Source organism: Georgenia muralis, assembly GCF_003814705.1.
In the GTDB taxonomy this organism is placed as follows: Bacteria; Actinomycetota; Actinomycetes; order Actinomycetales; family Actinomycetaceae; genus Georgenia; species Georgenia muralis.
The window spans coordinates 1,144,578-1,370,359 of sequence record NZ_RKRA01000001.1 but is presented as its reverse complement, the minus strand read 5'-3'; the positions used below and the strand labels follow the sequence as shown (position 1 = coordinate 1,370,359).

At 73.7% G+C, this 225,782-nt stretch carries 209 protein-coding genes, 3 pseudogenes and 1 riboswitch (1 of these 213 only partly in view); of the genes and pseudogenes, 105 read left to right on the top strand and 107 right to left on the bottom strand.

Going from position 1 to position 225,782, the window contains the following annotated elements; genetic code table 11:
* The first annotated feature begins 2,587 nt into the window (after positions 1–2,587).
* Together EDD32_RS06025 and EDD32_RS06020 are read left to right on the top strand one after the other, a co-directional pair.
* Entirely contained in the window at positions 2,588–3,517 is a 930-nt protein-coding gene (locus tag EDD32_RS06025; protein WP_123915826.1) for an AAA family ATPase, read from the top strand.
* Positions 3,517–4,908: a ParB/RepB/Spo0J family partition protein gene (locus EDD32_RS06020; RefSeq protein WP_123915823.1), complete on the top strand. Its 1,392-nt coding sequence runs from the start codon at positions 3,517–3,519 to the stop codon at positions 4,906–4,908. The genes EDD32_RS06025 and EDD32_RS06020 overlap by 1 nt, the downstream gene beginning before the upstream one ends.
* A 115-nt stretch (positions 4,909–5,023) precedes the next feature.
* On the opposite strand, the gene EDD32_RS06015 is transcribed toward EDD32_RS06020, so the two are convergent.
* From EDD32_RS06015 to EDD32_RS05985, 7 genes are all read right to left on the bottom strand, one after another.
* Positions 5,024–5,998 carry a D-alanine--D-alanine ligase family protein gene (locus EDD32_RS06015; RefSeq protein ID WP_123915819.1) on the bottom strand — a complete coding sequence of 325 codons (975 nt, stop codon included), beginning with the start codon at positions 5,996–5,998 and terminating at the stop codon, positions 5,024–5,026.
* A gap of 13 nt (positions 5,999–6,011) precedes the next feature.
* Positions 6,012–7,376: an aminotransferase-like domain-containing protein gene (locus EDD32_RS06010; protein ID WP_123915816.1), complete on the bottom strand. Its 1,365-nt coding sequence runs from the start codon at positions 7,374–7,376 to the stop codon at positions 6,012–6,014.
* Between the two features lie 163 nt (positions 7,377–7,539).
* Complete coding sequence (gene trxA, locus EDD32_RS06005) at positions 7,540–7,866, bottom strand: thioredoxin (RefSeq protein WP_123915813.1); 327 nt, start codon at positions 7,864–7,866, stop codon at positions 7,540–7,542.
* Between the two features lie 78 nt (positions 7,867–7,944).
* Positions 7,945–9,021 (bottom strand): thioredoxin-disulfide reductase, encoded by a 1,077-nt coding sequence (gene trxB, locus EDD32_RS06000; protein ID WP_123915811.1) that lies wholly within the window; start codon positions 9,019–9,021, stop codon positions 7,945–7,947.
* Between the two features lie 75 nt (positions 9,022–9,096).
* A complete protein-coding gene (gene murJ, locus EDD32_RS19090) occupies positions 9,097–13,116 on the bottom strand; it encodes a murein biosynthesis integral membrane protein MurJ (RefSeq protein WP_246006001.1) in 4,020 nt (1,339 codons plus the stop codon).
* The gene (locus EDD32_RS05990; RefSeq protein ID WP_123915809.1) at positions 13,113–15,452 is read right to left on the bottom strand and encodes a DUF6049 family protein; all 2,340 of its coding nucleotides are present in this window, start codon (positions 15,450–15,452) and stop codon (positions 13,113–13,115) included. Before EDD32_RS05990 ends, murJ begins: the two co-directional genes overlap by 4 nt.
* Complete coding sequence (locus EDD32_RS05985; RefSeq protein ID WP_123915806.1) at positions 15,449–15,973, bottom strand: NUDIX hydrolase; 525 nt, start codon at positions 15,971–15,973, stop codon at positions 15,449–15,451. Before EDD32_RS05985 ends, EDD32_RS05990 begins: the two co-directional genes overlap by 4 nt.
* A 117-nt stretch (positions 15,974–16,090) precedes the next feature.
* Between EDD32_RS05985 and EDD32_RS05980 the strand changes: the two genes are divergently transcribed.
* A complete protein-coding gene (locus tag EDD32_RS05980; protein ID WP_123915803.1) occupies positions 16,091–17,551 on the top strand; it encodes a CCA tRNA nucleotidyltransferase in 1,461 nt (486 codons plus the stop codon).
* Positions 17,548–18,096 carry a pyrimidine dimer DNA glycosylase/endonuclease V gene (locus tag EDD32_RS05975; protein WP_123915800.1) on the top strand — a complete coding sequence of 183 codons (549 nt, stop codon included), beginning with the start codon at positions 17,548–17,550 and terminating at the stop codon, positions 18,094–18,096. The genes EDD32_RS05980 and EDD32_RS05975 overlap by 4 nt, the downstream gene beginning before the upstream one ends.
* Positions 18,097–18,105: 9 nt before the next feature.
* Here the strand turns inward: EDD32_RS05975 and EDD32_RS05970 are convergent, their stop codons facing one another.
* Positions 18,106–19,410: an MFS transporter gene (locus EDD32_RS05970; protein WP_123915797.1), complete on the bottom strand. Its 1,305-nt coding sequence runs from the start codon at positions 19,408–19,410 to the stop codon at positions 18,106–18,108.
* A 163-nt stretch (positions 19,411–19,573) separates the two neighbouring features.
* Here EDD32_RS05970 and EDD32_RS05965 point away from each other — a divergent pair, with 163 nt between their 5' ends.
* Both EDD32_RS05965 and EDD32_RS05960 read left to right on the top strand, forming a co-directional pair.
* Entirely contained in the window at positions 19,574–22,408 is a 2,835-nt protein-coding gene (locus tag EDD32_RS05965) for a cation-translocating P-type ATPase (RefSeq protein ID WP_246006000.1), read from the top strand.
* Positions 22,409–22,850: 442 nt separating this feature from the next.
* Positions 22,851–23,693 (top strand): hypothetical protein, encoded by an 843-nt coding sequence (locus EDD32_RS05960; protein WP_123915794.1) that lies wholly within the window; start codon positions 22,851–22,853, stop codon positions 23,691–23,693.
* Positions 23,694–24,028: 335 nt separating this feature from the next.
* On the opposite strand, the gene EDD32_RS05955 is transcribed toward EDD32_RS05960, so the two are convergent.
* Together EDD32_RS05955 and EDD32_RS05950 are read right to left on the bottom strand one after the other, a co-directional pair.
* The gene (locus EDD32_RS05955) at positions 24,029–25,108 is read right to left on the bottom strand and encodes an inositol-3-phosphate synthase (protein WP_123915791.1); all 1,080 of its coding nucleotides are present in this window, start codon (positions 25,106–25,108) and stop codon (positions 24,029–24,031) included.
* Positions 25,105–25,749, bottom strand: a complete 645-nt coding sequence (locus EDD32_RS05950) for a PadR family transcriptional regulator (RefSeq protein ID WP_123915788.1) — start codon at positions 25,747–25,749, stop codon at positions 25,105–25,107. The genes EDD32_RS05955 and EDD32_RS05950 overlap by 4 nt, the downstream gene beginning before the upstream one ends.
* A gap of 334 nt (positions 25,750–26,083) precedes the next feature.
* Here EDD32_RS05950 and EDD32_RS05945 point away from each other — a divergent pair, with 334 nt between their 5' ends.
* The 6 genes from EDD32_RS05945 to EDD32_RS05920 all read left to right on the top strand — a co-directional run bounded on the left by EDD32_RS05945 (position 26,084) and on the right by EDD32_RS05920 (position 30,885).
* Positions 26,084–28,543 (top strand): transglycosylase domain-containing protein, encoded by a 2,460-nt coding sequence (locus EDD32_RS05945; protein WP_123915785.1) that lies wholly within the window; start codon positions 26,084–26,086, stop codon positions 28,541–28,543.
* A 208-nt stretch (positions 28,544–28,751) separates the two neighbouring features.
* Positions 28,752–29,042 (top strand): 30S ribosomal protein S6, encoded by a 291-nt coding sequence (rpsF, locus tag EDD32_RS05940; RefSeq protein ID WP_123915782.1) that lies wholly within the window; start codon positions 28,752–28,754, stop codon positions 29,040–29,042.
* A 49-nt stretch (positions 29,043–29,091) separates the two neighbouring features.
* The gene (locus tag EDD32_RS05935; RefSeq protein WP_123915779.1) at positions 29,092–29,640 is read left to right on the top strand and encodes a single-stranded DNA-binding protein; all 549 of its coding nucleotides are present in this window, start codon (positions 29,092–29,094) and stop codon (positions 29,638–29,640) included.
* A 56-nt stretch (positions 29,641–29,696) separates the two neighbouring features.
* Positions 29,697–29,933, top strand: a complete 237-nt coding sequence (gene rpsR / locus EDD32_RS05930) for a 30S ribosomal protein S18 (RefSeq protein ID WP_123915777.1) — start codon at positions 29,697–29,699, stop codon at positions 29,931–29,933.
* A gap of 11 nt (positions 29,934–29,944) precedes the next feature.
* On the top strand, positions 29,945–30,394 hold the full coding sequence (rplI, locus tag EDD32_RS05925) for a 50S ribosomal protein L9 (RefSeq protein ID WP_123915773.1): 450 nt from the start codon (positions 29,945–29,947) through the stop codon (positions 30,392–30,394).
* Positions 30,395–30,534: 140 nt separating this feature from the next.
* Complete coding sequence (locus EDD32_RS05920; RefSeq protein WP_123915770.1) at positions 30,535–30,885, top strand: VOC family protein; 351 nt, start codon at positions 30,535–30,537, stop codon at positions 30,883–30,885.
* Between the two features lie 62 nt (positions 30,886–30,947).
* Here EDD32_RS05920 and EDD32_RS05915 read toward each other — a convergent pair whose 3' ends face one another.
* On the bottom strand, positions 30,948–31,427 hold the full coding sequence (locus EDD32_RS05915) for a VOC family protein (RefSeq protein ID WP_123915767.1): 480 nt from the start codon (positions 31,425–31,427) through the stop codon (positions 30,948–30,950).
* A 106-nt stretch (positions 31,428–31,533) separates the two neighbouring features.
* The gene (locus EDD32_RS05910) at positions 31,534–32,928 is read right to left on the bottom strand and encodes an MATE family efflux transporter (RefSeq protein WP_425459473.1); all 1,395 of its coding nucleotides are present in this window, start codon (positions 32,926–32,928) and stop codon (positions 31,534–31,536) included.
* A gap of 305 nt (positions 32,929–33,233) precedes the next feature.
* Here EDD32_RS05910 and dnaB point away from each other — a divergent pair, with 305 nt between their 5' ends.
* The 4 genes from dnaB to EDD32_RS05890 all read left to right on the top strand — a co-directional run bounded on the left by dnaB (position 33,234) and on the right by EDD32_RS05890 (position 39,134).
* The gene (gene dnaB / locus EDD32_RS05905; RefSeq protein ID WP_211338745.1) at positions 33,234–35,843 is read left to right on the top strand and encodes a replicative DNA helicase; all 2,610 of its coding nucleotides are present in this window, start codon (positions 33,234–33,236) and stop codon (positions 35,841–35,843) included.
* 61 nt (positions 35,844–35,904) lie between these two features.
* Positions 35,905–36,792: an aldo/keto reductase gene (locus EDD32_RS05900; protein WP_123915758.1), complete on the top strand. Its 888-nt coding sequence runs from the start codon at positions 35,905–35,907 to the stop codon at positions 36,790–36,792.
* 165 nt (positions 36,793–36,957) lie between these two features.
* The gene (locus EDD32_RS05895) at positions 36,958–37,770 is read left to right on the top strand and encodes an inositol monophosphatase family protein (protein WP_211338744.1); all 813 of its coding nucleotides are present in this window, start codon (positions 36,958–36,960) and stop codon (positions 37,768–37,770) included.
* Positions 37,771–37,991: 221 nt separating this feature from the next.
* Positions 37,992–39,134: a glycoside hydrolase family protein gene (locus tag EDD32_RS05890; protein WP_123915755.1), complete on the top strand. Its 1,143-nt coding sequence runs from the start codon at positions 37,992–37,994 to the stop codon at positions 39,132–39,134.
* Between the two features lie 16 nt (positions 39,135–39,150).
* Here EDD32_RS05890 and EDD32_RS05885 read toward each other — a convergent pair whose 3' ends face one another.
* Both EDD32_RS05885 and EDD32_RS05880 read right to left on the bottom strand, forming a co-directional pair.
* Entirely contained in the window at positions 39,151–39,339 is a 189-nt protein-coding gene (locus EDD32_RS05885) for a hypothetical protein (RefSeq protein ID WP_123915752.1), read from the bottom strand.
* Positions 39,340–39,434: 95 nt separating this feature from the next.
* The gene (locus EDD32_RS05880; protein ID WP_123915749.1) at positions 39,435–40,154 is read right to left on the bottom strand and encodes an AIM24 family protein; all 720 of its coding nucleotides are present in this window, start codon (positions 40,152–40,154) and stop codon (positions 39,435–39,437) included.
* 108 nt (positions 40,155–40,262) lie between these two features.
* On the opposite strand from EDD32_RS05880, the gene EDD32_RS05875 reads away from it, so the two are divergent.
* Entirely contained in the window at positions 40,263–40,775 is a 513-nt protein-coding gene (locus tag EDD32_RS05875) for a hypothetical protein (protein WP_123915746.1), read from the top strand.
* 121 nt (positions 40,776–40,896) lie between these two features.
* A complete protein-coding gene (locus EDD32_RS05870) occupies positions 40,897–41,157 on the top strand; it encodes a hypothetical protein (protein WP_123915743.1) in 261 nt (86 codons plus the stop codon).
* A 9-nt stretch (positions 41,158–41,166) separates the two neighbouring features.
* On the opposite strand, the gene EDD32_RS05865 is transcribed toward EDD32_RS05870, so the two are convergent.
* Positions 41,167–41,826, bottom strand: coding sequence for an ArsR/SmtB family transcription factor (locus tag EDD32_RS05865; protein ID WP_123915740.1), 660 nt, complete (start codon positions 41,824–41,826; stop codon positions 41,167–41,169).
* Entirely contained in the window at positions 41,819–43,153 is a 1,335-nt protein-coding gene (locus tag EDD32_RS05860) for an MFS transporter (protein ID WP_246005999.1), read from the bottom strand. Before EDD32_RS05860 ends, EDD32_RS05865 begins: the two co-directional genes overlap by 8 nt.
* Positions 43,154–43,325: 172 nt before the next feature.
* On the opposite strand from EDD32_RS05860, the gene EDD32_RS05855 reads away from it, so the two are divergent.
* A complete protein-coding gene (locus EDD32_RS05855) occupies positions 43,326–43,985 on the top strand; it encodes a vitamin K epoxide reductase family protein (protein WP_246005998.1) in 660 nt (219 codons plus the stop codon).
* Positions 43,986–44,086: 101 nt separating this feature from the next.
* Here the strand turns inward: EDD32_RS05855 and EDD32_RS05850 are convergent, their stop codons facing one another.
* On the bottom strand, positions 44,087–45,007 hold the full coding sequence (locus EDD32_RS05850; protein ID WP_123915734.1) for an LLM class flavin-dependent oxidoreductase: 921 nt from the start codon (positions 45,005–45,007) through the stop codon (positions 44,087–44,089).
* A gap of 9 nt (positions 45,008–45,016) precedes the next feature.
* Positions 45,017–46,078 (bottom strand): EamA family transporter, encoded by a 1,062-nt coding sequence (locus EDD32_RS05845; protein ID WP_123915732.1) that lies wholly within the window; start codon positions 46,076–46,078, stop codon positions 45,017–45,019.
* Between the two features lie 116 nt (positions 46,079–46,194).
* Here EDD32_RS05845 and EDD32_RS05840 point away from each other — a divergent pair, with 116 nt between their 5' ends.
* On the top strand, positions 46,195–47,211 hold the full coding sequence (locus EDD32_RS05840; protein WP_123915729.1) for a YihY/virulence factor BrkB family protein: 1,017 nt from the start codon (positions 46,195–46,197) through the stop codon (positions 47,209–47,211).
* A 4-nt stretch (positions 47,212–47,215) separates the two neighbouring features.
* On the opposite strand, the gene EDD32_RS05835 is transcribed toward EDD32_RS05840, so the two are convergent.
* Together EDD32_RS05835 and EDD32_RS05830 are read right to left on the bottom strand one after the other, a co-directional pair.
* Complete coding sequence (locus tag EDD32_RS05835) at positions 47,216–48,676, bottom strand: GuaB1 family IMP dehydrogenase-related protein (RefSeq protein WP_123915727.1); 1,461 nt, start codon at positions 48,674–48,676, stop codon at positions 47,216–47,218.
* A 116-nt stretch (positions 48,677–48,792) separates the two neighbouring features.
* Complete coding sequence (locus EDD32_RS05830) at positions 48,793–50,934, bottom strand: S9 family peptidase (RefSeq protein WP_123915723.1); 2,142 nt, start codon at positions 50,932–50,934, stop codon at positions 48,793–48,795.
* A 78-nt stretch (positions 50,935–51,012) separates the two neighbouring features.
* Here EDD32_RS05830 and EDD32_RS05825 point away from each other — a divergent pair, with 78 nt between their 5' ends.
* Entirely contained in the window at positions 51,013–51,471 is a 459-nt protein-coding gene (locus EDD32_RS05825) for a hypothetical protein (RefSeq protein ID WP_123915720.1), read from the top strand.
* Positions 51,472–51,563: 92 nt separating this feature from the next.
* On the opposite strand, the gene EDD32_RS05820 is transcribed toward EDD32_RS05825, so the two are convergent.
* The gene (locus EDD32_RS05820) at positions 51,564–52,277 is read right to left on the bottom strand and encodes an SOS response-associated peptidase (RefSeq protein ID WP_123915717.1); all 714 of its coding nucleotides are present in this window, start codon (positions 52,275–52,277) and stop codon (positions 51,564–51,566) included.
* Positions 52,278–52,344: 67 nt separating this feature from the next.
* On the opposite strand from EDD32_RS05820, the gene EDD32_RS05815 reads away from it, so the two are divergent.
* The gene (locus EDD32_RS05815) at positions 52,345–53,241 is read left to right on the top strand and encodes a sulfurtransferase (protein ID WP_123915714.1); all 897 of its coding nucleotides are present in this window, start codon (positions 52,345–52,347) and stop codon (positions 53,239–53,241) included.
* A 53-nt stretch (positions 53,242–53,294) separates the two neighbouring features.
* Complete coding sequence (locus tag EDD32_RS05810) at positions 53,295–53,687, top strand: SufE family protein (RefSeq protein ID WP_123920229.1); 393 nt, start codon at positions 53,295–53,297, stop codon at positions 53,685–53,687.
* A 390-nt stretch (positions 53,688–54,077) separates the two neighbouring features.
* Here the strand turns inward: EDD32_RS05810 and EDD32_RS05805 are convergent, their stop codons facing one another.
* Entirely contained in the window at positions 54,078–54,758 is a 681-nt protein-coding gene (locus tag EDD32_RS05805) for a ferritin-like domain-containing protein (RefSeq protein WP_170175230.1), read from the bottom strand.
* Positions 54,759–55,094: 336 nt separating this feature from the next.
* On the opposite strand from EDD32_RS05805, the gene EDD32_RS05800 reads away from it, so the two are divergent.
* The 4 genes from EDD32_RS05800 to nicT all read left to right on the top strand — a co-directional run bounded on the left by EDD32_RS05800 (position 55,095) and on the right by nicT (position 58,839).
* Entirely contained in the window at positions 55,095–55,418 is a 324-nt protein-coding gene (locus tag EDD32_RS05800; RefSeq protein WP_123915708.1) for a rhodanese-like domain-containing protein, read from the top strand.
* Between the two features lie 46 nt (positions 55,419–55,464).
* Entirely contained in the window at positions 55,465–56,835 is a 1,371-nt protein-coding gene (locus tag EDD32_RS05795) for an MBL fold metallo-hydrolase (RefSeq protein ID WP_123915705.1), read from the top strand.
* 2 nt (positions 56,836–56,837) lie between these two features.
* Positions 56,838–57,665, top strand: a complete 828-nt coding sequence (locus EDD32_RS05790; protein ID WP_123915701.1) for a sulfite exporter TauE/SafE family protein — start codon at positions 56,838–56,840, stop codon at positions 57,663–57,665.
* A 70-nt stretch (positions 57,666–57,735) separates the two neighbouring features.
* Entirely contained in the window at positions 57,736–58,839 is a 1,104-nt protein-coding gene (gene nicT / locus EDD32_RS05785; RefSeq protein WP_246005997.1) for a Nickel transporter NicT, read from the top strand.
* A 27-nt stretch (positions 58,840–58,866) separates the two neighbouring features.
* Here nicT and EDD32_RS05780 read toward each other — a convergent pair whose 3' ends face one another.
* Together EDD32_RS05780 and EDD32_RS05775 are read right to left on the bottom strand one after the other, a co-directional pair.
* The gene (locus tag EDD32_RS05780) at positions 58,867–59,754 is read right to left on the bottom strand and encodes a ribonuclease Z (protein ID WP_123915698.1); all 888 of its coding nucleotides are present in this window, start codon (positions 59,752–59,754) and stop codon (positions 58,867–58,869) included.
* The gene (locus tag EDD32_RS05775; protein WP_123915695.1) at positions 59,751–61,073 is read right to left on the bottom strand and encodes an AI-2E family transporter; all 1,323 of its coding nucleotides are present in this window, start codon (positions 61,071–61,073) and stop codon (positions 59,751–59,753) included. Before EDD32_RS05775 ends, EDD32_RS05780 begins: the two co-directional genes overlap by 4 nt.
* A 137-nt stretch (positions 61,074–61,210) precedes the next feature.
* On the opposite strand from EDD32_RS05775, the gene EDD32_RS05770 reads away from it, so the two are divergent.
* Positions 61,211–61,696 carry a cation:proton antiporter regulatory subunit gene (locus EDD32_RS05770; RefSeq protein WP_123915692.1) on the top strand — a complete coding sequence of 162 codons (486 nt, stop codon included), beginning with the start codon at positions 61,211–61,213 and terminating at the stop codon, positions 61,694–61,696.
* Positions 61,697–61,705: 9 nt separating this feature from the next.
* Positions 61,706–62,905 (top strand): cation:proton antiporter, encoded by a 1,200-nt coding sequence (locus tag EDD32_RS05765; RefSeq protein ID WP_123915688.1) that lies wholly within the window; start codon positions 61,706–61,708, stop codon positions 62,903–62,905.
* Positions 62,906–62,966: 61 nt separating this feature from the next.
* Here EDD32_RS05765 and EDD32_RS05760 read toward each other — a convergent pair whose 3' ends face one another.
* The 3 genes from EDD32_RS05760 to EDD32_RS05750 form a co-directional block, all read right to left on the bottom strand.
* Positions 62,967–63,974 (bottom strand): ferredoxin family protein, encoded by a 1,008-nt coding sequence (locus EDD32_RS05760; RefSeq protein WP_123915686.1) that lies wholly within the window; start codon positions 63,972–63,974, stop codon positions 62,967–62,969.
* Positions 63,947–64,654, bottom strand: a complete 708-nt coding sequence (locus EDD32_RS05755; protein WP_246005996.1) for a PIG-L family deacetylase — start codon at positions 64,652–64,654, stop codon at positions 63,947–63,949. Before EDD32_RS05755 ends, EDD32_RS05760 begins: the two co-directional genes overlap by 28 nt.
* 218 nt (positions 64,655–64,872) lie before the next feature.
* A complete protein-coding gene (locus EDD32_RS05750; RefSeq protein WP_123915683.1) occupies positions 64,873–67,890 on the bottom strand; it encodes a S8 family peptidase in 3,018 nt (1,005 codons plus the stop codon).
* Between the two features lie 277 nt (positions 67,891–68,167).
* On the opposite strand from EDD32_RS05750, the pseudogene gtfA reads away from it, so the two are divergent.
* A pseudogene (gene gtfA / locus EDD32_RS05745) lies at positions 68,168–69,665 on the top strand (sucrose phosphorylase).
* A gap of 98 nt (positions 69,666–69,763) precedes the next feature.
* Here gtfA and EDD32_RS05740 read toward each other — a convergent pair.
* On the bottom strand, positions 69,764–70,315 hold the full coding sequence (locus EDD32_RS05740) for a cob(I)yrinic acid a,c-diamide adenosyltransferase (protein WP_123915680.1): 552 nt from the start codon (positions 70,313–70,315) through the stop codon (positions 69,764–69,766).
* Positions 70,316–70,436: 121 nt separating this feature from the next.
* A riboswitch (cobalamin riboswitch) is annotated at positions 70,437–70,512 on the top strand.
* Between the two features lie 134 nt (positions 70,513–70,646).
* Between EDD32_RS05740 and EDD32_RS05735 the strand changes: the two genes are divergently transcribed.
* The 8 genes from EDD32_RS05735 to EDD32_RS05700 all read left to right on the top strand — a co-directional run bounded on the left by EDD32_RS05735 (position 70,647) and on the right by EDD32_RS05700 (position 81,638).
* A complete protein-coding gene (locus EDD32_RS05735; RefSeq protein WP_123915677.1) occupies positions 70,647–71,348 on the top strand; it encodes a hypothetical protein in 702 nt (233 codons plus the stop codon).
* Between the two features lie 117 nt (positions 71,349–71,465).
* Positions 71,466–72,521, top strand: coding sequence for an energy-coupling factor transporter transmembrane component T (locus EDD32_RS05730; RefSeq protein ID WP_123915674.1), 1,056 nt, complete (start codon positions 71,466–71,468; stop codon positions 72,519–72,521).
* Entirely contained in the window at positions 72,518–74,155 is a 1,638-nt protein-coding gene (locus EDD32_RS05725; RefSeq protein ID WP_123915671.1) for an ABC transporter ATP-binding protein, read from the top strand. Before EDD32_RS05730 ends, EDD32_RS05725 begins: the two co-directional genes overlap by 4 nt.
* Positions 74,152–74,979 carry an ECF transporter S component gene (locus EDD32_RS05720; protein ID WP_246005994.1) on the top strand — a complete coding sequence of 276 codons (828 nt, stop codon included), beginning with the start codon at positions 74,152–74,154 and terminating at the stop codon, positions 74,977–74,979. The genes EDD32_RS05725 and EDD32_RS05720 overlap by 4 nt, the downstream gene beginning before the upstream one ends.
* Before the next feature lie 298 nt (positions 74,980–75,277).
* A complete protein-coding gene (locus EDD32_RS05715) occupies positions 75,278–77,131 on the top strand; it encodes an HNH endonuclease signature motif containing protein (RefSeq protein WP_170175229.1) in 1,854 nt (617 codons plus the stop codon).
* 145 nt (positions 77,132–77,276) lie between these two features.
* The gene (locus EDD32_RS05710; RefSeq protein ID WP_211338743.1) at positions 77,277–80,093 is read left to right on the top strand and encodes a vitamin B12-dependent ribonucleotide reductase; all 2,817 of its coding nucleotides are present in this window, start codon (positions 77,277–77,279) and stop codon (positions 80,091–80,093) included.
* Between the two features lie 107 nt (positions 80,094–80,200).
* Positions 80,201–81,265 (top strand): ACT domain-containing protein, encoded by a 1,065-nt coding sequence (locus EDD32_RS05705; protein ID WP_342771395.1) that lies wholly within the window; start codon positions 80,201–80,203, stop codon positions 81,263–81,265.
* A gap of 52 nt (positions 81,266–81,317) precedes the next feature.
* Positions 81,318–81,638 carry a hypothetical protein gene (locus EDD32_RS05700; RefSeq protein ID WP_123915664.1) on the top strand — a complete coding sequence of 107 codons (321 nt, stop codon included), beginning with the start codon at positions 81,318–81,320 and terminating at the stop codon, positions 81,636–81,638.
* Between the two features lie 217 nt (positions 81,639–81,855).
* On the opposite strand, the gene EDD32_RS05695 is transcribed toward EDD32_RS05700, so the two are convergent.
* Together EDD32_RS05695 and EDD32_RS05690 are read right to left on the bottom strand one after the other, a co-directional pair.
* A complete protein-coding gene (locus tag EDD32_RS05695) occupies positions 81,856–82,773 on the bottom strand; it encodes a cation diffusion facilitator family transporter (protein ID WP_123915661.1) in 918 nt (305 codons plus the stop codon).
* Between the two features lie 191 nt (positions 82,774–82,964).
* Entirely contained in the window at positions 82,965–83,384 is a 420-nt protein-coding gene (locus tag EDD32_RS05690; RefSeq protein ID WP_123915658.1) for an OsmC family protein, read from the bottom strand.
* A 159-nt stretch (positions 83,385–83,543) separates the two neighbouring features.
* Here EDD32_RS05690 and EDD32_RS05685 point away from each other — a divergent pair, with 159 nt between their 5' ends.
* The 4 genes from EDD32_RS05685 to EDD32_RS05670 all read left to right on the top strand — a co-directional run bounded on the left by EDD32_RS05685 (position 83,544) and on the right by EDD32_RS05670 (position 86,658).
* Positions 83,544–84,023, top strand: a complete 480-nt coding sequence (locus tag EDD32_RS05685) for a transporter substrate-binding domain-containing protein (protein ID WP_342771394.1) — start codon at positions 83,544–83,546, stop codon at positions 84,021–84,023.
* On the top strand, positions 84,020–85,018 hold the full coding sequence (locus tag EDD32_RS05680) for a cation diffusion facilitator family transporter (protein ID WP_123915652.1): 999 nt from the start codon (positions 84,020–84,022) through the stop codon (positions 85,016–85,018). The genes EDD32_RS05685 and EDD32_RS05680 overlap by 4 nt, the downstream gene beginning before the upstream one ends.
* 294 nt (positions 85,019–85,312) lie before the next feature.
* On the top strand, positions 85,313–85,516 hold the full coding sequence (locus EDD32_RS05675; RefSeq protein WP_123915649.1) for a cold-shock protein: 204 nt from the start codon (positions 85,313–85,315) through the stop codon (positions 85,514–85,516).
* A 413-nt stretch (positions 85,517–85,929) separates the two neighbouring features.
* Positions 85,930–86,658 carry a DUF429 domain-containing protein gene (locus tag EDD32_RS05670; protein WP_170175228.1) on the top strand — a complete coding sequence of 243 codons (729 nt, stop codon included), beginning with the start codon at positions 85,930–85,932 and terminating at the stop codon, positions 86,656–86,658.
* Between the two features lie 67 nt (positions 86,659–86,725).
* Here EDD32_RS05670 and EDD32_RS05665 read toward each other — a convergent pair whose 3' ends face one another.
* The gene (locus tag EDD32_RS05665; protein ID WP_123920219.1) at positions 86,726–87,280 is read right to left on the bottom strand and encodes a 1-acyl-sn-glycerol-3-phosphate acyltransferase; all 555 of its coding nucleotides are present in this window, start codon (positions 87,278–87,280) and stop codon (positions 86,726–86,728) included.
* Positions 87,281–87,533: 253 nt separating this feature from the next.
* On the opposite strand from EDD32_RS05665, the gene EDD32_RS05660 reads away from it, so the two are divergent.
* Entirely contained in the window at positions 87,534–88,163 is a 630-nt protein-coding gene (locus tag EDD32_RS05660) for a CYTH domain-containing protein (protein WP_123915643.1), read from the top strand.
* A 12-nt stretch (positions 88,164–88,175) separates the two neighbouring features.
* On the opposite strand, the gene EDD32_RS05655 is transcribed toward EDD32_RS05660, so the two are convergent.
* A complete protein-coding gene (locus tag EDD32_RS05655; RefSeq protein WP_123915640.1) occupies positions 88,176–88,532 on the bottom strand; it encodes an antibiotic biosynthesis monooxygenase family protein in 357 nt (118 codons plus the stop codon).
* Between the two features lie 55 nt (positions 88,533–88,587).
* Between EDD32_RS05655 and EDD32_RS05650 the strand changes: the two genes are divergently transcribed.
* Positions 88,588–89,157, top strand: a complete 570-nt coding sequence (locus EDD32_RS05650; RefSeq protein WP_123915637.1) for a GNAT family N-acetyltransferase — start codon at positions 88,588–88,590, stop codon at positions 89,155–89,157.
* A gap of 34 nt (positions 89,158–89,191) precedes the next feature.
* On the opposite strand, the gene EDD32_RS05645 is transcribed toward EDD32_RS05650, so the two are convergent.
* From EDD32_RS05645 to EDD32_RS19755, 3 genes are all read right to left on the bottom strand, one after another.
* On the bottom strand, positions 89,192–89,422 hold the full coding sequence (locus tag EDD32_RS05645) for a hypothetical protein (RefSeq protein WP_123915634.1): 231 nt from the start codon (positions 89,420–89,422) through the stop codon (positions 89,192–89,194).
* Between the two features lie 520 nt (positions 89,423–89,942).
* On the bottom strand, positions 89,943–90,089 hold the full coding sequence (locus EDD32_RS18780; RefSeq protein WP_170175227.1) for a hypothetical protein: 147 nt from the start codon (positions 90,087–90,089) through the stop codon (positions 89,943–89,945).
* A 108-nt stretch (positions 90,090–90,197) separates the two neighbouring features.
* The gene (locus EDD32_RS19755) at positions 90,198–90,326 is read right to left on the bottom strand and encodes a hypothetical protein (protein WP_281274860.1); all 129 of its coding nucleotides are present in this window, start codon (positions 90,324–90,326) and stop codon (positions 90,198–90,200) included.
* Between the two features lie 89 nt (positions 90,327–90,415).
* Here EDD32_RS19755 and EDD32_RS05640 point away from each other — a divergent pair, with 89 nt between their 5' ends.
* Genes EDD32_RS05640 through EDD32_RS05630 form a run of 3 tightly spaced genes read left to right on the top strand, consistent with a single transcriptional unit; the run spans position 90,416 to position 92,615 of the window.
* The gene (locus EDD32_RS05640; RefSeq protein ID WP_123915630.1) at positions 90,416–91,405 is read left to right on the top strand and encodes a threo-3-hydroxy-L-aspartate ammonia-lyase; all 990 of its coding nucleotides are present in this window, start codon (positions 90,416–90,418) and stop codon (positions 91,403–91,405) included.
* Positions 91,406–91,461: 56 nt separating this feature from the next.
* Positions 91,462–91,722: a hypothetical protein gene (locus EDD32_RS05635; protein ID WP_123915627.1), complete on the top strand. Its 261-nt coding sequence runs from the start codon at positions 91,462–91,464 to the stop codon at positions 91,720–91,722.
* Positions 91,719–92,615, top strand: coding sequence for an SDR family oxidoreductase (locus EDD32_RS05630; RefSeq protein WP_246005992.1), 897 nt, complete (start codon positions 91,719–91,721; stop codon positions 92,613–92,615). The genes EDD32_RS05635 and EDD32_RS05630 overlap by 4 nt, the downstream gene beginning before the upstream one ends.
* Here EDD32_RS05630 and EDD32_RS19085 read toward each other — a convergent pair.
* From EDD32_RS19085 to EDD32_RS05605, 5 genes are all read right to left on the bottom strand, one after another.
* Complete coding sequence (locus tag EDD32_RS19085; protein WP_211338742.1) at positions 92,551–94,212, bottom strand: patatin-like phospholipase family protein; 1,662 nt, start codon at positions 94,210–94,212, stop codon at positions 92,551–92,553. The genes EDD32_RS05630 and EDD32_RS19085 overlap by 65 nt on opposite strands.
* 107 nt (positions 94,213–94,319) lie before the next feature.
* Complete coding sequence (locus EDD32_RS05620) at positions 94,320–95,753, bottom strand: hypothetical protein (protein ID WP_123915624.1); 1,434 nt, start codon at positions 95,751–95,753, stop codon at positions 94,320–94,322.
* A 159-nt stretch (positions 95,754–95,912) separates the two neighbouring features.
* Positions 95,913–96,383: an RNA polymerase sigma factor gene (locus EDD32_RS05615; RefSeq protein ID WP_246005991.1), complete on the bottom strand. Its 471-nt coding sequence runs from the start codon at positions 96,381–96,383 to the stop codon at positions 95,913–95,915.
* Positions 96,384–96,622: 239 nt separating this feature from the next.
* A complete protein-coding gene (locus EDD32_RS05610; protein ID WP_123915618.1) occupies positions 96,623–97,732 on the bottom strand; it encodes a carboxylate-amine ligase in 1,110 nt (369 codons plus the stop codon).
* A 12-nt stretch (positions 97,733–97,744) separates the two neighbouring features.
* On the bottom strand, positions 97,745–98,515 hold the full coding sequence (locus tag EDD32_RS05605; protein WP_123915615.1) for an alpha/beta fold hydrolase: 771 nt from the start codon (positions 98,513–98,515) through the stop codon (positions 97,745–97,747).
* A gap of 198 nt (positions 98,516–98,713) precedes the next feature.
* On the opposite strand from EDD32_RS05605, the gene EDD32_RS05600 reads away from it, so the two are divergent.
* Positions 98,714–99,475, top strand: coding sequence for a nucleotidyltransferase family protein (locus tag EDD32_RS05600; protein WP_123920215.1), 762 nt, complete (start codon positions 98,714–98,716; stop codon positions 99,473–99,475).
* A 119-nt stretch (positions 99,476–99,594) separates the two neighbouring features.
* Here EDD32_RS05600 and EDD32_RS05595 read toward each other — a convergent pair whose 3' ends face one another.
* Both EDD32_RS05595 and EDD32_RS05590 read right to left on the bottom strand, forming a co-directional pair.
* On the bottom strand, positions 99,595–99,981 hold the full coding sequence (locus EDD32_RS05595) for a DUF5655 domain-containing protein (RefSeq protein ID WP_123915613.1): 387 nt from the start codon (positions 99,979–99,981) through the stop codon (positions 99,595–99,597).
* A complete protein-coding gene (locus EDD32_RS05590) occupies positions 99,978–101,024 on the bottom strand; it encodes a zinc-dependent alcohol dehydrogenase family protein (RefSeq protein WP_123915611.1) in 1,047 nt (348 codons plus the stop codon). Before EDD32_RS05590 ends, EDD32_RS05595 begins: the two co-directional genes overlap by 4 nt.
* 63 nt (positions 101,025–101,087) lie before the next feature.
* Between EDD32_RS05590 and EDD32_RS19750 the strand changes: the two genes are divergently transcribed.
* Both EDD32_RS19750 and EDD32_RS05585 read left to right on the top strand, forming a co-directional pair.
* Positions 101,088–101,219 carry a hypothetical protein gene (locus tag EDD32_RS19750; protein WP_281274859.1) on the top strand — a complete coding sequence of 44 codons (132 nt, stop codon included), beginning with the start codon at positions 101,088–101,090 and terminating at the stop codon, positions 101,217–101,219.
* Between the two features lie 29 nt (positions 101,220–101,248).
* Positions 101,249–102,457, top strand: a complete 1,209-nt coding sequence (locus EDD32_RS05585) for a PQQ-dependent sugar dehydrogenase (RefSeq protein WP_246005990.1) — start codon at positions 101,249–101,251, stop codon at positions 102,455–102,457.
* Positions 102,458–102,642: 185 nt separating this feature from the next.
* Here EDD32_RS05585 and EDD32_RS05580 read toward each other — a convergent pair whose 3' ends face one another.
* Positions 102,643–103,752: a YihY/virulence factor BrkB family protein gene (locus tag EDD32_RS05580; protein WP_211338740.1), complete on the bottom strand. Its 1,110-nt coding sequence runs from the start codon at positions 103,750–103,752 to the stop codon at positions 102,643–102,645.
* A gap of 353 nt (positions 103,753–104,105) precedes the next feature.
* On the opposite strand from EDD32_RS05580, the gene EDD32_RS05575 reads away from it, so the two are divergent.
* On the top strand, positions 104,106–104,810 hold the full coding sequence (locus EDD32_RS05575) for a hypothetical protein (protein ID WP_211338739.1): 705 nt from the start codon (positions 104,106–104,108) through the stop codon (positions 104,808–104,810).
* On the opposite strand, the gene EDD32_RS05570 is transcribed toward EDD32_RS05575, so the two are convergent.
* Positions 104,774–105,262 (bottom strand): pyridoxamine 5'-phosphate oxidase family protein, encoded by a 489-nt coding sequence (locus tag EDD32_RS05570; RefSeq protein ID WP_246006248.1) that lies wholly within the window; start codon positions 105,260–105,262, stop codon positions 104,774–104,776. The two genes, EDD32_RS05575 and EDD32_RS05570, sit on opposite strands and share 37 nt — an antisense overlap.
* A gap of 191 nt (positions 105,263–105,453) precedes the next feature.
* Between EDD32_RS05570 and EDD32_RS05565 the strand changes: the two genes are divergently transcribed.
* Positions 105,454–106,155, top strand: coding sequence for a GAF and ANTAR domain-containing protein (locus EDD32_RS05565; protein WP_123915602.1), 702 nt, complete (start codon positions 105,454–105,456; stop codon positions 106,153–106,155).
* A gap of 40 nt (positions 106,156–106,195) precedes the next feature.
* Here the strand turns inward: EDD32_RS05565 and EDD32_RS05560 are convergent, their stop codons facing one another.
* On the bottom strand, positions 106,196–106,513 hold the full coding sequence (locus EDD32_RS05560; RefSeq protein ID WP_170175226.1) for an STAS domain-containing protein: 318 nt from the start codon (positions 106,511–106,513) through the stop codon (positions 106,196–106,198).
* Between the two features lie 65 nt (positions 106,514–106,578).
* Entirely contained in the window at positions 106,579–108,597 is a 2,019-nt protein-coding gene (locus tag EDD32_RS05555) for a thioredoxin domain-containing protein (protein WP_123915596.1), read from the bottom strand.
* Between the two features lie 126 nt (positions 108,598–108,723).
* Here EDD32_RS05555 and EDD32_RS05550 point away from each other — a divergent pair, with 126 nt between their 5' ends.
* From EDD32_RS05550 to mobF, 6 genes are all read left to right on the top strand, one after another.
* Positions 108,724–110,130 (top strand): site-specific integrase, encoded by a 1,407-nt coding sequence (locus tag EDD32_RS05550; RefSeq protein ID WP_123915593.1) that lies wholly within the window; start codon positions 108,724–108,726, stop codon positions 110,128–110,130.
* 114 nt (positions 110,131–110,244) lie between these two features.
* On the top strand, positions 110,245–111,699 hold the full coding sequence (locus tag EDD32_RS05545) for a type I restriction-modification system subunit M (RefSeq protein ID WP_123915591.1): 1,455 nt from the start codon (positions 110,245–110,247) through the stop codon (positions 111,697–111,699).
* A 5-nt stretch (positions 111,700–111,704) separates the two neighbouring features.
* Complete coding sequence (locus EDD32_RS05540) at positions 111,705–112,793, top strand: restriction endonuclease subunit S (protein ID WP_170175225.1); 1,089 nt, start codon at positions 111,705–111,707, stop codon at positions 112,791–112,793.
* The gene (locus EDD32_RS05535; RefSeq protein ID WP_211338738.1) at positions 112,790–114,547 is read left to right on the top strand and encodes an AAA family ATPase; all 1,758 of its coding nucleotides are present in this window, start codon (positions 112,790–112,792) and stop codon (positions 114,545–114,547) included. Before EDD32_RS05540 ends, EDD32_RS05535 begins: the two co-directional genes overlap by 4 nt.
* Before the next feature lie 9 nt (positions 114,548–114,556).
* Positions 114,557–117,907: a DEAD/DEAH box helicase family protein gene (locus tag EDD32_RS05530; protein WP_123915585.1), complete on the top strand. Its 3,351-nt coding sequence runs from the start codon at positions 114,557–114,559 to the stop codon at positions 117,905–117,907.
* A gap of 247 nt (positions 117,908–118,154) precedes the next feature.
* Positions 118,155–120,704 carry a MobF family relaxase gene (mobF, locus tag EDD32_RS05525; RefSeq protein ID WP_211338737.1) on the top strand — a complete coding sequence of 850 codons (2,550 nt, stop codon included), beginning with the start codon at positions 118,155–118,157 and terminating at the stop codon, positions 120,702–120,704.
* On the opposite strand, the gene EDD32_RS05520 is transcribed toward mobF, so the two are convergent.
* Positions 120,653–121,366 carry a helix-turn-helix domain-containing protein gene (locus tag EDD32_RS05520; RefSeq protein WP_123915582.1) on the bottom strand — a complete coding sequence of 238 codons (714 nt, stop codon included), beginning with the start codon at positions 121,364–121,366 and terminating at the stop codon, positions 120,653–120,655. The genes mobF and EDD32_RS05520 overlap by 52 nt on opposite strands.
* A 104-nt stretch (positions 121,367–121,470) precedes the next feature.
* On the opposite strand from EDD32_RS05520, the gene EDD32_RS05515 reads away from it, so the two are divergent.
* Together EDD32_RS05515 and EDD32_RS05510 are read left to right on the top strand one after the other, a co-directional pair.
* Positions 121,471–121,719, top strand: a complete 249-nt coding sequence (locus tag EDD32_RS05515; protein ID WP_123915579.1) for a helix-turn-helix domain-containing protein — start codon at positions 121,471–121,473, stop codon at positions 121,717–121,719.
* Between the two features lie 3 nt (positions 121,720–121,722).
* Positions 121,723–122,001: a hypothetical protein gene (locus EDD32_RS05510; RefSeq protein ID WP_123915576.1), complete on the top strand. Its 279-nt coding sequence runs from the start codon at positions 121,723–121,725 to the stop codon at positions 121,999–122,001.
* Between the two features lie 50 nt (positions 122,002–122,051).
* Here the strand turns inward: EDD32_RS05510 and EDD32_RS05505 are convergent, their stop codons facing one another.
* The 6 genes and pseudogenes from EDD32_RS05505 to EDD32_RS05480 all read right to left on the bottom strand — a co-directional run bounded on the left by EDD32_RS05505 (position 122,052) and on the right by EDD32_RS05480 (position 126,326).
* Positions 122,052–122,960 carry a HEPN domain-containing protein gene (locus EDD32_RS05505; RefSeq protein WP_123915572.1) on the bottom strand — a complete coding sequence of 303 codons (909 nt, stop codon included), beginning with the start codon at positions 122,958–122,960 and terminating at the stop codon, positions 122,052–122,054.
* A complete protein-coding gene (locus EDD32_RS05500; protein WP_123915570.1) occupies positions 122,957–123,319 on the bottom strand; it encodes a TauD/TfdA family dioxygenase in 363 nt (120 codons plus the stop codon). The genes EDD32_RS05505 and EDD32_RS05500 overlap by 4 nt, the downstream gene beginning before the upstream one ends.
* Before the next feature lie 333 nt (positions 123,320–123,652).
* Positions 123,653–124,501, bottom strand: coding sequence for a hypothetical protein (locus EDD32_RS05495; protein WP_123915567.1), 849 nt, complete (start codon positions 124,499–124,501; stop codon positions 123,653–123,655).
* Entirely contained in the window at positions 124,498–125,259 is a 762-nt protein-coding gene (locus tag EDD32_RS05490; RefSeq protein ID WP_123915565.1) for a helix-turn-helix transcriptional regulator, read from the bottom strand. The genes EDD32_RS05495 and EDD32_RS05490 overlap by 4 nt, the downstream gene beginning before the upstream one ends.
* 312 nt (positions 125,260–125,571) lie before the next feature.
* Positions 125,572–125,733: pseudogene (locus EDD32_RS05485) on the bottom strand (DUF255 domain-containing protein); the annotation flags it as partial.
* A 104-nt stretch (positions 125,734–125,837) separates the two neighbouring features.
* The gene (locus EDD32_RS05480; protein ID WP_123915562.1) at positions 125,838–126,326 is read right to left on the bottom strand and encodes a MarR family winged helix-turn-helix transcriptional regulator; all 489 of its coding nucleotides are present in this window, start codon (positions 126,324–126,326) and stop codon (positions 125,838–125,840) included.
* Positions 126,327–126,529: 203 nt separating this feature from the next.
* On the opposite strand from EDD32_RS05480, the gene EDD32_RS05475 reads away from it, so the two are divergent.
* Positions 126,530–127,489 carry an EamA family transporter gene (locus EDD32_RS05475; protein ID WP_123915559.1) on the top strand — a complete coding sequence of 320 codons (960 nt, stop codon included), beginning with the start codon at positions 126,530–126,532 and terminating at the stop codon, positions 127,487–127,489.
* Between the two features lie 85 nt (positions 127,490–127,574).
* The gene (locus EDD32_RS05470; protein WP_246005989.1) at positions 127,575–127,982 is read left to right on the top strand and encodes a hypothetical protein; all 408 of its coding nucleotides are present in this window, start codon (positions 127,575–127,577) and stop codon (positions 127,980–127,982) included.
* Between the two features lie 139 nt (positions 127,983–128,121).
* Here EDD32_RS05470 and EDD32_RS05465 read toward each other — a convergent pair whose 3' ends face one another.
* Positions 128,122–129,681 (bottom strand): FAD-dependent oxidoreductase, encoded by a 1,560-nt coding sequence (locus EDD32_RS05465; protein ID WP_123915556.1) that lies wholly within the window; start codon positions 129,679–129,681, stop codon positions 128,122–128,124.
* 134 nt (positions 129,682–129,815) lie between these two features.
* Between EDD32_RS05465 and EDD32_RS05460 the strand changes: the two genes are divergently transcribed.
* The gene (locus EDD32_RS05460; protein WP_123915554.1) at positions 129,816–130,934 is read left to right on the top strand and encodes an alkene reductase; all 1,119 of its coding nucleotides are present in this window, start codon (positions 129,816–129,818) and stop codon (positions 130,932–130,934) included.
* 136 nt (positions 130,935–131,070) lie between these two features.
* Here the strand turns inward: EDD32_RS05460 and EDD32_RS05455 are convergent, their stop codons facing one another.
* From EDD32_RS05455 to EDD32_RS05440, 4 genes are all read right to left on the bottom strand, one after another.
* Positions 131,071–131,313 (bottom strand): thioredoxin family protein, encoded by a 243-nt coding sequence (locus tag EDD32_RS05455; RefSeq protein WP_123915551.1) that lies wholly within the window; start codon positions 131,311–131,313, stop codon positions 131,071–131,073.
* 57 nt (positions 131,314–131,370) lie between these two features.
* Positions 131,371–131,994: an arsenate reductase ArsC gene (locus EDD32_RS05450; protein WP_123915548.1), complete on the bottom strand. Its 624-nt coding sequence runs from the start codon at positions 131,992–131,994 to the stop codon at positions 131,371–131,373.
* Positions 131,995–132,023: 29 nt separating this feature from the next.
* Entirely contained in the window at positions 132,024–132,443 is a 420-nt protein-coding gene (locus tag EDD32_RS05445) for an arsenate reductase ArsC (RefSeq protein ID WP_123915545.1), read from the bottom strand.
* A 61-nt stretch (positions 132,444–132,504) separates the two neighbouring features.
* A complete protein-coding gene (locus tag EDD32_RS05440; RefSeq protein ID WP_123915542.1) occupies positions 132,505–133,176 on the bottom strand; it encodes an arsenate reductase/protein-tyrosine-phosphatase family protein in 672 nt (223 codons plus the stop codon).
* Positions 133,177–133,257: 81 nt separating this feature from the next.
* Here EDD32_RS05440 and EDD32_RS05435 point away from each other — a divergent pair, with 81 nt between their 5' ends.
* Entirely contained in the window at positions 133,258–134,472 is a 1,215-nt protein-coding gene (locus EDD32_RS05435) for an aminotransferase class I/II-fold pyridoxal phosphate-dependent enzyme (protein ID WP_123915539.1), read from the top strand.
* Here EDD32_RS05435 and EDD32_RS05430 read toward each other — a convergent pair.
* On the bottom strand, positions 134,458–135,483 hold the full coding sequence (locus tag EDD32_RS05430) for an ABC transporter ATP-binding protein (RefSeq protein ID WP_123915536.1): 1,026 nt from the start codon (positions 135,481–135,483) through the stop codon (positions 134,458–134,460). The genes EDD32_RS05435 and EDD32_RS05430 overlap by 15 nt on opposite strands.
* Before the next feature lie 125 nt (positions 135,484–135,608).
* Between EDD32_RS05430 and EDD32_RS05425 the strand changes: the two genes are divergently transcribed.
* The 3 genes from EDD32_RS05425 (at position 135,609) to EDD32_RS05415 (ending at position 138,228) form a co-directional block, all read left to right on the top strand.
* Positions 135,609–136,286 (top strand): ABC transporter permease, encoded by a 678-nt coding sequence (locus tag EDD32_RS05425; RefSeq protein ID WP_123915533.1) that lies wholly within the window; start codon positions 135,609–135,611, stop codon positions 136,284–136,286.
* Positions 136,283–137,002 carry an ABC transporter permease gene (locus tag EDD32_RS05420; RefSeq protein ID WP_123915529.1) on the top strand — a complete coding sequence of 240 codons (720 nt, stop codon included), beginning with the start codon at positions 136,283–136,285 and terminating at the stop codon, positions 137,000–137,002. The genes EDD32_RS05425 and EDD32_RS05420 overlap by 4 nt, the downstream gene beginning before the upstream one ends.
* A 197-nt stretch (positions 137,003–137,199) precedes the next feature.
* A complete protein-coding gene (locus EDD32_RS05415; RefSeq protein WP_123915526.1) occupies positions 137,200–138,228 on the top strand; it encodes a glycine betaine ABC transporter substrate-binding protein in 1,029 nt (342 codons plus the stop codon).
* Positions 138,229–138,295: 67 nt separating this feature from the next.
* On the opposite strand, the gene EDD32_RS05410 is transcribed toward EDD32_RS05415, so the two are convergent.
* Entirely contained in the window at positions 138,296–138,895 is a 600-nt protein-coding gene (locus tag EDD32_RS05410) for a protein-L-isoaspartate O-methyltransferase family protein (protein WP_246005988.1), read from the bottom strand.
* A 119-nt stretch (positions 138,896–139,014) separates the two neighbouring features.
* Here EDD32_RS05410 and EDD32_RS05405 point away from each other — a divergent pair, with 119 nt between their 5' ends.
* The gene (locus tag EDD32_RS05405) at positions 139,015–140,235 is read left to right on the top strand and encodes a Gfo/Idh/MocA family protein (protein WP_246005987.1); all 1,221 of its coding nucleotides are present in this window, start codon (positions 139,015–139,017) and stop codon (positions 140,233–140,235) included.
* Between the two features lie 165 nt (positions 140,236–140,400).
* Here EDD32_RS05405 and EDD32_RS05400 read toward each other — a convergent pair whose 3' ends face one another.
* The 6 genes from EDD32_RS05400 to EDD32_RS05375 form a co-directional block, all read right to left on the bottom strand.
* A complete protein-coding gene (locus EDD32_RS05400; RefSeq protein WP_123920206.1) occupies positions 140,401–140,928 on the bottom strand; it encodes a DUF488 domain-containing protein in 528 nt (175 codons plus the stop codon).
* 68 nt (positions 140,929–140,996) lie between these two features.
* Positions 140,997–141,479, bottom strand: coding sequence for a DUF4383 domain-containing protein (locus tag EDD32_RS05395; RefSeq protein ID WP_123915517.1), 483 nt, complete (start codon positions 141,477–141,479; stop codon positions 140,997–140,999).
* A gap of 80 nt (positions 141,480–141,559) precedes the next feature.
* Positions 141,560–141,979 (bottom strand): CBS domain-containing protein, encoded by a 420-nt coding sequence (locus EDD32_RS05390; protein WP_123915514.1) that lies wholly within the window; start codon positions 141,977–141,979, stop codon positions 141,560–141,562.
* A 114-nt stretch (positions 141,980–142,093) separates the two neighbouring features.
* Positions 142,094–142,468 (bottom strand): fluoride efflux transporter CrcB, encoded by a 375-nt coding sequence (gene crcB / locus EDD32_RS05385; RefSeq protein WP_123915510.1) that lies wholly within the window; start codon positions 142,466–142,468, stop codon positions 142,094–142,096.
* Positions 142,465–142,818 carry a DUF190 domain-containing protein gene (locus EDD32_RS05380; protein WP_123915507.1) on the bottom strand — a complete coding sequence of 118 codons (354 nt, stop codon included), beginning with the start codon at positions 142,816–142,818 and terminating at the stop codon, positions 142,465–142,467. Before EDD32_RS05380 ends, crcB begins: the two co-directional genes overlap by 4 nt.
* Positions 142,815–143,252, bottom strand: a complete 438-nt coding sequence (locus tag EDD32_RS05375) for a fluoride efflux transporter FluC (RefSeq protein ID WP_123915504.1) — start codon at positions 143,250–143,252, stop codon at positions 142,815–142,817. Before EDD32_RS05375 ends, EDD32_RS05380 begins: the two co-directional genes overlap by 4 nt.
* Positions 143,253–143,329: 77 nt before the next feature.
* Between EDD32_RS05375 and EDD32_RS05370 the strand changes: the two genes are divergently transcribed.
* Positions 143,330–144,085, top strand: a complete 756-nt coding sequence (locus tag EDD32_RS05370) for a 2,3-bisphosphoglycerate-dependent phosphoglycerate mutase (RefSeq protein ID WP_211338734.1) — start codon at positions 143,330–143,332, stop codon at positions 144,083–144,085.
* Positions 144,086–144,171: 86 nt separating this feature from the next.
* A complete protein-coding gene (locus EDD32_RS05365; protein ID WP_246005986.1) occupies positions 144,172–144,726 on the top strand; it encodes a gluconokinase in 555 nt (184 codons plus the stop codon).
* Positions 144,727–144,751: 25 nt separating this feature from the next.
* On the opposite strand, the gene EDD32_RS18775 is transcribed toward EDD32_RS05365, so the two are convergent.
* The 4 genes from EDD32_RS18775 to EDD32_RS05345 are packed head-to-tail and all read right to left on the bottom strand — an operon-like array spanning position 144,752 to position 149,958.
* On the bottom strand, positions 144,752–145,345 hold the full coding sequence (locus EDD32_RS18775) for a copper resistance CopC family protein (protein WP_170175224.1): 594 nt from the start codon (positions 145,343–145,345) through the stop codon (positions 144,752–144,754).
* Positions 145,346–145,374: 29 nt separating this feature from the next.
* Positions 145,375–146,880 (bottom strand): DUF2079 domain-containing protein, encoded by a 1,506-nt coding sequence (locus EDD32_RS05355; RefSeq protein ID WP_246005985.1) that lies wholly within the window; start codon positions 146,878–146,880, stop codon positions 145,375–145,377.
* 14 nt (positions 146,881–146,894) lie between these two features.
* The gene (locus tag EDD32_RS05350; RefSeq protein ID WP_123915501.1) at positions 146,895–149,600 is read right to left on the bottom strand and encodes a lysylphosphatidylglycerol synthase transmembrane domain-containing protein; all 2,706 of its coding nucleotides are present in this window, start codon (positions 149,598–149,600) and stop codon (positions 146,895–146,897) included.
* 10 nt (positions 149,601–149,610) lie between these two features.
* Positions 149,611–149,958 carry a hypothetical protein gene (locus EDD32_RS05345; protein ID WP_123915498.1) on the bottom strand — a complete coding sequence of 116 codons (348 nt, stop codon included), beginning with the start codon at positions 149,956–149,958 and terminating at the stop codon, positions 149,611–149,613.
* On the opposite strand from EDD32_RS05345, the gene EDD32_RS18770 reads away from it, so the two are divergent.
* Positions 149,933–150,085 (top strand): hypothetical protein, encoded by a 153-nt coding sequence (locus EDD32_RS18770; RefSeq protein ID WP_170175223.1) that lies wholly within the window; start codon positions 149,933–149,935, stop codon positions 150,083–150,085. The two genes, EDD32_RS05345 and EDD32_RS18770, sit on opposite strands and share 26 nt — an antisense overlap.
* A 43-nt stretch (positions 150,086–150,128) precedes the next feature.
* On the opposite strand, the gene EDD32_RS05340 is transcribed toward EDD32_RS18770, so the two are convergent.
* Both EDD32_RS05340 and EDD32_RS05335 read right to left on the bottom strand, forming a co-directional pair.
* Positions 150,129–150,599 carry a hypothetical protein gene (locus EDD32_RS05340; RefSeq protein WP_123915495.1) on the bottom strand — a complete coding sequence of 157 codons (471 nt, stop codon included), beginning with the start codon at positions 150,597–150,599 and terminating at the stop codon, positions 150,129–150,131.
* A gap of 283 nt (positions 150,600–150,882) precedes the next feature.
* On the bottom strand, positions 150,883–151,665 hold the full coding sequence (locus tag EDD32_RS05335) for a CPBP family intramembrane glutamic endopeptidase (protein WP_211338733.1): 783 nt from the start codon (positions 151,663–151,665) through the stop codon (positions 150,883–150,885).
* Positions 151,666–151,740: 75 nt separating this feature from the next.
* On the opposite strand from EDD32_RS05335, the gene EDD32_RS05330 reads away from it, so the two are divergent.
* Positions 151,741–152,409 carry an HAD family hydrolase gene (locus tag EDD32_RS05330; protein ID WP_211338732.1) on the top strand — a complete coding sequence of 223 codons (669 nt, stop codon included), beginning with the start codon at positions 151,741–151,743 and terminating at the stop codon, positions 152,407–152,409.
* 77 nt (positions 152,410–152,486) lie between these two features.
* Here EDD32_RS05330 and EDD32_RS05325 read toward each other — a convergent pair whose 3' ends face one another.
* The 4 genes from EDD32_RS05325 to EDD32_RS05305 all read right to left on the bottom strand — a co-directional run bounded on the left by EDD32_RS05325 (position 152,487) and on the right by EDD32_RS05305 (position 157,896).
* Positions 152,487–155,234, bottom strand: coding sequence for a heavy metal translocating P-type ATPase (locus EDD32_RS05325; RefSeq protein ID WP_170175222.1), 2,748 nt, complete (start codon positions 155,232–155,234; stop codon positions 152,487–152,489).
* Between the two features lie 105 nt (positions 155,235–155,339).
* A complete protein-coding gene (locus EDD32_RS05315; protein WP_123915489.1) occupies positions 155,340–155,588 on the bottom strand; it encodes a heavy-metal-associated domain-containing protein in 249 nt (82 codons plus the stop codon).
* An 82-nt stretch (positions 155,589–155,670) separates the two neighbouring features.
* The gene (locus EDD32_RS05310; RefSeq protein ID WP_123915486.1) at positions 155,671–155,952 is read right to left on the bottom strand and encodes a metal-sensitive transcriptional regulator; all 282 of its coding nucleotides are present in this window, start codon (positions 155,950–155,952) and stop codon (positions 155,671–155,673) included.
* Between the two features lie 345 nt (positions 155,953–156,297).
* Positions 156,298–157,896 carry a hypothetical protein gene (locus EDD32_RS05305; RefSeq protein WP_123915483.1) on the bottom strand — a complete coding sequence of 533 codons (1,599 nt, stop codon included), beginning with the start codon at positions 157,894–157,896 and terminating at the stop codon, positions 156,298–156,300.
* Between the two features lie 122 nt (positions 157,897–158,018).
* On the opposite strand from EDD32_RS05305, the gene EDD32_RS05300 reads away from it, so the two are divergent.
* Positions 158,019–158,942: a Ppx/GppA family phosphatase gene (locus EDD32_RS05300; RefSeq protein ID WP_123915481.1), complete on the top strand. Its 924-nt coding sequence runs from the start codon at positions 158,019–158,021 to the stop codon at positions 158,940–158,942.
* Positions 158,943–158,950: 8 nt separating this feature from the next.
* Here EDD32_RS05300 and EDD32_RS05295 read toward each other — a convergent pair whose 3' ends face one another.
* The 4 genes from EDD32_RS05295 to purB all read right to left on the bottom strand — a co-directional run bounded on the left by EDD32_RS05295 (position 158,951) and on the right by purB (position 163,829).
* Positions 158,951–160,567, bottom strand: a complete 1,617-nt coding sequence (locus tag EDD32_RS05295) for a Na+/H+ antiporter NhaC family protein (RefSeq protein ID WP_123915479.1) — start codon at positions 160,565–160,567, stop codon at positions 158,951–158,953.
* A gap of 21 nt (positions 160,568–160,588) precedes the next feature.
* Entirely contained in the window at positions 160,589–161,212 is a 624-nt protein-coding gene (locus EDD32_RS05290; RefSeq protein ID WP_211338918.1) for a DedA family protein, read from the bottom strand.
* A 269-nt stretch (positions 161,213–161,481) separates the two neighbouring features.
* Positions 161,482–162,231, bottom strand: coding sequence for an SDR family NAD(P)-dependent oxidoreductase (locus EDD32_RS05285; protein ID WP_123915476.1), 750 nt, complete (start codon positions 162,229–162,231; stop codon positions 161,482–161,484).
* Positions 162,232–162,392: 161 nt separating this feature from the next.
* Positions 162,393–163,829 carry an adenylosuccinate lyase gene (gene purB, locus EDD32_RS05280; protein WP_123915473.1) on the bottom strand — a complete coding sequence of 479 codons (1,437 nt, stop codon included), beginning with the start codon at positions 163,827–163,829 and terminating at the stop codon, positions 162,393–162,395.
* A gap of 181 nt (positions 163,830–164,010) precedes the next feature.
* Here purB and EDD32_RS05275 point away from each other — a divergent pair, with 181 nt between their 5' ends.
* The 3 genes and pseudogenes from EDD32_RS05275 to ligD form a co-directional block, all read left to right on the top strand.
* Positions 164,011–164,556 (top strand): SRPBCC family protein, encoded by a 546-nt coding sequence (locus EDD32_RS05275; RefSeq protein ID WP_123915470.1) that lies wholly within the window; start codon positions 164,011–164,013, stop codon positions 164,554–164,556.
* Between the two features lie 472 nt (positions 164,557–165,028).
* Positions 165,029–165,619, top strand: coding sequence for a histidine phosphatase family protein (locus EDD32_RS05270; protein WP_123915467.1), 591 nt, complete (start codon positions 165,029–165,031; stop codon positions 165,617–165,619).
* 121 nt (positions 165,620–165,740) lie between these two features.
* A pseudogene (gene ligD, locus EDD32_RS05260) lies at positions 165,741–166,520 on the top strand (non-homologous end-joining DNA ligase); the annotation flags it as partial.
* 7 nt (positions 166,521–166,527) lie between these two features.
* Here ligD and EDD32_RS05255 read toward each other — a convergent pair.
* Positions 166,528–167,778, bottom strand: a complete 1,251-nt coding sequence (locus EDD32_RS05255; RefSeq protein WP_123915458.1) for an IS110 family RNA-guided transposase — start codon at positions 167,776–167,778, stop codon at positions 166,528–166,530.
* A gap of 295 nt (positions 167,779–168,073) precedes the next feature.
* On the opposite strand from EDD32_RS05255, the gene EDD32_RS05250 reads away from it, so the two are divergent.
* A complete protein-coding gene (locus EDD32_RS05250; protein ID WP_211338730.1) occupies positions 168,074–168,259 on the top strand; it encodes a hypothetical protein in 186 nt (61 codons plus the stop codon).
* A 7-nt stretch (positions 168,260–168,266) separates the two neighbouring features.
* On the opposite strand, the gene hemL is transcribed toward EDD32_RS05250, so the two are convergent.
* From hemL to hemE, 6 genes are all read right to left on the bottom strand, one after another.
* Positions 168,267–169,625, bottom strand: a complete 1,359-nt coding sequence (gene hemL, locus EDD32_RS05245) for a glutamate-1-semialdehyde 2,1-aminomutase (RefSeq protein ID WP_123915455.1) — start codon at positions 169,623–169,625, stop codon at positions 168,267–168,269.
* A 46-nt stretch (positions 169,626–169,671) separates the two neighbouring features.
* Entirely contained in the window at positions 169,672–170,703 is a 1,032-nt protein-coding gene (gene hemB / locus EDD32_RS05240; protein ID WP_123915452.1) for a porphobilinogen synthase, read from the bottom strand.
* A complete protein-coding gene (locus EDD32_RS05235; protein ID WP_170175221.1) occupies positions 170,700–171,533 on the bottom strand; it encodes a uroporphyrinogen-III synthase in 834 nt (277 codons plus the stop codon). Before EDD32_RS05235 ends, hemB begins: the two co-directional genes overlap by 4 nt.
* Positions 171,534–171,543: 10 nt before the next feature.
* On the bottom strand, positions 171,544–172,506 hold the full coding sequence (gene hemC, locus EDD32_RS05230) for a hydroxymethylbilane synthase (protein WP_123915446.1): 963 nt from the start codon (positions 172,504–172,506) through the stop codon (positions 171,544–171,546).
* A 156-nt stretch (positions 172,507–172,662) separates the two neighbouring features.
* A complete protein-coding gene (locus EDD32_RS05225) occupies positions 172,663–174,150 on the bottom strand; it encodes a protoporphyrinogen/coproporphyrinogen oxidase (RefSeq protein WP_246005984.1) in 1,488 nt (495 codons plus the stop codon).
* The gene (gene hemE, locus EDD32_RS05220) at positions 174,147–175,163 is read right to left on the bottom strand and encodes a uroporphyrinogen decarboxylase (RefSeq protein ID WP_123920190.1); all 1,017 of its coding nucleotides are present in this window, start codon (positions 175,161–175,163) and stop codon (positions 174,147–174,149) included. Before hemE ends, EDD32_RS05225 begins: the two co-directional genes overlap by 4 nt.
* A gap of 95 nt (positions 175,164–175,258) precedes the next feature.
* Between hemE and EDD32_RS05215 the strand changes: the two genes are divergently transcribed.
* The 3 genes from EDD32_RS05215 to hemQ all read left to right on the top strand — a co-directional run bounded on the left by EDD32_RS05215 (position 175,259) and on the right by hemQ (position 178,738).
* Positions 175,259–176,758, top strand: coding sequence for a glutamyl-tRNA reductase (locus EDD32_RS05215; RefSeq protein ID WP_123915443.1), 1,500 nt, complete (start codon positions 175,259–175,261; stop codon positions 176,756–176,758).
* A gap of 11 nt (positions 176,759–176,769) precedes the next feature.
* Entirely contained in the window at positions 176,770–177,951 is a 1,182-nt protein-coding gene (locus EDD32_RS05210; protein WP_246005983.1) for a ferrochelatase, read from the top strand.
* Between the two features lie 64 nt (positions 177,952–178,015).
* Positions 178,016–178,738 carry a hydrogen peroxide-dependent heme synthase gene (hemQ, locus tag EDD32_RS05205; RefSeq protein ID WP_123915437.1) on the top strand — a complete coding sequence of 241 codons (723 nt, stop codon included), beginning with the start codon at positions 178,016–178,018 and terminating at the stop codon, positions 178,736–178,738.
* Positions 178,739–178,771: 33 nt separating this feature from the next.
* Here the strand turns inward: hemQ and EDD32_RS05200 are convergent, their stop codons facing one another.
* Positions 178,772–179,599 (bottom strand): fructosamine kinase family protein, encoded by an 828-nt coding sequence (locus EDD32_RS05200; protein ID WP_123915434.1) that lies wholly within the window; start codon positions 179,597–179,599, stop codon positions 178,772–178,774.
* A 172-nt stretch (positions 179,600–179,771) separates the two neighbouring features.
* Here EDD32_RS05200 and EDD32_RS05195 point away from each other — a divergent pair, with 172 nt between their 5' ends.
* The gene (locus EDD32_RS05195) at positions 179,772–180,020 is read left to right on the top strand and encodes a hypothetical protein (RefSeq protein ID WP_123915431.1); all 249 of its coding nucleotides are present in this window, start codon (positions 179,772–179,774) and stop codon (positions 180,018–180,020) included.
* Complete coding sequence (locus tag EDD32_RS05190; RefSeq protein ID WP_123915428.1) at positions 180,021–181,580, top strand: hypothetical protein; 1,560 nt, start codon at positions 180,021–180,023, stop codon at positions 181,578–181,580.
* A gap of 4 nt (positions 181,581–181,584) precedes the next feature.
* Here the strand turns inward: EDD32_RS05190 and EDD32_RS05185 are convergent, their stop codons facing one another.
* Positions 181,585–181,965, bottom strand: a complete 381-nt coding sequence (locus EDD32_RS05185; RefSeq protein WP_123915425.1) for a phage holin family protein — start codon at positions 181,963–181,965, stop codon at positions 181,585–181,587.
* Between the two features lie 63 nt (positions 181,966–182,028).
* On the opposite strand from EDD32_RS05185, the gene hisC reads away from it, so the two are divergent.
* Positions 182,029–183,135, top strand: coding sequence for a histidinol-phosphate transaminase (gene hisC, locus EDD32_RS05180; RefSeq protein ID WP_123915422.1), 1,107 nt, complete (start codon positions 182,029–182,031; stop codon positions 183,133–183,135).
* A gap of 36 nt (positions 183,136–183,171) precedes the next feature.
* Here hisC and EDD32_RS05175 read toward each other — a convergent pair whose 3' ends face one another.
* Positions 183,172–183,987, bottom strand: coding sequence for a YwiC-like family protein (locus tag EDD32_RS05175; protein ID WP_281274909.1), 816 nt, complete (start codon positions 183,985–183,987; stop codon positions 183,172–183,174).
* A 429-nt stretch (positions 183,988–184,416) separates the two neighbouring features.
* Here EDD32_RS05175 and pdhA point away from each other — a divergent pair, with 429 nt between their 5' ends.
* From pdhA to mpaM, 5 genes are all read left to right on the top strand, one after another.
* The gene (gene pdhA / locus EDD32_RS05170) at positions 184,417–185,556 is read left to right on the top strand and encodes a pyruvate dehydrogenase (acetyl-transferring) E1 component subunit alpha (RefSeq protein WP_123915416.1); all 1,140 of its coding nucleotides are present in this window, start codon (positions 184,417–184,419) and stop codon (positions 185,554–185,556) included.
* Positions 185,553–186,551, top strand: a complete 999-nt coding sequence (locus tag EDD32_RS05165; protein WP_123915413.1) for an alpha-ketoacid dehydrogenase subunit beta — start codon at positions 185,553–185,555, stop codon at positions 186,549–186,551. The genes pdhA and EDD32_RS05165 overlap by 4 nt, the downstream gene beginning before the upstream one ends.
* Positions 186,552–186,561: 10 nt before the next feature.
* Complete coding sequence (locus EDD32_RS05160; RefSeq protein WP_123915410.1) at positions 186,562–188,058, top strand: dihydrolipoamide acetyltransferase family protein; 1,497 nt, start codon at positions 186,562–186,564, stop codon at positions 188,056–188,058.
* Positions 188,059–188,249: 191 nt separating this feature from the next.
* Positions 188,250–189,482: a glycoside hydrolase family protein gene (locus tag EDD32_RS05155; protein ID WP_123915407.1), complete on the top strand. Its 1,233-nt coding sequence runs from the start codon at positions 188,250–188,252 to the stop codon at positions 189,480–189,482.
* Between the two features lie 40 nt (positions 189,483–189,522).
* Positions 189,523–190,404 (top strand): daptide-type RiPP biosynthesis methyltransferase, encoded by an 882-nt coding sequence (gene mpaM / locus EDD32_RS05150; protein WP_123915404.1) that lies wholly within the window; start codon positions 189,523–189,525, stop codon positions 190,402–190,404.
* Here the strand turns inward: mpaM and EDD32_RS05145 are convergent.
* Positions 190,401–191,375, bottom strand: coding sequence for a helix-turn-helix transcriptional regulator (locus tag EDD32_RS05145; protein WP_170175220.1), 975 nt, complete (start codon positions 191,373–191,375; stop codon positions 190,401–190,403). The two genes, mpaM and EDD32_RS05145, sit on opposite strands and share 4 nt — an antisense overlap.
* 266 nt (positions 191,376–191,641) lie before the next feature.
* Between EDD32_RS05145 and EDD32_RS18765 the strand changes: the two genes are divergently transcribed.
* Positions 191,642–191,779, top strand: a complete 138-nt coding sequence (locus EDD32_RS18765) for a hypothetical protein (protein WP_170175219.1) — start codon at positions 191,642–191,644, stop codon at positions 191,777–191,779.
* Between the two features lie 152 nt (positions 191,780–191,931).
* The gene (locus EDD32_RS05140; RefSeq protein ID WP_170175218.1) at positions 191,932–192,792 is read left to right on the top strand and encodes an N-acetylmuramoyl-L-alanine amidase; all 861 of its coding nucleotides are present in this window, start codon (positions 191,932–191,934) and stop codon (positions 192,790–192,792) included.
* Between the two features lie 3 nt (positions 192,793–192,795).
* On the opposite strand, the gene EDD32_RS05135 is transcribed toward EDD32_RS05140, so the two are convergent.
* Both EDD32_RS05135 and EDD32_RS05130 read right to left on the bottom strand, forming a co-directional pair.
* On the bottom strand, positions 192,796–194,184 hold the full coding sequence (locus EDD32_RS05135) for a variant leucine-rich repeat-containing protein (protein WP_123915394.1): 1,389 nt from the start codon (positions 194,182–194,184) through the stop codon (positions 192,796–192,798).
* Positions 194,185–194,265: 81 nt separating this feature from the next.
* Positions 194,266–194,904, bottom strand: coding sequence for a LuxR C-terminal-related transcriptional regulator (locus EDD32_RS05130; RefSeq protein WP_123915390.1), 639 nt, complete (start codon positions 194,902–194,904; stop codon positions 194,266–194,268).
* Positions 194,905–195,054: 150 nt separating this feature from the next.
* Between EDD32_RS05130 and EDD32_RS05125 the strand changes: the two genes are divergently transcribed.
* Positions 195,055–195,738 carry an LmeA family phospholipid-binding protein gene (locus EDD32_RS05125; RefSeq protein ID WP_123915387.1) on the top strand — a complete coding sequence of 228 codons (684 nt, stop codon included), beginning with the start codon at positions 195,055–195,057 and terminating at the stop codon, positions 195,736–195,738.
* Here the strand turns inward: EDD32_RS05125 and EDD32_RS05120 are convergent.
* From EDD32_RS05120 to EDD32_RS05110, 3 genes are read right to left on the bottom strand one after another with little or no spacing between them, the layout of a single operon-like run.
* Complete coding sequence (locus EDD32_RS05120) at positions 195,704–196,810, bottom strand: hypothetical protein (RefSeq protein WP_123915384.1); 1,107 nt, start codon at positions 196,808–196,810, stop codon at positions 195,704–195,706. The two genes, EDD32_RS05125 and EDD32_RS05120, sit on opposite strands and share 35 nt — an antisense overlap.
* On the bottom strand, positions 196,807–197,979 hold the full coding sequence (locus EDD32_RS05115) for a sensor histidine kinase (RefSeq protein ID WP_123915382.1): 1,173 nt from the start codon (positions 197,977–197,979) through the stop codon (positions 196,807–196,809). Before EDD32_RS05115 ends, EDD32_RS05120 begins: the two co-directional genes overlap by 4 nt.
* Positions 197,976–198,671 carry a response regulator transcription factor gene (locus tag EDD32_RS05110; RefSeq protein ID WP_123915379.1) on the bottom strand — a complete coding sequence of 232 codons (696 nt, stop codon included), beginning with the start codon at positions 198,669–198,671 and terminating at the stop codon, positions 197,976–197,978. The genes EDD32_RS05115 and EDD32_RS05110 overlap by 4 nt, the downstream gene beginning before the upstream one ends.
* A 124-nt stretch (positions 198,672–198,795) precedes the next feature.
* Here EDD32_RS05110 and EDD32_RS05105 point away from each other — a divergent pair, with 124 nt between their 5' ends.
* On the top strand, positions 198,796–199,734 hold the full coding sequence (locus EDD32_RS05105) for a hypothetical protein (protein ID WP_123915375.1): 939 nt from the start codon (positions 198,796–198,798) through the stop codon (positions 199,732–199,734).
* 18 nt (positions 199,735–199,752) lie between these two features.
* Here the strand turns inward: EDD32_RS05105 and EDD32_RS05100 are convergent, their stop codons facing one another.
* Complete coding sequence (locus EDD32_RS05100; protein WP_211338729.1) at positions 199,753–201,750, bottom strand: bifunctional copper resistance protein CopD/cytochrome c oxidase assembly protein; 1,998 nt, start codon at positions 201,748–201,750, stop codon at positions 199,753–199,755.
* Between the two features lie 84 nt (positions 201,751–201,834).
* Here EDD32_RS05100 and EDD32_RS19075 point away from each other — a divergent pair, with 84 nt between their 5' ends.
* From EDD32_RS19075 to EDD32_RS05070, 6 genes are read left to right on the top strand one after another with little or no spacing between them, the layout of a single operon-like run.
* Positions 201,835–202,890 (top strand): AAA family ATPase, encoded by a 1,056-nt coding sequence (locus tag EDD32_RS19075; RefSeq protein WP_211338728.1) that lies wholly within the window; start codon positions 201,835–201,837, stop codon positions 202,888–202,890.
* 5 nt (positions 202,891–202,895) lie between these two features.
* Positions 202,896–203,783, top strand: coding sequence for a DUF58 domain-containing protein (locus tag EDD32_RS05090; protein WP_170175217.1), 888 nt, complete (start codon positions 202,896–202,898; stop codon positions 203,781–203,783).
* Complete coding sequence (locus EDD32_RS05085) at positions 203,770–204,216, top strand: alpha-amylase (RefSeq protein WP_123915366.1); 447 nt, start codon at positions 203,770–203,772, stop codon at positions 204,214–204,216. Before EDD32_RS05090 ends, EDD32_RS05085 begins: the two co-directional genes overlap by 14 nt.
* Entirely contained in the window at positions 204,213–205,229 is a 1,017-nt protein-coding gene (locus EDD32_RS05080) for a vWA domain-containing protein (RefSeq protein ID WP_123915364.1), read from the top strand. Before EDD32_RS05085 ends, EDD32_RS05080 begins: the two co-directional genes overlap by 4 nt.
* Positions 205,226–206,242 (top strand): vWA domain-containing protein, encoded by a 1,017-nt coding sequence (locus tag EDD32_RS05075; RefSeq protein WP_123915361.1) that lies wholly within the window; start codon positions 205,226–205,228, stop codon positions 206,240–206,242. The genes EDD32_RS05080 and EDD32_RS05075 overlap by 4 nt, the downstream gene beginning before the upstream one ends.
* On the top strand, positions 206,239–207,285 hold the full coding sequence (locus tag EDD32_RS05070; protein WP_123915358.1) for a hypothetical protein: 1,047 nt from the start codon (positions 206,239–206,241) through the stop codon (positions 207,283–207,285). Before EDD32_RS05075 ends, EDD32_RS05070 begins: the two co-directional genes overlap by 4 nt.
* 1 nt (position 207,286) lies before the next feature.
* On the opposite strand, the gene EDD32_RS05065 is transcribed toward EDD32_RS05070, so the two are convergent.
* Positions 207,287–207,901: a TetR/AcrR family transcriptional regulator gene (locus EDD32_RS05065; RefSeq protein WP_123915355.1), complete on the bottom strand. Its 615-nt coding sequence runs from the start codon at positions 207,899–207,901 to the stop codon at positions 207,287–207,289.
* Between the two features lie 164 nt (positions 207,902–208,065).
* Between EDD32_RS05065 and EDD32_RS05060 the strand changes: the two genes are divergently transcribed.
* Positions 208,066–208,989: a variant leucine-rich repeat-containing protein gene (locus EDD32_RS05060; protein WP_123915352.1), complete on the top strand. Its 924-nt coding sequence runs from the start codon at positions 208,066–208,068 to the stop codon at positions 208,987–208,989.
* On the opposite strand, the gene EDD32_RS05055 is transcribed toward EDD32_RS05060, so the two are convergent.
* The 6 genes from EDD32_RS05055 to EDD32_RS05030 all read right to left on the bottom strand — a co-directional run bounded on the left by EDD32_RS05055 (position 208,979) and on the right by EDD32_RS05030 (position 216,727).
* Positions 208,979–209,413: a (deoxy)nucleoside triphosphate pyrophosphohydrolase gene (locus EDD32_RS05055; protein WP_123915349.1), complete on the bottom strand. Its 435-nt coding sequence runs from the start codon at positions 209,411–209,413 to the stop codon at positions 208,979–208,981. The two genes, EDD32_RS05060 and EDD32_RS05055, sit on opposite strands and share 11 nt — an antisense overlap.
* A gap of 47 nt (positions 209,414–209,460) precedes the next feature.
* Positions 209,461–210,453, bottom strand: coding sequence for a transglutaminase family protein (locus EDD32_RS05050; protein ID WP_123915347.1), 993 nt, complete (start codon positions 210,451–210,453; stop codon positions 209,461–209,463).
* Complete coding sequence (locus tag EDD32_RS05045; protein WP_123915345.1) at positions 210,450–212,900, bottom strand: circularly permuted type 2 ATP-grasp protein; 2,451 nt, start codon at positions 212,898–212,900, stop codon at positions 210,450–210,452. The genes EDD32_RS05050 and EDD32_RS05045 overlap by 4 nt, the downstream gene beginning before the upstream one ends.
* A gap of 247 nt (positions 212,901–213,147) precedes the next feature.
* Complete coding sequence (locus EDD32_RS05040) at positions 213,148–213,867, bottom strand: YqeB family protein (protein WP_123915342.1); 720 nt, start codon at positions 213,865–213,867, stop codon at positions 213,148–213,150.
* 211 nt (positions 213,868–214,078) lie between these two features.
* A complete protein-coding gene (locus EDD32_RS05035) occupies positions 214,079–215,761 on the bottom strand; it encodes an alpha-amylase family protein (RefSeq protein WP_123915339.1) in 1,683 nt (560 codons plus the stop codon).
* 3 nt (positions 215,762–215,764) lie between these two features.
* A complete protein-coding gene (locus EDD32_RS05030; RefSeq protein ID WP_123915336.1) occupies positions 215,765–216,727 on the bottom strand; it encodes a TIGR03885 family FMN-dependent LLM class oxidoreductase in 963 nt (320 codons plus the stop codon).
* Between the two features lie 122 nt (positions 216,728–216,849).
* Between EDD32_RS05030 and EDD32_RS05025 the strand changes: the two genes are divergently transcribed.
* The 4 genes from EDD32_RS05025 to EDD32_RS05010 all read left to right on the top strand — a co-directional run bounded on the left by EDD32_RS05025 (position 216,850) and on the right by EDD32_RS05010 (position 220,410).
* A complete protein-coding gene (locus tag EDD32_RS05025) occupies positions 216,850–217,557 on the top strand; it encodes a M50 family metallopeptidase (protein ID WP_123915334.1) in 708 nt (235 codons plus the stop codon).
* A 135-nt stretch (positions 217,558–217,692) separates the two neighbouring features.
* Positions 217,693–218,097, top strand: a complete 405-nt coding sequence (locus tag EDD32_RS05020; protein WP_246005982.1) for an STAS domain-containing protein — start codon at positions 217,693–217,695, stop codon at positions 218,095–218,097.
* Positions 218,098–218,187: 90 nt separating this feature from the next.
* Positions 218,188–218,574 carry a DUF6394 family protein gene (locus EDD32_RS05015; RefSeq protein WP_123915328.1) on the top strand — a complete coding sequence of 129 codons (387 nt, stop codon included), beginning with the start codon at positions 218,188–218,190 and terminating at the stop codon, positions 218,572–218,574.
* 9 nt (positions 218,575–218,583) lie between these two features.
* Positions 218,584–220,410, top strand: coding sequence for an NAD-binding protein (locus EDD32_RS05010; protein WP_211338727.1), 1,827 nt, complete (start codon positions 218,584–218,586; stop codon positions 220,408–220,410).
* Positions 220,411–220,453: 43 nt separating this feature from the next.
* Here EDD32_RS05010 and EDD32_RS05005 read toward each other — a convergent pair whose 3' ends face one another.
* Positions 220,454–220,813 carry an ArsR/SmtB family transcription factor gene (locus EDD32_RS05005; RefSeq protein WP_123915325.1) on the bottom strand — a complete coding sequence of 120 codons (360 nt, stop codon included), beginning with the start codon at positions 220,811–220,813 and terminating at the stop codon, positions 220,454–220,456.
* A 103-nt stretch (positions 220,814–220,916) separates the two neighbouring features.
* Between EDD32_RS05005 and arsM the strand changes: the two genes are divergently transcribed.
* Complete coding sequence (gene arsM, locus EDD32_RS05000; RefSeq protein ID WP_123915322.1) at positions 220,917–221,732, top strand: arsenite methyltransferase; 816 nt, start codon at positions 220,917–220,919, stop codon at positions 221,730–221,732.
* Positions 221,732–221,965 carry a hypothetical protein gene (locus EDD32_RS04995; protein ID WP_123915319.1) on the top strand — a complete coding sequence of 78 codons (234 nt, stop codon included), beginning with the start codon at positions 221,732–221,734 and terminating at the stop codon, positions 221,963–221,965. Before arsM ends, EDD32_RS04995 begins: the two co-directional genes overlap by 1 nt.
* Before the next feature lie 42 nt (positions 221,966–222,007).
* Here EDD32_RS04995 and EDD32_RS19070 read toward each other — a convergent pair whose 3' ends face one another.
* A complete protein-coding gene (locus EDD32_RS19070; protein ID WP_211338725.1) occupies positions 222,008–224,068 on the bottom strand; it encodes a polysaccharide deacetylase family protein in 2,061 nt (686 codons plus the stop codon).
* A gap of 126 nt (positions 224,069–224,194) precedes the next feature.
* Positions 224,195–225,782 carry the 3' portion of a glycosyl hydrolase family 95 catalytic domain-containing protein gene (locus EDD32_RS04985; RefSeq protein WP_123915316.1) on the bottom strand. Its footprint extends 839 nt past the window's final position, so only the last 1,588 of its 2,427 coding nucleotides appear in the window; its start codon lies off the right edge, out of view — the gene reads right to left on this strand; the stop codon is at positions 224,195–224,197.

Here is a 225,782-nt window from a genome sequence, read left to right as displayed (position 1 = left end):
CAGACCAGAGGCGTCGACATGTCCACGCAGTCGGAGGCCTGGGTCCTTGTGGACGACGTCCTGCAACTACTCCGAGGTGCCGACGATGCGGCCGGGGTCCGTGCTGAGCGGTCGCGTCGTGGTGTCGCCGTCATGATCGCGGTACGCGCCGCGTGGCCTCGCCGTGGGGCACCCCGCCCGGGAGCCAGAGATCGGGGGGTGGTTTGACGTGAAGCCCGGCGGACCTCGTTTCAGCCCCGCCGGCGGCGGGTTCTCGATGGCTTTCGTCGATGCTGTCCCCGCGGCTGGTAGATGCACCAGGAGGGCGGCCCCGCGCCTGGTGACCGACAACGCTCTCGCGTGGTAGGCGGGCGGCTGATCGGTCGGAGGTACACATCCAGATGGTCGCGAAACTCACCTCGCTCGAGCAGCCCGCGCCGAGGGTCGTGGTATTTCCCGCGCCGTGGCATGCGTACAGAAACTGTGGGTTTCACGTGAAACTGTCGGCCGTGGCCGGTTCCTTCACCGTCGGCTTCGGGGCGACGTGCGCGGGCGGCGGGGAAGCCCCGGAAGTCGATGCTGTCACGATGATCAACTATGCGATTCTCCCGTGCACAGGCACGGGGTTTCACGTGGAACGACGGTGCTATGAGCGCGCGGGAGCCGGGAATCTCCGGCGGGCGCATGGCACGCGAAAGGTGTGGGTCGTTGGGTTTGGTGTGCTGCGCGGTATGAGTCGTCAGCCCGTCCGACACAACGAGTGGGCTCTTGCGTGTGAACTCGTGCGAACTCGTGCCAGCGAAGCAGCGCCTCACCCCCCGCCGACCCCTCGCCGGCCACGCGCGGGTGAGTCACGTCGCTTCGTCGTTCACGATACCTTCCAGGCAAACTTCATCCTCGCCGGCGCGTCTATGGTTGCCCAGTTGGGTGAGCGTGCCCAGGTCGCCCTTCTGGTCGGGCGCCGTAGCATGGCGCGGGGACTGCGAGATCACACATGTGCCTCGATGGGGGAAGTCGAGGGGTCGGAGAACTCCGGCGTTTCACGTGAAACTGGAGCTGGACCGTGCCGGTGGACGATCGCCGACATATCCCTGTTCGGCGCACCGGCGATGCGGAACGTGGGGCTCGTGGCCTTCGCAGCACCCCCGTGACACAGAGACGACGGCGGGGGGCAACGTCGTGGCGAGTCTCCAAATCTGGCGAGCTCCGGACCGAGTGTGCGCGGCGCGGTCGGTACGGATTCTTTAGGAACGCCCGCTCTCGCCGGATGTGCACGGTGGTGGGGCTTTCAGGTATGCGCTCGTTTCACGTGAAACGGTGTCTTCAAGGCCTCTCGCTCCACCGTCCGACTGCGGCGAGGACCTCCGGTGTGACTGTGACGGTCGTTGGCAGGCCGATTTCACACATTGCGGCTTAGCGTGGTCCGTTCCCTGCCGTTCCCTGCCGTTCCCTGCCGTTCCCTGCCGTTCCCTTCCGTTCCCTCCCGGTCCCTGCTGGTACCTTCCGGCCCCTCTCCAGCTCGCCTATTTCCAAAGGAGGGTGTGCTTGGCGCTCCGAAGTGGAATTCGATGGGCCTCGCGATGTGAGTTCTGCCCTGCTTGTAGACGATCATTCGGCGTGCGCCGAGCAACTCCGATTGGCACGCCCGGCTTCTGGGCCATGGACCCCGGCAACTCCCGGCTCCCTTCGTCTTGGTTTTACCTGGAACCACACAGGACCAGCGGACCGACATCCTTAGATCCGGAGGTTGTGCCAGCAAGCCGCCGTTGTTTCACGTGAAACTGCCAGCAGTGCTGCCGGGTAGGCAGAAGCTCGAATGGTACGAACCGGCGGTCTTTCGTTCTGTATTACGTCGAACCTCACAGGATCTGAGGACCGGCAGATATGGGTCTGGACGATGTGCGAGTGTCCTGCCGTCGTTTCACGTGAGACTGCGAGCACTGCCGAACGGTAGGTAGAAGCCCGAATGATTGTGCGCCGGTGGGCGTTCGTCCTGTTCACGTGAAAGCGGGCAGAAGATCCTGACGCAGACACTCCTGGCGGCAGGCTGTCCTGAGGACGCTGGCACAGGCGGGCCCGCTCTGGAGCCTGGCTCCATCCCCACGCCTGACCGATTCGGCAAGAATGATGCAGCAATCGGCGCACTCGACGGCGGGGTCATCCCGCCCACGCCCTCCCCGACGGGCCATCTGGAAACCCTCGGCGGTGGGCGAGAGCGGGGTGTCGGAAGAGTGCAGGCAAGCGTTTCACGTGGAACATCTGGTACTCGGCGGACGACGAGCGGCGGGCAACGGCGGCTGGGCGGCCATGGTGAACAGATTCAACGAGATGAGGCAGCGCCTCGTCCGGCACCCGGCCGCACGCCTCCTCTGCGCGCCGGTCATTGACGGCGGACGCGGCGGGGACCTGACCGGCACCGCGTTTCACGTGAAACACGACGCGCCGACCGGGTCCGAGGAGATGCGTCCGGCGCCGTTACGATGGGCCCCGACCCACGTCACACACTGGAGGGGGCGCTGTGCCTCAGCAGCACAAGTCAAGTCTGCCGGATGGCATCAACGCAGGTCAGAGCGGTGACGACCGGCGCAGGAGCGCACTCCTCCGCTCCGTGCCGGACGCCGACGAGACCACGCCCCTGGCGGCACAGCTCGCCGAGGACGCCCGTCGGCGCATCAGGCTGCAGGGTGTGACCTTCCCACGGCCGGCCGAGACGCGAATCCTCACCGTCGCGAACCAGAAGGGCGGCGTCGGCAAGACCACGACCACGGTGAACATCGCGGCGGCCCTCGCGACCGGCGGCCTCAACGTCCTCGTCATCGACAACGACCCCCAGGGGAACGCGTCGACCGCCCTGGGGATCGACCACCACGCCGGCGTCGCGTCCATCTATGACGTCGTCATCGACGACGTGCCGATGGAGGACGTGATCCAGGAGTGCAAGGACATTCCGGGACTCCTCGTGGCTCCGGCGACGATCGACCTCTCCGGTGCGGAGATCGAGCTCGTCTCGATGGTGGCGCGGGAGAACCGGCTGCGGAATGCGATCCAGGCCTACCTGGGTCGTGAGAGCGGCGACGACCGCGTCGACTACGTCATCATCGACTGCCCCCCGAGCCTGGGTCTGCTCACCATCAACGCGTTCGTCGCCGCCCGGGAGGTGCTCATCCCGATCCAGTGCGAGTACTACGCGCTCGAGGGGCTCAGCCAGCTCCTGAAGAACATCGAGCTCATCCGCGGCCATCTGAACCCCGATCTACACGTGTCGACGATCCTCCTGACGATGTTCGACAAGCGCACGAACCTCGCTCACGAGGTCGCCTCCGAGGTCCGCGAGCACTTTCCGGCGGAGACCCTCGAGGCGTCGATCCCGCGGTCGGTGCGCATCTCCGAGGCACCCAGCTACGGGCAGACCGTCCTGACGTACGACCGTGGGTCCAGCGGTGCGCTGGCCTACCTCGAGGCCGCCCAGGAGATCGCTCAGCGCGCCTCGACCCCCACCAACAGCCAGATGGCGTCCGCCGTCGAGAAGGAGAACTGATGTCGGAGAAGCGCAGGGGGCTGGGCCGAGGCATCGGTGCACTCATCCCGACGGGACCTGCTCCGACGGTGAGTCCCCGACCGGTCGACGTCTTCTTCCCAGCCACAGCGGGTTCCGGTGACGAGGTCGGGGACCCGCCGGCTCCGTCGAGCGGACCCTCCGCGGCACAGACCGCGGCCCGGGCACTCATGGCGCCGTCGGCACGGTCGAAGGCCAAGAGCTCGACGCGTCGCAAGACCCCTGCCGACCCCAGCGGTCCGGGCAGCAAGAACGTCAGCCGGGCGGCGTCGTCCAGCGTGCCGACCGAGGGCACGCCCCGACGCCCGGCTCCCCAGCGGGGCACCGGCACAGAACCGGACGGCACCGGGCCGAGCAGCGTCGCGGCCATCGACGAGACGCCGGCCGCCGGGTCGGCTGACCCGACGGTGGCACGCGTCGACACGGCCGCCTCATCGCCCCCCGATCTGGGGACAGAAACCGGGGGTGCCGCCGTCACCGAGCCCGTCGCCGAGGCGGCCGGTGAGGAGATCGACGGCCTCGTCCCGGTGCCCGGCGCCACCTTCGCGGAGATCCCCGTCGGCCAGGTCGTCCGTAACGCCCGGCAGCCCCGTCAGGTCTTCGACGAGGAGGAGCTCGAGGAGCTGGCGGCGTCCATCCGCGAGGTCGGGGTCCTCCAGCCGATCGTCGTCCGCCCCCTGCGGGAGCCGGTCGACGGCGGGGACGTCCGGTACGAGCTCATCATGGGCGAGCGTCGCTGGCGCGCGTCCCGGCTGGCGGGCAACGACACCGTCCCGGCGGTCATCCGGGACACCGGTGACGGCGACCTGCTCAGGGACGCGCTGCTCGAGAACCTCCACCGGGCCCAGCTCAACCCGCTCGAGGAGGCGGCCGCCTACCAGGCCCTGCTTGAGGACTTCGGGTGCACCCACGACGAGCTCGCGGCGCGGATCGCCCGGTCTCGTCCGCAGATCTCGAACACGCTCCGGCTGCTCAAGCTCCCCCCGCTCGTCCAGCGTCGGGTGGCCGCCGGCGTGCTCTCGGCGGGGCACGCCAGGGCTCTCCTGGGCCTTTCCGACGGCGGCGCGATGGAGCGCCTGGCGCAGAAGATCGTCGCCGAGGGTCTCAGCGTGCGCGCCACGGAGGAGATCGTCGCCCTTGGTGATGAGCCGGTGGCACCGGAGATGCGGCGTCGTCCCCGGGCCGGGGAGCACACCGAGGCGCTCAACCGCCTCGCGACCCGGCTGGCGGACCGGCTCGACACGCGGGTCAAGGTCAACCTCGGGCAGCGCAAGGGCCGGATCGCCATCGAGTTCGCCAGCGTCGAGGACCTCAACAGGATTCTCGAGGTCCTCGCTCCCGGCGAGGCCCAGCTCGTGACGGACCGGGACTGACCCGGCGCCGGCAGGCCCGGTAGCTGCGACGCCGGACCGGTCCCGCGTGGGGCGGGACCGCCGGCGTCGCCGCCCGCGTGCGGCGAACCCGCCTCGGGACGGGCCCGCGGGGTGCTCAGCCCGCGAGGGCGGCGCGGACGATCGCGAGGTAGAGCTGCTCGGGGTGCCCGGCGGCCTGGGCCGCCTGTGGGAAGAGCGAGGTCTCGGTCATGCCAGGGGCGACGTTGGCGTCGAGGAACCAGGCCGTTCCCGCCTCGTCGAGGATCATGTCCGTCCGCGAGAGGTGACGGAGCCCCAGCGTCGTGTGCACGGTGACCGCGAGGTCGGCGACGGCGGCCGCCCCGGGGTCGTCGAGCCGCGCGGGCACGAAGTACTCGCTCCGGCCGGCGTTGTACCGGGCGTCGTAGTCGTAGGGACCGTCGGTGACGATCTCGACCGGAGGGAGCGCCCGCGGGCCGTCACCGGTGTCCACCACCGAGACGGCGACCTCGGTGCCGGAGACCGCGCGCTCGATGAGGGCGACGTCGCCGTAGGCGAAGCAGTCGACCATGGCCTCGGGCAGCTCGCGGGCGTCGGTGACCACGGTGACCCCGAGCGCGGAGCCGCCGCCGGCGGGCTTGACCACCAGGGGCAGGCCGAGCCGGGCGACGACGGCGGCCAGGACCCGCTGCGCCCCCACCTCGCGGAAGAGCGCCTGGGGCAGCGCCACGTGCACGGGCGTGGCGACCCCCACGGCGGCGAGGAGCGACTTCGCGACCGGCTTGAGCGACGCGCGCCGGCAGCCCGTGGCGTCCGTGCCCACGAACGGCACGCCGAGCAGGCTCAGGAGGTCCTGGAGCGAGCCGTCCTCGCCCGTGGAGCCGTGCACGAGCGGCCACACGACGTCCGGCCGCATGGCCTCCAGGGTGGGGATCAGCGACGAGTCGACGTCGAGGACCTCCACGTGGACGCCCTGGTCGCGCAGGACCCCGGCGACCCGTCGTCCGGAGCGCAGGGAGACGTCCCGCTCGTGCGAGAGGCCCCCGGCGAGGATGGCGACGGTCAGCGGGCCGCCTGCCGCGCCGCTGGGCTCGTGCGTGTGCTGGGACATCGCTCTCCGATCGTCAGATCTGGTCCGGCGACGGCGTCTCCACGCCGTCGTCGTCTCGGCGGGCGTGCGGGTGCGTGCCGAACATGTCCACGAGCTCGCTCTCGGCGTGGATGACCGTCGAGAGCCGGCGTACGCCCTCGCGGATGCGGTCGGGCGTCGGGTAGCAGAACGACAGGCGCATGTGGTCCCGGCCCTGCCCGTCGGCGTAGAACGCGGTGCCCGAGACGTAGGCGACGAGGTTGGTGACGGCGCGGGGAAGCATGGCCTGGGCGTCGAGACCGTCGGGGAGCGTCACCCACGTGTAGAAGCCGCCGGTCGGCACGGTCCAGCGCGTCTGCGGGAGGTGCTCGGCCAGCGCCCCCAGCATGGCGTCGCGACGCTCGCGGTACATGGACCGGTACTGCTTGACCTGGCCGTACCAGTCGTACGTGGTGAGGTAGGTGGCGATGGAGAGCTGACCCATCATCGTGGGCGAGAGGATCGCGGACTCGCTCGCCAGCACCAGCTTCTCACGGACCGCGTGCGGGGCCAGCGCCCACCCGACCCGGTAGCCCGGGGCGAAGGTCTTGGAGAACGAGCCGAGGTAGACGACGGCGTCGGAGTCGAAGCTCTTGAGCGACGGCAGCGGGTCGGCGTCGAACCCGAGGAGGCCGTACGGGTTGTCCTCGAGGACCAGGACGTGGTGCCGGCGGCAGATCTCGACGATCTGGGGGCGGCGCTCGAGGGAGAGGCTCACGCCGGCGGGGTTGTGGAAGTTGGGCACCGTATACAGGAACTTCACCCGGCGGCCGGCCCGCTCGAGCTCGGTGAGGGTGCGCTCGAGCTCCTCGGGCACCAGGCCGTCGTCGTCCATCGGCACGTGGACCACGTCGGCCTGGTAGGCACGGAAGACGCCGAGGGCCCCCACGTAGCTCGGGGCCTCGGCGACGACGACGTCCCCGGGGTCGACGAAGATCTCGGTGACGAGGTCGAGCGCCTGCTGCGAGCCCGTGGTGACGACGACGTCGTCGGGATGGGCGTGGACGTGGTCGTAGCGCATGACCTCCACGATCTGCTCGCGGAGCTCCTCCTCGCCCTGGCCGCCGCCGTACTGCAGGGCCCGGGCCCCGCGCTCACGCAGGAGCTTCGCGGTCATCTCGGCGAGGAAGTCCAGCGGCAGGCCGTCGATGTTGGGCATCCCCCCGGCCAGGGAGACCACCTCGGGCCGGTTGGCGACGGCGAAGAGCGAGCGCACCTCGGAGGCGCGCATGCCGTGCGCACGCTCGGCATAGCTGGCGAACCAGGGGTCCAGGCGGGTGCCGGCGCGGGCGGCGGCGGCAGCAGCGGCAACGCCCCTGCCGTGCCTGCCCTGCCCTGCCTGCGCACCCTGAGCGCTCATCGTGGTTCCCCTCGCATCGGTGACGCCGCGCGTGCCGCGGTCGACCCGTGCAGTCTGCCACCGTCCGCGGCCCCGACGCCCCGCCGCCTCGCCGGGCGGGACGGCGGGGCGGCGCGTCCGGCGAGGCCGCAGGCCCTACCGGCCTAGGGACGCGTGGCGGTGCTCAGTCGAGGAACTCGGCGAGCTGAGCGGCGAAGCGCTTCTTGGGCTGGCCACCGACGATCGACTTCACGAGCTCGCCGCCCTGGTAGACGTTGAACGTCGGGATCGAGACGATCCCGTACTTCCCCACCGTCGCGGGGTTGGAGTCGGCGTCGAGCTTGGCGAACTTCATCTTCTCGCCGTGCTGCGCGGCGAGCTCGTCGACGATGGGCTCCATCTGGCGGCACGGGGCGCACCAGGTGGCCCAGAAGTCCACCAGGACGGGCTTGTCCGACTGCAGCACCTCCGCGTCGAAGGTGGCGTCGGTGACGGCGGTGACGTTGCTCACGGGCTCTCCTGGTCGTTCGGTGGTGGGGTGGTGACGAACCGGCAGGACGCGCGCGTGCGTCGTCCCGCCGGGCCGAGGTCAGACGAGGACGTCGCCCTGCGGGGTCTGCGAGGCGTCGGTCGCGGGCTCGCCCGCCTCGTCCAGGACGGCGAGGTAGCGCTCGGCGTCCAGGGCGGCGGAGCAGCCGGTGCCCGCGGCGGTGATCGCCTGGCGGTAGGTGTGGTCGACGGCGTCGCCGCACGCGAAGACGCCGGGGATGTTCGTCAGCGTCGTCGGGGAGTCGACCTTGATGTAGCCGGAGTCGTCGAGGTCCACCTGACCGGTGAGGATGCCGGTGCGCGGGACGTGCCCGATGGCCACGAAGACGCCGGTGGCGTCGAGCTCGCGGGTCTGCCCGGTGACGGTGTCGGTCAGGGTGACGCCCGTGACCTTGTCCTCGCCGTGGATGGCGGAGACGACGGAGTTCCAGGCGAACTCGATCTTGTCGTTGCCCAGCGCGCGCTCGGCCATGATCTTCGAGGCGCGCAGCTCGTCGCGGCGGTGGACGACCGTGACCTTGGAGGCGAAGCGCGTGAGGAAGGTCGCCTCCTCCATGGCGGAGTCACCGCCGCCGACGACGACGATGTGCTGGTCGCGGAAGAAGAACCCGTCGCAGGTGGCGCAGTAGGAGACGCCCTTGCCGGAGAGGGTCTTTTCCGCGGGCAGACCGATCTCCTTGTACTCGGAGCCGTTGGCCAGGATGACCGTCCGCGCGGCGAAGGTGTCGCCGTCGTCGGTGGTCACGGTCTTCGTCTCGCCGGTGAGGTCCACCGAGACGACGTCCTCGTACCGGACCTCGGCGCCGAACCGCTCGGCCTGGGCCTGCATGTTCTCCATGAGCTGCGGGCCGAGGATGCCCTCGGGGAAGCCGGGGAAGTTCTCGACCTCGGTGGTGTTCATCAGCGCGCCGCCGGCGGTGACGGAGCCGGCGAACACGAGGGGGCGCAGGTTGGCACGGGCGCCGTAGACGGCGGCCGTGTACCCGGCCGGGCCCGAGCCGACGATGATGACGTCGCGCACCTCGGCGGCGCGGTGGCCGTTCTCGGCGGCGGCCTCGGCGCCCGTGACCAGGCCCGAGAGGGCGCCCAGGGCGGAGGAGAAGGCGTTCGAAGTCATGTGTCCTCGGTTTGTCTCGACGATGGTCCGTTGTCTGCAACAGATCGTAGGCCCGAGTTCTTCCGGGCCCCTGGGTCACCCGACCCGCAGCTCGCCGAGCTCGATGCGGTTGCTGCCGTCGGACTCGGCCACCGGCAGGCGCGGGAACCACAGCACGAGCGTGTCGGTCTCGACCGGCTCGGCGAAGGTGAACACCGACCCCGGACCCATCTCCCCCTCGGCCAGGACCTCCCCCTCGGTCGGGGTGCCCGGGTCCGTCGCGCGGATCTGCACCAGCCCGCCGGTGCCGCGCAGGTCGATCTCCACCCGGCTCACCGTGGCGTTGCCCTGGAGGGTCACGGCCAGCCCGATGCCCTCCTTCATGCCGTACTCGGGGTTGACGTAGGACCGTGAGCGCCAGAAGGTCGCGGGGTCCCCGTCGGTGGCGCGGGGGGTCAGCTCCGGGTTCTCGGCGCCGTCGCCCTGCGGGTCCAGCGGGGCCAGCGAGGCGATGACCGGGGTGGCTGCCGGCGGCTCGGGCGGTGGAGCCTCCGTGGTGGGCTCGGGCGCGGCCGTCGCCTCCGGGGTCGCCTGGGCGGTCGCGGCCGGGCCGACGTCGGGGATGGTGACCTCCTCGGGCGGCGCCAGCAGGGTGCGCACCGAGAGGAGGAACAGGACCAGGACGAGCGCGGCGAACGCGACCAGGACGACGGGCGTGGGGTTGATGCGTCGGTCGGGGAACGGCACCTCGGGTCCGTCGACGTCGCTGTAGCGCTCGGCCGGGTCCGTCCGCGCGCCCGCCCGGGCGGCCACCCGGTCACGGCCCGTCGTGACCGCCGTCCCCAGACCGGTGCGGGCCTGCGTGGCCAGGGGCCCCAGCCTCGCTCCGGCCGTCGACGCACCCCGGCGGGTGGTGTCGGCGGCGCGGCGACCCCGCTCGGCCACGGTCGCGGCGGCGGCACGGGCCGCGGAGCCGGCCACGACGCCCAGTCCGACGAGCGCGCCGGTCATGCGGCTGTGACGGGCCTGGTGGGGTACGTCCTCGTCCTCGCTCGCGCCGCCGACGATGTCGGTGAACCCTGGCGCCGCCGCGGTGCCCGGGCGCCGCGGCGACCAGGAGATCTCGCGTGGCGCGGTGACGATCCCGCCCCGGGGCGCCTCGTCGTGCGCGGGCGGCGGCGGTGGCGGTGGCGGGGCCGAGGTGGTCGGCGTGGCGGGTCCGGTCGGGCCCGGCGAACCCGGGCCGAGGGGGGCCGACGCGTCGTCGGACGCGTCCTGGGGGTCCGCGACGGGCGCGTCGTCCGGGTCCGCGGCGACGGCGGTCGCCCCCGTCCCGCGCACGGGCGTGAAGGCGGGGACCGCAGGGGCCGGGCGCAGCGCCGCGGGGTCCACGTCGCGCCACGGGGCCAGCTCGCGGATGAGCTCACCGGTGCTGCGGGGGCCGCCCCCCTCGAGGAGGGTCCGGACGCAGAGGTCGTCGAGCTCGGCGGGGACGTCGGGGCGCAGCTCGCGCGGCGGGCGGACGCCCTCGCCGGCCGGCCAGGTGCCGGTCAGGGCGAGGTAGAGGAGCCGGACGAGGTCACCGGCGTCGCGGCGGTCGGCGGCGAGCGGGTCGGCGTCGGGCTCCGCCGAGCCGAGCAGGGCGGCGTCGGTCCCCAGCCCGGTCACGAGGACCTGCCCGTCGGGGGTGACGTGCACGCTGCCCGGGCCGAGGGCGAGGTGCCGGACGCCGTGTCGGCGGGCGGTCTCCAGCGCGCTGGCGCACTCGCCCACGATCGCGCGGGCCTGCGCCGCCGGCAGGGGCCCGCGGCCGGCGAGCTCGCCGAGGTCGGGTCCCGACACGACGTCGGTGACCACGTAGAAGCCCCCGACGTCGAGGACGTGGGCGAGCCGGTGGTCGTCGACGAGGGACGCCCGCCGCGCAGCGTCGAGGACCTCCGGCAACGCGGTCGTCAGGACGAGCGCCTCGACGTCGCGCTGGAGGATGGTGTCGCGCGCCCGCCACCGCTCGGTGCCGGCGGCATCCGCGGGGAGGGACCGGCCGAGCTCGTAGCGTCCGCCCAGCACCAAGGGCCGGGCGGTCCCGGTCGTCTGCTCAGTGCCCACGTCCAGCGCCGCTCCTCCTGGGTCCTGCGCGTCCGTGCCGGCGCGTCGGTCGTGGCCGAGTGTACGCAAGGCCGGGTCGTCGGCCACGGGTGGCGGCGGCGCGCCGAGGGGCGGGGGCGGGGGCGCGGTGACCCCGGCGCGACCGCCGTCGACGCCGGTGCCGGGCCTGTCACCGGGGCCGGGCCTGTCACCGGGCTCGTCGCTCGGGCTGGACCCGGACCCACGACCGGGTCCGTCGTGGTCGGGTCCGTCGTCGTCGTCGTCGTCCGGGCCGGGCCGCCCGAGGGGTGCGGCCGCGGCGGCCGGGGGCGTCACCGCCTGTCCCACCCGCACGAGCCCTCGCCCGAGCGGGCCGGGCAGGCGGCGCCCCGCTGCGGTGACCGCGCGGCCGAGGGGACGGGCCAGGGTCGCGAGCTCGTCGACGTGCAGGGCGCGGAGCAGGGCCACGTAGACCGCCACCATGACCGATCCGACCACCGCCACCCGCCACAGCGCGCCCCACACGCTCAGCTCGGCGGAGGACGTCCCGGTCAGGTGGAGCAGCCCCCACCCGACGAGGCTCGCGGGCCCGGCCGCGAGGACCAGCCGCACGTGGGTGCGCAGGACCCGTCCGCCGTCGACGGTCCGCAGGTGCCGGCGCAGCCCCAGGTAGGTGAGCACGGCACCCGTCCAGTTGGACAGCGCCATCGCCACACCGATCCCGACCACCGTCCACCGCGGGGGCAGGAGCATCGACGCCGCGGCGCCCGCCGCCAGGACGGCGACCATGGGGAGCTGGAGGCGGAACAGGGCGCGGGCGTCCTCGAAGGCGTAGTAGACCCGCTGCGCCACCGTGAAGACCCCCACCGCGACCAGGCCGGCGACCATCGCGACGACGACCCGCGCGATCGACTGCACCTCGGGGTAGGTGACCGCGGGCGAGATCACCCGCACGACCGGCAGCGCGAGGACCATGATCGCGCCGGCCGCCAGGACCGTGAAGACCCCCACGGTGCGCAGCCCGACCGAGAGGTCGGCGCGGACCTTGGCCAGGTCGCCGGCGGCCGCACCCTCGGACATGCGCGTGAAGAGGGCGGTCACGAGGGAGACGACGACGAGCGACGTCGGGAGGGTGTAGACGAGGAAGGCGGCGTCGTAGCCGGCGTTGCCGGGCACGTCCAGCGCGCCCCCGCCCAGCCGGGAGGCGCGGGCGGCCGCGTTGGAGACGACCACGTACGCGGCCTGGTTGACGGCCAGGGCCGCGAACACCCACGTCGCCACCCGGCCGGCGCGGCCCAGCGCCGACCCGCGCAGCCCCCAGGTGGGGCGGAACCGGAACCCCGCTCGGCGCAGCGGCACGAGCAGGACGAGGGCCTGCGCGACGATGCCCAGGGACGCGGTCCCGGCCAGCAGCGCCGTCCGGTTGGTGGTCCACACGCTGGGATCCGCCGGGTCGAGCGCCGAGACGCCGCCGAAGACCAGCAGGTACAGGACGAGCCCGGCGATCGCGACGACGTTGTTGAGCACCGGGGCCCACATGTACGGCCCGAAGATCCCCCGGGCGTTGAGGACCTGCCCCAGCAGGGTGTACAGGCCGTAGAAGAACAGCTGTGGGATGCACCAGTACCCGAACGTCACCGCCAGGTCGAACCACTCGGGCGGCAGGCCCGAGGCGTAGAGCCGCACGAGCAGCGGGGAGGCGAGGGTCAGGACGGTGGCGACCGTGCCGAGCACGACGATCCCCAGGGTCAGCAGACGGTTGACGTACACCTGGCCGCCGTCGTCGTCCTCCTTGACGGCGCGCACGATCTGCGGGACGAGGATCGCGTTGAGCACCCCGCCGGCGATGAGCATGTAGATGAGGTTGGGCAGCTTGTTGGACACCGAGAACGCGTTGGCGGCGCCGGTGTTGAGGCCGATGACCGCACCGAGCAGCACCGGGCTCTTGACCATGCCGAGCAAGCGCGAGACCAGCGTGCCGGCGAACATCACCGCGGAGGACCCCGCGACGCCCTTGCGGCCGGGACTCACGAGTCCTCGTCCACGACCGGGGGCGTCCGCGGCCCGCGGCGCACGGTGCGGACGATCCCGACGACGAGCATGACGCCGAGCAGGCCGGCGACGACCGCCGTCCCGACGTTCTCCCAGTCGGCCCGCACCCGGACCTGCAGGTCGGCGGCGGTGCCCACCTCGGCGCCGTCCGGGCCGAGGAGGGTGATGCCGGCGCGCACGTCACCGCTGCCGACGGCGCGCACCTGCACCTGGGCGGTCGCCTGGGAGCCGGCCGGCACGACGAGCGGGACGGGCTGGGGGGCCTGCAGCCGCAGGTCGCCCGGCTCGAGGAGGACCCGGACGGTGACGTCGACGCCGAGGTCGTTGCGCACGTTCACCGGGATCTGGGCGGAGGAGTTGATGAGGTTGAGGGTGGACGACGGCAGCGCGACGACGAGCCCGTCCAGCGCGGCGACCTCGGCGGCGACGCCGGCGACGAGCGACTCGCGGCCGGCCGGGTCCTCCCGCCAGGCGGTGGAGACGACCGGGGTGAGGGCGTCGACCACCGGCGTGGTGATGACGTCCGGCTCGGGCGTGATCGCCGCGAAGGTGACGGCGTCGGCGGCGACGGCGTCCGCGGCGGCGAGGAGGCCGGGGTCGACCTCACTCCCGGCGACGCTCTCCTCGGGCAGGGCCTGGCGCGAGGTCGTCGCGGCGGCCAGGGCGGTGAGGTCGCCGGCGGTGGCTGGCTCGGTCCACGGCGCGTCGGCCAGCGCGTCGAGGGCGACGGCGACGAGGTCGAGGTCCGTGCCCGTGCCGACGGCGCGCGGGAGCGTCATGACGACGGCGCGCGGGTCGTTGGGGCGCTCGCGGGCGATGACGGCGGTCTCGGCGAGCAGGAGCTGGCGGGCGTCGAGCGCCGTGAGGTCGAGCGCCTCGTCGTCGGTGGTCGCGCCGGGCAGGGTGCCGCCGAGGACGGCGGAGAGCCGTTCGTCCACGACGAGGGCCGGCAGGGTCGCGTCCGCGGCGACGACGAGGTCGGTCCGACCCGAGGGCGTGAAGGTCAGCTCGGTCGACGTCGGCACGGCCGAGTCCGGGACGACGAGTGCGCCGGCTCCGTTCGCGGTGGCGCGGGCGGCGGTGACCTGGTCGACCGAGACCGGCCAGGACAGGTCCGTGCCGGCGGTGAGCCCGGCGTCCTCCGCCGCGGCCTGCGCGCGGTCCAGGGCGCGGGTGAGCAGGTCGGGGCGGCCGGCGTGGGCGAGAGCGGCGACGTCGGCGTCGGACCACGGCAGGACCGTGACCTCGCTCCCCTCGGCGGTCGAGCGCAGGGCGAGCGCCTCGACGAGGCCACCGCCCTCCTCCCGAGGGGCGGGGGCGTCCGTCGGGTCACCGGTGGGTTCGTCGGTGGGTTCGTCGGTCGCGTCGTCGGTCGCGTCGTCGGTGGCGCCGGGGCTCCCGGCGTCGTCCGGACCAACCGTGGCGCCGTCGTCCCCCTCGGTCGGGCCGGGGACGAGGGGACCGTCCGGCACGGCGTCCTCCTCCCCGGACGCGGTGGTGCCCGCGTCGTCGCCGGTGTCGTCGGTGGCGCCGTCGTCCTGGGGACCCGGCCCCGGCTCGGCGAGGAGCAAGCCGTCCACGGCGAGGGTGACGCCCGGCTGGTCGACCGCGGCGAGCACCTCGAGGAGTCGCGGCGTCGCCGCGGTGGCCACGTCCGTGCCCTCCGCGCGGGCCTCGCGGAGCTCCTCGGCGGTCGGGACCACCGGGACCAGCAGGCCGACGGGCATCGCGGTGAGGTCGAGGTCCGGCTCCCACAGCAGGTACGACCGGTCGGCCCCCTCCAGCGAGGTGGTGCCCGACGCGTCGTGCACGCTCGCCTCGATGCCCCGTGGCCCCCACGAGGCGTGGCTCGCGAGGAGCGGCAGGGTCGCCGGCTCGATCTCGACGGAGAAGGTGGCGGTGGCGCCCGCGGGCAGCTCGGCAGGGAGCTCCTCGCGGGCGACGACCACCGTGCTCGAGAGCGTGCCGGGCTGCAGCCAACGCTCGAGCGCCGACCGTGAGACGGGGGTGGTGCGCTGCACCCGCAGCCGCACCACCGGGGCGGTGACGTCCTCCGCGGTGTCGTTGACGATGGTGCCCGTCACCCGCAGCGGTTGGTCCGGGCGCAGGACGGCCGGGGCGACGTCGGTGATCTCGACCTCGAGGTCCGCGGTGCCGTCACCCTCGACCGCGGCCGGCCGGGCCACGGTGTGGGCCTCGCTGCTGCTCGCCGTCCGTGCGGCGGCGGGCACCGCGGCCGCAGGCAGCACGGCGGGGGTCAGGAGGGCGGCCCCGGCGGCGAGGGCCGCCCCGGCCCACACCCGTCGTGGGTTCATGCGCGGCCGGCCAGCACGTCCCGCGCGGTGGCGACCACCCGGCGCTCGTTGGGGTACGCCAGCCGGGTGGCGACCTCCTCGAGGCCGACCCAGGCGACGTCCTCGGCCTCGTGGTCGGGGTCGTTCTCGATCGTGAGGAAGCCACCGGTGGCCTCCAGCAGGAAGTGGTGGACCACCTTGTGCACGCGGCGGTCGGTGCCGGCGAACCAGTAGTCGATGGTCGCGAGGTGGCGCAGGACCCGCCCGGCGATGCCCGTCTCCTCGGCGATCTCGCGCACGGCGGCCTCGGCGGGGGTCTCCTCCCCCTCGAGGTGCCCCTTGGGCAGGCACCACTCCAGGCGACCCGCGCGGTTGCGTCGCGCGATGACCGCCGTGAACGCCCGCCCCTCGACGACGTCGACGACCAGGCCCCCCGCGGAGGTCTCGTCGACGACCGGCAGCGCGCTCGAGCGCGCGGCCACCAACCGGTTCCGTGGCTGCCGCGGGACCTGAGGTCGCGGCACGGGGAAGGCGGTTGGCATGCAGTCCACTGTAAATGGCACGGGCGCGTCCGGCTGGCTCCACCGCGCGACCGGGGGTGACCGGCCGCACGCCGCCCCGGCGGGAGGTCCACGGCGGCGGCGTGGCACCCTTGGTCGGTGCCCAGCCCCCAGCCAGCGACCGACCGCCGCCTCGAGCTCCAGCGTGCCGCACTGGCCTCGCTCGCCGGCCTGCCCGCCGCCGTCCAGGAGGTGGGCAGGGTCTTCGCCGACGCCGGCCACGAGCTCGCCCTCGTCGGCGGTCCCGTCCGTGACGCCTTCCTCGGCGCGGTGTCCCACGACCTCGACTTCGCCACCTCGGCCCGTCCGGAGCAGACCGAGCGGCTCCTGCGCGCCTGGGGCGACGCCCGCTGGGACATCGGCAAGGAGTTCGGCACGATCGGCGCCCGCAAGGGTGACGTCGTCGTCGAGGTCACCACCTACCGCACCGAGGCGTACGAGGTGGGCTCGCGCAAGCCGGCCGTCGAGTACGGGGAGACGCTCGAGGGCGACCTCTCGCGCAGGGACTTCACGGTCAACGCCATGGCCGTGCGGCTGCCCGGGCTGACCTTCGTCGACCCCCACGACGGCCTCGGCGACCTCGCCGACCGGCTCCTGCGCACCCCCGCCGGCGCCGAGCGCTCCTTCGACGACGACCCCTTGCGGATCATGCGCGCCGCCCGCTTCAGCGCCCAGCTCGGCTTCGACGTCGCCGAGGACGTCATGCGGGCGATGGCTGCGATGGCGCCGCGCCTGGGGATCGTCTCCGCCGAGCGGGTCCGGGCCGAGCTCGAACGGCTCCTCCTCTCGCGCCGGCCCCGGCGCGGCCTGGAGCTCATGGTCTACACCGGCGTCGCCGACGTCGTCCTGCCCGAGCTCGCCGCCCTGCAGCACACGGTCGACGAGCACCGCCGCCACAAGGACGTCTACGAGCACACCCTCACGGTCCTCGAGCAGGCGATCGACCTCGAGACCGGCCCCGACGGCCCCGTGCCCGGGCCCGACCTGGTCCTGCGGCTGGCCGCGCTCATGCACGACGTCGGCAAGCCGGCCACCCGCCGGTTCGAGCCGGGCGGTGGCGTCAGCTTCCACCACCACGAGCTCGTCGGCGCGAAGCTGACGAGCAAGCGGCTCAAGGAGCTCCGCTTCGACAAGCAGACCGTCAAGGACGTCAGCCGCCTGGTCGAGCTGCACCTGCGCTTCCACGGCTACGGCGAGGGGGCGTGGACGGACTCGGCCGTGCGCCGCTACGTCACGGACGCGGGCCACCTCCTCGAGCGGCTCCACCGACTCACCCGCGCCGACTCAACCACCCGCAACCAGCGCAAGGCCATGCGGCTGTCGGCGGCTTACGACGACCTCGAGGAGCGCATCGCCCGGCTGCGCGAGGAGGAGGAGCTGCGCTCGATCCGGCCCGACCTCGACGGCACGGCCATCATGGAGGTCCTCCAGGTCCCGGCCGGGCCGGTGGTCGGCGAGGCCTACCGGTTCCTCCTCGACCTGCGGATGGAGCGCGGCCCACTCGGTGAGGAGGCCGCCCGCGAGGCCCTGCTCGCGTGGTGGGCGGCCCGGCCCGCATGAGGATCTGGTCCCTGGACCCGGCCTACCTCGACCGCCAGGGCCTGACCGCGGGCTGGCGTGAGGCGCTCCTGGCCCAGGCCGTCCTCGCGGGACGCACGCGGGGCTACCGGCACCACCCCCAGCTCACCCGGTTCCGGGAGCAGCCCGACCCGCTCGCCGCGGTCGGGGAGTACCTGGCGGGGGTGGCCGAGGAGGCCACCCGCCGCGGCTACCGCTACGACGTCACCAAGATCCTGCACCCGCCGGCCGGATCGCCCGGCGTCCCCACTGACGGGTCGGCCGCCCTCCCCGCCGCCGGGTCGGCCGCCCTCCCCGCCGCCGGGTCGCCCGCCCTCCCCGCCGCCGGGTCGCCCGGCGTGCCGCGCATCCCGGTCACCGACGGGCAGCTGGCCCACGAGTGGCGTCACCTCCTGGCCAAGCTCGCCGTGCGCGACCCGGCCCGCCGCGAACGGCTCGCCGACGTCGCGGCTCCCGCCGTCCACCGCCTCTTCGTCGTCGTCCCCGGGCCCGTCGAGGCCTGGGAGGTCGTCACGGACGCGAAGTAGCGCCGGACCTCAGCGACGCACGGTAGCCACCGGCTCGTCGCCGACCCGGACGGTGCCCGCGCGGTAGGCCAGCGCGACGACGACGTACACCCCGGTGAGCACCGCGAAGACTCCCGGCGACCAGCCCGTGTCGGGCAGGGCGACGGCCGCCAGCGCCGCGGCCCCGACGAACGCGGCGTTGTACAGCACGTCGTAGAGGGCGAACGCCCGACCTCGGAAGGCGTCGTCGGTGTCGCGCTGGACGATCGTGTCCACCGCGATCTTGGCGCCCTGCACCCCCAGCCCCATGAGCACCGCCGCCGCGACCACGACACCCAGCGCCGAGGAGGTGACGAGCAGCGCCTGGCTCACCGCCGCGACCCCCAGGCACACCGTCACCCACACCGAGGGCCGCACCCGCTCGTGCGCGAGTGGGGTCAGGACGATGGCCAGGCCGTTGCCGAGGAAGGAGAGGCCGGTGAGCGTGGCGAACACCGCCAGCCCCGCGCTGGTGTCGGCGGGGTCGGCGAAGAGGTTGCGCGACATGAGCAGCAGCGCGATGAAGTTCAGCCCGTACAGGAACCGGTGCGCTGCCATGACGCCCAGGGCCAGCCCGGGGGTCCGGCGGGCGATGAGGTACCGGGCGCCGAGCACCATGTCCGCCGCGGTCGTCCGCACGTCGTGCCACAGGCCGGCGGGACCGGGGCGCTGGTCCGGGCCCAGCTCGTCCCGGCCCAGGCGCAGCGCCAGGGCGGCGGCCACGGCCAGGACCGCCGCCGCCACGGCGAGGACGACGCCGTCCTTGACCGGACCGGCGGGGACCAGCCAGCCGATGACGAACCCGAGGACGGCGCCCGCCACCGCCGAGACCGCGCCGAGGGTGGGGGTCAGGGTGTTGGCCAGGAGGAGCTGCTCGCGCGGGACCACGCGGGGCAGGCCCGCCGAGAGGGCGGCGAGCAGGAACCGGTTGACCCCGAGCGTGACGAGCGCGAGGACGTAGACGGGCGGTCCCACCCCGACGGTGACCATGAGGGTGGCCAGGACCAGGGTCAGCACCACCCGCAGGGCGTTGCCCAGGAGGAGGACCTGACGCCGGCGCCACCGGTCCAGCAGCGGCCCCGCGAACGGTCCGACCACCGTGAACGGCAGGAGCAGCACCGCGAACGCCGCGGCGACGCCGGACGCGGTCGCCATGTTCTGCGGGCTGAAGAAGAAGAGGGTGGCCAGGCCGATCTGGAACATCCCGTCCCCGGCCTGGGAGACCAGGCGGACGGCGAAGAGCTTGCGGAAGCCGGCGTGGACGGCGAGGGACCGCAGGTCGCCCAGGACCCTCACAGCAGGACCGGGCGGGGACGCGGCGCTACGGCGGCCAGGGCCACCGCGGCCGCGTGAGCCCTGCCGTCGCGGGCGGAGGCAGGGGCGAGCGGCACCGCAGCAGCGTATCCGACGGCCCTTCCGTCTCTCGTCACGGCAGCGGTTCCGGACGAGACTGTCAGGGGTGGACACCACCGACTGCTCCGTGCGTGACGCGGCGGACGTCGCGGCGGGGCTCGGGGTCGACCCGGCCCTCGGGCTCACCGGCACCGAGGCGGCCCGCCGGCTCGAGCGGGACGGCCCCAACGAGCTGCGCCCGACCCCGCCCGTCCCGCTGTGGCGCCGGGTGCTGCGCCAGTTCCAGGACCCGCTCGTCTACCTCCTGCTGGTCGCGGTGGTCATCTCGGTGGCGGCGTGGTTCGCCGAGGGTGCCGACGGCGTCCCGGTCGACGCGGTGGTCATCCTCGCCGTCGTCGTCCTCAACGCCGTCCTCGGCCTGGTCCAGGAGAGCCGGGCCGAGGACGCCGTCGCCGCGCTGGCGGCGATGACCGCCTCGGCATCGACCGTCCTGCGCGACGGTGAGCTGCTCACCGTCCCATCGGCCGAGCTCGTCCGTGGCGACGTGCTCGTCCTGAGCGAGGGCGACGCCGTGGGGGCCGACGCCCGGCTCGTCACCGCGACGGGGCTGAGGGTGGCCGAGGCCTCCCTGACCGGGGAGAGCGAGGCGGTGCTCAAGGACCCGGCGACCCTGCCCGCCCCGGCCTCGTTGGGTGACCGGCTGGACATGGTCTACCGCGGCACCGCCGTCGCCCAGGGGGTGGGACGGGCGGTGGTCACCGCCACCGGCATGGCGACCGAGATGGGCGCGATCGCCGAGATGCTCGACTCCACGGAGGAGGACCCCACCCCGCTGCAGCGTGAGATCGCCGCCGTCTCCCGCCTCCTCGGGGGGACCGTCGTCGCCATCGCGGTGGTGGTCATGGTGGTCACCGCGCTCGTCAACGAGGTCACCACGCTCACCGGGTTCGTCACGGTGCTGCTGCTCGGTGTCTCCCTCGCCGTGGCCGCGGTGCCCGAGGGACTGCCCGCCATCCTCTCGGTGGTCCTGGCCATCGGTGTGCAGCGGATGGCGGGGCGCAACGCCGTCGTCAAGCGGCTCCACTCCGTGGAGACCCTCGGCTCGGCCTCGGTCATCGCCTCCGACAAGACCGGCACGCTCACGAAGAACGAGATGACCGTGCAGCGGGTGCGGACCGCCTCGGGCGAGCTCGAGCTGACCGGCGTCGGGTACCGGCCCGAGGGGACCGTGCGCCAGGTGGGGCGCGACGCCACCGACCCGATGGTCCTGCGCGAGGCGGTCATGGTGCTCGGCGGCGGCACGCTCGCCAACAACGCCCAGCTCCGCGAGCACGACGGTGTCTGGGAGATCCAGGGCGACCCGACGGAGGCCGCCTTCCTCGTCGCGGCCCGCAAGCTCGCGGGCACCAGCGACCGGGTCGGCGGCGTCGAGCGGCGCGGCGAGGTCCCCTTCACCTCCGAACGCAAGCTCATGACGGCGCTGGTGGACCCCGCCGGCCCGGGACCCTGGGCGATCGTCACCAAGGGCGCCCCGGACGTCCTCCTCGGCCGGTGCACCGGGCTGCAGGTCGGCGAGGGCGTCGAGGTCCTCGACGACGCCCGGCGCGAGCAGGCCCTCGCCGACGTCGAGGCCCTGTCCGCCCAGGCGTTCCGCACGCTCGGGGTCGCCTACCGCCGGGTCGACGCCGGCGCGCACGCCGACGACCTCGACGAGAGCGTCGAGCGGGACCTCGTCTACCTCGGCGTGGTCGGGATCATCGACCCGCCCCGGCCCGAGGCGGCCGCCGCCGTCGCCGAGGCCCACCGGGCCGGCGTGCGGGTCATGATGATCACCGGTGACCACCCCTCCACCGCTGCCCGGATCGCTACGGACCTGGGCATCGCCGTCGCCGGGGAACGGGCGGTCACCGGCGCCCGGCTCGAGGAGATGTCGGCGAAGGAGCTCATCTCGACCGTGCGCGAGCACTCCGTCTACGCCCGGGTGGCGCCCGAGCACAAGCTCCGCATCGTCGACGCGCTCCAGGCCGACGGTCAGGTCGTGGCGATGACCGGCGACGGCGTCAACGACGCCCCGGCCCTGAAGTCCGCCGACATCGGCATCGCGATGGGCGTGACGGGCACCGAGGTCACGAAGGAGGCCTCGAAGATGATCCTCGGCGACGACAACTTCGCCACGATCGTCGTCGCCGTCCGCCTGGGCCGGGTCATCTTCGACAACATCCGCAAGTTCCTGCGCTACCTGCTCTCCTCCAACATGGGCGAGGTCCTCACCGTCTTCCTCGGCGTCGTCCTCGCAGGCGTCATCGGGCTCGCCGGTGCGGGCGACGACGCCGTCGTCGTGCCGCTCCTGGCCACCCAGATCCTGTGGATCAACCTCGTCACGGACTCCGGGCCCGCGCTCGCGATGGGGGTCGACCCGGAGATCGACGACGTCATGGCCCGTCCGCCCCGGCGGCTCAGCGAGCGCATCATCGACCGGCGGATGTGGACCGGCGTGCTGACGATCGGCCTGGTCATGGCGCTCGCGACGCTGCTCACCATCGACGTGTTCCTCCCCGGCGGTCTCGTCGAGCGTGCCGTCCTGCCCGGCGGGCTGGTGGTGGGCGCCGACTCTCTCGAGGTGGCGCGCACGGCGGGGTTCACCACGCTCGTGCTGGCACAGCTGTTCAACGCGTTCAACTCGCGCTCGGAGACGACCTCGGCGTTCCGGGGGCTGTTCACCAACACGTGGCTGTGGGCGTCGGTGGGACTGGCGGTGGTGCTGCAGCTCCTCGTCGTGCACGTGCCGGTGCTGCAGAGCGCCTTCGGCACCGCGGCGCTCGACGGCTGGCAATGGGCGGTGTGCGTGGCGGCGGCGTCCGCGGTGCTGTGGTTCGACGAGGTGCGCAAGGGGCTGTGGCGGGCGCGGGTACGGGCGCGGGCGCGCGCCCGCCGGAGTTGACGGGAACGTCCGCGGGTGCGTGGGAGCTGACGGGACGTCCAGGACCGCGGCCTGCTCGTGCGGGCGCTGCACCGGCACGGCACCGGCGCCGTCGCCGCGCTCGTCCGCTGACCTCGGGCGGTTCAGCGGGCGGCTCCGCGGGCGGCTCCGCCAGCGGGGCGGTTTGTGGGGATGTTCCGGCGGTCGTGGGCCGTCGGATGTGACCCGGTCCGCCGGTTCCTCCCCGGTCGCGCCCTGGGGTGGCGTGCTGAGAGCGGGGCGATTGTCGGGGAGCTTTCGGCGGTCGTGGGCCGTCGGATGTGACCCGGTCCGCCGGTTCCTCCCCGTTCATTGCCGCCAGCCTGGCCGCGAGTCCCCTCCACCACCTGTCGTCCGTCCCGCTCGTCCACCACGCAGGCGGTGGACCCACGTCGCCGCCCGCCGGCGGCACCACGATGCGCCGATGACAACACCGTCCGAGATCGCAGAGCTGACGCGACTCCAGGCGGGCGCCGTCTCGCGTCGGCAGCTCGTGGAGGTGGGCTTCGCACCCGGCCACCTCGCCGAGAAGGTCAGCTCCGGAGCGTGGCAGCGCCTCTACCCCGGGGTGGCGGTCACCCACTCCGGCCCAGTGCCCTGGCGGACCCGGACGTTCGGCGCACTGCTCTACGCGGGGCCCGGGGCCGCGCTCAGTCACCGCTCGGCCGCGTTCGTCTGGGGACTGACGGTCGACGCCCCGCGTGTGCTCGACATCGCCGTGCCGTGGCGGCGACGCGTCGTGCACCAGCCCGGCCTTCGCATCCGTCGCCGTCGTTGCATGCCGCCGGTCCTCGGACCGCTCGCAGCCGTCCTGCCCGCGGAGGCCGTCCTCGACGTGTGGGAGGAGCTGACGACGGTTGATGACCGCGTGGCGCTCCTCGCCACCGCCGCACGCGCCCACGTGACGGTGACCGAGATCTCGAGAGCATCCCGCGGGCGTGGCCGGCTGAGAGGTCGGAGCCTGCTCACCGACCTGCTCACCGAGACGGGGGCGGGCGTCGAGTCACCGATGGAGCACCGGTATGTCCGGGATGTGGCCCGCCGTCATGGGTTACCACCGTGCCGCCTGCAGAAGCGGGACGTCGTCGACGGGCGGCGGATCCGGTCGGACGGCTGGTACCCGGAGTTCGCGGTTGCGGGTCGAGATGGACGGGCAGCTCGGGCATCCAGGTGGGCGGACGGACGCCGACACGTGGCGGGACAACGCGGTGCTCCTCGAGCGCGGCGAGCTGACCCTGCGCTACCGGTGGTCGCACATCGCCGGTGATCCCTGCCGCACCGCCGGCCAGGTGGTGTCGGCGCTGAGGACGCGCGGATGGACCGGGGTTCTGCGGCTCTGTGGGCCGCGCTGCTCCGCGGGGAGCGCCCGAGTCACGTGAAACGCGCTCGACCGGCCGCTTGCGGAGGGGCGCTGGCGACGGCCGCGGTAGTGGCGGGTCGATGGACGGGGACGTTCCGGCGGCAGATCGCCACCGGAACATCCCCGTCGATCACTTCTTCCCCACCGCTCGGCGGAGGACCGCACCGGGAGGACGGATCCGCACCGCTCCTCCTTGCCGCTCAGGCGTGGCGGTTGCCGGCGGAGCCCCCCGACCAGCCGGGTCAGCGCTCGAGGTCGCCGGAGATGAACGCCTCGACCGACTCGCGGGCGAGGTCGTCGGGGCGCTGCTCGGGCGGGGACTTCATGAAGTACGACGCCGCGGAGAGCAGGGGCCCACCGATGCCGCGGTCCATGGCGATCTTCGCCGCACGGACGGCGTCGATGATGATGCCGGCGGAGTTCGGGGAGTCCCAGACCTCGAGCTTGTACTCGAGGTTGATGGGGGCCTCACCGAAGGCGCGGCCCTCGAGGCGCACGTAGGCCCACTTGCGGTCGTCGAGCCACTGGACGTAGTCCGAGGGGCCGATGTGGACGTTCTTGGCACCGAGGTCGTGCTGGAGGTTGGACGTCACGGCCTGCGTCTTGGAGATCTTCTTGGACTCGAGCCGGTCGCGCTCGAGCATGTTCTTGAAGTCCATGTTGCCGCCGACGTTGAGCTGGTACGTCCGGTCGAGGATGACGCCGCGGTCCTCGAACAGCTTCGCGAGCACCCGGTGGGTGATCGTGGCGCCCACCTGGGACTTGATGTCGTCGCCCACGATGGGCAGGCCCGCCGCGGTGAACTTGTCGGCCCACTCCTTGGTGCCGGCGATGAAGACGGGCAGGGCGTTGACGAAGCCGCAGCCGGCGTCGATGGCGCACTGCGCGTAGAACTTCGCCGCGTCCTCCGAGCCCACGGGCAGGTAGCAGACGACGACGTCGGCCCGGGCCTCCTTGAGGGCGGCGACGACGTCGACCGCCTCGGCGCCGGACTCCTCGATGGTCTCCCGGTAGTACTTGCCGAGACCGTCGAGCGTGTGACCGCGCTGGACGTTGATGCCGGTGGGCGGGACGTCGGCGATCTTGATGGTGTTGTTCTCGCTGGCGTTGATGGCCTCGGCGAGGTCCGTGCCGACCTTCTTGCCGTCGACGTCGAAGGCGGCGACGAACTCGATGTCCCGGACGTGGTACTCACCGAACTGGACGTGCATCAGGCCGGGGACGGTGCTCTCGGGGTCGGCGTCGGCGTAGTAGTGCACGCCTTGGACCAGCGAGGACGCGCAGTTCCCGACGCCGACGATCGCGACGCGAATAGCACTCATGCTTGCTCCTTGTTCGTTGTATCTGCGTGGACGGGATCGCCTGCGGCGTCCGCGTTGTCGGGGGCAGCCGATGCCGCCGGCCTGAGGTCGAGCGGCCCGCGGGTGCCTCGCTCGGTGTCGATGACCTTCTCCAGCCACTCGACCTCGCGCTCGACCTGCTCCAGGCCGTGCCGGGCGAGCTCGCGGGTGTAGTCGTCCATGCGGCGCGACGTCCGCCCGAAGGACTGGCGCAGCATGTCCATCCGCTCGACCATGCGGGCGCGCCTGCCCTCGAGGATCCGCAGGCGCGTGGTCGCGTCGGTCTCCGCGAAGAGGGTGAAGCGGACGTCGAAGGCCTCGTCGTCCCAGGCGGCGGGACCGGCGGAGGCCAGCGCGTCCTCGAGGTGCGCGCGACCGGCGCCGGTGAGCTCGTAGACGATCTTCCCGCGCCGGCCGGCCAGCGAGCCGGGCTCGCTCGCCGACGCCGCGATGTAGCCCTTGGCGGTCAACGACTTCAGGGCCGGGTACAGCGAGCCGTACGACAGCGTCTGGAACGCGCCCAGCGTGGCGTTGAGGTGCTTGCGGATCTCGTACCCGTGCGTGGGTGACTCGCTCAGCCGGCCGAGGATCGCCAGCTCGAGGACCTGCGCGCGGGTGCTCAACGGACCTCCTGGGCGGGGCATGGGACGGCGGGAGCCGGCAGCCGGGTAGCTGATAGCGCCCTAACATATCGCACCGATATATCTCAGGTGACCGCCACCCGCCACAATGGACGACCGGTAGCCCCGTGCCGCTCGCGCTCGCGCGTGTGAACCGCACCGCACTTGGAGCCCGACCAGCGCGCGGCGCTTGAGTCTGACGCATACTGGGATTCGATCTGCGCCTCGGCGCGGCGTCCCCGCGCGGTCATCCCGCAGGCCGCAGGGTGGCGCGCGACCGCGCTCTGGCGCCCCAGGACACGACGATCGTGCGGGACGTCGAAAGGCAGGCGCCTACGTGGCACGCAGCTCCAGCAACGGCCGACGCGCGACCGCGTCGGGAGCCCGGCGCGGCCGGACCGCCCCGGCGAAGAAGCGCTTCCTCGACTACCCGCGCAGCGGCAAGGGGCCCGTGGGCCGCTGGCTGCCGAGCTGGCGCGTCGTTCTCGGCGCCGCCCTGACCGGAGCCGCCGTCCTGATCGGCCTGTTCGCCGCCGCGTACGCCCAGACGGACGTTCCCGAGCCGGACGACTTCGCCCTGGCGCAGTCCACCACCGTCTACTATGCGGACGGCGAGACCCCGATGGGCTCCTTCGCCGAGGTCGAGCGCGCGAGCGTGCCGCTGGACACCCTCCCCGAGCACGTCTCCGGGGCGGTGATCGCCTCCGAGGACCGCGGGTTCTACGAGAACAACGGCGTGGACCCGCGCGGCATCGCCCGGGCCCTGTGGAACAACGTGCGCGGGCTACCCACGCAGGGCGGCTCCACGCTCACCCAGCAGTACGTAGAGCGTTACTACACCGGCACGACGACGAGCTACCTGGGCAAGTTCAAGGAGACCATCCTCGCGCTGAAGATCGACCAGTCCCAGACCAAGGACGAGATCCTCGAGAACTACCTCAACACGATCTACTTCGGCCGCGGCGCCTACGGCATCGAGAAGGCGGCGAACGCCTACTTCGACAAGCCGGCCGCAGAGCTGAGCGCGGCCGAGTCGGCGCTGATCGCGGGCATCATCCCGGCGCCGAGCGCCTGGGACCCGGCGGTGAGCCCCGATCGCGCCCAGGAGCGCTGGGAGCGGGTCATGGACCTCATGGTCCAGGACGGGTGGATCACCCAGGAGGACCGAGACGCGGCCCAGTACCCCGAGGCGGTGGCCCCCAGCACGGAGAACCTCTTCGGCGGCACGAACGGGTATCTGCTCGACATGGTCCGCGGCGAGCTCGTGAACAAGGCGGGCATGTCCGAGGAGGAGATCGAGACCCGCGGGCTGAGCATCGTCACCACGATCGACCAGCGCAACCAGGAGGCCGCGGTCCAGGCGGTGGACAACCTGCCCGACGACCGTCCGGCCAACAACCAGGTCGCCCTGATCTCCATCGACCCGGCCACCGGTGGCATCGTGGCGCTGTACGGCGGGCCGGACTTCGTCGAGCGTCCGCTGAACAATGCCACGCAGGCCGTCGCCCAGGGCGGGTCGACCTTCAAGCCGTTCACACTCGTCGCGGCGCTGGAGTCCGGCATGCCCCTCGAGGAGGAGTTCCAGAGCTACTCCCCGATGGCGATCCCCGGCTACGACTTCGAGGTCTCGAACTTCGACCGGGTCGACCGCGGCTGGATCGACGTCGTCGAGGCCACGGAGAACTCGGTCAACACCGTCTACGCCCAGATGAACGTCGAGGTCGGTCCCGAGAAGACCGTCGACGTCGCCACGCGCGCGGGTCTCCCGGAGGACACCCCGGGTCTCGTCGCGACGCCGTCCAACGTGCTCGGGCCCGCCTCGCCGAACCCGATAGACACCGCGACGGCGTACGCCACCTTCGCCGCCCAGGGTGAGCGGCACGAGTCCCACATCGTGGCCGAGGTCCGCGACGGCGACGGCAACACTGTCTTTGCCGGCAACACCGAGGGCGAGCGCGTCTTCGACGAGCAGGTGATGGCCGACGCCACCTATGCCATGCAGCAGGTGGTCAGCTCCGGCACCGGGATCACCGCCAGCGAGATCGGTCGACCCGCCGCGGGCAAGACGGGCTCGTCCAACGAGTACCGCTCCGCGTGGTTCTCCGGGTTCGTCCCGCAGCTGTCCACCACGGTCGCCATGTTCCAGCCCGGCGAGGACGGCACCGAGGAGATCCTCACCGGGTTCGGCGGTGTCGAGCCCATCTCGGGCGGCTCCTTCCCCACCCAGATCTGGCGCGACTACATGATGGTCGCGACCGAGGGCATGGAGGTCCTGGAGTTCCCCGCGCGCTCCGAGCCGGTCCGCCCCGAGCCGGCCCCGGCGCCCGCCCCGACGACGGTGGCGCCCACGGAGGAGCCGACGACGGAAGAGCCGGACTCCGACGGCGACGGCATCCCGGACAGCCAGGATCCGGACCAGATGGACTCCGACGGCGACGGCATCCCGGACAGCCAGGATCCGGACCAGATGGACTCTGACGGCGACGGGACCCCGGACAGCCGGGATCCGGACCAGATGGACTCTGACGGCGACGGGACCCCGGACAGCCAGGATCCGGACCAGATGGACTCTGATGGCGACGGGACCCCGGACAGCCAGGATCCGGACCAGATGGACTCCGACGGCGACGGCATCCCGGACAGCCAGGACCCGACGCCGAACGGTGAGCCGGAACCCACACCCACCGCGACCCTCCCGGGCGGCTCCGGCGACGCGCCCGGCCAGCAGCCGACGGAGGGCCCGGTCGACACGGCTGCGGCCCGTCTCGAGGAGTGGTTCGCGGGCCAGGGCTCGTGAACACCGCGGCGCAGGGCCGGCAGCCCCGGCCCTGCGCCCGCACCTGTGGGTAACCCCACGTCCTGGCGGACGACGCCGTTACGGTAATGTTGTCCGCTGGTTCCGTACGCACCCGCGACCTGCGGACGCGGACGGACCTGAGAACGCATCACCCTCCTGTCACGGAAGGACCGTGACCGCTCAAGTCCAGAGGAGGTGGGTATCAAGCATGCGTCAGTACGAACTGATGATCATCCTCGACCCGGAGGTCGACGAGCGCACGGTGGCCCCGTCGCTCGACAAGCTGCTCACGGTCGTCAAGACCGGCGGCGGCACCGTCGAGAACGTCGACATCTGGGGCAAGCGTCGTCTCGCCTACGAGATCAAGAAGCGCTCCGAGGGCATCTACGCCGTCGTCGACATGACGACGACGCCGGAGCTCGCCAAGGAGCTCGACCGCCAGCTCGGCCTCAACGAGTCGATCCTGCGGACCAAGCTCATCCGCCCGGACGCTCACTGAGCCACTGCTCGCTGAGCACCACCCTCACCCACCAGCAGGAGGCAAGGACATGGCAGGCGAGACCGTCATCACCGTCGTCGGGAACCTGACGGCGGACCCCGAGCTGCGATTCACCCCCTCCGGGGCGGCCGTGGCCAGCTTCACCGTGGCGTCCACGCCGCGCACCTTCGACCGCCAGAGCAACGAGTGGAAGGACGGGGAGACCCTGTTCATGCGCTGCTCGGTCTGGCGCGAGGCCGCGGAGAACGTCGCCGAGTCGCTGACCAAGGGCACCCGGGTCCTCGTGCAGGGCCGGCTCGTGCAGCGGTCCTTCGAGACCCGCGAGGGCGAGAAGCGCACCGTGGTCGAGATGCAGGTCGACGAGGTCGGTCCTTCGCTGCGCTACGCCACGGCCAAGGTCACGCGCTCCCAGCGCGGTGGCGGCGGCGGCGGCCAGGGTGGCTACAGCGGGAACCAGGGCGGCGGCCAGGGTGGCGGGTTCAGCAACGCCCCCACCGGCGGTCAGGGTGGCGGGTACTCCGCGCCCGGCGGCGGCCAGGCCGACGACCCCTGGGCCACGGGCGGCTCGAGCGCGTTCAACGACGAGCCCCCCTTCTAAGACACACGCTTGCCCGGGCGCCACGGCACCCGGACGGATCATCGAGGAGCATCACCATGGCGAAGCCCGTTCTTCGCAAGCCGAAGAAGAAGGCCAACCCGCTCAAGGCGGGGAAGATCGACAACATCGACTACAAGGACACCGCCCTGCTGCGGAAGTTCATCTCGGACCGCGGCAAGATCCGCGCCCGTCGGGTCACCGGCGTGTCCGTCCAGGAGCAGCGACTCATCGCCAAGGCGGTCAAGAACGCCCGCGAGATGGCTCTGCTGCCTTACTCGAGCTCGGCTCGCTGAGGGAGGCAGACATGGCAAAGCTGATCCTGACCCACGAGGTCACCGGTCTCGGCACCGCCGGCGACGTGGTCGAGGTCAAGGACGGGTACGCCCGTAACTACCTCGTCCCGCGTGGCCTGGCCACGCGCTGGACCAAGGGTGGCCAGAAGCAGGTCGACCAGATCACCGCGGCCCGCAAGGCCCGCGCGATCCACTCGATCGAGGAGGCTCGCGACGTCCGCGACCGTCTCCAGGCCAACCCCGTCACCATCGCGGTGCGCGCGGGTGAGAGCGGCCGCCTCTTCGGCGCCGTGACCACCACCGACATCGCGGAGGCCGTCAAGGCGGCCGGTGGCCCCCAGCTCGACCGTCGGCGCATCGAGGTCCCGACCCCGATCAAGTCCCTCGGCGAGCACAAGGTCACCGTGCGGCTGCACGAGGACCTCCAGGCGACCGTCGAGGTCACGGTCGTCCCCGCCTAGGACGACGGCGGGTCGCACCGGCCCGCTGGAGCCACGTCACGGCCCGGTCCCCCTGGGGGGCGGGCCGTGGTGCGTCCACGGCGGCTCGCGCGCAGGCCTGGCCTCGTCAGCCTCCGGCCCAGCGCCTAGTCTGTGGCGACATGAGCCTGACGGTGCAGTCCGTGACCTTCGACGCCGAGGACGCCGCGGAGCTCGCCCGGTTCTGGGCGGCAGCCCTCGGGCTGTCGGTCGCCGACGGCGCCTCGGCCGACTTCGCCCAGGCGACCGGTCCGGGCGGTCGCTACCTGTTCATCGCCGTGCCGGAGCCGAAGTCGGCGAAGAACCGCGTGCACCTCGACCTCGAGGCGGACGACCGTGAGGCCGAGGTGACCCGCCTGCTGAGCCTCGGCGCCGCCCGGCTCGGTGACCTCGACGAGGACGGGGCCCGCTGGACGGTGCTCGCCGACGTCCAGGGCAACGAGTTCTGCGTCGTCCAGGCACACGCCGGGTAGGTCCGCGCCGAGCGAGCGGGTGGGCGCGGGGTGGATCCGCGGGCGGTGCGGGCGACCCGGCCTCAGCCCGCCACGCCGTCGAAGGCCGCCCTGAGCGCGGCGACGTCGAACTTCCCCTGGGTGGCGAGCATCGCCTGGGTCACCCGGGCGACCCTCTCCGGGTCGGGGTCGCTCATCATCTCGCCCAGCGCGTCCGGCACGATCTGCCAGGACAGCCCGTAGCGGTCCTTGAGCCACCCGCACGGGCGGGGCTCACCGCCGTCGACCAGGGCCGCCCAGCACCGGTCCACCTCCTCCTGGTCCGCGCAGGGCACGAGGAAGGAGACGGCCTCGGTGAAGGGGAACTGCGGACCTCCGTTGATGGCGGTGAAGCGCTGGTCCTGGAGGGTGAAGTCGACCGTGAGGGCCAGCCCCTCCTCCCGGGGGGAGTCCGGGCCGTAGCGGGAGACGGCGGTGATCCCACCACCGAACACCCCGACGTAGAAGCTCGCGGCCTCCTCGGCCGCGGTGTCGAACCACAGGTTGGGGACGATCGGACGCACGGGTCCTCCTCCGTCGGTCGGGTCGTGCGGATCGGCGTCATGGTCGCGTGCCCGGTGCCGCCGCGGCAAGAGCGCGCGGCCGGCCCCCGCCCAGCCCCGGTGCCACTCAGCGCGCGGCCCCCGGGACCATCCAGGTCTCCCCGCGGGCCCGCAGCCCTGTGGTCACGGCCCGGGCGAGCATGAAGGCCCCGCCGAAGGTCGCCCAGAGCCAGGCGGTGCCGACCGCCCCTCCCGGAGCCCAGGCCCCGACCGCCATCGCGAGCGGGACGTAGACCACCAGCGTGACGACGCCCGCCCAGGCCAGGTACCGACCGTCGCCGGCCCCGATGAGCACACCGTCGAGGACGAAGACCCACCCCGCCACCGGCAGGCAGGCCCCCGCCACCGCCAGGCCGACGGCGGCGGCGAGCCGGACGTCGTCGTCCCCGGTGAACAGCGGCGCGAGGAACCACCCGCCGGCGGCAAAGAGCACACCCAGGCCGGCCCCGGCCGCGACGCCCCACTGCAGGGAGCGGCGCATGACGGCGCGTACCGTCGCGAGGTCGCCGGCTCCCAGGCCGCGTCCCACGAGTGCCTGCCCGGCGATCGCCAGGGCGTCGAGCCCGAACGCCGCGAGACTCCACATGGCGGTGACGACCTGGTGCGCGGCGAGGACCACCGTCCCCAGGGATGTCGCGACGGCGACCGTCACGAGGATCGCGGCGCGCAGCGTGAGCGTGCGGACCATGAGCGGCAGTCCCTGCGCGGCCGACGCCCAGATCCCGGCGCCGTGCGGGCGCAGGCTCACCCCGAGGCTGCGGGCCCCCCGCAGGACGGTCCAGGCCAGCGCCAGCCCCATCGACGTCTGGGCGATCGCCGTGCCGAAGCCCGACCCGGCGACCCCGAGACCCGCGCCGTAGATGAGGATGAAGTTCAGCCCGATGTTGGCCAGCGCCCCGGCCACGGCGACGACGAACGGCGTGCGGGTGTCCAGCAGACCCCTCAGCGTGCCGGTCGCCGCCAGGACCACGAGCATGCCTGGCAGACCCGCCGCGGACGCGCGCAGGTAGGCGACGGCGTGCGGGACGACCGTCTCCGGCGCGCCGAGCGCCGCGACCACCCACGGAGCGGCGAGGAGCGCGGCGCCGGCGGAGAGGGCACCGAGCAGAAGCGCCAGCCACATCCCGTCGACCCCTGCGGCGACGGCCCCGGCCCGGTCGCCGGCGCCGACACGTCGGGCAGTGGCCGCGGTCGTGGCGTAGGCGAGGAAGACGAAGACGCCGACGACGGTGGTGAGCAGGGTCGAGCTGAGCGACAGCCCGGCGAGCTCGGCGGTGCCCAGGCGCCCGACCATCGCCGAGTCGACGAGGACGAACAGCGGTTCCGCCACCAGCGCGCCCAGCGCCGGTACTGCCAGGGCGAGGATCTGCCGGTCGATCGAGGCGCCGCCCACCCGGTCGGTGCGTCCGGGCGACTCAGGGGTGGGTCGAGGGTCGGAGCCGTCCCCGGGCGTGTCGTCCACGGATCCACCGACCTCTTTCTGTCCACAGTGTGTGCATGGCTGTGGAGGGCCGTGCCGCGTCAGAACCGGCGCGATGCAAACGGTTACCCACATTCTTGTCCACCGACTGTGCACAACCAGGGCGGCCCTCGTCCACACGCCGTCCACAGAATAGGTCGCCGCCCTGCACAGGGGGCGTTTGGTCCCACCAGGCTGAGGCCCTAACGTCGCGCGGGCGCCACCACGTGGTGCTCGCGGCCGGCCCGGTGTGGGTGGCCGGATGTAGGACGGGGCCCGGGGACGGGCCCCGGGGTGGGAGGACGCACGTGTCGGTTGACGAGCAGGTCGGGGCGCGCGCCTACCAGGAGCGGGAGTCCTTCGACCGCACCCCGCCCCAGGACGTGGCGGCGGAGCAGAGTGTCCTCGGCGGCATGCTGCTGTCCAAGGACGCCATCGCCGACGTCGTCGAGGAGCTGCGGGGCAACGACTTCTACCGCCCCGCGCACGAGATGGTCTACGAGGCGATCATCGACCTCTACGGCCGCGGTGAGCCGGCCGACGCCGTCACCGTCGCCGCCGAGCTGACCAAGCGCGGCGAGATGGCCCGGGTCGGCGGCGCGCCCTACCTGCACACGCTCATCTCGTCCGTGCCCACCGCTGCCAACGCCGGCTACTACGCCCGCATCGTGCGTGAGCAGGCCGTGCTGCGCCGGCTGGTCGAGGCGGGGACCCGCATCGTCCAGCTGGGGTACGCCACCGAGGGCGGCGACGTCGACGACCTCGTCAACTCGGCGCAGGCCGAGGTCTACGCCGTGACCGAGCGCCGGACGAGCGAGGACTACGTCCCGCTGCGGGACACCATCAACCTCACGATGGAGGAGATCGAGCACGCCGCCAACCGCGGGGAGGGGATGGTCGGCGTGCCCACGGGCTTCGCCGACCTGGACGCCTTGACCAACGGTTTGCACGGCGGACAGATGATCATTATCGCGGCGAGACCAGCTATTGGTAAGGCCCTCGCCCTGGACACGCCGCTGCCGACGCCTACTGGCTGGACCACGATGGGTGAGGTAGCTGTTGGCGACCAGCTCATCGCCGTGGACGGCACGCCCACCACCGTGGTGGCGGCGACCGACGTCATGACGGACCGCCCGTGCTACGAGGTGACGTTCGACGACGGCACGACCATCGTCGCCGACGGGCAGCACCAGTGGCTGACTGAGACCAGGGCGTCGCGGCGTTCGGCGCAGCAGGCGGCCACCGGGTACAACGGTTACCGAAACCAGGTGACCTTCGCCCAGGTGCGCACCACCGAGGAGATCGCGAACACCCTGCGCTGCCCGACGGCGGACCGGCGCCTCAACCACTCGGTCACCAACGCCGCTCCGATCATCCTTCCCGATGCCGACCTGCCGCTCGACGCGTACGTCCTGGGCGTCTGGCTGGGCGACGGGCACAGCGCCGGAGCCCGTTTCACTTCTGCGGACCCAGAGGTGGCCACGCTCGTCGAGGCAGCAGGCTATGTGGTGCGAGCCGGGGCCGGCCTGAACTACTCCATCGGACTGCCGCCCTCGCCGGCCCCGCAGGAGCGCGCGTGCGACGTCTGCGGCGTCGCCTACGTGTCCAAGCAGGCGCACGTACGCACGTGTGGCCGCAGCTGCGGGGGGAAGCGCAAGACGCTTCTGCTGGAGAAGGTCCGTCCGGCGTGCCCGGACTGTGGCAAGGACAGCTCGGGGTCCCGGCTGTGTCAGGTGTGCTGGCACGACCACGGCAACGTCCACGCGCTGCTGCGCAAGCTGGGAGTCCTGGGCAGCAAGCACATCCCCCAGTCATACCTCCGGGCGAGCGAGCGACAGCGTCGGGCACTCCTCGCGGGCCTGCTCGACACCGACGGCACGGTCAGTCCTACGGGCGCCGTGCAGTTCACCGTCACCAGTGCTCGCCTCGCGCATGACGTCCGGGAGCTGGTGCACAGCCTGGGGTACCGCACCGGCTGGTCGACCAGGACGGTGCGGGGGCGCCTGGCCGAGACGTCTGTCGCCTACACCATCACCTTCACCACCGACGACCAGGTCTTCGCGCTCACCCGCAAGCAGCGCGTCCACGCTGAGCGGAGAACCACGGCTACCGGGCGGCGCACCGAGCGCTTCATCACCGGCGTTCGGCGCATCGACGCAGTCCCGGTTCGGTGCGTCCAGATCGACCACCCCACGCACCTGTACCTCGCCTCACGGTCGATGATCCCGACCCACAACTCCACCATGGCGCTCGACATCTGCCGGTCGGCGTCCATCAAGCACGGCCTCACCTCCGTGGTGTTCTCCCTCGAGATGGGCCGGACCGAGCTGACGATGCGACTGCTCTCCGCCGAGGCGCAGGTGCCGCTGCAGAACATGCGCAAGGGCACCATGCGCGAGGAGGACTGGACCCGGATGGCGACGGCCATGAGCCGGGTCTCCGAGGCGCCCCTGTTCATCGACGACAGCCCGAACATGTCGCTCATGGAGATCCGCGCGAAGTGCCGGCGCCTCAAGCAGCGCCACGACCTCCGCCTCGTCGTCGTCGACTACCTCCAGCTCATGAGCTCGGGCAAGCGGGTGGAGTCGCGCCAGCAGGAGGTCTCCGAGTTCTCCCGGGCGCTGAAGCTCCTGGCCAAGGAGATCGAGGTGCCGGTCATCGCGGTCGCCCAGCTCAACCGTGGTCCCGAGCAGCGCACGGACAAGAAGCCGATGATGAGCGACCTTCGTGAGAGTGGCTCGCTCGAGCAGGACGCCGACGTCGTCATGCTCCTGCACCGCGAGGACGCCTACGAGAAGGAGTCCCCACGCGCCGGCGAGGCCGACATCATCGTGGCCAAGCACCGCAACGGACCGACCGACACCGTGGTCGTGGCCTTCCAGGGCCACTACTCCCGGTTCGTCGACATGGCGCGGTAGCGCCGGGAGGACAGCCGCGGCCCGGGACGCGGACGTCGACCGGGTGCCCTACCGTCGCCCTATGAAGACCCGCACCCTCGGCCCGTTCGACGTCTCCGCCATCGGCCTCGGCTGCATGCCGATGTCGATGAACAACGACCACGAGTACCCCGGCCGGGAGGAGTCGGTCGCCACGATCCACGCCGCCCTCGACGCCGGCGTCACCCTCCTGGACACCGCCGACATCTACGCACCGAGCTGGGACACGTTCGGCCACAACGAGGAGCTCGTCGCCGCGGCGCTGCGCGCCTACGGCACGCTGCCGGACGGGCTCGTCGTCGCCACCAAGGGCGGTATCACCCGCGGGCCCGGGGACACGTGGGGACGGGACGGGTCGATGTCCTACCTGCGCAGCGCGGTCGAGGGCTCGCTGCGTCGCCTCGGGCGGGACGTGATCGACCTCTACCAGTGGCACCGACCCGACCGGTCGATGGACTACGCCGAGGTGGTGGGCAACTTCGCGGCGCTCGTCCAGGAGGGAAAGGTCCGCTGCGTCGGGATCTCCAACGCGAACGTCGAGGAGATCCGCATCGCGCAGGACGTCCTGGGCCCGGGCGGTCTCGTCAGCGTGCAGAACGAGTTCTCCCCCCGCTACCGCAGCTCCGAGGGGGAGCTGCGGTACTGCGCCGAGCAGGGGATCGCCTTCCTGCCGTGGAGCCCCCTCGGCGGCACCGGCGGCGGGGGTCGTTCCGTAGGAACCGAGTTCTCCGCCTTCGCTGACATCGCCGCCGACCACGGGGTGAGCCCACAGCAGGTGGTGCTGGCCTGGGAGCTCGCGCTGAGCGAGCGGGTCATCCCGATCCCCGGCGCCCGTCGGCCGGCGTCCATCGTCGACTCCGCCGCGGCGGCCGACCTCATCCTGGACGAGGATGAGCTGGCGCGGTGCAGCGCCGCCGGTCAGGTCGACTAGCTCCGGAACGGCGCCACCCGGCCCGGCACCGCGCCACCCGGCCCGGCCCGACGTCGGGCTCGGGCGCTCCCCGCCGAGGTGCCGCCGAGGTGGCCCTGCCCCGACCGTGGCGTACCGCGTGACAGGCTTGTGCCGACCATCCCTGCCGAACACCGGGAGACCGACGTGAGCACCATCCCCGACCCCGCCGAGCTCCTCGCCCTCTGCGAGGACCTCGCCCGCACCGCGGGGGAGCACGCCCGGGCCCGGACCGCCGACCACGGCGGCGTCGCCCGCACCAAGTCCTCCGCCGTCGACGTCGTCACCGCCGTGGACGAGGAGGTCGAGGCGCTCCTGCGCGCGCGCCTGGCCGAGCTGCGGCCCGACGACGGCGTCCTGGGTGAGGAGGAGGGGTCGGTCGCGGGCACGTCGGGGCTGACCTGGGTGGTCGACCCCATCGACGGGACGGTGAACTTCCTCTACGGCATCCCGTCCTACTCGATCTCCGTCGCCGTGGTCTCCGGCAGCGCCGACCCGCTGACCTGGACCGCCGAGGCCGGGTGCGTCCACGCCGTCGCGCTGGGCACCACCTGGACCGCGGCGCGAGGTCTCGGCGCGTGGCGCGACGGCGAGCGTCTCGGCCCGCGGCCTGCCCCGCCGCTGGCACGGGCACTGGTCGGCACCGGTTTCGGCTACACGGTCGAGGAGCGGACCCTGGAAGGGGCGCTCGTCGCGCAGATCCTCCCCCAGGTGCGCGACATCCGCCGGCTCGGCTCGGCTGCGATCGACCTGTGCCTCGTGGCGGACGGCCGCCTCGACGCCTACTACGAGATCGGCCTCAACCCGTGGGACATGGCGGCCGGCTCGCTCGTGGTCAGCGAGGCGGGCGGGGCGGTGCAGGGCCTGACTGGGGGACCGGCGTCACCCGCCATGACCATCGCCGGCGGGTACGACCTGGTCGAGGAGCTGGCCGCTGCCCTGCGTGCGGCGGGCGCCTGAGCGCCGCAACCTCACGCTCACGCCGTAGCGACCCCCGAGACGACGGGCAGACCCCGAGACGACGGGCGCCCGGCCGGCCGCTGGATGGCACGTTCCTGCCATGGCACGAAGTGCACGGGCCGGACGGCCGGAGACCGCTATCCCGGACGGTAATTTTGCCGATACAGCAATCGTCCTGCATTGGCAGGCCGAGTAACCGGTGAGCAGCAGGGGGACCCGTCATGAGCGCTACGACCCAGTGGGTGCGACCGCACGCCGCCGTCGTCCGCCCGGCTCGGGACGCCGTGGACCTGCTCGCGCCCGATGCGCCGGCCGACGTCCTGCACCTGCGTGACCGGGGGGCCCTCGCCCACCGCCAGGCCCGCTCCGCCCTCGTGCGCGAGATCCTGCGCTCGGCGACCCCCGCCCGGGCCGACCGGCTCTTCCCGGGGACCGACGGCGCCTCGCTCGGGACCGGCGCGGCCGGCGTCCTGTGGGCGCTCGCCGAGATCGGCGCCGACGTCCCCGAGCGGCTGGTCGACTGGCTCGTCGCCCGGGCGGACGAGCTCACCGCCCCCGGCCTGTTCGACGGCGCCAGCGGAGCCGCCCTGGCCCTGGACCGTCTCGGCCGCCACGACGACGCCGCCCGGCTGTGGCGGCGGGCCGACGAGGCGCCCCTGGGACGCCTCGACGTCTCCGTGAGCAGCGGGCTCGCCGGTCTGGGACTGGCGCTCCTCGAGCGTGCGCCGATCGGCGACGAGGACGCCCTCATGGCCCGGCTGACCGAGATCGCCGGCGAGCTCATCGTGCGGCTCGGTGCGTGCGACCACGGCAGCGGGCTCCTCGAGGGCGGGGCCGGTGCGGCCCTCTTCCTCATCCACCTGTACGAGATCACCGAGGACGAGTCGCTCCTCGGCCCGGCCGAGGCCGCCCTCCTGCAGGACCTCGGGAAGCTCGGCTGGGCGCCGCTGAGCGGGGACGGTGCCGCTCCGCTGTGGTGGCAGCAGCCCACCCTCGGTCAGGGCAGCGCGGGGCTCGCGATGGTCATCCGCGAGGCGATGGCGCACCTGGACGACCGCTGGCTGGGTGACGCCGCCGAGTGGATCGCCACGGCCGCCGAGTGCTACAGCCCCGAGGAGGCCGGGCTCGACGGCGGCGCCGCGGGCGTGGCGATGGCGCTGTGGCACCTGCGCCGCACCCCGTGGGACACCCCGGTCCAGCGCCGCGCGGTGATGGGGCCGCACCTCGGGCGCCTGGGCCTGCTCGGCGCAAAGATCGACGTCCGCAGCACCGGTGCGGGCCTGCTCTCCGGCGCGGCCGGGACGCTGCTGGCCCTCGAGGCCCTCATGGGCGCGGGTGACGGGCGGATCTTCCTCTTCTCCTGAGCGTGCCGCGGCCGGCTCACCCGGCGTCGAAGCGCTCCTCGCCCTCGGCGTCGGGATCGTCCTGCGGCCCCTGGCCGGGAACGGCGTCCGGCGCGCCCGCCGCGGCCGCCTGTGCCGCCTCGGCCCGTTGCGCCTCGGTCTGGACCGGACCTGTCTCCATCTCGGCGGCCGGGTCCGTGCCTCCGGCGCTCGTGGTGTCGGCCATGTCGATCGCCTCCTCCTGAGCCGGCGGGGCTCGCCGGCCTGACCCGACCGTAGCCAGACGGTCGTCGGCACGCACCCGGAGGAGGAGGGGACCCGTCAGCCGCCGAAGATGTCGCCCAGCCCGCTCCCGCCCTTGTTCTCGTGGCCGCCCTGCGTCACGGACTCGCTCGGCTGGACGACCACGTAGCCCTGCCCGCCGAACGCCATCTGGAACGTCTCCCCGGTGCCGCCGCGGACCATGGACCTCAGCCCGCCGGTGTCGACCCGGATGTCCATGCTCACCCCCGCGGTCCACAGCACCACCGCCTGGGCGTCGGCGAAGGTCGGCGCGCTCGCGACGTCGAGGGCGACGGGTTCACCCTTGGTGGTCACGGCGACGTACCCCGTCCCGCGCAGGGTGACGTTGTACAGCCCGCCGGTCATCGCGGCCCCCCGCGCCTGGATGCGCTGGATGTCCCAGTCGATCGAGGCCGAGAACGCGAGGACGTTGCTGCCGTTGACCGAGATCATGTCGTTCTCGAGGTACATCACCTGCACCTCGGCGGCACGGTCGGCCACGAAGAGCTCGCCCTGCCCGGTGCACTGCATCATGGCGACGCCCTCGCCGGTGACGGCGGACTTGAACATCTTGCCCAGACCGCCCGAGCCCTTGTTCTCGAAGCGCACGTCCCCCTGGTAGGCCACCATCGACCCGCTCCTGGCCCACACCGGGCCGAAACCCATCTGGATCTTCAGGAGCTTCTTGTTCTGCAGCGAGAACGGGTCCTGCGAGGAGTTCTCACGGTGCTCGGTGAACAGTGGGCCATGGATGGGCATGGTGCCTCCCTCGTGGGCCGGCCGGTTCGGCCGCTTCGCTGGAACTCTAACGACGGCCGTGGCCGCTGCGTAGGCTTTCGACCGTCAGCGTGACGATGGAGGTCGACGATGGGTTTCCTCGACAAGGCCAAGGCTGCGGCCAACGACCTCGCCGCCAAGGCGGACACCGCCCTGAGCGGCGCGGGCATGGCCGGACCCGGAGGGGGTGATGCGGAGAGGTACTTCCGCGACCTGGGCGTCCTCGCGTACCTCGAGTGGAGCGGACGTCCCGCACCCTCGGGCGAACGCGAGCGCATCATGGCTGCCCTGCGCGAGATGGACGCGCGGGGCACGATCCGCTCGTACGCCCTCCACACGGCGCCACCACCGGCACCGGGGACGGGGCCGTCATCAGGCTACGGACCGACGACGCCGCCGCCCCCGGCCGGTGGAGCGCCGGCGGGTGGCGCTCCGGCTGGTGGTGCTCCGGCTGGTGGTGCTCCGGGGAGCGGTGGTCCGGCAGGTCGCGGGCCCGGCGACGGCCCCGGTGCCGCACCCCCACCGCCGCCGCAGCCGGCACCGCAGCCACCGGCCGCGCCCCCGCCCCCGCCGTCGTGGATGAAGGACGGCGGCACCGCCTGACCTCCGGCGTGGCGCCGCCGCTCGACGCCGCCCCGGTGTGATCGTGGGGTGACCGCGCCGTCCGGGGCCGATGTCAGTGCCTCGTGGGACGGTCGGGGAACCACGAGGAAGGGAGCGGGACATGGCCGTCATGACCGTGCTGGAGATCGACGACGTCGGGCTCGTGCCCGAGCTCACGGTCCCTCAGTCCGCCGAGGTCGGTGCCCACGCTGGGAGGGGCCTCGCTGACCCTGCCGGGACGGACGTGGCCGCCCGCGTAGAGGTCGAGGTCGACGCCTACGCCGACTGCCCCCGAGTGTGGTGCTCGTTCGCCGACGGGCCGGCGCAGGTGCTCGACGGCTTCTGCGCGTGCTGCGGCGCCTGCGACCACGACTGCGTCTGACCGACCGGGTCAGGACGAGGGGACCAGTGGGACACCGGCCGCCCGCCACTCCAGGATTCCGTCGCTGACGCGTCGCGCACGCCGGCCGTGGGCGGTGAGCACACGGACGGCCTCGTGGGCGAGGGCGCAGTAGTCGCCGCGGCAGTAGGCGACGACCTCGCGGTCCGTGGGCAGCTCGCCGAGCCGCTCCACGAGCTCCTCGAGCGGGATGTGCACGGCGCCGGGAAGGTGGCCGGCGGCGAACTCGGCGGCCGGCCGGACGTCGAGGACGACCACGCCCGCGTCGCGGTCCGCGCGGAGGAGGGCGGCCACCTCGACGACGCCGACGTCCTCGCCCACGTACCGTCGCCGCGCGCTCTCGGTCCCCGGCCGGCGTCGTCGCGCGACGCGGCGCAGCCCGGCGAGCAGGCCGGCGACGTCGTCCCCGGCCAGGGAGTACCAGATCCGGGTGCCGTCGCGCCGCGTGGTCACCAGGCCGGCGCCGTGGAGGCGCTGAAGGTGGGCCGAGCAGGTCGACAGTCCCAGGCCGGCGGTGCGGGCGAGGTCCTCGACCGTGCGCGGTCCCTGGGTGAGGAGGTCGAGGAGCTCCAGGCGTGCGGGGCTGCCCAGGGCCTTGCCCACCGCGGCGAACTCCTCGAGCAGGGCGGTCTTCGCGTCGCGGTCAGCCATCGGTGCCGTGCGTCTCGTACATCCGCATGGCGACGATGATGCCCGACACCGCGGTGAGCGCGGCGACCACCCAGACCGCTGCGCGCACACCCAGGAGGTCGGCCACCAGACCGGCGAGCAGCGCCCCCACGGCGAAGCCGAGGTCGCGCCAGAGGCGGTAGACCCCGACGGCGCGCGCCCGCCACGCCGGGTGCGCGACGTCGCCGACCGCGGCGAGGAGGGTCGGGTAGACCATGGCCGTGCCGGCTCCGAGGAGGACCGACGCCACCGCCCAGGCGGCGAACGTGTCGCCGAGGGCGACCAGTGCCAGGGCCACCGCCTGGACGGTCATGCCGCCGACGACGAACGGCTTGCGGCCGCGCCGGTCGGACCAGGCTCCCGTCACGAGCTGCCCGAGCCCCCAGACGGCCGGGTAGAGCGCCGCGAGGATGCCGACCTGGCTCACCGAGAGCCCGGCTCCCACGAACAGGACCGGGAAGAGACCCCAGGCCAGGCCGTCGTTGAGGTTGTTCACCAGGCCGGCCTGGCTGGCGGCGGACAGGGCAGGCTCGCGGAACGATGTGCGGGCGAACACCTCGCCGTCGGTGAGGCCGCGTTGGTCACCGCCGCGAGGGCTCTCGCGGCCCGGGCCCGGACCGTCGTCTCCGTCGTCGCGCTCGCCGCGGTGGGCGGCCGGGGTGTGGCCCGCCGCCTCGAGGCGGGCATGACCTCGCGTCTCGCGCACCGCCAGGGTGGACAGGCCCAGGCCCAGGGCCGCGAACGCCACCCCCAGGAGGAAGGGGGCGGGCCGCAGCCCGGCGGACTCGGCGAGGTAGCCCGTGGCCAGCGCCGTCGCGGCGACGGCCACGTACCCGGCGGCCTCGTTCAGGCCCATCGCGGTGCCCCGCCGCGTCGGGCCGACCAGATCGATCTTCATGATCACGGTGGTGGACCAGGTCAGGCCCTGGCTGACCCCGAGCAGGATGTTCGCCACGACGATCCACGACCACGTCGGTGCACCGATGAGGAGCAGCGGCACCGGGATCGCGACCAGCCACCCGACGACGAGGACCGGCTTGCGGCCGTAGCGGTCGGACAGGGTGCCCGCGAGGTAGTTCGTCGCGGCCTTGGCCAGCCCGAAGGCCAGGATGTACGTGAGGGTGGCGGTGTAGGCCTGCAGGCCGAACTCGGCCTCGGCCAGGAGTGGCAGCACGGTGCGCTCCTGTCCCAGCATGCCGCCGACGAGGGCATTCACGGCGACGAGCAGGGCGAACTGCGCCGCGTTGGCGCGCAGACCCAGGGTGGGGCCGGCGCCGGCCGGCCGGCCGGCACGCGCGATGGGGCCCAAGCGATCCTCCGGGGTGTCATGGAGGATCGCGGCGACCCTCAACTGATTCACGCCAGTACTCAACTGTTCTACATAGTAATGGAATATGGCCCTCGTGAGGGTATGGACGGCCGAGAGCGGTCCTACGTCGCGGTCCCGGCCACCCGTCCCACGGGCAACTTATGATCCCGGTGTGACCGGCCACCCTGCTCCCGGACCCCGCGCGACCCGCGACGACCTCCTGCTCGAGGAGGACGTCCCGGCGCGCTACGACCACCGCTGGACGTTCGTCGCGATGCTGGCCTCGTCGCTCCTGAGCCTGGTCGCCTCGTTCGTGCTCTCGGTCGACGCGGTCCGGCTGGCTGCGAACCCCGACGTCGTCCTCGGCTGCAACATCAACGAGGCGATCTCCTGCGGCAAGGTGGCGCAGGCCTGGCAGGCCAGCCTGCTGGGCTTCCCCAACGCCTTCCTCGGCCTCGTCACCGAACCCGTGGTCATCACCATCGCCGTGGCCGGCCTGGCCCGGGTCCGCTTCCCCCGCTGGTTCATGGTGGCGGCGCAGGTCGTCTACCTCATCGGCCTGTTCTTCGCGTACTGGCTCTTCGTCCAGTCCTACTTCGTCATCGACGCCCTGTGCCCCTGGTGCCTGGTCGTGACCGCCTCGACGACGACGGTCTTCACGAGCCTGCTGCGCTACAACATCCGCGAGAACAGCTTCCGACTGTCACCACGGCTCCATGAGCGGCTCACCTCGTGGCTGCGGATCGGGCTCGACTACGCCCTCGTCGCCGCCTGGTTCACGGTCCTCGCCGCGGCGATCGTCCTGAAGTACCAGCACGTCTTCTTCGGCTGAACCGCTCCGACCACGCGCCGGGCCGCGCGGAGCCCGGTCGGGCCTGCTCGGTCGCGCGCGGCCGGCCGGACCTGCTCGGTCGAGGGCCCGGCCGGATCTGCTCAGCCGATGGCGGCCAGCTGGGGCAGCAGGGGAGCGACGTCCTCCAGGACGTCGGCACGGACGACGTAGCGGGTGACGCCCCATCGGTGCCGGTGCGCCGCGACGGCGGCGACGATCTCCTCCGCTGTCCCCGCCAGGACGTACGGGACCGCCAGGAGCTGCTCGGTCGTGAGTCCGAGCTCGGCACCCAGCGGTGCGAGGCCGGCCTCGACGTCGTCCGTGACCTGGACGACCTGGACGAGGGCCTCGAGCTCAGGCGGACGGGAGCGCCCGACGGCCCCGTCGGTGACGGCCGCCACCTGGTCGTCCAGGACGGCGGTGGTCCAGCGGACGTCGTGGCTGTAGCCGTCGGGGCGGGTGCGGCCGAGCCCGGACAGACCCACGACGTCGGCGTGGGCGCCGGCCCACCGCAGGAGGGTCGTGTTGGCGGTCCCGACGGTGAGCGGGACCGGGTCGGCCACGGGCCGGGGCCGCTCGAGGACCCCGCTCAGCCGGACGTCCGGACCGTCGACGTCGACCGGCCCGCCGGCCAGCAGGGTCTGCACCGCCTCGGCGACGGCGATGCACCGGCGCACCCGTGCTGCGACGCCGGGACGCTCGCGGCCCACCGCCAGCCACTCCGCCGGGGTGTGCCCCGCCCCGAGGCCGAGGAGCGAGCGCCCGGCGGAGACGACGTCGAGCGTCGCGGCGTCCGCCGCGAGGAGCATCGGGTCGCGGACGCCGGCGTTGGCAACGTACGGTCCCACGCGCAGCCGTGAGGTCACCGCGGCCGCCGCGGCGAGCGCGACGAAGGGCGAGGCCGTCGCGCCGGGGTGGTCGGCGGCGAGCAGCGCGTCGAAGCCCGCGTCCTCCGTCCGACGGGCGAGCGAGAGCCAGGACGCGGCGTCACGCGGACCGCCCTGCACCGAGACCGCGACCACGAGACCTCCTCAGCCGTGGGCGGTCGGGACCGGGTCGGGCCCACCCGCCGCTCCCGACGCGGATGGCCGGGTCGGGCCGGTCCCCTCCGGGGCCGGGACGCCTACCCGCTCCCGGTGGCCGTTCGCGCTCGCCGCGAGGACGGGTGCCGCCTCGTCGTGGCGGACCGCCAGCACCCCCGCCACGATGAGCACGCCCCCGGCGAGCTGGACCGGGACCGGGAGCTCACCCAGGACCAGCCAGGCGATGAGCACCGCGAAGACCACCTCCGTCAGCCCGACGAACGAGGCGACCTTCGACCCGAGCCGGCGGGCCGCCCCGATGCCGGAGGCGTACGCGAGGGCCGCCGCCACCAGCGACAGCAGCGCGACCGGCACGAACCAGGGGACCGCCCGGCCCGCCAGGACCACGTCCGCCGTGGAGTACTCCACCGGCACCACCCCCACCAGTCCCGCCACGACGAGGGTGAGGGTCGCGACCACCAGCCCGCCGGTGGCCATCACCAGGGGCGGCAGGCCCGTCGAGTCGTCCGCCGAGAGCACGAAGAAGGCCGCGAGCCCAACGGCGGCACCGAACGCCCACAGCGCCCCGCCGACGTCCACCCGGACACCGGCGGTCACGTCCAGGACGAGCACCAGGCCGGCTACCGCCAGCGCGATCCCGGCGAGCGTCCACCGGCGCGGCCGCCGACCGTGCCGCAGCCAGAGCCACACGACGACGAGGACGGGTCCGAGGTACTCCAGGAGCAGCGCCACCCCCACCGAGAGGGTGGCGACGGCGTTGAAGTACATGAGCTGGCACCCCGCCACGGCCACGAGCCCGTAGGTGGTCACGAGCCGGGCGTTGCCGCGCAGCAGGTGCCACCGTCCGCGGAGGGAGACCAGGGCCGCCGGGGCGAGGACGAGGGCGGCGACGCCGATGCGCGCCGTGACCGCGGCGGCCGGTGACCAGCCGGCCTCCAGCAGCGACTTCGCGAGCGACCCGGACGTGCCGAAAGCCGCGGCCGAGACCAGCGCGAGCCACACGCCCGTCGCCGCGTCCGTGCCGCGCGGCCGCCCCTGCCCTGGACCCATGCTGTCGAAGTGTGCCACCGGGCCGGGCGGACGGGCAGCCCGGCGCCACGGGCGCGGGGGCGCCTGCCGTGCGCGCGGGGTGGGACAGTGCTTGCCTGGGCCCAGGGAGGACGCCGATGACGCAGCAGGTCGCCAGGACGCCCGGCCGCCGACCGTCGAAACGGTTCATGGTGGGCAAGGCGCTGCGCGAGTTCTTCGCCGACGACGGCTGGGACCGCTCCGCCGCGATGACGTTCTTCGCGGTGCTCTCCGTCCCGCCGATCGCCGTCGCCCTCGTCTCGGTCCTCGCGCTGGTGGGCCAGGGCGAGGAGAGCACCGCGGCCGTGCTGGAGATCCTCGTCCAGGTGGCGCCCGACGCCGAGGGGGTCGAGGCCCTCAGTGCGCCGGTCCTCGCGGTGCTGCGTCAGCCCTCCGCCGGGTTGACCTTCGTCCTGGGCCTCGCCACGGGTCTGTGGATGGCGGCGGGCTACGTCGGGGCGTTCGGCCGGGCGATGAACGTCGTCTACGGGGTCACCGAGGGCCGGCCGCTGTGGCGGCTGCAGGTCTGGCACCTGCTCACCACCGTGGTGCTGGTGGCGTTCTCCGGGCTGGTGACGCTCCTGCTCGTCGTCTCGGGGCCGGTCGCCGAGGCGGTGGGCCGGGTGCTCGGGCTGGGCGAGGCCACGGTCACGCTCTGGCAGGTGGCCCGGTGGCCCGTGCTGCTCCTGGCGACCGCGGGTGTGGTCGCGGTGCTCTACTTCGCCACCCCGAACGTGCGCCACCCCCGGTTCCGGCTCGTCTCGCACGGGTCGGCCCTCGCCCTGGCCCTGGCCGGGGTGGCCTCGCTGCTGTTCCGGCTCTACCTCTCGACCTTCGGGCGTCTCGACCTGACGTACGGCTCGGCACTCGCGGGCGTCATCGCGTTCTTCCTGTGGCTGTGGATCATCAACATGGCGCTGCTCCTCGGCGCCGAGGTCGACGCCGAGGTCCAGCGGGCACGCCAGCTCGTCTCGGGGCTCCGGGCCGAGCAGAGCGTCGTGGTCGAGGTGCGCGACACCCGGGCGAGCGACCGCAGCGAGGCCAGGCGCCTGGCCGACGAGGACCGGGCCAGGAGTCTGCGCCGCTCACACGGCTGGCACGACGAGGAGATCTGAGGACTCACCACCCCGCCGGCAGCGGGCGGCCCTCCTCGTACCCGGCGGCGGACTGGATGCCCACGACGGCGCGCTCGGCGAACTCCGCCAGGGACCTCGCGCCGGCGTAGGTCATCGAGCTGCGCAGCCCGGCCGTGATCTCGTCGACCAGGTCCTCGACGCCGGGGCGCTGCGGGTCGAGGTACATCCGGGAGGAGGAGATGCCCTCCTCGAACAAGGATTTGCGGGCCCGCTCGAACGGGGCGCCGTGCCCGGCCGTCCGCGCGGCGACGGCCCGGGCCGACGCCATGCCGAAGCTCTCCTTGTACATCCGTCCGGACTCATCGGTGTGCAGGTCGCCGGGGGACTCGTAGGTCCCGGCGAACCAGGAGCCGATCATCACCTGCGACGCCCCCGCCGCGAGGGCCAGCGCGACGTCGCGCGGGTGCCGCACCCCGCCGTCGGCCCACACGTGGGCGCCGAGCTCGCGGGCGGCGTCGGCGCACTCCAGGACCGCCGAGAGCTGCGGCCGGCCCACGGCGGTCATCATCCGGGTGGTGCACATCGCACCCGGACCCACGCCCACCTTGACGATGTCCGCCCCCGCGGCGACGAGGTCGCGCACGCCCTGGCCGGTGACGACGTTGCCGGCCACCACCGGGACGCCGGGCGAGACCGAGCGCACCGCCTCCAGGGCGCGGAACATCCGCTCCTGGTGGCCGTGGGCGGTGTCGACGACGAGCACGTCGACCCCGGCCTCGAGGAGCGCGCGCGTCTTGCCGGCCACGTCGCCGTTGATGCCGACGGCGGCGCCCACCCGCAGCCGCCCGGCCGGGTCGAGGGCGGGGGCGTAGATGCTCGAGCGCAGCGCGCCCCGCCGGGTGAGGACACCCACGAGGCGCCCCTCGCGGGTGACCGGGGCGAGCTTGAGACGGGCCCCGGCGAGCTCGTCGAAGGCGGCCGCGAGACCGGCCTCGCCGCGCCCTTCGAGGACCGAGACGTCCAGGACCCGCGGGTCGGCGGACATCACCTGGTGGACCTGGGTGAACCGGTCGACGTCCTCCCAGTCCGTCTCCGAGACGATGCCGACGGGTCGGCCGTCGTCGTCGACGACCACGACGGCCGCGTGCGCCCGCTTGCCGATGAGCGACAGGGCGGTGTGGACGGTGTCGTGCGGGCCCACGGTCACCGGCGTCTCGACCACCGGGTGCCGGGTCTTGACCGAGGACACCACCGTGGCGACGACGTCGGCGGGCACGTCCTGCGGCAGGATCGTGATCCCGCCGCGCCGGGCGACGGTCTCGGACATCCGCCGGCCCGCCACCGCCGTCATGTTGGCCACGACGAGCGGGACGGTCGTGCCGGTGCCGTCGTGCGGGGCGAGGTCGACGTCGAAGCGTGAGCCCACCTCCGAGCGGGACGGCACGAGGAAGACGTCGGCGTAGGTCAGGTCCGTCGTGGGGGTCTGCCCCGGCAGGAAGCGCACGGAGCCATTGTCCGCCGGACGGCCCCGCGGGGGCAGGGCCGTCCGTGCGGTGGTCCGGCGGGCGCCCGACCGGCCCGGGTAGGGCGGTGCGGCCACCACCGGCGGCCCTACCGGCCTCAGCCCAGCAGCTGCGGCAGCTCCGGCGCCTCCTCACCGAGGACGTGCTGGGCGAGGAAGCCCAGGACCACCTCGTACCAGAGCCGGGCGTGCTGGGGGGTGAGGACCCAGTGGTTCTCGTCGGGGAAGTAGAGGAAGCGGTGCGCGGTGGTGCCGTCCGGTGCCTGCGGGAGGCCGGAGGCGTGGAGGAGGTCGTACCACAGGCGCAGGCCCTCGCCGATCGGCACCCGGTAGTCCTTGTCGCCGTGGATGACGAGCACCGGGGTGGTGATCTCGGTGACGTACGTCGAGGGCGAGTGCTCCCGGCGCATCTGCGGGGTCATCTCCCGCTCCCAGTAGAACGAGGCGTCGGTCGTGCCGGAGAACGCGTCGAGGTCCCACAGGCTCGCGTGGGTGACCACGGCCCGGAACCGGTCGGTGTGGCCGGCCACCCAGTTCGCCATGTACCCGCCGAACGACCCGCCCATCGCCGCGGTGCGGGCGGCGTCGACCTCCGGCAGGGCCTCGGCGGCGTCGGTGGCGGCCATGAGGTCGGTGTACGGGGCGTCGCCCCACCGGCCCCACCCGCGCTCGACGAAGTCCTGGCCGTACCCGGTGGACAGCGCCGGGTCGGGCAGCAGGACGGCGTAGCCGCGCGCCACCATCAGCCAGGGGTTCCACCGCCACGACCACGAGTTCCACGACCCGAGCGGGCCGCCGTGGATCCAGAGCAGCAGCGGGGCCGGGTCCTCCGGCCCGGCGCCCTCGGGCAGCGCGAGCCACGAGCGCACCCGGGTCCCGTCCGCCGTGCGGGTCTCGACGTCGCGGAGCGTGCCGGGCAGGGCGGGGCGGTCCACCGGCCCGCGCAGCGCGGTGACCGTCGCGGCCACCGGGTCGGTCGCGGCGGCCCCGTCACGGCCGGGCACACCGGCGAGGTCGATCCGGACCACCTCCGGCGGGTGCGCGTAGGACGAGCGCAGGGCGTACGCGGCGGCGCCGTCCGGCGCGACGGTGACGGCGGAGAACGCCCCCTCGTCCGTGAGCCGGGTGACGGCGCCCGTACCGGCGTCGACGTGGAAGACCGGGGCCCGGCCGTCGTCGTCGGCGACCACGAGCAGGCCCGAGCCGTCCGGCAGCCAGCAGGTCTCGCCCGGCCAGCGGTCCCAGCCGTCGGTGAGGTCGCGCGCCTCGCCGGTGGTGAGGTCGAGCACCGCCAGCCACGGCCGCGGGGCCGAGGCGGGGGTGGAGCGGCGCTCGCGGACGTAGGCAAGGCGGGTGCCGTCGTCGCTGACCGCCCCGACGGCGAACTCCTCGTCGGCGTCCGCCGCGAGGACGGTGGTTCGCTCGCCGGTGGCGACGTCGATGCGGACGACGCTCTGGCGGCGCGAGGCGCCCCCCTCGGGCTCGGTCACCTCGGTGACGACGAAGGTGCCGTCGGGTGCGAGCACGTGACGGGTCTCGACGAGCGTGACCCCGGCGTCGGGGGTGAGGTCGCGCAGCTCCAGGGTGGGCTCGTCCAGCGGGTCGGCGGCGGCCGCGTGGCCGGCGCGGTGCCTGCCCGGTCCGGCGGGCTCGGGGGAGGTGCCGGTGGGCTCGGCGGCGTAGAGCCTCGGCGCGGCCGGTCCGAGGTCGTGGTCCCAGTACCGCACCGGGTAGTCGGCGTGCAGGATCGCCGAGACCTTCTTCTCCTTGCGCGCCTTGCGCCGCTCCTTCTCGTCGGCGAGGTCCGTGGAGCGGGGTAGCGCGGAGCCCTGGACGAGCACCGCGCTCCCCGTGCGCGGCGTCGTGACGGACTCGACCCCGCCGGGGTGGGTGGCGACGACCCGTGGCTCCCCGCCGCCGGCGGGCAGGAGGTGGAGCTCCGCGACGGCGTCGTCGTCCTCGCCCCGGCGGGCGACGAAGAGCAGGTCGCCGTCGGGGGTGAAGGCGGGGGAGGACTCGCCCTTCGCGCCGCGCGTCAGACGGCGGGCCGCCCGGTCGCCGGAGGGATCGACGTCCCACAACGACCCCACCCAGGCGGTGGCGTCCTTGTCGAGCGTCGAGACGCCGACGACGAGGCGCTCGCCGTCCGCCGAGAGTGCCAGACCGCCCAGGCGGGGGAGGGCCAGGTAGTGGTCGAGGTCGGCGAACGGGGTCGCGTCGGTGCCGGAGGAGTCGCTCATGCCGGGTATCCCACCACTCGCGGCCCCCCGGGCGCGACCGCACAATGGGAGCGAACCGCACCGACCGAAGGAGATCCCGTGTCCCGCCGTCGTTCCGCCACCGCCGTCCTCGCCCTGGCCGCCGCCCTGGCCCTGACCGGGTGCACCGAGGAGGAGACCCCGGGGCTCGAGGAGGTCGGGGACACCGTCTCCGCCGCCGCCGGTGACCTCGGCGAGGCCGCACGCCAGGCCGCCGACGAGGCGGGCGCGGCGCTCGACGACGCCCAGTCGGCCCTGGAGGACCTCGCCCCCGACGCCCGCGCCGAGGTCGAGGAGGCCGTCACCTCCGCCGGCTCGGCGATCGAGGACGCCCAGGCCGCCCTCGAGAACGCGGACGACGCCGAGGCCGTCCAGGCCGCGGAGGACTCCCTCGCCGAGGCCGGCGACCAGGTCTCCGCCGCCGCCGACGACGCTGAGCCGGAGGTCCGGGCCGTGCTGGAGTCCCTCGGGGACCGGATCGCGGACCTCACCGACGAGCTCCAGGCCGCCGCGCAGTAGCGGCCCGCCGGGAGCACCGGCCTGCCGGGAGCACCGGCCTGCCGGGAGCACCAGCCCGCCGGGAGCACCGGCCGGGCCGCGGTGACCGCGTGCTAGAGCTCGACGCGCTCGACGAGCTGCGGCCCGTTGTTGGCGACGTTGCCCACCGCCCGGCCCACGGGCCGCGGCTCGAGCACCGGCTCGGGCATCGCCTCGATCATCGCGCGCACCTCCGAGGGCTTCGTCAGCCGCGGGTCGAGCCAGTCGCCGGCCATGGCGGGTGGCACCACCACCGGTGTGCGGTCGTGGATGTGCCCCAGCGTATCACCGGCCCGGGTGGTGAGGATCGTGAACGTCCACCACCACCGCGCCGGGTCGTCCGCGTCCCTCGAGGGGTCCGGCCACAGCTCGTACAGACCGGCGAAGCCGAGCACGCCGTCGCCGTGGAGGAAGTACGGCTGCTTGCCGCCAGACGGCAGCTTCTCCCACTCGTAGTACCCGTCCGCGGGAACCAGGCAGCGGCGCCGGGCGGCCGCGGCCTTGAAGGCCGGCTTCTCGGTCACCGACTCGGAGCGGGCGTTGATGAGCCGGGCGCCGATCGAGGCGTCCTTCGCCCACGAGGGCACCAGCCCCCACCGGACGGTGCGCAGCTGGCGCGCGGGACGTTCCTCGGGCTCCTCGCGCGGGGCCCGCTCGAGCACCACCCGCACGTCGTCGGTCGGCGCGACGTTCCACGACGGCGCCGGCTCGTCCCCGACGACGTCCTCGATCCCGAAGGCTCCCACCAGGTCGGCGTCCCGACGGGCGTTGGCGTAGCGACCGCACATACCGACCAGTGTGCTCCGGTGAGAGGATGGGAGCAGCCGCAACCCCCCGACCGAGAGGCCAGCCGCCATGACCCTGCCCCGCGACGACGACCCGAAGTTCGCCGACTACGCCCACCCCGAGCGGCTCGTGAGCACCGCGTGGCTCGCCGCCCACCTCGGCGAGCCGGGACTCGTCGTCGTCGAGAGCGACGAGGACGTCCTGCTCTACGAGACCGGGCACATCCCCGGTGCGGTCAAGGTCGACTGGCACCTCGACCTCAACGACCCCGTCACCCGGGACTACGTCGACGGAGCCGGGTTCGCCCGGCTCATGTCCGCCAGGGGGATCGGCCGCGAGACCACGGTCGTCATCTACGGCGACAAGAACAACTGGTGGGCCGCGTACGCGCTGTGGGTCTTCACCCTGTTCGGCCACCAGGACGTGCGCCTGCTCGACGGCGGCCGCGCCAAGTGGGAGGCGGAGGGCCGGGAGATGACCACCGCGAGGCCGTCGCCGGCAGCGGCGGACTACCCGGTCGTCGAGCGGGAGGACGCACCCGTGCGGGCGTTCAAGGACGACGTCCTGGCCTTCCTCGGCGGGCAGCTCGTCGACGTGCGGTCGCTGCCGGAGTACACCGGCGAGCGCACCCACATGCCGGACTACCCCGAGGAGGGGGCGCTGCGGGGCGGGCACATCCCCGGCGCGCAGTCCGTGCCGTGGGCGCGGGCCGCGAACGAGGACGGGACGTTCCGCTCGCGCGACGAGCTCGCCGCGATCTACGTCGACGAGAAGGGCCTCGACGCCGCCGAGCCGGTCATCACCTACTGCCGCATCGGGGAGCGGTCCAGCCACACGTGGTTCGTCCTGCAGCAGCTCCTCGGCTTCCCGGACGTGCGCAACTACGACGGCTCGTGGACCGAGTGGGGCAACGCCGTGCGGGTGCCCATCGCCCGCGGCGAGGAGCCGGGTGAGGTGACGCGGTGACGGCCACCGACCTCCCCGAGGGCCTCGCCGGGATCGCGGAGGACTTCACCGCGATGCCCGTGCCCGAGCGGCTCCAGCTGCTGCTGGAGTTCAGCCAGGGGCTGCCCGACCTGCCGGAGCGGTACGCGGAGCACCCCGAGCTCCTCGAGCCGGTCCCGGAGTGCCAGTCGCCGATCTTCCTGCTCACCGAGGTCGAGGGCGCCGGCGGGGACGCCGTGGTCCGGCTGTACTTCTCCGCCCCGCGCGAGGCGCCCACCACCCGGGGCTTCGCGGGCATCCTCCACGAGGGACTCGACGGCCGGACGGCGCAGGAGATCCTCGACGTGCCCGCCGACTTCACCGGCCGGCTCGGCCTCGCCGAGGCCGTCAGCCCGCTGCGCCTGCGGGGCATGGCGGGGATGCTCGGGCGCATCAAGCGCCAGGTCAAGGAGAAGGCCGGGATCTGAGCCCGCCGTCGGGCCGGTTGGCTCGGGCGACGCGCGAACCGCGGCGACGTGCGAACCGCGGCGACGCGCGAGCCCCGGTGGCCGGCGCGGCAGGGTCGGCCACGTCCCGGCAGGGTCGGCCAGGTCTGGGAGGGTCAGCCCAGGCGCCGGGGTCAGCCGCAGCGATGCAGGGATTGTGGCCCTCGTCGGGGAGACATCGGCGGGGATGAGCCGCCGGATGTGACCGATCCGTCACTTTCTCCCCGTCGGAGCGGCGGATATTGCCCACGAGAGGGTCCGAGCGCGGGAACGAGCGGCGCCCCCTGGGGGTGCCGCCCGTTCCGTGCCTGGCGAGTACTGCCTGGCGGGTAAGTGCCTGGCGAGTACTGCCCGGCGTGCCGTGCCGGTCCGTCAGCTCCGGTGACCCGGGCCGTGACCGCCCCGGCCCATCATCTGCCGGTCCTGCATGCCCGTGCCGTCCTGAGTGCACAGGGCCGGGGTCTCGCCGGCGGCCGCCGCCTCGAAGGCGGCGAGGTGGTTCTCCGAGCCCGCCAGCAGGTTCGAGTACACCCGGTCCAGCATCGCGTTGTCGGTGGCGTCGACGAGACCCTGGAGGTCCTCGATGTCGACCGTCTCGAGCTCGACGCCGACCTCGTACGCGGCCTGCACCGACACGGAGCCGTCCGCCAGCCAGCCGTCGTAGAGGTCCTGGACCGCGCCGTCGACGTACACGCCCGGCTCACCCGTGCTGGGGTCGTCGATCCCGTACCGTTCGAGGACGTTGCCGATCGCGTCGAAGTGACGCTGCTCGCTCGTCGCGATGCGGGTGAAGACCTCCGTCTCCGGGTACAGCTCGGCGAACGACTGGTAGACGTCGCGCGCCATCGCCTCCTCCTCGCGGGTGAAGACCAGGCCAGCCACCTCCTCGTCGGTGAGGTCCACCGTCACCGCCGCGACCGGGTCGCCGCTGCGGTTGGGGCCGCCGGGCCAGCCGTCGCCGGGGCCCGCCGGTCGCGCCGTCGCGACGCCCGCCGTCCCCACGGCGACGGCGGCGACGGCCAGTGCCACAGCACCCGTCCTCATGATCCTCATCGTTCTCACCTCTCCCGGGGCTCGATGCCCTCTCGGTCTTGAGGACAAGTCCACCGCCCCCGCGTGAGGGCCTCGGCATCGCCCGTGTGAAGCCTTCGTGAAGCGGCGGCCGGCCGCGGCCGCTCCGGCGACGGCCGCCCGACGGCCGCCCCAAGGCCGCCCGACGGCCGCCCGACGGCCGCCCGCGGGCCGGCCGGTGACCGGGCCCGGGCCCTGCGGCCCTGGCGCGGCGGGGAAGAGAGGCGTGGAATATCTCCGGGACCCCTCCTGTTTGCGCCTATACCCCATGGGGTATAACGTCCGGTCCTGCCCCACACAGAACAGGAGTGACCATCCATGCCCGTCGTCACCATCGACCAGCTCGCCGCCGCTCGCGCCACCGGCGCCTACGTCCTGGACGTGCGCGAGCCCTCCGAGTACGTCGAGGGCCACGTCCCCGGCGCGGAGCTGCTGCCCATGGGCCAGGTGCCCGTCCGCCACACCGACCTGCCCAAGGGCGAGCCGGTGTACGTCATCTGCCGCAGCGGCAACCGCAGCCGGACCGTCATGGACTACCTCGTCCGGGCCGGCCACGACGCCTACTCCGTCGACGGCGGCACCATGGCGTGGATCTCCCAGGGCCACCCGGTCGTCACCGGACCGAACCGCGACCGCGCCTGAGCGCGTCACCGCCCAGCAACCCGACACCGCAAAGGACTCTGACCTGATGGCCACGATCATCTCCATCGAGACCCCCTCCCTCGGCGACCGCAGCTACCTGGTCCACGACGGCGAGGTCGCCTTCGTCGTCGACCCCCAGCGCGACATCGACCGCATGCTCGACGCGGCCGAGAAGGCCGGCGTGCGGATCACCCACGTCTTCGAGACCCACATCCACAACGACTACGTCACCGGCGGGTACGCCCTCGCGCAGCAGGTGGGCGCGCGTTACCACGTCAACGCCGCCGACGACGTCTCCTTCGAGCGCGAGCCCATCCACGACGGCGACGTCGTCGAGGTCAGCCCCGAGCTGAGGGTCCGGGCCATGCACACGCCCGGCCACACCTTCACCCACATGTCCTACGCCCTCGAGGGTGACTCGCCGGCCGTCTTCTCCGGCGGCTCGCTGCTCTTCGGCTCCACCGGCCGGCCCGACCTCCTCGGCGCCGAGCACACCCACGACCTCGCCCACCACCAGTTCCGCTCGGCGCGCCGCCTTGCCGAGGAGCTCCCGGGCTCGACGAAGGTCATGCCGACCCACGGGTTCGGCAGCTTCTGCTCGGCCACCTCGACCGGCGGCGACACCACCGCGTCGACCATCGCCCAGGAGCGGCTCATCAACCCCGTCCTGTCCCAGGACGAGGCGGACTACGTCGCCGAGGTCGTCGCCGGGCTCGACGTCTACCCCGCGTACTACGTCCACATGGGCCCGGCCAACGCGGCCGGTCCCGCCGCACCGGACCTGTCCTTCCCCGAGCAGGCCGACAAGGCCGAGCTGCGCCGCCGTCTCGAGGCGGGGGAGTGGCTCGTGGACCTGCGCACCCGCACCGCCTTCGCGGCCGGGCACGTCCCCGGCTCGTTCGCCTTCGGGCTGGACGGGCAGTTCTCCACCTACCTCGGCTGGCTCATCCCCTGGGGGACCCCGGTCACCCTGCTGGGCGAGACCCGCGAGCAGGTCGCCGAGGCCCAGCGCGAGCTGGTCCGCATCGGCATCGACCGGCCCGCGGCGGCCGCGACCGGCGGGCCGGAGGACTGGACCGACGAGCCGCTGGCCACGATCGACCGGGCGACCTTCGCCGACCTCGCGCAGGTCCGCCACCACCGCGAGGTCTCCGTGGTCGACGTCCGCCGGGTCTCGGAGTGGCGCGACGGGCACATCGAGGGCTCCGTGCACATCCCGCTCCACGACCTCCTGGGCCGGATCGACGAGGTGCCCGCCGGTGAGGTGTGGGTGCACTGCGCCGCCGGCTACCGCGCCACCATGGCCGCCTCGTTCCTCATGGCCAGGGGCCACCGGGTCGTCGTCATCGACGACTCCTTCGACCAGTCCGCCCGCGCCGCCGGCCTGCCGGTGCTCGAGGAGACCGCGGCGGTCTGACGGTGCTCGCGCTGACCATCCCGCTCGGCCTGCTCGTCGGCATCACGCTCGGGGCGCTCGGCGGTGGCGGCTCGATCCTCACCGTCCCGGCGCTGGTGTACCTCCTCGGCCAGGACGTGCGATCGGCCACCACCGGCTCGCTCATCATCGTCGGGATCACCACCGCGATCGGGATGCTCCCGCACCTGCGGGCGGGCCGGGTGCGGCTGGGGCAGGGTCTGGTCTTCGGGCTCCTCGGCGTGGCCGGTGCGTACCCGGCGTCGTTGCTGTCCGTGCGGGTCGACCCCCAGGTGCTCCTGGTCGCGTTCGCCGGGCTGCTCCTGGTGGTCGCCGGTCTGATGACGCAGCGCAGGCGCAGCGCCGCCCGGTCCGCCCGGTCCGCCCGGGCCGGCGGGCCGGTCGTCGAGGCGCGCACGAGCCCGATCCTGAGCCTGCGACCGCTGCGCTGCGACTGCGGCCGGGCGGTCGTCCTGGTCCTCACGGCCGCCGCGGTCGGCCTGCTCACCGGCTTCTTCGGGGTCGGGGGCGGCTTCGCTGCGGTCCCGGCGCTCGTGCTGGCGCTGCGGCTGCCGATGCCGGTGGCCGTGGGCACCTCCCTCGTCGTCATCAGCGTCAACAGCGTCACCTCCCTGGCCGCGCGCCTGGGGCAGGACGTGAGCCTGGACTGGGCGGTTCTCGGCCTGTTCACCGCGGCCGCGGTCGCCGGCAGCCTCCTGGGCAGCCGGGTGGTCACCCGGGTGCGTCCCGAGCGCCTCAGCCTGGCCTTCACGGTGCTGCTCGTCCTCGTGGCCCTGGCCATGGCGGTGCAGTCCGTCCCCCGGCTGCTCTGACGGTCACTCCCGCCCCGCTGCCACACTCCTCCCACCACTGCCGCCCCCGCCCGCTGCCGGAAGGATCGCCATGCCCGACACGCTGACCCACCCGCGCACGCCGACCGCCCGGCGCTCCTGGTCCGGCCCGGAGCGGCGTTCCGTCGCCGGCATGGCCGCGGTGGTCGTCCTCCTCAACGTCGTCGGCTGGGGCGTGCTCCTCCTCGCCGTCGCCCCGCAGCAGATCGCGGTCGGCGCCACCGGCGTCTTCGGGGTCGGCCTGGGGATGACCGCCTTCCTCCTGGGCGTACGGCACGCCGTCGACGCGGACCACATCGCCGCGATCGACAACACCACCCGCAAGCTGGTCGGCGAGGGGCGGCCGGCCCTCAGCGCCGGCTTCTGGTTCTCGCTCGGCCACTCCAGCGTCGTGTTCGCGCTCTCGCTGCTGCTGGCTCTGGGCGTGCGGGTCCTGGCCGGCCCGGTCCAGGACGAGAGCTCCCAGCTCCAGCAGACGCTCGGGCTGATCGGCACGGTCGTCGCGGGGACCTTCCTCATCGTCATCGGCCTCATGAACCTCGGGTCGGTCTCGGGGATCGTCAAGGTCTTCCGCGAGATGCGCGGGGCGCCGCTCGACGAGGCCGAGCTCGAGCGCCTGCTCAACAACCGCGGCCTGCTCGCCCGGCTGCTCTCGCGCGTGATGCGTCGGGTGACCAAGGCCTGGCACCTCTACCCCGTGGGCCTGCTCATGGGCCTCGGCTTCGACACCGCCACCCAGGTGGCCCTGCTCGTCCTGGCCGGCGGCACCGCCGCGTTCACCCTGCCCTGGTACGCGATCCTCGTCCTGCCGGTCCTCTTCGCCGCCGGGATGAGCCTCTTCGACGCCGCCGACGGGATCTTCATGGCCCGGGCCTACCGCTGGGCGTTCCTGCGCCCGGTCCGCAAGGTCTACTACAACCTCACCGTCACCGTGATCTCGGTCGTCGCGGCACTGGGCATCGGCACGGTCGTGCTGGGCCAGCTCGTCGCGGAGACCTTCGACGTCGAGGGCGGACCCCTCGGTGCCGTCGCCGCCCTGGACATGACCTACGTCGGGTACGGCCTGGTCGCCACGTTCGTCCTGGTCTGGCTCGTCAGCGTCACGGTGTGGCGGTTCGGCCGCATCGAGGAGCGCTGGGGCACGGCCCAGGCCTGAGCCCCGCCCGCTCGTGCACGGCGGCGCTCAGGCCCGGCGCGGCGGCAGGACGTACCGGTCGAGGTCCGCGGCGGCCACCACCGCGACCGTCCCGGCGCGGGCGCGGGCCTGCCGGACGAGGACCTCGACGTCGGGACACCGGGACGAGAAGTGCGTGAGGACGAACTGGCCGACGCCGGCCGTCGCCGCGAGCTCGCCCGCCTGGCCCGCCGTGAGGTGGAGGTAGGTGTGCGCGAGCGCGGCGTCGTCGTCGGCGAAGGTCGACTCGCAGAGGAGCAGGGTCACCCCGTCGGCCAGCTCCTCGGCCCCGGCGCACGGCGCGGTGTCCATCACCAGGGCGAAGCTCTGGCCCGGCCGCGGGACGCTGACGTCGGCCAGGGTGGTCCCGTGGAGGGTCCCCGCACGCAGCAGCCGGCCGACGTCGGGCCCGGCGATCCCCGCCGAGGCCAGCCGCTCGGGGACGAGGCTGCGTCCCGCAGGCTCGGCCAGCCGGTAGCCGAAGGTGGCCACCCGGTGGCACAGGGGCGCCACGGACAGCCCCTCGGCGACCTCACCCGCCGATCCGTGCGGGTGCAGGCGGAGGTCCGGGGGGCGGGTGGCAACCTCCACCAGCGCCCGCACGACCTCCTCGCCCTGCGCCGGGTAGTGCAGGTGGACGGGGTGCTCGACACCGTCCAGCGCCAGGCGTGAGAGGACCCCGGGCAGCCCGTAGCAGTGGTCGCCGTGGACGTGGGTGAGGCAGATGTGGTGGACCGACGACGACGCCACACCCGCGTGGGTCATCTGCCGCTGCGTGCCCTCCCCGGGGTCGAAGAGGTAGCCCGTCCCGTCCCACCGCAGGAGGTAGCCGTTGTGGTTGCGGGTCCGGGTGGGCACCTGGGAGGCGGTTCCGAGGACGACGAGCTCGCGCGTCACGGCGTGTCGGTACGGTCGGGGGGTGGGGCGGCCGGGCCGGCGTCGGCGGCGGTGACGCCCAGCGGGCTCGGCGCGGCAACCGGCGGGGGCGCCGTCCGGCTCGCGGGTGGCGCGGGTCCGGCGGGGTCGTCCGGTGGGGCGGCCAGAGCGTGGGCGACGACGGGCTCCGTACCCGCGGCCGTGTCGGGTTCGAGTGGGGCGACGCCGATGACGTCGGGTGCCGGGGGCGCGGTAGCGCTCCGGGCGGTCTCGGCGTCGGCCACCCGGCCCGACTCGAGGAAGGCGTTGAGCCAGTGCGCCCGGGGGTCGGCGGTGATGAGCACCGCCTGGAAGAAGAGCGTGAGCGGGACGGCGAGGATCGCCCCGAGAGGACCGACGACGAGGGACCAGAACACCAGGGACAGGAACGTCACGGTCGGGTTGAGGCCCACGGCGTCGCCGACGAACTTGGGCTGGACGACGCTCTGCATCGTGAAGTTGACGACCGAGTACACGACGACGACCCACACCATGGTGGCGACGTCACCGTCGAGAAGGGCGAGCAGGGCCGGCGGGATGAGCCCGATGACGAAGCCGATGTTGGGGATGTAGTTCGTGACGAAGGCAAAGACCCCCCAGGTCAGGGCCATCGGGACGCCCAGGACGAGCAGCGCGACGACGTCGAGCGCGGCCACGAGCAGGCCGAACGCCGTGCTGACCACCCAGTACCGGCGCACGCGCAGGGCGAAGTCGGCCAGCGCTCCCGCGAGCAGTGGCCGCGCGCGGCGCAGCAGGTCCCAGCGGTGGGCGCCGGCCGTGACGTCGAGGCTGATGAAGAACATCATCATGACCAGGAGCAGGACCTGTGACGAGGCGGCTCCGAGGCTGTCGAGCAGGCTCCCGGCCAGGCCCACGAGGCTGTCCACGCTGAAGCTGTCGAGGGCGTCGTCGATCTGCCCGGTGGCCACGCCGAGGCCCTCGAGCCAGAGCAGGACCTCGTCCCACATCCCGGTGAACCGGCCCGCGTAGCGGGGCAGTGCCGTGGAGAGATGGGCGACGGCGATGCCCGTCCCGGCCACGAGGACCAGGAGCAGCCCGTACAGGCCGAGGAGCACCGCCGTCCCCGCGAGCCACGGCGGCCAGCCCACCCGCACGAGCCACTTCTGGAACGGACGCCCGGCGATGACCAGGGTGAGGGCGAAGAAGGTGGGCGCGAAGATCCCCTGGACGGCGTTGAGTCCCGCCACCGCGACCGTCACCGACGCGGCGACGACGACGAGCACGACGCTGACGGGGACGGCCCGGGACGATGTCGGCGGTTCTGCGGTCGGAGCTGTCATCGGGACCTCGGCTCTCGGCGGCCGCCGGGGGGCGGGACCGGCGTGCGGACGGGCCTCGGGCCGGCGTCATCATGATGGCACGCGCCTGTGACGTGAGGGGTCCGTCCGTGGTCGGCCGTCCCTGGCAGGATGAGCCCGTGGAGATCGTCGAGACCCTGCTGCCCGGCGTGGGCATCCGCTACGAGCTGTCCACCCGGGAGGGTCGCAGCATCGGGCTCGTCGTCCACCGCGATGGGGAGGTGGACCTCTTCTCCTACGCCGAGGACGACCCGGACGAGGCCACCGACACGGTCCACCTCCAGGCGGAGGAGGCGACCGCGCTCGCCGAGCTCATGGGCGCACCGCGGGTCACCCAGCGCTTCGCCGACCTCTCCCGGGAGGTCCCGGGACTGGTCTCGGCGCGCCTGACCGTCGAGCCGGGCAGCCGCTACGACGGCGCCGTGCTGGGCGACACCCAGGCCCGGACGCGCACGGGGTGCTCGGTCGTCGCCATCGTGCGGCGCGACGACGTCGTGACCGCCCCCGGACCGGATGCGTCGCTGCGCGGGGGCGACGTCCTCGTCGCCATCGGCGGCGAGGCCGGTCTGCACGAGCTCGGCGCGCTCCTCGACGAGCCGGCCTAGGACGCACGCGTGGACGAGCTCGCGAGGCTGCTCGTCGAGCTCGGCGCGCTCTTCGCCGGGCTGTCCGTCCTCGGGCTCCTCGCCCGCTCCGTGGGACTCTCACCCATCCCCTTCTACCTCCTCGCCGGCCTGGCGTTCGGCGACGGCGGGCTCGTCCCCCTGAACGCGGCGGAGCCGTTCGTCGACGTCGGTGCCGAGATCGGCGTCGTCCTCCTGCTGCTCACCCTGGGTCTGGAGTTCTCCGCGCCCGAGCTCATCGGCTCGCTGCGGCGTCACAGCTCCTCCGGGCTGACCGACCTGCTCCTGAACTTCCCGCCGGGGCTCGTCGCCGGGCTGCTCCTGGGCCTGCCCTGGCCGGCCGCGGTCGCGCTCGGCGGCGTCACGTGGATCTCCTCCTCGGGCATCGTCGCGCGACTCCTCACCGACCTCGACCGGCTCGGCAACCGCGAGACGCCCGCCGTCCTCTCGGTCCTGGTCATCGAGGACATCGCGATGGCGCTGTTCCTCCCGGTGCTCGTGGTGATCCTGGCCGGCGGGGGGCCGCTCCAGGCGCTGGTCGGGGTGCTGCTCGCCCTCGGGGCGGTGCTCCTCGTGCTCCTGGCGGCTCACCGTGGCGGGCACCGCGTGGGCCGGCTCCTCGCCCACGACGACGACGAGCTGGTGCTGCTGCGACTCATGGGCCTGACGCTGCTCGTGGCCGGCTTCGCCCAGGGCCTCGGCGCCAGCGCCGGCGTCGGGGCGTTCCTCGTCGGCCTGGCGGTGCCGACGAGCTTCGCGGACCGGGCCCGCCGGCTCCTCAGCCCCCTCCGGGACCTCTTCGCCTCCATCTTCTTCGTCGCGTTCGGCCTGTCCACCGATCCCGCGGCGCTGTGGCCGGTGCTCCCCGCGGCGTTCGCGCTCGCGGCGGTGACCACCGGGACGAAGATGGGCACCGGCTGGTTCGCGGCCGCGCGGGACGGCGTCCGCCGCCGCGGCCGGCTGCGCGCGGGCGCCGCCCTCGTGCCCCGCGGGGAGTTCTCCGTCGTCATCGCCGGGCTCGCCGTGCCGCTCGCCCCCGCCATCGGCCCCGTGGCCGCGGCGTACGTCCTCGTCCTCGCGGTCGTCGGCCCGCTGCTGGCGCGGTTCGTCGAGCCGGTCGCCGAACGGCTGCGGATCGTCGCGCCCCTCCCGGTCCCGGCCGGCGCGGGCCGGGTGCCGCCCCGGCGCTGAGGGCGCGTGTGTGTGGCACGCCGGGGCGGTGAGCACGCCTCGGTGGCGACGCCCGCCCCGGTCAGTACTCCGCGGTGACGGAGGTGACCTCGTGGCGGGCCGCCGGCGGGACGGGCTCGTCCCCGCAGCTCGCGGGGCGTGGACCGCCCGTTCCCGGGACGACGTCGACCACCACCTTCCAGCTGCGACCGACCGCCTCCCACCGGCTGACCCAGGTCGTGATGGCGCCGTCGTCGACGTCGGTCCGTTCCGGGGCCGGCGTCCCGGTCGCGCCCAGCTCCTCCGCGCCGAGGAAGGTCAGAGCCCCGGCCGCGTCGACGCCCGCGGCGAGACGCAGGCCGATCTCCGCCGCCTGGTGCGGCGGTGGCAGCGCCGCCCGTCCGCGCAGCGCACCGAGGAGGAGCCGGCCGCCGTCGTGCGCCTCGGTGAGGGAGGGGACGTCGGCGGGGGTCAGGCGGCCGTACACCACCCCGTCCGGAACCACGAGGGTGTTCGCGGCGAGGCGGTGCCCGCCGAGGTGGCTCGCCTCCCAGGTGCGGTCCGGGACGGAGGCGGTGAGGGCGGCGGCCAGCGGCCGTCCCAGGCGGCCGCAGCACGGGTCGCGGCGGGCGTGGGTGCACACGAGGTACTGGGTGCCGAGCGGCTCCCAGCCGTCCGGCACGGTCCCCGCGCGCAGGGTCGCCAGCGCCGCGGCCAGGTCCCAGCCGGCGACCTCGCCGAGGTGGGTGACCTGCCGGACCGCGCCGTGACCACCGGCCGCACCCAGGGCGACGAGCATGACGGTGGCAGGGTACGGCACGCCGTGCCGGGCCCCGCACCGCCGGACCAGCAGGGGGGTCACCCCGAGCGGGGTGAGGATCGCCTGCAGCCGGCCGCCGAGCCCGTCGCCGCCGGGTCCGGGGAAGACGGCGTCGCGCATGACCTTCGCGCCCCAGGGGCCGCCGTGCTCGAGCAGGAGGTAGCCGGTGGCGGTGGACGCCGTGCCCGCCAGGGTCTCGCCCGCGGCGAGGCTGAGCCCGCTGCAGGAGTCGGGGAAGGGGGTCACGCCCGAGCCGGGGGTCGCAGCCACCGCAGGTGCTCGACGTCGCCGAGCAGCTCGAGGCGGCGCCACAGCACCGACTCGGGCAGCGCCTGGCTGGCGTGCGCCGCGGCGGCCACCCGCTGGCGGCGTCGCGTCACCGGCAGGACGAGGTCGACGTCGTCGGGGCCGTGCCCGGCGAACGGGGCGCCGAACTCCTCGGCGAGGTCGCGGGCGACGTCGGCCGGCAGGGTCCAGCCGAGGACCGGCAGGTCGAGGCGCGCGGCCGCGGCGAGGGCGGCGTCCGTCGCGGCCCGGTGGTCGGGGTGGCCGGTGATGCCGCTGGGGTCGAACGTGAGGAGGGCGTCGGGGAGGTCGCCGTCGCCGAGCGCCGCGACCACCTCCTCGGCGAGCAGGTCCGTGCCGACACCGCCGAGGCCACCGTCGGGGTAGGACCGCAGAACGGTGCGGCTGATGCCGAGGGCCTCGGCGGCACGGTCGAGCTCGGCGGCGCGGAGGACGGCGAGGTCGCCCTCGACCCCGTGGAGGGTGGAGGCCTCGCCGTGGGTGAGGCAGAGGACCTCCACGGCCGTCCCGGCGCTGACGAGCCGGTCGATGACCGCGCCGAGGCCGAAGGACTCGTCGTCGGGGTGCGCGACGACGACCAGGGCCCGCCGCCAGGGCGGCAGGCCCGGCACGCTCGGGCGGGTGGTCTCGGTGCTGACGCTCACAGGTGTCCTACGGTCGTGTACCGCCCGCGCACACGCGCGCGCAGGGCGCCGGCGTCGCCGGCTCCAGGGTCAACACTGGGGCACACCGCCTCATTCCGCTCGCCGGAAGGGCTCCTTCCCGCGCGGACCGCGACGTCCGCACGCCGCTGCCCCGCCGAGCCGGGCTCGACGGGGCAGCGGGGTGGTGCGGTGGTGCCGGCTGGTGCGGTGGTGCCGCCTCAGCCCACCGAGACCAGGGTCGAGGCGACGGTGGACCCGCCCGAGGTGAAGTTCACCCGGCCGAAGTACGGCACCGTCGCGTCGCCCGGCAGGACCGCGGTCACCGTCGCCGGCTCGCCGCGGGCCACGACGAGCTCGCTCGGGTCCAGGGTGAGGTTCCCGGTGTCGGCGTCCGGCACCTCGAAGAACCGGACGTCGAACTCGGCCTCGGCCGAGCCGTCCCCGACCGCCCACGCCTGGACGTGGAGCGTCCACTCCCCGGACGGGAAGTTGTCGATGGTGAGGGCCTCGTCGGCCGCCCCGGTCGCCGCTGCGGCGACGATCTCAGTGCTGTCCTTCCTGGTGAGGAAGAGGTCGAGGTCGTCGCCGTCGGGGTCGGTCGACCTCAGCTCGATGCGGACCAGCGGGCTGTCCGTGCCGATGGTGAAGTCCTGGGAGTAGACCTGCCCCGCGGTGATCGCCGCGCCGCCGTCCGCGCCGGCGGTGTCCGGCGCGGTGGCCGCGGTGACCTCGCCGGCGGCGAGACCGTCGACGTCGGTCCCGATGGTGCCGCTGAAGCCGGGCAGGATCTCGATGTCGACGGAACCTGCGCCCGCCGGGGCGGTGACGATCGCCGGCGCGGAGGCCGGGACCGGCCGGACGACGACGGGGCTGCCCACGGACGAGCCGTCGGAGCCGGTCCACACGAGCTCACCCTTGGCGTAGGCGCCCATCCGCGTCGCGTCCGTGCCGGCGACGGTGATCGTGACCTCGGCGGAGGCGCCCTTCTTGAGGGTGACGGTCTCGGGCGAGACGGTCACATCCAGCCCGGCGAGCCCGGTGATCTCGGCGGTGAACGTCGCGGTCCTCCCGGTGACGTTGGTGATGGTGCGCGTCACCGTCTGCGAGCCGACGAGCTGCCCGATCGCGATCGACGGCAGGTTGAGGTCGGAGGCGTCGACGGGGTTGTCCGAGACGGGCGTCCCGTCGCCCCAGACGACGCCCTGGCCGGCGAGGAAGTCCCACCAGTCCTGGGAGCTGGTCTCGTAGACGAGGCCCGGGTCGAGGAACTCCCTCGGGTCGACGAACCCGGCGCCGGAGGCGAACGGGTCGGACGAGGTGGCGCTCGCGTGCGGGTCCGCCGTCGTCATCATCGCCGACTTGACCGCCATGGGCGACCACCTCGGGTGCTCCTGGATCACCAGGGCGGCCAGGCCCGCGATGTGGGGGGAGGACATCGACGTGCCGGAGACGAAGTTGAAGTCCATGCCGCCCAGCTCGGGGCTGTACCCGGCGAGGACGCTCACACCGGGCGCGGAGACGTCGGGCTTGAGCAGGTCGCCGCCCGCCGCGAGCGAGGGCCCGCGGGAGGAGAAGCCCGCTACCTCGGGCACCTCGGTGGTGGTGCCCTCGTTCGTGTCGAGGATCCGGCCCACCGGGTTCTCGGCCGTGCGGACGTAGGCCCGGACGGCGTCGCGGTACGTGTGGGACAGGTGCACGGAGGGGACGGCGTGGATGTCGGCGTCGAGCGAGCTCTCGGTGACGTTGAGCTGGACCATGCCGACGCCGCCGGCCTGCTCGACCGCCGCGCTCTTGTCGACGCGGGCGATGACGCCACGGTCGCAGACCACGATCTTCCCTGCTGCGCCGGTCGGGTCGAGCGAGCCGGGCACGCACAGCCCGGCGTCCGCGACGCTCGCGCCGTCCGCGGGGATGTCCTCGGAGACGACCATCTGGGTGTCGGTGGTGATCTCGCCCTGGACGGAGGCGCCGATGTAGCGCTGCCCGTCGCCGGTGACGAGGGTGGCCTCCATGACGTTGTGGGTCGAGGCGGCCACGGTGGTGATCCACGGCGACGGGTGCGCCACGGTCGAGACGCCGGGGCCGCTGTTGCCCGCGGAGGCGGCGACGAAGACGCCGGCCTCGGCGGCGCCGAGGAAGGCCAGCTCGACGGGGTCGAGGACGTTGGTCAGGGTGCCGCTGATGGAGAAGTTGAGGACGTCGACGCCGTCGGCGACCGCGTCCTCGATGGCGGCGACGGAGTCGCTGCCGTAGCAGCCGCCCCCGGTCGTGGAGTCCCAGCAGACCTTGTAGGCCGCCACCTGGGCGGCCGGGGCCATGCCGGAGATCTCGCCGTAGCTCACGCCGTCGATGACCGCCTCGACGCCGGCGTTGCCGGCCGCGGTGCTGGCGGTGTGGGTGCCGTGACCGTCCACGTCGAGCGGGGACAGGCTCTCGTACTCGGCGAGGTCGTTGTTCGCCGCGAAGGTCTCGGCGTAGAACCGGGCGCCGACGAGCTTGTCCGAGCAGGAGAAGTCCTCCTCCTCCCCGGTCTCGCACGCGCCCCGCCAGCCCGTGGCGGGGGCGGCGCGCAGGCCGAGGTCGGCGAAGGAGGGGTGCTCGGGCCGGATGCCGGAGTCGATGATCCCGACGACGACGCCGGAGCCCGCGCCGCCACGGAGGTTCTCCACGCCGCCGAGCCGCTCCCACACGCCGTCCTCGCCGGAGAGACCCAGGACGTCGGGCGAGACCGCCGTGTCGGGCTGCATGAGGTCGTCGGGGGTGACCCCGAGAACCCCGGGCTGCTTGGCGAGCGCCTCGGCCTGCGCGGCGGTCAGGGTGGCCGAGAAGCCGCTGACCGTGTCGGTGAACCGCTGACGCGCCTCCACGCCCGTGGCCGCGATGACGCGCTCCTGCTCCTTCTGCAGCAGGCCGCGGTAGCGGTTCGCGGCGGCGGTCGTGGGGTCGAACTTCTCCCCGGCGGCCGGCCTGGTCGCCGCGTAGCCCGCGACGCCGCCGGTGTAGGCGGCGACGGGGGCGTCGTCCATGACGACGACGTAGGCGCCGTCCTCGAACGCGGAGTCCTCGGCGAGCTCGGTGAGCCCGGTGTCGGCGGTGCCGGTGAGGGTGAGCCCGGCAGGGGCCGCGACGGCCGGCAGGTAGCCGGCGCTCGCGGCGGTGGGGAGCGCCGCGAGGACGACTCCGAGGGTGGCCGCGGCGGCTGCTGCGCGCCGGCGCGACCTGGAAGAGGCTGACATCGATGGATCTCCTACGGTCAAGAGACGGCACAGGTTGTCGGGGACGACAGGTTCCGGTATTCAATGCGCCCGGATGTCCGTTTGTCTGTAGCCGCATGCGGTTCCCGCTTGACCTCTTCGTGCCATGGCACGATCCGGCCACCCCGGGCCGTCCCTGGCGCGTGGTCCCCGGGACGCCGCGGCCGGTTCGCGCAAGACTGGTGCGGCAAGCACCCGTCCCGTGCCCCGCCCACCGCGGGCACAGCAGGTCGAGCCCGTCGTCAGAGGAGACGCAGCCATGGGGAAGCCCGGTGTCCAGCTCATCGCCTACGCCGACCGCTTCGGCGGCTCGGTCGCAGGCCTGCTCGACCTGCTCGACGGCCCGCTCGCGGACGTCTTCGAGGGGGTGCACCTCCTACCGTTCTTCACCCCCTACGACGGCGCCGACGCCGGGTTCGACCCCGTCGACCACACGGCGGTGGACCCGCGCATGGGCGGCTGGGACGACGTGCGCGCCTTCGCCGCGCGCTACACCCTCATGGCCGACCTCATCGTCAACCACGTCTCGGCCGGCTCCGCGGAGTTCCAGGACGTGCTCGCCCGGGGCGACGACTCCCCGCACGCCGGGATGTTCCTCACGATGTCGGCCGTCTACCCCGACGGCGCGGACGAGGACGAGCTCGCCGGGATCTACCGCCCACGCCCCGGCCTGCCCTTCACCCCCATGACGCTCGGGGGACGCCGTCGCCTCGTCTGGACGACCTTCACCTCTCAGCAGATCGACCTCGACCTGTCCCACCCGGCCGGCCAGGCCTACCTCGACCGCGTCCTCGGTGCGCTCACGGCCGGTGGGGTGACCATGGTCCGGCTCGACGCCGTCGGGTACGCGGTCAAGACCGCCGGGACGTCGTCGTTCATGACCGATCACACCTTCGCCTTCATCGACGACCTCACCGCCCGGGCCCGGGCGCTCGGTGCGGAGGTCCTCGTGGAGATCCACAGCCACTTCGAGCGACAGGTGGCCATCGCGGCCCGGGTGGACCGCGTCTACGACTTCGCCCTGCCACCGCTGCTGCTGCACTCGCTCTACACCGGCGACGGCGCAGCCCTGCGACGCTGGCTCGACGTGCGACCCACCAACGCCGTCACGGTGCTCGACACCCACGACGGCATCGGCGTCGTCGACGTCGGCCCCGACCAGATCGAGCCCGGCCGGCCGGGCCTGCTCACGCCCGACGAGGTCGACGCCCTCGTCGAGGGCATCCACGAGCGCTCCGAGGGGCGCTCGCGCCAGGCCACCGGCTGGGCGGCCTCCAACGTCGACGTCTACCAGGTCAACTGCACCTACTACGACGCGCTCGGCCGCGACGACGCCGCCTACCTCCTGGCGCGCGCCGTCCAGCTCTTCACCCCCGGCATCCCGCAGATCTACTACGTCGGCCTGCTCGCCGGCACGAACGATGGACCTCCTCGCCCGGACGGGCGTCGGGCGGGACATCAACCGGCACCACTACACGCCCGAGGAGATCACCGCCGGTCTCGAACGGCCGGTCGTGCGCGCCCTGCTGGACCTCGTCCGGGTGCGCAACACCCACCCCGCGTTCCAGGGCGCGTGCGTCACGGGCGGCGACGGTCCGGTCGTGACGATGACGTGGTCCGACGGCGGCCACCGCGCCGTCCTCGAGGCGGACCTGGCCGCGGCGCGCGCCACCGTGACGCTCACCGACCCGGCGGACCCCGCCGGGCCCCGGCGCACCTGCTCCGACCTCGTCACGGGGACCTCGGCCCTGGTCTGAGGGCGGAGCTCGCGGGACCGGCCCGGCCGAGGCGCCGCGGTCGAGCTCCCCGCGCGGCCGCTGCGGCGGGTCGTTCGCGAACGGCTCCGCCGGCCCCGTCAGTCGTGGCTGGCGGGCTCCTCGGCGTCCCCGGCGGCGGCGCGGGCCAGGACGAACAGCAGGTCGGAGAGCCGGTTGAGGTAGAGCCGGACGTGCTCGCTGACGTCGTGCCCCGCCCCGGCGGCGGCGAGCACGTGCCGCTCGGCGCGACGCGCGACGGCGCGGGCCTGGTCGATCGCCGCGGACGGCACGGTCGCGCCCGGCACGACGAACACCGGGCGCAGCGGACGCGCGGCGACCTCGGCGTCGATGAGCTCCTCCAGGCCGACGACCATCTCCTCGGTGACGCGGGAGACGCCGTCCTGGAGGTGGTGACGCCGGTCGGGGTGGGTGGCGAGGTCCGCGCCGACGACGAACAGCTCGCGCTGGAGCTCCAGGACCACGACGGCGAGGCGCTCGTCCGGGCAGGCCGCCCGGGCCACCCCGAGGACCGCGGCGAGCTCGTCGACGTCGCCGTACGCCTCCACGAGGACGTCCGACTTGGACACCCGGCCACCGAGGAACAGGCCGGTCGTGCCGTCGTCACCGGTGCCGGTGTAGATGCGTGCCACGGGCCCAGCATCCCACCGAGCGGCTCCCGCACGGCACGCACACCGATCCTGGAGGGACCTAGGTCCTTGGGCCACCTCGCGCGGGGCGCCACCGCCTACACTGCGAGCAGCCCATCATCGGGGGAAGCCGGTCCAAGTCCGGCGCTGACCCGCAACCGTGGGCCGTCGGTCTCGTGCCGGCGGCGAGCCGGGATGCCTGACGACGGGTGCAAGGCTCTACCCGTCGAGGTCTGCGGACGGAGCCCGAGACGGCCGTGTCCGGCCGCGCCCCACGGGCGCCCGGACGGGCCGCGCGGGTGCGTGCGCAGGCCGCTGCACCGAGAGGCACCCCATGACGTTACGACCGGCGGCCCTGACCGCGGTGGCGGTCCTCGCCCTCGCCGCCCCCGCCACGGCTGCGGCCGCGACCCTTCCTGTCCCGGCGTCCCCGGCGCCGGCCGCTCCGGTGGTGGCAGCCTCCGTCGCGACCGGCGATGCGTGCACGGGTCCCGACGGCGTCACGGTCGTGGTCGACCTCACCGACCTCGGTGGCGCCGTCGAGGTCGGCTGCGCGGACGGCGACCCGGCGACCGGCCGTGAGGCGCTCGAGTCCGCCGGCTTCGCCCCCACCGACTCCTCGCCCGGGTTCATCTGCGCCGTCGAGGGTCTGCCGGACCCCTGCCCCGAGGAGTTCGACGGCAGCTACTGGTCGTACTGGACCGCCGAGCCGGCGGGCGACTGGGTCGCGCAGACCGAGGGCGCGGACACCACCGACCCGGTACCGGGGACCTTCGAGGGCTGGCGCTACAACGACGGCTCCACCGGGCCGGGTGTCGCCCCGGCCGCGCTCGCCGGCACGGCAGCGAGCGACGCCGCCACGGAGGACGCGAGCGCCTCGGCCCCGGACTCCGCCGACGCCTCCGGCGAGGCGGCGACGGACGAGGTGGCCGGTGACGGACCGGACGCGGACGGCGGCTTCCCGGTCGGTGCCGCGCTCGCGGTGGGCGCGCTCGTCGCGCTGGTGGCCGTCGTCCTCGTCCGGCGCCGGAGCTAGGCGGACGGCGTGGCCGCGACGAGGGTCGACGCGACGGGTCCGTCCGACCGTCGGACGGTGCCGGCCGGTCGGCCGGCGCGTCCGAGCGCCTCTCGGAGCGCGCGCCCGGCCGCTCGGGTGCACCCGCTGGCGTGGTGGGCCTGGGCCCTCGGCGTCGCCGTCGCCCTCTCGGCGACCACCCACCCCGTCCTGGTCACCCTCCTGCTCGGCGCCGTCGTCGCGGTCGTCCTCGCCCGGCGCGACGACTCGCCGTGGGCGCGGGCCTTCCCCGCCTACCTCGTGCTCGGGGCCGCGATCGTCGTGCTCCGCGTGGTCTTCACCCTCGTGTTCGGGCTCGGCGGGTCCGGGCCGGTGGTCCTCGACCTGCCGGTCGTCACCCTGCCCGCGTGGGTGCGAGGGGTGGAGGTGCTCGGCCCGTTCCACCTCACCTCACTCCTCGCGGCCGTCACCGAGGGCCTGCGGCTGGCCGCGCTCGTCGTCTGCTTCGGCGCCGCGAACGCGCTCGCCGACCCCAAGCGGGCGCTGCGGGCGCTGCCCGCCTCGCTCCACCCGCTCGGCACGGCCGTCGTCATCGCCGTGACCGTGACACCGCAGCTCGTCTCCTCCGTGCTGCGGGTGCGACGCGCGCAGCGGCTGCGAGGAGCGGGCGGCCGTGGCCCCCGGGCTGCCGCCGCCCGCCTCATGCCCGTCCTCCAGGACGCCCTCGACCACGCCCTCGCCCTCGCCGCGTCGATGGACTCACGCGGCTACGCCCGGGCCGCGACGCCGGGAGGCGACCGACGGGTCGGCTGGGCGCTCGTCGTCGCCCTCGCCGCCGCGGTCGTCGGCACCTACGCCCTGCTCGACACCACCGCGCCGCGCTGGCTGGGCCTGCCGGTGCTGGCCGTGGGCGCCGTCGTCGCCGTCCAGGCCTCCCGGGTGGCGGGGCGCCAGGTGCGCCGGAGCCGCTACCGGCCGGACCGCTGGCGCCGCACCGAGACCCTCGTGGCCGGGGCGGGCGCCGTCGCGGCGGGCGCGGTGGTCCTGGCCGCGGCCGGAGGGGCCGACCTCACCCCGCCGGCCGGCTCGCTCGCCTGGTCCGTGCCGGCGCTCGGGCTGGTGGCGGTCGCCGCGGCGCTGGTGCCGATGGCCGTCGGGCACCTGGTCTCGCGGCCCGCACGGGGGTCGCGATGATCCGGTTCGAGGACGTCACGGTCACCTATGCCGGCGCCGCGGGGGCGGCCCTGCGTGGGGTGAGCGCCCACGTGGAGGAGGGCGAGCTCTGCCTGGTCGTGGGGCCCACCGGCTCGGGGAAGTCGACGCTGCTCGGGGCGGCGAGCGGTCGCGTCCCGCACCTCACCGGCGGTCTCCTCGCCGGGCACGTCGTCGTCGAGGGCCGCGACACCCGCGACCACCGGCCGCGCGACCTCGCCGACGTCGTCGGTGTCGTGGGGCAGGACCCCGTGGCCGGGTTCGTCACGGACACGGTCGAGGAGGAGCTCGCCTTCTCGCTCGAGCAGCTCGGCGTGACACCGGGGATCATGCGCAAGCGGGTGGAGGAGGTCCTCGACCTGCTGTCGCTGGCACCGCTGCGCTCGCGGCCCCTCGCCGACCTCTCCGGTGGCGAGCAGCAGCGGGTCGCCATCGGCGCCGTGATGACGGCCCAGCCGCGGGTCCTCGTGCTCGACGAGCCCACCTCGGCGCTGGACCCCACCGCCGCGGAGGAGGTTCTCGCCGCGCTGGCCCGCGTCGTGCACGACCTCGGCGTGACCGTGCTCCTCGCCGAGCACCGGCTCGAGCGGGTGGTCCAGTTCGCGGACCGGGTGATCTCCCTCGACGTCACCGGGCGCGCCGTCACCGGCCCGCCGGCCGAGGTGCTGGCGCGCTCCGCCGTCGCCCCGCCGGTCGTGGAGCTCGGCAGGGTGGCCGGGTGGGACCCGCTGCCGATGTCGGTGCGCGATGCACGGAGGGTCGCCCGGCCCCTGCACGACCGGCTGGTGGAGCTGGGCGGGTCGTCCGGCGCCGCCGGAGGACCGGTGACGCCGCCGGTGGCCGGACCCCTGCTCACCGCCCGCGGGGTCGAGGTTCGTCACGGCGCGGTGCACGCCCTGCGGGGGGTGGACCTCGAGCTGCGGCCGGGCGAGCTCGTCGCCGTCATGGGCCGCAACGGTTCCGGCAAGTCCTCGCTGCTCTGGGCGCTCCAGGGGCAGGGCCCCCGCTCGGGCGGCTCGGTGCGGGTGGGAACCCCCGGTGCCGACCCTGCCGGGTTGCCTCCCGGGCAGGCGCGCCGCCGGATCGCCCTGGTGCCGCAGTCGCCCTCGGACCTTCTCTACCTCGACACCGTGGGAGCCGAGTGCGCCGCCGGCGACGAGCAGGCCGGTGCCGAGCCCGGGACCGTCAGCGCGACCCTGGACCGGCTCGTGCCCGGTGTCCCCGCGGACGCCCATCCCCGCGACCTCTCCGAGGGTCAGCGCCTCGGCCTCGCGCTGGCGGTGCAGCTGGCCGCCCGACCGGCGGTCGTCCTCCTGGACGAGCCGACGCGCGGCCTCGACTACGCCGCGAAGGACCGGCTCACCCGCGACCTCGCGGACCTCGCGGCGGCGGGCACCGCGGTGCTCCTGTCCAGCCACGACGTCGAGTTCGTCGCCGGCTTCGCCGACCGGGTGCTCGTGCTCGCCGACGGTGAGGTCGTCGCCGACGGCCCGGTCGGCGACGTCCTGCGTGGGTCGCCCACCTTCGCCCCCCAGGTGTCGAAGATCCTCCGGCCGCTCGACGTCCTCACCGTCGACGACGTGCGTGAGCTCCTCGCCGTCGGGAGGGCGACGTGAGCGGGCCGGCGGTGCCGGTCGGGGGGCGGACCGCCGTGACGCTGGTCCTCGCCTCCGCGGTCGGCCTGCTGGCCTTCACCTGGCCCCTCCTCGTCGACGCGGGCGCGGTGCTCTCGGACGCGACCACCGCGCCGCTGGTGCTCGGCGTCGTCCTGGCGGGGGTGCTCGCCGTGGTGCTCGTCGGCCTGTCCGACGGCGGGCTGGACGTCAAGGCGATCGCCGTTCTCGGTCTGCTGTCCGCCCTCGGCGCGGTGCTCCGGCCGCTCGCCGCCGGGACGGCGGGGATCGAGACGGTCTTCTTCCTCCTCATCCTCGGCGGGCGGGTGTTCGGGCCGGGGTTCGGGTTCGTCCTGGGGTCGACGACCCTCTTCGCCTCAGCCCTGCTCACCGGCGGCGTCGGGCCCTGGCTCCCCTTCCAGATGCTCGGGGCCTCGTGGATCGGACTGGGGGCAGGCCTCCTGCCGAGGCGGCCGCGCGGTGGGGCCGAGCTGGCGATGCTGGCCGCCTACGCCGTGGTGGCCGCCCTGCTCTACGGGCTGGCCATGAACCTGTCCTTCTGGCCCTTCCAGCTCGGGCTCGGCACCGAGCTCTCGTTCGTGGCGGGCGAGGCGCTGGGCGAGAACCTCGGCCGGTTCCTCACCTACAGCGTCGCGACGTCGCTCGGGTGGGACGTCGGGCGGGCCGTCACCACGGCAGCAGGTGTCCTCCTGCTCGGGCGCCCGGTGCTGGCGACGCTCCGACGGGCGTCGGCGCGAGCCCACTTCGGGGAGCCCGCGGTCCTGTTCGAGGCGGACGCGCGGACCAGCGGCAAGCCTCTCGCCTGACCGGCCATGACCGGCCCTGACCGGCCCTGACCGGCCCTGACCGGCCCTGACCGCCCCTGACCCGTCCTGATCGCGCACGTCTCGGTGGATCCGCGCTCAAGGGGTACCGCCGCCTTTCCACAGGTCTGACCTGCGTCTTCGCCTCCTTCTCGTCGGATGTCGGTACCCGGGCATAGCGTTCCGAGCAGTCGAACAAAGGTTCGCCGGCACCGTGAAGGAGGTCGAGATGGCCGTCGAGGTCGAGGGACTTGATGCCTCGCCCGCGCCCGCCGCTGGGCCCTTGCGGAAGGTTGCGGCGATGGCTGAGGTCGTCGCCTCCACGATGCGTGAGCTACCGGCCGGCACTGCCGTCGAGTGGGGTCACACCGAACGTGAGCAGGTCATTGCCGCTCTCGACGCGGTGGTGAAAGACCTCACGGTCTACAGCGGCAAGGTCCTCCTGGCCCATCGGCAGGACGGCCGGTGGGCCAACGGTCAGGACCGTGACTTCACGGACTGGCGGGCGCGGACCAGTGGAGCCGGGCGCGGCCGGGCCAGGGGTGAGCTCGAGGTCGCCGAGGTTCTCGAGGAGATCCCCGAGCTCGCGGAGGCCGTGAACGAGGGCAGTGCTGGCCTCGAGCACGCGCGCGCTCTCGGCCGGTTGCGTGCCGGCGCCTCGCCTGCGGTGAAGGACGCACTCGTCAACGGTGCCGCAGGGGAGCTGCTCGCCCGGACGAGGGGGCTCTCGGCCCCCGAGCTGGCGCGCGAGGCCAAGAAGGTGGCTGCGGAGATCGACGCCCGTGCTGCTCAGGAGGCGTTCGACGCCGTGTGGCGCCGCCGCGCCGTCCACACGAGGCGCTCAGGCGGTGCTCGGGTGGGGGAGTGGGTCCTCGACGAGGTGTCGGGCGCCATCGTGGAGACGGCGCTCGACGCGGTGTGCGGTGTCCCGGCCAAGACTGACCTGCGGACCAGGGACCAGCGCCGCGCCGATGCGCTCGTCACCATGGCGTCGCGCGTTCTCCAGGTGGGTGCGGACCTCACCGGTGCCCAGGTGCGCCCGCACATCGCTGTGGTGGTCGACGCGAAGACATGGTCCGCCGTGCAGCAGCACCTTGCCGACGCCGAAGCCGCTGATGCGGCGGCGATCGCACCCACCGTCGGTACCTCCACGGCCGGTACGCGGCCCGACGGCGCGCCGGGTGGGAACGAGGCGACGCCGAGCTCCGATGTCGCGCTCCCGGAACCGGCAGCTCTGCCCGACGTCGCGCCCGCAGAGCTCGAGGATGGCACGCTGGTGCCGCTCGGCGAGCTCGCGCGGCTGCTGTGCGACTGCGAGATGACACGGGTCGTCATGGGTGCCGGGTCGGTCCCGATGGACGTGGGGCAGACGGTTCGGACCTACACCAAGGAGGTCCGCCGGGCCGTGGTCACGCGGGACCGGACCTGTCAGTGGCCGGGATGCTCGATCAAGGCAGCCTGGTGCGAGGTCCACCACATCCGGTGGTACTCCCGTGGAGGTCCGACGTCGGTCGACAACGGCATCACCATGTGCACGTTCCACCATCACCGCGTCCACGACTCCCACATCCGCATCGAGGTGCTGTCCGACGGTTTCGCCTTCCACCACCGCGACGGTCGCGTGATCGGCTCGACCCACCGGAGGCCGGTCTCCCGGCGCACGAGGTCGAGCCATGGTGAGCCGGTCCTCGATGGATTCGAAGCCGGCGCGATCTCGACACCCACACCGCCCCCGGGCGCCGCAGCGCTCCTTGCGTCGTGGCCGCCGCGGCTCCAGGACGACGCGGCCGCCCACCCGGCGCCCGGTCCGCCCCTGCCGTCGCCGGATCCTCCGCCCGGGGGGCCGCCCGGGGGGACGCCCGGCGCCCTGCCCGGACGCGAGCCCGCCGACCGGCGCGGAACCGCCGTGACCGCAGCTCTGCGTCGCTCCGGTGGGCGGGACGCCCGCGCCGGCGGGAAGGCGTCGTCACCGACGTCGGCGCGGCCGTCGCCGGGTCACCCCCGTCGCAGGGACGGAACCCGCCGAGGCGACCCCCGGACCCGCGACGACGGCGCACGAGCAGGTGGAAGGCGCGCGTCCCGCGCCGGCCAGCCGACCCTCCCGGCGTCGTGGGACGACCACGTCGCTGGGCATGACCCCGACCCGCCGTTCTGAGCCAAAGATCCTTCGCACCACAACATCTAGGGCTTACACTTGCGTAAGTACCCCACATGTTGTGGTGACAACCAGTCAGATCGGGTGGACAATGGGGACCAAGGTCCCGGTCTGCACCCTGCGGAACCCTCTAGAGGAGCAACTCATGTCCGTGACCCCGGAAGCGAGCAGGAAGTCCGGCTCGGCGCGACGGCGGCAGGGCCTTCCTGTCCCGCGCGTCTTCTCCACGGCGGGTGTCCACCCGTACGACGAGGTGACCTGGGAGCGGCGCGACGTCGTCCAGACCAACTGGAAGTCCGGCGAGACGATCTTCGAGCAACGGGGCGTGGAGTTCCCGTCCACCTGGTCGATGAACGCCTCGACGATCGTCACCACCAAGTACTTCCGTGGGGCGGTCGGGACCGAGGCCCGCGAGTCGAGCCTTCGTCAGCTCATCGACCGGGTCGTGCGCACGTACACCGCGGCGGGGACCGAGCACGGCTACTTCGCCACCGCGGAGGACGCGACCACCTTCGCCGACGAGCTCACCTGGCTCCTCCTCCACCAGTACTTCGCCTTCAACTCACCCGTGTGGTTCAACGTCGGTACGTCGTCGCCGCAGCAGGTCAGTGCCTGCTTCATCCTCTCCGTCGACGACACGATGGAGTCGATCCTCAACTGGTACCGGGAGGAGGGGCTGATCTTCAAGGGCGGCTCCGGCGCCGGCCTCAACCTCTCCCGCATCCGCTCCTCCAAGGAGCTGCTGTCCTCGGGCGGTGCGGCGTCCGGGCCGATCTCCTTCATGCGCGGCGCCGACGCCTCCGCAGGCACCATCAAGTCCGGCGGCGCCACGCGCCGCGCCGCGAAGATGGTGGTCCTCGACGTCGACCACCCCGACATCGAGGAGTTCGTCGAGACCAAGGCGCGCGAGGAGGACAAGATCCGCGCCCTCCGCGAGGCCGGGTTCGACATGGACCTCGGCGGTCGGGACATCGTCTCGGTCCAGTACCAGAACGCCAACAACTCCGTGCGCGTCACCGACGAGTTCATGAACGCCGTCGAGGAGGGCAGGTCCTTCGGCCTCAGGGCCCGGCAGGACGGCAGGGTCGTCGAGGAGGTCGACGCCAAGACCCTGTTCCGCAAGATCGCCAAGGCGGCGTGGGAGTGCGCCGACCCCGGCCTCCAGTACGACGACACGATCAACGCCTGGCACACGTCCCCCGAGTCGGGGCGGATCACGGCCTCGAACCCGTGCTCGGAGTACATGCACCTGGACAACTCCTCGTGCAACCTCTCCTCGGTCAACCTGCTCAAGTTCCTCCGGGACGACGACACCTTCGACGTCGCGCGGTTCACCGCTGCGGTCGAGCTGATCATCACCGCGATGGACATCTCCATCTCCTTCGCCGACTTCCCCACCGAGGCCATCGGGGAGACCACCCGGGCCTACCGGCAGCTCGGCATCGGTTACGCCAACCTCGGTGCGCTGCTCATGGCCACCGGGCACGGCTACGACTCCGACGGCGGCCGCTCCCTGGCCGCCGCCATCACGTCGCTCATGACCGGTGCGGCCTACCGGCGGTCCGCCGAGCTGGCCGCGGCCCTCGGCCCGTACGAGGGGTACGCCCGCAACGCGGTCGGCCACCAGCGGGTCATGCGCAAGCACGCCGTCGCGAACGACGACCTGCGCACCGTCGACGAGGTGGACGCCGCCATCCATGCCGCGGCCACCGAGGAGTGGCGGGCCGGCCTGAGGATCGGTGAGAAGTCCGGCTGGCGCAACGCGCAGGCGTCGCTGCTGGCGCCCACCGGCACCATCGGCTTCATGATGGACTGCGACACCACCGGCATCGAGCCCGACTTCTCGCTGGTCAAGTTCAAGAAGCTCGTCGGTGGCGGCTCGATGCAGATCGTCAACCAGACGGTCCCGCGGGCGCTGCGCCGGCTCGGGTACGCCGAGGACGCCGTCGAGGCGGTCGTCGAGCACATCGCCGAGCACGGGAACGTTGTGGACGCCCCCGGGCTCAGCCGCGAGCACTACGAGGTCTTCGACACCGCGATGGGACGGCGTGCCATCGCCCCGATGGGGCACGTCAAGATGATGGCCGCGGTCCAGCCGTTCCTGTCCGGCGCGATCTCCAAGACCGTGAACCTCCCCGAGACCGCCACGGTCGACGACATCGAGAAGGTCTACTTCGACGGGTGGAAGCTCGGTCTCAAGGCGCTGGCCGTGTACCGCGACAACTGCAAGGTGGGCCAGCCGCTCTCCGACGGGCGCACGGAGAAGAAGGTCGCGCCGGCACCTGCACCGGTGCCCGACGCGCCCCAGAAGGCCGTCCGGAAGCGCCTGCCCAAGCAGCGTCCGTCGATCACGACGTCGTTCACCGTGGGTGGGGCCGAGGGGTACATGACCGCCGGGTCCTACCCCGACGACGGACTCGGCGAGGTGTTCCTCAAGCTCGGCAAGCAGGGCTCGACGCTCTCGGGCGTCATGGACGCCTTCTCCATCGCGGTCTCCGTCGGCCTCCAGCACGGCGTTCCCCTCGAGACCTACGTCCGGAAGTTCACCAACCTGCGCTTCGAGCCGGCGGGGCTGACCGACGACCCCGACATCCGGATGGCGCAGTCGATCATGGACTACATCTTCCGGCGCCTGGCGCTGGACCACCTGTCGTTCGAGGCCCGTTCCTCGATGGGGATCTACACGACGGCGGAGCGGACCAGGAACCTGGAGACCGGCTCGTACGAGGCTCCTGAGGACGTCGACCTCGAGGCTCCGGAGACCGAGTCGCCGGCGCCCGCGGCAGCCGCTCCGTATCCGTCCCGCCGGACGGATACGGTGCACTCCTCGGCCGAGCTGCTCGAGCTGCAGCAGGGGCAGGCGGCCGACGCCCCGCTCTGCTTCTCGTGCGGGACGAAGATGCGCCCCTCGGGCACCTGCTACGTGTGCGAGAGCTGCGGCTCCACCTCCGGCTGCAGCTGATCGGATCGCCCGGTGAGCCCGGCACCCCTGACGGGGTGCCGGGCTCCGTCGTCGAGTCGTCACGCCGCCGCAACCACGGTGAAACACAGGTCGGGCACCGTTGAAGCATGAGCGCGAGTGCTGTCTCCGACCTTGCCTGCGAGGTCTGCGGCCGTCTGCCCGAGCCGCGAAAGGCCCGGCTCACCGTGGCGAACCTGGCCGCGATGCTGCCGATCGAGCTCGCGGTCCACGCCCTCGTCGTGGGCAGCGACCTCTCCTACGTGCTCAAGGTGGCGGTGCTGACGTTCACCGCGACGGTCCTGGTGATCTGGGTGGCCGAGCCGTCGGTCATGCGCATCTTCCGGCGCTGGCTGCACAGCCCCGCCCTCCGTGAGCGCTCGCGCCTGACCGACGCGGGCTCGTTGTGGCGGATCCGCACCGTCGTCGCCGACACCCCGGGTGCCCTCGGTGCCATCACGCACCAGCTCGCGCTCCTCGACGCGAACATCCTCGGCGTGCACGTCCATCCCGCCGACCGCGAGGCGGTCGACGAGTTCGTCGTCGCCGCCCCGGACGGTGTCCAGGCGCGCGACATCCTCGAGGCGGTCACCGACGGTGGCGGCGGGGACCCGCGGGTGTGGCCCACCACCGCCCTCGCGCTGGTCGACGGTCAGACCAAGGCGCTCGGTCAGGCCCTTCGTGTCGCGGGGGACCCGAGCGAGCTGCCGGGCGCCGTGGCCGACCTCCTCGGTGCCGAGCTGGCGGCGGGCAGCCCTGGTGAGCCCACCTCTCACCTCTCCGGAGACGCGACCCGCCTCAAGGTCCACTCCCGCTGGTACGGCGCGCTCGTCTTCACCCGGCCCGGGGAGCCGTTCACGCCGGCCGAGTCGGCCCGCGCCCACCGGCTCGCGGAGCTGGCTGAGCTCGTCGAGCACGGAACGGCCGTCGCGGCCCCGGAGATCCCTGGCGCGCGGGCCGCTCTGCCCGGTGCCGCCAAGGACGGCTCCGGCTCCGGTTCAGGTTCGGGCTCCGGTTCGGGTACGGGTTCGGGTACGGGTTCGGGTACGGGTTCGGGCTCCGGCTCGGCGGCCATGCACGGTCCCGGTCCGGTGGGCCGGTGCGGCGGGCCGTCGGGTCGAGCGGTGGCCGAGGTCGTCGAGTCGCAGCGGGCGGACAGGCCCGCGGGGACCTAGGGCACTGTCGCGGCCCGCGTCGGTGGCATTCCCTTGAGGCGGAGGTGTTGGCATGGAGCGGAACCACGCAAGGCTGCTCCGGGTGGTCCTCGTCGTCGTGGCCGCCGCACTGCTTCTGGGAGCGTGCGCGGCCGGCCTCAACGACGTCGCCGAGCCGAGCGCTGAGGCCGGCTTCTGGCAGGGGCTGTGGCACGGCCTCATCAGCCCGGTGACGATCATCGTCTCGCTCTTCAACGAGGACGTCGGCATCTACGAGGTCGTGAACAACGGCGGCTGGTACGACGTCGGCTTCATGGCCGGCGTGTCGACCATCTTCGGGACGCTCGGTCGCGGCGGCGGCGCCGCGGTACCCGCACGGTCGCGCCGGCGCTGAGGATCGCGTCAGCAGGCACCGGCCCCCGGCGCGCCCGCGGCCGCTGAGCTGAGTCCCGCGTCAGCAGGCACCGGAACCCACGCGCCCGCCGGTGCTGAGCCTCGCGCATCCGTCCGCCCTTGTCCCCGAGATCGACAGGGCTGCGCCCGGACGTCCCGCAGACGCTGAGCCCGCGCGTCCGCACCGGCCTCGGGGAGAGCCCGGCCCGCCGCGGTGACTAGTCGTGGACGTGCGCCTCGTTCGCGCGGTGCGCGACAGGTTCGAGCTGGAAGGTCGAGTGCGCGACGCTCACCGGGAAGTGCTCGGCGACGCACGCCTGGAGACTGCCCAGCAGGGCCGGCAGGTCGCCGTCGACGAAGCACTCGTCCTCGACGACGACGTGCGCCGACAGGACCGGCAGCCCCGAGGAGATCTGCGACGCGTGGAGGTCGTGGACGTCCTTGACGTGCGGCACGCCGAGGATGTGCTCCCGCACCTGGTCGAGGTCGAGACCGCTGGGGGTCGACTCCAGCAGCACGTCGGTGGCCTCGCGGAGCAGCATGACGGTCCGCGGCACGATCAGGGCGCTGATGAGGACGGCGGCGACGGCGTCGGCGCGGGTCCAGCCGGTGGTGGCGATGACGAGCGCGGCGACGATGACGGCCACCGAGCCGAGAGCGTCGTTGACCACCTCGAGGAACGCAGCCCGGATGTTGAGGTTGCCGTGGCGCCCGCCGGCCAGGACCGCCATGGCCACGAGGTTGGCCGCGAGCCCGACGACGCCGAAGACCAGCAGGCTCGTGGAGGGGATCTCGGGCGGCTCCATGAACCGGCGGACCGCCTCGATGACCGCGTACACCCCGACCGCGAGGAGGAGGGCCGCCTGGGCCGCGGCCGCGAGGACCTCGGCGCGGTGGAGTCCCCACGTCCGCCGTGTGGTGGGTGGGCGGAGGGTGAGCGTGGCTGCGGTGAGCGCCATGAGGAGCCCGACCGAGTCGGTGAGCATGTGGGCGGCGTCCACGAGGAGCGCGAGGCTCCCGGTGATGATGGCGCCGACGACCTCCGCCACCAGCACCGCCGTCGTCGTGACGAACGCGATGGCCAGCCGCCGCCGGCTCGCGCCGGCGTGCGAGTGCCCGTGGCTGTGGGATGCCATGGGTACATCCTCCCCTCGGCGGCGGATCGGAGCACTGCGGTCCCACCGGCGGGCGAACGGTGGCACCGGGCGGGCGCGCGGTCCCACCGCCGGGCGGGCGAGCGGCGGCACCGGGCGGGCGCGCGGTCCCACTGGCCGGCCACGGCGACGCCGGCCACCCGCCGGACGAGTCGTCCCGCGAGCGTGGCACCTCATTCCGTGCCGCGGACCCGGGCCCTGCCCAGTGTCACGGCGGCGCCCGCGCGGAGGGAGCCGGGGATCTCGGCGATCGCGTCGACGTGCCCGACCAGCGCGGCGAGCGTCTCGTCGTCGGCGTCCCCCTCGACCTCCACGTCGTAGACGATGCCGGTCGAGACAGCCGGGTCCCCGGCGAAGCCGCCGTCCGCGGTGACCACCACCCGCCTCAGGGTGATCCCGCGGGCGGCCGCCTCCCGGAAGAGGTCGTTGGAGACGCACCCGGCGACCGCGAGATGGAGGAGCTGCCCGCCGCTGAGGCCGCGGCCCCCGCCGCCCTGGTCCCGAGGGCGGTCCACGACAAGCGTGTACGGACCCGCCGACCCCAGCGCCGTGACCTGCCCGTCGACGTTCCGGACCTCGACCTCGTAGCCCATGTCGCTCCTCCGCTCGGGTGCGCGGGCGTGGCACGAGCGGTCTGCACCGGCGGGACGGTGGGGAGTGACGGGTGCCGGTCCGCGCACGCGGTTGGCGGCACGGTACCTGCTCCACGGGCCCCGACGTGCGGAATGCGCGCGGAGCGGTTCACTGGGACCGTGACCAGGACGCTTGTCGCATCACTGCTGGGTGTGGCGCTGCTGGGCGGATGCTCCGCGACCATCCCCACCGACCCTGAGGGCACCCTCGACCGGGTGACGGGCGGGACCCTCCGTGTCGGCGTCTCACCCAACCCGCCCTGGACCGACCTGCCGGAGGGCACCGGCGCCGAGCCCGAGGGCATCGAGCCGGACCTCGTGCGGGACTTCGCGGAGACGATCGACGCCGACGTCGAGTGGACGGCCGGCGGCGAGGAGGACCTCATGGGCCGGCTCGAGGATCGTGAGCTCGACCTCGTCGTCGGCGGGCTCACCGCCAGGTCGCCGTGGTCCTCACACGTCGCACTGACCTACCGCTACCTCGAGACCGTGGCTGCCGACGGCCAGAAGGAGCTGCGGGTGATGGCCGCGCCGATGGGGGAGAACGCGTTCCTCGTCGAGCTCGAGCGCTTCCTGCTCACCACGGAGGTCCGGCCATGACCGCGCGGTTCGGCCACACCGAGCTCCCCGACGAGCAGGAGCGGGCGCTGCGCCGCGCCGTCCGGCTGGCGTGGCTGACCATCGCCTTCCTCGTCACCGCCGTGACCGGGGTGTACCTCGTCATGGGCAGCTCGCAGGCGATGAAGGCGGCGTGGATGGAGGACATGCTCTCCTTCATCCCGCCGATCTCGTTCCTCGTCGCCGTCCGCGTCACGCGCCGTCGGCCCAGTGCCCGCCACCCGTACGGCTACCACCGGGCCGTCGCCGTCGGTCACCTCGTGGCGGCGACCGCGCTCGTCGCGATGGGTGCGTTCATGGTGTGGGACTCGGGCTCGGGACTGGTCAAGGCCGAGCACCCGCCGGTCGGGCTCATGGAGGTCGCCGGCCAGCCGGTGTGGTCCGGCTGGCTCATGATCGGCGTCATGGCCTACACGGCCGTGCCACCGGTGCTCCTCGGCCGGGCGAAGATGCCGCTCGCCGAGAAGCTCCACGACCGGGTCCTCTATGCCGACGCCGACATGAACAAGGCCGACTGGATGACCGCCGTCGGCGGCATCGCCGGGGTCGTCGGCATCGGCCTGGGTCTGTGGTGGGCGGACGCCGTCGCCGCCCTGTTCATCTCCGGGAGCATCCTTCGCGACGGCGTGCGCAACATGCGCGTCGCCGTCAGCGCCATCATGGACGCCCGGGCGGAGACCTACGACGGCGAGGGCCCGCACCCCCTCGTACGGCGGATCGACGCGGCGCTCGGCGCGCTGCCGTGGGTGGACAAGGCGCGCTCGCGGGTGCGCGACGAGGGTCACGTCTTCCACGTCGAGGCGTTCGTCGTCCCGGTGGACGGCGCGCCGGACCTGACCGAGCTGTCGCGGGCGCGAGAGCTGCTGTGCGACCTCGACTGGAAGGTTCAGGACGCCGTGGTCGTCCCCGTCGAGGAGCTTCCCGAGGAGTTCCTGCCCGGCCTGCGCGAGGAGACGGCGGGCCACGACGCGTCCTGAGCGAAGGTTCCGTGCCAGGTGGGGGCCCAGGTGCCGAGGTCGCCCGCCCGGCTCGGGTGCCGGGGGCTGGGGCGGGCCCGTGAACCGGCGCCGACCGGTGCGTGAACTCCCTGTTGATCCTCGTGACACCGGCGCGAGGTTTCCCCTACGCTCCTGTCCAGTTGCAGTGGATCGAAGTCTTGCGCGTCCCCGGTCCCGGCCGGGTTGCTTTTCCTTCGTGGAGCCAGACAGAGAACACCGTGACAAGCGGTCTCGAAAGGCGGGGCCGTTTGACAAGCTCTACAAGGAGTAGCCATGGCCACCGGAACCGTCAAGTGGTTCAACGCTGAGAAGGGGTACGGCTTCATCGCCCCCGACGACAACACCGCGGACGTCTTCGTCCACTACTCGGCGATCTCGACCTCGGGGTACCGCTCCCTCGAGGAGAACCAGAAGGTCGAGTTCGACGTCACGCAGGGCAACAAGGGCCCGCAGGCGGAGAACGTCCGTCCGCTCTGACGCTCGCTGAGCGTCCAGCAACCGGAACCCCGGCACCGAACGGTGCCGGGGTTCTCTCGTCGGGACCGTTCGCTCGGGCGGTGCGCCGGCGTCCACCGTCCTCCGCGGTCGGCCCGTTGCGCCCGTGCTCCTCACGACGACTCGTGCGCTCGCCGGCTGGATCGCCCGTGTCAGCGGTGTGGGACATCCTGGGGGCATGAGGGCCGGGTCGGACGTCAGCGCGTTCCTCGTTCACGGGAGGTGGGACAGCAGGCACGCTCTTTCGCGCCGCCGCGAGGGCGGGGTCGGTCACGGAGCGCTGGCCGGCCTCGGGGCGGTGAGCCCGTGAGCGGCTGTCGGCCGGGCGAGCCGGAGCGCCGCGGCGGAAGGGCGAGGGTGCTCGGGGTGGACCGCTGGAAGGCGCGTGGGTCGGTGTGGTCCTGGAGGACAGACCGGGCGGTCCACGCGACCTCGCCGGCACGGTGGGTACGCCCGGCACCGCGGGTGCCGGCACGGTCGCGGCGACCGGACCCGGCGACCTCGGCACCGCCGTCACCGGGGTCGTCGGACCGACCATCACCGACGTGGTGCTGGCCGCGCAGCGCGAGGGGCAGATCGACGTCGTCGCTGTCGACATCCCCATCGGGGTGCCGGAACACGGACCGCGGCAGGCCGACGTGCTCGCTCGCCGGGTCGTGGGCCCGCGACGCAGCTCCGTCTTCCCGACGCCCGTGCGGGCCGCCCTCGAGGCCGCGGACTACGCGGCTGCGGTCCTGGCCAGCCGTGACCTCACCGGGGTGGGGCTGAGCCGCCAGGCGCACGCCCTCGGGCCCGCGCTGCTCGAGGTGGAGGAGTGGGTGCGCATGACGGCGGTCGCCGTCGTGGAGGTCCACCCCGAGGTGAGCTTCGCCGTCCTCGCCGGGTCGCCGCTGCCGTGGCCGAAGAAGAGCTGGGCCGGCGCCAGGGCGCGCCTGGACCTGCTCACGGGGGCGGGCGTGCACCTGCCGGCCGACCTGGGGCCCGCCGCGGTCGTCCCCGTCGACGACGTCCTGGACGCCGCCGTCGCCGCCTGGTCGGCCCGCCGGTACCACCGGGGCGCGGCCGTCTCCTTCCCCGGCCCGCCCGAGGTCCTCGACGGGATCGCCGCCGCCATCTGGGCGTGAGAGGCGCAGCGGGCCGGAGCGGCCCAGGGCGAGGTGGCTCAGGCGGAGGCGCTGAGGCCGGAGCGGCTCAGGCGGAGGCGCTCGGTGTGCCCGTCTCGTCGCGCAGGCGCGGTTCGGTGGTGAGGTCGGGCCGATAACCGAGCTTGCCGGCGTAGAACTCGCGGACCTTGTTCATGTCGGCGGCCACGTCGCCCGTCAGCCGCAGCGTGGGTCCCAGGCCGGTCGTCCTCCGCTCGGAGTCGACGTAACCCAGCGTGACGGGCAGACCCGCCTCCATCGCGATGCGGTAGAAGCCGGACTTCCAGTACTCCGAGCGTCCGCGGGTCCCCTCGGGCGTCACCACGAGGTAGAACCGCTCGCCCGACCGGATGCGGCCGACGATGTCGGAGACCAGGCCGTGCGGGCTGCGTCGGTCCACGGGGATGCCGCCCAGGGCGCGCATGAGCGGGCCGAACGGACGGCGGAACAGCTGGTGCTTGCCGAGCCAGCGTGTCTCGAGATCGAGCTCCCACGTGATGCCGAGCATGAGGATGAAGTCCCAGTTGGACGTGTGGGTTGCCCCGATGAGCAGGCCGGCGCCGTCGGGCGGCAGCGGCTGGGAGACGTGCCGATACCCGGTCATGGTCCACACGAGACGGGCGAAGGCGTGGCGGAGGGTCCTCACGTGCCCGACCCTATCGAGGTGGCGACGGTGCCGCCGCCGGCCGCGCCGGTCCGCGGCGGTGTGCCGTCACGCGCGCACGCGCGACGGCAGGAGGCGCAGACACCGGTCGGTGGGCGGGTGGGGCCCAGGGCTTGGCCTGTCTGGTGCGGGTGGATGCGGGTCGCCCGTAGTCTCGTGAGGGGCGTGGCCTGCGACGGCGTGAGGAGCGAGCATGAGTGACACCGGTTACGGCGACTTCGAGTTCGAGCGGAAGTTCTTCGTCCGCGACCTCCCGGTGGACGTCCTGCGCGGCGACGTCCCGGACCTCATCGTCCAGAGCTACTTCCTCGCCGCGGAGGGGTACGCCCTGCGCATCAGGTTGCAGGGTCCGGCGCGGGTGCCCCTCGAGCGCGGCGCCGTCGACGATCTCACCGTGCTTGCCCAGAACGCCGACCGGTTCACGTTCTGCGCGCTCACCGCCAAGGGCCCCGCCGCCGGCGGTACGCGCTACGAGGCCGAGCGGGACCTCGACGTCGCGGTCGGGCGCGAGATGGTGCGCCTGGGTGGCTCGAAGGTCGTGAAGTACCGGCACTCGGTGTGGCTCGGCGGCGACGGCTGGGTGATCGACGAGTTCCTCGGCGCCAACGGCCCGCTCATCGTGGCCGAGTGTGAGCGCGGCGGTCCGGTCACCGACCTCGTCATCCCGGACTTCTGCGAGTCCGAGCTCACGGACGACCCTCGGTTCGCCAACGAGTCACTCTCCCGCCGGCCCTACTCGGGCTGGGCCGAGCAGTACGAGGAGGAGCTGCGGACCCGGGGGCCCCGCTGGCTCACGGACTTCGGGACGAACGAGCGCGCCTGAGCGTTTCTCGACCTACTCGATCCCGGAGCCTCCGGCGATGTCGAAGCTCCACTGCTCCGAGCTGACGCCGACCGGTCGAGCCCCAGGCGCCTTACCGTTCCCGTGTCCACCGGGTCCGTGTCCGCCGGCCGGTCCGTGCCCGTGGCCCGCCGCGAAGGAGTCGGAGCCGACCCAGGCCTCGTACGTGGCCTCGTCCCTCCATCGGGTGACGACGAGCCAGGTGTGCCGGCCGTCCGTCGGCCGGAGCAGCTCGAACCCCAGGAAACCGTCGACACCCTCGACCGCGCCTGCGCGGGCGGCGAACCGGGCCGCGAGCTCGTCGCCGCTGTCCGCCGGGACGGTGATGGCGTTGATCTTCACGATGCTCATGACGCCATCATGACCCGCGGTGGTCCGGCTCGACCTGCCGTCGGTACCGTGGCGCATGCCCGACCCGCGCAGGAACGCCGTCGAAGCTCCAGATCTCGGACCGGCAACCCCGTCCGCTGACCATCGTGCCGACCGGAGCGGCGGCGCCCTCGTGGTCGTGGCGGCGACCGAGGCCGACTGGCAGGAGTACCGGGACGTCCGTCTGCGGGCACTCGCCGAGTCACCCGCTGCCTTCGGCTCGACCCTCCAGCGTGAGCGCGCCTTCGACGACGCGGTGTGGCGCGAGCGGGCGGGGTCCGGCCGGACACTCCTGGCGCGGTTGCGGGGAGCGCCGGTCGGTCTCGTCACCACCATCGAGGAGGAGGGCAGGCCGGACGAGCGACAGATCGTCTCCATGTGGGTGGACCCGGCCGTGCGCCGCTCCGGCGTCGGCCGCGCCCTGGTGCTCGCGGCTCTCCGGGCCGTGCGCGCACAGGGCGTGCGACGGGCGACGCTCTTCGTCGCCGACGGCAACGAGGCGGCGGCGAGGTTCTACGAGCGCCTCGGCTTCACCTCCACGGGCGAGCGACAGCCGCTGCCCTCCGACCCGGGTCGAGGTGAGGAGCGCTACGCCATCGACGTGTGAGCAGGTCCCGGGCCTCTGCTGCCGGACCCCGGCCTCAGCGCCGCGAGAACCGTGACCCCCCGTACTTCTTGTGGACGGCCTGCCGGCTGACCCCCAGGACGGTGGCGATGGCCGCCCACGAGGCGCCCGACACGCGTGCCCGGTGGACGAGCACCTCCTCGAGCATCTCCGTCTCCCGGCGCATCCGGCGGACCGCGCTGAGTCCTTCCAGGGGGTCCTCGCCCTCGGCCTGACCCAGCAGTGCACGCATCTCCGCTGCTCCCATCTCGGCTGCTCCCGACCTCTCTCCCCTGCCCGGCCCTGGTGTCAATATGCATTGACGAGATCAGTCTGTCAACCCGCTTTGACGTCTGCGACGCTCCGGCGGGTGAGGCGTGCCAAGGGCTCCGGGGCGTGAGGCCCCGAAGGGCTGCAGTGGGTGAGGTGTGGGAGGTCTGCGGTGGGTGGGGGGTGCGAAGGGCTGCGGTGGGTGAGGGGTGGGAGGTCTGTGGTGGGTGAGGCGTGCGAAGGGCCCGGGCCGACCGGAGGAGATCCGGTCGGCCCGGGCCGAGGTGGACGTGCGGAGAGCTCAGCGGCTCCAGACGCGCACGCCCCGAGACCGCTCGCGGCGGACGTGTGCCGCGTGGGCCTCGTTGATGAGCTCCGCCGAGCGGAGCCGGTGCAGCTCGAGCCAGGTGTCCATCAGCTCTCCTCCTCTCGTGGGGTCGTGGTGGGGTGGGCGCAGGCGGGTGCGGCAGGCACCAAGGTGCTTCTCGGCGCCCTCGGCGCCCTCGACGTCGGTGTCGTCACAGGCTCCTCCCGTGACCCGGGAAGGTCGGGAAGACCGGGGTGCCGGTCGGGCGCCGGGTCCGGACGGCGCCGAGCCGGGTGAGCCTCCGGTCCAGGGCACCCTGGAGGTGCCGCGCGGTGTACGAGTCCAGGACGGGGTCCATGGGATGCCTCCTTCGGGTCGGTCGGGGGCGCGGCGGCGCGCCGGTGCCGTGCCGCGGGGAGCGGACGGAGTGGGGGAGGTGCGGGGTCGCCGTCGGCGGCGCCCCGTCTCAGGCGCGGGTCGTGCCGCGCTCTGCGACGCCGGCGGGGAAGGTCCCCGGGGCGAACGCCTCGCCGACCTCACGCACGAGCGGCACGCCGGTGGTCCGGCGCTCCGTGGCGGGGCGGTCGATGAACATGGAGACATCGCACCACCGACGGCGACCGGCGCGCAACGGATTATTCGCTCCGGGTGGTTGACTGCGGGAAAGCTACCCGGGAAGGACCCATGGACCACACCGCCCGCCTGCCGACCTTCGACGACGTCGCCGCGGCCGCGCAGCGCATCCTCGGCCACGCGCACCGCACCCCCGTCCTGACGTCCTCCCGGGTGGACGCCGAGCTGGGTCTGCGGGCGTACTTCAAGTGCGAGAACTTCCAGCGGGTCGGGGCGTTCAAGTTCCGGGGCGCCTTCAACGCCCTGTCCCGCTTCGACGCGGCGCAGCGCCGGGCGGGCGTCGTCGCGTACTCCTCCGGTAACCACGCCCAGGCCGTCGCGCTCGCGGCCCGGCTGCTCGACGTCCCGGCCACCATCGTCATGCCGCTCGACGCTCCGGCGAGCAAGGTCGCCGCCACGCGTGGCTACGGCGCCGAGGTGGTCACCTACGACCGGTACACCGAGGACCGGGAGGAGATCGGCCGGGCCCTGGCCGCCGAGGGTGGCCTGACGCTCGTCCCGCCCTACGACCACCCCGACGTCATCGCCGGCCAGGGCACCGCCGCCAAGGAGCTCATCGAGGAGGTGGGCGAGCTCGACGTCGTCCTCACGCCGCTCGGTGGCGGCGGGCTCCTCGCCGGCACGGCCCTGAGCGTGCGGGCCCTGAGCCCCGCGGCCCGGATCCTCGGCGTCGAGCCCGCAGCCGGGGACGACGGCCGGCAGTCGCTGCGCAGCGGCCGGGTCGTGCACATCGACACGCCCGTGACCATCGCCGACGGCGCCCAGACGACCCACCTCGGCGAGCTCACCTTCCCCATCATCCGGCGCGAGGTGGAGGACGTCCTCACCGCCTCTGACGACCATCTGGTGGACGCGATGCGCACCTTCGCGGCCACGATGAAGATCGTCGTCGAACCCACGGCGGGCCTGGGCCTCGCCGGTCTCCGCCAGATCGCCGCCGACCTCCCCGGTGCCAGGGTCGGGGTGGTCGTGTCCGGCGGCAACGTCGACCTCGACCGCTACGCCCGTCTCGTCGGGCCCGACGCGGGCCGTCAGGGCTGACCCGCCCGCACCTCGGTGGGCGTGCGCGCGTCGTAGGCTGGTGGTAGGCAGGGACCATGTCGATGGCGCAGCCCTTCCAGCCCAACCTCCACCCGGCGGACGAGGACGGCATCCCCGCGGCCGACCCCGGTACCGGGGCCCCGGAGACCGCACCGGGTTTCGGCGTCGAGGGTGAGACGCCGCGCGTGCCCGCCGACACCGAGGAGCCCGAGGACGCCGACACCGAGGAGCCCGAGGACGCCGACTCCGCCGGTGGCACCGGTGCGCCCGCTGCCACCGACGCTGCCACCGACGAGCCGCGGACGCCGGGCGTGTGAGTCGCCCCGTGGCTGCCGACGGCGCAGGTGCCGTCCGCGCCGCCGGCGGGCGGATCGCGGTCACCGGCTCGACCGGCCGGCTCGGCGGGCGGGTCGCCCGGCGGCTCGCCGACGCCGGGGTGGACCAGCTGCTCGTGGTCCGCGACCCCGCGCGCGCCCCGGAGCTGCCCCGTACCGAGGTCCGTGCGGCCACCTACGGCGACCACGGGGCGGCCCGGGCCGCGCTCGACGGCGTCGAGACCCTCTTCATGGTCTCGGCGTCGGAGTCCCCCGACCGGGAGACGGAGCACCGGACCTTCGTCGACGCGGCGGTGGCGGCCGGCGTCCGGCGGGTGGTCTACACGTCGTACTTCGGCGCCGCGCCCGACGCGACCTTCGCCCACGCGCGCCTCCACCACGCGACGGAGCAGCACCTGAGGGCGAGCGGCGTCGCGACGGTCATCCTGCGTGACAACCTCTACGCCGACTTCCTGCCGCTCCTGGCCGGCGACGACGGGGTGATCCGCGGCCCGGCCGGTCAGGGCCGGGTGTCCGCCGTCGCCCTGGACGACGTGGCGGACGCCGCCGTCGCCGTGCTCCGCGACCCCGCCCGGCACGACGGCGCGACCTACGAGCTCACGGGCCCCGAGGCCCTCACCCTGGGCGAGGTCGCCGCCGATCTCACCGCTGCCGGCCGGCCCGTGCGGTACCACGACGAGACGCTCGAGGAGGCGTACGCCTCCCGGGCCCACCTGGGCGCACCGCGGTGGGAGGTGGACGCCTGGGTCAGCACCTACACGGCCATCGCGGCCGGGGAGATGGAGCGGGTCAGCGACGACGTCACCCGGCTCACCGGTCGACCCGCGACGACCCTTCGCGAGCTTCTTCGCCGGTCCAGTCCGGCGTCCGGCTGATCTCGAACGGGTGCGCCTCGAACCTGCGCCACCACTCCTCGGCGCCGGGCGGGCGGCGTGGCGCCTGGGTGACCAGCGCCCGCAGCCGGTGCTTGAGCTCGGCGAGCTCGGTGAGGTCGGGCTCGGGGGCGGGGTCGGGCGGGCGCACGGTCCCCAGGCTCCACGGCACGCGCTGCCGGGCCGCGGCGTCGTCGTCCTCGGGCGGGGCGAGCAGCGCGTCCTCGAGCGCCCACGCGTCCCGGCGCAGCGCGATGATGTCCCGCGTGAGCTGCTCCTCCGCGGGCGACGCCCCCTCGACGACCTCGGCGGCGCGCAGCCACCCGTAGGCCATCGCGATCGCGGTGAGCCCGGGGTCGATGGTCAGGGCGTCGTGGACGTCGAGGTCGGGGGTGATGACGACGGCGCCCACCGCCCGGGCGTACTCGACCTCGTCGCGCAGCTCCTCGTCGGACATGATCCCCGCGGTCGAGCGCAGCACGATGGAGAGCATGTCCTTCTGGGCGTAGCTCTCCTGGCGCGGCACGCCCGCGGGCGGGGCGACGACGGCGTAGACCTTCGTCGCGCCGAGGTGCTCGACGGCGACCTCCGTGGGCAGGGTCTCGCGCACCCCGCCGTCGACGTAGTGCTCCGAGCCCAGCCGGACAGGGGGGAAGACCGCAGGGATCGCGCACGAGGCGCGGATCGCCTCGGGGAGGTCCACGACGGGCTCGTCCGGCACCGGCTCGTTCTCCCGGTCCACGAGCCGGCCCGTCTCGGTGACGTAGCGCAGCTCGCCGGACTCGAGCCCCACGACGGCGACCCGCAGGGTGACCCCCGACGTCGCCACCCGAGCCGGGTCGAACACCTCGGGGTCGAGCAGCCGGTCCACGATCGGTCCGGGCCGGTACATGGACCGGGCGTGCTCGGCACCGCGGACGATGATCTCCAGGTCCGGCCGGGCCCGGCCCACCTCGCGGATGGCGGAGATGACGTCGACGACGCTGATCGGGTTCCAGTCGCTGCCCGCCGCGGGCTCGGCCACGGCGGCACGCGGGCCGCCACTCACGGGCGCCGCGCCGTCACCCACGGGCGCCGCGCCGCCACCCAAGGGCGCCGCGCTGCCGGTGGCGGCCGGCGACGTGCCGACGGTGACCGCGCCGATGGCGGGGACGGCCGGGCCGACGCCGCCCGGGGTGTCCCGGCCCAGGCCCAGGCGCTGCGAGGTGAGGGACGCCGCCCGGGTGAAGGACCGGCCGAGCGGCCCCTGCCGGCGCTCGCGGCGCGTGAAGGCGTTCATGAGGACCGGGCCTCGCACCCGGAGCCTGGCGTACCAGTCGAGCTCGGTGAACATGTCCGAGTCGTCCTGCATGTCCAGCCACAGGCGCTCGAGGTGGGCCAGGGCGCGTCGTTGGCCGGCGTGGTCGCCGGCCTGGGCCAGCACCGAGCCGAGGATCGCGCCTGCCGAGGTCCCGCTGATGACCTGCGGGGTGATGCCGACCTCGTCGTAGAGGTAGCGCAGTGCCCCGATCTGGAAGCTCGACCGGGCGCCGGCGCCGCTGAGGACGAGGCCGACGACCTCGGGCCGGGCGCGCCAGGGCAGCTGCAGGATCCGTCGCATGGGCACCAGGCTAGATGTAGCCCCATTAGGAGCAGTCCCGGGCCTGGTGCCCGGGACCGCACGCGATGGTGGTCCGGCGGGTGCGTCGCCGCGGCGTGGCAGCGCCGTCAGGACGCCAGGTCGAGCGAGCCCTCCGCGACGGCCAGGACCGACCAGGTGCGGCCGTCCTCGGACGTGAGGGCGTACGCGGGCAGGAGCATGGCCGCGCCGGAGGGGGTCGTGTACTGCGCCACCCCGAGCGTCGCACCGGTGATGGCGACCTCCTCCACCGGCCACGGCACGGGCTGCCCCGCCGTCACGGGCGCCGGCGGCTCGGTCGGGAACGCGGCATCGGGTGCCACCTCGCTGGTGACCGTGTCGTCGGCACCACCCTCGGCCGCGGCGGGGTCGACGTCGTCACGCATGATGCTCAACGTGCCGAGGTCGCTGAAACGCGGGTCCGTCAGCCGCTCCACGGCGCTCGCGGCGCCGATGACGGGGTAGTCACCGAGCTCGACGAGGGGGGCCACGGGGCCGCTGAAGCTCTGCACGCCGGCGCCGGTGAGCATGATGTACCAGCTCGCGCCGGTACGCCGGCCGTCGACGACGTGGTGGGCGAGGACCTCGGTCATCGTCGTGTCGCCGAGCGCGGTGTCGACGAGCTCGAAGCTCGCGGGGTCGAGGCCGGCGGCGGTGAGGACGTCCGCCGCCTGCGCGCGGGCGGCCTCACCCGTGGGCGCGGGGCCGAGGTCGACCGGTCCGCAGCTCTCCGCCGGCAGCGGCTCGACCATGTCCGAGGTGGCGGCGTCCTCGCCGGTGGCACCGGGCTCGGTGGCGCCGGGTTCGATGGCCGGGGCGGGCTCGGTCACCGCACCTGGTTCGGTGCCGCCCCCGACGGCGGCGCAGCGGAACGGCTCCTTGGTCGGGTCGTAGAAGCTCACCGACGTCATGCCGTCCGGGGCCACCGAGAGGGAGGGGCCGGTGCCGTCCTGGGGGCCGAGCACCCAGGCCCCGAACTCCTGGCGCGGTTCGCCGGACAGACCCACGGCGGCGCCCAGCTCCCGAACCTGGTCGGGGCCGAAGCGGGCGGTCGCGTCGTACGCCCACGCCACGGCGCTCCCGCCGTCGTCGCTCAGGCCCTGCGACCGGAAGGTGGTGTGCCTCGAGCTGGGCGCGGGGTAGATCGCCGTCGAGGCGTCCAGCGACGCGGGGCCGGACGAGGCGGCCTCGGGCTGCGTGCGGTCGAGCGAGATCGCCGGGGCGGCCGACGGCGTGCCGGCCTCCGGCACACCGAACGTCCGCCCGAGGCCGAAGGCGCCGGCGAGCAGGGCCACCCCGGCGGCGGCCGCCCCCAGGCGGAGGCCCCGACGGCGGCGACGCTCGGCCAGGTCGACGACCGTCCCGCCGGTCGAGCCGGCCCGGGAGGGGTCGTGCGGCGCATCGACCTGCGCGGCCGTCCGGCCGGCGTCGACCCGCGCCCGCAGGGCCGCGAGGTCCGGCTCGACGCCGCGGGCGGGGTCGGCAGCCCGCAGCCGGTCGATCGCGTCGTGTCGTTCGCTCATGACTACCTCCTCGGACCCGCCGCGGGTCGTCCGCGGAAACGGTCTGTCACCACGGCATGTGTGCCGACGAGGAGGGATCTTGCGCGGCGACCTCACCGGTCCCGCACGTCGTCCTCACACGATGCGCAGATTCCCTCACGAGACGATGCGTAGATGCCCTCACGCCCAGGCCGCGGCGAGGCGTGCGCGCGCCCGGGACAGCGCCGCGTCCGCGCCGCCCCGGGAGATGCCGAGCACGGCGGCGAGCTCCTCGCCGCCGACGCCCTCCCACGCGTGGAGCAGCAGGATGCGGCGGTCGCGCGGGCTCAGCGTCGCCAGGGCGGCGCGCACCTCGTCGTCGGCGACGACGACGTCCGCGGGGTCGCCGTCGTCGACCTCGCCCGAGGCGTCGGCGATCGGCACCGCCGTGTGCTTGCGCCGGTGGTTCGCCAGGATGAAGCCCGCGGTGCGGTAGAGCCAGGGCAGCTCCGCGCCCTCGGGCACGTCGGCCCGGCGGCGCCAGGCCACCGTCATGACCTCGGCGGCGAGGTCCTCGGCGTCGCGGGGGGCGCGCCGGTAGAGGTAGCGGTAGACGGCCGCGGCGTGGGCATGGAACAGCGCGTCGAACCATGCCTCGTCCCGCTCGTCCACGTGCGCTCCCTCGCTCCGCCGGCCGAACCGTCCCGGTGGCGGTCTGCCGGCACTGCCCGCCCCAGGTCTCGTGCGGCACCCTCGCGCGACGACGCTGCCGCGACGGTGCCCTCGCCCTCCTGTGTCGCCACCTGGCCACATCTTGCTCCGTGCCGGGACCCGCGTCCGTGAGGCGCACGGCCCGCGGGCCGCCGGGCCCGGTCACACCCTCGGTGCGCGTGCCCGCTCCGGGCGCGTTCTCAGTCGGTCGTGACCGCCACCGCGTCGCGGACGACGTGGGCCAGGGACCCGGTCCGGGCGAAGACCTCGCGCTGGCGGGTGGCCCCGGACCCACGGCCGAGCACCCGGTCGAGCCCGCGGTGCACCAGGTGCGCGTCCCCGCTCGCCTCCAGGGCCGGGGCCACGTGGGCGGCGAGCGCGGCGAGCACCTCGGCGGCCGGGGCCGGCCGGCCGGTGCGCGGGTCGACGAGGTCTGCCGAGAGCCCGTCGCGGGCGGCCTGCCAGCTCTGCAGCCGCAGGAACGCCGTCGGGGTCGCGGGCGGAGGCTCGTGGCGTGCCCACGCCTGCGCGGAGGTCTCGACCAGGGCGCGCGCCAGGCCCGCGACGAGCACCGTGTCCTCGGGGTCGAGGCACACGTCCGCGGCCCGGATCTCGAGCGTCGGGTAGCGGTGGGAGGGGCGGACGTCGAAGTAGACCATGCCCGGGTCGAGCAGCACCCCCGAGCCGATCATCGCGGTCACCGCCGCGTCGTAGGCGGCCGCCGAGCCGTACAGGTCCGGCGGGCCGGCCGAGGGCCAGCGACCCATGAGCTGGCTCCGGAAGCTGTGGTAGTCGGTGTCGCGGCCCTGCCAGTAGGGCGAGTTGGCGCTCAGCGCCAGCAGCGGGGGCAGCCAGCCGCGGACCCGGTCCAGGACGCCCACCGCCTCCTCCCGGTCCGCGACACCCACGTGCACGTGGCAGCCGCAGGCGAGGTACTCCCGGGCGGTCTCGCCGAACCGCGCTGCCATGGCCTCGTACCGCGGCTTCGCCACGGCGAGAGGTTCGGCCGCCAGTGGGAACGTCGCGAGCGCGGCGATCTCGGCCCCGGCCGCCCGGGCCACGGTCGCGGCGCGGGTGCGCAGGGCGCGGACCTCCTCCTCGAGGGCGCCCAGACCGGTCCGGGGCCTGGTGTCGACCTCGAGCTGCTGGCGGGTCATCTCGTGCTCGATGACCCCGCCGGGCTCGTCGCCGGGGGTCCGGCGCAGGCCGAGCGCGTCGGCGTGGTCGAGCGCCTCCGCGGCGACTGCCATCGCGGAGCTGCCGTCGGGCGCGACGAGCAGCAGCTCCTCCTCCACCCCCACGGTGCGCACGAGGCCAGTGTGTCAGCGGTACGCGTCGACCATCCGGTCGATGAGGAAGTCCCGGACGGCCATGGCGGCCTCGTCCGGCCGCTCCAGCGTGGGCAGGTGCCCCGCCCACGGCAGCTCGACCAGCTCGGCGCCGGGGACGGCGGCGCTCACCGCCCGGGCGACGGCGCGGAACTCGGGCAGGTCACGGCCGCCGGCGAGGACGAGGGTCGCGGCGGTGACGGTGGCGAGGTCGACCGGGACCTTGACCGGCTCGGCGCCCACGAGGGCCTGCAGGTCGAAGGCGCGCCGCTGCATCGCCGCGACGAGGGTGCGGGCGTCGTCGCCGGCCTCCGGCCCGAGCCAGGTGGCCACGTTCAGCGCCACCGCACCGTCGACGTCCCCGGCCTGGAGCAGCTCGGCCTCACGCCGCCACACCAGCCGGAGGTCCGGTCCGGGCTCGAGGAGGTCGGCGGCCGGGCACAGGAGCACCAGGGCGCCGACCCGCTCGGGCCACCGGGCGGCCAGCGCGAGGGCCACGGACCCGCCGTACGACGCGCCGACCACGGCGAACCGCGTGCCCCGCCCCACGGCCACGTCCATGAGACCGAGGACCTCGGCGGCCTCGTCGTAGTCCTGCGCCGCTGCCGGGGTCCCGCCGAACCCGGGCAGGTCGGCGCGGACGACCCGCAGGCCGGCCGCCACCAGCACGTCGCGCTGGCGGTCCCACATGCGCCGGTCGGCGACACCGGCGTGCAGGAGGAGGACGGCGGTGCCGGTCCCGGTCACGTCGTGCGCGAGGTCCACGCCACCACGGTAGAGCCACGGGACCGGCGACCGGTCCCCGACGTGGCCCGCGCACCGCGGTGGCCCCCCGAGCGCCGAACGGTCTCGACGCGGCCGCCGCGCTGCGGGAGGATCGAGCACGTGGGCGAGCCCGAGCTGGACGAGCTGATCACCGGGCTCGCCGCGCGCGTCGCCGGCGTCGGCGGTGTGGTCGGGGTGATGCTCGGGGGCAGTCATGCGCGCGACGAGCAGCTGCCGGGCTCCGACGTCGATCTGGGGCTGTACTACCGCGCCCCCCTCGACGTGGCTGCGCTGGGAGCGGTCGTCCGCGAGGTGGCCGGCGCCGGGGCGACGGTCAGCCGGCCCGGCGAGTGGGGGCCGTGGGTCGACGGCGGCGCGTGGCTCCGCCTCGCCGGCGGCGCCGTGGACCTCATCTACCGTGACCTCGACCGGGTGCGCCGGGCCTGGTCGGACGCGCGCGGGGGCCGGTACGCCTTCCACACCCAGGCCGGCCATCCCCTGGGTGTCCCCGACTTCGCCTACGCGGGGGAGGTGGCGCTCGGCGTCGTGCTCGCCGACCCCACAGGCGAGCTCAGCGCGCTGAAGGCCGAGCTCGCGGAGTACCCGCCGGCCCTCGCCGTCGCCCTGCGCGAGGGGCTGTGGGAGGCGAGCTTCCTCGTCGACGTCGCCCACAAGGCCGTGGCGCGGCGGGACACCACCTACGTGGCGGGCTGTCTCTTCCGGGCGTTCCTCCTCTGCGCGCACGCCATCCACGGCCACGCCGGCCGGTGGCTGGTCAACGAGAAGGGCGCCATCACCGCGGCGGACCGGCTGCCCGGCGCCCCCGAGGGGTTCTCGGCGCGCTGCCACGGCGTCCTCGCCGAGCTCGGCACCGGTACCGAGACGCTCGAGCAGGCCCTCGACACCGCGACCGTGGTCGTCCGCGACGTCGTCAAGAACGTCCACCGCCGCAGCCGGTAGCGGCTGCGGTGCGCCTCGGTGTCCGGTCCGGCCCGCGGGGGCGGTTCGGTGTCCGGTCCAGCTCGCCGGGGAGCGGCTCGGTGTCCGGTCAAGCTCATTGATCCGGCGCGGGACCCGGCTCAGCCCGCGGCGTCGTACGCGGCGCGCAGCCAGCCACGCACCTCGTCGTCGATCTCGGCCGCGGAGAGCACCTCGAGGTGGTGCATCCACAGGTGCGCCAGCCGGACCGACTCCTTGAACCGCGGGGAGTCCCACGGCTCGGGGAGAGCCACCGACAGGACCGCCGGCACGTCGGAGCGCAGGTACCGCTCGGGCCGCCAGAGGTACGCGAAGCCGCGGCGACGGCGGAACGCCACCTGGCTGCGGGAGACCCGCACCTCGTGCGGGCCCAGCCCCGCGACGACGGCGGCCACGGCGTCGTGGATCGCCTGGCCGGTCGCCGAGCCGGCGAAGAACTCCTCGGGCGTGCGCGGGTCGGCCGGGACGCCGGGGGAGCCGTGGCTCACGGGCGGAGCATGACCTTGACCGCCTCACGGCGGTCCATCGCCTCGTACGCCCGGGTGACCTCGGCCAGCGGCAGGCTGAGGTCGAAGACGAGGCCCGGCTCGATCGAGCCGCCCAGCACCTCCGGCAGGAGCTCGTCGAGATACGCCCGCACGGGGGCGACGCCACCGGCGAGGGTGATGTTGTTCCCGAACAGCGGACGCAGGGAGAGGTGCGGGATCCCGTTCGGCACCCCGACGTAGCCGACCGTGCCGCCGGGCCGGGTCGCCGCGATCGCCTGCTCCATGGCGTCGAGGTTGCCGACGGCCTCGAGGACGACGTCGGCACCTCCGCCGAGCAGGTCGCGCAGCTCGGCGACGCCCTCGTCCCCGCGGGCGGCGATGACGTCGTCGGCCCCGAAGCGCCGCGCCAGGGCCTGGCGGTCCGGGTGCCGGGAGAAGGAGACCACGCGTTCCGCCCCGAGGCGGCGGGCGGCGACGACGGCGCAGAGCCCGACGGCGCCGTCGCCCACGACGGCCACCGTCGATCCCGGGTGGACGCCGCCGCGCACCGCGGCGTGGTGACCGGTGCCCATGACGTCGGTGAGGGTGAGGACGGACGGCAGGAGGTCCTCCGAGGGCGCCTCGGGGAGGGCGACGAGCGTGCCGTCGGCGAGGGGCACCCGGACCGCCTCGCCCTGGCCGCCGTCGACCATGTTCCCCTCGCGGTCCGGGCCGGCCCAGTAGCCACCGACGACGCACGAGGTCTGGACGCCGTGGCGGCAGCTCGCGCACACCCCGCAGCTGTACGCGAACGGCGCGACGACGAAGTCGCCCGGGCGGACAGTGCCGACCTCTGCCCCGACCTCCTCGACGACCCCGACGAACTCGTGGCCGATGCGCGAGGGGTCGGCCACCGGGACGACCCCGCGGTAGCGCCACAGGTCCGACCCGCACACGCAGGCGGCGGTGACCCGCACCACCGCGTCGGTGGGGCGGAGGATCCGCGGGTCCGGGACGTCCTCGAGGCGGATGTCGAAGGGGGCGTGGATGGTGGTCGCGAGCACCTCGCGATCGTACGCGCGAGGAGGCCGGGGATACGCTGGGCCCCACCGTCACTGGAGGCCACGATGAGCGAGCAGCCGGGTCACGACCCCCGTTACGACGAGCCCGTCCTCCTCGAGGAGGACGAGACCATCCCCCCGCGCCCCGAGGAGGAGGCGGCCGACCTGCTGCGCGCCGAGCCGGACCCGCACGGGTGAGGCAGGTGCGACGCGCAGCGGTGACACCGGTGCGGGACACGTCCGCGGGGACGAGCGCGGCGCGCGTGCGGCCGTCCTCCCCGCGCCGGGCCGTCTGGCTCCTCGTGCCGGCGCTGGCGCTCGGCGCGTGCGCCCCCTCCGGTCCCGGCACCGCCGGCCCGGCGACGACGAGCGCGGCGACGCCGGGGACCGGCGAGACCACGGCGGAGCAGGGCGCGGGCCCCTCCCCCGAGGTGCCCACCGCCACGAGCGACGACGCGCCGGACGGGCCCGTCGTCCTCGCGAGCGGCCTGCACGTGCCGTGGGGGCTCGCGCTGCTCCCGGACGGCTCGGCGCTGGTCACGCTGCGCGACCGGGGCGAGGTGCTGCGCGTGCGCGAGGGGGCTGAGCCGGTCTCCCTGGGTGAGGTGCCCGGTGTCTTCCCCGGGGGCGAGGGCGGGCTCCTCGGTGTCGCCGTCGCGCCGGGTGACGGTGACGCGGACCCGCTCGTCTACCTCTACCTCACCACCCAGCGGGACAACAGGGTGCTCCGGATGCGCCTGGAGGGCGACGCCCTGGTCGAGGACCGGGTGATCCTCGAGGGGATCCCGCGCGGGCAGAACCACAACGGCGGGCGGCTCGCCTTCGGCCCCGACGGCTACCTCTACGTCACCACCGGGGACGCCGGTCAGGCCCGCCACGCCCAGGACCCGGCATCGCTCGGCGGGAAGATCCTGCGGGTCGACGGCGACGGCCGCGTCCCGCCCGACAACCCCGACCCCGGCTCGCCGGTGTGGACCCTCGGGCACCGCAACGTCCAGGGCCTGGCCTGGGCGCCCGACGGTCGCCTCTTCGCCTCCGAGTTCGGGCAGAACACGTGGGACGAGCTCAACCTCATCATCAGGGGTGAGAACTACGGGTGGCCCACCGTCGAGGGGGTCGGCGGGCAGGCGGACTTCACCGACCCGCTCGTGCAGTGGCCGACGGCGGACGCCTCACCCAGCGGCATCGCCGTGGCCGACGGCGCCGTCTGGCTCGCCGCGTTGCGCGGGGAGTCGCTGTGGCGGGTCCCGCTCGACGGCGGCGGCGATGCGGTCGGCGAGCCCCAGCGGCTGCTCGAGGGCGAGTACGGGCGGATGCGCACCGTCGTGGCGGACGAGGACGGCCGGCTGTGGTTGCTGACGTCGAACACGTTCCGCGGCGAGCCGGCGCCGGACGACGACCGGCTGGTCCGGCTCGACCCCGCCGACCTGCCCTGAGCCACCGCCGGCCCGTCCCGCAGTGGACCCGGGCCGCTCGTCGTCGGACGGCCTGGTTCTGTCAGACGGCCGCCCGACGGCTACCGGCGGTGCGTCCCCGCTCGCTCGTCGTCGGCCCGTCCCGCAGTGGACCCGGGCCGCTCGTCGTCGGACGGCCCGGCTCTGTCAGACGGGCGCCCCGACGGCTACCGGCGGTGCGTCCCCGCCCGCTCGTCGTCGGTCCGGTGGCCGTGGTCGCCGTCGTCGGTGTTCTGGCCGTCGGTCCGGCCGGCGGACTCACGAAGGGCGCGGGCCCGCTCGAGGTCCTCGCGCTCCTTCGCGGCCTTCTTCTTGATCGCCGCGTCGTCCCGCACGGGGAGCTGGATCTCCTCCTCGGCGGGGATGCCGGCCTGGAGCTGACGGCCGCGCTCGAGCTCGGCGTCGACCTCGGCGCCGAAGAGCAGGGCGAGGTTCATGATCCAGAGCCACAGCAGGAAGATGATCACGCCCGCGAGGGCGCCGTACGTGGCGTCGTACTTGCCGAAGTTGGCCACGTAGAGGCCGAAGGCGACGGAGGCGACGAGCCCGACGACGATCGCGATGACGGCGCCGATGCTGATCCAACGGAACTTCGGCTGCTTGACGTTGGGCGTGAAGTAGTAGAGCAGCGCCACGATGACGATGACGGCGAGGAGCAGCAGCGGCCACTTGGCGATGTTCCAGACGGTGAGCGCGGCAGACCCCAGGCCGATCGCCTCCCCGATGCCCTCGGCGATGGGTCCGGAGACGACGAGGAGCAGCGCGACGACGGCGACGAGCACGAGGAGGACGGCGGTGAGGGCGTACATGATCGGGCGGAGCTTCCAGAAGGGCCGGCCCTCCTCGACCTCGTAGATGCGGTTGGTCGCCCGGGAGAAGGCGTTGACGTAGTTCGAGGCCGTCCAGAGCGCGGTGAGCAGGCCGATGACGAGACCGAGGCCCGCCCCCTGGTTCGAGGTGAGGTTCTCGACGATGGGCTCGATCTGGGTGCCGACGTCGGCCGGCACGAAGGAACCCATGATGTCGATGAGCTGGTTGGTGGTCGACTCCGCCCGGCCGACGAGGCCCAGGATCGACACCAGGGCGATGAGGCCCGGGAAGATCGAGAGCACCGCGTAGTACGTCAGCGCCGCGGCCAGGTCCGGGGACTGGTCCTTGACGAACTCCCGGGCGCTCTTGCGGGCGATGTACTTCCACGACGGTTTGCGGATGTCGCTCGGTGAGTCCGGCTTGGCCGGGTGGTCCTCGTGCGGACGGCTCTTCTGGTCGGTCGCCATGGTCTCTCCTGCCGGACGGGGACCCCTGGAGATCCCGGCTGACGTCTCGATGTTTACGGTGTCTGCCAGCAAGCGTGTGCTGTGGGCAGGGGTTCGGCAACCGGAGGCAGCGGGGTGACGGCCCCGGGACGGAGGCCTCCGTGGTCGCAGGCGTCGTCCGACGGAGACCTCGGCGGTCCCGGGTTGCCGAGCCCGGGCGGTGCGCCCACCGTGGGGACATGCCTCCCGAGAGATGGATCAGCTCCTCGTCACCGGTCCCTCCCGTCCGGCGGCGACGCGGCGGGAGGCACGCCGACCGGCCCGCGGTTCGTGACGGCGGACCCGTCGGGCGGACGGCCGAGCTCGTCGGGGCGGTGACCGGTACCGCCCTCGGCGCGGCGCTCGCCGGGGTCGCGGCTCTCCGCGGGGGCCGGCCGCTCCACCCGCGGGGGGTGGTGGTGCCCGCCCGCCTCCGGCTCGACGGCGCCGGCCCCGCCCTGGGCGGTCTGGGACGTGCCGGCACGCTCGACGCCGTCGTCCGGCTCTCCCGCGCCGGGGGCGTCCCAGCGCCGCTGCCCGACATCCACGGCCTCGCCGTGCGCTGGTCCGGGACGGCGGGGCCGAACGACCTGCTCCTGGCCTCCACGGGCACCGGTCCGGCGAGCCGCTTCCTGCTCGTCCCGCGCCGGTCGGCCTCCGGCGGGGCCCTGTCGTCGATCATGCCCTTCGCCGGTCCGGCGGGTCCCGTGCTGGTGGCGGCCCTGCCTCGCGACCCGCGCCGAGGACCGCAGACCGGCGACACCGCGGCGCCGACCCCGCCGTCGTGGCGACTCGTCTGGGCGCCGCCACGGGGCGCGTGGCGAACCTTCGGCACGCTGGACCTCGCCGCGTCGCCCAACGGCGGGGGCGACGACGACGAGCTGCGGTTCGACCCGGTCGAGCACTGCCCCGACGGCCTGGCGACGTACGGATGGGCGGCGCAGCTGAGGATCCGGCCGTACCAGTGGTCCCGCCGGCTCGGGCGCCGGCGCGGTCGGTCCGGTCAGGCTGCGCCGACGGAGGCCCTCTCCGACCGGTGACGACGCAGCGGCCGCCGCCGGCCCGCCGACCGGCGACCGCGCGAGGTCCAGCCCTCGAGCACGCGGGACGACGGCTCGAGCCGGTGGCCGTGGACATCGGCCAGGGGCACCCCCACGAGCAGGCCGGCACCCGGCTCGAGCCAGCACTCGCGGTGCGGCAGCCCGGGGTTGACGAGGTCGTCCCCGACGAGCCGGGCCTGACCGGTGACCGTGACCCACCAGCCGCTGCGGTGCCGTTCGTCGAGGGCGGAGAAGCCCAGCGTCACCCAGGTCTCCTGGAGAACCTCCGCGACCTTGTCGTGGTAGCAGGTCCGGAAGACGACCTCGCCCTCGTGAACGACGAAGTCGACGGGTCGCAGCGCCGGCCGGCCGTGCCGATCGGCGCACGTCACCCATCCGGTCCCCTCGCTGGGCAGGAGCCGGAGGCAGGTGTCTCGGGACAAGGTCTCCATCTCGGTCACGGCGATCACCTCGGACGCGTGCGAGAACGGGTCAACCCCGATTCTCCTCCCGCTGCTCGGCCCTGTCGAGGGCGAGATCGACGGGGCAGCGAGGACGTGCGAGGCGCGCGTTACGCTGGTTCCGACCCCGGCTCCCCCGCCGGCGTGACCTGGGTGCCCCAGCGGCTCCCTGAGGAGCCGTCATGTACGACCATGAGCTGTTCGTCCGCACGCTGTCGGAGTTCACGGCCAAGCTGCTGACCCACTACGAGGTCGACGAGGTCCTCGGTGACCTGGCCGAGCGGCTCACCGGCCTGTTCGCGCTGGCGGGCAGCGGCGTCACCGTCGGCGTCGACGGGCACCTGCGTGTGGCCGTCACCGTCCCGCCCCACCTCACCCCGCTGGAGAAATACCAGGAGGAGCGCCAGGACGGACCCTGCGTGGAGGCGTTCCGGACCGGGGAGGTCGTCGCCGTCCCCGACCTCGCCGAGGTCGGGCCCCGCTGGCCGGGATACGGCGCGGTCGCCGCGGAGGTGGGGATGCGGTCGGTGGTGGGCGTGCCCATGAAGCTCGGTGAGCAGAGCGTCGGCGCGCTCAACATGTACCAGGCGGACCCGCGGCAGTGGCAGGACGACGAGCTCGCCGCCGCACGGGTCCTGGCGAACATGGCGACGGCTTATCTCATCAACGCCTCGTCCTACAACAAGCAGGCACAGCTCAGCGAGCAGCTCCAGCGGGCGCTCGACACCCGGGTCGTCGTCGAGCAGGCCAAGGGCGTCCTCGCCGAGGCCAACGGCACCGACGTCGACGCCGCGTTCGAGCGCCTGAGGCGCCACGCCCGCAACCACAACGTCAAGGTGCACGACGTCGCCGCGGCGGTGGTGAGCCTGGGCCTGCGCCCCTGACGTCAGCGTCGTGGGGCGCGAGCGAGAAGTCGCGGCGTCGTCAGCCCTCCAGCAGCTCGGCGACCCCGGTCGAGTCCAGCACCGTCCGCACGGTGTCGGTGGCGCCGACGAGGCGGACGGGCCGTGGGCAGCTGACCGCGAGCCAGGCCAGGCTCGCCGCTACCGCCGTGTCGATCGTGGTCGCCGCGGAGGCGTCCACGACCACCGGCACGCCGGTGTCCGCGGCCCCGGCCACGGCGGCGGCGAGCTGCTCGGTCAGCGAGACGTCGACGACGCCCCGGAGGACGACGGTGGTGCGTCCGGCGCCCGGGTGCAGCTCGACCGAGCCGACGAGGGGGCGTTCGACGAGGTCTGTCACGGGTCCTCCCTGCAACGTCGCGGTGGAGACTCCACCGGGGGCAGGGGCGGGACTGTTCATCGACGCTAGACCGTCGGGCCGACCCCCGCAACCGGGGGCGCAGACCGTTCCTCGTCGAGCCGGGCCCGCAGGGCGGGGACGTCGGTGACCGGCAGGTCGCAGAGGAACCCGCGGCACACGTAGGCCGTCGCCGCGCCGCGCAGCAGCGGCCGGTCGGCGAGCAGTGGGGCGCCCGCGAGGTCGGGCGCCCCGAAGGCGATGACGAGGCCGGGAGAGCTGCTCGCCCGGGCGGCAGCGACCATCTCGGCGGCTGCGGCGTCGTCGCCGACGACGGCTACCTGCAGCGGACCGGCGAGCGCCGCCTCGGCGATGGCCAGGGTCCAGCCCGCGAACCGTGGCTCCGCCGCCGCCAGCGTCCCGGCCGCTGCGACGGCCCCCTCGGCGGCCTCACGGTGCCGGGCCGAGCCGGTCAGCGCCGCGTACGTGAGGAGCGCACCACCCAGCGCCGAGGTGCCGGCCGGCTCGGCGTTGTCCGCGAGGTCGCGCGGCCGGGAGAGCAGGCGCTCGGCGTCGTCGGCGACGTCGTAGAAACCGCCCCCGTCGGCGGCGAAGTGGTCGAGCGCGACGTCCAGGACCCGGCCCGCGTCCTCGAGCCACCGCACCTCGCCGGTGGCCTGGTGCAGGGCGAGGAGGCCCTCGGCGAGGTCGCCGTGGTCGGCGGCGACGGCGGCGGCTGTGCCCACGACGCCGTCCCGGGACGCGCGACGCAGCCGGCCGTCGACGACGTGCCGGTCCACGACCAGCTCGGCGCAGGTGCGCGCGGCGGCCACCCAGCCCGGCTCGCCGAGGAGCGCCCCGGCCTCCGCGAGGGCGGCGACGGCGAGACCGTTCCAGGCCGTGACGACCTTGTCGTCGCGGGCCGGCTGCGGCCGGTCGGCGCGGGCACGCAGGAGACGGCCGCGGACCTCGGCCCACCACCGCGGGTCGGCGGGGTCGCGGCGCAGCTGCAGGGTCGACGTGCCCTTCTCGAACGTTCCCGTCTCGGTGACGGCCAGCAGGTCGGCGGCACGGGCGCCGTCGTCCGGGCCGAGGACCGCCCCCAGCTCGGCGGGCGTCCAGGCGTAGGTGAGGCCCTCGTAGCCGGCGGCGTCGGCGTCGAGGGAGGAGGCGAACCCGCCCTCGACGGTGCGCAGGTCACGCAGGAGGAACTCGGCCGTCTCGTGCACGACCCGTTCGGCCAGGGACGAGCCGGTGGCCCGGTGGAGGCGGAGGTAGAGGCGCAGCAGCTGGGCGTTGTCGTAGAGCATCTTCTCGAAGTGCGGGACCACCCACGAGGCGTCCACGCTGTACCGGGCGAAGCCCCCGGCGAGCTGGTCGTACATGCCGCCGCGTGCCATGGCGTCGGCGGTGACGTCGACCATGCGCCGCGAGCGGGCGTCGCCGGTGCGGGCGTGGTGGCGCAGGAGGAACTCCAGGACCATCGACGGTGGGAACTTCGGGGCCCGGCCGAACCCCCCGTTGGTGCGGTCGAAGCTCTCCTCCAGCCGGGCGGCGGCAGCGTCGAGGGCGGCGGCGTCCAGCGGGACGGGCCGGCCCGTGCTCCCGACCTCGGCCAGCGCCGCGACGATCCGCCCGCCGGCCTCGACCACCTCCTCGCGCCGCTGCGTCCAGGCGCGGGAGATGGCGTCGAGGAGCTGCAGGAAGGTCTGGCGCGGGTAGTAGGTGCCGCAGTAGAAGGGCTCGCCGTCCGGGGTGAGGAAGCACGTCATGGGCCACCCGCCGTGGCCGGTCAGCGCGGTCGTGGCGGCCATGTAGACGGCGTCGACGTCGGGGCGCTCCTCACGGTCGACCTTGACCGCGACGAAGGAGGCGTTGACGGCCGCGGCCACGGTGGTGTCCTCGAAGGACTCGTGCGCCATGACGTGGCACCAGTGGCAGGCGGCGTACCCGACCGACAGGAGGATTGGTGCATCACGGCGCTTCGCCTCGACGAACGCCTCGGGTCCCCACTCCCACCAATCCACCGGATTTGCAGCGTGTTGGAGCAGGTACGGACTGGTCGCGGTGGCGAGACGGTTGGCCATTCCTCTGACTCCTTACCAGTGGCACGTGCATCAGAATCTGTTGAGTGATGCACGAGAGTGATGCATTATGGATGTGCAGCGGGGTCTCTCGGTGACCCGGAGCCACCAGCCTAGGGAGGCGGTCTCGTGGCCACACGCCCGCAACCGAAGCTGCTCGCTCAGGGCAAGCCGCGCATGCTCGGCGGCGCGACACGTGGTTGGCGGGTGCGGCTCTACGCACCCGGCTCGGGCACCAACACCTATCAGGTCTACTTCCGGGCGCCGGCCGGCGAGGGCGAGCCGTGGAAGCGGGTGCTGCGGCGGGCGAGCTCGGAGGTGGAGGCCCGCAAGATCTTCGCCCAGGCCGAGGCCGCCCTCGACACCGAGCAGGCGACGCCCGTCGGCGCGGATGTGCGCGCGTCGCGAACGATCCGGATGCTGGGCGAGGAGTACATCAGGGACAGCCTCGAGCGTGGCAAGCAGCCGCGCACGATGGAGCAGCGCGTGTCCCGGCTCAACGCGCACATCGTGCCGACCATCGGTGACGTGCCGGTGGCGAAGTGGCGGGTCGAGCACAGCCGCAAGGTGATGGAGAAGGGGTCGAGGACCCTCTTCTCCCAACGCGGCCGTGAGGACCTGCGCGGCCAGCTCGCCGCGATGCGCAAGCTGGCGTGGCGGCTGGGCTGGCTCGACCGCAGCATCGACCCGCTGGACGGGCTGGAGATCAGTCGGGCGAATGTCCTCCACGGAGCGACTGCGCAGTACGTCGACCCGCGTCTGCGTCCTGAGACACGACAGGTGAGGGCGATGGCCGCGGCCGCCGATTTGTTGTGCGGACCTGAGGGCACCGACCCCTTGATGACTCGACTGCCGCTGCTCGGCACCAAGATCCGTGTAGCCGGCTTCGGCGGGCTCCGGCTCGGCGAGCAGAACGCGCTCCGCGCGATCGACGTCTTCTTCGACCGCGGCTACGTCCATGTGAACGGCGCGTGGATCGCACCGCGCGGCGAGGCTGGGTTCCGCGGCCCGGTGAAGAACCACAGTCTTCACGAGGTGCCGTTGCCGAGGTCGCTCATGCACGGCGAGCTCCTGCCCCGCGTGAAGGAGCTGCTCGGCCTTCCGGCGGGCGCGTCGCTCCAGCAGGTGGTCAACGCACAGGAAGGCGAACGGCAACGGCGCGCTTCACTGGCCGCGCGGGAGAAGGACAAGAGCCTCGCCTGGTGGAACTACCCCGTCCCGCCCGAGGACGAGCTGTGGCTCTTCATCGACACCGTCACTGGCGTGCCCGTGAAGCCCGAGATGCACAACGCACGCTGGCATCGCGTCCGCGCCTGGGTCGAGGAGAACGACCCGGACAACGCCTGGCCCCGCACCATCGTCTACCGCAACCTCCGCCACCACGCCGCGACGAGATGGTTCCATGAGGAGCTAGGTGAACCCTGGGAGGTTGTCGCCCAGTACCTCGGCGACAAGCTCACCACTGTCCTCAACCACTACGTCCGCGCTGGTGAAGATGCCCTGCGTGACTCGGTGACCAAACTCGCTGAGCGGTGATGTGTCGACGGTGTTAGGAACGCTCTACGACTGCGTCGGAGGTACCGGGCGGGCAGGAAAGAGTATCGGGGCAGGTCGCCATCAGCGGTCGCTGCCATCAGTATGGTTGCTCAAGTGATTACGGGTGAGCTGAAGAACAAGATCGACCGCGTCTGGGATGCCTTCTGGTCCGGCGGCATCAGCAACCCGATGGAGGTCATCGAGCAGATCACCTACCTGCTGTTCATCCGCCGTCTCGACGACATCCAGACCCTCGCCGAGAAGAAGGCACGCATCACCAAGGCCGGGATCGAGAACCCGGTCTTCCTGCCCGGCCAGGCGCATCTGCGTTGGAGTCAGTTCAAGAACACCGCGCCCGAGGTGATGCACAAGACCATCGCCGACGAGGTCTTCCCGTTCCTCCGGTCCATCGGCGACGGCACCACCTACAGCGACCACATGAAGGACGCTCGCTTCACCATCCCGACCCCTGCGCTGCTGTCCAAGGTGGTCGACATGCTCGACGACATCCCGATGGCAGACCGAGACACCAACGGCGATGTGTACGAGTACATGCTCTCCAGGATCGCCACAGCCGGCACGAACGGTCAGTTCCGCACGCCGCGTCACATCATCGACCTGATGGTGAAGATGACCGCCCCCCAGCCGACGGACGAGATCTGTGATCCCGCGTGCGGCACGGCTGGCTTCCTGGTCGCCGCGAGCGAGCACGTCCGCGACACCCACGGCGACGCTTTGCTCGACTCGGCGCAACGCAAGCACTTCCACGCCTCGATGTTCCACGGCTACGACTTTGATTCCACCATGCTCCGCATCGGCAGCATGAACATGCTGCTCCATGGGATCGAGTCACCCGACATCCGCTACCGAGACTCCCTCTCGGAAGGCGCAGCCAGCGATGCGAATAAGTACACACTCATCCTCGCCAACCCGCCCTTCGCCGGCTCACTGGACTACGAGGCCACCGCCAAGGACCTTCAGCGCATCGTCAAGACGAAGAAGACCGAACTGCTCTTCCTCGCGCTGTTCCTCAAGTTGCTCAAGCCCGGCGGCCGCGCAGCAGTCATCGTCCCCGACGGCGTGCTGTTCGGATCAAGCACCGCTCACAAGGCGCTGCGCAGGATGTTGGTCGAGGACCAGAAACTCGACGCCGTCGTGAAGCTCCCTTCGGGCGTCTTCCGTCCGTATGCCGGCGTCTCCACCGCGATCCTGCTCTTCACCAAGACCAACTCCGGCGGCACCAACGACGTCTGGTTCTACGACGTTCGCGCCGACGGCTTCTCGCTCGACGACAAGCGCAACCCGGTCGAGGCCAACGACCTTCCGGACGTGCTCGGGCGCTGGCAGCACCTCACGGCCGAGAAGGATCGCGCGCGCACCGAGCAGTCGTTCCTGGTCCCCAAGGCCGACATCGTCTCCCAAGGCTACGACCTATCGCTCAACCGCTACAGAGAGAGCGTCAGCGACGAGACAGAACACCGCGCCCCGCTCGATATCATTTCCGACATCGAGACCTTGGAAGACGAGATCATCAAGGGCCTCGCCGAGCTTAAGTCAATGCTCTCGTGACGGCCGTGGGGGACATCCTGGAACTGTCCTACGGGAAAGCACTTAAGGAATCTGATCGCGATGGCGGTGATGTGCCAGTTGTCGGATCTGGCGGCATCGTTGGTGGCCATTCCGCCGGCATCACGGACTCACCAACAATCGTCGTCGGTCGCAAGGGCAGTATCGGCAGTGTCACTTGGATCAATGGCCCTGCGTGGCCGATCGACACCGCGTACTTCGTCAGGCCGAAGCGCGATGACCTCGATTGGCGTTGGGCTTACTGGATGCTCAGGTCGCTGCGCATGGAGACGATGAACAAGTCCGCCGCCGTGCCCGGGCTGAACCGTGACGACGTGTACCGCCTCACCGTGGACGTCCCGCCCCGCTCCGAGCAACGCCGGATTGCCTCGATCCTCGACCACGCCGATGCCCTCCGCACCAAGCGCTGCCAAGTCCTCACCTACCTCGACACACTCCCCCAGTCGATCTTCTACAACATGTTCGGCGACCCGGATGCCTCCACCGAAAACGTCCCGTTCGGTGACGTGGCCACATTGGCGGGTGGTCGCAACTTGGTGGGAGATGACTCCGCCGCGGACAGCGAATACCGGGTGCTGAAGATCAGCGCAGTGACCACCGGGCGGTTCAAGCCTGGCGAGTCGAAGCCTCTGCCTCCGGGCTATGTGCCTCCGATGGACCATCTGGTCCGTGAGGGAGACCTGTTGATGAGTCGCGCAAACACGACAGAACTTGTCGGCGCAGTCGCGTTCGTTACAGGTGCTCCGCCCAACCTCGCCCTTCCGGACAAGGTCTGGCGCTTTTCATGGAAGTCCGAGGCCGAGCCGACCTTCTGGCACGCCCTGTTGAGTACCCCAGCCATCCGCCGTCGCATCAGCCGCTTGGCGAGCGGCACTGGAGGCTCCATGAAGAATGTCGCGAAAGCGAAACTCGAGGTGATGCCGGTGCCTCACGTCAAGTTGGAGCGGCAACGCGAGTTCGCGGACCGTTCGGCCCAGATAGAGGTAGAGCGAGTAAGGCTCCAACGTGCGCTCACTGCTGACCTTGAACTGTTCCGGTCCCTCCAGTCCCGAGCATTTCGAGGTGAACTCGGGTGAGCCGTTCGATCAAGTCCATCGCTGTTCAGCGTTTTAAGAGTTTGGAGGACGTGACACTGGAGCTCGGTGATCGTCTCACCGTCCTCGTCGGGCCGAACAACGCCGGCAAGAGCAGTCTGCTGCAGGCGATTCAGTTCGGAGTGTCCGTAGTGCAGAGCGCAGGAATGGACGGTGCTGCGCGATGGACCGGAGAAGCACTGTCAGCGACTCTTGCCACGGATCAGTTGGTGTACACGCCGCTGCGCGACATCCACATGCTCGCCAAGGGTGGAGCGCTACGTCAAGACAAAGGCAAGGCCATTGTCATCACCGTCGCTGCCGATGACGGGGTGGCCGAGATCTCGGTCCGACGCGGCAAGAACAAGAACATCGCGGTCCGATGTCACGGCAGGGATCTTGGTTGGCAGATCCAGCAACTAGAGAGCCCCTTCAGCGTGATCGCCCCCGGCCTGGCCGGCATCCCGTCGTACGAGGAATTCAAGTCAGAAGGGATTGTGCGACGGGCAGCCGCTCGAGGAGACGCTAACAACGTGTTCCGGAACGTCCTGTGGATCCTTCGCAACGATGCCGCAGGCTGGAAGCATTTCCAGGATCGCCTACACCAAGTCTTCCCAGACGTGCATATCGATGTCACCTTCGATGCGTCCAGCGACGAACACCTACGCGCCACCATCACCCGCGATGGCACCGTGCTCCCGATCGACGCCAGCGGCACCGGGATCCTGCAGGCTGCGCAGGTGCTCGCCTACATCGGCGTGTACTCCCCGCGGCTGCTGATTCTCGACGAGCCAGATGCCCACCTTCACCCTGACAATCAACGCAAGCTGGTTCGCTTGCTGAACGAAGTGGCCGATGACGACGGCGTTCAAGTCTTGATGTCGACCCACTCACGCCACATGCTTGACGAGGGCGTGTCGGTCGATGCCGCGGTCCACTGGGTATGCTCTGGCGGCATATCGGACGCTCCTTTTGATGTGGTCGACTCTTTGATGGCACTCGGCGCTCTGGATGCGGGCGACCGACTACGAGCTGGAGCGACCAAATGGGTGGTGCTGACCGAGGACTCGAACACGGAACCCGTCAAGACCATCCTGCGGGCCAACGGCTTCTCAGACACATCGGTCGATGTCTGGAGCTATGCATCGAGTTCCCAGGTCCCGGCAGCGACGGCCCTAGGCCGTTTCATCACCGAACACGCCCCGGGCACGCGAGTGCTCGTTCACTGCGACCGGGATTATCTCGGTGGTGACGAACTGGACGCCGTCTTCGATCGGCTTAGGAAGGCAGGTCTGTTCTCCTTCACGACTCCCGGCACCGACATCGAGTCTTTCTTCTTGGCGATCGACCACCTTCTAGCCGTCTATTCCGACAAGGATCCAGAAGAGGTTCGTAAGTTGATCGCCGACGCGACGATCGAGACGCGGCACGACTCCCTGAAGGCCCTTATCAACGCTCGGGTGACGGCTGCCAATCGCAGGCGCAAGGAGGGTGAGAAGCAGCCCGATGCCGGCGAGATCGCCGTCCGAGCTCAGCGTGACCTCGATGCCGACCCCGAGAGATACCGACACGGCAAGAAGGTCCTGAAGCGGTTGAATGCCCTGGCTCAGGAACGGTTTGGCAAGGCAAGGAGCGTCTTCACAGCGTCGAACGCGCTGGCAGTGCAAGCCTTGCAGGACCTCCAGACAGCGGAGTCCGTGCCGTCCCCCAGCGAGATGGATGGGAACGCCACCGACGACTCAAACGCTACAGAGTGATCGACCGCTATGGGAAACTTCGACTTCGTCCGGCAAACGCTGCCGCCGATTCACGACGACTGCGCCAGGGCTGAGTCGTACCTTGCTTCCGATCCACGCTCGGCTTGCTTCTACAGTCGCCGCGTTGTCGAGGAGTTGGTCAGCTACCTCTATGACGTCCTCTTTCTGCCGATCCCCTACCGCGACGACCTCGCCGCGAAGCTCAATGACGCCGCCTTCAAGGCCACGGTGCCGCAAACGATCGCGCAGAAGCTGACCGCCATCCGAAGAATCGCCAACACCGCGGTCCACGAGAACCGGCAGATCCGTCCTGACGTCTCATTGGCGGTGTTGCGTGAACTGTTCAACGTCGTCGTGTGGACGTCGTATCACCACTCGCCGCACCCCCGCGCGGTCCCGTTGCAGGCGCAGTTCGACCCCGCACTCGCCGCGAAGGCAGCGCCGCTGACGCGGGAGGCGGTCACCCGGCTGGCGGCGAAGTTCCAGGAGCAGGACGAGGCCCGCGCTCGTGAACTGGCCGCGAAGGATGAGCGGCTCGCCGCGCACGAAGTTGAGATCGCCAAGCTCAACGCGCGGATCGCGGCGGCTCAGGCGGCAGCTGCGCCCGATACCCGTGACTACGACGAGGCGGTCGCGCGCGACCTGTTCATCGACGTGCTGCTGCACGAGGCCGGATGGACGCTCGACGAGAAGCGCGACCGTGAGTACGAGGTCACCGGCATGCCCAATGCTGCGGGCAACGGCTTCGTGGACTACGTGCTCTGGGGCGCGGACGGACTCCCGCTCGCTGTGGTGGAGGCCAAGCGAACGTCGAAGTCCCCCGAGATTGGGCAGCAGCAGGCCAAGCTCTATGCCGACTGCCTCGAGAAGCAGTTTGGTCGTCGGCCGGTCATCTTCTACACCAACGGCTACGAGCACCGGATCTGGGACGACGCCGGTGGTTACCCACCCCGAGAGACGCAGGGCTTCTACACTCGCGACGAGCTGGAGCTGCTGATACAGCGTCGCCAGACCAAGCTGCCGTTGTCGGGCGCCGCCGTGAACACCGACATCGCCGGACGCCCCTATCAGGTCCGGGCGATCAAGGCTGTGGGTGACGCCTTCGACCGCAAGCAGCGCGAGGCCTTGCTGGTGATGGCAACCGGGTCCGGCAAGACCCGCACCACGATCGCGCTGGTCGACCTGCTTCAGAAGGCCAACTGGGTCAAGCGGGTACTGTTCCTGGCCGACCGCACGGCGTTGGTCAACCAGGCGGCGAACGCGTTCAAGGAGCACCTGTCCGGCTCGACGACGGTCAATCTGGTGACGGAGAAGGTCACCGAAGGCCGCGTGTACGTGTCGACGTACCCGACGATGATGAATCTCATCAACGACATCGACGAGGGCAAGCGCCGTTTCGGACCCGGCTACATCGACCTCATCGTGATCGACGAAGCCCACCGCTCGGTCTATGCGAAGTACGGCGCGATCTTCGACTACTTCGACGCGATGCTCGTCGGCCTGACCGCGACGCCCAAGGACGAGGTCGACCACAACACCTATCGGCTGTTCCGCCTCGAGGACGGTGTGCCCACCGACAACTACTCCCTCGACGAGGCTGTCGAGCAGGGCTACCTCGTGCCGCCGAAGGGCATCAGCGTCGGCACCCAGTTCCTGCGTTCCGGCATCAAGTACGACGACCTGACCGAAGAGGAGAAGGACCAGTGGGACGCGCTCGACTGGGGTGAAGACGGTCCACCGGACGAGGTCGGGACCGAGGAGCTCAACCGGTTCCTGTTCAACGAGGACACCGTCGACAAGGTGCTCGAGACCCTGATGCTGCAGGGCTACAAGGTCGCCAGCGGTGACCGGCTGGGCAAGACGATCATCTTCGCGAAGTCGCAGAAGCATGCCGAATTCATTGAGAAGCGCTTCAACCTCGCCTACCCCCAGCTCGCCGGCCACTTCGCCCGCGTCATCACCCACGGCACGCCCTACGCGCAATCCTTGATCGACGACTTCTCGATCAAGGACAAGGCGCCCCATATCGCCATCAGTGTCGACATGCTAGACACCGGCATCGACGTCCCCGAAGTGGTCAACCTCGTCTTCTTCAAGATGGTGCGGTCGAAGTCGAAGTTCTGGCAGATGATCGGCCGCGGCACGCGGCTCTGTACGGACCTGTTCGGCCCCGGCGAGGACAAGCAGGACTTCCTCGTCTTCGACTTCTGCGGGAACCTCGAGTACTTCAGCCAGGACCTCCCCGGCTCGCAGGGACAGATCCAAAAGTCGCTCTCGCAGCGACTGTTCGAGGCGAGGCTCGGGCTGGTCACCGCCCTTGACGACAGCGAGCCAGATCTGCGGGCGTCGACCGTGGCGACCCTGCACCAGATCGTCGCCGGGATGAACCTCGACAACTTCGTCGTGCGCCCTCACCGCAGGGCCGTTGTGAAGTACGCCTCCGCAGACGCCTGGACGAGGATCCCGCCCGAGGACTCCGAAGAACTATTCACGCTTGCCGGTCTGCCATCTTCCGTGCAGGACGACGACGAGGACGCCAAGCGCTTCGACCTGCTCATCCTGCGCCGCCAGTTGGCCCAGCTCGACGGCGACATCGCGTTGGCCGAGCGGCTGCGCGAGACCGTCCAGCGCATCGCTGCCGCGCTCCTGGGCAAGACGACGATCCCGAGCGTGGCCCAGCAGGCAGTTCTGCTTGAGTCCGTCGCAGGCGATGAGTGGTGGGTCGATGTCACCCTGCCGATGCTTGAGGAGGCACGCCGAAAGCTGCGCAGCTTGGCGCGGTTCATCGAGAAGACGACGCGCAACCCCGTCTACACCGACTTTGAGGACACCCTGAACGAAGGCATCGAGGTGGTGCTCCCAGGCGTGACACCCGGCACGAACTTCGAGCGCTTCCGCGCCAAGGCCGAGGCCTACCTCCGCGAGCACCTGGAGAACCTCGCCCTCCAACGGCTGCGCCGAAACAAGCAACTCACGGCCGCCGATCTGGCCGAGCTTGAGCGGATGCTGATCGATGCCGGCGGCCAGCACGTTGATATCGAGTGGGCGACCGAGCGCGATGGCGGCTTGGGTTTCTTCGTACGCCACCTCGTTGGGCTCGACCGAGCCGCCGCCACCGAAGCTTTCGAGAAGTACCTGGACGGCACCGCGTTCTCCGCCGACCAGATTCGCTTCGTCAACCTCATCGTCGACGAGCTGACGAAGAACGGCATCATGGAGCCGGCTCGCCTCTTCGAGTCTCCCTACACCGACCACGCGCCCACCGGCCCCGACTACTTTTTCCCCGACGCCGACGTCGAAGTCATCGTCGACACCCTCCACCACATCAAGCGGACCGCTGTGCCGAGCGAAGTGGCCTGACCGATGTGAATCGGTGAGGTCGATGTGCCGCAGGCAGTACTCGCCGTCCCTCCTGCCCTCACCCTGAGCGCCCGTTCATAATTATCAACGGCTCCCAAATCCTCAATAAGTTTGGCCCTTTCCCACCCCCTTCAAGGTCGGCACGCATGCTACGAAAGTAGGTAGCGGGGCCGACGCGACTGTGCCCTTGACCTGCGGTTTCGTGGTTGTTGACGGTTGTCGAGGGGTGGTCTCGATGCACGGTGGCATGAAGGTCTACCGCGGCGCAGCTGCGGCGGCACGGCACTACGTCGAGGCCGACCGGTCGCGTGCGGACGACTACTACCTCGCGGAGGGCAGCGGAGTCGCGATGCGGTTCGTGGCCTCACCCGATGGGGTTGACCGTCGGGACGACATGGACGGTGACACCTACGAGAAGTGGGTCGCCGGAATCGACGTCGAGACCGGCGCGGTGAAGGGACGGCTCCGCACGGATGAGCACGCGGTGCGCTTCATCGAGGTCACCGTCAACGGGCCGAAGACCTGGTCGCTCGCCGCGGCGCTTCACCCGGAGGTCGCGGCCGCCTATGACGCCGCCCAGATGTCCGCGGCCGAGGAGATCATCGGCTGGCTTGCCTCGCACGCCACCACCCGGGTGGGGTCACGCGGCCGGCAGGTGCAGGTGCCGGTCGAGCAGATCGAGGGCGCCGTCGTCCGCCACTTCACGTCCCGGGCCGGTGACCCCCACCGGCACCTGCATCTCCAGATCAACGCCAGGGTGTTCGCCGACGGCGTGTGGCGAGGCATCCACACCGTCGGTGTGCGCGACAGCCTCGAGGCGATCAACGGGATCGGGCACGCGGCAATGATGACCGACCCGGGGTTTCGGGCAGCACTGGCCTCGCACGGACTCACCCTCGACGCCAACACCGGCGAGGTCGTCGAGCTCGCGCCGTACGCCGGTGCATTCAGCGCGCGGGCGCGCCAGATCGAGACCAACGTCGACACCTACGAAGCCCACTGGCGCGGCGACCATCCGGGCGAGGAGCCCGGGCCGGCGTTGCGGCAGGCATGGGATCGCCGCGCGTGGGCGGACGCGCGTCCCGACAAGGTCGTACCGACCTCGGGCGAGGATCTGCGGCAGCGGTGGGTCGAGGAGTTGCAGGAGCTGGGCTGCCGCCCGCCCGGTCTTGCGGGTGCAGCGTCATCAGTGGCCGGTCGCCCCGCGATGTTGCGGCCCGGGCTGCTCGACCGCAACGCGCTGGTCGACCTCGCGCTTGTCCGGCTCGGCGCGCGACGCTCGGCCTGGAATGCAGCGGACGCGCGGGGAGAGGCCGAGCGGTTGATCGCCGCCATCGGTGGCGCCGTCGACGGCACGGTCCGACGCGAGCTGGCCGAGGACCTGACGTCCCGGATCGTCGCCGCGTCACGACCTCTGCTCGGCCGCACCGACGTGCCCGAGCACATACGCGCACTTACGTCGACGGACGTGCTGGCTGTCGAGCACGAGATCGTCGACCGGGTCGCCCGGCGGGCCGAAAACAAGTGGATCACCGTCGTCGAAGGTGCGGCCGGCCCCGGCAAGACCACCCGGCTGGCCGCGACTCGGGAGGCGGTCGAAGCCAAGGGCTACCGGATGCTGATGGTGACGCCGACCCGCAAGGCAGCACAGGTGGCCGCCAGTGAGGTCGGCACCTCAGCGCACTCGGTCGCGTGGCTGCTGCACCAGCACGGGTTCCGCTGGGATGACGACGGGACGTGGAAGCGTGTTGCAGCAACCCCGTCGCCTTCGGCCCGTCTCCATCGAGGTGACCTGTTGGTGGTCGACGAAGCCGGGATGCTCGACCAGGACACCGCACGTGCACTCCTCTGTCTCGCCGACGAGACCCGGGCCAGGGTCATGCTGGTGGGGGATCGTCACCAGCTTCCCGCCGTCGGGCGTGGCGGTGTCCTCGACCTCGCCATCCGGTACGCGCCCGACCGAGTCACGCAGCTGGACACCGTCCGCCGCTTCGCCGACCCCGCCTACGCCGAGCTGTCGTTGCGGATGCGGACGGGAGAGAACCCCGGGGACGTCTTCGACGAACTCGTGCGCCGTGGCGACGTGGTGATCCACGCCAGCGACGTCGAGCGACAGCAGGCGCTCGCAGTGCGCACGACGTACGGCGAGCTCGTGGTCGCCGACACCCGCGAGCAGGTCGCCAAGATCAACAACCTCGCTCATCAGGTCCGCAAGGCCATGGGAGAGGTGACCGACCGAGTGGTCACCGCCTCGGGCGAGCGGATCGGGGTCGGCGACCGGATCGCCACCCGCCGCAACGACCACGACGCCGACGTCGCCAACCGGGAGACCTGGACCGTGATCGCCTGCGACGGCGGCGCCCTGACCGTTCACGGCGAGGCGGGCAGGCGGGTGCTGCCGCCCGAGTACGTGCGTGCCAACGTCGAGCTCGCCTATGCCACCACGGCCTACGGCGCACAAGGTGCGACCGTGCCGGTCTCACACGTCCTGATCGGCGAGCACACCGGGGCTGCGTCGGGGTACGTCGGCATGACTCGAGGGCGTGAGCGCAACGTCGCCCACGTCGTCGCCGAGTCGGTGCAGGAGGCGCGCAGCCAGTGGGTCGCCGTCTTCGGTCGCGACCGCGCCGACCTGGGGCCGGCACACGCACGGGTCGCCGCGGCCGACGCCGTCGACCGTTACGGCCCGAACGCACCGGTGCGGCCTGCCCCACCCCGCGTGGCGGGTTCACGTCACGCGGACGGCTACGGCCGGCGGTCGCCGGCCTCCCCACGTGGCCGGAGCCTTGGGCTCTGACGGTCGGGCGGAGGAACTGGGTGTTGGACGTATCTCCAACGTCCTGGCGGTAATGGGGGAGGCGGGGGCGGCAACGGCTCCCATCCCCGAACCCGTGCGCCCGGCGCGAGCTCCGGATTCTCGTGGAAGAAGAAGTTCAGCCCCTCCACCTCGGAGGGCTTGGTGGCCAGCCGGATCGCCGGCTCCCATGCGTCACGCACCGGATCGGGCAGATCGAGCTCGTCCCAGACGTCGACGAGCAGGCCGCCGTCGATCCACCGGATCATCTGCTGCGGCAGCCCACGGCGGATGAGCTGCTCGTACACGCCTCGCCGCTCGTCGCGCTCGCGCATGTTCCACGTGCGCATCCCGGTGTCGCGGATCAGGTCCGGGATGCGCAGCGTCGCGAAGCACGTGGGCGGCTCCACCGCCCACAGCATGCTGGGCGCCCAGAACGCCACGATCCCCTTCGGGTGGCGCTCCACCCAGTCGACGCGCGTGCGCAACGTCAGCTCGTGGTCGGTCGCGGCCAGGATCCGCGACGCAACCTTCAGCGACGGCGACTTCACGCCACGCTCGTACGCCGACAGCGTCGCCTGCGAGGTGCCCGACAGCGCCGCGAGGCGTGCCTGCGTCAGACCGCATGCGCGGCGCGCCCTCTCCAACAAGAAGGAGCGGTCCATCTGTCGATGATATCCGATCGGACGTATTTGGCTCTCGTTTGGGGCGGCTTGCACACCTGCCTGTTGACCGCAGTTATCGCGGTCCACGCCGAGCAGGAGGAACCATGAACAGTCACCCCAACGACGTCCCCTTCCACGAGCGCCACGACGACGAGCTGCTCACGCTCGAGGACGTCGCCCAGATCCTGAGGACCTCGCCGAACACCGTCCGCTGGTGGCGTCAGATCGGGACTGGCCCGGAGTTTTTCAAGATCGGACGGCGGCTCTACACGAGCGTCGCCGACCTGCGTCGCTTCATCCGAGAGCAACGCCTTGCCGCCCGGCCTGTTCTCGCTCGGCCCAAGGCGGTGTGAGCGATGGATGACCTGCGCCATGTCTTCCTCAGCGCGAGGGAGGTTATGGCGCGCTACGGCTGGGGAAAGACGAAGGGCTACCAGAACCTCAAGGACCGGGAACTGGTGCCGGCGCCGGTGATGACCCACCCCGACCGTTGGAGGCTCGACCAGCTCATCGCCTGGGAGGAGAGGAGGATGGCGCTCGCCGAGGCGGCGCTCGACGCGCTCGCCGTGCCCGATCGGAGGGAGGTCAACGTTACGGATCTGCTGCCGCAGCCCAAGCGACGTCGCTCCGCCTGACATGCACGGGTCAACGCGGCGACGGGCAACTGCTACGGGGCGGCTCTCGATCAGTCATTCCCGTACTCGTTGCCATAGTCGATGTCCGATGGCTCGCCAGCGACTTCGAAGGTCTGCGCCATGTCGAGGTACTCGAGGTACTCGGGGTTGTCGAAGGAGAGGCCGCACGTGCCACAGCTGAAGTAATCAGCCCAGACCGTGTGAGTGACGTTCACGTCGTAGTCGTCTTCTGAGATGCGCTCGTACTCGACCTCCGTGTTGGTGATCTCCTCACCCTCTAGTGTCCCGGTTGCACCACAGGCGGGGCAGGTCTCGTCACCGGAGTAGCGGAGGCCGATGCGAGCGTCGAAGGCCATCTCTCGGGCGACCTTCTCGCTGACGACGCCTGCGGCGATCTGGGCGACTCGCTGCCGCGCCCTCTCGACAAGCATCTCTGCACGAGACTCGATGTTCTTCTTGTTCTGGGCGAGATGAGCCTCGACGCCGGCTACTCGTTGGGCGCCAACCAAGTCTTCGGCGATACGGTCGAGCGCGTTGACCAGAATGATGGCCTGTGCCCAGAACCGCGGCCACCACGCCGACGAAGGGATCAAGGCGAAGGCGGCCTCGCCACTGTGCAGGTAGGCGTTGCGCGAGTTGGCGAACTTCATCGCCTCGCTGGAGTTGAAGGGCTTGAATGCCCGTTCGCACCGGCTGAAGACCGTCTTCGCCTGAACCGATTTGAAGCGCGGGTCTCCCTCGATGAGCCCTGAGGCCATAAGGATGTTGACGCCGTCCTCGCTCGGTTCGGCGATCAGTGCCGGATGACTTCGCGACAACGCAGCCTTTCCGAGGAGTTCGAGAGCCTGGCTGGCCCAGAAAGCTTGCTCGTCGAAGGAGCGGAGTGGCTCGTCATCCATCGCCCGGTTGAGGAAGAGCTTCGCCTTGAGCCACAGTGCTTCGTAGTCCCAGGGCTTCATCGCTTCGCCGCCTTAGGGACGTCGAAGCCGATCCGGTACAGGAGACGGTCCGGCTCGGCGCTCGCATCACCGCGCGCATGCAAGACCCGATGGTTATCGAGCAGCATGAAGGTGTTCGGCTCGTCCCACATGTGTTCGAGTGCGGTGCTCTTCCGAGTCGAGAGGAACTCGGCAGCCGTCATTGCCCGACTGTCAGATGGGCGCATGCACGCGGCGTCGAACCGAAGCACCGTCACGCTGCGGGCAGGAGCGAGAAAGCTCTTCGGGCCACTCACAAGCGTGAACAAGCCCTCTTGCAGGGCATCGCCAACCTGGGCATTGACCTCGACGGAGTTATAGGGCCAAAACAGTGTCGGCACGTTGGATGTCTCCGGTGAGACAAGCAGTAGCCACCGGCCTGGCTTGAGAAGATGCGCCCCATCAGTGTGAAGCGGCTGTTCGCCAGTCCCATGGGTAGCGCTCAGGGAAGAAGGATTCGCCTCACCCTTCGGTACGGGGCGGAGTTCGTCGGCACCCTCGGGATGTCCTCGGGTTTCGTGAGTCGTCCAGTTGAGAAGCCACCGACCTTCGAGCTTTAGATCGTCGAGCGAGGCGCTCCCCACAGCCCACCCGGACGTCGCGGCCTCGGCGAGAGCGGTCCGAAGATGTTTCGTCACCTCGTCATTCTCGCGTAGACCGACCGCTCGGTTGACTCAGCCCGGCAGCACGTCGTGCCATCGGTCGAACACGAGGTCGATCTCGGTGGGGTCAACAAAGGTGTCAAACGTGGACTTGGCGCGCTCGCGGCTCACCGGATCGCGGAGAACTGCGGCGGTCCACTCGACGCTCTGTCGCACGGCGACGCCGACCTCGGGATCATCCACATACTCGGCGATGGCTCCGGCCGTCTTGCCCGGGTCAGCAACCGCCATGAGTCGCCACAGGTCGCCGAGGTCCTTGTCGCGGACCGGGCCCTTGCGCGGCTCTCGAAGCCGTTCACCGACCTTCGAGCCCTTGGCCAGGATGAGCGCGGGGATCTCGGCAACGTGGATCTCGGTCGTGAGCCGAGGATCGGCGAAGTCGGTGATCGTGACCAGTGATCGGTTGAACGCAGCGAGCTCGAGGCCGAGAGCGTTACCAACAGCGAGCTTGCCGTGGGCAGGCTGCAGTGCTGGAACGCCTCGCTTGCTCCGACTCGCCGTGCCGGAGAGTCCGTGTGGAGCGAGCAGGTCGATCTTCTCGCGGAAGGAGCGCGTGCCGTCGGGCTCGTCGTACGGCTTCCGGCCCCACAGTCCAGGGCGGGCTGTCGTGCGGTGCTCGTAACCGGCGTCCGCCAGCAGGGCCTCGATGCTGGGGAAGTCGCCGACCAGGCCGGGCGTCACTCCGAGGTCGCCATCGCCCGTGGGCATCCGCGGCACGTCGAGGTCCATCGTCCTCAGCAGAACGGCGTGCGCGCCGACCAAGGTCAACGACTCGGCATGGACTGAGAGGACGTCCATGACGTTGATGATCGCGCGACGGCTCCACTCGATCTCGGTCCGCGGTTCCTGGAAGTCCGTCATGCGACTCGCCGCCCCAGCAGGATGTCGGCCTGCTCGGCCATGCGGTCGATGCCGCCGTAGGCATCAAGGATCACCTGATCGCGCGCGGCGACAGAGATCTCGTTGATCGCCGTCCGGCCAAGCTCACTCACGCCGTCGAACGGGATCAGCGTGATCCGCATCCCGAAGGAGCCCGGCTCCTTCGGCACGAGCCCCGCCGCTGCGGCGGCGCGCGATACGTCCTCGACGTAGAGCACCGGCCAGTTCTCTCCCGCGCTGGAGCGGTACAGGTTCGCCCCGGCGTCACCCGTCAGCGCGTACTCGACCCGGGCCGCGTCGAGAGCGCCGGCAAGGTCGTACGCACTCGGTCCGGTCTTGTAGTCAACGGCGCCGGGACGGCGAGTGAGCCGGGCGGCCCGGCCGGCGCGGAACAGCAGATCCGGCTCCTTGCCCGGCACCACCCGACCTTGGTCATTGACCAGACCGATCCGAGTCCAGCGCTGTTGCCAAGCTTCGACTTCCGGCGTGACCGTGACGGCGAGCGACGAGTCGAGGGCGGACCGCGCTGCCGCAATCGCCGCAATGTCGGCGACGCCCGTGAAGCCGATCGGCTCTCCCAGGACGGTGAGGAGCTCCTGTGCAAGATCGAACGATGGGCTGACTGCGCCGGACTCGATCCGAGTGACCGTCGTCGGGGCGACGTCGACGAGCGCCGCGAGCTGACGGGCACTGAGCCCGTTCACGAGGCGCAGCGTCGAGATGCGCTCCGCAAGGTCCATGAGACTAGTCTAGGAGTGTGTTGCAGATATGCAACACAGGTCGCATGTGTAGCCGCGGAACTTCCCGAAAACACCCGTCTTCCGCGACGCACGGAACTCGGCCATTGTCGAGAAGACTCGTGAGGGTCCAGCCCAGGTCCAGCCCGGCGCCACTACGAGCGCAGAGGTGCCCGAGTGATGCACGAGAGTGATACACGAAGTTCCGGAATCGGTGTCCCAGGGCAGTCTTGGCTGAACCGGGGCGGCCCGTCGCACCCGACCTGACCTGCGCTTTCGTCAGATGCCACCAACGGCTGTTGAAGGCTCAACCTCGTGGCACCAGTGGCAGGCGGCGTAGCCGACCGAGAGCAGGATCGGCACCCCGCGCTCGCGGGCCTCGGCGAAGGCGGCGTCCCCCCACTCCTGCCAGTGGACGGGGTTGTCCTTGTGCTGGAGCAGGTAGGGGCTGGTCGCGCCCGCGAGGCGGTTGCTCATGGGTCCAGCCTCCATCAGTACGGGGGCGGCGTCGCGGCGGGGCGGTGCGGCCGCTCGCTGGTGGAGGTGCGGCGGAGGGTGACGCCGTGGGTGGGGCCAGGTGGTCAGCCGGCCGCTGCTAGGAGGTCACGCAGCAGCCCGTCGAGCTCACGACGGCGCGCGGGGGGCAGGGCGGCGAGGAGCGACCGCTGGGTCTCCAGCCCCGCCACGACCGCCTTGTCGACGACCTCCCGGCCGGCCGGGGTGAGCGTGACCAGCAGGGCGCGGCGGTCCGTGGGCGAGGGGGAGCGGGCCACGAGCCCAGCCCGCTCGAGCCGGTCCACGCGGCCGGTGATGCCGCCGGAGGTGAGCATGAGTGCCCCGGTGAGGGCCGACGGGGTCAGGGCGAACGGCTCGCCGGACCGGCGCAGCGTGGCGAGGACGTCGAAGTCGGCACGGGTGATGCCGAAGCGCCCGTACGTCGCCTCCATCGCGTCACCGGACGCGCGGGCGATCCGGTAGATGCGGCCGAAGATCCCCATCGCCTCGGTGTCGAGCTCGGGACGTTCCCGTGCCCACTGCTCGAGGATCCGGTCCACCCCGTCACCCGTCATGACGACAGTCTGGCACGGTACCTCTTGACAGTCGCTTAGTTCTAAGTATCTTAGAGCTAAGAGAAATGGTGTGGGCCGTCTTCAGTCGATGGCGAGTGCCGCAACCGTGCCGACGTCGCAAGCCGATGCCGGCGCCCGCCGGGGTGCCGGTACCGGGGACCGCGGTGCCACCTCACCACGACGAGCAGGAGTGGAGGAGGGGCATGTCGACCGTTCGCACCGTCCTCCTCACCGCACTGGCGCCGGCCGTCTGGGGGACCACCTATGCGGTCACGACCCAGTGGCTGCCCGAGGACCGACCGCTCCTGGCCGCGATGCTGCGGGCGCTGCCCGCGGGGCTCGTCCTCCTCGCCATCGGGCACCGGCTCCCGCACGGGTCGTGGTGGTGGCGAGCGGCCGTCCTCGGCACCCTCAACATCGGGGCGTTCTTCGCGCTGCTCTTCGTCGCCGCCTACCGTCTGCCCGGCGGGGTGGCGGCGACTCTCGGCGCCGTCCAGCCACTGGTGGTGGCCGGGCTCGCCGCGGCCCTGCTCGCCGAGCGGGTCCGCCTCCGCACCGCCCTGGCCGGACTCGCCGGCGTGACGGGCATCGCCCTGCTCGTGCTGCGTGCCGACGCGCGCCTGGACGGCGCGGGTCTTGCCGCCGGGCTTGCCGGCACGGTCTGCGTGGCGCTGGGCATGGTGCTCACCCGACGGTGGGGCAGGCCCGTCCCGCTGCTGACCTTCACGGGGTGGCAGCTCGCCGCGGGCGGTCTGGCCCTCGTGCCGGTGGTGCTCGCGGTCGAGGGACTCCCCGCGGGGCTCACGGCGCAGAACGTGGGCGGTTTCGCCTACCTCGGCGTGGTCGGCACGGCCGCGGCGTACGCGCTGTGGTTCCGCGGGCTCGAGCGGCTCCCGGTCGCCGCCGTGTCCTTCCTCGGCCTCCTCAGCCCGGTGGTCGCGACGGTCGTGGGCTGGGTCGCCCTGGGTGAGGCGCTCACGGCGGGCCAGCTCGCCGGGATGGTGATCGCCCTCGGCGGCCTGGCGGTGGGCGCGACGACGCCGGGTGCCCGGACACGGCCGGCGCCGTACCCGGAACCCGCCCCCGACGCCGACCCGCGCCGCGACCCGGTGGCGGTGCCGACCGCGTCGTCCGTCGTGCGCGCTGTCGGCGCAGCCCGCTGAGGGTGTGGGGGGCCGCGACGTCCCGGCCGTGCCGGCGGCTCCGGCGGTGTCGTCTCCCCAGGTCTGCACCGCGTAATGTGCTCCGGTGCGCACCGACCCCGCGATCGTCGAGCCGACCCCCGACCCCCCGGGGCTGACGGCGTGCGCGCTGTGCGCCGGGGAGACGCTCGGCCACCGTGACCCGCTCCCCGGTGGGCAGGCGGAGCGGCTGCGCCGCCTGGCCGACGACGGCGTGGCCCGGCTGACGTTCGTCGACTGCCTGGACGAGTGCGAGCGCGGCGACGTCGTGGTCGCGCGCCCGACAGCCGGCTGCCGCCGGTCGGGGGCGACCCCCGTGTGGTTCGAGCGGCTCGCCGGGGACGACGCGACCGCGGAGCTGGAGTCGTGGTTGCGCGCCGGCGGTCCCGGGCGGGCGCTGCTGCCACCGGCGCTCGAGTCACATGCCCTCGAGCGAGATGCTGACGCCGACGGCACGTCGCCCCACCCTGCCTGACACCCGGAGCGACGGACCTCCGCAGTCAGCCGGCGGCCCCAGCAGTCAGCCGGCGAGGTTGCCGATCTGGCCGCTGCTCGCGACCAGATCGGCGACCTGGTCGCGGCGCGGCCGGGTGCCGGCCGTTCGGGTGGTGCAGTCAGGTCCCGCCCGGCCCGGCGGATTGCCCCGGGACGTCGCGGCGCTCGGGCAGCGGCTCGGTGGCCGGACCCTCCAGGACCCGCCCGGCCGCGTCGAACCGGGAGCCGTGCAGTGGGCAGTCCCAGGTGCAGTCGGCGTCGTTCCACGTCACCACGCCGCCGCGGTGCGTGCACACCGCCGACACCCGGCGCGTGCGGCCCCCGACCGTGCTCGAGGCCACCCGCCGCACGCCGTCGAGCTCGACGCGGCCCTGCCCCTCCGGCGGCCGCACCGCCGAGGAGTGCACGCGTGGGCTGAACCAGTCCGCGGCGAACCGGGCTGCGACCGAGGCGTTGAGCCGGACCGCCCGGTCGACGCCGAAGATCTCGGCCCCGCGCCAGGTGCGCACGGTGTGCGCCCACGGCAGGTGCCCGCCCAGGATCGTGCCGGAGATCGCCAGTCCCGCGGCGACCCCTGTCGCCAGGCCCCACTTGTCGTAGCCGGTCGCGACGAGCACGCGGTCCGAGCCGGGCAGGAGCGGCCCGACCGAGGGCAGGAGGTCGGCCCCGCGGTAGTCCTGCGCCGACCACACGTGGGTGGGCCGGGCCCCGGGGAAGTGCTCGGCCGCCCACCGGGTGAGCTCCAGGACGTGCTCCCGGGGTGAGACGGCCCGCCCGACGGGGTGTCCCTGGCCGCCGACGACGAGCTTGCGGCCGCCGGTGACCGGCGCGGTGCGCAGCGACCGGGTCGGCTCCTCGGCGGAGATGGCCATGTCCTCGGGCAGGGGACCGGGCACGTCCAGCGCGAGGGCGTAGGACCGCAGCGGCTCCAGGCGGGCGAAGAAGCCGCCGCGGTCGAGGATCGGGGTGCCGGTGGCGAGGACCACCCGGCCCGCGGTGATCCGCACCTCCCGGGTGCCGCCGTCGCCGTCGTCGGTGGTGACCGTGACCTCGCAGGGTGACCCGCTGCTGACGCCGGTCACCCGCGAGCCCTCGAAGATCTCGCCGCCGTGGCGCTCGACGTCACGGGCGAGCGCCTCGACGACGTCCATGGTGTCGAGCTGGGCCTGGTCTTCCAGCCGGACCGACCCGTTCGTGGCGAACGGCAGGTCGGGCTCCTCCACCCACTCCACCGCCAGGCCGGCGTTGTGCGCGGCGTCGTACTCCGCGGCGGCGGCGTCGCGCCCCTCCTCGCCCCACGCGAAGGTCAGGGCGGCGCGCCGCTCGACGGGGACGTCGTGGTCCGCGCAGTAGCGCAGCAGCCACTGCTGGCCCTCCGCGTTGGCGTCGACGTAGGCCTGGATGGTGGCGGTGGAGTGCCGTCGCGCGAGGCGGGAGAGCTTCGTGCCCTGCAGGAGTGTCACCTTGCCGGTGCTGTTGCCGGTCGTGACGACGCCGAGCCGGCGCGCCTCGACCACGGCGACGTCGGCGCCCGCCCGGGCCAGGAGCAGCGCCGTCGTCAGGCCGGTGAGCCCGCCCCCGACGACGAGCACGTCCACGGTGCGGCCGGGCGGCAGCGGCGGGAACGCCGGCCGGTCCGGCCGGTCGAGCCAGAGCGAGGTGTGCCCGTCCAGGTCCATCGCGTTCCCCTCGTGGTCGCGGGGCCTGCGGGTCGCCCCGCCGCCCGCGAGGTGCTGCAGACGTCACCCACGGTAGGGCCGCCGGGGGACGTTCGCCACGCGCTCGCGCCGCCGGAGCGGCTTAGCATCGCTGCATGACCGAATCCCAGACAACACCGTCCGGTGCCGTCGTCGCCGAGGTGGACCTCTTCGCCCCGCTGACACTGGGCCGCCTCACCCTGCCCAACCGGGTCGTCATGGCCCCGCTCACCCGGCGCCGCGCCACCGCCGCGGGTGTCCCCACGGCCGCGATGGCCCGCTACTACGCCGACCGCGCCTCGACGGGCCTGATCGTGGCGGAAGGCACCTACCCGAGCGAGCGCGCGAAGACCTACCCGGGCCAGCCCGGCATCGCCACCGACGAGCAGGCCGCCGGCTGGCGCGCGGTCACCGACGCCGTGCACGAGCGGGGCGGGCGGATCGTCCTGCAGGTCATGCACGGCGGCCGGGTGGCCCACCTACCCGACGCCGCCGAGCGCGACGTCGTCGCGCCGAGCCCGATCGCCGTCGAGGGTGAGCTGCGCCTGCCCGGGCAGGCCCCGCGGCCCTTCGTCACCCCGCGGGAGCTGCGGACCGAGGAGATGCCGGAGGTGGTCGAGGAGCTCGTCGCCGCCTCCCGGCGCGCGATCGACGCCGGTTTCGACGGAGTCGAGCTGCACGGGGCGAACGGGTACCTCCTCAACCAGTTCCTCGCCCCGGGCACGAACCGGCGGACCGACGCCTACGGCGGCAGCCCGGAGAACCGGGCCCGCCTCGTCGTCGAGGTCGTGGGCGCCGTCGCCGACGCCGTCGGCGCGGACCGGACCGGCCTGCGCATCTCCCCGCGGCAGGCCCGCTCGGGCCTGGACGAGACGCACGCCCCGGAGATCCTCGAGACCTACGGCGCCCTCGTGGACCAGATCGCCGGCCTCGGACCGGCGTACCTCAGCGTCCTGAGCGACCACCCGGCCTGCGACCTCGTGCAGGAGCTGCGCAGTCGCTTCGGCGGACCGCTGCTGGTCAACAACGGCTTCGAGGTCGTCACCACCAGGGAGATCGCCGCGGCCCTGCTCGCCGACGACCTCGGCGACGCCGTCGTCGTGGGCCGGGCGGCGCTGGCCAACCCCGACCTCGTGCGGCGCTGGCGCGAGGGTCGCCCGCTCAACGTCCCCGACCAGGAAACCTTCTACGTCGGCGGCGAGCACGGCTACAACGACTACCCGTTCCTGGACTGAGCGCCGGCCTCAGCGGCCACCGGCCGCTCGGGCCGGCGGGCCGGAGCCACGGCGGGACAAGCCGAAAAGAGCATCAGGCATCGCCTGACGGAGTCTTCTGCTCGCCCGCTAGCCCGTTCGCCCGTTCGCCCGCTCGTCAGCCGGCCGACGGTGCCAGCAGCTCCTTCACATGCCCCTTCGTGGGGACGCGTCCCGAGAGGACGATCTGCTCGTCGACGACGAGGCCGGGGGTGGACATGATCCCGCAGGCGGCGATCTCGGCGTAGTCGGTGACCTTGGTGATCTGGGCGTCGATGCCGAGCTCGGTGACGGCGTCGCGGGTGACCCGCTCGAGGGTGACGCAGTTCTTGCACCCGGGGCCGAGGATCTTACGCCCCACGCCGCGCCCGGGGTGAGGACGACGGTCCCCCCGGGCGGCGGCGGGCAGGCCCGGCGGTCAGGGGACGAGCTCGGTGAGCAGCGCCCGCACCCGCGCGTCGATCTCGTCGCGGATGCGCCGGGCCTCGTCGGGTGAGGCGTCGGCCGGGTCGGCGAGCGACCAGTCCTCGTACCGCTTGCCCGGGTAGATTGGGCACGCGTCGCCGCAGCCCATCGTGATGACGACGTCGGCGGCGCGCACGACGTCGTCCGTCAGCGGTTTGGGGAACTCCCGGGCGAGGTCGACCCCGAGCTCGTCCATCACCTCGGTGACGGCCGGGTGGATCCGCTCGGCCGGTGCCGAGCCCGCGGAGCGCACGTGCACCCGGCCCTGCGCGTGGTGGTGCAGCAGGGCGGCGGCCATCTGCGAGCGCCCGGCGTTCTGCACGCACACGAACAGCACCTCGGGCAGGTCGTGCGGCACGCGGCCCTTCGACTGCGCCAGGGCGGTGAGCCGGTCGCCCGCGAAGCGGCTGGTCAGGGCCGGCAGGTGCGCGGTCACCTTGGCCGAGCGGCCCAGGGCCGCGTAGGACTCGAAGACGTACCGCTCGACGGTCTCGGCCGCGAACACCCCGGCGAACCGGGCGGCGAGCTCGTCGGCGATGGTGTGGAGGACGTGGTCGGGGCTCAGCAGCCCGGGCATCGGAGTCGGCGAGGTCACGACGCGCCGGCTCAGGCCTGGTCGGCGGTCGCCGGGAGGAGCTCGGCGAGGAGCTGCTCGATGCGTCCGCGGATCTCGTCACGCACCTCGCGGACCTTCTCGATGCCCTGGCCCGCCGGGTCCTCGAGGACCCAGTCCTCGTAGCGGACCCCGGGGAAGTACGGGCAGACGTCCCCGCAGCCCATGGTGATGACGACGTCGGAGACCTCGACGGCCTCCGGGGTGAGGACCTTGGGCCGCTCCGCGGTGATGTCGATGCCCACCTCGCGCATGGCCTCGACCGCGACCGGGTTGATCTGGTCGGCGGGCATGGAGCCGGCGGAGCGGACCTCCACCTGCCCGCCGGAGAGCTCACGCATGAAGCCGGCGGCCATCTGGGAACGGCCGGCGTTGTGGACGCAGACGAACATGGCGCTGGGACGGTCGGACATGGTTGCTCCTCCTGGGGTGCTGGTGTCGCTCGGGGTCGGACGTCGGGTGGGGTGGTGCTGGTCAGGCGAACAGGCGGGCGAGGTCGTCCACGCGGCGACCGATCTCCTCGAGCGCGTCGTCGAACGCCGCGGTGGTGCCGGCGGGGACGGGGTCGGGCACGGACCAGTGGATGTCCGCGCCGAGGTCGAGCTCCTCGTGGGCGCGGTCGCAGACGGTGACGACGAGGTCCTCCCGGCCGCGCACCTCGCTCACGTGGCGGGGCCGGACCCGGGGGAGGGGGAGGTGGTGGCGGGTCGCGGCCGCGACCGCCCCGGGGTTGATCCGCTCGGCCGGGTGCGTGCCGGCGGACGCCGCCGGGATCTCGCTCGCCCGGCGCCACAGGGCGGCAGCGAGGTGGGAGCGCGCGGAGTTGGCCGTGCAGACGAAGAGCACGCGCGGGGCCGGCCGCAGGGCGGGCGGCCCGAGGGTGTCGAGCGCGCCGCGCACGAGCCGCAGGTAGGTGCGGCGCCCGTCGCCCTCCGACCGGCGCCGGTCGACGACACCCTCACGCTCGAGCACCCGAAGGTGGTGGGCGAGGAGGTTCGAGGGCATCTCGAGCAGGCGCGCCAGCTCCGACGGCGAGGCGTCGCCGAGGGTGAGGGTGTCGACGATCCGCAACCGGGCGGGGTCCGACAGGGCGCCGTGCAGCGCAGCACGCCGGACCAGGCTCACACCATCTCGCTCAGCGCTCATTGCCTCAATCTTCACTGAGTCATCTCTGGGCGTCAAGTGACGGTCCTCGGGCGCCCTGGGCGCCGGGCGGACAATGAGCGCATGAGCGAACGACGCTGGGAACACGTCGCCCGGTCGGTGGGCCTCATCGGCCCCGACGGGTCGGTCGCCGCGACGGTGTTCGCCGAGATGTCGGCGCTCGCGGTGCGGACCGGAGCCGCGAACCTCGGCCAGGGCTTCCCGGACGCCGACGGTCCCGACCACGTCAAGGCGGCGGCCGTCGCGGCGATCGAGCGGGGGGACAACCAGTACCCGCCCGGACCAGGGATCCAGCCGCTGCGGCGCGCCGTGGCCGACCACCAGCGCGCGCACTACGGGCTGGACGTGGACCCGGAGACCGTCCTCGTCACCGCCGGGGCGACCGAGGCCATCGCCGCGACGGTGCTGGCGCTGACCGGTCCGGGGGACGAGGTGGTGACCCTCGAGCCGTACTACGACTCCTACGCCGCGACGATCGCCATGAGCGGCGCCTCGCACCGGACGATCCCGCTCCGCCCGGGCCCGGACGGGTTCCGCCTCCACCCCGGCGACGTCGACGCCGCGTTCTCGCCCCGCACCCGCCTCGTCCTCGTCAACACCCCGCACAACCCCACCGGGACGGTCCTCACCCGGGCCGAGCTCGAACTGCTCGGGCGGGCCGCCGTGGCCCACGACGCCGTCGTCGTCACCGACGAGGTGTACGAGCACCTCACGTTCGACGGCGCCGAGCACGTGCCCATGGCGACCCTCCCCGGGCTGGCCGAGCGCACGCTCACGATCTCCTCGGCCGGCAAGACGCTGTCCCTGACGGGGTGGAAGGTGGGCTGGCTGCACGGTCCCGCGGAGCTGGTCGCCGCGGTGCGGACGGTCAAGCAGTTCCTTACCTACGTCGCCTCGGGCCCGTTCCAGCACGCCGTGGCCGACGCGCTGCCGGACCCGCGCACCGCGGCCTACGTCGCCGGCCTGGCGCGGTCCCTCCAGGACCGCCGCGACCTGCTCTGCGAGGCCCTCAGCTCCGCCGGCCTGGTGCCGGTCGTGCCGCAGGGGACGTACTTCGTGCTCGCCGACGCCGCGCCCCTGGGACGCCCCGACGCCGTCGCCCTGTGCCGCGACCTGCCGGCGCTCGCGGGCGTGGTCGCCATCCCGGTCAGCGCGTTCTGCGTCGCCGGCGGGGAGACGGCGCAGGCGCTGCGCTCGTACCTCCGGTTCACCTTCGTCAAGTCGCCGGCGGTGCTCGAGGCCGCCGCGGCCGGTCTGGCGCGGCTACCCCGGGGGTGAGGCGGGCGAGCCGGCTCGACGAAGGGCCGCGTGGAGCCCCGCGAAGGTCAGGACGCCGAGGGCGGTGCCGTCGGCCCGGTGCACCGGCACCGTCCCGTCGGGGCTGGCCGCCAGGGCGGAGAAGGCGGCGTCCAGGCTCTGCCCGACACGCAGCGGCTCCCGGGAGGCGCCGTCGGCCCGGGTGGCGTCCGCACGGGCGGTGACCGGTGCGCCGTCGACGTCGCCGGCCTCGAGGTGGGCCACGGACATGAGCCGCACGGCCCGGGAGTCGCCGATGAAACCCTCGACGAACGGCGACGCGGGACGGGTGAGGACGGTGACGGGGTCGGCGACCTGCTCGAGCCGGCCGCCCTGGCTGAAGACGGCGACCCGGTCCCCGAGCAGGACCGCCTCGTCGATGTCGTGGGTCACCAGCAGCACCGTCGTGCCGAGCTCGTCGTGGATGCGCCGGAACTCCTGCTGCAGCCCGCGCCGGCCCTCGGGGTCGACCGCGCCGAAGGGCTCGTCCATGAGCATGACGCGCGGGTCGGTCGCCAGGGCCCGGGCGACGCCCACGCGCTGACGCTGGCCGCCGGAGAGCTCGTGGGGGTAGCGGGGCCCGTGCAGGGCGGGGTCCAGGCGCACGAGCGTGAGCAGCTCGTCGACGCGCTCGCGCGTGCGGCGCCGGTCCCACCCGAGCAGTCCGGGGACGGTGGCGACGTTCTGCGCCACCGTGCGGTGGGGGAAGAGCCCCACGTTCTGGATGACGTACCCGATGCCGCGGCGCAGCCGGACGGGGTCGGTGGCCGCGACGTCGTCGCCGTCGAGGAGGACCCGGCCGCTGGTGGGCTCCACCAGGCGGTTGACCATCCGCAGGAGCGTGGACTTGCCCGACCCGGAGGGCCCGACGAGGGTGAGGAGCTCGTGCTCGGCGACGTCGAGGTCCAGCTCGGCCACCGCGACGGTGCCGTCGGGGTAGGTCTTGCCCACGCCGTCGAAGCGGATGAGCGCCTGGCTGGGTGCGGTGGCCACGGCCCGACGCTACCGGCGCGGGCCCGCGGTCACGACCCGACGGGCGCGGGCGTCGACGGCCGCGGCACGGCCCGGCGCCGCGTGACGTCGTGCCGTCGTCGTCGGGAGCGGTTACGGTCGGGCGTGTGATCCTGCCCGCGTCGGTCGCCGTGGAGAACCCCTGGCTCTCCTGGGGCTACGTCGAGAGCAACTGGGACGACCTCGCCCGGCTCACCGGGCAGCACGTCAGCCTCACCGTCCAGGCCGTGCTCATCGCCCTGGCGATCGCCCTGCCTCTCGCGCTGCTCGCCCGGGCGCGCCCGGCGGTCGCCGGGGCCCTGCTCGGCACCTCCGCCGTCCTTTACACGGTGCCCTCGCTCGCGCTGTTCGGTCTCCTCGCGCCGTTCACCGGGATCGGCCGCACCACGGTCCTCATCGGCCTGGTCGCCTACGCGATGCTCGTGCTCGTGCGCAACATCCTCGTGGGCCTCCAGGGCGTGCCGCACGACGTCGTCGACGCCGCCCGGGGCATGGGCTACTCCGGTGGCCGGCGGCTTCTCGCCGTCGAGCTGCCCCTCGCGCTGCCCGCGATCATCACCGGCGTCCGCCTCGCCACGGTGACGACGGTGGCGCTGGTCACCGTCGGCGTCGTCGTCGGGTACGGGGGTCTGGGGCAGCTGATGTTCCGCGGGTTCAGCTCCTCCTACCGCGCGGAGATCATGACGGCGACGCTGCTGTGCCTGGCGATCGCCCTCGTCGCGGACGTGGTCCTCCTCGCCCTCGGCCGGGCCCTGGCGCCCTGGTCCCGGCGGCGGGTCGCATGAGCGGCGCCTCGGCGCTGGGCGACGCCGTCCGGTACCTCAACGACCCGCTGAGCTGGACCCAGCGCGGAGGCATCCTCGACCTCCTCGGCGACCACCTGTGGATGACCCTGGTGGCCGTGGCGCTCGCCGCCGTAATCGCACTGCCCCTCGGGGTCCTGCTCGCGCGGCTGCGCCGCGGCTCCGCCGTCGTGGTCACCGCGGCGAACCTCACCCGCGCCCTGCCGACCCTGGCACTGCTTTACATCTTCACCGCGGCGATCGGGTTCGGTCAGCGGCCCACGATCCTCGCCGTCGCGATCTTCGCCGTCCCGCCCATCCTGTCGAACACCTTCACCGGCCTGCAGGAGGTCGACCCCGCCGCCCGCGACGCCGGCCGCGGCATGGGGATGTCCCGCGGACGGCTCCTCACCTCGGTCGAGCTCCCGCTGGCGCTCCCGCTGATCGGTGCCGGCCTGCGTACCGCCGTCGTGCAGGTCATCGCCACGGTCTCCCTCGCCTCGCTCGTCGGTGGCGGGGGCCTGGGGCTCATCATCTCCAACGGCATCTTCACCCAGCGGTTCGGCCAGGCGATGGCCGGGGCGCTGCTGGTCGTCGTGCTCGCCCTGGGCGTGGAGGCGCTGCTCGCGGTGGGCCAGCGGATACTCACGCCGGCGCCCATGCGCGTCGCCGGGCGACGGCGCGGAGCCAGGAGGAGCGGCGCCCGGGCCGGCGGGTAGGACGCACCTGCCCGCCCGGCGGGGGCCGGTGGGGGACGCGCGCACCAGGTCCGGGGAGCGCGACGCCGGCCCGCGCTCGCCGCACGCGAGGAACCCGCAGGTCACGATCTCGTCTCGCTCACCGACGAGCGGTTGCGGGCGCCCGCACGGCGGGATGCAATGTCCCACGACATCCCCTTCGATCCTGCGAGGTCATCGTGCGCCACCCGAGAACCCTCAGCGCCCTGGGCGCCGCGCTCGTGCTCACCCTCGCCGCGTGCGGCGACCCCGGCTCCGCGGACGGCGGGACGGCTGACGGTGGGCCGGCCGCGACGACCGCCCCGGCGGACGGCGGTACCTCCGCCGCGGCCGCGGCGTGCGAGCCGATCGCCGGCGACCAGCTCGTGGTCCTCGAGGACGACCAGGACCTGCAGACCGTCGACAACGTCATCCCGGCCGTGCACGCCCCCGACGCCCAGCCGGCGATGATCGCCGCGCTCGACGCCGTCTCGGCGAGCCTTGACACCGAGGCGCTCATCGAGCTCAACCGGCAGGTCGACGTCGAGCGCTCCACCTCCTCCGAGGCCGCCGCCGCCTATTTCGAGGAGGCCGGCATCGAGGTGGCGGACACCTCAGGCTCGGGCGACGTCGTCGTCGGGGCCGGCAACTTCTCCGAGTCCGCGACCCTCGCCGAGCTCTACGCCCTGGCACTGACCGAGGCCGGGTACACCACCGAGGTGCGCACCATCGGCAACCGCGAGACCTACGAGCCGGCCCTGGAGAGCGGGGAGCTGACCGTGGTCCCCGAGTACGTCGGCACCCTCACCGAGTTCCTCAACCTCAAGGTCAACGGCGCCGACGCCGACGCTCGGGCGAGCTCCGACCTCGAGGCCACCACCGAGGCGCTGCGCGAGCTGGGCGAGGAGGTGGGCCTCACCTTCGGCGAGCCGTCCGAGGCCGCCGACCAGAACGCCTACGCCGTCACGACCGCGTTCGCCGACGAGTACGCCGTGACCACCCTCTCCGAGCTGGCCGAGACCTGCGGCGGGGGCGTCGTGCTCGGCGGCCCGCCGGAGTGCCCGGACCGCCCGTTCTGCCAGCCGGGCCTCGAGGAGACCTACGGCCTGACGATCAGCGAGTTCGTCTCCCTCGACGCCGGCGGACCGCTGACCAAGCAGGCTCTGACCTCCGGCGAGGTCTCCCTCGGCATGGTCTTCTCCTCCGACGCGGCGCTCGCCGAGGAGTAGTCCGGCCTCCGGTGGGGCGGGGACACCTCGAGACGCGAGGCCCGCCAGGTTGCCGACCTGGTCGTGATCAGCGACCAGATCGGCGACCTCGCCGGGCCCGGTCGCGTGCGCCGTCCCTGAGCCGGACGAACGAGTACGTGCCGCGCCGCTCAAGGATGACGCCGCGCGCGTCGACGGCGAGCAGGTCTCCCCGCACGGGCACGACCACGCGGCCCTCGTCGGTGAGCTGGGCGAGCAGCTCGTCGGGTACCGCTCGTGCCTCGGCAGAGACGAGGATGCGGTCGAACGGCGCGTCGTCGGGCAGTCCGAGCCGGTCCGGGTCGGCCGGCGCGACCCGGACGTCCGGGTAGCCGGCCGCCACGAGGTTCGCCCGGGCCCATCCGACGAGGGCCGGCTCGATCTCCACCCCGACCACCGAGCCACCCGGCGCGACGAGGTGGGCCAGCAGCGCCGTGGTCCAGCCCGACCCGGCCCCGACGTCGAGGCACCGGTCGCCTGGCCTGGGGTCGAGCATCGTCAGCATGGCCTCGACCGTGCTGGGCTGGGAGCACGTCGCGCCGTGCCCGATGAGCACGGCCTGGTCCGACCCGGCGAGCCGGCGCTGCCCGCGGGGGAGGAACCCGCGCCGGTCCACGGCCCGCATCGCTGCCCGCACCCGGTCGTCCACACTCCTATCGTCCCGCCCCGTCGACGTTCCGTCTGGAGTCCACGACGGTGGACTCGGGGGTCTTCCCCGCCGGGACCCGCACGGTGTAATGGGCGGTCGAGCTGCCCCCCGACGGCGACGTGCCGCGGACCCTCCTCGCCACGGCCTTCCCGTGCTGCGGCGTCGAGCTCGCCGACGCCGCGCAGGTGCTGGACGCCAAGGTGGCATCGCTGGAGCTCTCCGGCCGAGCGTCGTCGCGCGGGTACGGTCGGTCCATGACCGTCCCCGGCCCCTCACCCGAACCGGCCCTGGCCGCGGCGCGACCCGCGGCGGCCACGACCACCGCACCGCCTGCCCACCGGCCGCCGCTCACGGCGGTCCGCTGGGGCATCGTCGGCGTCGGCGACGTGACCGAGCGCAAGTCCGGCCCGGGCCTCCAGCGGGCCGAGCGGTCCTCGCTCGTCGGGGTCATGCGGCGCGACGGGGCGAAGGCAGCCGACTACGCCCGCCGCCACGGTGTCCCACGCTGGTACGACGACGCCGACGCCCTCATCGCCGACCCCGAGGTCGACGCCGTCTACGTCGCCACGCCGCCGGACAGCCACCGCGACTACGTCCTGCGGGTCGCTGCCGCCGGCAAGCCGGTCTACGTCGAGAAGCCCATGGCGCGCACGGCCGCGGAGTGCGAGGAGATGATCGCCGCCTGCGACGACGCCGGGGTGCCGCTGTTCGTCGCGTTCTACCGCCGGGCGATGCCGCGGTTCGTCACCGTGGGACGCCTGCTCGCCGACGGCGCGATCGGGACGGTCCGCGCCGTCCGGGTGCTCGGGACCTCGCCGGGTGAGGCGTGGGAGCCGCAGCACCTGCCCTGGCGGGTGCGGCCCGAGATCTCCGGCGGTGGTCTCTTCGTCGACCTGGCCTCGCACACCCTCGACCTCCTCGACCACCTGCTCGGCCCGCTCTCTTCCGTGAGCGGCGCCGCGTCGAACCAGGCGGGCCGGCACCACGCTGAGGACACCGTCACCGCGGCGTTCACCCTGGGCGACGGCATCCAGGGCAGCGGCCTGTGGTGCTACGCCGCGGGCGAGCGGCGCGACGAGGTCGAGATCCTCGGGACGGCCGGTTCGCTGACCTTCTCCAGCTTCGGCACCGAGCCGCTGCTGGTGCGCACGGCCGACGGCGAGCGTAGCGTCGCGGCGCCGTACCCCGACGTCGTCCAGCAGCCGCTCATCCAGGCCGTCGTCGACGAGCTCACGGGTCGGGGCCGGGCACCCAGCACCGGCCGCAGCGCCCTGCGCACCGCGCGGGCCGTCGACGCGGTGCTCGCCACCTACCGTGCGGAGCGCGGTATCACGTTCTGAGCCGCGGGCCACGGGACGTCAGCCGGGGCGCCCCCATGCTCGGTGCCGGGTGCCGGGTGCCGGGTGCCGGGTGCCGGGTGCCGGGTGCCGGGTGCCGGGTGCCGGGTGCCGGGTGCCGGGGGCCGGGTGCCGGGTGCCGGGTGCCGGGGGCGGGTGGCCGGGCCGTCAGGCCGCGCCGTCCCAGACGAGCCCGTCCGTCGCCACACGCGCCCCGGCGGAGGGCTCGTGGGTCCGAACCGTGCCGTCATGCATGAGGTGCCCCACCGCCAGGCCGTGGCGCAGCGCGAGGACGTCGGCGATGACACGTCGGTGGCAGCGCCACCACAGCGTCTCCGAGCACATCAGCGCCACCCGCCGCTCGGCGGCGTCGCCGAGGACCCCCGCGAGAGCGTCGGCGAAGTCGGCCGAGCGGGTCCAGGCCGCGTACGCGCGGAAGGCCTCCACCCGCCACCACGTGTCGGGTGACGTCGCCCGCCGCGCCGCGGGGATGTGCCGCCGGCCGCCCAGCCTCGGCTCCCACCGGTAGGCCACGCCCGCGGCGTGCACCCACTCCTCCAGAGCGTCCCGGCGGACGTCGGGGTTGGCCCGGGACCCGGGGAACCGGCGCACGTCCACGACCTCGGCGACTCCGGCGTCACGGAGCAGGGCGGCCAGGGCCGTGCGGTCGAGCGTCCCGTGGCCGACGGTGAGCACGCCGGGCCGGGCCTGGCCCGCCCCGGGGAGAGCGGCGCCCGCGTCGGCCGGCGCTTCCTCCGCCCGGCTCACGGATGCGCGCGGCCGGCCGCGTCGAAGGTCACCGGCCGCTCGCGCAGGAGCAGACCGAGCCCGACCATCGCTGCCCCGAGCACGAGGTGGAGCCAGTCGTCCGCGACGTTGACCGGGACGAAGTTCGCCCCGGACTCCTTGTCGATGAGGAGCCCGTACAGCCACAGCACGAGGTAGACGGCGCCGCCGGCGAGGAGGTACGTCCGTGCGCCGCGCGCGGACCTGGCCATGAGGAGGCCCACGACACCGAAGAGCAGGTGCACGATGTTGTGCAGCCACGAGACCTGGAAGATCCCCAGGAGCATGGCGCCGGACTCGTGCCCGGCGAAGGCCATCTCGTCATAGCTGCTCGTCACGCCGGGGATCATGCCGAGGATCCCGACGACCAGGAAGGCCGCGCCGACGACGGCGGCCGCGATCTGGACGAGCGCGCGGGGTCGCTCGGGATGGTGCCGGGCGAGGGTGGGATCGGTGGCCATGTCTCCTCCGGAAGGCGGACGGGGCCGCACCGGTGCGGTGCGACCCCTCGACGCGCCGTCAGGCGCGGATGGCCGCACCATCAGGCGCGGGTGACCTCCTCGATGGTGTCGCCGACCTTGCGGTCGCGGCCGGCCTGGGCGATGTTCTGCTCCGAGATGATGCCGACCAGCTGGTGGCCGTCGATGACCGGCAGACGGCGCACCTGGTGCTTGGCCATCGTGGCCATCGCCTCGTCGACCGAGTCGTCGGCGCCGATCGTCACCGGCTTGCCCTGGGCGAGGGAGGAGGCCGTCATCGTCGAGCAGTCGCCGCCCTCGGCGATGCAGCGCACGACGATGTCGCGGTCGGTGAGCATCCCGTGCAGCCTGCCGTCCTCGCCGCAGATCGGCAGTGCGCCGACGTCGAGGTCGCGCATGAGCCGGGCGGCCTCGAGCAGGGTCTGGGTCTCGCGCACGCACTGGGGGTCGCGGGTCATGATGTCTCGAGCTGTCGTCGCCATCGTGATTCCTTTCCTCGTAGGGTGCTGCTCCGACCACGGTAGGCACGCGCCCGTGACCCTGCATCCGGAGCGTCCCGTCCGCCCGGCACGCCGCGGAGTCCGCGCCCACCGTGGTCAGGCCCAGACGGCGCCGGCGAGGAGCAGGCCGAGCCCCGCGGCCACGAGACCTGCGACGACGCTGCCTGTCACGTTGGCCAGGGCGTACAGCCGTGAGCCGTCCTCCACCAGGCGGACCGTCTCGTACCCGAACGTGCTGTAGGTGGTCAGCGCCCCGCAGAACCCCACGCCGACGGCGGCGAGCACCTCCTCGCCCACGCCGCCCGCCCACGCACCACCGACGACCAGGCCGAGCAGGAGTGAGCCCGCGACGTTGACGGCGAGGGTGCCCCACGGCAGCACGGAGGCGGTCCGGGACTGCACCGCCCGGTCGGCGTAGTACCGCAGTGGCGCGCCGACGGCGGCGCCCAGCGCCACGAGCAGTGCGCTCACGCCGGCTCGCCCGCCTCCTCGTGCCCGAAGTGGCGCACCACCTCGACCTCGTCGACGACGGCCACCCCCTCGGACACGACCCCGTCGAGCTGCGGCAGGAACGCGCGGATCTTCTCGGCCTCGTCGATGACCACGACGGCGAGCGGGAGGTCCTCGCTGAGGCTGAGGATGCGGCTGGTGTGGATCTTCTGGAACCGGCCGAACCCCTCCAGCCCGCGGAAGACCGAGGCGCCGGCCAGGCCGGCGTCCCGGGCCCGCCGGACGATCTCGGCGTAGACGGGCCGGTGGTGCCACTGGTCGGACTCACCGACGAGCACGGTCAGGCGCAGGTGCGTCGAGCCTTCTCTCACGGGGTTCCCTTCGTCCGGGTGAGCAGCCGGGTCAGCGCCATGCCGGCCTCGACGGCGAGGAGAGCACCGATCACGGTGCCGATGACGTACACGGCAGCCGTGCCGAGCGCGCCCGAGCCGGCGAGCAGGTGCGCGTCGACGGCGTAGGTGGAGAACGTGGTGTACCCCCCGAGGAGCCCCACGCCGACGAACGGCCGCGCGAGCCGGTGCGGCCGGCCGACGACCTCGGTGAGCAGCACCATGAGCACGCCGATCGCGAGCGAGCCGGAGACGTTGACGAGCAGGGTCGCCCAGGGGAACCCCGCTGCAGGCAGCGCCAGGGCCACCCCGTACCGCGCGAGCGCGCCGAGGGCCCCGCCGGCGGCGATCACCAGCCCGACGTCCGCGGACCGGCCCCGGCCGGCGGCGCGGCGGGCTGCGGCATCGTCCGGCATGGTGTGTCCTCCCTGGTCGGGGCGAGCGTACGCCGGTCCCGGCGGCGCGGGTGCGACGGCGGTGCCAGAGTGGGACGGTGCATCACGACCGGATGGGGACGCTCGTGCTCCTGCGCCACGGGGAGTCCGTGGGCAACGCGCGCGCGATGTTCACCGGGGTCCTGGACGTCGACCTCACCGCCGTGGGCGAGAGCGCCTGCGAGGAGGCCGGCGCCCGCCTGCGGGGCACGGGGTGGACGCCGGACGTCATCATCACCTCCGAGCTCTGGCGCGGCCGGCGCACCGCCGAGCTGGTCCGCCGGGCGCTGGAGGTCGACGTGCCGGTCGAGCGGACCTGGCGGCTGAACGAGCGCAACTACGGCGCCCTGTCGGGTCACCTCAAGGCCGAGGTGGCCCAGCGTCACGGCATCGAGAGCTTCCTGCACTGGCGCCGGTCGTACGAGGGCCGGCCGCCCCCGCTCGACGAGGCCACCCTGCGCACCTGGCGCTCCCTGAGCCCGTTCGACCGGCTGCCCCCGGAGGCCCTGACCGCCACCGAGTCCCTGGCCGACGTCGTCGAGCGGCTGCGGCCCTGGACGAGTGGGCTCACGGCCCGGCTGCGCACCGGCCGGCACGTCCTCGTCGCCGCCCACGGCAACACCCTGCGCGCGCTCGCCGCCATCCTCGACGACCTCACGCCCGACGAGCTGCGGGCGCTCAACCTCCCCAACGCGCGGCCGCTGCTGTACGAGCTCGACGACGACGCCCGCCCCGTGCGCCGCGGGGGGCGGTACCTCGACCCCGACCTCGCCCACGCCGAGGCCCGGGCGATCGCCCTGGAGGGCGGGACCTGAGCGGAGCAACTCGTGGCAAGGCGTGGGGGTCCTGGGCCGGTGGGGGTACTTTCGTGGGAGAACCGGCCCGACGAGCGGAGTGCACGATGACTGAGGTCCCCACCACCGAGATGTCCCCCCTGCCCAAGCGGTCGCGCGGACCGCGGCACGTCGTCGTCATGGGCGTCTCCGGCGGTGGCAAGACCACGCTCGCGATGATGCTCGCGGGCAAGCTCGGCTACGTCTTCGCCGAGGGCGACGAGTTCCACAGCCAGGCCAACCGCGAGAAGATGGGCTCGGGCACGCCGCTCGACGACGACGACCGGGCTCCGTGGCTGCAGTCCATCCAGGACTGGATGACGGCCGAGGCCCGCGCCGGGCACTCCACCGTCGTCACCTGCTCCGCCCTGCGCAAGAGGTACCGCGACGTCCTGCGCGGGGCCGAGGGCCACGCCGTCTTCGTGCACATGGCGCCCCCGGTCGACCTCACCCTCGAGCGGATGAAGGTCCGGGAGGGCCACTACATGCCCCCGAGCCTGCTCACCTCGCAGGTGCAGACCCTCGAGGAGCTCGAGGACGACGAGGCGGGGTTCAAGGTCACCTCCACCGGCGCGCCCACCGAGGTGCTCGCCGCCGTCCTGGCCCAGCTCAAGGACTACTGAGACTGAGGCGCGGCGCACCGCACCCTCAGCCGCGCCAGCGGCGCACCGCGATCGCCACGGCGGCCGCGAGAGCCCCGATCGCCAGGACGAGGACGGCCCAGCCGGGCACGTCGAGCCCGCCGGTGGGGTTGTTCACCTGGTCCCCGCCGGGGTCGTTCCCGCCGTCGCCGCCGCCGTTCCCGACCTTCGCCGCGGCGTCGGCGTCGTCGGCTGGCGCCCCGGGGTCAGCGGGGCCGGCCGCCCGGACGTCGGTGTCGGGACCCTCGACGGTGAACGCCAGGTCGCCGTCGATGCGGTGCCCGTCGGAGGAGACCACCGACCACGTGACGGTGTAGCCCGCGGCGGGCAGCTCCTCCTCGAGGGCCACCGCTGCGACCCGGCCGTCGACCTCCGCGGGTGCCTCCGTGACCGTGGCCCCCGCGGCGTCGGTGAGCACCATGGCCGCGCCGGTGGCGAGGAGGTCCGCGCTGAAGGTCAGGGTGATCTCCCCGGGGGACGACGCGAGCCGGGCGCCGTCGGCGGGGGAGCTCTCCAGGAGCACGTCGTGCGCGAGGGCGGCGGGCGCCGTCGTCAGCGCCAGGACGAGGGCGGTCACAACGGCGAGGACGGCGCGGATCACCGCGTCAGTGTAGGCACGGCGAGCCCCGCTCAGCCGACCCGTCGGGCCACCTGGAAGCCGCCGGCGTCCAGGACGAGCGCGTAGTCGGTGCCCGGGTGCCGCTCCTCCGCGAAGGACGCGGCGTCCGTGATGTCCCGGTCCGGCCAGGTCCGGCGCAGGGTGTCGAGCTGGACGTAGTCCGGTGCCGGGTTGCCCGGGTTCCCCACCCAGTACACCTGGGCGCGCGGGACCAGGTACGCCATGAGGTAGATGTCGGTCTCGACGGTGGCGCCGGCCGGCACCGCCTCGATGGCGGCCATGGCGGCGTCGTGGCGCTCGGGCAGGGCGTAGGTGGCCGGCTCGGCCAGGCGGCCCAGCGGCATGACCGGCGTCATGAGGAGCGTGGTCGCCGTCGTGGCGACGACGCCGAGCGTGGCCCAGCCGCCCGCACCGGTCCCGGGCGGAGCCCGCCGGTCCGCCGGCTCGGTGCGGTCGGGCGGGGCCGGGCCGCCGGCCGTACGGTCCCCGCGCCCGGCGACGACGTCGAGAAGTGCGGCCGCGGCGACGGGCATGAGGACCGCGGAGTAGTGCCAGTCCCAGCCCCAGTAGAACGGGACGTTGCCGACGAAGCGCCAGGCGAGGGTGGGCAGCCAGAGCCACACCAGGGGCGAGGTCGCACCCACCACCCCGGCCGAGCCGACGAGGAGGAGCACGGTCACCCACTTCTCGCCCGGCGTGAGAACCCGCACGAGCAGCGACGCGTCGGCCGCGGGGTCGAGCCGGTCGTAGTAGTCCCAGGTCCCGCCCGGGTTGAGGGCGGGGAGGACGACGCCGATGGCCAGGACGGACCAGGCCACCCCCCACACCAGCACGAGCGCACCCGTGCGGCCCTGCGTCGAGCGCCACACCCGGCGGAGGTGCCCCGTGCCGGGCGACGACTCCGGCCCGGGACGGCCGCGCCCGGCCCGCCACACCATCACCGCGCCGAGCGCGGCGACGGTCAGGCCCAGGTCCTCCTTGACGAGCACGAGCGGCGCCGCCCACAGCGCCGCGGCGCGCCACCGCCCGCGCAGGAACGCGGCCAGCGCGGCGGCGAGCAGCGGGACGGCCAGGGCGATCTCGTGGAACTGCGCCCCGACCGCGCCCTGCAGCCCCCAGCTCAGCCCGTAGGCCACGCCGAGCACCGTGCCCCGGGCCGGCCCCAGCAGCTCGCGGGCCACCGACGTCACGGGTTGCACGGACAGGCCCAGCAGCAGCGCCTGGAGGACGAGGAGCGTCAGGCCGGAGGGGAAGAGCCGGTAGACCGGGCCGAGGACCACCAGCAGGGGGTGGAAGTGGTCCCCGAGCAGGTTGAAGCCCTCGCCCTTGATCGTCACGACCGGGGCCGCCGGCTGGGCGTAGGCCTTGGCGAGCTGGGTGAAGATCCCGAGGTCCCAGGAGGGTGACTCCAGCAGCCGCCACTGCAGGACGGCGAACAGGGTGTAGACCGCCGCCGTGCCCGCCGCCAGGGCCCAGGGCACGACCGTGTCGGCCCGTGCCCGGGTGGTCGTCGGCACGGCGGCGACCACGGTCAGAGGACGTCGCGGCGCTGGAGGACGTGCAGCGCCGCCCACCCCAGCGGCACGCGGCCCCAGAAGGTGAGGAGGCGGTACAGCACGGCCACGGACGCCGCGGTGGCGGCGGGCACGCCGGCCAGCGCCAGCCCGCCGGTCAGGGCCGCCTCGACGGGGCCGATGCCGCCGGGGGACGGGACGACCGAGCCGATGGAGTTGGAGGCGAGGTAGGTGATCGCCAGTGCGGTCAGGGGCAGGCTCTGCCCGAAGGCCGCGAGGGAGAGCCCGAAGGCGGCGACGTAACCGGCGGTGAGGAGCAGGGCCCCGCCGACGCCGACGAGCAGACGCCGCGGGCTGGAGGCGACCCACACCAGGCGGGGCCACACCTGGCGCAGGGTCGGCGCGAGCTTGTGCCACACCCAGGTCCGCAGACGCGGGACGAGCATGAGCGCGCCCAGGGCCACGACGGCGGCGGCGACCGCCCCGAGCACCGCGCCCGAGGGGGCGCTGAGGGTGCCGGCGGAGCCGGTCACCAGGGCGAGCACGACGAGCATGACGATAGTCGTGACGAACTGGGTGACCTGGGTCAGGCCCACGGTGGCGACGGCCAGAGGGGTGCTGACCTTCTTCTTGGTGAGGAAGCGCAGGTTCAGCGCGGTGTACCCGATGCCCGCCGGCGCGACGAGGGCGACGACCGACGCCGAGACCTGGACGAGCGTGGCCTGCCACAGGCCGACCTTCTCCGGGGCGAAGGCCACCAGCGTCAGGCCCGAACCGACGTAGGTGAGGAGCCCGACGGCGAAGGCGGCGAGCATGAGCCACGGGCTCGCCCCCGCGATGGCCGTGGCTACCTCCTCGAAGTTCAGGGTCGAGAGCAGCACCCACAGGGCCACCACGAGCAGGGTGGCGGTGATGACGGTCCTCGCGGAGAACCGGGTCAGCTGCACCGGGGCGACGTCGGCGGTCGGCACCACCTCGATGAGCTCGTCCCGCAGGTCGCCGAGGAGGTCCTTGAGGTTCGCCGCCGCGCCACGGGTCCGGTTCGGCAGGGCGACAGGCTGCAGCAGCGGCGCGATGGAGGCGAGCTGGTCTCGGTTGAGGACCCGTCCCGCGGACGACAGGGCCCGCTCCGTCCCCACGAGGACCGCCACCAGGGCGAGGAGCTGGGCGAGGTCGATGCGCCGGCTCAGCTCGGAGGAGACGATCTCGCCGTTCTCCCAGTCGCGCACCCACACCCGGCGGGCGGGGTCGACCAGCACGGCGGCGGCGTGGAGGTCCCGGTGGGCCAGGCCCGCCGCGTGGGCGGCGCGGACCTGCGCCCACACCTGGTCGAGCATCTCGTCGTCGAGCTCCTCCGGCGCGAGCTGGTCGAGGCGACGGGCGCCGTCGACGTGCTCGGTGACGATGAGGACCGAGTCGCGCGACTCCGTGACGCCGACGAGCTCGGGGACCCGCACACCTGCCGAGCGGGCCGAGAGGGACATGAGGACGGCGCGGTTGGCGGCCTCGCGCAGGTTGGTGGCCGGGCGCCGGTCGAGCCCCCGCATCCGCGCGCTGTCCCAGAGGCTGGCGAGCACGCCGACGACGTGCCGGTCGCCGTCGAGGACCGTGAGGTCGCGCCGCTCCCCGGCAGCGTCCCAGACGGCGTAGACGCGGTGGGCGCTCTCGCCGTCCGGCATGTCGGCCAGGCCCGCGCGGGCGCCGGCGATCGCCTCGTCGGGCTCGGTGAGCGGGTCGGGGACGATGACGTCGCCCTTCTCGCCCTCCCGGTCGACGGCGGCCAGCAGGTCGGCGGGAGTGGTCGGGTGCGGGTGGTGCGGTGTGCGGGCCGGCTCGTCCTGCTCCGCGAGGGGGGCCGCGGTGTGCGTGGACTCGCGCAGCTGCTCGGTGTAGCCGATCGGGGAGGAGGTGGTCACCAGCCACGACCGGGCGGCGGCCTCGCCGGGCAGGTGGTCCACCCGCACCACCGTGACGGCGTCGATCCCCGCCCGGCGCAGCCCGCGGACGAGGGAGAGCCCGGTGGCGCGCTCGTGGAGCACCCCCGAGGCGTACCGCATCGCCAGGCCGGCCACGCGCCCGAGGAGGACCGCCACCAGCGCGCCGGGCAGGGTCTGGTCGCCCTGGACGATCGCCAGGCCCAGCACGATCCACAGCAGCGACCACGACCAGCGCAGGAGCCGGTGGTGGGAGCGGTCGCCCACGGCGGTGAGGAGCCCGGCGAGGCCCGCGGCGTAGGGGTTCATCGCGATGACCCGCGAGCCCTCGCTCGTGATCGTCAGGCCGGAGGAGAGCGGGCTCGGGCCGATCGTGTCGAGGACGAGCAGAGCTCCCTGGGCGAGGAGAGCGGCGACGAGCCCGGTCGCGAGCGCCTCGAGGGCGGAGCGCCAGCTCCGGCGCATCACGCGGTCCACCAGCACCACGATCGGCAGGAAGAACGTGACCAGGCCCTCGAGGACGGTCACGGGCAGGAGCAGGACCTGGCGCAGGACGTTGGCGACGGCGGACTGGACGTCCTCGGTCACCCCCTGGGTGGTGGCGTTGCCGTAGACGGCGAGCAGGAGCACGAAGACGATCGCGAGAACCGCGATGACCAGCGCGAGGAGGTCCGCGGGTCGGCGCACCCGGGTCAGGGGGGCGTCGACGAGGAGCACCTGGCGGCGCGGGGAGGCGTCGTCGGGCCGAGAGGGCGCGGCTGACCCGCTCTCCCCCGGGTGCTGGCTCATGGCTCGGAGTCTACGTGCGGGTCCCCGCCTGACCGGGCAGGTGGGGCGGTCGCCTGTGGCCGTACCCGCCCGGGCCTATCGTGGGTCCGACGGCGCCCTCGGCGTGCTGCGGGCGGCGCGGTCCTGGGGGTGGCCCGGCGCCGGGCTGCTCCTCGTGCAGGGCGTCGGTGGGCTGGGCGCCGGTCTGCTGCTCCTGCTCCAGCCCGCCCTGACCGCGCAGGCGGTGCTCGTGGGGCTCGGGGCCGTGGTCGTCGGCCTGGTCACGGTGGTCCTCACCACCGGACAGTGCGACCTCGCCCGTGTGGGCGTGGTCGGCGGCCGGGGGTGTCGTCGTGGCGGTCTTCGGGGTGGTCCTCATCCTCGTGCCCGCCGCCGTCGTGGGGACGCCGGCGGTGCTCGTGGGGGTCTTCGCGGTCGTCGTCGGTGCCGTGAACGTCGCCGAGGGGCTGCGCCTGCGGCGGCTGTGGGTCGGGCTGCGGCGGTAGGCAGCGCTGCCCCGGTACGCCCCGTCGGGCCGGCGCGCTCGGTTCAGCGTGCTGCCGCGCCGACGGTGGCCTCGGGCCTGGGTGCGGCCGGGACGAGCCGCGCCGCGAGCAGCCGGGCGGCCCGGGCGGTCGCCACGGTCTGGGCGAGGACGAGGGCGGGGAAGGACAGGAGGAGGACGACGGCGAGGACGGTCGTCCCGGCGCCCGCGCCGAACAGGGCCGCCCGGTCCTCCTGGAGCGGGATCACCGCGCTCTGGAAGAGCAGGACGGCGGCCCCCGTCCACAGCAGGACCGCGCCGGTGCGGCGCCGGCCGAGCCCGACGGCGGCCGCGCCGGGGAGCATGGCCAGGACGAAGAGGGCGACGATGGCGAGGCTGCCGCCGAGGGAGAAGCCCGTCTCGGCGCCGCCGACGACGGCGACGAGGCGCATGAGCACGCGCGCGGTGACGCCGGCCAGCACCCCGATCGTGAGGGCGGCGGTGGCACCGGCGAGGGCGCGGAGGGCGGCGGTCATGGGGGCCTCTTCTGCTCGGGCGGCTCGGGGCCCGCCGCCGTCGGCGGGCCGCCACGAAACGGTAGGGCGGCACGACCGGCACCCGACAGGGGGACGGTTGCTCAGAAGCTCGCCCGGGCGTTGCTCAGGACCCGCTGCTGCGCTGCTCCCCGGGTAGACGGTCGGTCGGGCTCCCACGCGCGGTCAACGTCGACGCGCGGTCCATCTCGGCGCACCGTCGATCTCGGTGCACGGTCCACCTCGGCGCACGGTCCACCTCGGGCGTCGGTCGGACCCGTCCTGGTCAGGCCAGTCCGAGGGCGGCGAGCGCGGCGGCCGGGAGCAGGGCGTAGCCGACGAACGCGACCACGTCGATGAGGGTGTGCGCGACGACGAGCGGCATGGTGCGCCGTCGGCGGCGGTAGTACTCGCCGAAGACCACACCCATGACGACGTTGCCCAGCAGCGGGCCGAAGCCCTGGTACAGGTGGTACGCCCCGCGCACGACCGCGCTGGTGGCGACGACGGCGCGCGGCCCCCAGCCCAGCTGCTCGAGCCGCTCGATGAGGTAGCCGGCCACGACGACCTCCTCGAGGAGGGCGTTCTTCAGCGCCGCGAGGACCAGCACGGGCACGGTCCACCAGTGCTCCGCGAGCGCCGAGGCCTGGACCTCCACGGTCACGCCCAGGGCCCGGCCGAGCAGGTACAGGCCGAGGCCCGGCACACCGATGAGGGCGGCGAGGCCCGTGCCCGCGGCGAGGTCGCGCCACGGCCGGGTGCCGTCGAGGCCGATGCGCGCCGTGGCCCGCCGGCCGGGTTCGGACAGGAGGAACAGGGCCAGCGCCACGGGGACGAGGGCGAACCCGATGCCGAGGAGCTGGTAGACGAGGTCGAGGTAGGGCCGTGGCGAGCGGGAGGGGTTCAGGGCGGTGCTCTGCTCGCCGAGCGGCGTGGTGAGGGTGAGCCGGGCGAGGATGTTGACCACCGCGTAGACGGCCGCCTCGCCCAGGGAGAGGCCCAGGACGATGAGGATCTCGGCGCGCAGGCGCCGGCGCGTCGTCGGTGCCGTCGTTGTCGTCGTGTCCACCGCACCAGTCTCGCCGACCGGGCGCCGGGTCACCGAGCGGTGGCCTGCCGGGTGGGGCACGAGATGATGGGCGACATGACCGCACCCGCCATCGCCGCCGTCGTCCTGGACATGGACGGCGTCATCACCGACACCGAGACGCTCTGGGACGAGGTCCGCCGGGGCATGGCCGCCGACGACGGCGTCCCGTGGCCCGCGGGGGCCACCGAGGCGATGATGGGCATGTCCACCGGGGAGTGGTCCACGTTCCTCGCGCGCGAGGTCGGGCTGCGGGGCGAGCCGGGCGAGCTCGCCGCCCGCACGATCGACGGCATGGCCGCCCACTACCGCGCCGGCGTCCCGCTCATGCCCGGCGCGGTCGAGGCGATCCACCGCCTCTCCGCCCGGTGGCCGCTCGGGCTGGCGTCGTCCAGCCCGCGGCGGCTGATCGACACCGTCCTGGCCGAGCTGGGGGTGACCGACCGCTTCGCGGCGACGGTCTCGACCGAGGAGGTCGCGGCCGGCAAGCCCTCCCCGGACGGGTACCTGCGCGCGTGCGAGCTCCTCGGCGTCGAGCCCGCCTCCGCCGTCGCCATCGAGGACTCCTCCAACGGTGTCCGATCGGCGGCCGCGGCGGGGATGCGGGTGATCGCCATCCCCCACGACGCCTACGGCGTCGCGCCGGACGCGCTCGAGCTCGCCGCCGTGCGCCTGGGCAGCCTGGACGAGGTGACGCTCGAGCGGGTGGAGGCGCTCGCCCGGTAGGGCGGGCGCCCCGCACCCCCTCGTCGGCCGGCGGGGCCGCGGCGACCGTGTCAGCCGGCCCGGCCCCGGCGGCTCCGTCAGCCCGCGCGGCGCAGCCGCAGCGAGTTCGTCACGACGATGACCGAGCTCGCCGCCATCGCGGCCCCGGCGATCATCGGGTTGAGCAGGCCGGACGCCGCCAGCGGGATCGCCGCGACGTTGTACGCGAACGCCCAGAACAGGTTCTGCTTGATGATCCGCAGCGTCTTGCGGGAGATGCGGATCGCCGTCGGGGCCGAGCGCAGGTCGCCGCGCACGAGCGTGATGTCGGAGGCCTCGATCGCCGCGTCGGTGCCGGTGCCCATGGCCAGGCCCAGACCCTGCCGGCCCGCCTGGGCGAGTGCGGCGGCGTCGTTGACGCCGTCGCCGACCACCCCGACGACACGGCCCCGGTCCTGCAGGGACCGCACGACGTCGAGCTTGTCCTCGGGGAGGACCTCGGCGATGACGTGCTCGGGCGCGATCCCGACCTCGTCGGCCACCCGCTCGGCCGCGGCGCGGTTGTCGCCGGTGAGGAGGTAGGGGGTGATGCCCAGCTCCTTGATCTGGGCGACGGCCTGCGCCGAGGTGGCCTTGACCTCGTCGCGCAGGACGAGGACCCCGCGGGCCCGGCCCTCCCAGGCGACGACGACCGCGGTCGCGCCGTCGGTCTCGGCGTGGGCGTGGGCGCGGGTGACGTCGTCGTCCGGGCCGGTGCCCGCGACATCCTGCCCGGCGAGCCAGGAGGGACGGCCGACGAGGACGTCGCGGGCGGTGCCGCCGTCGTCCACGGTGGCCGAGACCCCGCGCCCGGCGTGGTTGAAGAAGTCCCGGGCACGCGGCAGGGTGGTGCCGCCCGCGCGGGCCGCCTCCTGCGCGGCGTCAGCGACGGCGCGCGCGATGGGGTGCTCGCTGCCGGCCTCGACCGCCCCGGCCAGGCGCAGGACGTCGGCGCGGGTGCCGTCGGTCCAGCCCGAGCCGTCCGCCGCCGCGGGGGCGAGGACGTCGGCCAGGCGCATGCGTCCCTCGGTCACGGTCCCGGTCTTGTCCAGGACCATCGTGTCGACCCGGCGGGTGGACTCGAGGATCTCGGGTCCCTTGATGACGATGCCGAGCTGGGCGGCGCGGCCGGTGCCCACGAGGAGCGCGGTCGGTGTGGCGAGGCCGAGCGCGCACGGGCAGGCGATGATGAGGACCGCGACGGCGGCGGTGAAGGCCGACTGCAGCGGGTTGCCCAGTGCCAGCCACGTGACGAACGTCGCCACGGCGAGCGTGATGACGATCGGGACGAAGACGGCCGAGATCCGGTCCGCGAGGCGCTGGACGGGGGCCTTGCCGGCCTGCGCCTGGGTGACGAGCCGGGCGATCTGGGCCAGCGTCGTCTCGTCGCCGACCCGGGTGGCGCGCACGAGCAGGCTGCCGGAGGTGTTGACGGTGGCGCCGGTGACGGCGTCGCCGGGGGTCACGTCGACCGGTACCGGCTCACCGGTGAGCAGCGAGGTGTCCAGGGCCGAGGTGCCCTCGACGACGACGCCGTCGGTGGCGACCTTCTCGCCGGGCCGCACCGCGAAGAGATCCCCGGCCACCAGCGCCTCGACGGGCACGCGGGTCTCGGTGCGGTTGCCCGCCGCGTCGAGGCGGACCCTGGCGACGTCCTTCGCACCGAGGGAGAGCAGGGCGCGCAGGGCGTCCCCGGCGCTGCGGCGCGAGCGGGACTCGGCGTAGCGGCCCGCGAGCAGGAACGTCGTGACGACGGCCGCGACCTCGAGGTAGAGCTCGGGCATGTGGGACCGGGGGGCGTCGGCGGCGGGGAACAGCTGGAACTGCATCCGCATGCCGATCTCGCCCGCGCCGCCGAGGGTGATCGCCCACAGCGACCACAGGGTCGCGGCGATGACGCCGAGCGAGACGAGGGTGTCCATCGTCGACGAGCCGTGGCGGCCGGCGCGGAACGCGGCGAGGTGGAACGGCCACGCGCCCCACGTGACCACGGGCAGGGCCAGGGCCAGGACGAGCCACTGCCACCCGGGGAACTGCAGGGCCGGGACCATCGACAGCGCGGCGACCGGGACGGTCAGGACGGCGGAGACGCGCAGGCGGCGCAGCAGGTCCGCCGCGCGCCGCTCGGCGGGGGAGGAGGTGTCGGCGGCCTCGTCGGCGGCCTCGTCGGCGGTGGGGACGGTGGCGTCGCTGCGGCGCTCGTCCGGCCCGGCGGTACCCGGCGTGCCGGACCTGCCGGCCGGGCCGGTGGTGGTCGCGGCGGGCGTCCCGCCACGGACCTTGGTGACACGCCCGCTGTAGCCGGCCGCGGAGATCGCCGCGAGCAGGTCCGCCTCGGGGACGTCCTCGGCGAGGGTGACGTGTGCCGTCTCGGTGGCGAGGTTGACCGTCGCGCTCGCGCCGGGGAGCTTGTTGAGCTTCTTCTCCACCCGCGCGACGCAGGAGGAGCAGGTCATGCCCTCGACGGCCAGGTCCAGCTCACGCAGGAACGTCGGTGCGGCCGGGGCCGCGGACCCGTCAGGTGCACCGGTCGGTGCCGCGGCGGTCGCCACCTTCCGGCGGGTCACGGCGGCGGTGTATCCGGCAGCCTCGACAGCGGCGACGAGATCGGTGTCGGCGACGTCGGACTCGAGCCGCACGTGGGCGGTCTCGGTGGCGAGGTTGACGGTAGCCCGGACGCCCGGGACCTTGTTGAGGCGCTTCTCGACCCGGCTGACGCAGGAGGAGCAGGTCATGCCCTCGACGCTCAGGTCGACCTCGCCGATCGGCTCGATCGGCAGCGGGGTGCGCTCGGTGGCGGTGGTCATGCGGTGCCTTCCCGTTCTCGTGCCGACCGGTGCCGGCGCGGCGGCGCAAGGAGTGCGCCGCTGGTGGTCCGCGGCCGCCGTCGGCGGCCGCGGACGGGGGTGGTGTCAGGCGTCGCGGCGGACGGCGGCGACGGAGTAGCCGGCCTCGTCCACGGCGCCGCGGAGGGCGTCGTCGTCGAGGGTGGAGCCGGAGACGACCGTCACCGGCGAGACCCCGCCGGCGTTGAGGTCGACGGAGACGCTCTTCACGCCCTCGAGGCCCGAGAGCTCGGTGGTGACGGCGTGGACGCAGTGCCCGCAGGTCATGCCCTCGACGTCGATGACGGTGGTGCGCTCGATCTCGGTGGTGCTCATGCTGTGCTCCTCGTGGTGGGTCGTGGGCCCTGCCGCGGTCCGGCAGGGTGCGGTGCGGTGAGTTGCGGTGAGCTTCGGTGCGTCAGGAACGGACGAGACGGGCGATGGCCTCGGCAGCCTCGGTGACCTTCTCCCGGCCCTCCTCGTCCGAGGCCTTGGCGGCGTCGACGACGCAGTGGTTGAGGTGGTCCTCGACCAGCCCGATGCCGACCGCCTGGAGGGCCTTGGTGACCGCCGAGATCTGGGTCAGCACGTCGATGCAGTACACGTCCTCGTCGACCATGCGCGCGATGCCGCGCACCTGGCCCTCGATCCGGCGCAACCGCTTGGCGTACTGGTCCTTCGTGCCGCTGTAGCCGGCCATGGTGGACTCCTCCGGTCGACCCCGCGGGTCGGTCTCGTTCCTGCCTCGGTACGACAGCGTACCCCTAGGGGGTATCGACGTCCACCCGGGACGGTACCTGCCCGGGTATTTCTCGCCAGGACCAAGGTCCTGCGACCGGCCGGAACCGGTGCGTGGCGCCGAGCTCCGCCGCGGCCGATCGTGGACCGGGGGGCGTCCGTCGCTCCGGATGCTTCTTCGACGCGACCGGCCGAAGCATCTGTCAGGCATGTCCGGACGGATTCTTCGGCCAGTGGTGGTCGAGGGTGCACCGGGGGCTGGGTGCGCGTGGGGCGGGCGGGGCGGGAGGGGCGGCGCGGGGCCGGGTCAGGACCGCGGCGTCGCACCGCCGGCCGGATCCGTGGGGCCGGCGTCGTCGGCGCCGGCCGGATCCGTGGGGCCGGCGTCGTCGGCGCCGGGCTGGTCGGTAGCCTGGGCTGCGGCGTCCGCGGCCAGGCGCTCGCGCAGCCAGGCGGGGGTGTGCTCGTCGTCGCGGGGGTAGCGCCGCAGGTCCTCGACGAACTGCCCGGGCTCGAGCGGGCGCCCCCACTTCTGCTCGTTGTTGTAGTCGAGGTTGAGGGAGAGCTTGCCGCTGCGCTCGAGGGTGACCAGGGCGGTGAACCACGTCCCCTTGCCCGGTTCGTACGCCTTGTGCCGCATCTCGGACATGGCGCGGGCGACGTCGCCCGGCAGGCCCGCCAGCGGCACCTCCTTGCCCTCGGCGCCGGTGACGGCGGCCATGACCTCGCCGCGGCTGCCGACCATGCGGCACAGGACCCGTGCGCGGGTCCACCCGGTGGGGGAGACCGAGACGAGCCCCTGGGCGACGCGCTGGAGCTCAGCGGCGAACTTCGACATGGGGTGGTCCGCCTCGGGCGACCCGGGGGCGACCGTGACGACGGGCGTGCCGACGTTGACCCGCGGCGCCGACGCGGTGCGGGCGGGAGCGCCCGCGGGGTCCGCCGGCCCGGCCGAGGAGGCCTGCGCGAGCTGGCCCTCCCGTGCCCAGGCGCGCGGCACGCGCTGGGCGTACACGACGTCGGTGAGAACGGAGAGCGGCACGGTCGTCTCGTAGACCCCGACGTCGACCTTGTCCATCCCCAGCCGCTCGGCGACGTCGGCGTCGTGGGCGAGGGAGGTGACCCGGCACATCTGCTGGCCGTCCTGGTCGGGTCCCTGGTCGACGATCCGGACCGGGATGCCGTGCCAGCGGGCGCTGGCGTGGATCTCGAACAGCTCGGGCACCTCGGCGGCGGCGAGCTGCTTGGCCCAGGTGCCCGCCTTCGTCCGGCTGAACCCGAGCTTCTCGGGGTCCTTCGCGACCGTGACGATCGTGACGACGGTGGGTGCGCCGTCGTCGTCGGTGCGCACGTCCGCCGCGAACGTGCCCAGGGCCAGCTTGGCCACCGGCCCGACGTACTTCGACGGCAGCAGCGCGTGGAAGGAGTCGTCGGAGAGGTGGTTCTGCCACCCGAACGCGACGCCGTGGTACGACCCGATGAGCTCCGGCTCGGCGCCACCGGGGTGGAAGCGCCACAGCCGCGCGCCGGGGGTGAGGCGGGTGTGCTCGAGCCAGGACAGGGGGGCCACGACGTCACCGGTGCCGGCGAACCCGGTGCCGTTGAAGGGCGGGCGCTCCAGGAAGGTGCCGCCCGTGGCCCGTCGCCCGGCCTCGTCCGTGCCGCCGGTGGCCGGGACGAGGACGGCGGTGGGGGCCGTGGGGACGTGCAGGACGTCGATCGGGCGGTCCGGGGAGAAGGGCGTGCCCGCGAACCCGAGTCCGTGGAGGTCGAAGAGCCCCTGCGTGGTGGTGACCTCGGCGACGTCTGCCGCCGGCACGACGTAGCCCGCGACGCGGTCCAGCCCTCGGTCGAGGTAGGCGGCGGACATCTGCGGGGTGACGGCCTTCTGCAGCATGGTGCTCATGAGGTGGGGTATCTCCGGTGGGGGTCGCCTGGTCGACCACGAGCCTAGGTCGTCGGCGCCCGGGCGCCTAAGCCGGCGGCGGCAGCCGGGCGCAGCGCCCGGGCGGCACTACCGTGACCGGCATGCGACTGGGCGTCCTGGACATCGGCTCGAACACCGTGCACCTCCTCATCGTCGACGCCGAGCCGGACGCACGGCCTGCGCCCGCCGTCGACGAGCGCACCACGGTGCGTCTCATGCGCTACCTCGACGACGGCAAGATCACCGACGACGGGGTGGCGGCGCTCGGCGACGCCGTCGCGAGGGCCACCAAGGCCGCCCGCAAGCACGGCGCCGAGGAGATGATGGGGATCGCGACCTCGGCCATCCGCGAGGCGACGAACGGCGCGGAGGTGCTCGCCCACCTCGAGGAGATCGCCGGCGTGCCGCTGCGGGTGCTCTCGGGGCAGCAGGAGGCGGAGCTGACCTTCCTCGCCGCCCGGCGCTGGCACGGCTGGGCCGCCGGGCGCCTCCTCGTCCTCGACATCGGCGGCGGCTCGCTCGAGATCGCCATGGGCATCGACGACAAGCCCGAGTTCGCTGCGTCCGTGCCGCTCGGCGCGGGCCGGCTAACGAAGGAGTTCCTGCGCTCCGACCCGCCCGAGCCCGACGAGATCGACGAGCTGAAGTCCCACATCAAGAAGACCCTCGCCCCGCTCGTGAAGGAGCTGGGGAATCTGCCCTCGCCCGACCGGGTGGTCGCCACCTCCAAGACGTTCCGCTCGCTCGCGCGGCTGGCCGGCCAGCGGTTCGCCGTCGTCGGGTCGCAGGAGCGCCGGCGCATGCAGCTCGCCGACCTCAAGGACTGGACCCCGCGCCTGGCGAAGATCCCCGCCGAGCAGCGGATGGAGCTGCCCGGGATCACCCCCGAGCGGACCTACCAGATCGTCGCCGGCGGGTTCGTGGCCCAGCGGGTGATGAAGGACCTCGGCCTCGAGGAGCTCGAGATCTGCCCGTGGGCGCTGCGCGAGGGTGTGCTGCTGCGGCGCCTGGACCACATGGGCTGAGGGTCCGCTCAGGCCGTGACCCGCACGCTCTCCACGACCTCGGGGTGCTCCTCCACCGGCGGCCGCACCGCACGGGCGGCGGCCACCAGTGCGGCCACCCCGGCCAGGGCCGCGAGCAGGCCGAGCCACGTGCTGCCGCTGACGGCCAGCACGACGTAGCCGGCCAGCGCCGCCGTCGCGGCGGCCAGGGCGTAGGGCAGCTGGGTGAGCACGTGGTCCATGAGGTTGGCCCCCGCGCCGGTCGAGGACAGGATCGTGGTGTCCGAGATCGGGGAGACGTGGTCGCCGACGACGGCGCCGCCCAGGACCGCGGCGAGCGCCGGCAGGAGCAGCTCGGCGCTGCCGACCTCGGTCATGATCTGCCCGGCGATGGGCAGGAGGATGCCGAAGGAGCCCCACGACGTGCCCGTCGCGAACGCCATGAGGGAGGCGACGACGAACATCGTCGGGATGAGGAAGCGGGGCTCGAGCCCCGCGTCGGACACCAGGCCGGCGAGGTACTCGCCGGTGCCGAGCTGCTCGATGAGCGCCACGGTCATCCAGGCCAGGACCAGGATGTACACCGCCGGGAGCATGGACCGCACGCCCTGGACCCAGCCGTCCCGGAACGTGCCCGAGCCGAACCGCTCGTTGCTGCGCGTGTCCTTGGCGTAGTACACCAGCGCCGCACCGAGCCCCAGCAGGCCGCCCACCACGAGCGACTCGGTCACGAGGGTGTTCGCGAAGATCTCGATCAGGTCCCAGGAGCCGGACCGGGTGTGCCCGGTCCAGACGATCGCCCCGACGACGCCCGCCACCAGGGCGACGAACGGCACCACCATGGCGCTGATCGAGCCGGGCCGGTGAACGGGGAGGTCCGCGGACAGCTCGCCCGGGATCGTCTTGGCCGGGTCGAACGGCCGGCCCGCGGCGAGGGCGCGGACCTCCTCACGGCGCATCGGCCCGACGTCGACCCGCAGCACGGCGACGGCGAACACCATGGCGAGGGCGGTCCAGACGTAGTAGTTCATCGGCATCATCGCCACGAAGGCCTGGAACGCCGTGACCTCGCTCATGCCCGCGGCGAGCAGGATCGGCGCGATGATCCCGATGATGCTCGCGCCCCAGCTCGAGAACGGGGCGACCACGCACACCGGCGCCGACGTCGAGTCGATGATGTAGGCGAGCTTCGCCCGGGACACGCGGTTGCGGTCGGTCACCGGCTTGGCCACCTGGCCGACGGCGAGGGCGTTGAAGTAGTCGTCGATGAAGATGACGATGCCGAGGGCGGCGGCGAGCAGCTGCGACCCGCGGCGGGTGGAGACCCGCTCCATCGCCCACCGGCCGAACGCGCGGCTGCCGCCGGACATGAGGATGAAGGCGGCGAGCACGCCGAGGATCAGCAGGAACGCGATGATGTAGACGTTCCAGGTGTTGACGCCGCCGTCGGCCCAGAAGATGCCGGCGAACGACTCGGCGACCAGGCGGAGCGCGCCGGGCACGTCGAGCTCGGCGACGACCAGCGCGGCCGTGACGATCCCGACGCCGAGGCTGAGCAGCACCTTGCGGGTGAGGATGACCATCGTGATGGCCAGCAGGGGTGGAAACACCGGCAGGAACGGCAGGCCCAGGACGGTGTCGGTCATGTGTGGCTCACTTCCGGCCGGTCAGACGGCGTCGTCGCCGCGCTCGCGGCCCGTCTCGCGCCCGGCGCGGCGCTCGATGCGCATCGCCCGCACGCGAGAGACCACAAACCACGCCAGGGCGGCCAGCACGGCGACGATGACGACACGGGAGAACGTGCCGACGTAGGTCTCCACCACGTGCCACTGCTCGCCGAGCCAGTAGCCGGCCAGGATGAGCACGGTGTTCCAGATCAGCGACCCGGCCAGCGTCAGGGCCGTGAACAGGACGAGCGGCATGTGGGTGATGCCGGCCGGGATGGAGATCAGCGACCGGAAGATCGGGATCATCCGGCCGAGGAAGACCGTGCCCTTGCCGTGCCTGTGGAACCAGGCCTCGGTCTTGTCCACGTCCTCGATCTTGACCAGCGGGAGCCAGTTCATGATCGCGCGGGTGCGGTCGCGGCCGAGCAGGGCGCCGATGCCGTAGAGGACCCACGCGCCCACCACCGAGCCGGCCGTGCACCACAGGATCACCTCGAGGAGGCCCAGGGTGCCCTGCGAGGCGGTGAACCCGGCGAGGGGCAGGATGACCTCGCTCGGCAGGGGTGGGAAGAGGTTCTCGAGGCCGATGAGCAGCGCCGCGCCGAAGCCGCCGAGGCTCTCCATGACGCTCACCGCCCAGGCGGCGACGCCCTCGAGGGGTGCGTCGGAGGCGGCAGCGGAGCTCAGCGGCAGGAAGGTCACGGTCCCCAACGGTACGTGGGAGCCGAAGGTCTGTCGTCGGTGCAGAGGTGTGAGGCTGCCCATCGCGGCGAGAAGGTGCGGTGCCACCGAGTGGGTCCCGCCCCACCCGCGGGACGGGCGGAGCGGGACCTGTGCCGGGAGCCGGACAGTGGGAGCGACCACCCGGCTGAGGTCGACTCGCGGGCGAGCGGTCAGCTCGCGGTGTAGCCGCCGTCGGCGAGGTAGTAGCCGCCGGTGAGGAACGACGCGTCGTCGCTGAGCAGGAAGGCGACCAGGTGGGCGACCTCCTCGGCGCGGCCGAGGCGGCCGAGCGCGTGCTTGGCGGCGAGGGCCTCGCGGTGCTCGGCCGGGAGGTTCTCGAGCAGGGGGGTCGCGATGTAGCCGGGGCCGACGGCGTTGATGCGCACGTTCTGGGTCCCGTACTCGACCGCGGCGTTGCGGGTCATCCCCACGACGCCGTGCTTGGCGGTGGTGTAGGCGGTGTTGCCGGGTGCGGCGACCGAGCCGTGGACCGAGGCCATGTTGACGATCGAGCCGCCGCCCGAGGCGAGCATGGCCGGGATCTGGTGCCGCAGCCCGTACAGGACGCCGTTGAGGTTGATGTCGATCACCCGGGCCCAGTCCTCGAGGTCGATCTCCCCTGTCGGCGCAGCCTTGCCGCCGATGCCGGCGTTGTTCACCGCCAGGTCGAGGTGCCCGTAGGCCTCGAGCGCGGTCCGCACGACCTTCTCGGAGTCGGCGGCGACGGCCGTGTCCTGCGCGACCGCGGTGGCCGTCCCGCCGGCCCCGGCGATGCGCGCCACGGTGGCCTCGGCCGCCGCCAGGTTGATGTCGGAGGCGACCACCCGAGCCCCGCCGGCGGCGAGCTCCTCGGCGATGGCGGCGCCGAGGCCCGAGCCTGCGCCGGTGACGATTGCGACCTTGCTGTCGAACGTAGACATTCTCGGACTTCTCTCTCACGCGGGGAACGTCCTGGTGGCGGCCCCATGTTCATGTGTCTGCATGAACGAGGTCGACGCTCGGAGAATTCCCGACGACACCCGGCCGCAGGGGCGGGAGACCGTGGCGGCCTCAGGACACGACCGGCTCGGTGAGCCTTGGATCAGGCGTCGAGGTGGCGCACCAGGCGCTCGGCCAGGCCGGTGTAGGTGCCCGGCTCGAGCGCGAGCAGCCGCGCCTCGACGTCGCCCGGGAGGCCCAGGCCCGCGACGAACTCGCGCATGCCAGGTCCGTCCACGCGGCGCCCGCGGGTGAGGTCCTTGAGCCGCTCGTAGGGGTCCTCCATGCCGGTCGCACCGGCGATCGACGCCGCGCGCATCGCCTGCTGCACCGCCTCGCCGAGCACCTCCCAGTTGCCGTCGAGGTCGCGGGCCAGCGCGTCGCCGTCGACGTCGAGGCCGGCCAGGCCCCGCCGGACGTTGTCGATCGCCAGCAGCGAGTGGCCGAAGGCGGTGCCGATGTTGCGCTGGGTGGAGGAGTCGGTGAGGTCTCGCTGGAGGCGGGAGGTCACCAGGGTCGAGCCGAGGGTGTCGAGCAGCGCGCTGGAGATCTCGAGGTTGGCCTCGGCGTTCTCGAAGCGGATGGGGTTGACCTTGTGCGGCATGGTCGAGGACCCGGTCGAGCCCTGCGCCGAGAGCCGCTGGCGAAAGTACCCCAGCGAGATGTACGTCCACACGTCGGTGGCGAGGTTGTGCAGGACCCGGTTGAACCGGGCGACGTCGGCGTAGAGCTCGGCCTGCCAGTCGTGGGACTCGATCTGGGTGGTCAGGGGGTTCCAGGTCAGCCCGAGGTGCTCGACGAAGGAGCGGGCGACCGCCTCCCAGTCCACGCCCGGGACGGAGACGGCGTGGGCACCGTAGGTGCCGGTGGCGCCGTTGATCTTGCCCAGGTACTCCGCCGACGCGACCCGTCGGAGCTGCCGGCGCAGGCGGTGCGCGAGGACGGCGAGCTCCTTGCCGAGCGTGGTCGGCGTCGCCGGCTGGCCGTGGGTCCGGGAGAGCATGGCGGCGCCGGCGTGCTCGCGGGCCAGGTCGGCGACCTCGTCGACCATGCCCGAGGCCGCGGGCAGCCACACCTCGGTGACCGCGTCCTTGACGGTGAGCGCGTAGGACAGGTTGTTGACGTCCTCGCTCGTGCAGAAGATGTGCACGATCTCGTGCACCCGCGGCAGGACGGTGCCCTCGCCGAGCACGTCCGGCGCGGCGTCGAGGCGGCGCTTGAGGAAGTACTCCACGGCCTTGACGTCGTGGAGCGTCTCCCGCTCGATCTCGGCCAGCTCGGCGATCTCGTCGGCACCGAACGTGGCGACGACGCCGCGCAGGTACGCCTTGTCGCCCTCGCTCAGCCGCGGTGCGCCGGGCAGCACGGCCTCGTCCGTCAGGTGGATGAGCCACTCGACCTCGACGTGCACCCGTGCCCGGTTCAGCGCCGCCTCGGAGAGGTGGTTCGTCAGCGGGGCGACGGCACGGCGGTAGCGGCCGTCGAGGGCGCCGAGGGCGACGTGAGGGGTGAGCGTGGCGAGGTCGACGCGGTCGGTCATGGGCGCCATCATCCCAGCCGATCGTGCCGGGCGTCCGTGACGTCCACCCGCGGGCCGTCGGTCACGTCCGTCGGTCGCGTCCCTCACGTCCGGTCACGTCCGTCGGGGGACCGCGGCCCCTGGCGGGGCGGGTCACCACGGGGGACACTGGTTGCCGCGGCCGGTCGAGGAGGAGGTCGTCGTGCCCACTAGCGTGAGGACACCTGCACGGACGTCGGACGCCCCGCGCGGCGGCACGATGACCGGCGAGGTCGCCGTCCGAAGGCCGCTCGTGGAGGTCTTCGCGTTCGTCGCCGACATGCGGAACGAGCCGAGGTACAACCGGCGGATGGCGTCGGCGGAGAAGGTCACCCCCGGGCCGGTCGGCAGGGGGACGCGCTTCCACCAGCGGATGCGGATGCCCGGCCGGGCCGCGCACATGTGGTCGGAGATCACCGGGTACGACCCGCTGCGGTCGCTGGCCGTGCGGGCGCACCTGAGCTGGATGGACACCTCGGGCGCCCTGACCTTCACCCCGGCCGAGGGTGGCACCCGGCTGAGCTGGGACTGGGACGTCCGCCTCCACGGACGCGCGGCCGCACTGGCGCCCGCGCTCCTCGTCCTCGGCCGGCGCCAGGAGCACGCCACGTGGCGGGCGCTCGCGAGACACCTGGAGCGCCAGAACCGATGGCGCCGGAAGGGCTGGAGACGCCAGAAGCGCCGCTGGCGGTCGCCCGCGGGGCAGTGAGGGCGAGGCCTCCGGCACGAGCCTTGTTCGAGCACTGTTGGCAAACCGGACGTCCCGTTCGACTCGGCGCCATCCGCGTCCGGTCCATGCGCACCCGTCGGCACATCGAACGCGGGCAACCACAGCGAACCCATGCAGCTGCAGCGAACGCCTGCAACCGGAACGAGCACCGCGATCACCAGGGCGAGCAACCCGAGCGGCCAACAGGGACCCAAACAACACCCCCGGGCACGGTGGGCACAGAGCTCTGCGGCGCGGCACGACGCGGTGAAACGGTGACGAGGTGACGCAGTGACGCGGTGACCCGAGGACGCCACCGGCGTGGTGCGCGACCTCGGGCGGCCACGGTCGTGGTGCGCGACGCCAGGACGGCCACCCGCGCCCGTACGCCTCGACGGTAACCCGCGCCCGTGGTGCGCCCGGCCGGTGGGAGCGGCATGCTCGTGGGCGGGACGTCGGGAAGGAGCACGGCATGCCAGACCTCATCGTCGTCCGGCACGGGGAGACGGAGTGGAGCCTCTCCGGTCAGCACACCGGCACCACCGACATCCCGCTCACGGAGCGCGGCGAGCGGCAGGCGCGAGAGCTGCTGGACAACTTCGGCGAGCGCGAGTTCGCCAAGGTGCTCGTCAGCCCGCGCCAGCGGGCACGCCGGACCGCCGAGCTCGCCGGCATCGACGACTTCGAGATCGACGAGGACCTCGTGGAGTGGGACTACGGCGAGCTCGAGGGCGTCACGACCGCCGAGTACAACGAGCGGCGCGAGGCGGAGGGCCGCGGCAGCTGGAACCTGTGGACCGACGGTGCCCCGGGCGGGGAGAGCGCCGAGGACGTCGCGGCCCGGGTCGACCGGGTGATCGCGCGGACCGAGCGGCTGCGCGAGTCCGGCGACGTGCTCGTCGTCGGGCACAGCCACCTCTCCCGCATGCTCGTCGTCCGATGGCTCGGGCTACCCGCCCGGTACGGGGAGAACTTCCTCCTCGACGCCGCCCACTGGGCGGTCCTCGGCCACAAGCGCGGCGCGCCGGTCGTCAAGCACTGGGGCGTGCCGCCCCACGCCTGAGCGTGGCGGCGCCGGGACGGTCGACGGGCGGGATGGCGACGGCGCGGGGACGGTCGACGGGCGGGATGGCGACGGCGCGGGAGCGGTCGACGGCGGACGCGGTCCGTGGTGGAGTGAGCCCATGGCCAAGGCGAAGGCGCCCGCGACCGAGCTCGAGGTCGGCGGCCGCACGGTACGGATCTCCAACCCCGACCGCGTGTACTTCCCGGGCCCCGGGCACACCAAGCTCGACCTCGCGCAGTACTACCTCGCCGTCGGCGACGGCGTGGTCAACGCCCTGCGCGAGCGGCCGTGCATGCTGCACCGCTACCCCGAGGGGATCGAGGGGGAGAAGGTCCACCAGAAGCGGCTGCCGCACGGGGCGCCGCCGTGGGTCGAGACCGTGCGCGTCCACTTCCCCCGCTACGACCGCGACGCCGACGAGCTGTGCGTCACCGAGCTGGCCCAGGTGATCTGGGCGGTCCAGATGTCGACCATCGAGTTCCACCCGTGGAACAGCCGGCGGGCCGACGTCGAGCGGCCGGACGAGTGGCGCATCGACCTCGACCCCGGCGAGGCGTGCGACTTCGCGACCGTCCGGCGGGTGGCGGCCGTCGCCCACGAGGTGCTCGACGAGCTCGGCGCCACCGGGTTCCCCAAGACCACCGGCGGCGACGGTCTGCACGTCTACGTGCGGATCACGCCCGAGCACGGCTTCAGCGACGTGCGCCGCGCGGCGCTGGCCTTCGCGCGCGAGGTCGAGCGGCGCACCCCGGGGGACGCGACCACCACGTGGTGGCGCAAGGACCGCGACCCGGCGAAGGTGTTCGTCGACTTCAACCAGAACGCCCGCGATCACACCATCGCCTGCGCCTACTCGGTGCGGGGCACCCCCGAGGCGACCGTCTCCGCCCCGCTGACGCGAAGATTTACCCGGCCATAGGCAGGTGGGCGGGTGAGAGGGTGACGTCGTAGCCCATCTGTCGGAGTTGGTCGAGGGCGCGGTTCTTGGCCTTGTCGGGGTTGAGTCGGACGAAGTAGTCGCCTCCGGGCTCGTGGTAGGGGTTGTCGTTGGTGAGCATGTACCAGATTGCGACGAGCATCGCGTGCTCAAGTGCGACCTGGGCCTTGATCGGGCCTCGTCGTGTGGCGATGCGCCGGTACTTCGCCGCGAGGTAGGTGCTCTTGGACTTCGCGGCGGCCATGGCCGCGATGCCGAGGGCCCCCTTGAGGTAGGGATTGCCCGGGCGTGTCTTGGTGGACTTGACGTGCCCGGCGGATTCGTTCGATCCCGGGCACGTCCCGGCCCAGGAGGCCAGGTGTCCCGCAGTGGGAAAGATGGCCATGTCGGCTCCGGTCTCGGCGATGATGACGTCGGCGACCAACACGCTGATGCCCGGGATCGTGATGATCAGGTCCCTGACGTGGCGAAAGGGCTCGATCATCCTCTCGATCCGGGTGGTGAGCAGGTCGACGGCCTCGGTGTGGTGATCGATCAGGTCCAGATGCATCTGGGCAAGGAAGGCGTGGTGATCGTTGAAGCGTCCGGTCAACGCCTCGGTGAGCTGGGGGATCTTGACCCGCATGCGCCGCTTTGCGAGGTCAGCCAGCACGGCCGGATCCCGTTCACCGGCGATGAGCGCATCGAGCATCGCCCGCCCGGAGACCCCGGTGATGTCCGAGGCGACGGCGGAGAGCTTGATCCCGGCGTCCTCCAAGAGCTTTTCCAAGCGCTGGATCTCGCGGCTGCGTTCGCGGGTCAGCGCCGTGCGAGTGCGGGTCAGGTCCCGCAGTTCCCGTACCGGCGGCGGCGGCACGAACGATCCACGCACCAGGCCGTGAGCGCCCAGTTGCGCCAACCAGGCCGCGTCGGAGACGTCACTCTTGCGGCCCGGCATGTTCTTGGCGTGCCGGGCGTTGACGAGCAGCACTTCGAACGGGCCGTCCTCGAGGAGGTAGTAGAACGGCTTCCAGTAATCGCTCGTGGCCTCCATGACCACGCACGTGACAGCCTCGGTGATCAGATGCTCACGCAGGGCGAGTATCGAGTTCGTGGTCGCTCCCCACGTCGTGACGGTCGACTTCGCCCCCGCTCGGCCGCCTCCAGCGATCCGGACCGCGACCTTGGCGTCCCTCTTCGATACGTCGAGCCCGGCGCACCGCCGGTGCAGGACTTCCATCCCGACCACTTCCCCTCATCCGCCTTGGTGGAGTAACGGTGCGTTCGTCCCGGGAAGGGCTGGGAGTGTTTCGAAGTCTGACGCTCGTGCTCAAAGGCAACATTCCACGGTTCCCGTGGAGGCCCTCCGCCACCATGCTGACCTACAGGCTCAACGGCACCACAGAGGGCGCGGGGTCTACCGGGACGAACACCACCAGTGTCCCTGTCGGCACCCCCACGCCGCCAGCATCGCGCCAACCGCCACCGGAGCACCATCTTCGCGAGCCCCGGCGAGACTCCACGGAGTCTCTAAGTTGCTGACCTGGGACGAGGTGCCCGACTGCGACCCGGGGGACTTCACGGTCGCGACGATGCCCGCCCGCTACGCCGAGCGCGGCGACCTCCACGCGGGCATCGACGACGCCGTCTTCGACCTCGCCCCGCTCCTGGCGTGGGCCGAGCGTGACGAGGCCGACGGCGCGGAGCCGCCGCCGGACTGACCGCGGCTCAGGCCGGCGTGGCGGCGGCCGCGGCCCGTGCGGCACCGGGCAGCGCCGCGAGGATGCGGCCGATCGCGTCGTCGTCGTGCGCGGCGGAGAGGAACCACGCCTCGTACACGCTCGGCGGCAGGGCCACCCCGGCGTCGAGCATGGCGTGGAAGAACGGCGGGTACCGGAACGTGTCCTGAGCCTTCGCCTGCGCGTAGGTCTGCACCCCGTCGATCGCCGCGTCCTCGCCGAACATCACCGAGAAGAGGTTGCCCGCCCGCTGGAGCCGGTGCGCGACGCCCGCCTCGGTCAGGGCGGCGCTCGCCGCCTCGCCCACCACCCGGGCGGCCTCGTCGACGTGGGCGTAGACCGCGTCGTCGGCCAGGCGCAGGGTGGCCAGGCCGGCGGCTGTCGCGAGCGGGTTCCCCGAGAGGGTGCCCGCCTGGTAGACCGGGCCGACCGGGGCGAGGAGGTCCATGAGGTGCGCCCGCCCGCCCAGCGCGGCCAGCGGCATCCCGCCGCCGACGACCTTGCCGAAGGTGAACAGGTCCGGCACCCAGCCCTCCCCGCCGAGGAGCGTCGCTCCCAGACCGCCGTCGGCCGGGACGCCGTCGAGGCCCCACCAGCCCGACGGGCCCACCCGGAAGCCGGTGAGGACCTCGTCGAGGACCATGAGGGATCCGTGGTCGGCGGTGATGCGGCGCAGCTCGGCGTTGAACCCGGGCGCGGGCGGCACGACGCCCATGTTCGCCGGGGCCGCCTCGGTGATGACCGCGGCGATCTCGCTGCCGCGCTCGGCGAAGGCGGCCTCCAGGGCCTCGACGTCGTTGTAGGGCAGGACGAGGGTCTCGGCGGCGCTGGCCGCGGTGACCCCGGCGGAGCCCGGCAGAGCGAACGTCGCGACGCCGGAGCCCGCCTCGGCGAGGAGGGCGTCGACGTGCCCGTGGTAGCAGCCCGCGAACTTCACGACCAGGTCGCGGCCCGTGGCCCCGCGGGCGAGGCGGACCGCCGTCATCGTCGCCTCGGTGCCGGTGGAGACGAACCGCACCTTGGCCGCGGCGGGCACCCGGCCGCGCACCGCCTCCGCGAGCTCGACCTCGGCGAGCGTGGGGGCGCCGAAGGACAGGCCGCGGCCGGCGGCCGCGGTCACGGCGGCCACGACCTCGGGGTGGGCGTGGCCCAGGAGGGCCGGGCCCCACGACATGACGAGGTCGACGTACTCGCGTCCCTCGGTGTCGGTGACGTACGGGCCCCGCGCCGAGGCGAGGAAGCGGGGGTCGCCCCCGACGGAGCCGTACGCGCGCACGGGCGAGTCCACGCCGCCGGGGATGACGGCGCGGGCCCGCTCGAAGAGCTCGTGGGTGGGGTCGGCGGTCATGGTCGTGCTCCTCGGGACGGGGGCGTGGTGCGGATGTGCTCGGGGCTCACCGTAGCCAGCGGGCCAGCTCGGTGGCCCAGTAGGTCAGCACGACGTCGGCGCCCGCGCGGCGGATGGACAGCACGGTCTCCTCGATGGTGCGCCGGCGGTCGAGCCAGCCCTGGGCCGCGGCGGCCTCGACCATCGCGTACTCCCCGGAGACCTGGTAGGCGGCCACCGGCACCTCCGAGAGCGCCGCGACCTCGGCGAGGACGTCGAGGTAGGCCAGGGCGGGCTTGACCATGACGACGTCGGCGCCCTCGGCGAGGTCGAGCGTGGCCTCGCGCAGACCCTCGCGCCGGTTGGCCACGTCCATCTGGTAGGTCTTGCGGTCACCGCGGAGCTGGGAGTCGACGGCCTCGCGGAACGGGCCGTAGAAGGCCGAGGCGTACTTGGCCGAGTAAGCCAGGATCGCGGTGTCGGTGTACCCGGCGCCCTCGAGCACCTCCCGGACGGCGCCGACCTGGCCGTCCATCATCCCGCTGAGCCCGAGCACGTGGGCGCCGGTCGCGGCCTGCGCGAGCGCCATCTCCTGGTAGCGCACGAGCGTCGCGTCGTTGTCCACCCGGCCCGCGGCGTCGAGCACCCCGCAGTGCCCGTGGTCGGTGAACTCGTCGAGGCACAGGTCGGACATCACGACGACGGCGTCGCCGACCTCCGCCACGAGCGCCCGCAGACCGGCGTTGAGGACGCCGTCCTCGTCGGTCGCGCAGGTGCCCGTGGCGTCGCGGGTGGCGGGGACGCCGAAGAGCATGACCCCGCCCACGCCGGCCTCGGCCGCCTCGACCGCGGCCCGCCGCAGCGTGTCCGTCGTGTGCTGGACGACACCGGGCATGGACCCGATGGGCACCGGCTCGGTGGCCGCCTCGCGGACGAACATCGGCAGGACCAGGTCGGCGGGGGCGACCCGGGTCTCGGCGACGAGGCGACGCAGGGCGGGGGTCGCGCGCAGCCGCCGCGGCCGGTCGACCGGACGGTAGGCCGGCTCGGTCGCCGGTGCGGCGGTGCGGGGGCGGGCGGGTTCCTCGCGGGTGGTCACCGGGGCTCCTCCTGGTTCGGGGCGGTCGACGTGGTCGACGTGGGCGGCGTGGGCGGCGTGGGCGAGGTGGTCGGGTGCAGGGCGGCGGCGACGGCGCCGACGAGCCCGGCCGGGCTCTGGGCCGAGGCGACGGCGGCGACCGTGAGGCCGGCGGCGGCGGCCGCGGCGGCCGTGCTCGCGCCGATCGCGCAGAGCAGCGTCCGTGCCGGCGGGCGGCCGTACAGGCTCACGAGCGCCCGGGCGACCGACCCCGAGGTGAGCAGGACGGCGTCGACCTGCTCGGCGGTGAGGGCGGCGGCGACGGCCGGGTCCGGCCCGGGCGCGGGGACGGTGGTGTACGCGACGACGTCGCTGACGCGCCAGCCGCGCGCCCGCAGGCCCTGCGCCAGGGTGGGCGCGGCGAGAGCGGACCGGGGGAGCAGCACGGAGCCGCCGTCCGGCTCCGGCCACGCGGCGAGGAGCGCCTCGGCGCTCGCGGTCTGCCCCGGGACGAGGTCGGCCCGGACCCCTACCGCCGCAAGCGCGTCCGCGGTGGCCGGCCCGACGGCGGCGACGCGGGCACCGGCGGTGAGCTCCGCCGGGGTGGCCCCCAGCGCGCGGGCCCGCTCGGCGATCACGTCGACGGTCACCGCCGAGGTGACCGCGAGCCAGGTGTGGGCGCCGGCCTGCAGGGCACGCAGGGCGTCGTCGAGGGCGGTCGACGGCGCCGGGACGGTACGGACGAGGAGCGCGGGGAGCGGCCGGCCGCCCGCCTCCCGCACCGCGACGACGAAGGGGTCGTCGGCGGCCGGGCGGGGCACGAGGACGACCGCGCCGGCGAGGTCGCTCACCAGCGGTGCCTCACGGCCGGCCCGACGAGGCGTCGCTGCGCGGCAGCAGACCCGCGAGCTCGACGGCCCCGGCGGCGAGCAGCTCGTGGGCGAGGGCGGCGCCGAGCTCGCGCGCGGCCTCGAGGCCCTGCTCGTCTGCCGGCACGGGTGCGGCGCCGGACCGGATGAGCCCGTCACCACCGAACACGCCGGCGGTCAGCAGCAGGCGGCCCGCGTCGTCGACACGGGCGTGGGCGGCCACGGGGGCGGTGCAGCCGGCCTCGAGGACGCGCAGCACCTCCCGCTCGGCCACGACCGCCAGGCGGGTGGCGGGGTCCTCGAGCCCGCGCAGGGCCGCGGCGAGCGGCGCGGCGTGCTCCTCGGCCCGGCACTCGACCGCCAGCGCCCCCTGGCCCGGGGCGGGGAGCATGACGTCGGTGGGCAGCAGGTCGGTGACGTGGGCCAGGAGCCCCAGGCGGCTCAGCCCCGCCGCGGCCAGGACGACGGCGTCGAGGTCGCCCGGTGCCACGCGGGCCAGCCGGGTGGGCACGTTGCCGCGGATGTCGACGACGGCGAGGTCCGGACGGGCCAGGCGTAGCTGGGCGGCCCGGCGGGGGGACCCGGTGCCGACCCGGGCACCGCCGGGCAGGGTCGCCAGCGTCCAGCCCTCGCGGGCGCACAGGGCGTCGCGGGGGTCCTCCCGCACGGGGACCGCAGCGATCTCGAGCCCGGGCAGGGGGGCGGAGGGCAGGTCCTTGAGGGAGTGGACGGCGACGTCGATGTCGCCGGCGAGGAGCGCCTCGCGCAGGGCCGCGGCGAACACGCCGGTGCCACCGAGGGTGGTCAGCGACGCGGTGGAGCGGTCACCCTCGGTGCGGATGCGCACGAGCCGCACGTCCAGACCGGAGCTCGCGGCGAGCGCCTCCGCGACCGTCGTGGACTGGGTGAGGGCGAGGTCGCTGCCTCGGGTGCCGAGGCGCAGGGTCGAGCTCACCGCCCCAGTGTCACCAGGGCCGGGGGAATTGTCGAGGCGGTTTTCTGGCACGGTGTCACCTCGTTTTCTGACGGATTGTCACGACGCATTGACGTGCGGTCCGCGTCACATTTCTCCGTGTCGTCCAGGACGTTCCTGGAAATGTCATTCCGTGGGTCATTCCGCGGCCCCGCCGGACGCTCGTGCATCGCCGACGCCGACGCCGTCGCCGGCCCCGGCCCCGGCGGTCTCCATCGGGTCGGTCGCGACCGACCGCGCCAGGGACTGCGCCTGCGCGACGACGGCCGCCAGGCCGGTGCCGGCGACCCACGCCCCGGCGAGGTGGAGGCCCGGCCGCTCGGCGACCCTGGCGCGGACCGTGGTGACGTAGGCCCGGTGGGCCGGTGTGGCGGACGCCAGGACCCCGGTCCGTCGCACGACCCGGTGGTCGAGGACCCGGCCCAGGGGCACGCCGAGCAGCGTGGTGGCGTCGGCCAGCGCCGCCGCGGCACCGACGTCGTCGGTGCGCTCGCCGTGCCGGCCGTAGGAGACCCGCAGGACGTGGACGCCCGGGGCGGTGACCTCACGCAGCCACGGCCACTTCGCGCTCACGTGGGTGAGCGCCTTCGCGCGCACCCCCGTCGCACCTGGGGGGACGAGCAGGCCGGAGCCCCGGGGGGCGGCGTCGAGCGCCGGCGCCTCGACGACGAGGGTGACGTGGGTGATGGTCGACCCGCCCGCCGCGGGCGCGTCGGGCAGCGTCAGGACACCGGCGAGGAGCTCCCGTGCCGGACCCTCGGGGAGGGCGAGGACCACGTGGGCCGCGGTGGCGCGGGACCGGCCGCCGGCCTCGTCGACGTCGACCGTCCACCCGCCGTCGACCGCGTGCAGACCCGTGACGGTGGCGCCGGTGCGGACCTCACCGCCGCCGGCCCGGACCGCCGCGGCGAGGGCGCGGGGCAGGCGGAACAGCCCTCCGGCGGTGCTCGCCGCGGCCGCGCCGGGGGTGGCGTCGACGAGCGCCGCCACGGCGCCGGCGAGGGTGCCGTGCTCGGTCAGGGCGGCCCGCAGCCCGGGCATGACGGAGTCGACGGCGAGGTCTGCGGGGTCGGCCGAGTGGATGCCGCCCGCCACCGGGGTGACGAGCCGGTCGAGGACCACCTGCCCCATCCGGGTGCGCACGAGGGTCGCCACGTCGGCGGCGTCGGCGCCCACGTGGGCGGGTAGGCCGGCGTCGGCCGCGGCCGCGGCCGCCGCCGCCTCGGGGCCGAGCGCGGCGACGACGTCGGCCGCGCCGAGGTCCGCGGGCACGCCGAGCAGGGTCCGCACCGGGATGCGGAAGGCCCGCTGGGGCGTCCACACCCAGGAACCGGCGCCGGGCTCGACGACCTCCAGCCCGAGCGACCGGACGAGGTCGCCGACCTCGGGCCGGCGGGTGGCGAAGGCCTCGGCGCCGAGGTCGAGCTCGTACCCGCCGACGACGCCGGAACCGACGAGACCACCGACCGCGGACGACGCCTCGAGCACCACCGGGCGGAGCCCCTCGGCGAGAAACGCGTGCGCGGCGCTCAGCCCGGCCATCCCGCCGCCGACGACGACGACGTCCGCGCGGGCGTCCCCGCGGACGTGCGGGCCGGCCGCGGCGGCGCGGACGGCCCGCCTCACAGCGAGTGGACCAGGGCGACGAGGCGGGTCAGGACGTCGGGGTCGGTGCCCGGCGGCACGCCGTGGCCGAGGTTGACCACGTGGGCGGGCGCCGAGCGGCCGCGTTCGACGACGTCGCGCACGTGCGCCTCGAGGACGTCCCACGGGGCGTCGAGGAGCGCCGGGTCGATATTGCCCTGCAGCACCGTGGTGCCGCCGAGGCGGCGGTTCGCCTCGTCCAGCGGGATGCGGTAGTCGACCCCGACGACGTCCGCGCCGGCGTCACGCATGGCCCCCAGCAGCTCGCCGGTGCCGGTGCCGAAGTGCACGACCGGCACGCCGAGGGAGCGGACCTGGGCCAGGGTGCGGGCGCTGAAGGGCGCGGCGTGGGAGGCGTAGTCGTCCAGGGACAGGGCGCCCGCCCAGGAGTCGAACAGCTGGGCGGCGCGGGCGCCGGCGCGGACCTGGGTGCGCACGAAGTCGGCGCTGATGTCCGCCGCCCACCGCATGAGGCGCCGCCAGGACTCGGGGTCGGCGTGCATGAGGGTGCGGGCCGCGAGGTGGTCGCGCGAGGGCCGTCCCTCGACGAGGTAGGCCGCCAGGGTGAAGGGGGCGCCCGCGAAGCCGATGAGCGGGGTCTCGTCGAGCTCGGCGACGACGATCCGGACAGCCTCGGCCACGGCGGAGGCGTCCCCGGGCTGGTGGTCGACGAGCCGGTCGACGTCGGCCGCCGAGCGGACGGGCTCGGCCACGACCGGCCCCACCCCGGGCTGGATGGTGACGTCCACGCCGGCCAGGTGCAGCGGCACCATGATGTCGGAGAAGAAGATCGCGGCGTCCACGCCGTGACGGCGCACCGGCTGCAGCGTGATCTCGGCCGCGAGGTCCGGGCGCAGGCAGGACTCGATCATCCCCACGCCCTCGCGCAGGGCGCGGTACTCGGGCAGGGAGCGGCCGGCCTGGCGCATGAACCACACCGGCAGGCGCTCCGGGCGTCGTCCGGAATAGGCCTCGAGCAGGGCGGGGGCCGTCATTTCCTGGGCAGGGGCCGTGGTCGTCGAATCCGTCACCGGGCCATTGTGCCCGCCCCCCGAGGAAATGGTTCACTAGGGGGGACGTGGTACTCCTGATGCTCTCGGCGAATCACCACGACCTGAACCTCACCGACGTCGAGCGGTTGAGCACGGGTGCCCACGAGGTCGGCCCCCAGGTCGTGGCGTCCTCCCCTGCCGTGGCCGGTGCCGTGGTCCTGGCCACGTGCAACCGGCTCGAGGTCTACGTCGAGGCCGAGAGCCCCGAGGAGGCCGCGCGGGCCGCCCAGGAGGCGGTGGCGCGCAGCTCGGGCACCGACCTGGCCGAGGTCGCCCGGCTCATGCGGGCCGAGACCGACGACGCCGCGGTCCGGCACCTCTTCGAGGTCGCCGCCGGGCTGGACTCGATGGTGGTGGGGGAGCGGGAGATCACCGGCCAGGTCCGCCGGGCCCTGAGCGCCGCCCGCGAGGCGGGCACGACCTCGCCGCTGCTGGAGAAGACGCTCCAGCGCGCCACCCGCACCTCCCGCCAGGTGGCGGTCGCCACGGACCTGGCCCGGGCGGGGCTCTCGGTCGTCTCGGTCGCGCTCGACCTCGCGGCCGCCCGTGCCGGCGCGCTCGCGTGCGAGCGTGAGCACGCGGCCGCCGCCGACCCCCACGACCCCGCCGTCCCGCGTGCCTCCCTGGCCGGGCGCCGCACCCTGCTCGTCGGCACCGGCTCCTACGCCGGGGCCTCCCTCGCCGCGCTGCGCGAGCGCGGCGTCACCGATGTCGCGGTGTGGTCGGCCTCCGGGCGGGCGCGGGACTTCGCCGCCGGACACGGCGTCGTCGTCGCGGAGGAGGACCTCGCCGCCGCGCTGGCCGGCGTCGACCTCGTCGTCACCGTGCGCGGCACGGGCACCCCGGTCCTGCGGGTGGACCTCGTCGCCGCCGCGGTCGCCGCCCGCCGGCCGGAGGACGGGCCGCTCGTCGTCGTCGACCTGGCCCTGCACCGCGACGTCGAGGAGGAGGTCGGCGACCTCGACGGCGTCCTCCTCGTCGACCTGCCGACCGTGCGTGAGCACGCCCCGGCCGCGACCGCCGCCGAGATCGCCCGCGCCCGCCAGATCGTCGACGACGCCGTGCGGGAGCTCCTCGAGGACCACGCCGGCCGGCGCATGGACCAGGCCGTGGTGGCCCTGCGCGAGTCGGTGGCCGACGCCGTCGCCGCCGAGATCGAGCGCCTGCCCGCCGACGGTGCCATCCCCGCGGACAAGGCCGCCCAGGCCCTGCGCCGCCTCGCCGCGCGCCTGCTCCACGAGCCGACGGTCCGGGCGCGCACCGCCGGGCGTCAGGGTCGCGGCGAGGAGTACCTGCTCGCTCTCGAGCAGGTCCTCGGCCTGAGCCTGCCCGGGGTGGCGGGTGCGGTGCACCCGGTCGCCGACGCCCCCGGACACCCGCACGAGCCCGGTCACGTCGCCGGTCACGTCCCCGAGCCGGGGCACGTGGCCGGTCCCGCCCGAGAACCCGGTCACGCCGTCGGCCCTGCCCGTGAGCCCGACCTCCGGTCGGAGCGCGCCACCCACCTCCCCGTGCCGGCGCAGCCGGCTGACGCATGAGAGCGAGCGACATGCCCTCCCTGTCCCCCTACGACGCCGTGCTGCTGCTCTCCTTCGGGGGACCGGAGAAGCCCGAGGACGTCGTGCCGTTCCTGCGCAACGTCACGGCCGGCCGCGGCATCCCCGACGAGCGCCTCGCCGAGGTGGGCGAGCACTACTACCACTTCGGCGGTCGCAGCCCCATCAACGACCAGAACAAGGCGCTCCTCGCAGCGCTGCGGGAGGACCTCGCCGGTCGCGGCGTGGACACCCCGGTGGTCTGGGGCAACCGCAACTGGGACCCGTTCCTCACCGACGCCCTGCGGGAGCTGCACGACTCCGGCGCGCGCCGGGTGCTCACCCTGGTCACCAGCGCCTACGGGTCGTACTCGGGCTGCCGGCAGTACCGGGAGAACATCGCGGCCTCGCTCGCCGCGCTCGCGGCGGAGGGGCGCGAGCTCGAGGTGGACAAGGTTCGCGCCTACTTCAACCACCCGGGCTTCGTCGCCGCGAACGTCGAGGCGGTGACCGCCGCGTACGAGCGCCTCGACGCTGCCGCCGGTGACGGCGACAGCGCCGCCGACGCCGACGGGGGGCGCCGGCCCCGGCCGGCCGCACCGCTGGTCTTCGTGACCCACTCCATCCCCACCCCCATGGAGGTGGGCTCCGGCGTGGAGACGGCCGCGAGCTACTCCGCCCAGCACCTCGACGTCGCGGGTCTGGTCGCCCAGCAGGTGGGCGAGCGGCTGGGCCGCCCGGTGCCCTGGGAGCTGGCGTACTGCTCCCGCTCCGGCACCCCCGTGACCCCGTGGCTCGAGCCGGACGTCAGCCGCACCCTCACCGCCCTGCACGCCGACGGCGCAGCGGCGGCGGTCGTGGCCCCCATCGGCTTCATCTCCGACCACATGGAGGTCATCTACGACCTCGACGTCGAGGCGCGGGAGACCGCCGACGAGCTGGGGCTGCGCATGGAGCGCGCCGCCACGGTGGGCACGGCGCCGGAGTTCGTCGCCGGCCTGGTCGACCTCCTGCTCGAGCGTGCGGCCACCGTGCGGGGCGACGTCCCCGAGCGGGCCGCCGTCGGCGCGCTCGGACCGTGGCGCGACGTCTGCAGGCCGGGCTGCTGCCGCCTCCGGGCCGGCGTCGACAGCGGCGTCCCCGCCGCCTGCCAGGCGCCGGACGACGCGCCCGCCGTCACCCGCGCCGCCGTCTGAGGCGACCCGAGCACCGCCGTCCGGCACACCACCACCAGCCCGACCCTCCCGAGGAGCCCGACCCATGAGCCAGCCCAGCCCCGCACGGATCGGCGAGGGTGCCGACGTCGAGAGCATCAACGCCGGCATCGACTACACGATGTGGTCGGTCTTCGCCACGGCCGAGCCCCTGCCCGACGACGCCGCCGAGCGGGCGGCGATCGTCGCCGACGCCGAGGCTGCGGTCGCCGCCGCCGGCGTCGTGCTGCGGGGCTTCTACGACGTCGCGGGGCTCCGGGCGGATGCCGACCTCATGGTGTGGTGGCACGCCCCGACCGTCGAGGCCGTGCAGGACGCCTACCACCGGCTCCTCGCCTCCGCCCTCGGCGCGCACCTCGCGCCGGTGTGGTCGGTCGTGGGGCTGCACCGGCCGGCCGAGTTCAACAAGCGGCACGTCCCGGCGTACCTGGCCGGTGAGGACCCCGGCGCGTACCTGTGCGTGTACCCGTTCGTGCGGTCCTACGAGTGGTACCTGCTGCCGGAGGAGGAGCGGCGCGACATGCTCCGCGAGCACGGCATGGCCGCCCGCGACTACCCGGACGTGCGCGCCAACACCGTCTCCGCCTTCGCGCTGGGCGACTACGAGTGGATCCTCGCGTTCGAGGCGGCGGAGCTGCACCGGATCGTCGACCTCATGCGCGACCTGCGGCCCGTCGGTGCCCGCCGGCACGTGCGTGAGGAGATCCCGTTCTACACCGGGCCCCGCGTCGCGCTCGGCGACTGGGCGGAGCGCCAGCCCCGAGCCTGAGCGACGTCCCCGGCGAGCCGACCGCCCGGCGCCTCACAGGTACAGGGCGGCCACCGCGACGGCCCGGCACCCGTACCCGCCGCCGAAGAGGGCGGCGTGCACGAGCAGGATGTGCAGCTGGTGCAGCCCCACCCGCTCGGGCCGGCCGGGCGCGAACGGCGAGACCTCGTCGTAGGCCGCGACGATCCGCTCCAGGTGCGGCGCCCCGAAGACCGCGAGCTGGGCGAGGTCGGACTCGGCGTGGCCGCCGTGGGCGGCGGGGTCGATGAGCGTGCAGCGCACCCGACCCGCCACCGCCCACAGCACGTTCCCGCCCCAGAGGTCCCCGTGGAGGCGCGCCGCCGGCCCGGCGACGAGCGCGGGCTGCGGGTGGTCGAGCACGCCCTCGGTCAGTCGCTCGGCCAGGGCGTGGAGCGCACGGTCGCCGTCGCGGTCCACCGACCCGTTCGCGACCGCGGCGGGCAGGTACGGCAGGACCCGGTCGGCGGCGTAGAAATCCCCCCAGGAGCCGGATGCGCCACCGGACGGCGCCCACCCGGCGCCGGGACGCGGCGGCGCGGCGTCCCGGAGCGGCAGGGACGCGCGCCCCATGAACCCGTCCCCGGACCACCCCGCCGGGTGGCAGCCCAGGTGCGGGGCACCGGCCGCGTGGGTGCGGGCCAGGGCCCGGCCGAACGCCTCGGCGTCGGCGGCGCCGGGCGCGCCCTCGGTGAGCCGCCGGGTCCCGAGCCGCCCGGGGCTCTCGTCGACGATCGTGACGACGTCCGCGCCGCCCGGGGCCTCGGCGCGCCAGCGGAGCCCGGCGGCCTCGAAGCGGGTGGCTCCCGCCTGCCCGGAGTCGTGCTTGAGGAAGGTGTCCACCGCCGGATCCTCCCGCACGGGTGTCCGTTCCCGCACAGGGGGCGGGCCGGCCGCGGTCGTCAACAGGCCGGAAGGGCCGCGGACCGGTGCGGCGGCCCGCCCGGCCTAGCGTGCGGCGGAGGGTCGGGTGCGTGGTGCGGCGGGAGTGGGGCGCACGAGACGAGGAGGGACGATGGCGCTGATGTGCGACCCCGGCTCGGGGCTGCGTACCGACATCCTGGTGGCCCGGGACGCGCTCGACGCGGCGATCGAGCTGCTCCGGGCCGCTGGTCCCGCCACGTGGACGGGCCCGGGTGCGGCGGCCTACGCCGATGCGGTGACCGGACTGGTGCTGGAGGCGCTGTCGCTCGGGCACGTGCTCGACGCCGCCGAGCGTGCGGCGGGCGCCGCGGACGCGGACCTCGCGGCGCGGTGGTCCTAGGTGGGGGTGCTCGCCCGCGACGGCGACACCACGCCGGCGTGGACCCCGCACCCGTGGCGCACGCGGGTCATGGTCACCGGCGGGGGGCGGGTGGCCGTGGACACCGACGAGCTCGCCGCGCGAGCGGCACTCCTGCGCGCCGCGGCGGGCGAGATCGACCGGTCCCGGGCGCACGCCGCGGCCGCCGCCGGGCAGGTGATGCGTTACCACGCCGCCGCGGTCCTCCCGGCCATCGAGGCCGGCCGTCACCTCGAGGACGTCCTCGGCGTCGGCCGGTCGCTCCCGGCGCTGGCCGGGGCGGTGCGCGGGCTGGCCGACGACCTCGACCTCCAGCGGGTCTGGTACGCCGAGGCCGAGCGGGAGGTCTCGACGCTCCTCGCACCGCCCTGGTGGCGGGTCCTCGGCGCGGTCGCGCCACCCGGGCTCGTGCCGTGGCAGGCCGGCGCCGTCGTGGTCGGTGCCGACGCCCTGCGCCTGGTCGGTCATGCGGGCTCGGCGGCCGCGGCCCTGGCGGGCCCGCTCCCCGGCGCCGTCGTGGCGCAGCGCCACACGGCGGCGTTCGCGCGGTACGCCCAGTACCTCGACGACGACGTCACCCGCGGCCAGGTGCTGGTGGACGGCGAGCCGGTGGCCGTCGCGGGCCTGACCCCGGTCCAGCGGACCGCGCTCGCCGCCTACGGCCCCCTCTCCGCGGTCGGCCTGGTCGCCCAGGGAGGACGGCGCCTGTCCGGCCTCGCCGTCTCGCCCGCCCCCGTCGTCCCCATGCGCGGTGCCGCCGGCGCCGCGACGGCACCCCGCGGTCCACGGGATCGTGTCGGGCCACCGGGAACGCTCGGTGCGCTCGCGCACCTGACCACCCTCGCCCGCCCGGTGCAGCTGCCCCGCACGCCCGCGGACCTGCTCGGCAGGCTCGCCGCCCTCGAGCGTGACGTCCGCCGCCGTGGCACCGGCGCCGTCGAGGTCCTGCGGACCACGACACCCGGTGGGCGCCGGCACTGGACGGTCATCATCCCCGGTACGCAGGCTCCCCTCGCCGGCGGGGCGAACCCCATGGACAACGCCACGAACCTCCTCGCGCTCGCCGGGCGGCGCACCGACGTCGAGCGGGCCGTCGTCACCGCCCTCGATGCCTCGGGTGTCGCGCCTGGGGAGCCCGTCAGCCTCGTCGGGCACAGCCAGGGCGGGCTCGTGGCCGCCCGACTCGCCGCGGACCCGCTCGTCACGGCCCGGTTCACCGTCGACTCCGTGCTCACGGCGGGGAGCCCGCTCGGGCCGGTCCAGGTGCACGCGGCGGTCTCGACGCTCAGCCTCGAGGACGTCCGCGACGTCACCGTCGGCCTCGACGGCCAGCCCAACGCCCACCTCACGGTCGCCGTCGACGGCGGGGCGGACGAGCCCCACGACCGCGACGGCTACGCGCGTTCGGCCGAGCGGCTCGCCGAGGTCGACGACCCTGCGGTCCGGCGCTGGCTGGAGCAGGACGCGGCCGCCCGTGCGGCGACGGTGCCGGGCGCACGGACGGAGTCGATGGTGTTCGAGGCCTGGCGGACCGAGCGGTGAGACCTCAGCGGTGGTCCCCGGGGATGAGGGCGTGCAGGATCCAGGCGGCGACCGCGATGACGACGCCGCCCAGGAGCGCGGGGACGAAGCCGTCGACGACGAGCCCGAAGTCGGTGAACCCGGTGATCCACCCGGTGAGCATGAGCATGAGGGCGTTGACGACCACGAAGAACAGGCCGAGCGTGAGGATGTAGAAGGGCAGCGACAGCAGGGCGACGACCGGCCGGACGATCATGTTCACCAGCGTGAACACCAGCGCGACGACGGCGACGGTCAGCACCTGCTCACCGGTCGTGGACGCGGCGGGCAGGTCGATCCCGTCGATGATGAACGTCGTCAACCAGATCGCGAGGCCGTTGACCACGAGGCGCACGAGGAAGGTCATGGCACCGATCCTGCCACCGGACGCGCGCCGCCGGGGCGCCCCACGGTGGTGCATCCTTGAGCCATGGCGTCCTCGCGTCCGGGCCTGCGGCCGGACATCGAATCCCTGCCTGCGTACGTCCCCGGGGCCCGGCCCGCGGCCGGGCGTCAGGTGTTCAAGCTGTCGAGCAACGAGATCCCCTTCCCGCCGCTGCCGTCCGTCGTGGCGGCCCTGGACACCGCGGCCGCCGAGGTCAACCGCTACCCGGACATGTACGCCACCGAGCTCACCGAGGCCCTCGGCGCCGTGCACGGCGTCGGTGCCGAGCGTGTGACGGTGGGCAACGGCTCGGTGGCCGTCCTGGCGCACGTGCTCACGGCGGTGTGCGCCCCGGGGGACGAGGTGGTCTTCGCGTGGCGCTCCTTCGAGGCCTACCCCATCGCCGTCCAGGTCGCCGGTGCCCGGCCCGTCGCCGTGCCCCTCGACGTCGAGGGGCGCCACGACCTGCCGGCGATGGCGGCCGCCGTCACCGAGCGGACCCGGGCGCTCATTCTCTGCAGCCCGAACAACCCCACCGGACCGGCCCTGACCGCCGCCGAGGTGGAGGAGCTCCTCGAGGTCGTCCCGCCCTCGGTCCTCGTGGTCCTGGACGAGGCCTACATCGAGTTCGTCCGCACGCCCGACCCGACGGACGGACCCGCGCTGCTCGCCCGGCACCGCAACCTCGTGGTGCTGCGGACCTTCTCCAAGGCTTACGGCCTCGCCGGGTTGAGGGTCGGGTATGCCCTCGCCCGGCGCCGCCTGACCCGCGGCTTCCGGGCGGCCTCGACCCCGTTCGGCGTGAACGTCATGGGCATGGCGGCGGCCCTGGCGGGCCTGGGCGCCGCGGACGAGGTCCGCGAGCGCGTCGAGCACGTCGTCCTCGAGCGGGAGCGGGTCCTGGCGGGGCTGTCCGAGCAGGGCTGGCACGTGCCCGACGCGCAGGGCAACTTCGTCTGGCTGCCGCTCGGCCGGCAGGCCGGCGCGTTCGCCGACGTCGCCCGGCAGCAGGGCGTGCTCGTGCGGGCGTTCGCGGGCGACGGCGTGCGGGTCTCCGTCGGCGAGCCGGAGGGCAACGACCTCTTCCTCCGCGTGGCGGGGCACTGGCTCGCCGACCTCGGTGCCGACGCCGCGGTCCCGGCGACGCGCTGAGCTGCTCGGCCCGGCGTCGTCAGCCCCGCACCGTCGTCAGCCCAGCAGCAGCGTCAGCGTCACCAGCACGGACAGGACCACCTCGCCCAGCCCGAGGGCCATGGGCCGCACGGGACGACCACGCCGCGCCGCCAGGACCGGCACGGCGACCGTCCGGGCGGCGAGCGCGACCCATACCCCGGCGTGCGCCGCAGTGAGCGTGCCGGCCGCGGCGAGCGCCGCCGTCCCGGCCGCGCCCAGCAGGTGGAAGCCGACGGAGGCGAGGAGGTAGGCCCGGTTCCCGCGCTCGCGGATGTTGGTCTTGACGTAGAGGATCGTCCCGAGGAAGTACGCGGTGAGCAGCGCCGTGACGAGCCAGGCCCACGCCCAGCCGGTGAGGGAGCCGTCGGGGGACGCGCCCGGCAGCGCCGTGGTCGCGCCCGCCGCGAGCCACCCGGTGCTCCACAGGCCGCCGTGACCGGAGGTCCCGGCGTCGTAGGCCACCGCGGCCGTCAGCCCGGCCGCCAAGACCGTGACGGCGCCGTTGAGCAGGGAGCGGTCCCGCCGGTGCGCCGACGACCACAGGGTCACCGCGACGAGCGGCGCGAAGGGCAGCGCCCACCACGCGAGGTGGGGCGCGAGGACCAGCAGGGCCAGCCCCAGCGCCGCCGTCGCCGTCCCGTACACGCGCACCGGCGGCAGGTAGCGCGGCCGGCGCCGCGAGCGCAGCCACAGCCCCGTGGCGTAGAAGGCGAGGTACCCGGTCCACCAGGTCGCCACCAGGGGGAGGTGCACCCAGGCGGGGCCGGCCAGGGCGATACCGGCCCCGACGGGCAGGACGATCATGGCCCAGGCCCCGTGCTGGTCCGGCACCCAGCCGGGTGGGCGACGCCGCCTGCCGGCCGGTCGTGGCCGTCCGGGGGTGGTCGGCTCGTGGTCGGCGGACCGGGTGGCGGGACGGGCAGTGGGCACGCGCCACGTCTACCAGCCGCGCCGGTGCCGTCCCCCGGGACCGAGGTCCCGGCCGGGCCGTAGGCTCTCGCGTGCCCCAGCCGCACCGCACTGTGGAACTCGCATGCGTCTTGGGGGTCGCGACCAGGCTGGGCCGCCGATCGTTGGAGGTTTCCTCAAAGACGAGGTTACGGTTGCGTAGCCTACGCTTGCGTAGGTCCGTCCGGGGCCCGTCACCATGCGGTACCGGACCGCCGCCGCGTCCGGCCCGCCACCCCTGGGGCGGGCGCGGCGGACCGACCCGGTGTACCGTGCGGCGCACCGTGCGCCGTCGCTCGAGGAGGGTTTCGTTTGACCGAGCCGCTCACCGCCCTTGCCGGGTCCCACGAGGCCGAACCCGGCACCGTCCAGCTCCTCGACCCCCGTGGCCGGCGCGTGGAGGAACCCACGTACTCGCCGCTCGTCGCGGACCTCGACGCCGAGGCCCTGCGGACCATGTACCGCGACATGGTCGTCACCCGCACGTTCGACAACACCGCCACCGCGCTGCAGCGTCAGGGTGAGCTGGGGCTGTGGCCCCCCTCCCTGGGCCAGGAGGGGGCGCAGGTCGGCTCCGCCCACGCCCTCTCCGCGCGCGACTTCGTCTTCCCGGCCTACCGTGAGCACGGGGTCGCCCGGGTGCGGGGGCTCGACCTCGGCGAGCTCCTCCCGGTCTTCCGCGGCGTGCGGCACGGCGGCTGGGACCCCGCGGCGCACAACTTCAACATCTACACGTTCGTCATCGGGGCGCACACGCTGCACGCCGTCGGCTACGCCCTGGGCATCCAGCGCGACGGTGACGTCGGCACCGGTGACCCCGCCCGGGACCGGGCAGCGGTGGTCTACTTCGGCGACGGCGCGACCTCCCAGGGCGACACGAACGAGGCGCTCGTCTTCGCGGCCTCGAACAACGCTCCCGTGGTCTTCTTCCTCCAGAACAACCACTGGGCGATCTCCGTCCCGACGACCACCCAGAGCCGCGTCCCGCTCGTCCAGCGCGGGTCCGGGTTCGGGATCCCCTCGGTGCGCGTCGACGGCAACGACGTGCTCGCCTGCTACGCCGTGACCCGGGCCGCCCTCGAGCGGGCCCACTCCGGCTCCGGCCCCACCTTCATCGAGGCGGTCACCTACCGGATGGGTGCCCACACCACCTCCGACGACCCCACGCGCTACCGCGACCGGGCCGAGGAGGACCTGTGGCGTGAGCGCGACCCCATCGCCCGCATGCGCGCCCACCTGCGCGAGGAGGGTCTGGCCGACGACGCCTTCCTGGCCGACGTCGAGGACGAGGCCCACGCCGTCGCCGACGCCGCACGCTCCTACTGCCGGGGACTCGAGGCAGCGCCCACGGGCGCGATGTTCGACCACGTCTACACCGCCGACCACCCCCTGGTCGCCGCCGAGCGCGCCGAGGCCGAGGCCTTCGAGGCCGCCTTCGAGGAGACCCGATGAGCACGACGGTCCTGGCGAAGGCCGTCAACGCCGGCCTGCGCCGCGCCCTGGAGCGCGACGACAAGGTCCTCCTCATGGGTGAGGACATCGGCCCGCTCGGCGGGGTCTTCCGCGTCACCGACGGCCTACAGAAGGACTTCGGCCCCGACCGGGTCGTCGACACGCCCCTGGCCGAGTCGGGGATCATCGGCACCGCCATCGGGCTCGCCATGGCCGGGTACCGGCCGGTCTGCGAGATCCAGTTCGACGGCTTCATCTTCCCCGCCTACGACCAGATCACCACCCAGCTGGCCAAGCTCACGTACCGCTCGTGCGGGGACCTGTCCATGCCCGTGGTCATCCGCGTGCCCTACGGCGGCGGGATCGGCGCGGTCGAGCACCACAGCGAGTCGCCCGAGGCGCTCTTCGCGCACACCGCCGGCCTGCGGATCGTCAGCCCCGCCACCGCCGCGGACGGCTACACGATGATCCAGCAGGCCATCGCCTCGCCGGACCCCGTGCTCTTCCTCGAGCCCAAGGCCCGCTACTGGGAGAAGGGCGAGGCGGACCTCGACGCCGAGGTCGACCTCGGCGCCGACGCCCTGACGACCGGTCTGCACTCCGCCCGGACCGTGCGGCCGGGGCGCGACCTCACCCTCGTCGGGTACGGCCCTGCCGTGCGCACGATGCTCACCGCCGCCGAGGTGGCCGCGCAGGAGGGCCACGAGCTCGAGGTCATCGACCTACGCTCGATCTCGCCGATCGACTTCGGCGCGGTCGAGGCCTCGGTCGCCCGGACCGGCCGGCTCGTGGTCGTTCACGAGGCCCCGGTGTTCTTCGGCCCCGGCGCCGAGATCGCCGCCCGGGTCGCCGAGCGGTGCTTCTACTCCCTCGAGGCCCCCGTGCTCCGGGTGGGCGGCTACCACACCCCCTACCCGGCGAGCGCGAACGAGGAGGCCTACCTCCCCGGTCTGGACCGCGTCCTCGACGCCGTGGACCGGGCCCTCGCCTACTGAAGGAGCACGTGTGCCGAGCTACCAGCAGTTCCGACTCCCCGACGTCGGTGAGGGCCTGACCGAGGCCGACCTGGTCACCTGGGCGGTGGCGGTCGGTGACACCGTCGCCGTCGACCAGCAGCTGTGCGAGATCGAGACGGCCAAGTCGGTCGTCGAGCTCCCCAGCCCCTACGCCGGACTCGTCCACGAGCTCCTCGTCCCCGAGGGGGCGACGGTCGACGTCGGGACGCCGATCATCGTCATCGACACCGACCCCGGGGGCGCGCCGGGCGAGCCGCCCGCCGACCGGCCGGCGCAGACGACCGATGCCTCGCAGGCGGGGGCGGACGACAGCTCCGGGAGCGTGCTGGTGGGGTACGGGACCAAGGGGGCGACGGCCGCGCGGCGGCCACGACGCGCGGCGGCCCCGGATTCGGCTCCCGCACCTGTACCGGCACGGGCAGCTGCACCGGCTCCCGCACCGGCACCGGCGCCGGCGCCGGCACCGGCACCGGCGCCGGCGCGCGGGCCGGCCGCGCCGCCCGCCACGGCTCGCCCGTCGTCGGCCACGCAGCGCACCGGCTCCGCGGCCACGCCGCCCACGGCGGACGGCCCCGCCGGGCTGCGCGTCATGGCCAAGCCGCCGGTGCGCAAGCTCGCCAAGGACCTCGGCGTCGACCTCACGGTGGTCCGGGGCTCCGGGCCCGGCGGCATCGTGACCCGCGAGGACGTCGTCGCCCAGCAGGCCAAGACCGAGGCCAGGCCGTTGGCGACCTACCCCGGCGACGAGGAGCCGTGGCTCGCGGGCGGGACGGTCTCCGAGGACGGCCGGCAGACGCGGGTGCCGGCCAAGGCCGTCCGGCGCCGCACGGCCGAGGCGATGGTCTCCTCCGCCTTCACCGCCCCGCACGTGACCGTGTTCCAGACCGTCGACGTGACCAAGACGATGAAGCTCGTCGAGCGCCTCCGGGCCGACCGGGAGTTCGCCGACGTGCGGGTGACCCCCCTGCTCATCGTCATGAAGGCGTTCATCCACGGGGTGCGCCGCCACCCGGAGGTCAACGCCAGCTGGGACGACCAGACCAAGGAGATCGTCTACAAGCACTACATGAACCTCGGCATCGCGGCCTCCACGCCGCGGGGCCTGGTCGTTCCCAACATCAAGAACGCCAACCGGATGAAGCTCCACGACCTCGCCGTGGCGCTCGCCGACCTCACCGCGACCGCCCGGGCCGGGAAGACCACGCCACAGGACATGTCGGACGGGACGATCTCCATCACCAACGTCGGCGTCTTCGGCATCGACACCGGCACCCCGATCCTCAACCCGGGGGAGTCGGTGATCCTGGCGTTCGGCTCGGTCAGGCGCCAGCCGTGGGTCCACAAGGGCAAGGTCCGGCCCCGCTGGGTCACCCAGCTGGCGCTGTCGATGGACCACCGCCTCGTGGACGGCGCCCTCGGGTCGCGGCTGCTCGCCGACGTCGCGCGCGTGCTCGAGGATCCGGCCCAGGTTCTCGTCTGGGGCTGACGGCCCGCGCGCCGGGCCGCCGCCGGGTCTGTCCCGGAGGCCCTGGGCGTGGCATGAACGTGCCATGGCACGGACGTGCCTCGTCCAGGGCTGGTACCGGCTCTCCCCGCCTCGTAGTTTCGATGTGTCGCACCTGATCTGGAGGGGTCCGGGGCGATCACCCGGACGAGGAACACGAGAGGGGGCCCGCCATGATCGAGGCCAGGACGCACCCGTTCGAGCAGCGCCGTGCAGCGGTGACGGGGTCGCGCACCCGCATGGCGAATCTTGTGGTCCCGTCCGGGGCTGCTTCCGGCGAGGTGATCGACCTGCTCACGCGTGAGCCGGTCCGGTCGCCGGTCCGCCGGGGCGGGCGGGGCACCGTCGTCGACCTCACCGACCGCGGTGCCCCCGCCTACCGCTCGACCCGGGACCGCCTCGTGCGGCAGATCCTCGCCACGGCCACCCCCGAGCGGTCCGACCGGCTCTTCCCCGGCCCGTCGGGCGAGGCCGCGGTGACCTTCGGGCGCGGCGCCGCCGGCGTGCTGTGGGCCCTCGCCGAGTCCGGTGTGGACGTCCCCACGGAGCTCGTGGACTGGCTCGAGCGCTCGGCCGTGCGCGTGGACCCGCGCCGGCCCGGCCTCTTCGACGGCGCGAGCGGCGTGGCGTTGGCGCTGTCCCGTCTCGGCCGCGCGGACGCCGCCGAGGAGTTGTGGCGGACGGTCGACGCCGCGCCGCTGGGGCCGCTGGACGTCTCGGTGGCACGGGGCCTCTCCGGGCTCGGCCTCGCCCTGCTCGAGCGGGCCCCGATCCTGGACGAGAGCGCCCTCATGGACCGCCTCGCCTCGATCGCCGGCGAGCTCACGGTCCGGCTCGGCGCCGGACGGCACGGCGCGGGTGTGCTCCGTGGCGGCGCCGGAGCCGCCCTCTTCCTGCTCGACCTGTACGAGGTCTCCGAGGACGAGTCGCTCCTCGCTCCCATCGAGGTCGCGCTCCTGCACGACCTGGCCCTGCTGGGCTGGGGCCCGCTCAGCGACGCGAACGCCTCCCCGCTGTGGTGGCAGGAGCCGCTCCTGGGCAACGGCAGCGCCGGGCTCGCCATGGTGCTGCGCGAGGCCGCAGGCCACCTCGACGCCGGCTGGCTCGGCGACGCGCAGGAGTGGATCGCCACGGCCTGCGAGTGCTACGTCCCCGAGCGCCCCGGCCTCCTCGACGGGGCGGCGGGCACCGCCGTCGCGCTGTGGCACCTCCGTCGCACCCCGTGGGACACCGCCGTCCAGCGGCGCGCGCTCATGCGCCCCCACCTCGAGCGGCTCGGACTGCTGGGCGGCACGGACCTGGACGTCGCCCGGGGTGTCGACCTCAGCTCCGGCGCCGCCGGGATCCTCATCGCCCTCGAGACCCTCCTGGGTCCCGAGGAGCGCCGCGTCCCCTTCTTCTGGTAGAGCCGTCCGCCGGGTCGCCCGGCCGAGAGGTGGTGCCGCCATGGCCGTCCCGACCGTTGCTCGTACCTATCACCACCCCGGCGCGGCGGCGCACGGCATCCCCGGCCACGCCGGGCGCATCGTCGCCTCCCTCGGCGGGAACATCGACGTCCGCGAGCTCACCGACGACGTCGGCGCACTGACCCTGGGCGACGTCGCCGACGGCGACCTCCGGGAGATCCACGCCCTGCTGCGGGTTGTGCTCGGCGTCGACGGGCCCGTGCTGGACCTCGCCGTCGGTGCGGGCCGCCTCAGCGTGCCGCTGCTCTCCCTCGGCCGCCGCGTCACCGCGCTCGACCGGTCGGAGGTCGTCCTCGACGCGGTGCGCCGGCGGGTCGCCCTCGGCCCGGCCCGGCTGCGCTCGTCCTTCGAGGTGGTCCGGGCGGACCCGTGGACCTACACCCTCGAGGCGGGCTTCGGGGCGGTCGTCGTGGCGTCGCCGACCCTGGGCTCGTACGAGCCCGCTGCGCGTGCGTCGATGTTCGCCTGCGCCCGCCGGCACCTCCTCCCCGAGGGCCGGCTCGTCGTCAGCGCCGTCGACCACGGCGCCGAGGACCTGCCGGTGGAGGTCGAGCGCGTCGTCGTCGCACCGAGCGGGAGGGTCTTCCGCGTCCACGAGTACTGGGAGCCCGGCTCTCCGACCTGGCGGCTGACCGTACTGCCGATCGAGCAGGGCGCCGAGGACGTCGTCGTGTGCACCTCGCGCCTGCGGGTGGTCACCGTCGCCACCGTCGTGCGCGAGCTCCGTGCGGCCGGGTTCGACGTGGTCGCCCGCCACCGCGTCACCGACGCCGGCCCGCGCCACCCGCAGGTCCTCGTCGAGGCGGTGCGCTCCGAGGGGCCGCGCGACCGGATGGAGGAGCTCCTCGGCGATCGTGGCTAGATGAGGCCGCGCTCGTGGGCGCGCGCCCCGAGGGTGAACCGGCTCGGTGCGTCGAGCCGCTCGCTGAGGATGTTGATCATCCGCCGGACCGTGCGGATGGAGATGCCGAGGGCGCGTGCCACGGCCTCGTCCTTCATCCCGCGGCCGAGGAGCTGGAGCAGCTCGCGCTCCTCCGGCCGGAGCTCGTCCAGGCTGGGCGGCTCGACGAGGTCCGTGCCCGACTCCCACAGCAGGTCGAAGAGGGACTGGAGGGCGACCACGGCTCCCGGCGCGGACAGGACGATGGCCCCGCGGGTGAAGTCGGCGTGGTTGAACATGAGGACGGCGACCTCGCCGTCGTAGAGCAGCGTCTGATTCGGCACCGACAGCACCGTCCGGGCGGCGCCGCCGCGTTCCTGTAGCCAAGCGGCGTATTCGACGACGCCATCGACGTGCCGGCCCGCAGCCGGAATGATCGAGCGGAGGCGCATGCCACGGGCGAGCATGGCGGCCTCGTCGCTCTTCGCCTGCTCGATCTGGTGCTGGGTGGGCGACGTCGTCAGCAGGGAATCAACGGACCGCTCCGCGTTCTGTCCCAGCTCGAGGACCCGGGCGACGATCTCGTCGGTCGCCACGATGTGCTCGATCTGGCCGAGGCGCGTGCGCTCGAGCACACGGTGGTACTCCTCCACCAGCTCGGCCGAGCCCGCCCGCATCGAGCTGAGCTGCTCCTGCGAGCGGTGCAGCACCTCCTCGTGGCGTCCGATGAGGCGTTCGAAGGCGACCAGCGGCGACTCGGTGCGCAGCTCACCCGGGTCGTTGTGCGAGCGCCGGAGGAAGCCCTTCTCCTCCAGGAGGTCCAGCACCGCGTGCACCTGGCCGGGGTTGAGACCGGTGGCGACCGTGAGGCCCTGCGGACTGAGCCCGGGCGTCGTCAGGAGCGCGCGGTAGACCGCGATCGCGGTCTCATCGAGACCGAGTGGCTCGAACATGGCTCTCCTGACGTGCGCTTCCGGTCCCGATCGTACGGGGATCGGTCGGCAGTCGCGGTGAGGAGGTCGTCGACCCGCGTGGCTCCTGGTGCCGGCCTGGGGGCACCCATGGAGGGCGGAGGGCCCACCACGATACGGAGATGTGGGGGAACTTTGTGCCATGACCGGAAGTTGCCACGGCCCTGGTGCAGTTCCCGACCGCTCTTGGCCCGATGATCAGGGAAGGAGGCCGTGGGCCTCATGTACCTCGGGGAGGGGAGACAACAATGATCAAGAAGCTCGGTGCCAGCGTGCTCCTGGCGGCGGCCCTCGTCGGCGTGTCGGTGGCGCCTGCCACGGCCGCGTCCGACGGTGCCATGCGCACGATGTGCGTGATGTGCTGGCCGACGCCCGGCGCGAAGTAGTCAGCCGGCCGGCCACGGCCGGACCGGTACACGTGGTGCGGGTGCGCTGAGCGCCCGCACCACGTTCGTGCGTGCGGTCCCCGTTCCCGCGCGCGGTGGCGCGCGTCGCTTCCGCGCGCACCGGTGGCCGTCGCGGTGTGAGGATGGGCCGCGTGTCGGCTCGTGTGCGCTCCCTCCTGGTGGCTCTCGGCGCGCTCGCCGTCCTGGCGGTCGCCGCCCTCGGTCTCGTCCTCGGCGCGGGTCCGCTCGACCTCGGTACACGCCCGCCCGACCTCGCGCCAGGCCCGCCGGCCGGACCCGCGGCGACGCCCGACCCGCCGTCGTCCGCCACGCCCGCGCCCACCGAGGAGCCGGGCCCGCTGGCCGACCTCCACGTGGTGCTCGACCCCGGCCACAACGGCGGCAACGCGGCCGCACCGGCCCAGATCAACGCCCCCGTCGGCGACGGCCGGGGCGGGAGCAAGGCCTGCAACACCGTGGGCTCCAGCACGGCGTCGGGCTACCCCGAGCACGCGTTCACCCTCGACGTCGCCCTGCGTGCGCGCGAGATCCTGCGCGCCGACGGAGCCACCGTCACCCTCACCCGCGAGGACGACTCGGGGATCGGGCCGTGCGTCGACGAGCGCGGGCAGTCGGCCGGGAGGGCCGGCGCCGACGTGCTGGTCTCGATCCACGCCGACGGCGCCGCGGACCCCGAGGTGCGCGGCTACTTCGCGATCGTCTCCGAGCCCCCGCTCAACGACGCCCAGGCGGAGCCCTCCCGTGCGCTCGCGGCCGACCTGCTCGCCGCTCTCGGTGCCGCCGGTTTCGCGCCGTCGTCGAGCTACCCCGGTGCCCTGAGCGAACGGGCGGACCTCGGCACGCTGAACTGGGCCGAGCGCCCGGCCGTGCTCCTCGAGCTCGCGGAGATGCGCAACCCCGGGGAGGCCGAGCTCATCGAGTCGGAGGAGGGCCGTCGGCGGTACGCCGAGGCCGTCGCCGCCGGGATCCGGCAGTGGGCGGCCGGGCGCTGAGCGTCAGAAGGTCTGGATCGCCGCTCGGGCCACGGTGAAGCCGCGCCCGGACAGGGTCGACCAGCACGTGACGCCGCTCTCCTCGCTCGTGCAGGCGAACCGTCCGGACGTGGCCGACTGGCCGTACTCCAGCGTGCCGTTGCCCGCCGCCGGGGTGGCTGCGCAGTCGCTCCGGGCGTCGCCGCCGAGCCCGACCACGAGGGTGACGGGCCCAGGACCGCACGTCGCCGGGTCAGCGAACGTCCGGTCGTTGATCGTGCAGGTCGCCGAGCCCCCGAGGCTGCAGGCGATGTTCCCCGAGGGGCTGACGAAGCTCGAGCGCTGCTGCGCGCCCGGCGGCGCCGGGCGCGCCACGGTGACCCAGTCCGGGGCGGCCGCGAGGGTCGCGACGATCGCCGGCGAGCCGTCGGCCAGGGCGTCGCTGACCGCCACGGCGTGAGGTGCGCCGCAGGTGTCCTGCAGCCCGGTGAGCGCCCCGAGGACGACATCCCCGTCCGCCGGGTCGGTCCACGCGCCGTCAGGGGCCGCCGCGGCGGCGAAGGCGTCGAAGACCCCCGCATCTGCCGCGGGGTCCGCGCAGGAGGAGGCGGCGGGCAGCCCGCTGAGGGTCTCGCGGGCCGCCTGGATCGCCTCGGCGCCGTCCTCCGGCGCGCCTGTCGTGGGCGCTGCGGTGTCCGGGGCCGTGGGGCTGGCCGTGGCTCCGGCCGTGGCGCCGCTGGTGGGTGCGGACGTCGGGCCGGGGTCCGGTGACCGCTGCGTCAGTGCCCAGACCAGGGCGAGCGCCAGGACGACCGCGAGGGCGACGAGGGCCCACGCGCGCCGTGCCGCGCCGCCTCGGTCCGGGTCGGAGCCCACACCCAGGGCTGCGGCACCGGACGGTGTGGCAGCGGCGGGCGCGGCAACCGTCGGTGGGCCGCCCGGGCTCGCGGCGCCGAGGGGCGGCGCCGCGGCGGGCGGCCGGCCGGGGCCCGTGCGACCCATGACGGAGGTGCGCCGGGGGCCCTCCGGACGTGGGGTCACCGCGGCCGGCGGGATGACCGGCGGGGGCGACGCGGGAGCGCTCGCTGCCGGCAGCACCTCGGTGTACGGCTCCTCCTGCGCCGGCTCCTGCGCCGGTTCCTGCGCCGGTTCCTGCGCCGGTTCCTGCGCCGGTGGTGCCGCGGGGACGGCGGGGTACTCGGCGGTCGTCGTGGGCCTGCCCCGGGCGGCCAGGGCCGCGTCGACGTCGGGGTCGCCGAGGCGCCCGAGCCACTGAAGCAGATCGGGGTAGGTCGCCGGGTTGGCGGCGATCGCGGGCCGGAGCCGGGGGTGGTGCGCGGCGAGGTCCTGGAGCGTGGCCAGCGGGGTGCCGGGGTCGGCCGCCTGCCTGGCCAGCGCGTCGTCCTCAACCACGTCGTTGCTCCTCCCTGGGTCCGCGCCCGACCCTACACAGCCCGTGCGCGACCACGCGCTCCAGCGGCCTGCCTCGGAGCGCTACTGCCGGCGGCGCGGCGCGGGCAGGAAGCCGTCCTCCACGGCCCGCTGGTACAGGTCCACCTTGGTCGGTGCGCTGCGACCGGCCCGCTCGTACTTGGCCCGGATCGAGCGCAGGTGCTCGATGACCGTGTGCTCGCTGATGCCCAGCTCCCGGGCCACGCGGACCGTCTTCTCGCCCGCCGCGTACAGCGCGAGAACCTCCGCCTCGCGCGGCGACAGGCCCGCCGAGTCCAGCCCGGGGTCGGCGTCCAGGGCGGCGGCCCAGCTCGCCGTCGGGACGGGCTGGCCGCTCCCCGCCGCGAGGACCGCGGCCACCAGCTCGCGCAGCGGCGCGGTCTTGAGGACCACCCCGACCACGCCCGCGCGGGCGGCCTGCCGGATCGCGTGGGCGTCGTCACCGGCGGTGTAGACGAGCACCTGGCTCCCGCGGGCCCGCAGGGTGCGGACGTTCTCCGCCGGCTCAGAGCGGTCCGCGAGGCTGAGGTCCAGGACGACGACGTCGGCGTCCAGGCCCAGCTCCTCCCACTCGGCCACCGTCCGCGCGGTGCCTACGACGTCACAGCCGGGCTCCCGCGCGAGGGCGCTGCGAACCCCGACGGACACGGACTCGTGGTCGTCGATCATCCCGACACGCATCGGTCAGTTCCTCACCTCTCCCCCCGGGCGCATTGTCCACCCCGTCGGCCGCTGCTGCCCCTCGAACGCGCCGCGCGGACGCCACCCCGTTGTTCCCCGGCACCGCGCCGCCGGGGGCCACCCGGCGCCCGCACCCGTACCGTGGGGCAGGTGCGCCGGCTCCTCACCGCCCTCGTCCTGACGCTCCTCGTCCTCGTCGCCGCAGCGCTCGTCGCGGACCGGGTGATGCTCGCCCGTGCCGAGGCGCGGGTGGTCGACCAGCTGGACGCCTACCTCGACGTCTCGGGCCGGCCTGAGGTCACCATCGCCGGGTTCCCGTTCCTCACCCAGCTCCTCGCCGGGGAGCTCGGCCGGGTCGACGCCACCGCGCCCGCCGCCGGGAGCGAGGGGGTCGAGCTGCGCGACGTCGAGGCGCAGGCGCGCCGGGTGACGCTGGAGGAGCCGGCCCGGGTGGGCGAGCTCGAGGTCCGGGGCACCCTCGACGAGAGCGCGCTCCAGCGGCTCGTGGACGACCAGAGCGAGCTCGACCTCACGCTCGTCGCCCGGGCCGACGGCGTCGTGGCGGCCACGGAGGTCCTCGGTCTCGAGGTGGCCCTGACCGTCGACCCCGTCGTGGTCGGTGAGTCGCTCCGGCTCGAGGTGCGCACCGTGACGCTCGGCGGTGTCGAGGTCGGTGCCGCCGAGCTGGCGCCCCTGCTGGGCGAGGACCAGCTCACCGTCGACCTGGTGGTCCCTGACCTGCCTCTCGGCCTTCGACTGGCCTCGGTGGCCGCGCAGGACGGCGGCGTGCGGCTGACCCTCACCGGCTCCGACGTGGTGCTGTCCGAGCGGTGACCAGGCCGTCGCCGTCCTCGCCGGTGTCCCGGCGCGAGCCGTCGGCGGCGAAGGTCGACCGGCGCCACCCCTGAGGCCCCTCGACGACCACGGTGACGAGGTCCGCACGGCCGGGCGGCAGGATCCGGACGACGACCTCACCGGCGTCGATCCCGGCGATGATCTGCGCCACCGGGCCGAGGGAAGCGTCGAGCTCGTCGGTGCCGGCCCCCGAGAGGGCGCCGTCGTCGAGCATCTGGACGCGCACCCCGCGCCGGCGGGCCTGCGTGACCGCCCGGGCCAGCACCGGTGCGGCGAGGACCGGCGATCGCAGCCGGTCGCGCAGGTCGGCCTCGAGCACCGCGAGCCCCGCCCGCTCCTCGGCGGAGAGGGGGTCGCCGGCGGTGAGCCGCTCGAGCACCGGGCGGGTGGCGTGGTCGAGCTCGGCCTGGTGCCGGTCGCGCTCGGCGGCCCGCGCCAGACGCTCCGCCTGCTCGACGGCGCGGGCCTCGTCCTGGGCGATGAGGCCCCGGATGGTGCGGTCGTTGCGTCGCACCGTCAGTCCCACGGTCGTCCCGAGGGCGATGAGCACCGCGTGGGTCCCGGACAGGGACAGGACCGCCCCCCATCCCTGCCCGGTGGACAGGGCCCAGGCCGCGGTGACCGCGACCATGGCCGCGAAGCCGGTCCATGCGGCCACCCACCGGTAGCCGACGGCGAGGAAGAACAGCAGGAAGGAGCCGGCGCCGAGGTGCCAGGAGGCGTACCCGGGGGACCGGTCGCTCGGCAGCTGCCAGGACACCAGCAGTGCGAGCAGGGCGGGCGTGGCCGCCACCAGCCACGTGGTCGTCGCCGTCTGCCGGGGTCCGGGGTTGCGCACCGCCGGTGGCATGGCGGCGACGAAGAGCACGAGGGCCAGTGCGGTGGGCCAGAAGACGCGCACGTCGTGACGGGTGCTCACCGCGAGGAACACGTTGACGGCGGTGAACGTCGCGATCACCGCCCAGCCGAGCGGCCCACGGATCTCGGCGAGGAGTGCCGCCGAGGCTGCGGAGGCGAGCCCACGGACGTCTCCGTGCCGGGTCCGGCTCACCCCCGCCACCCGAGGGTGACGACGGTGCCGACGCCCGGGGCGGACTCGACCCGGGCGTAGCCTCCTGGGAGGGTGTTCATGCGCTCCAGGATGCTCCTGGTCAGGCCCAGCCGGTCGGCGGGCACGGCGTCGGGGTCGAACCCCGGCCCGTCGTCGCCGACCCGGACCTCCAGCCCCGACGTGCCGACCCGGACGAGGACGCTGCGCGCCGCGCCCGGTGCGTGCCGCGCGCTGTTGCGCAGCGCCTCGGCGGTGGCGGCGATGACCTTCACGGCCACAGGCTCGGGGATCGCCCCTTCCCTCGTCACGGTGGCCGCGACGCTCGTGCCCTCGCCGGCCAGCTCGGCGCGCAGCCGCAGCCGTTCGACGAGGAGGGCGGCGGAGAGCTCGCCGTCGTCCGCCGCCGGCTGGCGCAGCTCGTCGAGATCGTCCAGGGCCTGCCGCGCCTCGCGGCGGACCGCCGGCGCCGCCTCGGGCCCGCCCTGGGAGGCCGACCGGATCGTGGCCAGGACGCCGTCGTGGGCGAACGCGGCCACCCATGCCCGCTCGGCCTCACGCGAGGCCACCTGCGCCGCCCGGACCGCGTTCGCCGCGGAGCCGGCGGCGACGTCGTCGACGGCACGGGCGCTGCGCAGCAGCACCCAGACGATCACGGCCAGGGTCACGCCGAAGGCGAGCGAGACCGCCGCGTCCTGCACCGCGAGCAGGGAACGTTCGGCGCCGAGCGCCCACCACCGGGACAGCCCCCACAGGAGGGTCCCGGCGACGATGTTCGCGAGCGCGGCCGGCGCTCGCCACGCCGTCGCACCGGCCGCCGCGGCGGCTCCGACGAACCCGCGCATCCAGGGCGCCTGGCCGTCGGGGACCGGTTCGAGGAGCACGAACGGGTAGGAGACGAGCACGAGGAGGAAGAGGACGGCGAAGGCCCCGGCCAGGTGGCGCAAAGTCACGGTGCTCACCCGCGGCAACGCCCCGGCGAGCACGAGGAGGACGAGCATGCCCAGCAGCGCCGCGGTGGTCGAGACGGTCCACCAGGGCGGGGTGGTGGCCAGCTGCCCGCGGATCAGGGGCACGCTGGTGAGCGAGAACGCCAGCCCGCCGGCGCCCACCAGCATGGCGAGGAGGCGGACCGTCTCACGGACGGCCCGTCGGTCCCCCGGCGCGCTCACCCCGCGTCGAAGCCAGGGGCGGGCAGGATCCCGTCCTCGACGGCGCGCTTGTACAGGTCGATCTTGGTGTCGGCGGCCCGGCCGGCCCGCCGGTACTTCGCACGGATCCGGCCGACGTAGTCGTTCACGGTCTCCTGGGAGATCCCCAGGCGCTCGGCCACCGTCTCGGACTTCTCCCCGGAGGCGTACAGCGCGAGGGTCTCGCGCTCGCGGCGGGAGAGGATCGCGACGTACTCGCCGGACGGCCCGGTTCGGCGCCGCGGCGGAGCGACCACCACGTCACCGCGGGCGGCGGCCGCCACGGCGTCGAGGAGCACCTCGCGCCCGGCGCTCTTGAGGACGACCCCGTGGACGCCGGCCTCGGCCGCGAGGCGCAGGAGGTACCGGCTCTCACCCGCGGTGTAGGCGACCACGCGTGCGCCGGCGGCCCGCAGCCGGGAGACGTTCTCCGCCGGGGCGCTGCGGTCGGCGAGCATGAGGTCGAGCAGGACCACGTCCGCCCGCTCCGGCGCGGCCAGCAGCGCCTCCACGGTCGAGAAGCCCCCGAGCATCCGTAGGCCGGGCGCGTCGCCGAGCATCTGCTGCAGGCCGAGCACCACGACGGGGTGGTCCTCGACGGCGGCCACGGTCACGGTGGCCGTGGCGGGGGGCGGGACCACCGTGCGGGCGCGCGGCGGGGTGGTGACGCTCATGGGTGCCTCCCGGTTGCAGCGGCGCGGTGGTTGAAGGTCATCACACCGCCGTTGTGTCGCGCATGTGTCGCACGGGTGGGTGGAAGGTCCCACGAACCGGGGTCGGCTGGGCCAGGATGGTTCCATGCAGGCGGAGCGGGAGAGCGACCACTCCGCGCTCGCCTGCCTCCACCTGCGCTCCCTGCTGGCCACCAGCCCCGCCTACCGGGCCCAGTGGCAGGTGTACGTGCGCCGGGACAGCCGGCAGGACATCCACCAGGGTGCGGTCGCCCAGGTCCTCGCCCAGTACCTCTGGGAGACGGGCGAGGCGCCGGAGACCGAGACCGACCTCCCGCGCCGGCTCAAGGACCGGGTCGGCCGGGCGCTCAACGGCAGCCTCATCGCGCCCGCGACCCTGCGCCTGTTCATCGAGGCCTTCGACATGAGCCGGGCGGACGCGAACCAGCTCTGGGCGCTGTTCATGCACGCCGGCTCCGACGACCTCGCGGTGCTGCGCGCCACCCTCGACACCGGTGAGCCGGTGCTACCGCCGCCGACCGCGCACGAGGCGCTCGCCGTCCACGAGTTCCACCGGATGGGCAGCGACCGGATGCCGGTCGAGCACCGCACCCTCCAGGTGATCCGTGCGCTGGAGCCGATGGACCGCTACCTCTACCAGTTCGACACGAACGCCGCGGTCGTCGAGGTGGTGCGCGGCGGCACGGCGGGCCCGGTGCGGCGCTCGCCGTTCCCCGGGATCTACGGCGTCCAGGTGCACCTGAGCCGGCCTCTCGCGCCGGGGGAGACGGCGTCGATCGAGTACCGCACGATCCTCAGCTACACCTCCGCCCCGCCGCCGGAGTTCCGCCGCGGGGTGCTCACCCGCCTGCGGAACCTCGAGATGAACCTCCAGTTCCACCCCGACGCCCTCCCCGCCCGGGTGTGGTGGGGGCACTGGGAGTCCGTCCAGGCGCCGGCGCCGTCGACGCTGGAGGAGGTCACCCTCACCCCGGACCACGACGTGCACCGCTACGTCCCGCTCCTGGAGCACTCGGTCGTCGGCTTCACGTGGGAGTGGGACTAGCGGGTCCGGGCGAGGGGGTCACCGCCTGGTCTCGTCCGGGCGGCCGGCGCGCGACGCGAGCATCTCGTTGTACGCACGCAGCTCGGCGTCGTCGTCGCGGTCGGCGCGCCGGTCCGTGCGCCGTGCGACCCGCTCGTCGTCGCGCGCCCAGCTCAGGGCCACCGCGACGGCGAGGGCGAGCGTGGGGATCTCGCCGATGCCCCAGGTGATGGCCCCGCCCTTCCCCTGGTCGGCCAGGGCGTCGACCCACCACGACAGGCCCAGGCGGCCGAAGTGGTCCGCGGCCAGGAGCGAGGTGAGGGAGATGAGGGAGATCCCGAAGAACGCGTGGAAGGCCATCGTGCCGAACAGCAGGAGCAGGCGCAGGGGGTACCCGGGCCGGGTGGGACCAGGGTCGACGCTGATGAGGGCGTTGGCGAAGAGGTACCCGGCGAGGGTGAAGTGGGCGACCATCGCCAGGTGGCCCACGTGCGTGGTCAGCGCCAGCTCGAACAGACCCGTGTAGTAGAAGACGACCAGCGACCCGGCGAAGTTCACGGCCGCGACCACCGGGTGGGCGAAGAAGCGGGCCCACCCCGAGTGCACCACCGCGAGGAGCCACTCCCGCGGTCCGCGCGAGCCGTCGCGCCGGTGCGGCAGGGCGCGGACCGCGAGGGTCACCGGAGCCCCGACGACGAGGAAGATCGGCACGACCATCGCCAGCAGCATGTGCTGGACCATGTGCGCGCTGAACAGGACCGAGCCGTAGACGGCGGGGCCGCCGTTGGTGACCCACGCGAAGAGCACGAACCCGCTCACCCAGGAGACGGCCCGCCACAGCGGCCAGGCGTCCCCGCGGCGGCGCAGGCGCCGGACCCAGGCGAGGTAGACCCCGACCGCGACGACGGCGAGGGTCGCCGTCAGCGGCTCGGGGCGCCACTGGGTGAGGTAGGTCAGGGCGGTGGGGAAGGGCGGCTCGGGGTAGCCGGTGAGGAGGTAGACCGGGGTCGCGTCCGGCGGCGGGTCCTGGGGGATCGGTGGGGCGGAGGACCCCAGCGCGACCGCGACCCCCACCACCGCCGCCATGACGACCACCTCGACCCCGGCCAGGCGCCAGAAGGCACCGCCGGGCCGGGTGCTGCCCGCCGCCGCGGCCGCGCGCAGCGCGGGCACGGTGGCGCGCCGGTGCGCCCAGCCGATGAGCCCGAGCGCCACCGTGAGCACGACCTTGGCCAGGAGCAGCCGGCCGTAGGGATGGGTGACGAGCTCGGCCGCGGTGGACAGACGCAGGAGGGCCCCCGCCAGGCCCGAGCCCGCGACCAGGACGTACGCCCACAGGGCCACGGCCGAGTAGCGCTCGACCGAGGCCGGGAGGTCCCGGCCGGCCCGGGAGGCCACGAGGCACAGCACCGCCAGACCGCCGGCCCAGAGGGTCACGCCGGCCAGGTGCATCCACCACGACGAGACCGCCAGCTCGTGGTTCGCGGCACCGGCCGCGTGCCCGGTCAGGGCCAGGGGCACCATGGCCACGAGGGCCAGCACACCCGCCCACGCCGCACCGGTGGGCCCGGTGACCGCCACGGCCACGAGCGCGACGAGCGCGGTGAGGACCGTCGACCACGCCAGGATCGTGCCGAGCTCGATCTGGGTGACGAACTGCACGAGCTGCTCGCCGTAGCCGGGGCCGCCCAGGCCGGTGCCGATGACCGAGGCGTGCGTGAGCAGCAGCTGCACCAGCTGGGCCGGCGCCCACACCACGGCCGCCACGGCCCCGGTCCGCACCGCGCGGGACCGGGCGGGGCCGGCCGGCAGGACGACGGCGGCCAGGGCGAAGGCCCCCACGGTGAGGGCGGCCGCCGCGTGGCTGACGACCGTGACGACCGGCAGACCCCACCGCACCAGGGCGCCGGGGTCGAAGAGGGCCTGCGGTGCCGCGGCCCCGGTGGTCGCGAGGCCGGCGACCAGGGCGAGCAGGGCGGCCGGGAGGGCGCCCGCGACGTACCACCAGGTGCGCGGGGCAGGGACGGCGGGGACCACGGCTCCAGGGTAGGTCGTCCCGGCGGCCCGGCGTGGTGGGGGCGTCCTGACGTAGTCTCGCCACACAGCGAGAAGGGGAGTGCCATGACCGATCCCGCGCCCGGCCCGCCCTCCTGGCGCGCCCAGCCCGCGCAGCAGCACCGCACCCAGCTCCAGGGCGGGACGATCACCGGGCAGGAGACCGAGCGGGCGGCCGAGCTCCTCGACCGGGTGACGGCGATCTTCCGCCGCCACGTGGTGGGGCAGGAGGGGCTGCGCACCGCGCTCGTCTCGACCCTCCTCGCCGGCGGGCACGTCCTCCTGGAGTCGGTGCCGGGCCTGGCCAAGACCACCGCGGCGCAGACCCTGGCCGGCGCCGTCTCGGCCCGCTTCCACCGCATCCAGTGCACCCCGGACCTCATGCCCAACGACATCGTGGGCACCCAGATCTACAACTACGCCACCGGCGAGTTCACCACCCAGCTGGGCCCGGTCCACGCCAACTTCGTCCTCCTGGACGAGATCAACCGCTCCTCCGCCAAGACCCAGTCGGCGATGCTCGAGGCGATGCAGGAGCGCCAGACGTCGATCGGCGGGGAGATCTACCCCGTGCCGCGGCCGTTCATGGTCCTCGCTACCCAGAACCCCATCGAGGAGGAGGGCACGTACGTCCTGCCCGAGGCGCAGATGGACCGCTTCCTCATGAAGGAGGTGCTCACCTACCCCGAGCCGGGCGAGGAGGTGGAGATCCTGGACATGGTCGTGGGTGGCCGCAGCCCGGCCGCCGCCCGGCCGCCGATCGGTCTCGAGGACGTCGCCTTCCTCCAGGACCTCACCGACCGGGTGTACGTGGACACCTCGATCAAGCAGTACGTCGTCGCCCTCGTCAACACCACCCGCGGCGGCGGGCCGCGGCCGCTCCCCGGCTGGAGCGACCACGTCCGGGTCGGCGCCTCGCCACGCGGCGCCATCGCCCTCATGCGGGTCGCCCAGGCCGTGGCGGTCCAGGAGGGACGCACCTACGTCGTCCCGGACGACGTCAAGCGGCTCCGGCACGCCGTCCTGCGCCACCGCCTCGTGCGCACGTACGACGCCCTCGCCGACGACGTCGCCCCCGAGTCCCTCGTCGACGCCGTCTTCGCCACGGTGCCCACCCCCTGACGGCCGTGTCGACCGCCTCGCGTCTGGCGATGGTCCGGGCCCGCATCGACCTGCCGACGGTGCGCCGGGCGACCGGGCTCCTCGACGGCCGGCACCGCTCGGTCTTCTCCGGCCACGGCCAGGACTTCGACGACCAGGTCGAGTACCGCCCCGGGGACGACGTCACCGACATCGACTGGAAGTCCTCCGCCCGCGCGGGGATCCCGATCATCCGGCGGTTCGTCCGCGAGTCCAACCTCGCGATGGTCCTCGCGGTCGACACCGGCCGGAACATGGCGGCCGCCGCCCCCTCGGGCGAGCCCAAGGCCGCCGTCGCCCTCCTCGTCGCCGACGTCGTGGCCTACCTCGCGCGCACGCGCGGGGACTCCGTCGCGCTCGTCGCCGGCGACGCCGGGCGGCTCACCCAGGTCCCCGGCCGGCACGGCACCGCCCACCTGGAGATGCTCCTGCGCCTGCTCGAGCGCGACCTCACCCTCACGGCCCCCGCGTCGGACCTCGGCCGGGTGCTCGACCGGGTGCTGACGTGGTTCACCCGCCGCTCGCTCGTCGTCGTCATCACCGACGAGGCACGCCCGGAGCCCGCCCACGAGGAGGCGCTGCGCAGGCTGCGCACCCGGCACGAGGTCATCGTCGTCGCCGTGGCCGACCTGCCCGCCACGGCCCCGGGCGCGCGCGCCGTGCTCGACGTCGACGGCGGGGAGCCCCTGCCGGCGTTCCTGCGCGTGGACCCCCGCCTCCACGAGGAGGCGGTGGCGACCGCGGCCCGGCGCCGGTCCGCGGTGGCCGCGGTGCTGCGCCGCCGGGGCATCGAGCACGTGAGCGTCAACGGCACCGACGAGGTCGTGGACCGGCTCGTCGAGCTCCTCGGGAGGCAGCGCCGTGCCCGCCGGTGACGTCCTCCCGCCCGAGGCCTACCACTGGTGGGTGCCGGTGGTCGGGGTGGTCCTCCTCCTCGCCGTCGCGCTCTGGTACTGGCTCGTCCACCGGCTCACCCGGCCGCGGCCCGCGCCGGCGCCGGAGATGCCGGCGGGGCTGCGGCGCCGGTACGAGGAGGCTGTCGAGGCCGAGTACGCCCGCTACGGCGCCGGGGAGCACGACCTGCGGGTGTTCCACCTCGAGCTCGCCCGCACCATGCGGGCGTTCACGTCCGAGCGCATCGGGACCGACGTGCGGGCCTGGACCCGCCGGGAGGTCTCCGGGTACGACCCCACCCGCCGGGTCGGCTCCCTGCTGGCCACCTGGGAGGAGCCCAGCTTCGCCCGCCGCTCGGACGCCGAGGCCGCCACCTCCGCCGCCCGTGCCAGGGAGGTGATCCGCCGGTGGTGAGCCCGTGGCTGGTCCCGCTCGTCCTGGCCGCCGTCCTCGCCGCCGCCGTCGCCGGGTGGCTGGGCCGACGGCCCGCGCGCGGGACGGGCCGGGCCGTGACCTGGGTGGCGAACTCGGCCTACCTGCGCGCCCTGCCCGGCTACGCCCGGCGGCTGCGGGTGCTGCGCGGCGGCCTCGCCGTCGCGGCCGCCGGGCTGGTCCTGGCCGCCGTCGCCACGGCGGCCCTCAGCGCCCGCCCCGTGGACCGGGACGTGCGGTCGGAGATCCTCGCCACCCGCGACATCGTGCTCTGCCTGGACGTCTCGGGCTCGATGATCGAGCTCGACAGCGAGATCGTGCGGACCTTCGGCCGGCTGGTCGACTCCTTCGAGGGGGAGCGGATCGCGCTGAGCGTCTGGAACAACACCTCCCGCACGGTCTTCCCCCTCACCGACGACTACGCCCTGGTCGAGGAGGAGCTCGACGCGGCCGCGACCGCCCTGGACTTCGACCTCGACTCGTGGGTGTACGACCCGGAGGCCCTCGCGCGGCTCGAGGGCTTCCTCACCGGGACGGTGTCCCTGGACAACGAGTCGTCCTCGCTCGTCGGCGACGGGCTGGCCTCCTGCGCGCTGGCCTTCGACGAGGCCGAGACCGACCGCTCCCGCTCGATCATCCTGGCCACCGACAACCTCGTCCTGGGCACGCCGATCTACTCCCTCCTCGAGGCGCACGACCTCGCGTCCGAGCGCGACGTCACCGTCCACGCCCTGTACGCCTCGCTCGACGACGCCGGCTCGGACGTGGCCCGGGACGAGCTCGAGGCGGTCACGACCGGGGGCGGCGGGCTGTTCTTCGAGGCGGACGACCCCTCGGCGGTGGACGGCATCATCGCCGACATCACCGCCCAGCAGGCGGTCGACCTGGACGCCGACCCCGAGGTGGTCGTCACCGACCGGCCCGACCGGTGGTACGGCTGGCTCGTGGTCGGCCTGCTCGTCCTCCTCGGCGTGCTGTGGCGGGTGCGCGCATGATCCTGCGTCTGGTGTGGCCGGTGTGGGCCCTCGTCCTCGTCCTCACCCCGCTCGTCGGCGTCGTCCTGGCCGGCTGGCTCGCGGCGCGCCGGAGCGGGGACCCCGGTGCGTGGCCGCGCCGTGGCGCGATGGTGCTCGCCACCGTCGTCATCGGCCTCGCCCCGGCGGTGCCGGCCGAGACCCGCACGGTCGAGACCAACGCGGAGGTCTTCTTCGTCGTCGACCGGACCGGCTCGATGGCCGCGGAGGACCACGACGGCGCCCGACCGCGGCTGGACGGAGTGCGGGAGGACGTCGCCGCCCTGGTCGAGGCGCTCCCGGCGGCGCGCTACTCGATCATCGGGTTCGACTCCCAGGCCGCCCGCCAGCTGCCGCTGACCACCGACGCACGGGCGGTGCGCACGTGGACGCAGACCCTCCGCCAGGAGATCACCGACTACTCCGCGGGCTCCTCGCTCGACCGGCCCCTGCCCGCGCTCACCGAGGCGCTGGAGGGGGCCGCCGAGCGCAACCCGGCCAACGTCCGGCTCGTCTTCCTCCTCACCGACGGCGAGAACACCGACGGTGCGCCGCCCACCGCCGTGGCCGGCTACGAGGCGCTGGCGCCGCTGGTCGACGCCGGGGCGGTGCTGGGGTACGGCACCGCGCAGGGCGGCCGGATGCGCTCCTACGACGGCACCGAGACGACGGGGGCCGGCACCGATGCGCCGTTCATCCTGGACCACACCCGACCCGGCTCCCCGCCCGCGGTCTCCCGGATCGACGAGGACAACCTGCGCCGTCTCGCCGCGGCCCTCGACGTCCCGTACACCCACCGTCTGAGCCCCGGCGGCCTCGCCGAGCTGGTGGCCGGCGTCGACGTCGAGGAGCTCGCCGCCGACGGTCGCCGCGACATCAGCACCTACCGCGACGTCACGTGGCCGGTCGCGCTGGTCCTGGCCGGGCTCCTCGCGTGGGAGGCGTACGTCCTGGCTGCGCGCTGGAGACGGCTGCGACCGGCGGTGGCCCCGTGAGGCCGGCCGTGCCCGGCGGCGCACCGGTGCCCCCGACCGCACAAGGCGGTGGCCTGACCGCGGCACACCTGGCACGGCGGCGTCGGCGGCTGCTGGCCTGGTCGGCCCCTCTGGTCCTTCTGCTCCTGCTCGCCGGCAGCCTGCTGGTGGGGGTCAGCCTCGCGAGCGCCCTGGCGCGCAGCGCCTACGACGCGGGTGACCACGCCGTCGCCGCGGCGAGGTACGACCGGCTCAAGCCCCTCACCGCCGTGGTGGTCGAGCCGTGGAAGGCCTGGTTCAACACGGGCACCGCGACCCTGCGCGCGGGGGAGTCGTTCGCGGCCACGGAGGAGCTGCGCGGCGCGCTGGTCCGGGTCCCGGCCGGGACGACCGGTACCGACGGTGCCCCGGACCCCGCGACGCCGGAGTGCCGGGTCCGGACCAACCTCGCGCTCGCCCTCGAGACCATGGGCGACGAGGCCCGCGCCCAGGGTGATCCGGCGATGGCGGTGCTGCGCTACACCGAGGCGATGGACGTCATCGGCCCCTGCACGTCGGACGGCGAGTCGGCGGCCGAGCCGACCGAGGAGCCGACCGAGGAGCCCACGGAGCCGACCGAGGAGCCCACCGCACCGCCGAGCGACGAGCCGACGGAACCAGGCACCGGCGAGCCGTCGGAACCAGGCACCGGCGAGCCGTCGGAACCAGGCACCGGCGAGCCGTCGGAACCAGGCACCGGCGAGCCGTCGGAACCAGGCACCGCGGAGCCCTCGGACCCGGGCGAGGGGTCGAGCGAGCAGCCCACGGACCAGGCCGAGGAGCCCACGGACCCGGCCGACACCACCGAGGAGCGGCTCAAGGACAAGGCCGCTCGGGCCGAGGAGGAGCGGCGCTCACCACCGCCCCCGGAGCCCTCCGACGACGGGAGCGACCAGGAGGCCCCGGCGCCACCGCCGGACCCGCAGCAGCGCGAGCTCGAGCAGCGCAACCAGGACGCCGAGCGGGACCGGCAGGAGCAGCAGCAGCGGCAGGGCGGCGGGGCCGGCGGCGGCCAGAGCTGGTGACTCAGGCGGCCCCGGCTCGCAGCGGGGCCGCCGCGCCGACGGCACGCAGGACGAAGAGCTCGGTCGCGTCGATGAAGTCCGACCGGGCGGGCTCCTCGCGGGGGACCCGACGGCCGCTGAGGCAGGCGTGGACGAGCTGGACGACGGCGTCGAGGTGCTGGTGCGGGACGTCGCCGGCGGTGATCGCCCGGGCCAGGATGTCGCGGAGCACGGTCTCGACCTGACCGACGTGCGAGCGCAGCCGGTGGGCGGCGTCGTGGGAGACGACCTCGCGCAGGTCCGGACCCGGCGCCAGGTGGTAGGAGCGCTCGAGGCGCAGCTGCTCGCGCACGTAGACCCGCAGCTGCTCGACCGGTTCGTCGACCTCGGCGAGCGCCTGGGTCAGCGCGTCGACGTACACCGAGGTCTCGTGCTCGATGAACGCCAGCAGCATCGACTCCTTGTCGGGGAAGTGGTTGTACACGGCGGTGCGCCCGATCCCGGCGTCACCAGCGATGTCCGCGAGGGAGATCGCGTCGAAGCCACGCTCGCGCATGAGCCGTGAGAGGGAGGCGAAGAGTGCGCTGCGGGTCCGCTCGCGGTGCTCCGCGAGGGAGCTTCCGATGATCTTGGGCACCGCCCCATGATGCCACTTTCTGACGCGTGGCGGTGAATCGTCGTGAAAGTGTCCGACGGGTGTCGGTCGGTCCGGCGGCGGGCCGGGGGCGAGGGTGCGCGAGGCCCCGCGGCGGGTACGGCGCTGGCCTACGCTCACCCTGAGCACCACGGTGAGGGGACACGATGACCAGGCCCGAGGACTTCTCCGCCTACGACGCGGCGGACCCCGGCACCCAGCCGGCCGAGCTGGCCCGGATGGCCGAGCTGCGCCCGGACCTGCGCGTCCTCGTGGCCGCGAACCCCTCGACGCCGCCGGAGGTGCTCGCGAGACTGGGGGCGCTCGGCGACGTCGCCGTGGACGCGGCGCTGCGCCGGCGGGAGGGGCTCACCGAGACCTTCCCGGTCTCGCCCACCACCCGCCTGCCCGTCACGCCACCCCCGCCCGGCGGGTCTCCCGCGGGGACCCACGACCCCTACGCCCCCGGGAGCCCCTACCCGGCCGACCGTGACCCCTACGTCGCCGCTCCTGCCGTGCGGGACGCGAGCCCCTACGCGGCGCCGGGCGGGCCCGGTATCTCGGGCGGCGCCGCCGGGACCTACCCGGGCGCAGCGGCCGGGACCTACCCGGGCGGTGCGTATCCCGCCGGAGAGGGCGGCTACCCCGGTGGTCCCTTCCCCGGTGGTCCCTACCCCGGCAGCCCGGGGTACGACGGTGCCGGCTACAGCAGCTCCCCGGCGCCGTGGGAGACGGCGACCCCGGAGCGCGCCGGCCGCGGCGTCGTGCGGTGGGTCGTCGTCGGCGCGGTCGTCGTGATCGCGGTCGTGGTCCTCGTGGCCGTCATGCTCGGCCGCGGGGCGGACCCGGCCCCCGGCCCCACCGGACCGGTCGCCACCGAGGCACCGGCGAGCGGGTCGCCCGACGCGTTCGCCTACGGCGACGACCCCTACTTCGACGCGCTGTGGGACTCGTGCGAGAGCGGTGACGCCCAGGCGTGCGACGACCTGTTCCAGGAGTCCCCGGTCGACTCCGAGTACGAGGAGTTCGGCGCCTCGTGCGGCGGCCGCTTCCCCGGAACCGAGGAGTGGTGCGTCGACGTCATGGGGTGACGTGCGCGGCGGTGGTCGCGCGCAGGGCAGCGACGATGGGCCGGTCGGGGTCCAGCCAGTCGAGGTCGTCGAGCCCCGCGTGGCCCACCCAGCGGACCTCGGCGTGGTCCTGGAGCGGCGCAGGGGTCCCGGCCACCAGCTCGGCCAGCCACACGCGCATGGTGAGGTGGTGCAGGATCGGCCAGTCGCCGTCGTCGGGGCCGGGGAGGACGTCCCCGAGCCTGACCCGCACGCCGAGCTCCTCCTCGAGCTCGCGGTGCAGGGCGTCGGCCGGGGTCTCGTCCGGCTCGACCTTCCCACCGGGGAGCTCCCACCGGCCGGCGAGGTCGGCCGGGGCGGAGCGCCGGGCGCAGAGCGTCCTGGTGGGCCGGTCGAGGGAGTCCACGATCGCCGCGGCGACGACGAGCTTGCGGGGCCGGTCCATGACGTCGAGGGTAACCAGCCGCGCACCGCGGTGAGGTGGTGAGGCGGTCAGCGCGGGACGGCGAGCCCGGAGGACCGCTCCTCGGCCAGCTCGGCGGCGGTCAGCGGCCACAGGTCCACCCCGACCTCCGGGCGGGCGCCGCCGCCGGAGGAGTAGACGATGCCCCGCAGGGGCGAGACGTCGCGGAAGTCGCGGCCCCACCCGAGCAGGACGTACCGGTTGTCGATGAACTGGTCGTTGGTGGGGTCGATGTGGACCCAGCCGCCGCCGGGGATCCAGGCGGCGACCCAGGCGTGGGAGGCGTCGACCCCGCGGAGCTTCTCCTTGCCGGGCGCCGGGATCGTCTCGATGTAGCCCGAGACGTACCGCGCGGCGAGGCCGAGCGAGCGCAGGCCGGCGATCATGACGTGCGCGAAGTCCTGGCAGACCCCGGTGCGGCGCTCGAGCAGCTCCGGCAGCCGGGTGTGCACCGTCGTCGCGCCGGGCTTGTACGTGAACTCCGTGCGGATGCGGTGGGAGAGGTCGGCGACGGCGCGCACGAGAGGCGTGCCGCGGCCGAAGGAGGGCAGGGCGTACTCCAGCGCCTCCTCACCGGGCTCGACGAGCTCGGAGGGCAGGGCGGACTCGACCACCGTCAGGACCGACGAGGGCCCCTCGCCCTGACCGCCGTGACCGGTCGAGCGCATGCTGCTCACCGCGGCCACCGCCTGCTCCCAGGGCACCTGCGGGACGCTGGTGGGGTCCAGGCGGCGGCGGGTCACCGTGAGGAGCGAGACTGCCCCCACCTCGAGCACGGTGTGCTCCTGCGTGACGTGGAACCAGGTGGAGCGGTTGCCGTGGATGTCGACGTGCCCGGCGGTCTCGGCCGGCGTCGGGGTGACCGTGAGGCCGGCCGAGTGCACCCGCTGGCCGTGCCCGTCGCGGGGCAGCAGCGTCGCGAGCCCGTACGAGCTCGTGACCGTCTCGGGGTAGCGGTAGAGGGTGCGGTGCACCAGCCGGTAGTGCCGCTCCTGCTCGGACCGGCCGCGCTCGCCGCTCATCGCTCCCACCCTTCCTCGCTCCACCGCACGGGCACGGGCTGGGCGAGGTGGACCCGGGTGATCTCCGTGGTCAGCTCGCCCAGGCGCCAGCGCATCGACTCCAGGGTCTGGGCGAGCTGGACGCGCCGGGCCACGGCGTCCTGGTGGCCGTCGACCCGGGCGGGGTCGAGCTCGTCGAGGAGGTCGAGGACCTCCTGGAGGAGCTGGTCGCGCCCGGCCGCCCCGGTGACCAGGGCGGGCAGCGCGGCGAGGTGGCCGGCGAGCGAGTCGAGCTGGTAGGCCAGCGCGCGCGGGTTGGACCGGTCCAGGAGGAGGAGCTGGACCAGCTCGCCGACGCCGCCGCCGGGGTGGCGTCGGCGGAAGGTGAGGATGGACTCGTTCGCGATGAGGACGGACTCCGACACGAGCTCGGCGACGGCGGCCTCGCGGCGCTCGGTGACGGTCGCCTCGAGCGTGGCGACGAGGCGCTGTGCGCGCTCGAGCCGGCGGCCCACCTCCAGCAGGTGCCAGCCGGCGTCGCGGACGAGCGACTCGGCGTAGATGCCGTGGAGGGCGAGCAGCCCCTCGAGCAGGCGGCCGAGGACCGTGCCGAGGCCGGACTCCTCGTCGCGCCGGCGGGCGCGCTCACGACGCAGCGTGCGCTCGAGGGAGGACAGCGCCAGCCACACGTCGGGGGTGAGGTTGTCACGCACGGCCGCGGCGCTGCGGCCCATGCGGGCCACGCACCAGGCCACCGACCCGTCCAGTCCGGCGTCGGAGACGAGCATCGGCAGCGGGGCGTCCGCCGTCGTCTCGTGCAGGGCGCCGAGGAGCACCGCCAGGGCCGTCTCGCCGGGTGAGCCGGCCGGGGCGCCCGGCCGGCCGTGGTAGTCGTCCCATCGGTCGGCGACCGCGAGGAGCAGGCGCACGGTGGACTCGGCGCGCTCGGTGAGGCGACCGAGCCGGAACAGGTCCGCCGCGGCGCGCGGCGAGATGGTCGCCACCCCCGGGCGCAACGGCTGCAGCAGCACCGGCGTGGTCTCGGGCTCGGAGGCGAGGACCCACACGTCCTTGGCGGTCCCGCTCAGGCCCGGGATGCCCGCGGCGGCCTGCGGGTCCGGGCCCACCCGGCCCACGCCGCCGCTCATGACCGCGTAGCCCCCGCCCGCGGCGACGGCGAAGGTGCGCAGGGAGGTGCGCCGCGGCACGAGGGAGCCCTCGGAGACCGTGGGCGTGGTCGAGGCCTCCACCGGCTCCTGGCCCACCCACGCCGAGGGGTGGGCCGAGATCCGCGCGGCGAGGTCGGCGCGCTCGCCCAGCGAGAGGAGCCAGCCGAGCACGGGGGGCTCGTGGCCGGACGTCGACCGCACGACGAGCCGGCCGAGGTTGGCGATGACGTGCGAGCACATCGCCCGGTCCCCGCACCAGTACGTCAGTGCCGAGGGCAGCGCGAGCTCCTCGTCGCGCAGGGCCCGGGACAGCCGTGGGAGGTAGGTGAGCAGGGCCGGGTTCTCCAGCACGCCCGCGCCGAGGGTGTTGACGATGGTCACCGCCCCGGTCCGGGCGGCGTGCAGCAGCCCCGGGGTGCCCACGCGCGAGGTGCGGTCGAGCTCGAGGGGGTCGATGCTCACGGCCGGCACCCCGCGCAGGAGGACGTCGACCCGCTCGCGCCCGCCGAGGGACCGGCTCCACACGTGGCCGTCGGCGACGACGAGGTCGCTGCCCTGCACGAGCGGGAGCCCCAGCATCGCCGACAGGTAGGCGTGGTCGAACGCCGACGGGTCGCTCGGCCCAGGGGCCAGGACGGCGGCGTGCGGGGCGTCGCCGGCGGCGCTGGGTGCGGCCTCGCGCAGCGCCAGGGCCAGGGCCTGGAAGAACGGGCCCACCCGGCGGGTGCGGGACTGGCGGTAGAGGCCGGCGAGGATCTCGGAGACGACGCGGCGGTCGGCCATCGCGTACCCGAGCCCCGCCGGGACGTCGGTGGTGTCCGCCAGGACGGTCCAGGCGCCGTCGGCGTTGCGCACGAGGTCCGCCGAGGCGTGGAGCAGCTGGCGGCGCCCGGGGGTGCCCACGTGGTCCGCGCCGCGCAGGAACCCGGGGTGTCCGAGGACGATCTCCGGCGGCAGCAGGCCCGACGTGAGGAGGCGGCGATCGCCGTAGAGGTCGGCGAGCACCTGGTCGAGCAGCTCGCTGCGCTGGCGCAGCGCTCCCTCGAGGCGGTGCCACTCGGCCTCCTCGACGAGGACCGGCAGGGGGTCGAGCTGCCAGCCGTCGCCGGACTCGCCGTACGGCACGCCCTGGTCCTGGAGCAGGGCGACGACGTCGGCCTGCCGGGCGAGCAGCTCCTCCGCCTGGCCCAGGTGGGCGTGGTCCGCCAGCTCGGTCCAGGCGGCGCGGGCGCTGCCGGTGGCCTGGAGCATCTCGTCGTGGCCGGGCCCGTTGGCGCGGTAGGACTCCAGCAGGTCCACCAAGGTTCCTCCAGGTCCGTGGCCGCGGGCCCGGCGTGCGCTCTGCAAGGCAAGGTAAAGCGGTGCGCCGGCCGTTCGGCGCAGACTTTACTGATGATTTGCCCGGGATGCACCCTCCTGGGACCGCCGTGTCTCGGGGGCCCGTCAACGTGGTGGAGGCCGGTGGGCGGCGGGCCCGGCGCGGTGGAGCGGTGGGCCGGGGCGGTGGAGCGGTGGGCCGGCGCGGTGGGGCGGCTGGCCGGTGCGGTCAGGCGGCCCGGGCGGTCGCGGTCGCCGGGAGCAGCGCGGTGACGGGCCGCCACTGCTGGTGCAGGCCGCGCCGGCGAGGGAGCCGGACGTCGCGGACCATCACCCCGCGGGCGGCGAGCTGGCGGCGGAGCAGCTCGGCGTCGCCGAGAGAGCCTGCGCCGAGCGCCCGCGAGCGCGCCCACAGCAGCCGGTGCGCCGGGGAGTCCAGGACCGGGTCTGTGCTCACCCACGGGGAGAACGAGGCGGCGTGGGGGTCGGCTGCCAGCGGCGCCGGGTACCCGTGCTGGGCGAGAGCCGCCCGGAGGCGGTCCCGGTCGAGGCGGCACCGCACCCGGGCGAGCTCGACCCCGCCGGGCCCGAGGAGGACGAGGTCGCCGTCGGCCACGACGCCCGTGACGAGGCGGCGCGGCACGCTCACGCGCGCATCGGCCCAGGTGAGGGTGATGGCCCGGGGTCCCACGGTGGCGCGCAGGCACTCGCCGAGGAGGGTGATCGCGGCGACGAGGCCGAGGAGGAGACCCAGCCCGGCACCGACGAGGAGGCCGGTGGGCTCGCCGGCGTAGCCGCCGCGTCCGAGGACCCCGTCGTAGAGGGGCGTGACCTGGGCGAACCACTCGGTCATGAGGGCGAGCGCGGTGCCGACGAGGGCGCCGAGCACCGGCAGTCCGAGCCGCATCCGCAGACGGACCGGGAGGCTCTGTGCGACGACGGTGTGCATCTGCCCCGTCCCCTTCCCGCGCGGCGACCGCGCGTACCCCCCATGTGTGCCGTGCCGGCCGTCTCTTGCAGCGGCTCGGACCCAGCATGGTGGGGTGCGCGCGGTGCCCGCATCGCCCGCGAGGATGAGATCCCTCCACCCGGGGTGGGGGATCACCCCTAGGTGGGCGACGGGGGGCGTGCAGGCAGGCGGGGACGGCGGGCCGGCGAACCTAGACCAGGCGCCGCTCGCCGGGGTGCTGCACGCGCAGCCACCGGTAGCCGTACCCGTCCAGCGCCAGCTCGAGACCGCCGTCCTCGCCGACGGTGCACACGCCCTCCTGCAGCAGGTCGACGAGCTCGGTGCCGGGCTCCTCCTCCAGCGTGAGCGGCACCGTGAGGGCGTCGGGCCCGAAGTTGTGCAGCAGGACCATGGACGCGGTGTCCCACGACGTGCGGTGGGCGAGCACCGACGTGTGGGGCTGGTCGAGGACCTCGTAGGTGCCCCAGCCGAGCTCGGGGCACTCGCGGTAGCGCCGCGCCATGGCGGAGACGTGGGTGAGGAGGGACTCCGGGTCGCGCCGGGCGTCGGCGACGTTGACGTGCTCGGGTCCGTACGAGCCGCTCACCACCGGGGCGATGAGGTCGGCCGGGTCCGCCGTCGAGAACCCGCCGGTGGGGTCGTTGGCCCACTGCATCGGCGTGCGCACCGCGAGGCGGCCGGGCCGGTCGAGGTTCTCGCCCATCCCGATCTCCTCGCCGTAGAAGAGCACCGGGGTGCCGGGCAGGGCGAAGAGGAGGGAGTAGGCCATCTTGATCCGGCGCGGGTCCCCGCCCAGCATCGGCGGCACCCGCCGCTTGAGGCCCCGGCCGTAGAGCTGCATCTCCGGCTCGGGACCGAACGCCGCGAAGACCTCCTGGCGCTCGGTCTCGTTGAGCTTGTCCAGGGTCAGCTCGTCGTGGTTGCGCAGGAAGTTGGCGTACTGGGAGTCGGGGGAGATCGTCCCCACCGGACGGTCCTTGAGAGCCTCGGCCAGGGGGCGGGCGTCGTGGCGGGCGAGGGAGAGGTAGATGGCCTGCATGCCGACGAAGTCGAACATCATCGTCAGCTCGTCGCCGTCCTTGCCACCGAAGAACTCGACCTGGTCCTTGAACGGCACGTTGACCTCGCCCAGGAGGATGCCGTCGCCGCTGCGGCGCTGGAGGAACTGGCGCAGGGCCCGGAGGTACTCGTGAGGCTCGGAGAAGTCCTGCTTGTCCCGCTCGGACATGCCCAGGTCGTTGAGGAAGAAGGGCACGGCGTCGACCCGGAAGCCGTCCAGGCCCAGCTCGAGCCAGAAGCCCATGACCTTGGCGATGGCGTCCTGGACGAGCGGGTTGGCGATGTTGAGGTCGGGCTGGTGCTTGTAGAAGTGGTGGAGGTACCACTCGCCGGTCGCCTCGTCCTTCTCCCAGATCGAGTCCTCCTCGTCGGGGAAGACGACCTCGGCGCTGGTGTCCGGCGGCGGGTCGGAGCGCCAGACGTAGAAGTCCCGGTAGGGGTTGTCCTTGCTCTTGCGGGACTCGACGAACCACGGGTGCTGGTCGGAGGTGTGGTTGACGAGCAGGTCGGCGATCACCCGCATCCCGCGGTCCTTCGCGGTACGGATGAGCTCGACGAGGTCGCCGTGGTCGCCGAAGCGGGTCTCCACCCCGAAGAAGTCGGCGACGTCGTAACCGTCGTCGAGGTTGGGGGAGGGGTAGAAGGGCATGAGCCACAGGCAGGTCACGCCGATCTCGGCGAGGTAGTCCACGCGCTGCGCGAGCCCCTCGAAGTCGCCCACGCCGTCGCCGTCGGAGTCGAAGAACGTCTCCACGTCGAGGCAGTAGATGACCGCGTTCTTGTACCAGAGGTCGGAGGTGTCGGTGATGCGCATGTCTCAGGCCTCCTTGAGGGCGGGCAGCACCGTCGACCCGGCGACGTCCAGCCAGCGCGCCTGGTCCTGGCCCACGAAGTGCAGGTAGATCTGGTCGAAGCCGAGCTCGGTGTACTCGTGGATCCACCCCACGTGCTGGGCGGGGTCCGCCGAGATCCGCACCGCCCCGCGGACGGTGTCCACCGTGACGTCGCGGCTGGCGACGTCGAAGTGCTCGGCGGTGGGCAGGTCCAGGCTCAGCGGTGCGTCGAAGACGTTCGAGCGCCACTGGTCGTGGGCGATCGCCTCCGCCTCCGCCTCGTCCGGGGCCCAGGAGAGGTGGACCTGCAGCGCGAGGGGACCCTTGCCGCCCCCGTCGCGGTAGGCGTCCACGACGGCGCGGAGCTTGTCGTGGGGCTGGTTGATGGTGATCATCCCGTCCGCCCAGGTCGCCGCCCGGGCGGCCGTCGGCGGCGTGATCGCGGTCGCGAGCAGGGGGACCGGGGTCGTGGGGAGGTCGTAGAGCCGGGCCCGGTCGACCGTGACGAGCCCGTCGTGGGTGACCTCGTGACCGGCGTGCAGACGCCGGATGACGTCGACGCACTCCTCGAGGCGACGCTGGCGAACGTCCTTCGTGGGCCAGGGGTCGCCGGTGACGTGCTCGTTCATCGCCTGCCCCGAGCCCAGCGCCACCCAGTAGCGCCCGGGGAACATCTCCCCCAGGGTCGCCGTGGCCTGCGCGACGATCGCCGGGTGGTAGCGCTGTCCGGGGGCGTTGACCGAGCCGATCCGCAGCGACGTGGTCGCCAGGGCGGCGCCCAGCCAGGACAGCGTGAAGCCCGAGTGGCCCTGGCGCTCGCTCCACGGGGAGAAGTGGTCCGAGGACATCGCCATGTCGAACCCGGCCTGCTCGGCGGTGCGGACGTCCGCGAGGAGCCGGCTGGGGGAGATCTGCTCGTGGGAGGCGTGGAATCCGTAGGTCGTCACCCCCTGTGTGTATCGCGGCGGAGGCGGCTCCGCCTCCCGGGAGCCGCCGGCGCCCCTCCCGTCCGGGGCGGTGGCGCCCGGGCCGGTGCGGGGGATGGGCCGGTGCAGGGGAGGATGGGCCGGTGGAGTCGTGGTGGGAGCAGGCGTGGGCGAGGCTCCAGCCGGTCGCACCCGTCCCGGACGGGGCGACGAGCGGGCTGGTCGTGCTCGCGGTCGGCGTCGCCGCCCTCGTCGTGCCGCCGCTGTGGCGAGCCTCCCGCGTGCTCGTCACGGTGGTCCACGAGCTCGGGCACGGCCTGGTCGGCGTCGCCGTCGGCCGGCGGTTCACCGGCCTGGTGCTGCGCGCGGACATGTCCGGGCACGCGGTGACGGTCGGGCGGGCCCGCGGCGGCGGCCTCGTCCTGTCGACGTGGGCCGGGTACCCGGCGCCCGCCGTGGTGGGCGCCGTCGCCCTCCACCTCGCCACGGCCGGCTGGGCCGGACCGGTCCTCGCGGCGACGACGGCGGTGCTGCTCGCCGCGCTCGTGCGGGTCCGGTCGCTCTACACCTCCGTCGTCGTGGTGGCGCTGGTGCTCGCGACCGCGTCGCTGTGGTGGTGGGGCGACCCGCTCCTGCGGGCCCAGGCGCTCGCGGGCCTGGGCCTGTTCCTCCTGCTGGGGGCCTGGCGGCACGTCGGTGCCGTCCTCCACGCCGGCCGCGGCTCCGACCCCGCCGTCCTCGCCCGGCTCACCCGCGTCCCGGCCGCGCTGTGGGTGCTGAGCTTCGTCGTCGTCCTCGCCGGGGCGAGCTGGTGGGCGCTGGCCCCGGTGCGGCTGCTCTCCGGCTGGTGACCTGTCCGGTTCGACGCTGGTCAGGTCCGGGTTTACGGTGTATGACTGATGACCTCCGGTCCGGACGGGCCGGGGACCCCGCGAGAGGTGACCATGCCCGAAACCCTGCCGGTCGGTGACCGAGGATCCGTAGCGGTGCTCACGTCCCCCACCCGGACGAGGCTGGTGCTGGCCGGCGAGCTCGACATCAGTCACAACCGCGAGCTGCGCGAGGCGGTGCGCTCGGTCCTCGCGCTGGACCTGCCGGTCGACGTCGACATGCGCAACCTCACCTTCATGGACTCCTCGGCGCTCGCCGCGTTCAGCCGGCTCGCCTACCGCTCGTCCGCGCGGCCCCGGCTCATCCAGCCGCCCGACGTCGTCGTCTTCCTGCTCGAGGTCACCGCCATGGGCGACGTCGTCGAGGTCCTCGACCACGACCCGGGCTTCCCGGGCGGGCCGGAGGCCGGTGACGGCACCTTGTCCGCCGACGACGTCCCGGCCGACGAGGTCCCCGCCCACGACGTCCCCGAGGACGACGTCGCCACCGACGCCGTCTGACCCGACGGGCGCACTCCCGTTCCCCGGTGCCGCCAGCACCGGCGTCGCTACGCTGTCCCACGACGGCGTCGCTGACGGACGGAGCGGCCGATGAACCTCGAGAAGGTCATCTTCGGGTTCTTCGTCGTCCTCGCGGCCACGCTGAACTTCGGGTTCTTCATCGGCCCCATCGACGACCCGGCGCTCCACAACGTCTACGAGCTCTTCGCGGCGGTGGTGGTCAACCTCGTCGCCACGGTGCTGAAGTTCGGTGACCGCACGCAGATCGGTGCCGTCCACCTCGCCACCAGCCTCGTGGCCGACCTCCAGCTCATCGCGGCGGCCGCCGTGTGGGCCTACGCCTCCTCGGTGACCGACGGCCCGCTGAGCGTCGAGGCCATCTCCTCGGTCGTCTCCCTCTCGGGGGGTGCGCTGCTGGCGAACCTCGTCTCCATCACGCTGCTCCTCGTCGAGACCGTCTCGTTCCACCGCCGCTAAGGCACCGCCGTGGGCAACCCGCTCCTGCTGTTCTGGTACCGCCTCTTCGGCCGGGAGATCGTCCCGGCCGGGCCGGTGCCGCAGGAGCAGCAGATGCCCACCGCCGCGCAGGCCAGCGCGACGGTCTTCCTCGTCCTGCGCCGCATGCGGGCCCCGCTCATCGTGCTCATCACGATCTTCGCGGTGAGCGTCCTCGGGCTCATGGTCATCCCGGGCCTCGACGACGACGGCGACCCGTACCGGATGGGCCTGCTCGACGCGTTCTACGTCATGAGCTACACCGCCACGACGATCGGCTTCGGCGAGATCCCGCACCCGTTCACCGAGGCGCAGCGGGCCTGGGTGACGGTCGTGATCTACCTGTCCGTCGTCGGCTGGGCGTACGCGCTCGGCACCCTGTTCGGCCTGCTCCAGGACCGCGACTTCCGCCACGCGCTGACCACCCAGCGGTTCGTGCGCAAGGTCCGGCGGATGGGCGAGCCGTTCCTCCTCGTGGCCGGGCACGGCCAGACCGGCCAGCTCCTCGGCGACTCCCTCGACGTCCTCGGCAGGCGCTTCGTCGTCCTGGACACCTCGAGCGAGCGCATCGCCGACCTCGACCGCGACGCGTACCACTCCGACGTCCCGGGGCTGGCGGCCGACCCGGCCGACCCCGGGAACCTCCTCGCGGCCGGGCTCGGCCACACCCGGTGCGTGGGGGTCCTCGCGCTCACCGACGACGACGAGGCGAACCTGGCGGTGACGATGGCCGCGAGCATCCTGCGCCCGGGGGTCCCGGTGGTCGCGCGGGCCTTCACCGCCCGCTCGGCCGAGCGCATGCGCGCCTTCGGTGCGACGGTCATCAACCCGTTCGACGCCTTCGGGGACCACCTCCGTCTCGCGGTGCAGGCCCCGGCGTCGTACCAGCTGCGCCAGTGGCTGACGTCCCTGCCGGGCGAGCCCATGCCGCCGCGCCGGGCACCGCTGCGGCCGGGACGGTGGGTGGTCTGCGGGTACGGGCGGTTCGGTCAGGAGGTGACCGCGGACCTGCGGGCGAGCGGGGTGGAGGTCACGGTCGTCGACGCGGGGACGACGACGAGCCCGGACCTGGACGTCCAGGTCGTGGACGGCACGGAGGCCGAGATGATGGCCGCGGCCGACGTCGCCACGGCCGCCGGGGTCATCGCCGCCAACGACGACGACGTCGCCAACCTCGCCCTGGTCGCGGCCGCGCGCCGCGCCCACCCGGGCGTCTTCGTCGTCGCCCGGCAGAACCGCCGGCCCGACGAGGCGCTGTTCGACGCCGCCGCGATCGACCTCGTGCTGGTCCCGCCCGAGGTCACCGCGCACGAGGTCCTCGCCCACCTCGGCAGCGACGTGCTGCTGCGGTTCCTCCAGCAGATCCCCGCGCGCGGAGACGCCTGGGCCGAGCGGCTCCTCGCCCGGCTGGTCGCGCGCGGCGGACGCCGCGCCCTGACGATCTGGCAGCTCGACCTCGCCGCCGCGCCGTCGCTGCTGCCCTGGCTGAGCAGCGGTGAGGCGCGCCTGGGCGACCTCCTCCGGGACCCGCGCGACCGCGACCACCCGCTCGCCGCGGTGGCGCTGATGGTCGTGCGCGGGGCGCGGGACGTCTGCACGCCGGACGACGACTTCGTCCTCGCGCCGGGCGACTCGCTGCTCCTGGCCGGGCGGGCCGGGGCGCGTCAGGACCTGGAGAACATCGCCGTGGACGAGGCCACCCGCGAGTACGTCGTCCACGGCCGCGAGGTGCCCTCGGGCTGGTTCTGGCGCCGGCTCGCCCGTCGGCGGCGCCCGGCCAGCCCGGGCGCCGAGGGCGAGGAGCTGGTCAGGCGCTGACGGGCGGGGTGGCGCAGCCGGTCCGGGACCTGCGGCCCGCCGGTCAGGCGCCGGCCGGGGACGGCGCCGCGGCGGACGTGGTCAGGACCACCGCCAGGGAGTCGAGCGCCGAGGGGACGACGGTGTAGAACATGTTGACCCCGCGCTTCTCCCGGGTGAGGACCCCCGCGTCCACCAGGACCTTGAGGTGGTGGGAGACCGTGGGCTGGCTCAGGCCTACCGGCCCCGTGAGGTCGCAGACGCACATCTCCCCGCCGTCGCCGGCGGCGATGAGGGACAGCAGCCGCAGGCGCGTGGGCTCGGCGATCGCCTTGAGCCGGACCGCGAGCGTGGCCGCGTCGTCGGCGCTGATCGTCTCCCGGGTCAGGGGCGCGCAGCAGGGCGTGGCGTCGGGGGTGCTCATGACTCCCCAGCGTACAACCAGCATCGACGGCGGTCGATATTGACAGGCGTCGATAGCAGTGCCAGAGTCCAGGACATCGAGATGCGTCAATGGAAGGACCGCCATGGAACAGCAGGGGACCACGGGAGCGGAGGAGCTCCGGGAGCAGGTCCGGGCGCACTACGCCGCGGCGGCCGTCTCGGTCGGCCGGGCAGGGTGCTGCGGTCCGCAGGACGGCGCCGAGGGCGGTTGCTGCGGCTCCGGCGGGTGCGGCGCGCCGGTCGAGGATGACCCCGCCTTCGGTGCGGTGCTCTACCCGCGGGCCGAGCTCGAGCTGCTCCCCGTGGAGGCGTCCCTCGCGTCGCTCGGCTGCGGGAACCCCGTCGCGGTCGCCGACCTGCACCCGGGGGAGCGGGTGCTCGACCTCGGCTCCGGCGGCGGGATCGACGTCCTGCTCTCGGCGCGCCGGGTGGGGCCGACGGGCTTCGCCTACGGCGTCGACATGACCGAGGAGATGCTCGACCTCGCCCGGGCGAACGCGGCCAGGGCGGGTGCCGCGAACGTGGAGTTCCTCCGCGGGACCATCGAGCAGGTGCCCCTGCCCGACGGCGCCGTCGACGTCGTCGTCTCGAACTGCGTGGTCAACCTCTCCGCCGACAAGCCGGCAGTGCTCGCCGAGATGTTCCGTGTGCTCGCCGCCGGCGGCCGGGTCGGGATCAGCGACGTCGTCGCCGAGGACCACCTCACCCCCACCCAGCGGGCCGAGCGGGGCAGTCACGTCGGGTGCATCGCCGGTGCGCTCTCGCGGACCGAGTACGCCGAGGGGCTGGCCGCGGCCGGCTTCACCGACGTCGCGGTCACCTTCACCCACGAGGCGGCACCGGGCATGCACGCCGCGATCGTGCGGGCCCGCAAGCCGCGCCGGATCGAGGAGGACTGATGGACTGGACGGCCCTGCACCGGCTGCACGAGGTGGAGCTGGTCGCCGCGGGCGTCATGAGGGGCCGCGCGGGACGCGACGTCGGGTGGGCGGACGTCTCGTGGCCGGACGGCGGCGCACCGGTGCGGCGGCGGTCTCGGTGGGCCGCGGCGTCGGCCGCCCTCGGCCGAACCGTCCGGGCCGCGCGTGGGCGGCGGGTCACGTGGGACGCCGCCTGCGCGACGTGCGCCTGAGCGAGCGCCCGGCGACCGGGCGACCGCCCGCGACCGGTGGGGCTACGGCTGCCGGGAGTACACCACCCCGGGTGCGGGGCTGCCGATGAGCTCGGAGACGGTGACGAGGGTGTACCCGCGGCTGCGCAGGTCGGAGATGATCCCGGGGACGGCGTCGACGGTGGTCGCGTGGATGTCGTGCATGAGCACGATGGCCCCCGGCGTGGCGTTCGCCGCGACGACCGAGCGCAGCCGCGCCGAGTCGAGGTACCGCCAGTCGAGGGTGTCGATGCTCCAGAGGATGACCGCCATTCCGAGCTGGCCCGAGATCGAGTCGGTCGTGGCGTTGCGCGCGCCGTAGGGCGGTCGCATCAGGGTCGGGCGCCGGCCGGTGACGGAGGAGATCTTCGTCGACGTCGTCGACAGCTGCGAGCTGATCGCCGGGGCGGTGAGCGTGGTGAGGTCCGGGTGGCTCCACGAGTGGTTGGCGACCTCCATGCCGGTCGAGGCCATCCGGCGCACCACCGTGGCGTAGCTGTCGACCCGGCTGCCGACCAGGAAGAAGGTGGCTCGGGCGCCGGCGCCGGTGAGGACGTCGAGGAGCCGGTTGGTGGAGGCGCCCGGGCCGTCGTCGAAGGTCAGCGCGATGCACCGCAGCACGTCGCAGTCGGGCGCGAGCCGGACCACCCGGCAGCCCAGGGACCGGCTCTCGCCGGGGCCGGTGTCGACGGCGTACACGCACACGGTGTGGGTGCCCGTCGCGACCGGCATGGACAGCGTCCAGCCGTGGTCCGGCCCGGCCCACGGGTAGACCCGGGCGACGTCCGGGCGGGGGGCGTCGGCCCATGTCGCGGTGTTCGCGGCGTAGTCGACGTACATCTGCACGATGATCGGGCCGGTGGTGTCGGCGTCGATCGCCCAGCCCGAGAGCGTGACCCGGTCGGCGCCGACGACCACCGAGTCGATCTGGCCGAAGGGGTCGTGACCGGGGACCGTGACCTTCCGGCAGCCCAGCGACCGGCTCTCGCCCGCGCCGGTGTCGACGGCGTAGACGCACACCGTGTGGGTGCCCGGTGCCGCGGCCATCGTCATGGTCCAGCCGTGGTTCGGGCCGGCCCAGGGGTAGACGCGGGCGACGTCCGGGCGGGGGTCGTCGGCCCATGTCGCGGTGTTCGCGGCGTAGTCGACGTACATCTGCACGATGATCGGGCCGGTGGTGTCGGCGTCGACCGCCCACCCGGTGGCGGTGACCTGCTCCGGGCCGACGCGGACGGCGTCGATCGTGCCGAACGGGTCGTGGGCCGGGACGCTCACCCGGCGGCACCCCAGCGAGGTGCTCGCGCCGGGGCCGATGTTGACCGCATAGACACAGATGGTGTGGCTGCCGGCAGGCGTCGCCATGGTGAGCGTGTAGCCGTGGTCGGGGCCTGCGGTGGGATAGACGACGGCGACGTCGGGGCGGGTGTCGTCTGCCCAGGTCGCGGTGTTCGCGGCGTAGTCGACGTACATCTGGACGATGATCGGGCCGGTGGTGTCGGCGTCGATCGCCCACCCGGTGGCGCTCACCCGCTCGGGGCCGACGGTGACGGAGTCGATCTGCCCGAACGGGTCCGGCGAGTCGGGCAGGTCGGCCAGGGCCGCGACCGGCTCCTCGGGGGTGGCCGCGACTGCGGGCTCGGGCTCAGGCTCAGCCGTCGGCGTCGGCGTCGGCGTCGGCGTCGGTGTCGGGTCGTCCGGTGCGGTCGGCTCGGGTGGGGGCTCCGTCGGAGTGGGCTCCTCGGACGGCGGGGCGGTCGGGTCCTCGGGTGTGGCGGTCGGGTCCTCGGGTGTGGCGGTCGGGTCGGCCGTCGGGGTGCTGGTCGGTTCTTCGACCGGCGCGGTCGGCTCCTCGGAGGGCGCGGTGGACTCGTCCGGGAGCGTCGTGGTCGGGTCGTCGTCGGTGGGCACGGGCACCGACGGGGATGGCTGGGTCGTCTCTTCCGGTGCGCCGGACTCCTGTTCGCTCACGACGGCGGCGGCGGCCGCGTCCACCGGGCCGCCCGGCTGGGCCAGCGCGGGGCCGAGGACCAGCGCGAGCGTCGCCGTCGCAAGGACCCTGCGCAGGCCTGCGGGGGAGCGGCCCATGACACACCTCTGAAGGGGGTGGCCTGCACGCCCTCAGGTGGCCGCACCGCGCACCCGATCTCTCACCCCCACGGTAGGGCGTCCGTGGTCGGGGTGGAAGAGACCTTCGATCCCCACATCAGGGGACTACCGGGACGGGAACGAGAGGGAGTGCACGGCGCCCGGCCGCGTGGGGAAGGTCAGCCGGGAGCATCCGGGGGCCGCCGGGACCACGGCGGTGGTCGGCACCGCGGCGCCCCCGCAGACGACCACCGCCGGCCCCCGGCGCTCGGGCACCTCCAGGACCAGGGGCCCGTCGCCCGCCGTGACGGTCGCCGCGTCGAGGTGGCCGCCGCTCCACCGCACGTCGACCCGGTGCCCGCCCCGGGTGCGCACTCCCGTGAGCCGGCCGGCGGGCCAGCGGTCGGGCAGCGCCGGGAGCAGGCTGACGGCGCCGTCGTGGCTCTGCACGATGAGCTCGACCATCCCCGCGACGACGCCGAGGTTCCCGTCGATCTGGAAGACCTGCCCCTCGGGCCAGTCCTCGTGCGGGTGGAGGTCGAGGCCGGAGGCCGAGGTGAGCGTCCGGAGGAGGAGGTCGATCGAGTGCTCCGCGAGCGCGGTGTCGCGCAGGCGCGCGGCCAGGCAGAGGATCCACGCCTGGCTCCATCCCGTGTACCCGCTGCCGTTCGCCAGGCGGAGCGCCAGGGCCCGGCGGACGGCCTCGAGCAGGGCCGGCTCCCGGGTGGCGGTGATCCGGCTGCCCGGGAACGCCCCGTACAGGTGCGAGACGTGCCGGTGGCCGGGCTCGGCCGGGCGCCGTTCGTCCGCCCACTCGAGCAGGTCCCCGGCGCGCCCGACCGCGACCTCGCGCAGCCGCGGGAGGGCCGCCCGGGCCTCGGCGGCGAGCGCGGCCTCGCCAGGGTCGTCCCCGGCCAGGGCGAGGTAGGAGGAGAGGACCTCGCGGACGAGCTCCTGGTCCATCGCCGCGCCGGCACCCACGGCCACCTCGGCGCCGCCGTCGAGGACGAAGCGGTGCTCGGGCGACGTGGAGGGGCTGACCACCAGGGTGCCCGTCCCGTCGTCGACGAGCATGTCGAGCGCGAACGCGGCACCGGCTCGCAGCACGGCCACGGCACCGACGGTCCTTCCGGCGCGCTCGGCGCCCGAGCCGGCGAAGTCCACATGCTCGACGAGGTGGTGGGCCAGCCACCACAGCGCGGACGGCCACGCCGCCCACTGCGGCTCGCCGTCCACGGGCTCGGTGAACCGCCAGAGGTCGGTGTTGTGGTGGACGGCGGCGCCGCGCGCGCCGTAGCAACGGCGGGCGGTCGCCGTGCCGGCGACGGCGAGGTCCCGGGCGAGGTCGAGCAACGGCGTGTGCAGCTCGGCGAGGTCGAGGAGCTCCGCGGGCCAGTAGGCCATCTCGAGGTTGATGTTGGTCGTGTAGTTCCCGCTCCAGGCCGGACGTGCGTCGGCGTTCCAGATGCCCTGGAGGTTCGCCGCCTGGGTTCCCGGTCGTGAGCTCGACACGAGGAGGTGGCGCCCGAGGTCGAAGGCGCGCTCGTGCGCGGCTGCGTCGTCGCCCGACGCCGAGAGGTCGAGGTCGACGCGGTCGACGAGACGACGGCGGTCCGCGACGTGCTCGGCGAGGAGGTCCTCGGTGCGGCACTCGAGCGCCGCCGCCACCTGGTCGCGGGCCGTCTGCGCGATGGCGTCGACGTCGGCTCCGGGG

Excerpts from the sequence above, each read along its gene's own strand:
- EDD32_RS06020 (WP_123915823.1), top strand. The coding sequence starts at position 3,517 with ATGTCGGAGAAGCGCAGGGGGCTGGGCCGAGGCATCGGTGCACTCATC.
- EDD32_RS06015 (WP_123915819.1), bottom strand. The coding sequence starts at position 5,998 with ATGTCCCAGCACACGCACGAGCCCAGCGGCGCGGCAGGCGGCCCGCTG.
- EDD32_RS06010 (WP_123915816.1), bottom strand. The coding sequence starts at position 7,376 with ATGAGCGCTCAGGGTGCGCAGGCAGGGCAGGGCAGGCACGGCAGGGGC.
- trxB (WP_123915811.1), bottom strand. The coding sequence starts at position 9,021 with ATGACTTCGAACGCCTTCTCCTCCGCCCTGGGCGCCCTCTCGGGCCTG.
- EDD32_RS05990 (WP_123915809.1), bottom strand. The coding sequence starts at position 15,452 with ATGAACCCACGACGGGTGTGGGCCGGGGCGGCCCTCGCCGCCGGGGCC.
- EDD32_RS05985 (WP_123915806.1), bottom strand. The coding sequence starts at position 15,973 with ATGCCAACCGCCTTCCCCGTGCCGCGACCTCAGGTCCCGCGGCAGCCA.
- EDD32_RS05975 (WP_123915800.1), top strand. The coding sequence starts at position 17,548 with ATGAGGATCTGGTCCCTGGACCCGGCCTACCTCGACCGCCAGGGCCTG.
- EDD32_RS05960 (WP_123915794.1), top strand. The coding sequence starts at position 22,851 with ATGACAACACCGTCCGAGATCGCAGAGCTGACGCGACTCCAGGCGGGC.
- EDD32_RS05955 (WP_123915791.1), bottom strand. The coding sequence starts at position 25,108 with ATGAGTGCTATTCGCGTCGCGATCGTCGGCGTCGGGAACTGCGCGTCC.
- rpsF (WP_123915782.1), top strand. The coding sequence starts at position 28,752 with ATGCGTCAGTACGAACTGATGATCATCCTCGACCCGGAGGTCGACGAG.
- EDD32_RS05935 (WP_123915779.1), top strand. The coding sequence starts at position 29,092 with ATGGCAGGCGAGACCGTCATCACCGTCGTCGGGAACCTGACGGCGGAC.
- rpsR (WP_123915777.1), top strand. The coding sequence starts at position 29,697 with ATGGCGAAGCCCGTTCTTCGCAAGCCGAAGAAGAAGGCCAACCCGCTC.
- rplI (WP_123915773.1), top strand. The coding sequence starts at position 29,945 with ATGGCAAAGCTGATCCTGACCCACGAGGTCACCGGTCTCGGCACCGCC.
- EDD32_RS05920 (WP_123915770.1), top strand. The coding sequence starts at position 30,535 with ATGAGCCTGACGGTGCAGTCCGTGACCTTCGACGCCGAGGACGCCGCG.
- EDD32_RS05900 (WP_123915758.1), top strand. The coding sequence starts at position 35,905 with ATGAAGACCCGCACCCTCGGCCCGTTCGACGTCTCCGCCATCGGCCTC.
- EDD32_RS05890 (WP_123915755.1), top strand. The coding sequence starts at position 37,992 with ATGAGCGCTACGACCCAGTGGGTGCGACCGCACGCCGCCGTCGTCCGC.
- EDD32_RS05885 (WP_123915752.1), bottom strand. The coding sequence starts at position 39,339 with ATGGCCGACACCACGAGCGCCGGAGGCACGGACCCGGCCGCCGAGATG.
- EDD32_RS05880 (WP_123915749.1), bottom strand. The coding sequence starts at position 40,154 with ATGCCCATCCATGGCCCACTGTTCACCGAGCACCGTGAGAACTCCTCG.
- EDD32_RS05875 (WP_123915746.1), top strand. The coding sequence starts at position 40,263 with ATGGGTTTCCTCGACAAGGCCAAGGCTGCGGCCAACGACCTCGCCGCC.
- EDD32_RS05870 (WP_123915743.1), top strand. The coding sequence starts at position 40,897 with ATGGCCGTCATGACCGTGCTGGAGATCGACGACGTCGGGCTCGTGCCC.
- EDD32_RS05865 (WP_123915740.1), bottom strand. The coding sequence starts at position 41,826 with ATGGCTGACCGCGACGCGAAGACCGCCCTGCTCGAGGAGTTCGCCGCG.
- EDD32_RS05845 (WP_123915732.1), bottom strand. The coding sequence starts at position 46,078 with ATGGGTCCAGGGCAGGGGCGGCCGCGCGGCACGGACGCGGCGACGGGC.
- EDD32_RS05840 (WP_123915729.1), top strand. The coding sequence starts at position 46,195 with ATGACGCAGCAGGTCGCCAGGACGCCCGGCCGCCGACCGTCGAAACGG.
- EDD32_RS05830 (WP_123915723.1), bottom strand. The coding sequence starts at position 50,934 with ATGAGCGACTCCTCCGGCACCGACGCGACCCCGTTCGCCGACCTCGAC.
- EDD32_RS05820 (WP_123915717.1), bottom strand. The coding sequence starts at position 52,277 with ATGTGCGGTCGCTACGCCAACGCCCGTCGGGACGCCGACCTGGTGGGA.
- EDD32_RS05815 (WP_123915714.1), top strand. The coding sequence starts at position 52,345 with ATGACCCTGCCCCGCGACGACGACCCGAAGTTCGCCGACTACGCCCAC.
- EDD32_RS05810 (WP_123920229.1), top strand. The coding sequence starts at position 53,295 with ATGCCCGTGCCCGAGCGGCTCCAGCTGCTGCTGGAGTTCAGCCAGGGG.
- EDD32_RS05805 (WP_170175230.1), bottom strand. The coding sequence starts at position 54,758 with ATGAGGATCATGAGGACGGGTGCTGTGGCACTGGCCGTCGCCGCCGTC.
- EDD32_RS05800 (WP_123915708.1), top strand. The coding sequence starts at position 55,095 with ATGCCCGTCGTCACCATCGACCAGCTCGCCGCCGCTCGCGCCACCGGC.
- EDD32_RS05795 (WP_123915705.1), top strand. The coding sequence starts at position 55,465 with ATGGCCACGATCATCTCCATCGAGACCCCCTCCCTCGGCGACCGCAGC.
- nicT (WP_246005997.1), top strand. The coding sequence starts at position 57,736 with ATGCCCGACACGCTGACCCACCCGCGCACGCCGACCGCCCGGCGCTCC.
- EDD32_RS05775 (WP_123915695.1), bottom strand. The coding sequence starts at position 61,073 with ATGACAGCTCCGACCGCAGAACCGCCGACATCGTCCCGGGCCGTCCCC.
- EDD32_RS05750 (WP_123915683.1), bottom strand. The coding sequence starts at position 67,890 with ATGTCAGCCTCTTCCAGGTCGCGCCGGCGCGCAGCAGCCGCCGCGGCC.
- EDD32_RS05735 (WP_123915677.1), top strand. The coding sequence starts at position 70,647 with ATGACGTTACGACCGGCGGCCCTGACCGCGGTGGCGGTCCTCGCCCTC.
- EDD32_RS05725 (WP_123915671.1), top strand. The coding sequence starts at position 72,518 with ATGATCCGGTTCGAGGACGTCACGGTCACCTATGCCGGCGCCGCGGGG.
- EDD32_RS05715 (WP_170175229.1), top strand. The coding sequence starts at position 75,278 with ATGGCTGAGGTCGTCGCCTCCACGATGCGTGAGCTACCGGCCGGCACT.
- EDD32_RS05710 (WP_211338743.1), top strand. The coding sequence starts at position 77,277 with ATGTCCGTGACCCCGGAAGCGAGCAGGAAGTCCGGCTCGGCGCGACGG.
- EDD32_RS05705 (WP_342771395.1), top strand. The coding sequence starts at position 80,201 with ATGAGCGCGAGTGCTGTCTCCGACCTTGCCTGCGAGGTCTGCGGCCGT.
- EDD32_RS05700 (WP_123915664.1), top strand. The coding sequence starts at position 81,318 with ATGGAGCGGAACCACGCAAGGCTGCTCCGGGTGGTCCTCGTCGTCGTG.
- EDD32_RS05695 (WP_123915661.1), bottom strand. The coding sequence starts at position 82,773 with ATGGCATCCCACAGCCACGGGCACTCGCACGCCGGCGCGAGCCGGCGG.
- EDD32_RS05690 (WP_123915658.1), bottom strand. The coding sequence starts at position 83,384 with ATGGGCTACGAGGTCGAGGTCCGGAACGTCGACGGGCAGGTCACGGCG.
- EDD32_RS05680 (WP_123915652.1), top strand. The coding sequence starts at position 84,020 with ATGACCGCGCGGTTCGGCCACACCGAGCTCCCCGACGAGCAGGAGCGG.
- EDD32_RS05675 (WP_123915649.1), top strand. The coding sequence starts at position 85,313 with ATGGCCACCGGAACCGTCAAGTGGTTCAACGCTGAGAAGGGGTACGGC.
- EDD32_RS05665 (WP_123920219.1), bottom strand. The coding sequence starts at position 87,280 with ATGACCGGGTATCGGCACGTCTCCCAGCCGCTGCCGCCCGACGGCGCC.
- EDD32_RS05660 (WP_123915643.1), top strand. The coding sequence starts at position 87,534 with ATGAGTGACACCGGTTACGGCGACTTCGAGTTCGAGCGGAAGTTCTTC.
- EDD32_RS05655 (WP_123915640.1), bottom strand. The coding sequence starts at position 88,532 with ATGAGCATCGTGAAGATCAACGCCATCACCGTCCCGGCGGACAGCGGC.
- EDD32_RS05650 (WP_123915637.1), top strand. The coding sequence starts at position 88,588 with ATGCCCGACCCGCGCAGGAACGCCGTCGAAGCTCCAGATCTCGGACCG.
- EDD32_RS05645 (WP_123915634.1), bottom strand. The coding sequence starts at position 89,422 with ATGGGAGCAGCGGAGATGCGTGCACTGCTGGGTCAGGCCGAGGGCGAG.
- EDD32_RS18780 (WP_170175227.1), bottom strand. The coding sequence starts at position 90,089 with ATGGACCCCGTCCTGGACTCGTACACCGCGCGGCACCTCCAGGGTGCC.
- EDD32_RS19755 (WP_281274860.1), bottom strand. The coding sequence starts at position 90,326 with ATGTTCATCGACCGCCCCGCCACGGAGCGCCGGACCACCGGCGTGCCG.
- EDD32_RS05640 (WP_123915630.1), top strand. The coding sequence starts at position 90,416 with ATGGACCACACCGCCCGCCTGCCGACCTTCGACGACGTCGCCGCGGCC.
- EDD32_RS05635 (WP_123915627.1), top strand. The coding sequence starts at position 91,462 with ATGTCGATGGCGCAGCCCTTCCAGCCCAACCTCCACCCGGCGGACGAG.
- EDD32_RS19085 (WP_211338742.1), bottom strand. The coding sequence starts at position 94,212 with ATGCGACGGATCCTGCAGCTGCCCTGGCGCGCCCGGCCCGAGGTCGTC.
- EDD32_RS05620 (WP_123915624.1), bottom strand. The coding sequence starts at position 95,753 with ATGAGCGAACGACACGACGCGATCGACCGGCTGCGGGCTGCCGACCCC.
- EDD32_RS05600 (WP_123920215.1), top strand. The coding sequence starts at position 98,714 with ATGCTCGGGGGCAGTCATGCGCGCGACGAGCAGCTGCCGGGCTCCGAC.
- EDD32_RS19750 (WP_281274859.1), top strand. The coding sequence starts at position 101,088 with ATGAGCGAGCAGCCGGGTCACGACCCCCGTTACGACGAGCCCGTCCTC.
- EDD32_RS05580 (WP_211338740.1), bottom strand. The coding sequence starts at position 103,752 with ATGGCGACCGACCAGAAGAGCCGTCCGCACGAGGACCACCCGGCCAAG.
- EDD32_RS05570 (WP_246006248.1), bottom strand. The coding sequence starts at position 105,262 with ATGGAGACCTTGTCCCGAGACACCTGCCTCCGGCTCCTGCCCAGCGAG.
- EDD32_RS05565 (WP_123915602.1), top strand. The coding sequence starts at position 105,454 with ATGTACGACCATGAGCTGTTCGTCCGCACGCTGTCGGAGTTCACGGCC.
- EDD32_RS05555 (WP_123915596.1), bottom strand. The coding sequence starts at position 108,597 with ATGGCCAACCGTCTCGCCACCGCGACCAGTCCGTACCTGCTCCAACAC.
- EDD32_RS05530 (WP_123915585.1), top strand. The coding sequence starts at position 114,557 with ATGGGAAACTTCGACTTCGTCCGGCAAACGCTGCCGCCGATTCACGAC.
- mobF (WP_211338737.1), top strand. The coding sequence starts at position 118,155 with ATGAAGGTCTACCGCGGCGCAGCTGCGGCGGCACGGCACTACGTCGAG.
- EDD32_RS05520 (WP_123915582.1), bottom strand. The coding sequence starts at position 121,366 with ATGGACCGCTCCTTCTTGTTGGAGAGGGCGCGCCGCGCATGCGGTCTG.
- EDD32_RS05515 (WP_123915579.1), top strand. The coding sequence starts at position 121,471 with ATGAACAGTCACCCCAACGACGTCCCCTTCCACGAGCGCCACGACGAC.
- EDD32_RS05510 (WP_123915576.1), top strand. The coding sequence starts at position 121,723 with ATGGATGACCTGCGCCATGTCTTCCTCAGCGCGAGGGAGGTTATGGCG.
- EDD32_RS05505 (WP_123915572.1), bottom strand. The coding sequence starts at position 122,960 with ATGAAGCCCTGGGACTACGAAGCACTGTGGCTCAAGGCGAAGCTCTTC.
- EDD32_RS05495 (WP_123915567.1), bottom strand. The coding sequence starts at position 124,501 with ATGACGGACTTCCAGGAACCGCGGACCGAGATCGAGTGGAGCCGTCGC.
- EDD32_RS05490 (WP_123915565.1), bottom strand. The coding sequence starts at position 125,259 with ATGGACCTTGCGGAGCGCATCTCGACGCTGCGCCTCGTGAACGGGCTC.
- EDD32_RS05480 (WP_123915562.1), bottom strand. The coding sequence starts at position 126,326 with ATGACGGGTGACGGGGTGGACCGGATCCTCGAGCAGTGGGCACGGGAA.
- EDD32_RS05475 (WP_123915559.1), top strand. The coding sequence starts at position 126,530 with ATGTCGACCGTTCGCACCGTCCTCCTCACCGCACTGGCGCCGGCCGTC.
- EDD32_RS05465 (WP_123915556.1), bottom strand. The coding sequence starts at position 129,681 with ATGGACCTGGACGGGCACACCTCGCTCTGGCTCGACCGGCCGGACCGG.
- EDD32_RS05460 (WP_123915554.1), top strand. The coding sequence starts at position 129,816 with ATGACCGAATCCCAGACAACACCGTCCGGTGCCGTCGTCGCCGAGGTG.
- EDD32_RS05450 (WP_123915548.1), bottom strand. The coding sequence starts at position 131,994 with ATGCCCGGGCTGCTGAGCCCCGACCACGTCCTCCACACCATCGCCGAC.
- EDD32_RS05445 (WP_123915545.1), bottom strand. The coding sequence starts at position 132,443 with ATGTCCGACCGTCCCAGCGCCATGTTCGTCTGCGTCCACAACGCCGGC.
- EDD32_RS05440 (WP_123915542.1), bottom strand. The coding sequence starts at position 133,176 with ATGAGCGCTGAGCGAGATGGTGTGAGCCTGGTCCGGCGTGCTGCGCTG.
- EDD32_RS05435 (WP_123915539.1), top strand. The coding sequence starts at position 133,258 with ATGAGCGAACGACGCTGGGAACACGTCGCCCGGTCGGTGGGCCTCATC.
- EDD32_RS05420 (WP_123915529.1), top strand. The coding sequence starts at position 136,283 with ATGAGCGGCGCCTCGGCGCTGGGCGACGCCGTCCGGTACCTCAACGAC.
- EDD32_RS05395 (WP_123915517.1), bottom strand. The coding sequence starts at position 141,479 with ATGGCCACCGATCCCACCCTCGCCCGGCACCATCCCGAGCGACCCCGC.
- EDD32_RS05390 (WP_123915514.1), bottom strand. The coding sequence starts at position 141,979 with ATGGCGACGACAGCTCGAGACATCATGACCCGCGACCCCCAGTGCGTG.
- EDD32_RS05375 (WP_123915504.1), bottom strand. The coding sequence starts at position 143,252 with ATGCCGGACGATGCCGCAGCCCGCCGCGCCGCCGGCCGGGGCCGGTCC.
- EDD32_RS05365 (WP_246005986.1), top strand. The coding sequence starts at position 144,172 with ATGACTGAGGTCCCCACCACCGAGATGTCCCCCCTGCCCAAGCGGTCG.
- EDD32_RS05350 (WP_123915501.1), bottom strand. The coding sequence starts at position 149,600 with ATGAGCCAGCACCCGGGGGAGAGCGGGTCAGCCGCGCCCTCTCGGCCC.
- EDD32_RS05345 (WP_123915498.1), bottom strand. The coding sequence starts at position 149,958 with ATGAGGACCACCCCGAAGACCGCCACGACGACACCCCCGGCCGCCGAC.
- EDD32_RS05340 (WP_123915495.1), bottom strand. The coding sequence starts at position 150,599 with ATGACCGCCGCCCTCCGCGCCCTCGCCGGTGCCACCGCCGCCCTCACG.
- EDD32_RS05330 (WP_211338732.1), top strand. The coding sequence starts at position 151,741 with ATGACCGCACCCGCCATCGCCGCCGTCGTCCTGGACATGGACGGCGTC.
- EDD32_RS05325 (WP_170175222.1), bottom strand. The coding sequence starts at position 155,234 with ATGACCACCGCCACCGAGCGCACCCCGCTGCCGATCGAGCCGATCGGC.
- EDD32_RS05315 (WP_123915489.1), bottom strand. The coding sequence starts at position 155,588 with ATGAGCACCACCGAGATCGAGCGCACCACCGTCATCGACGTCGAGGGC.
- EDD32_RS05310 (WP_123915486.1), bottom strand. The coding sequence starts at position 155,952 with ATGGCCGGCTACAGCGGCACGAAGGACCAGTACGCCAAGCGGTTGCGC.
- EDD32_RS05305 (WP_123915483.1), bottom strand. The coding sequence starts at position 157,896 with ATGAGCACCATGCTGCAGAAGGCCGTCACCCCGCAGATGTCCGCCGCC.
- EDD32_RS05300 (WP_123915481.1), top strand. The coding sequence starts at position 158,019 with ATGCGACTGGGCGTCCTGGACATCGGCTCGAACACCGTGCACCTCCTC.
- EDD32_RS05295 (WP_123915479.1), bottom strand. The coding sequence starts at position 160,567 with ATGACCGACACCGTCCTGGGCCTGCCGTTCCTGCCGGTGTTTCCACCC.
- EDD32_RS05290 (WP_211338918.1), bottom strand. The coding sequence starts at position 161,212 with ATGGAGAGCCTCGGCGGCTTCGGCGCGGCGCTGCTCATCGGCCTCGAG.
- EDD32_RS05285 (WP_123915476.1), bottom strand. The coding sequence starts at position 162,231 with ATGTCTACGTTCGACAGCAAGGTCGCAATCGTCACCGGCGCAGGCTCG.
- purB (WP_123915473.1), bottom strand. The coding sequence starts at position 163,829 with ATGACCGACCGCGTCGACCTCGCCACGCTCACCCCTCACGTCGCCCTC.
- EDD32_RS05270 (WP_123915467.1), top strand. The coding sequence starts at position 165,029 with ATGCCAGACCTCATCGTCGTCCGGCACGGGGAGACGGAGTGGAGCCTC.
- EDD32_RS05255 (WP_123915458.1), bottom strand. The coding sequence starts at position 167,778 with ATGGAAGTCCTGCACCGGCGGTGCGCCGGGCTCGACGTATCGAAGAGG.
- hemL (WP_123915455.1), bottom strand. The coding sequence starts at position 169,625 with ATGACCGCCGACCCCACCCACGAGCTCTTCGAGCGGGCCCGCGCCGTC.
- hemE (WP_123920190.1), bottom strand. The coding sequence starts at position 175,163 with ATGACGGCCCCCGCCCTGCTCGAGGCCTATTCCGGACGACGCCCGGAG.
- EDD32_RS05215 (WP_123915443.1), top strand. The coding sequence starts at position 175,259 with ATGCTCTCGGCGAATCACCACGACCTGAACCTCACCGACGTCGAGCGG.
- EDD32_RS05210 (WP_246005983.1), top strand. The coding sequence starts at position 176,770 with ATGCCCTCCCTGTCCCCCTACGACGCCGTGCTGCTGCTCTCCTTCGGG.
- hemQ (WP_123915437.1), top strand. The coding sequence starts at position 178,016 with ATGAGCCAGCCCAGCCCCGCACGGATCGGCGAGGGTGCCGACGTCGAG.
- EDD32_RS05195 (WP_123915431.1), top strand. The coding sequence starts at position 179,772 with ATGGCGCTGATGTGCGACCCCGGCTCGGGGCTGCGTACCGACATCCTG.
- EDD32_RS05185 (WP_123915425.1), bottom strand. The coding sequence starts at position 181,965 with ATGACCTTCCTCGTGCGCCTCGTGGTCAACGGCCTCGCGATCTGGTTG.
- hisC (WP_123915422.1), top strand. The coding sequence starts at position 182,029 with ATGGCGTCCTCGCGTCCGGGCCTGCGGCCGGACATCGAATCCCTGCCT.
- EDD32_RS05165 (WP_123915413.1), top strand. The coding sequence starts at position 185,553 with ATGAGCACGACGGTCCTGGCGAAGGCCGTCAACGCCGGCCTGCGCCGC.
- EDD32_RS05155 (WP_123915407.1), top strand. The coding sequence starts at position 188,250 with ATGATCGAGGCCAGGACGCACCCGTTCGAGCAGCGCCGTGCAGCGGTG.
- mpaM (WP_123915404.1), top strand. The coding sequence starts at position 189,523 with ATGGCCGTCCCGACCGTTGCTCGTACCTATCACCACCCCGGCGCGGCG.
- EDD32_RS05145 (WP_170175220.1), bottom strand. The coding sequence starts at position 191,375 with ATGTTCGAGCCACTCGGTCTCGATGAGACCGCGATCGCGGTCTACCGC.
- EDD32_RS18765 (WP_170175219.1), top strand. The coding sequence starts at position 191,642 with ATGATCAAGAAGCTCGGTGCCAGCGTGCTCCTGGCGGCGGCCCTCGTC.
- EDD32_RS05130 (WP_123915390.1), bottom strand. The coding sequence starts at position 194,904 with ATGCGTGTCGGGATGATCGACGACCACGAGTCCGTGTCCGTCGGGGTT.
- EDD32_RS05110 (WP_123915379.1), bottom strand. The coding sequence starts at position 198,671 with ATGAGCGTCACCACCCCGCCGCGCGCCCGCACGGTGGTCCCGCCCCCC.
- EDD32_RS05105 (WP_123915375.1), top strand. The coding sequence starts at position 198,796 with ATGCAGGCGGAGCGGGAGAGCGACCACTCCGCGCTCGCCTGCCTCCAC.
- EDD32_RS19075 (WP_211338728.1), top strand. The coding sequence starts at position 201,835 with ATGACCGATCCCGCGCCCGGCCCGCCCTCCTGGCGCGCCCAGCCCGCG.
- EDD32_RS05075 (WP_123915361.1), top strand. The coding sequence starts at position 205,226 with ATGATCCTGCGTCTGGTGTGGCCGGTGTGGGCCCTCGTCCTCGTCCTC.
- EDD32_RS05060 (WP_123915352.1), top strand. The coding sequence starts at position 208,066 with ATGACCAGGCCCGAGGACTTCTCCGCCTACGACGCGGCGGACCCCGGC.
- EDD32_RS05055 (WP_123915349.1), bottom strand. The coding sequence starts at position 209,413 with ATGGACCGGCCCCGCAAGCTCGTCGTCGCCGCGGCGATCGTGGACTCC.
- EDD32_RS05050 (WP_123915347.1), bottom strand. The coding sequence starts at position 210,453 with ATGAGCGGCGAGCGCGGCCGGTCCGAGCAGGAGCGGCACTACCGGCTG.
- EDD32_RS05040 (WP_123915342.1), bottom strand. The coding sequence starts at position 213,867 with ATGCACACCGTCGTCGCACAGAGCCTCCCGGTCCGTCTGCGGATGCGG.
- EDD32_RS05035 (WP_123915339.1), bottom strand. The coding sequence starts at position 215,761 with ATGCGCATCACCGACACCTCCGACCTCTGGTACAAGAACGCGGTCATC.
- EDD32_RS05015 (WP_123915328.1), top strand. The coding sequence starts at position 218,188 with ATGAACCTCGAGAAGGTCATCTTCGGGTTCTTCGTCGTCCTCGCGGCC.
- EDD32_RS05005 (WP_123915325.1), bottom strand. The coding sequence starts at position 220,813 with ATGAGCACCCCCGACGCCACGCCCTGCTGCGCGCCCCTGACCCGGGAG.
- arsM (WP_123915322.1), top strand. The coding sequence starts at position 220,917 with ATGGAACAGCAGGGGACCACGGGAGCGGAGGAGCTCCGGGAGCAGGTC.
- EDD32_RS04995 (WP_123915319.1), top strand. The coding sequence starts at position 221,732 with ATGGACTGGACGGCCCTGCACCGGCTGCACGAGGTGGAGCTGGTCGCC.
- EDD32_RS19070 (WP_211338725.1), bottom strand. The coding sequence starts at position 224,068 with ATGGGCCGCTCCCCCGCAGGCCTGCGCAGGGTCCTTGCGACGGCGACG.